The following is a 230,686-nucleotide window of genomic DNA, read 5'->3' as shown; positions in this document are numbered from 1 at the left end:
CTTCATGAAGTCGTTATAAGAAGTGCCGGGCACCGTCGCAATCTTCAGCGGACGCTGATTCGCATATCCTTGCTCCGCCCCGTTCAGCGCCTCATTGGTATTCTCCATCGTGATATGCGAAGCGCTGTAAATATTGTAGCTCTCTGCGCCCGGCACCTCATTCCATACGAGAGTCAGTCTGCCGTCAGGGCTGATGTCGGCATCCAGAGTCGGTGTGGGCAGATCCGATTTCACCGTAAACGGAATGATAATCGGCTGCTTCAGCGGAGTAGGCGATTTGGCATCCAGGTCATAGTTGAGCCGGATGTAGTACACGGGGGCGTTCCCCCAGGAGCTGCCTCCGGCTTCGCGCAAGGAATCGGAAGGGAGTACGCCGAAGCCGAGCGGCTTGATGGAGTATACGCTTTTGCCACCTACAAGCTGTGAGTCTTCAAGGGTCCCTACCTTGCTCTCCGGCAGTGCCTTGATATCGGTATGTACGGACAGCGTCTTGCCAATTGCCTCTGAGCCAAGATCCGTATTGAATCTGAAGATAAATTCCATATCCTGCTCAACATTATACATAGGCATGATGCCCGGATTGTTGTCAGTATCGTATTTCTGCTTCAGATTATACACCGTCTGCGAAGCGTCCGGCGGAGGGTTCCCTGAAGGTTTCTTCGTTTCTGCAGCCGGACTGGCCGTCGGTGCGGGTGAAGGCGCTGGACCGGCTTCCTTGCCGCCCCCCATGCAGCCTGTTAGAATCATACACATGATGAGCATAATCATTGCCAATTGTTTCACTTTCACTAACGTCCTCTCCTGTCTGGGTTGTCTTAATGAGGGTTATGGTGCGTAATCCAAAATTACCCATTACAAAGCACAGGAGATATATAACCCATTTGGGAACGATTAAAACAAATTTGGGATATTTTATATTTAAGTTATATAAGCAGAGGCTAACGAGGGGGCGCTGAGTATTCGCGGCAATTCATGTTAAGCATAGAAGGTTTTAACTCACATCTCTATTATTGACTTGAGTCTTGTAAAAAACATGCTGACGAACAAATGAAATTAAAGTCAAACGGTTAGAACTTTTATCGAATAGGCAGACAGAAGAAGGACATCCAGCCATGTTGGAGAAATTGTCGTTTACCAGACCACAATTTCCAGATAAAGGAGATGTCCCATTCATTGTGTATCAGCAAGCCCTGGAAAAGAAGCCTCTTTTCGACATTCTAAAATTGCTTCGACTCTCTGCCTAAAACGCCTGAACGGCCTAACACACTACAGCTCTGTCTTTTTCAAAACATTCAAGTCGATTTCGCAACACTTAAGTATATTACAAAAAAATTAAAAAATGCCTGTAATTCTACTTTCACCCTTCAATAACGCCTTTTTTAAGAATGAGATTGCCATACAGCGCTTCTTCCCCGGTTACTACAATCGCATAAGCGGATTTGGACCGTTCATAGAAGTTGAAGCGTTCCTCGTAACCAATCACCGCTTGAGGATCAACACCCCTAATAATCTCCTTATAAGTATCCCAGATCACAGGAACGGTGGGATCGCCTTGCACCACATCCATCAGAACGGCCTGATGCCCGGCATAATGATCCAGCGGAAACAGCTCCAGAATAGCGGCCAGCAGCCGGGGGATTCCTATGCCATCGCATCTTGTCACCCTTGGATGCAGCGCATGTCCCGGAAAATTTGCATCCGCCAGCACCAGCTCATCCCCATGGCCCATTTCCATCATAATCCGCACGAGCTCAGGAGACAGCAGCTTGGGAATCTTTTTGAGCATCCTATAATCTCCTTTACATTCCGTAAAATGATCTAAGTGCTACCAGTTGCTCGATCCGGTCTGCCGGCAGTTCACGCTCCCCTTGGATCATGCGGGTCAGAAAAGTGAGCTTCGCAGTATACTCCAATCTCTCCATATTCATGTAAGCTGCCATTACATCCTTTCCCCAGGACAAGGCCCCATGGCTTTCCAGCAGCACAGCGGATTTCTTGCCGAGGAAGGGCATAATCGAATCAGGAACCTCCTCAGTGGAAGGCGTACCGTACGGGGCCAGAGGAATCTCGCCCATGGCAATGACCGATTCCGGCATCATCATCTTATCCAGTGCTTCTCCCTTGATGGCAAAGGCGGTGGCAAATGGCGGATGGGCGTGAACCACACCATGGATGCCGGGAAGTTCCCGGTAGATCCGCAGATGCATTTTCACCTCTGTCGAAGGGCGGTAGCCTTCCTGTGCCTCCAGAATTTCGCCCTGAAGATTAACTTTCACCAGAATATCCGGCTCCAGATATCCTTTGCTTACACCTGTAGGGGTGGCCAATACTTCGTGTTCGTTCAACCTTGCTGAAATATTGCCGTCATTGGCGGCAATATAATCTTTATTGAACAGGTTTCTCCCAATGTCGCAAATCTGCAGTCGTAATTTCCGTTCCATTTCATCCATTGTCATTTCTCCTCTTTGTATATTCATTCTTGAACAGGCCGGTACACGGCAAGACCTCCGGAAGCGGCGGCCACTTCCCCCGCCCGGCTGTAATCCAGCAAGCCAAGTGCAGTAAGCTGCACGATAACGTTCCCGATCGCGCTTGCTTCGACCGGACCGGCGATCACTTCTTTCCCGGTCGCATCCGCCGTCAGCTGGCACAGCAGCCGGTTCTGAATACCGCCGCCAACCATATGCACGGTACGGATCGTTGTGCCGGTGAGCTCCTCCAGCTCCGCGATCGCCTTGCGGTACGCCTCGGCGAGGCTCACTAGAATGAGCCGGACGACTGCACCTTTGGAAGCCGGCACCGGCTGTCCGGTGCTGCGGCAATATTCCGCAATACGTCCGGGGATATCTCCCGGGGTGCTGAACAGCGGATCACCCGGATTGATCAGACCTTGCACAGCCTGCTCGCTCTCGGCCAGCTCCACCATTTCCCCGAAGCTAAGGGCCACACCGGCTTCCGCCCAGGCTCTCTGGGTTTCCTGCAGCAGCCAAAGACCCGTAATATTCTTCAGCAGCCGGTTGCCCCTGCCGTAGCAGCTCTCATTGGTGAAGCCATAACGGTAGCAGCGCTCTGTAAGCACGGGCTGCTCCGTTTCCAATCCGACCAGCGACCAGGTACCGCAGCTGATAAATGCTGCATGCTCCTTGTCACGATAGGGAATGGAAGCAACCGCTGAAGCTGTATCATGTGAAGCGCCGGCAATGATCTGCAGGGCACTGCCTCCGAATTCCTTGCGGAGGCCGGGTAGCAAGGAGCCGATAACTGTTCCGGCATCCACCCTCTCGGCAATCAGCGCCGGAGAAATTCCCAGTCTGCTGAACACCTCGGATGAGAGTTCTGCCGTGCCGGCCTTCGTGAGGCCGCTGGTGCTGAGGATCGTCCGCTCGGCGGCGGCTGTTCCTGATAATAAATAATGAAATAAATCCGGCATCATTAAGATTCGGCCAGCATTTGCCTGCAGTTCAGGATTCCGCTGAACATCAGCAAACAGCTGATACACTGTGTTGATGGGGTCCGGCTGGTTGCCGGTCAGGCGGAATTGTTCCTCCGGCGGCAGCAGCTCTTCCAGCTTGAGGCGGTATTCCTGCATCCGCTGATCTCTGTAATGGTGAGGCGGATACAGCAGCATTCCGTCCTGATCCAGCACGCCGTAATCCACTCCCCAGGTGTCCACACTGAGACTAAGCAGCTCCCCGTATTTGCTGCAGGCCAGCCTGATACCCTGCTTAATTTCCTGAAACAGCTCCAGCACATTCCAGTGTAAATCCCCGCCAATTTGCAGCGGAGTATTGGCAAACCGGTGAAGCTCCTCGGTGACAATGCGGCTGCCGTCATAAGTTCCCAGAATCACTCTGCCGGAGCTGGCTCCAAGATCCACGGCCAGCACTCTTTTGAACTCGCTCATCGAAACCACCTGCCTAAGTTCTGTCAATGATACAGCGGACCGAAATTGCGGCATGCCCGGTAATCGGCATCCTCCAGGCTGTCTGTTCCAAACAGCGACCACACACGCGGTCTAAAGATCTGTGATTCGTCGACGTTATGCATGCTGACTGGAATTCGCAGTATAGAAGCAAGTGTTATCAGATCGGCTCCAATATGGCCGTAGCTGATGGCTCCATGATTGGCTCCCCAATTGTTCATCACATCATAGACCGATTTGAACGAGCCGGTTCCGGTAAGGATTGGAGCAAACCAGGTAGTCGGCCAGGTCGGATCGGTGCGTTCATCCAACTGGCGGTGAACCTCTCCGGGGAGCTCGGCGGTATACCCTTCCACCAGCTGCAGAACGGGTCCCAAGCCTTTGACGAGGTTAAGCCGCGCCATCGTGACAGGCATACCGCCTTTGGTCAAGTAGTCGGTAGAGAAACCGCCGCCGCGGAAATATTCCTGCGAGGCAGGGCGGAAGAAGGTCTCCTTAAGTGAAGCAGCCACTTCTTCATCCGTAATGTCCCAGAAGGGCTTGATCGCCGGCTTGCCTTCGAGGGATTGCTGCCCGGTTCCGTCTAGCGCGGCCGAACCGGAGTTGATCAAATGAAGCAGGCCATTCGCAGCAGCGCCTTCCAGCTCGTAGCCGGTCACACGCTTCACGGCTGCCGGACTCCAGTACGTGCGGACATCAGCGAATATTTGCGCCGTATTCGTCAGCAGATAATTAAACAGCATCGTCACGCCGTTCAGACTGTCATTTTCGGTAGCCAGAATATAAGGAGCCCGTTTGCCGTTCCAGTCAAAGGAGGAATTCAGGATCGTCTCCATAAAGTCGCCATTCGGGAAATGGTCGGTCCACTGGCGTTGCCCTTGAAAGCCTGCAGCAATAGCGTTATGTCCCTGCGCTTCTTCTTCAAAGCCAAGCTCCGCAAGCACAGGATTGCCGATCATGAGGTCACGTCCGATCAGGGCCATCTTGACACAGGTCTCCCACTGCTTCTCCTTCTCTTCTTCGCTGACCTGCAGACGGGCAGGGTTGTTGTCAGGCCCTATCTGACAGTTCTCCTTGGTCCATTTCAAGGCCCGCGCGAATTCCTCCGGATCATAGATTTCCTCTTCGAAGCGGCGCACGAACTCGGACATGTCGATATATTCATTACGCATGCCCAGATACTCCTGGAAGAACTGGTCGTTCACGATGGAACCGGCGATTCCCATGGAAACGGAACCCATGGATAAATAGGAATGGCTCTTCATAATGGCAGCGGCCAACGCCGATTTGGCAAACCGGAGCAGCTTGGCCTGAACATCGGCCGGAATCTCCTCGCTTCCGGAGTCCTGCACATCCTCCCCGTAGATCCCGAAGGCCGGAATTCCCTTCTGGGCGTATGCCGACAGAACTGCGGCTAGATAAACGGCACCGGGTCTTTCCGTGCCATTGAACCCCCATACCGCATGGGGAATTGCCGCATCCATATCCATCGTTTCGGAGCCGTAGCACCAGCAAGGAGTTACTGTAATGGATACCCCCACATTTGCTCCGGAGAACTTCGAACGTGCAGCCGAAGCCTCACTGACCCCGCCAATGGTAGAATCCGCAATGACGCATTCCACGGGCGACCCATCAGGATAACGCAAATTCTCCTGCAAAAAATCAGCTACCCGTTGTGCCATTCCCATAGTCTGAAGCTCTAACGATTCGCGCACACCGCGCCTTCTGCCGTCGATCGTTGGACGAATGCCGATTGCCGGATACTTTACTGCCATACTGAACAACCTCCTCAAAGGTAAATGGGTTTATAATATAAATAAATCGCTTTCATCTGCTTCATCATAAAATCTGGGAAATAGAATGTCAACAAAAAACCACACGTTAATGTGACTTTTTGTGGATTTTATTTTGTGAATCGCTAATAAATGTGGAATATCCTTTTATTTCTGAAGTGAATTGTAGTACACTAACCTTATAGATGTTTTAATGCAGGAGGAACTACATGAGAGCTTTTGAACGCCGGGAATATATTATCAACAAGCTGCACCGCTATAAGAAAGTCCATGTTGCTGATCTGGCACAGGATTTTGGAGTCTCCGAAGAAACGATAAGAAGAGATCTCGACAAGCTGGATAAAGAAGGAATTGCCAAGAAGAGCTATGGCGGAGCGGTTCTGAATGTTCACACCAATGAAGACCCCGCCTACTCCCTCCGGCATTCAGTCCATCTTGACGAGAAGCAGATGATCGCCGACAACGTGCTGGGATTGATCAATGATGGCGACAGCCTGATGACAGACACCAGTTCGACCGCTTTTGAAGCCTTAAGGAAAATAACCGATGTTAAACAAAATCTGACGGTGATCACCAATTCACTGGTAGTCCTGTCCGAGTTCCAGCATTCCGGCCACAAGCTGATCTCCACTGGTGGTGTGCTGGGTGCCGAGACGAACTCTTTTGTCGGACCAACTGCCTCCTATACTCTACAGAAGTACAATGTGGACGTCGCCTTGTTCAGCTGCAAAGCTCTATCTATGACAGGCGGGCTGAGTGATTCCAATGAAGCAGAGAGCGAGCTTAAGGTTCTGATGCAGCAGCAGGCGAGCAAGGTGATCCTGCTTGTGGACTATTCGAAATTCGACCGTATTGCCTTCATCAAATTGTTCAGCTTTGACAAGGTGGATTACATTGTGACAGACCGCAAGCCTTCGGAGGAATGGATTGATTTTTTCAAGGAGCATCAGATTTCACTGGTCTATGGCTCCACAGAGTAGCCTGCAATCTCTACCCGGAAAGGGGGTGAACCCGCGAATGGTCTCAATAAATATAACTGCTGCAGCCGGTCCGCAGTGGCTCCCCTTTGTCCTCCTGGCTGTAGGCTTATGCTTGATTGGGCTGTTATGGGCTGTGTTCAAAAAAATGGACTGATGTTTTGTATGCGCTTTCTATTAATAATTTACCTTCCGTATTCTACCCGCTTAAAGCTTCTACTCAACTTTCAGGTCTATCCATCATAATCCAGATTCCCTTCTTTATACAAAAAATCGGGTGCAATCCCTCTTTGACGGAGGAATCACACCCGATTTTTTCCAAGTGGAAACGGATACCGTCCTCAAAAGGACGGTATCCGTCAATGCTACAGATCGCTTTCGCTCTGAGCCCGCCGGGCAAAGTCCACGAACTGAAATTTATCCAGCCGGTGCCGCGATTCGGTATACTGGAACAGCTTGGTGTCCACCAGATGCACATAGTTGCGGACTACGACAATATGCTGATAATCGTGCAAATCAAGCAAAAGCTTGTCCTCCGGCGTGGCTTCTTCCACAGAGATCTCCTTTTTGGCGTAGCTGATCGTGAGATGAAGTTCTCCTTCCAAATACGCATAGATCGAATTCCCTGCGGTTTCAGCAGTGAGAGACGGTACATAGGAGGTTAGAAAATAATCCTTATCCAGGATGATCTTCTCCCCATCAATCTCCCGGGCACGAACTACCTTCCAAAGCGGGCCCGGCTCCTTCATCTGAAGACGCCGTTCCTCCTCGGATGTACTGGGCACACAGCCGTTCTCATATACAATGGTACGTACGGAACGCCCCAGGTTCTTGGACACTTCCTTGAAGCTGACCAATCCGGAAACGGGGAAGTTCATCCGCTGGGTATCGAGTACAAAGGAACCTTTACCCTTAATCTTATGGATATAGCCATTCTGAGAGAGCATAAGCAAAGCCTTACGTACCGTCTCCCTTGAAGTTCCGTAAGCTTCAGCAAGCTCGCTTTCCGAGGGCAGCTTCTTGCCGGCAGGGAGCTGCCCGGACTGAATCCGGGCCGAATAATCATTATAAATATGAAGATATATATTCTTATTCATCCTTAATCACCATGCCCATAGTACCACGATTGTTAACCTTTAAGATAGATCTTTAGAACAGGAACCGCCTGCCCCATAACAGGATTTGAACTAGGGATCAGCTCCTCCACCCGTTCGATGATATCCTGCCCGTCAGGCACGATAACCGGTGAAGTCAGCGGGTATCCTGCTGCGGTAATAACATCCCGGTCGAATTCAAGCAGCAGCTGACCCGCCTTGACTTGATCTCCAGTGGCGGCATGAGCCGTAAATCCGCTGCCTTTCATCGAAACGGTATTGATGCCGATATGAATCAGAATCTGCACTCCCGTAGCATGCTCCAGAATCATCGCGTGCTTGCTCTTGATGACATGGGCGACCGTAGCGTCAAATGGAGCATACACTTTTCCTTCGGACGGATTTACCGCCACTCCTTTACCCATTTGCCGCTCGGCAAAGGCCGGGTCCGGCACTTCTTCCAGCGGTACAATCTGTCCTCTCACCGGCGAGACGATTTCCAGAACATTCGCTGCTGATTCTTTGGTATCAGCCTTCTCTTGAATCATCGGAGGAAGGGGAGCCGGAGTTGTGGCCTGGACGTTATCCGCCTTTGCGTTATTATCCGGTTCTTCTCCTCCACGGCCGCGGATCTTGCCGAACAATACGGTAGCTCCGAAAGGAATGATTAATACAATGGCCATGCCGACAAAGAATATTCCCCATTGATTCGGGAAGATGGACAGGAAGCCGGGAATCCCGCCGACCCCGATGGAGGATGCCAGTACATTATTGAGCGCCAGCAGTATGCCCGCCAGACCCGAACCGATCATCCCGAAGATAAACGGATACTTATAACGGATGTTAACCCCGAAGATCGCCGGTTCTGTAACCCCCAGGAAGGCAGAAATGGAAGAGGTCACGGCCAGACCTTTCGTCTTCTCCTGCTTGGCCACGAACAGCATCCCGAGTGCAGCTGCACCCTGTGCAATGTTGGACAACACCAGCATCGGCCAGAGGAAGGTTCCTCCTCCGGAACCGATCAGCTGAATATCCACAGCAAGGAACGTATGGTGCATGCCGGTAATAACCAACAGTGCGTACAGCCCCCCATAAATGAGTCCTCCCAGCGCCGGGAAGGAGCCAAAGATGTTGACCAGCCCCGTTGTAATAGCGTTGGCAATCATAAATGTAACCGGACCGATAACCGTAAACGCCAGAAATCCTGTAACTAGCAGCGCTACCGGTGCAACGACCAGCAGCTTGATGGAATCATGCACACGCTTGTTAAGCCAGCGCTCCAGCCGGGCAAGCAGATAAGCGGAGACCAGCACCGGGAGCACCTGTCCCTGATAGCCGATCTTGTTAACTTCCCAGCCGAATAAATTCCAGACCGGAACCGTACCTTCCAGCTTGGCATCCGCATATCCGTATGCACTGAGCAGATCAGGATGAACCAGGATAAGACCGAGCACAATCCCCAGCAGCGGACTGCCGCCGAACCGGGTTACTGCCGACCATCCAATAAGTGCGGGCAGGAACGTAAAGGCCGTACTGGCAATCGTATTGATAATCGAAGCGATGTCCTTCCACTGCGGATACACATCCACCAGGGAACGTTCGTCGAAAAAGATGCCGGGACCCGTCAGAATGTTGTTGATCCCAAGCAGCAGACCTGCCATCACAATGGCCGGGAGGATCGGAATAAAGATATCCGCAAGTGTCTTGATTGCCTGCTGCAGCGGATTCTGGTGTTTGCTGGCCGCCGTCTTTACCTCATCTTTCGAAGAACGGGCTCCGCCGGTAATGTCGATCATTTCTTCATATACTTTGTCCACCAGTCCCGGACCGATAATCACTTGAAATTGGCCTTGGGAAGAAAAATGCCCTTTCACCAGATCATTCCGCTCCAGCGCAGAGGTATCAACCTTGCCCTCGTCTTTCAAGGCAAATCTCAGCCTTGTGACACAGTGCGTGGCTGCTTCGATATTGTCTTTTCCGCCGATGGCCTGTACGATCTGCTCCACGTTTTGCCGGTTAATCGCCATGTCCTCACTCCTTAAGTTAGTTAGGTTATATTCGTGCTGTTAACGGATAATCCACATGTAGGATGCATAAGGTGATAGCTCAACCGTCTGGCGCCATGCCGGGGCCTGCGGGGTGTTTCCGATCAGCAGCTCTGCTTCCTTACCCTTGACCGTCTCCCAGAACACTCCGGCAGCAGTAAATACTACATGTTCACCGCTGAAATTGGATACGACGACCAGTATTTCGGTTTCGTTAATCCGGGCATACGCGTAAATCTGAGGATGCGCCTCATCAAGCCGGACATAACGTCCGTTGGTAAGCACTTCTTCCTGCTTGCGCAGACGGATCAGCTTACGGTAATGAGCCAGGATGGAAGTCGGATCTCCAAGCTGTGCTTTGGCGTTGATCTCCTTGTAACTCTCATCCACCTTCAGCCATGGGGTCCCGCTGGTAAATCCGGCATTCGCTGTCTCATCCCACTGCATCGGTGTCCGCGAATTATCGCGGGAGCGTTCCCGGATGATGGCGAGTGCTTCATCCGCTGACAGGCCTCTTTCCTGCAGGATCTTGAACATATTGGTGGATTCGATATCATTGAACTCACTAATGTCCAGCCATTTCGGATTTGCCATTCCGATCTCTTCACCCTGGTACACATACGGTGTACCCTGCAGCCCGTGGAGTGTCGTCGCCAGCATCTTGGCACTCTCCACCCGGTAGATTCCGTCGTCCGCAAAACGGGACAAGGCCCGCGGCTGATCGTGGTTGTTCCAGAAGAGCGCGTTCCAGCCCCCTCCCCGCTGCATACCGGACTGCCATTTCGTGAACAACTGCTTCAATTCCTCGAAATCATAAGGCTTCAGTTCCCACTTCTGCCCGTTCCGGTAGTCCACTTTCAGATGGTGGAAGTTAAAGGTCATGGAGAATTCCTTCTCCTCCGGATTGGAATAGCGGATGCAGTGCTCCAGTGTAGTTGAAGACATCTCTCCTACAGTTACAAGATTGTAGGGACCAAAGACCTTGGCATACAGCTCCTTGATGTATTCATGCACCCGAGGTCCGTCCGTATAGTAACGCCGTCCGTCGCCGGGTGAAATACTTCCGTCATCCTCCGGAAATCCCTGATCCTTAGAGATCAGGTTGATAACATCCATACGGAATCCGCTGACTCCCTTCTCCGCCCAAAAAATCATCAGGCCGGCCACTTCCTGCCGCACTTGCTCGTTCTCCCAGTTCAGATCGGCCTGTGTCTTATCAAACAGTGTCAAAAAATACTGGCCCGTTGTCTCTTCCCACTGCCATGCAGGTCCGCCAAACTTGGACTGCCAGTTGTTCGGAGGGCCGCCGTCCGGTGCTGCATCTTTCCAGATATAATAATTGCGGTAAGCATTGTCCTTCGATTTGCGGGCTTCCTGAAACCAGGGATGCTCAGTAGAGGAATGGTTGACCACAATATCCGTCATCAGATGTATGCCGCGCTTCTTAAGCTCATGCATCAGCTCATCGAAGTCCTCCATCGTTCCGAAAGTCGGGTCAATCTGCCGGTAATCCGCGACATCGTAACCGTTATCATTTTGCGGGGATACATAAACCGGCTGCAGCCAAACGATATCAATGCCCAGGTCCTGCAAATAATCCAGCTTCCGGGTCAAACCTTTTATATCACCCGTTCCGCTCCCGGTCGTATCCTTGAAGCTTTTCGGATAGACCTGATACACCGTTGATTTCCGCCACCATTGTTGTTCAGGTGTATTTGCCATTTATTTGTCCCTCCTAGTTGTATGTAGCATTTTCCACCCATTATAGGTTTAGCTCACTTCTCTTAAACCTGTATATACAAGATGGATTGTACACCTGTATATACAGGTTGTCAAACCTGAAAATGCCTCTATTTCACCATGATGCAACACAGCGTGCATGCCACCATGAAATACAGCTATGTCACTTACTTAAACTAGATAGGCCATTTATTAACAAGTAATTGTCAATAATACCTCCTGCCTGAACAGGAGAGACCTCATCTGGACTTCTTCATAGCAAAAAGCCCCGCAAATAAGTGTCCTCATTTGCGGGGCTAATATAGTTGCAGCCAATTTTGCCGAGCTTATTGAAGAATGGATGAAATAAACTTTTCCATCTCACTGCTAGTCTCATTCAGGCGCTCAATAAGCTCGCTGAACTGGGTGACCAATTCGGCCTGTGCAGAGGAAGAATCCGCAATGGCTTCAATTTCCTGTTCCATCTGCAGAATGGAATGCTGCACGGTGCTGAGTGAATCTTCGATCGTCTTTGTCGCTTCCTTTGTGTTGACGGAAAGCTTGCGCACTTCGGTAGCCACTACACCGAAACCTGCACCCTGCTCCCCTACGCGGGCCGCTTCAATCGCTGCATTCAGCCCAAGCAGATTCGTCTGTTCCGAGATTTCACGGATAAAGCCGGCCACCTTGTTCACCTGCTTTGACTCCTCAACCGTCTTGCGCGAATTCTCCAGAATTTGGGCCGTCGTAGCTGACAGCTCTTCGGACTGTGCGGCAACGTTCTGGACCATATCCATCAATTGGCCACTGATCTGGTTGATACTATCAGTCAGCTGTTCCATTTTGTCTTCGTTCTCAAGCGTATAAGCAATCGCAAATGCCCCGATAATCTCCCCTTCATCTCCGTAAATCGGCACTGCCGAGGAGATTACAGTCGCACCGTATAGCTCGGCAGACAGACGATTCGTCGTAGCACGTCCTGCAAGGGCGTTTCCGAGCGACGGGTCATCCTCTGGAACAGGACTTCCCTTGGTCAGGCCAAAATCGAGTACCTTGCTGGGTGCGTAGTAATGAAAGATCTCCTTATCCGTAATCCCAATCATAATATCCTGTGCATGAATTTGCTTAATCATTGGTGCAGCCAATACAAGTGCGGTCAAATTATCCATGATGCATCTCCTAAATGTGAATGTTTTTAATTATTATCGTCACATACAGTTCATAAATTAAGAAGAAATTATTCTGTTCTGTTTCCTGCGGATCAATCACTTTCCTTGTCCGTTTGTTTGATCAAGAAGTAAGCGATGTAGCCGATCATCCCCAGGAATAACCCGGTGCCAACGATGATGTAGATAATAGTAAAAGTTTTCCCTAAAGTGGTTTGCGGAACAAAGGTAGGATGTCCGATTGTACTAAGTGTGGCTACGCAAAAATAGATCGCGTCAATCACAGAGAGTCCTTCCTCTTTGACATAAAAAATGGTTCCGGAGGTCAGCGTGATGACCACCAATGCGAGCAATGCCTGAAAATTCTTAAGCTTGAGCGCCCGCCATAAGCCGGTCACCAGACGCTTAAGCGTAAGCAAAAATGATAACATGGGCAGCACCTTTCAACTATTTCAGATTGTGAATTTTATAATTCAGTATAATCGGCTAGCTGAAGAAAGTATAGTTCTGCTGCAACCCAGTAAGCAGAACTACGTCTAATAAGTGTAAAATAAAACAATATGGAGGTGATGGATAGTGAAGCGTTTCTTTGCGGTATTATTATGTGCTTTGCTCTTAGTTTCATTTAATGAGGTTGGACATGCGTCAGCAGCTCCTCCACCTGTAAAATCTAAGGTCTATCTAAAAGCTGGAAAGTTTTTTGTTTTATACACTAACCCTGCCCCACCGTTCGTTGATGAAAATAATCGGTTATTGGTACCTTTGCGGACTTTTGAAGATTTATTTGGTGGGGAAATTTCTTACTCTGACTCGACAAAAGTAGCTCGACTTCGCTGGCTAGATCATGAGTTTGTATTTTTGATAGATTCAAAAAATGCTCAGATGGATGGACAAACTGTTGTGATGGATACAAAACCTGTACTAAAAAACGGAGCTATGTTTCTGCCAATACGAATTTTTTTAGATCAAGCAGAATTAGAGAGCCACTGGGATAACAAAGCAAACATTCTGGTTTTGGACGATGATCGAATACTTGTGGGGGATACATTTAAAGATTTTGACGGGAACGATCTGTACAGCAACAATGCAGATGGAGCATTTAGAATCAATGACTTTGCAATAACTTATAGAAGCAATAACACATTTCAGCTCACCATAAATGCAACAAACATAACCGGTGAAAGTATTCCTAAGGGTAAGGCTGACATTCATCCACTTGTTTCTTTTGGGGCTGAGTATGGAGGTTTTGCTAGCGACTCTTATAGTCGTCCAGTTTATCCAGCAATTCGAGAAATTAATGTAAATGGTAATATATCTATATCACAAAACTTTCCTCAAAAAGAAGTTAACTATATTATTACGGTGGCAAGATTATTTACAGAATAGAACACAAACAGCGCGTGCCAGTATCCATTGGCTCGCGCTGTTTGTGTTAGATCTACCTCATCATACATTCAAAACACCTTACTCAAGCTCGCTCCCAATCCCTTTCTCCCTGGCCTTCTTTACATAATATACCGCTGTTGCAATATCGAAGACAGCCATCCCCATCGGGCAGAAAAAGACCGGCTCATCTTCGGCGAATTCAGTCAGGCCGCTTCGGCAGACGACGTCGCTAATCTTAAGGGTGCCGGTACGGGTCAGCCCCTGTTCCAGATGGAGCCGCTCGATGTCTGTATTCTCGCGGCACACTTCATCCCAATCGTCGACAATGACAGCTTTCACCGAAGCTAACGCCTCCGGCTTATAATCACGCAGAGAAACATTCAGCAGAAGACAACCTTTTGCAGGGGGAAGATCGATATACCGGTGATCGGATACGGTACATGTGATGAAGATATTGGACTTCAGATAGACGTCCGCCCAGGTCTCTGCCACTTCAATCCTGTCCCTGTAACAGGACTGAATTCCTGACAGATCAGCTCCCCTTAGATCGAAGATGCGGATACGTTCAATTCGATCACCGTACAGAGCCATTGCCATTTGAAAATGATGCTGCCCAATCGGCCCCCAGCCGATAATGCCGAGCTGAATCTTTTCCAGCGGCCGCGCCTGCATAAAGTGACGGATCATCAGCCCGCTGATGGAAGCTGTCCTGACGATGCTGGGCAGCGGCGAGTTCAGAACGGCTGAAGGCTGGCCCGTATGGGGATCATTCAATATGATGACGCTATGCGCGCGGGGAAGACCGGCCCCGATATTATCCGGGAAGCTGGAAATCCACTTGATCCCTGCTGCATTCACGTCTCCCCCTACATACGCGGGCATTGCAATAATCCGGTTTTGAGGATGGTTATACCTTAGATAAGGCTTAACTGGCTGTGCGTAATCACCGGAATCAAGAATGCGCACCGCAGATTCTGCAGACTCCACAAGGTCAGGCCACTCAAGGCCTATCGCCTGGATATCCTGGTCATTTAAGTACAGCATGCCACTCCCTCCTTTGGCTATTAGGTAGGGACATCTCCGTCTTCAGACGAGAGATCCCGGCCGAACTGGTTCTGAATCCATGAGTCCGAATATACGGTATCGAGGTAACGTTCTCCCTTGTCATGCAGAATGACCGCGCAGTGAGATCCCGGAGTTATTTCTTGCTCCATACGCTTGACGGCGGCAATAATCCCTCCGGAGGATGCACCGGCCAGGATCGATTCATTCTGCGAGAGCGCCCGGCAGCCTTTTATGATCTCCCAGTCCGAAACATACACGATATGGTCGATTAGATCTTTTCTGCAGAAAGGCGGTACAATGCCGGCACCCAGTCCGGGGAAACGCCGGCTGCCCTTATTTCCGCCAAAAATAACGCTGCCCTCCGCGTCGACAGCCACGATCTTGGTCTTTAGCCCATGATCCCTTGCGTATTCCGCCAGCCCCCTGATCGTGCCGCATGTACTGACACTGCAAAACAAATAATCCACCCGGCCAAGTTCGGTCACGATCTCTTTCATGGTCGTATGATAGTGGGCCAGATAATTATTTTCGTTTCCATACTGATTCGGCCAAAAGCTGCCGGGTATCTCTGCCAATAACTGCTGTACGCGTGTGAGCCTCGCAGGCAGAAACTCGCCTGTTTCCGGGTCTGGCTCCGCGACATAGTCGATTTTTGCATCCAAAGCCTTCAGGATCTGAATATTCGTTTCGGTTGTTCGGGGGTCGATAACGCTGATAAACCGCAGCCCCAAATATTTGCAAATCATTGCCAGGCTAATCGCCATATTCCCCGAACTCGATTCAATAATGACAGTTCCAGACCTAATTCTACCTTCCTTCCAAGCTTCCTGGATCATCCGCAAGGCAGGACGGTCTTTCGCACTTCCGCCCGGATTCAGCAGCTCCATTTTGGCGTAGACCTCAAACCCGCTGTTCTGGAACAGGTTGCTCAGCTTGATCAAGGGCGTATTTCCGATGGTCGACAGTATGCCGCCATTCAAGTTCATCTTTGCCCTGTCTTTATCTTTCTGGTAATATATCTTTTTGTTCTTTACCTGCCCGCTCTCCAGCGTCTCGCCATTGGCCACTATAAAGACTTCAATATCGTCAAGCAGATGATTCCGAATCATCATGCCGATTTCCGGAATGCACTCTCTGATTTCCTCCCTGATTGCCGGAGCCGTGGAGTTAACTGCTGATTTACTTTTGATATAAATGGTCAGCGCATTGTTCCTTACCTTCACCCGGATGATTGCATCTTCTATATGACGGTATACAACCTGTTCGATATCGTACAGGCTAATTTTTTCTCCATGCTTCAGTTCCCGGCCCACCCGTTTGACGATTGAGGCAAAACTCTGCTTTTCCACACCGCCTATCATCACAGGTCTGAAATCCCTTACCACATCATAGGTAACAAAACGAATGGCTGGCATCATCTTGCGGACGGTTGAAGTAAGAACCAGAATACTTTCATTTTTACCCAGCGGCCTTAAATCCCCGCCTAACGCCTCTGTCCCGAGCCCTTCCGCAAATATCCCGTCGGCAAGGATGTATCTGCCTAGCTCATGAGAGTAATAAGCGATCGTGCCCATTTCAATGGAGCCATACGTATCGACGATGTCCCTTGGATCAAGACCGAACAGGCGCGACATATTCCGCTGCCATCCCAGTGTGGCGATTTCCCCGACCAGAATAATCTTGCGGATGCCGAAGTCACGCGGATTTCCGGCGGCATATACGATATGGTCAAGGATGGAAGGCATCGTATACAGCAGCTCAGGCTTAAAGGCTTGCAGCCGTTCAATGTGCTGTTCGATGGGAAGATCAAAGGGTATTGAACTCTTTTCGAGTCCCAGCCGCTCAAATATGGACAGGGCCGTGTTCGCTGCATGTCCGGTACCCATGTCCGCCAAAGCCCTTGTGCAGCCGCTTCCCGCAAGCAGCTCACCGAACAGCTTTGTTTTGATATCAATGTAGTTTTTATCGTCTTCCTCTGAGTAGAATATCGCTTTTCGGCGGCCCGTGCTTGTGCCCGAGGTCCGGTATACGGCCAGAGAAGGGTCACTAAATTGGGTATAATAATGGGTATCCAGAATCTCCGACGTCATAAGCGGAAGGTTCTGTAAGCTATAACTCGTCTTCTCCCCGCCGATCAGCCTCTTGTACCAAGGAAAAACCCCGGTGACTTCTAGCACCTTATCCTGCAAATTGCCGAGCAGCATCTTCGCCGCCTCCTATTGGCCGCATGCTGCAGCCTCATTAGATAAACACCTGCAATAATCTTATGTAGAATTCTCGAAGTGTGTTCTATTGCTGTGTAGATGCCCAATCAAAAACTAAACATTTCCGTAATATAGCCTATGGAACTATAGAGACGGAGGGACAAAATGAAGAAGCAAATAAGGCATATATCCAATAAGCTGACGAAGACAAAGGTGATGGCCCGAAGCCAAGAATTAAGGACATACATCCCGGTAACGAGAAAAATGGATCAAAGCACACTGCATGAGATGCTGCAAAAATATAATATGGTCTACATTAAGCCCTGCTGCGGATCCTTGGGTAAAGGTGTGATGCGGATGGAAAGGACCGCCCGGAAGGATCGGATTCAATACAGCTATCAGGCAGGTACGCATGTACGCAGCTTCCCGGATTACGACACGGCTTATCGCGCAATCTTAAAGGAGACCCAGGGGAAGTCCTATTTGGTACAGAAAGGGATCCGGCTTTTGGTTTATGAGGGCCGGCCCTTCGATATCCGGGTGATGGTGCAGCGAAATCTTAAGGGTGGGTGGGATGCTACGGGGGTTGCAGGACGCGTGGCGCATCCCCGCAAGGTTGTTACAAACGGGAGCCAGGGGGGGACGATTTATCCGGTTGAAGTATTGTTGAACGCCTACACTAGCCTGGAGAAGCGTAAAGCATTGATCTCGGCCCTGAAGGAAATGGGTGTGAAGTCCGCCAAGCAGCTAAGCACAACCTTTCCCGCCCTCCAGGAAATCGGCGTGGATATTGCCTTGGACCGGCGCCTCAAGCCCTGGATTCTGGAAGTGAATACTTCCCCCGATCCTTGTCCGTTTACCAAGCTGAAGGACAAAAGCATGATTAAACGGATCGTAAAATACGCTAACGCCTATGGCCGCACATATAATCTGAAGTGTATGAAGTCTAAACAGGGTGTGGTGTAAACTGCGGGGTTGTCTGCGGAACAACGCAGCCGGAAGCGGCGAATTGTGGAGCTGCTCTTCCACAGCTCGCCTGTTCCTGTCAGCGATCTTGCTCTACAGGCAGTGCCTGATCCTCTTCCATGGAGGGCTTCAGGTCATCCTGAATGCTGCCTTGCCACAACGGGACTCCCGACCGGTAGGCTGATCTGCCGTTTAAATGACCTGCTACCGGAGAGGTAATGAATACAAAGACGATAGCAAGCAGCAGCTTATAGCTGACCGTTCCATCGTGAAACAGGAAGTAGACAAACGCTCCGCTCAGCACACAGAGCACCCCAAGTGTTGCGCTTTTGGTAGCGGCGTGAGAACGCAGGTACACATCGGGCAGCCGCACCAAACCGAATGCGCTCAGAGCGCAGAATACAGCGCCAAGCAGCACCAGAATCGAACTGAACAACTCACCGGTCATGCCTGTCACCTCCCTCTTCAAATACAATGCCCCGTTCAATATATCTGGCCAGCGCCGTCGTTCCTATAAAAGTAAGAATGCCTATCACCAGAATAATCTCAAGAAAATCCTGTGTGTCCAGCAGCATAGAGACTACCGCAATCATGGCCAGCACATGGATGCCTATCGTATCCAGTGCAGCAACCCGGTCAGAACGGGTCGGTCCTTTAAGCAGACGGTACAGACAGGCCAGCATAGCCACCGATAGTATAATCAGCGCTGCAGTTAACAAAGTCAGACTCATCAGCGGGTCACCTCCATTATGGCTTGCTCAAAAGTGCCTCTGATCTGCTCGGTAAGCAGCTGTGCATCTTCAATATCAATGGCATGGATGTACAGGATCTTTCCATCTCCCGAAACATCAAGTGTCAGTGTTCCCGGTGTCAGACAAATCAAACAGGATAATAAAGTGACTTCCCACGCGGATGTTAAGGCAGTCTCATAAGCAAAAATACCGGGACGTATAGCCAGCCTTGGACGAACGATATGACCGATCACCACAAAGCTCGATACCAGCAGCTCGCGGATAAATATCAGCAGCAGCTTCAGCATTGCCCATACCCGTTTGAGATAGAAGGGCTGCGTCCAGGATTTCCGCAGGATCAGCAGAATGAACACTCCAAGCACATACCCCACGATAAAGCTTGAGCCCGAACTGTTGTTATTCAGCAGCATCCACATGAAAGCAATCATCAGGTTAAACAGTATTTGCAAAGCCATCTCCTCTACTCCTTCATTACAGCTTCAATATAAAGCCCGGGTGAGACCAAGATATCTCCGGCCTGTGATACATAGGTGTATACCCACTCCGCCCCAATGCCCATTGCAATAACAAGAACAAGCAGTCCGGCAGCAACGGCCGAAGCACTTTTTAAGTTGACCTTTGGTAATTCTTTCTCCGGTTCATTCCCCCAAAATGCCAGTCTGAACACCTTCATCAAGGAATACAGTACAAGAAAGCTTGACGCCAGACCAATCAGAGACAAGGTCAACATGCCGGTATCCAACCCTCCGCGAATGATCATAACCTTGCCGGCAAAGCCGCTGAGCGGAGGAATCCCCACAAGAGCAAGCGCCAGTATAAAAAACATCCAGCCGATCAAGGGGTACTTTCTGATCATCCCCCCCATGTTCTTCAAGTGTTCCGTTCCTGCAGCAGAGATGATTATTCCTCCTAGAATAAACATCAGTGCTTTCGCCAGCATATCATGGAGCAAATAGAATACCGCCCCGTTCAGAGAATCAGGTGTCCCAACTGCAAGACCAAAGGCGACAAAACCAACGCTGATGATGACATTGTAATTAAGAATACGGGGAATATCCTGATAGGCTACAGCTCCCAATCCGCCCAGAATCATTGTAGCCGCCGCCATCCAGGTTATCCAAGGCTGGGTGAAGCCCGGATCGTTTACGAACAGGAGGGTAAATGTACGAATAATTGCATACAAGCCCACTTTAGTCAACAGTGCGCCAAACAAAGCCCTGACCGCCGCCGGAGGTGCACTATACGATCCAGGCAGCCAATAAAACAGAAAGAGTCCGGCCTTTAAAGAAAATACAATCAGAAACAAAATGGCTATTACATTAAGTACGCCGTCTTGCCCCGCTTCGGCAATACGCTGGGACAAATGGGCCATGTTGAGCGTGCCCACTGCTGCATAGAGATAAGCTACCGCCGCCACGAACAGTGTGGAGGATACGATGTTTATCAGCAAATATTTGGACGTCTCCCGGAGCTGGAGCTTCGTCCCGCCAATAGAAATAAGCGCATAGGAAGAAATGAGCATCACCTCGAAGAAGACGAACAGATTGAAGATGTCCCCTGTAAGGAAGGAACCGTATACCCCTACAAGCAAGAAATGAAAAAAGGTATAGTAGTAAAACCGCTCCCGCTCCTCACCTATACTGCGGAAGGAGTAGAGCAATATGGCAAAGCTGACCAACGAAGCCGTCAGCAGCAGCAATGACGCTAACATATCGCCAACGAACACAATGCCGTAAGGCGGGGACCATCCCCCCATCTGCAGGGTTTGTATACCCTTATCGTGTACGCGTGAGACCAGGACAGCAGCAATGCCGATATTCAGTAATCCGCTGGCGGAGCTGATCCAGCGCTGGAGCCGGATTCTTTCTTTCAGGAAGATCAGGATCACAGCTGTACACAGGGGGATCAGAATCGGCAGCACCAACAGATTGCTCATTCTTTCTCCTCCTTGATACTGTCGATTTCATCCGTACCCAGTGTCTGGTAGGAACGGTAGGCCAGAACAAAATAGAACGCAGTCACTCCAAAGCTGATCACAATGGAGGTTAAGATCAGCGCCTGCGGCAGGGGATCGACATAAGTCTTCGCATTGTCTCCCAGCACCGGTGCAGCGCCTTTTTTGAGTCCGGCCATCGTGAGGAGCAGCAGATGGACACCATGTGTCAGCAGGGAAGTTCCCAGCACAATGCGCAGCAGACTTTTGGACAGAATCAGATACACACCAATTGTAAATAAAATCCCTACAGCCACCGCCATTATGAGTTCCATTGTTTATCCCCCCCGATTGATAATATGATGTTCATGGTTACACCCACTACGGCCAAATACACGCCCAGGTCAAACAGAACCGCAGTCGCAAGCTCTGTATCCCCGAGTATAGGCAGTTGAAAATGACCAAAGGCATGACTGAGAAACGGTGCATTAAAAATGAAGGAGCCTGATGCCGTAACAATCGCGATCAGTAATCCGACTCCAGTAATCAAGCGGTAGTTCACCGGAAGAACCTTACGGACTGTATCCATGCCAAAAGCGACAGCCATCAGAACAAGCGCGGCGGAAGTCATCAGCGCTCCAATAAAACCTCCCCCCGGATGGTTGTGGCCCGCAAAGAACAAATACAAGGAGAACGTAAGTATAATGAGAACAATTCCCTTAGACATGGTCTGCAGGATCACATCATTACTCCGCAGCCGCAAGGCTGAGTTTCCAGAATGGACTTTTCCGGATTCAGTCTGACCAGGTTCCATTCTTAAATGAATCAAGCCATAGATGGCCATTGAGGCGATACCGAGCACCATAATTTCAAACAAGGTATCAAAGCCGCGGAAATCCACCAGAATGACGTTGACTACATTTTTACCGCCGGCTGAATTGTAGCTTTCTTTCAGGAAAAACTCGGAAATCGGTTCAAAGGGACTGCTCCCCATCGCTGCCAAAGCAATTAAAGTTGTCGTGATACCAACACCAAGGGCGATAATCAAATTCGGCAGCTTAAACCGCAGGCGTTCCTTCTCCTTCTTCAGCTTCGGAAGATATCTGAAGCAGAGAAGGAAGAGAATGACCGACACCGTCTCTATCATCATTTGCGTAAGCGCGAGATCAGGCGCCCGGAAGATGACGAACAATAGCGTTACCATATAGCCGACACAGCCAGTGAATAAAATGGCACTGACCCGCGATTTGGCAAAAGGCACCGCGAATGCCGCAAGCAGCATAACGGCTATTACCGCTGTCTCATAAAGGGACAATGGCGCATAGTGATCCATGCCGAAGCTGATACCCGGTTCTCCAATTAGAGCAGCGAGCAACGCAATAATAAAGAAGCTGAAAATATACAGCAAATAATGACGGTTGGAGCCGGTCATATAAGCATTGGTCAGGCGTTTTGAGCCCCGCTCCAACAATTGAAGGCTCCCATCATAGAGATGGTTGAGCGTTTTCCGTCCGCTTGGCTTACGGTCCAATACCCGCAACCGGCTGTAGCTTCGGTATAACAGCACACCGGCAGCGATAACACCTATGGTCATAAATATCTCCGGTGTCCAGCCATGCCAGAAATGAATCGAGACCTCGAACGTATCTTCAGGCGCCAATACCCCGTTATGGATCGACGCCATGGCCGGCTCAATCAGCGAATTAGAAACAAGCTTAGGAAAGAAAGCAAAGACTACAGCAAGGGAGACCAGCATCACTGGTGACAGCAGAAGGCCAAGCGGCGCTTCATGCGGCATTTTATCCAGTTTAGCCTTCTGAAGTTTACCCCCAAAGGTCTTAAAGACGAGAATCATACTGTACACAAAGGTAAACACACTGGCAAGCCAGGCGGCTACCGGAAAAATCCCCATCCAGGAGCCAGTATTCAGTATGTCGAACTCACGGATATTCAGCATAGCGGTAAAGAACATTTCTTTACTGAGGAACCCGCTGAACGGCGGCAAGCCCGCCATGGAGAATGCGCCGATCAACGCAACCGAGAAAGTAATGGGCATGAGAGACATCAGCCCGCCCAGCTTGCGGAGATCCCGGGTACCCGTTTCATGGTCAATAATTCCGACAACCATAAACAAGCTGCCTTTAAAAACAGCATGATTCAGGAGATGAAAGAGGGCCGCTGTAGTAGCCATAGTATAGAAAACAGCTTCTTCCTTCCCGGCAAAAAAGGAAGCCGCCGAACCAAGTCCCAGCAGAGACATGATCAGACCGAGCTGGCTGATGGTAGAGTACGCAAGTAAGCCTTTGAGATCGCTTTGGTTAATCGCTTTAAATGCTCCATAGATCAGTGTCACCATTCCTGTGAGCGAAACCAGCCAGAACCACCCAGATTGACCTGCAAATACAGGGGTGAGCCGTGCAACCAAATAGATTCCCGCCTTAACCATCGTAGCCGAATGAAGATAGGCGCTGACCGGTGTCGGTGCTTCCATCGCATCAGGCAGCCAGATATGAAATGGAAATTGCGCGGATTTCGTGAACGCTCCCAGCAGGATCAGCAGCATCGCCGGGATAAACATGGAATAGCCCGGCAAAGATCCGGCTACAGCTACAATTTCCCGGATACTGTAAGTTCCAGTCATGACGTATAACAGATTAAATCCGGCAAACATAGCCAGACCGCCAAACACCGTAATGAGCATCGACTTCATTGCACCGTAGCGCGACCTTTCCCGGCGGTGCCAGAATGCAATCAGCAGGAATGATGAAATACTGGTGAGCTCCCAGAACCCGTATAGAACCATCAGATTATCTGACAGCACAACACCCAGCATCGCCCCCATAAACATCAGCAGGTACATGTAGAATGGGCGAATTCCTTCGCTGTGCTTACTCAAATAATAAATCGAATAGAGCACCACCAGAGCGCCCATTCCGGTAATCAGCAAAACAAACAACAGGCTGAGTCCATCCAGGTAAAGTGTAATATCGACTCCAAGTGAAGGCATCCAGGAGAAGCTTGTCATTAGATTTGATCCTGCTTGAATACTTGGGATTCTTGTCAGGAAGTAGAGAAATAGAGCTGCAGGCAAGGGCAGAACAATCCAGCCCACATGAAAACGCGGCAAATATTTAGTAAGCGGAATAAATGCAGCAAGCACAAATGGAAGTAAAATTACAAGATGCAGCACGGTCCAGCACTCCTCCTCTTTTATTCATGTTCTAGTTTTCTGCTATTGCGGTTGTATCCATTCATTCTGTACAATTCTCAGCTATTGATAATTAACTTATTTTCCCAGTAAAAAAACACAAAAAGAGCCCGCTTTTGGCAGGCTCCTCCGTTTGATTCCGTATACAATTAAAGATAATTATACAGTCAGCGCAAGAAACTGTAAAGCCCCGTTCGAACGAATGAAAAAAAGCTAAAAACAATATTCCATAAATATTTATCCAATCTTTAGGTTTGGTTTAGAATGGATAAAGGTTAGAGAGTTATATTGAGTAGGGGTGATTTTTTATATTTACGATACTGATCGCTGATGACGAACTCGAAATCGTCGAATTGCTGCAGCTTTACCTTGAAAAGGACTACCATATTTTGAAGGCTACCAACGGTATGGACGCTTTACATATCATTGGGGAGCATACCATTGATTTAGCTATTCTCGATATTATGATGCCGGGGATGGATGGATTACAGCTGCTTAAGAGTATTCGCCGGGCGTATCATTTTCCCGTCCTGTTCTTATCGGCCAAAAGCCAGCATCATGACAAAATTCTCGGTCTGGAGCTCGGAGCGGATGATTATATCTCTAAGCCCTTTAATCCGCTGGAGGTCGTTGCCCGTGTCAATGCTTTGCTGAGGAGAGTCCATCATTTTGATGTTTCCCCTGTGGAGAAGGAGCCGGCGGTTGAGAAAATTGTACTTGGAGCACTGACACTAGATCTGAGCGAGTGTGTTCTATATGTCTCAGGGGAACCGGTTGTATTGACCTCCACTGAATATAAAATCCTTAAGCTGATGATGGAGGAACCGGGGCGGGTGTTCACGCGCAAGCGAATTTATGAAGCGGTTTGGGAAGACTTCTATATGTATGAGGACAACAGTATCATGGTACATATCAGCAACATCCGTGAGAAGATTGAGCTGGATTCCAAGAAACCTGAGTATCTGAAAACCATCCGGGGATTGGGGTACAAAATTAATGCGCCTGTGGAGAACTAGAAACCAACGGCCGCTGCAGACGTCGCTAGCCCTTGACTTTTTACGGTTTCTTGTCATTGTTCTTGTCATTTCGCTTGGCGCCTATTTGTTTATACAACTGGATGTGACGCAAAAACTAAAGGATTATCAACTTGCGGATCCGGATTTAAAGGTCACGGCAAGCCAATATTTGAATAATCCCAAATCCGGACCGGAAACCGAGAAATTGCTGCGCAGCCGGGGCTGGCTTGAAATCTTGGACGGAAGCAAGCTCATCAAAGAAGTGATCGGAAATAAACAGGATCAGATGATTAGCTACTCAGAGGAACAATTGTATAAACTGCTTGAGAATGATCGAAGTCAGGATTATTACTATTCATTGTCCCGCTACCCGGGCCCTGGTTCGACAGACTGGCTGCTGCTGAAAATCCCACGGGACCGTATTGACATCTCCATTAACAGCTACCCGTTTATGTCCTATTTTAACCATTCGGTTACCTTCTATATTTTGATTGGAGCGATGGTGCTTCTGGTGCTGGTTGTTGTTTACAGCTATTCTGTAGCCCGGCGAATTCTCAAACCGCTCAAAACAATTAACGAAGGATTAAAGGAAATGATCCAAGGCAATTACAGCACCAGGATCTCTGTTCATGCAGAACAGGAATTCGAGCAAATGGCTGAAACGTTCAACTACATGGCGGATATGATTGAGAAAACTACCAAGGCTACGCGGCTGGCGGAAGAAAGCAAGCAGCGGATGATGATGGACCTCTCTCATGATCTGAAGACCCCGGTCACCAGCATCCAGGGTTATGCGCAAGCCCTGTATGAAGGCCGCGTCGAGGATGTGGAAAGACAGCGAAAATATCTGTCATATATTCACAATAAGTCCTCTCAAGTCACTAAATTAATTCAAAATATGATGGAACTGCTCAAAACAGATTCACCGGATTTCCTGTTGAAAATGGGGCATCACGAGCTTGGCGACTTCCTGCGGGAAATTATCGCCGATTCGTATGGAGAAATCGAACAAAAGCGGTTTACGCTTCAGTTCCAAGTACCCGATCAGGATGTTTATGCGCTCTTTGATCCTGAACTGCTGTCACGAGTGGTCTATAATCTGATCACCAATGCTCTGACTTATAATCCGCCCGGAACGAATCTTCGGATTGAGCTCATTCCCCAGGCCACCCGAATGGTCATTGAAATTGCCGATAACGGTGTGGGGATTCCTCAAGAACTCAGATCCACCCTTTTCGATCCCTTTGTACGGGGAGATGAAGCCAGAACGGCATCTGGAGGAACAGGCTTAGGCTTGGCTATAGCCCTGAAAAATACGGAAAGAATGGGCGGAACTTTGGAACTGGCCAACCCTGGGAAGGAATCAACCGTTTTTAAGATTAGTTTACAAAAATAGTCTAGCTCCAAAAAAATAGCGGCAGTCAAGGACGATAGAATAAGGTCCTCGACTGCCGCTATTTTATTGAAAAATTCAAATTTGCTCCGGTATAATGCCAACCACGGTCACATTCACTTGCGACACTTTTAATCCAGTCAGTATTTCAAGGCTGCTCTTAATTTTTTGCTGCAAAAGCTGCGCAAGCTGGTGAAGAGGAGTGCCGAGCACAAAAATCGGAAATATGTGAACCGCCAGCTCTCCCCCGTTTATCTGGAGGTCAATAGCTTTATAGAAGTCATCTTTGTTTTTGCGTTTTGTTTTGCCTTCCATAAGCGCCTTCACTTCTTCCGCTTCCTGAATCGCCTTGCCGGCAATCTTCAATATGGCCCGATTTGAAATCGTAATATTACCTCTATATCCGTTATTTAAGTTATTCATCCCATCGCCTCCTTCGATTTATACGAACTATAGTCCCTCCCATTTTTCTTTAAAGAACAAATGATACGTATGCTTAGATATAATTTTGATGACCATATACACAGGAATAATGATCAGCATGCCAATGAATCCAAAGAAATTCCCCACTCCCAATACAAGAACTGTTGTGGTAATGGGATGAATATCAAGGCTTTTGCCAAAGACCAGCGGTGAAATGATGTTATCCTGAACCTGCTGTGCCAACAGGATAATAACCAAAGCCCACAATCCCACAGCAGGAGATTCAACCAGACCTACAATCACAATAGGAACAGATGAGATAATGGCCCCAAAATAAGGAATAAAGTTCATGATGACGGCAATCAGTGTCAATACAAGCGCATAAGGTAACCCTATCAAAAGGAATCCGAAATACATCAGGACACCCAGCGCCAGATTTACGACAACTCTGCTAACGATATAGCTGCTGAGCGCGGCATCGATTTCCTTTGTAATTGTACTGATTTTTTCACGAGAACGTTTGGGAACAGCTCTTACGATGATTTTCCCGAATTTGTCGCCCTCCTTAAGCATGTAGAACAACAATATTGGAAAGGTAAACAGTATAATCGCTAAGTTGGAGACCGCTGAAAATAGCCCTGTGACATAACTGGTTAATAAAGTGAACCCCTTGTTTAAATATTCATTTAATTGGGAGAGCAGGCTGAAATCTTCGGGGAAAATTTTCGAGAAAACTCCCGTCTTCTCCAACTCCACAATTTTATCGTTTAATAAATTGAAAAGATGAGGCGCATTTTGCACCAGATTTATTAATTGCGATTTCAAGGGAGGCCAGACACCCCCAAAGAATGCCATTACAATGATAAACAAGAAAAGGTAAATCAGAAGGATCGCCGGTGTTCGCTTCAATTTCCACTTTTCCAGCAGAGGAATTAAAGGCCGCAGGATATAGTAGAAAAAAACGGCTAACAGCATCGGGATGAGAATCACACCCGTCAGCGCCTTAAAGGGTTTAAAAATAAAATCTACTAAAGAACCCACATAAATGATTGCAAGGACCAGCAGTATTGCTTTACCTATAGTAAGGAATTTATTCACATTTTTCATCTGCCATCTCCTGCTCTATCCAGCTTATTTGTATTAATATAACGTTCCAATCTTTATACACTCTAAACTGAACCTAAAGATTAGATAAATATTTATAGTATCTGAAGTATACGACAGCAATCTTAAAGAGCGAATAGATTTGCGCTAAAACTTCAACGAACAGGGGCACTATCGTTCAAAAAAACAGCGGCAGTCCAGGACTTTATTTCGTCCAGGACTGCCGCTGTTTTAATTTTTTATTAGAATTGTATTAGCTCATAAAATCGACAAATCTTTTGGGTCAGCCTTGTTTTGTAAAAGAATCAAGGGATCCGGGTTTATGGATACCGATGCTTATTTTGCCTGTTTGATATTAATTTACGATTTTTTCCGAAAAACTTAACAATGTTTCTGCTGTAAATAGGCAAAGCTTACGCCAGTACCGCTTTTGCATACTCGCGGGCCGAGATTTCCAATTCTTCCTCCGAGATTCCCATCATGCCATACTGAATAAATGGAGGCAACACTAATGTGCCGATCAGGTTGCCAGTTGCTTCGAGCGGCCGCAGGAGCTCCTCCACAGTGTATTTATTGCTCCCCTCAGCATGGTAGTTCTCCTTGGGAGCGCCCGTAGACACGGCAAACATAAGCTCCTTGCCGTGCAGCTTGTTGCCTTCACTGCCTATGGCCCAGCCGTAAGTCAGGACATGATCCTGCCATTTTTTCAGGAGAGGAGGGGAGCTGTACCAATAAAATGGGAATTGCAATACAATGCGGTCATGCTCAAGCATCAACTGGTGCTCACGTTCCACATCAATTTCTTCAGTGGGGTAAGCAGCGTGCAGGTTGTGAACGGTCACATCTGCAAGACCCTGCAATTCTTCAGTCCAGCGTTTGTTGACAACTGATTGCTCGAAATTCGGATGCGTTATAATAACTAATGTTTTCATGGATAATGACCTTCTTTCGAGTGGATGTCACGAAACTAACTTTATTAAAATCAGTTGCTGAAATAAGTATAGTCACACTCAAAAGATATGTCAATTCATTTTAAAAATAATTAATCTGTATAAGTCGAGCTAATTATCATAAAGATCAAACTTGACGTAATTTGTGCATTAATAGAATTTAAATTTAAATTTGTTCATTTAAATTTTTATAACACAGGAATTGAAGATTCTTAAGATAGGCAGCATTAGTAATTAAATGGATATCATCAACATAAAAACAGTTTCACCCTATATAAGATGAACTTGGAAATTTCAGAGTACAGGATCTCTCGCAACTGCGGTGAATGTTTGGACCTTTGCTTATTTTATACTAATCCCCGCATCAAAACCCTCTCGAATCGCATGAAGAGCATTGCTTGTTTTTAGTGCCCCACCAACCACTACGACGTTATCGGAGACCGTTTTTAATTCATTCACCAACGTATTATTCGGCTTATAGCCAAGTGCTAGGACAACAGTATCTGCCTGAAGTATAAATCTCCCCTGACTATTTTCAACTTCAACTCCGTCATCCAATATTTCAACGACTTTAGTCTCTGTATATTGCTTAACTTCGTACTCATTTAATATTTTCGTCAGATTGAAGCGGTTCACACTGTCTAACTCCTTCATCAGTGTTGGGAACATTTCTACAACTGCGACTTCCTTCTCCTGAAGCGCCAAATGCGCAGCTGTTTCCGTTCCCACTTCACCGCCGCCTGCAATCACAATTTTGTCTCCGGTAGGAACATTTCCAAGCAGCACATCTTCGGCAGCAAATACATGCGGTTTGTAAATGCCTTTAATTGGAGGAAGCATTGGAGTTCCACCCGTAGCTACAATAATAGTATCCGGCTGAATCTCTTGTAACAATTCTTTACTGACTTCAGTGTTCAAATGGATATCCACACCCAGCTTATCCAACTCATCAATGATCCAGGCTGTATAGGTCGTAAATTCTCCCTTGCTTGGCGGGTAGGCTGCCGATACAAATTGACCGCCCAAATATCCTTTTTGTTCATATAGGCTAACCTCATGGCCTTTGACCGCCGCTATTCTGGCTGCTTCCAAACCGCCGGGACCACCTCCAACTACCACAACAGTTTTCGGTGCGGAAACCGGAGTATAGTTTAACTCCCATTCCCTTCCTAACGACGGGTTAACCAGGCAAGCCAGGGGGCTGTCTGTATACAGCGCTCCAACACAGCCCTGTAAACACCCAATGCAGTAACGAATAGAGCTAAACTCTCCATTCTTTGCTTTGTTAGGCAAGGCAGGATCTGCCAATGAACCTCTTCCCATGCCAATAAAATCAGCTTTGCCCATCTCCAGGATACCTTCAGCCATGTACGGATCATTAATGCGGTTTACGGTAAACACAGGAATGTCAACAATATTCTTGATCTCGGCGGCAAAATCTATCGTCCAGGCATGCGGAATATACATTGGGGCGACAGTTCCCTTATTGTGACTTCCATAAACGCCATTAGATACATGAAGAGCATCTACTCCCCATGCTTCAAACTGCTTTGCCAGTATTCTTGATTCCGAGATATCTCTGCCTCCCGGAACACCTTCATCTGCAGAAAAACGGATGGTTACAGGATAATCGCTTCCCACTTTTTGCCGAACGTTCTCAACTATTTCTTTTACGAATCTTAATCGGTTATCCAGACAACCGCCATATTTATCCGTTCTCTTATTGACGTAAGTGGACATGAATTCTGCAATCAAATACCCGTGTCCTGCATGGATTTCCACTCCGTCAAACCCTGCTTTTTTTGCTCTCAACGCACAGTCTCCAAATTCCCCAACAATCTGCACAATTTCAGAAATAGTCAACTCGTGCGGAATCTCCCGATTCCAAGGACATGGAATGGCAGAAGGAGCAACAGGCTGAACGCCGCCGTTTACTGTACTATTGCTTTGTCTGCCCGCGTGATAAATTTGACAAAACACTTTACTGTCATATTGATGAATAGTGTCTGTAAGCTTCTTATGACCTTCGATCTGTTCGTCATTCCAAAGTCCTGCAATACATTTGTATCCCATTGCATGAGGATTAACAGCGTAATCCTCTGTAATAATCAGCCCCCATCCCCCTTTGGCTTTCTCTTCATGATAAGCAATGTACCTGTCTGTTGCAGTTCCATCTTGATTGCAGTAATTGGAGACCATTGCGGTGACTGCCAACCGGTTGGGAATTTCGCATTGATTGATTTTTTTAGGTGAGAACAAATGATTAAGCATGGTGAGCCCTCCAGAGTTTATATTACTTACAGATTGAATATAAACCCTATAGGTACTACAGGCTCAAGAACTTTGTTCAAAAATTCACTTACTTATTCAATCGGTAACCAAACTTTAATATATCGATGGTATCCGTCCGATTCATGAACACGGGCCAGAATATGTCCAATCACATTTCCAGCCAGCTGATACCCCTCTTTCCGAATAAATTCTAATGCGTTATCCAACAGTTTGAGTGAGAAGCTCCCCTTTTCACCTACACTGATAACAGTTGTAACACACAACGCATTCTCTATATATTTCACCTTATCACTAAGTGGAATATTAAACGCTTCAACATATTCTTTTTTAATAGAGAACCCCCATGCGTGGTCATTGGTAACATCTCTATTTATAATATCGTTCATTTGCATTTCAACTAAGATTTCAACAAATGGCAGATAATTTAACCATGCTTCCAAAACACCATGGAAATCATCTTTTTCTTCATAGCTGTAATTATATCGATGAAGCAAATAATAAGAATTTTGTTGTTCTGTAAAATGGAATGCTCCTAAATCATTTTTTATATTAAGTAAATCTCTTCCCAATTCTTCATTTTTCTTCATCAGTAAAGTATAGTGCTTCAATTTATGATTATAATCGATTTGCTTTTCTTCGATTCGCTTTGAGTATTGCTCCAAATTATCACAATGCATTATATTGTGAATTTCGGAAAGTGAATAGTCCAGACTTCTGTGACGTTTGCATTCTGTTAGGAAATTAATATCCCAGGGCTCGTATAAGCGATAGTTATTTTTATCGTCTTTAATAGGATGAACTATATTAAGTTTTTCATAATAACGCAGTGTCTCAACGGGGATATTTAAGATTTTAGAAACTTGACCGATTTTATAATCCATGGCGGTGACATCTCCTTTTTTAATAATTATAAATAATTAATGAAAGAGTAGACGTGATATTTTAGCCTTTAGTCACAAATTAATTTTCCACGGGTTCAATAATAACAGTATCATTTGTACAAAGATTGTTCCTTGTAACTTCAATGGACAACCCTCCAACTTGGACGTTGCCAAGATTGAGCTGAAAGCGAAAATTCCATACAAAAAGCAGCGACTCTCCTTTAGAGAATCGCTGCTTTTTTTCTCATTTCATTATTATTATAGCTGCTCATTATCATTTCTCGGCGCAAATCATGAACATCGGTGTTGAACGGTTCAATACTTGCTGCTTCTCATCCAGTACTTTGGCGTTCAGGTTCTCTTCTGTATATACAGCGGAGAACCCCTCTTCCTTGAGGGTCCGTACATCCCACTCCGGACGCCACTCTCTGGTCAGCGGCAATAAAAGGCTCAGACGGTCAGTCTCCTCGATGTCCTTGTGATGCGGAAGCTCACCAAAGCCCCTGTCTATGTAGGCCTGCTGATCCTCGGCATGCTTCAGCTGCATCTCTTCGTCCCACAGATGACGGTTCCAGTTGGCATCGAAAACCAGCAGCCTTCCCTCCGGCTTGAGTACTCTTCTCCATTCCTTGTACGCTGACTGCGGATCGGCAAGGCTCCAGGTGACATTGCGGCATACGATCAGATCGAAGCTCTCCGCTGCAAAGTCCAGCTTGTGTGAGTCCATCTTGCGGAAAGTAACGGTGACACCTTCCCGTCTGGTGTGTGCTCTCGCTTCTTCCAGCATATTGTCTGTGCAGTCGACCGCAGTGACCAGATGCCCGGCACTGGAGAGAATCACAGAGAAGAAGCCGGGGCCGCAGCCAATATCAAGAACATGCAGACTATCCTTCTGCGGTGCATTCGCCAGGATAAGCTTCAGCCACGCTTCCCGCTGGAATCCGTTCAGTTCCCGCTGAATGCCTTCACTATACAGCTCTGCTTCACCTTCCCAATATGTTTCTACTTCCTGCTGGATACTCATGTATCATTCACTCCTTCTTGGCTATAATCATGAACCGGTTTACATTCTGGTAGCCGTATTTCAAATAATTCAGCGGCATCGCACGGGCAGGAATAAAGTTCCGCTGAACATCTATGCTGCGGAATCCGGCCCGTATCAGCGCTTTCTCATCGGCCTCAGGCCGCAGTACATTAACAAACGGCAGCTCGCTTAGCATACTTTTATCCTGATTACTCCGTTGCCGGATTCTCTTCTCTGTAAGCAGAATCAGTGTCCAAGACAAGGCATACCAAAGTCTGCGAAATACAGTCCTGCTCTCGTTATACAAATAATTACCGTCAAAAATAATCAGGGCCCCTCCAGGCTTCAGAATCCGGTACCACTCGGCATAAGCCTTCTGTGGATCGGGCAGCGTCCATACCACATCCCGGCAAACCACTGCATCAAAGCTGTCGTCCAGCTCAGCATGCAAATCCGCAGCATCGCCGACATAAGCAGGAACTTTGTATCCAAAATGTTCAAAATTCTGTGAAGCTCTATCGATCATCCCCTGAGATGCATCAACGGCTGTAGGCAGATGTCCCATCTGCGATAAGAGGATGGAGAAAAAACCGGGCCCGGTTCCCACATCCAGCACCTTTTGATGGGATTTAACTCTCAAGCCTTTTGTAAGCAGCTGCTTCCACAGGTTAATGGTTGTCTTGCTGCGGAATTGGGTCTGTATGACTTTGTCATAACTCTCCGAGCTTGAGGTCCAGTACTTCGAAATTTCTCTCAACATCATTCTCCACCTATATCCAGCTGATTCCAGAAGATTGGCGAGAAGGTGGTATACCCGGCTTTGAACCCTGTTATTCTCTTGTTCACTGCCATGATATCATCGGGGAAGTATATAGCAGCAAACATGGCCTCCTGGTACAGCTTGGTGAAAATAGAGTCATAAGCGCTCTGGCGTTCCTGCAGATCGGTTGTACCTACGGCTGTGTCAATCAGTGATTCCAGTCCAGCATCTGACCAGACCACAGCAGGTGCTTCCTCAGTTTCATGGAATAGAGATAGGAGGAACGCATGCGGATTATATGCATCATCGTAGGTCCGGTACATGATCAGATCATAAGCCTTGGTTGTCCATAAGGCATCGTAATAGGCATTAGGCTCCAGAACCTGAAGATTCACAGCAATCCCAATCTCTTTGAGTTCGGACTGAATCAGCTCACTGATCGATTTCCATTCCGGGAATTCAGCCTGCTGCAGTACAAAGTTCAGCTCAAGCGGCGTACCAGCCTGCTCGACAATTCCATCTCCGTTTGAATCACTATAACCTGCATCCGCGAGAAGCTGTTTCGCTTCCGCCGGATCGAAGCCGTACCAGGTATTATTGGAGTCCGTCACATAAGGAACTGTCAGCGGGAACAAACCTTTGGCTACACTGCCGATACCATCCATCAGATCATTGACGATACTTTTTTTGTTAATAGCCAAATTAATGGCTTTACGCACATTCAGATCTTGCAGAGCGGGTGTATTGTAGTTGAAGATCATGAAATGAGAGTTTGTTCCAGGTGCTTTTTGCAAGCTCAGTGACGAAGCCGCTTCGATCACGGGTACACTTTCCACCGGAATCTTACCCATTTGTCCCCCGGCAATGTCTATATCCCCGCTTTGCAGGGCCAGTACTCTGGACTGCGGGTCAGGAATGACCTTCAGAATGATTGTGGACAGCTTCGGCATTTCTCCCCAATAATAGGGATTTCTGATGAGTACGGCTTCCTGATCGGTTGTGAAGCTCTCGGCCATCCATGCCCCGGTTCCAATCGCTTTGATGAATTTGCCGGTAACATCCCCTGCAGGCTCCACCGCGGAAGGGCTGATCATCCGTACTGGTCTTGCAAAGGAAAGCTCAGTCAGGAAGGGATAATAAGCTTTGGTGAAGGTCATGGTAATCGTATGCTCATCCACAACATCAATAGATTGCATCGCTGTAGCCACATTCAACGAATTGGCCGGATCTTTAATCCAGCGTTCGAAGGAGAATTTAACAGCTTCAGCATTAAACTCCGTACCATCTGAGAATTTGACTCCTTGGCGGAGATGAAAAGTATATACTTTTCCATCTTCGGAAATATCCCAGGACTCCGCAAGAGCCGGCAGGATTTCGCCCTTTTCTCCATACTCCACCAATCCGTCATATATCATCGCATGCACATTCATCGAGCCCTTATAGGCACCGGCGTCCAGCTGATCCATACCGGCATCAGCCGATATAGCAACAGTGATTACCTTGTCCTGAGCGTTGGCTGCTTGTGCGGCTTCATTATTGGCAGTGTTATTCGAACCGGCCGTTGGAGTGCTGCTATTCTTGTTGTTGCTGTTGCTGCAGCCTGATGTCACCATAATTACCGCAAGAAGCATTAAGAATATTATTTGTGTTAATAAGCTGTTTGTCTTTGAATTCGTTCTCATTCCCAGTACTCCCCTTCTCCATTTAACATCATCAGAACGGCTGTAGTGCCAAGCTTTGCTAGACTTTCTTTCTTAACCTGGGGTCCTGCACTGGTACTGATGACAGCAATGTTCGTGTATAAGGGTGGCTCCCTTGCTGCATGATATGCACACCCGATTGCTTCTCCACAATTCCCCCTTGATACATCACAGCCACACTGTCACACAAACGGCTTACAACGGACAAGTCATGTGTAATGAAAACATAGGATAACCCCAGCCCATGCTTCAACTCCTGCAGCAGATCCATCATTTGCTTCCGCAAGGTAACATCCAGACTCGAGAAGGGTTCATCACATACAATCAGCTCCGGACGCAGCGCGATCGCTCTGGCGATCCCAACCCTCTGCTGCTGGCCGCCACTGAGTTCATGCGGATAGCGGCGGATATGCCGCTGTTCCAGACCCACAAGATCGAGTGTATCTGCTACCACTTCCCTGAGGTTTTCGGCCTTGCCCGCTCCGTAGTTTCGCAGCGGCTCGCCGATAATCTGCTCTACCGTAAACAAAGGGTTGAAGGAAGCGAGACTATTCTGAAACACCATCTGCATATTGCTGCGGATCATACGCATCTTGCTGTGGCTCCAATCCGTATAATCCGTGCTTCGGTACAGAACCCTTCCGGAGGACGGTTTCTCCAATCCCAGCAGAATTCTGGCCAAAGTGCTTTTACCACACCCGCTTTCACCTACAAGTCCCAGGCTTTCACCGGCCTCAAGACTGAGTGACAGATTGTTCACGGCTTGAACACTCTTGGCCTTATGTGTGAACCACCCCCTTTCCGCACTATACCTTTTGTTCAGGCTTACCGCTTCCAACAGCTTTATAGCTCCCACCTTCTTTGAATTTATGTGTTATTACAGTTGTTATCTGCATTCTATTAAATACTTAGTATATGGATGCACTGGATTCGAAAAGAGTTCAAACACGTTTCCCGATTCCACGATCTTCCCGGATTTCATCACATATACATAATCTGCGAGCTCAGCTACAACGCCGAGGTCATGTGTGATCAGCAAGATGCCGACATGGTTCTCCCATCTAATTCTGTCCAGCTCTTTGAGAATCTGGGCTTGAATGGTTACATCCAGTGCTGTTGTAGGCTCATCTGCAATAAGCAGGCGTGCACCGGAAACCAGTGCGATGGCGATCATTACCCGCTGACACATGCCACCGCTGATCTGAAAAGGATATTTATTGAAAAGCCGCTCAGGTTCGGCCAAGCCTGCTTGCTGCATCTGCCTCAAGGCAAGCGCCTTAGCTTCTTTTCCCGATACCCGTTTGTGCAGCATAACCGTCTCCATAAGCTGCCTGCCAATAGTCAGCACCGGATTCAGCGCATTCATGGGATCTTGAAAGATAACAGCCATTTCTGTTCCCCGGAGCTTCCTTAACTGGCGGCTGGAGCACTCCAGAAGGTTGTTGCATCCCAGCCGGATTTCTCCGCTCTCAATAATGCCTGGCGGGTCTACTAATCCTAAGATGGACATTGCCGTAACACTTTTGCCGCTGCCGCTCTCACCGACAAGTGCTACAATTTGCTGCGGCTTCACTTCGATGCTGACATCATCCACAGCCGTAACTTTTCGACTCCCTGTATGGAAGCTGGTACGTAAATGACTGACTTTCAGCAGTGCAGGTCCTTCCATCATCTTCTGAATCCCCACTTCCCTATAGTAACGGAATCATGCTCTGACCGGCGCAAGCCCTCCCCCAGCAGATTAAAGCCCAGGACAGCAAGCATTATTGCCAGTCCGGGGAACAGCATTAGCCGCGGCTGCGTCTGAATGTAGGCGCGGCTGTCGTTCAGCATAATCCCCCATTCCGGTGTTGGCGGCTGGGCTCCCAAACCCAGAAAAGACAAACCTGCAATCGAGAGCATAATTGTACCCACCTCCATAGAAGCAAGAACCAGAATGGGACGGGCAGCGTTCAGCAGGATATGCCTGAGTACGATTTGCAGATGGGGAGTGCCTGACGCTTTGGCTGCCAGAATATATCCACTTTCCTTAATTTCAAGCACCATGCTGCGGATCACCCTGGCGTACCCCGTCCACCATACTGCGGCAAATGCGATTAACAGGTTCTTCATACTGGGTCCCAGCATGGCTGCAATGGCAAGGGATAGAATCAGGCTCGGAAAGGCAAGCAGGATATCGATGATCCGCATCATCAAGTGATCGATCCTTCCGCCAACGTAACCGGCAAGAAGACCAACTGGAATGCTGATCGCAAAAACAACGATCAGTACTATGAATGAATAATACAGGGATGTCCGGGTTCCATAGATCAACCGGGATAAGACACAGCGTCCCAGATGATCGGTACCGAGCGGGTATTGCCAGGAAGGCATGCTCAATTTGTGTTCCATGTGAATCTGCAGCGGATCAGAGGGTGACAGCCAGGGGGCGAAGAGTCCTATACAAATGAATAAGAGCACTATGCCCGCTCCCAACCGGGCTCCTGTATTCTTAAATAAGCTAATACGAAACATGACAAGCGGCTCCTTCTACAGCTTCACCGCAGCCTGATTCGAGGATCCAGCAGCAGATGCAGCAGATCCACTGCCAGGTTAATCAGGACAACGACAACAGCCATCAATAATACATAACCCTGAATGACAATATAATCCTTCCCAAAAATAGCCTCGATGGCATATTTACCGATTCCCGGCCAGGAAAATATAGTTTCAACAATAACAGAGCCGCCGAGCAGCCCGGCTATGTTAACACCAAGGAGGGTAAGACTTGGAAGAAGCGCATTGCGGAGTGCATGACCTGTGATAATCCTCCATTCCTGCAGTCCCTTGGCTCTGGCTGCCGTGATGTACGGCTTGCCCAGAACGTTCAGCAGACTGGAACGAATCAAACGGATATAGACTCCTGCCATACCAAAGCCTAGTGTAAATGCAGGCAGAATTACACTGGCAGCCCCCTCCATTCCCGTAACAGGAAACAGTTTAAGCTTCACTGCACCATAATAAATCAGGAGCAGGCTAAGCCAATACCCTGGCATTGAAACACTGAGCAGTGCGACTACTCTGCCCAGCCGATCGGGCAGTCTCCCCGGATACAGTGCTGAGCCCACTCCAAGAGGCAGGGCAATAAGAATTGCAGCCAATAAGGAACAGGCGCTGAGCAGCATTGTGGCCGGAAAACGATCCATTAGCTCCGTGAACACGGGACGGCTGCTGCTGTAAGATATCCCTAAATCGAGATGGAGCACCCGGTACAACCAATGGAAGTACTGCATATGTATAGGACCGTCCAGACCAAGGATATGCCTGGTCGCTTCAATAGCTTCACGTGTAGGCTTAATGCCGTCAACACGCAGCATAATCTCCGCCGGATCACCTGGCGTTAAGTGCATCAGCGCAAAGGTAATGAAAGAGATGCCTAACAGCACGGGGATCATCTGCAGCAAACGCTGCAACAGATAACGTATGATGGCATTCAACTCCAAATTATTAATCGTAATAATTACGATTATATCACAAAAATTTTGAAATAGTAGTCTTTAAATTTTTTATTTCATGTTTATCCATAATAATTACGATTATGACAAGTCTACTAATTTGGTAAATCACCCGACTCCTGCCGAAGAAACGCCTGCTCTCCACGATTCATAAAATCAAAAGGGAACGAAATAAAAAAATAAGACCTATACCACTTTTTTTGTGGTATAGGTCTTTCCAACTTTTCTATTAAATGCTGTCATCATTCCAAATATCTATCAAAGAAATTATGATTATGATTGCTGGGACATTTTTGTGTAACAATAATCAGGTGGTATCTACTGAAACTAATCAAAAAGTGATTTTTAGTATTAATTAATTACTGGAAAGCTAAATTTGTAAATGCTTTATCTTAAATTTATTTAATGGAGAGATAGTTAATATGAACCACAACAAAGAGAATGTTTAAGCTTTGTACTTTTAGCTATTTTGATAATGATGTGGTTGGGTGATGACTTCCCGACTTATCTCCTGGCGACCGAGGCGGCTTGTCCGCCGGTGCGTGAAGACTTTGTTAGATGAAGTATTTTCCTTCTCGGTTAGCTTTCACTTTGAACTTTATTGTCTTTATTCTTGTTTCGAATTGACAAAAAACTGATCAAAAATATTATTTGAATCCCACCCACAATAATCGGAAGAAACAATTCCCACAATCCCCAATCCCAAGGAAAAGAAATAAACCCTCCAGTATTATCACTATAGCGAGCATACAAGATAAATCCTGATCCAGGTATTACAGAAAAAAGCGTCCATAAAAACAATGTTACAAATCCAAGTTTATTCGCTAAAGCACCATTTACTATCAATAATAGTAATAGAAAAAAATATGTAATTCCAATAAAAGTGTTAAATTCTTTCAAGGGACTACTGTCAAAAACGTTACTGAAAACAGTATAAATAGTAACTATTAAAATAGCACCAAAGTATCCTCTCAAAATATCTTTCCTTCCTTCCGTATTTTCGATAGATTTCAAAAAGTGTTTTATACTCATACATGTATTTCATCTAAAGTCTTATTTACGAACTTCGTAAATGCCCCATATCTAGAGTATTCGCGAAATTATTAAGCTTCTCTCTTCGGTCAAACACAAAATTAAATTCGGGAGTTTTGTACCGCTATTAGAAATTCAATTCATATCGTTATTTAATAGAATTGTATACTATCTGTGCAATTTGTGCTCGGGTAACAGAGACCTTGGGATCTAGCTCATTACCATTTCCCGTGATCCATCCCGCTTCCACTAATAACTTCATCGCATCTTTTGCATAGCCGGCTACAGCAGCTGTATCAACAAAGCTTTCAAAGCCCTTAACATTTTTACCGGTTGGCAGCTCATCCAGCTGCTTCAGAATGTTGTTAAGAATAACAGACATATCTTGTCGGCTTATCGTTGCTTCCGGCATAAATTTATTGCCGTCCACACCAGAAACGAACCCTAATTTACGTGCAGTGCCCAGGTACCCGGTATAGTACTTATTCCCTGCATCCAAGAAATTATCGGTTATTGCGGCTTCTGTCTCGATCCCGTAAGCTTTCATGACCATCATCAGGAAGTCTGCCCGTGTCACATTTTTCTCAGGTGCAAATGTACTGTCTGCAACGCCATTCGCAATTCCTCTTGCCGCCAAATAACCAACCGCATCGCTATACCAGTTCTCCGAGTTAACATCATTGAATTTCACTTCGTTATATCCCACAGCATAATTTGAGAAATGGGTTGTCTGAAAGTTAACCTTTCCTGTTGCCGCATCATAACCTCCCCTAACCGGTTTGAGATTTCCTGCTTTGCCGATGTAATATACAACAATGGCATTCTTCTTTTCACTCGTCAATGGAGTATACGGCACGCTAATTTTTAACTTTCCGCCATTGAATTCTGTAATTTCAGCATTACCTGCTTTTACAGAGAAATCAAACACCGGTCTGTTCCCTATTTTGTTCTGAATATTCTCTGGCAAGCCGGATTTAGCAAGCTTTTTGATGCTTATTATGCTATCCGCTGCTGTACTACCAATGACAGATGCTGCTTTTGGATCAAAGGTGATCACAGCAATGCCTGCATCCACTCTTAGATCTGCTTTTGTTGTGTCGACTAACGGTTTGAGAGCCTCCTTCGGAATGACTAAGTTGACAAAATTTTCATTTCCCGCAGCATCAATCTTAATATCGATCACTACTTTTTGTCCAGCGGCTTCAGACTCTTTGACCTTTTGGACAAGAGCGGTGATCACGCTCGAATCAAGCTTGGCAGTGGCTACATTTGTTGCCATATCCTTTGTTGCCTTGATCATAACGGTATAAAACGTAGTATTGCCAGTGATAAGAGTACTAGGCTCTGTTTTTGGAGTGCTAACAGGCTCCGTTTTTGGAGTACTAATTCCCCCGTTACCGCTACCAGAAGGATTATTGCCGGCACCTCCACTAGTTGGGGGAACTGGCGTAACTGGGGAGTCACTGGTTTTAACCAGAACAAAATCGTCATAGGAACCCCAGTCACCAGGCTTCGCATCCAGAGAAACCCCTATTTTCAACGTTCCGTCAATGACCTTAATATTTTCTATAGCTGCTTTGTTCCATACATTCCAACCCTTATTCGCAAAGCTGGAAGTTAATTGGGTCTGATCACCACTAACTGCATACAACTGATTCTTCATTTCTTCGCCAGCGCCCTGCGACCAAGCCGACAAGGTGTAGGTTCCATTCGTCAAGCCGGTAATTGTCTGAGATGCTTCAAAGGTATATGCCGTTTCCTTCCAAAATCCAAGTGACTTTGCACCTGAATAGGCAGAATTCGATGCTAAAGGCGTAGAATCAGGAATGGTCCAACCCTCAGGAGTATCATCTCCATTGACATGCTCAAAGCTGGAATTCACAACAGGGTTCGGGTCCACAGTGAACTGAATGGTATACGTTCTTGTAGCCCCTCCCGTTACAACAATCTTTGCGCTGCCAGGCAAAGCAGTTGCTTGTGTAATCACTGCCACCCCGCCGTCTGCTGTTGTTGCTGCAACTGAAGGTATGGTAGTCGTACCATACGGCAGGACTACATCATATTCCTGAATGATTGGATCAAATCCCGGAACCGTAGCACCATTCACTTTCAAATCTGCCAATTGGGTGTTATCTTTCTTGATCAGTTCGAAATCGTCAATGTTCCCCCACTGCCCGTCAGAAAGTTTATAATGAGTACCTACGGTTAGCGTTCCATCCGTGACTTCAATATTATCCAGAGTAGGCTTGCTCCATTGTTTCCAGCCTGTATTGGTAAAGCTCTGAGCATCACTGCCGGCAAAAATCTCCGAAACTTCTTCACCACCACCGCCGGAGACCCAGGCCGATAATGAATATGTTCCATTTTGCAGCCCTGTGATGGTTTGAGAAGCCGTGAATTCAGCAGGGGTCGCACTATAGTAGTGTAATGCCAATGTACCGGAATGAATGTCAATATCGGTGCTAACCGCGCTTTCATCCCCTGAAATGCTCCACGAACTCAATCCGTCCTCAAAACCAGGGTTCTGTATCAAACTTGTACTGGGTACCACGGTTACTTCGCTAGAGGCAGTAAAACCTCCATCATAGGTAACAACTGATACGGTTGCAGTTCCAGTGGAAATTCCGGAAATAGTCCCACTATAAGGGTCTACTTTGACAACTTCTGGTTTAGAACTTATAAATTTCACTCCTTTATAGGTTGCATTCGTAGGGTCGATGATTGCTGATAATTTATCCGTCCCACCAACTTCAAAATTAGCCGTATGCTTATCAAGAGCCACCGAAACAACCGGATTACGGTTGATTTCGGCAGCACCATCAATGAATGCATCCATAGCGAATGTCGGTGTGCCATCTATGTTCCATGCGGATAAGGGATAGTCAAACATGATTCCTGTAGGTTCCCAGTAAAATATACCGGTTCCCATATGGTTTGGAACGCTATGCAGTTTATTTTGAACGGCTACAAGCATGTTATACACGCTATCGACATCCTTGGAAACGTCCCCCCCGACTTCAACGATCATAACTTCCTTCCCATATTTCTCTTCCAATCTATTCATGTTTTCGCTTAATTCATTAATTGAGGATGTAAAGACTGAATCCGGATAATAGGACAAGCCTATGATATCGTAATCGCTATCTTTGAGACCGGCATCTACGAGACCGGCAAAAAAGGGATCAACACCCGCTTCAGCTCCATTTGCTCTATGGATAATAACCTTGATTCCTGGAAAAACCGCTTTCGCTGCGCTTGATCCGGCTTGAATCAGTTGAACGAGGTTGGACGTATTGCTGTAACTCCCCAACGGATGCATCATTCCATTATTAATTTCATTTCCTATTTGTACCCATTCTGGTGTTACGCCTGCTTCTTTTAGTGCATTCATCACCTCAGAGGTATATTCCGATACATGTACTTTTAATTGTTCTAAATCATCGTTAGCCCATGCTTTAGGAGTGATCTGTTTTCCAGGGTCAGCCCAAGTATCGCTGTAGTGTAAATCAATCATAACCCTAAAACCGAGAGCGCTTACACGAGAGGCCAATGCAACTACTTCTTCTGTACTGTTATGACCATTAGAAGGATCATCTGAAGGATCAACCCATGCCCTAATTCTTATGGAATCAATTCCATGCTCCTTTAAAATCTGTAGAAGATCCTGTTCTTCCCCATGAACATTATAAAATTTATACCCTAAAGCTTCTAATTGTGGCAACCAGCTAATATCTGCTCCTTTGGAGAATGAGTCAGGAGCAGACGAGGCTATTGCCTTTGCGGGTAAACCAAATGATGTCATAGATAGAATCATTGAAAATGTAAGAATGATTGCCAGAACTCTTTTTCTGTTTTTCATAGTACAGCCTCCATATTTAAATTTGTGAATCTTAGATTTTTCTTCTTAATTTAGTTAAGCGCTTTCAAAGATAATAATAATTTTTTTGTGCTAACCAGGTTGCCTGGGGTCAACCGTTCACGTAACTTTCGTTCTCCAACGGAAAGCCGGCTACAGGCTCTCCTTATATAGAGTAAAAAGGGCTGCCCCAAAGCTCATGCTTTGAGAGCAGCCCTGAAGCCGTTACATAAAGTTCCACTCTTATTCAGCTATTTTTTTTGTGCTGCAAGGAAGGCGTCAATTTGCGATTGCATTTCAGTCTGGACCTTGTCGATGCCGGCTGATTTCAGCTGCTTGATCAGGTCTGCCTGGCCTTTTTCAATATCATCAATCAATCCGTACTCCAGCGGTATGGCGTAACGCAGCATTACGTTACCGATATTTGCCACTTCATTCTTCACTTTTGCTGTGTCGAAGACAAAGGTTTCCAGCGGGAAGTGATAAATGCTGGACTGCCAGGTGTTGAACATATCGTCAGCTTCCTTCGGATAAGCTGCATCTTGACGATTCAGCGGGGAATTCCAGCCCCAGTTCGAGAAGCCAGTGTAGTTAGCAGCTGCAGGGCCTGCAGTGAACTTTTTATCGCCCTCAGGATTATAGTGAGTTCCGGAGATACCATACATGGTCAAGTCGTGAATTTCCTTGTCATTTTGCAGCAGATCGATCAGCATCAGAGCACGTTCTGGATTCTCCGAGGTTGCATGAATTGACATGCCGTTCTGTGTTGAGATCGCGGCGATTTTCTTTTTGTCCGGAGTGAGGTCGGCAATTCCCAGTTCCACATCCGGTTTGTCGCGGCGCATTTCGGAAAGGTTAGCGGCTACAGTGCCCAGGTTATGGGCATAAGAAGAAATCTTCCCTGCTTTGATATCCTGCCATACATCATTTTTGTTGCTGACTACGTTTTTGGACCATGCGCCATTGTCGGCCAGATCTTTATAATATTTAAGCAATGATGTGAATTCTGGAGTATCATAAATGTTGAATATTTTACCGGAAGCATCATCCAGCTTGTAAGCCAACGGCAGAAGGTTCGCATCCACCAGGTTGAAGTTGTTGTTCTGCTCCAGCAGTGTTTGGTCTAATTCATGAAACTTCCAGCCATCAGCAGGCTTAGCTCCGAAAGCGGTTATGCCTTTTTCTTCTTTAGCAACCGTTTTCAAGTAATTGGCGTAGCTTTCAGGGCTGTTTATTTCTGGAAGATTGTATTTCTTGCGCAAATCCTCCCGATATAATACAACCTTGTCGGTAACCTCAACATTATTGTTCGGAACCATGTAGAGCTTGCCATCGACTTTCGCTTGCTCCCAGTTCACTTTAGGCATAGCTTCCCAGGTTTGCGGCATATACTTGGACAGCATATCATCAGTTAGCTCCATGAATCCGCCTTTAAGCGCCTGATCGTTATAGAAAGCCCAGTTAGCTGTGTAAACGAGGTCAAAATCCTCATTAGCGGCAAATTTCAGCGGATACTTCTGTGTCCAGTCCGACCAGTCCAGGAATTCTGTTTCTACCGTAGCATTGATTTTCTCTTTTAATTTGGTATTCAGCTCTCCGAATACTTTGTCGTAGTCGCCAGGTTGGCCGCCGACCAGTATCATTTTCAGCTTGACCTCTTTGGAAGTATCAGGAGCGCCGGAATTCGTGGCTGCTCCTTCTGTAGTGGTTGCTCCTGCATTCGTTGCTTCCGCAGCTGTATTGTTGGTATTGTTACCGCCTCCGCATGCACTGAGGATGGTCCCCAGTGTCATCATCGTTGCCAGCGTAACTGTGAGTTTCTTTTTCTTGTTTGTCATGACAAGTGTTTCCCCCTAATGAAATAGTTGGTTAGATTATATATTGATAACCGGGTTACCCCGGGATTATCCTTTGACAGCACCAATAGTGAGACCTTGTACAAAATATTTTTGAATAAATGGGTAAGCAAGCAGGATCGGTCCTGTGGCCACAATCGTCATCGCCATCTTCAAGCCTTCGGTTGGCAAATCAGTATTTACAACCGCACCCGAGGCCATCATCGCCTTACGCATGCCATCCATATTGCCCAGCATTTTGTAGAGATAGTACTGAAGTGGCATCAATTCGGACTTCGAAATATAGAGCAGCGCGTTGTACCAATCGTTCCAGTAAGCCAAGGCTATGAACAGGCCGATGGTAGCCAGTGCAGGCTTGGACAAAGGCACAATCAGCTTCATAAAGATCCGGAAGTCGCCTGCTCCGTCAATTTTGGCGGATTCTGTAATTGCATCAGGGATGCTGCTCATGAACGACTTCATGACGATAATGTAGAACACGTTCATCAGCATCGGCAGAATCAATACCATTAGCGTGTCTTTGAGATGCAGGAAGTTGATGATCAACAGATACGAAGGCACCAGCCCGCCACTGAATAAGGTAGTAAAGAAGAAGTAGAACGAGAAGCGGCTGCGCCATTCAAAGTCTCTTCGGGACAGCACATATGCTGTCATGGAAGTCAGAAACAATCCAAACAAGGTACCGATTAGCGTAACGGTGATCGTCACAGCGTAAGCTCTGAGCATATCAGCCGGATACTTGAACAGTACGCTGTAGGCTTCGGTGGAAAAGGTAGACGGGATAAGCTGGAAACCTTTCTCGATAATGGAGCTTTCTTCACTTAGCGAGGCCGATATCACCAGCAAGAAAGGAACGATGCAGAATATAGCGAGTACTGTAAGCGTCAAGTATCCGATGATTGACAGTACCAGCCGGTCTGTGTTGGCACGTTTGTGTACCTTTGGTGTTTGGATCTTTGCAGTAGTTGAACTCATTGGGCTACCTCCTTTTCCTAGAATAAAGCACGATCTTTATCGTATTTGCGTACTGCGTAATTGGCGAGCATGATAGTCGCAAAGCCCAGCATCGATTGATAGAACCCGGCCGCAGCAGACATTCCGATTTCATTGGAAGTCGTCAGGGAACGGAACACGAAGGTGTCGATAACATCGGTCGATGAGAATAGCAGGCCGTTGTTTCCGACCATGTTGTAGAACATCCCGAAATCACCGCGGAAGATGTTGCCGATAGCCAGCAGCACCAGAATGATCACCGTAGGGATCAGGTTCGGAATTGTAATCTTCATGATGCGCTGGAATATATTCGCACCATCAATTTCAGCTGCTTCATACATTTCGGTATCAATACTGGTGATTGCCGCCAGATACATGATTGTTCCGTATCCCAGCGCTTTCCAGGCTGACACAACTACAAGAATAACCGGCCAGTAGGCTGCAGTGTTGTAAATATCAACCGGCTGCATGCCTAACCCCTTAAGCAATACATTAACGGTACCAACATCGAAGTTAAACAGGTTGTAGGCAATGGCTCCAACTACTACCCAGGAAATGAAGTAAGGCAGGAACAGTATTGTTTGCGTAATCTTCCGAAACCATTTGCCTGCAACCTCGAACAGCAGGATGCCCGCAAAAATCTGCAGCACATTGTTTACAACAATAAAAGCAATATTGTATAGCGCTGTGTTTCGTGTTACGCGCCAGGCGTCACCGGAACCGAAGAAAAATTTAAAGTTGTCCAGTCCGTTCCATGGACTGTTTAAGATCCCATCGCTATAATTGTATTGCTTAAACGCCAGCACAATCCCCGCCATAGGCACGTATGCAAACAACAGGAAAAACAACACCGCCGGAGTCAGCATAAGAAGCAAGGTTCTATGCTTCTTTACTTTGTGCCAGAATCCATATTGTTTCAGTTTCATCTCGAATCCCCTTTCCATCTCTCAATTTCTCTATGTATTTAGTATAAAGAGGCATTCATCTCTTGTGGATTGAGCATGTCAACAAATACTAATACTTTTCCAACGATAGTTAAAATATATATTCTCCTAAAAATACAAAAACGTCGCCTCCGGGCCGATGATCGACCAGGGCAACGTTCTATTGGCTATACTTTATGCTTTTTGCGATACTCTCCCGGCGTCATACCTGTAATCTGCTTAAACTGCCGGTTGAAATAAATAAGGTTCTTGTAGCCCATGCGCTCGGCAATCTCATATATCATAAGTGTAGGATCACTCAGCAGCTCGAATACCCGGCTGGTCTTGCGTTCTTTCACGTATTCATTGAAAGGCAGTCCGTAATCTTCCTTGAACAGGTAGCCTAAATAATTCGGTGTGAAGCTGAAATGGGCGGCTACCTCTTTTAAGGTAATCTTTTTCTCCAGATTCTCCTCCACATAGTTGATAATCTCATCAATCAGCCTGCGTTTCTGCCGCTGCCGCTTCACATACAGCAGCTCTGACAGTTCGAAGAACCTCCGTCTCATCCATGATAGAATGTCGTGAATCGTCTCGAACTGGAACAGAATATCCGGCTGGTGAGATTCCCACTGCAGCAGCTCATATAGATTCTCGTTCTGCTGCTGCAAATCCGCATGAAGTTTGGAGGTGATGCGGATAATCAGCTCATAGACATCCTTCTTGCTGGCACTCGTGAACAGCTCCAGCAAATGGTCGTCGATCGCCACCAGGTCATACTGAATGATAGCCTCGAGCAGTTGTTCTACAGTTTGTTCAATGCGGACGCCCGGTGTCTCTCGCGGCGAAGGCTCCATGCTATCACGGATCAGGCGATTTTTGCCGAGTAGCCATTTCGCGCTGAGTGCAGCCTGCGCCTGCTGATAAGATTCATGCAGCCCCGCCTCTTCCTGGGCATATTGACCGACGCCGACAGTCACTGTGCAGAGAGAAGACTCTGCCACCTTGCGGATAAGCTCCTCCAGCAGATTCAGGAAGCTGTCCTGCGGGAGATTGCACAGAATTACAAACCGGTGATGCGAAGCGGCAATCAGTGTACCCATCTTGGCATTCTCAACAATGGATTTAATCAATCCGGCCATTTGCCGCGTCTTCACGCGTGCATCCTCCTCGGACAAATCACGCATCTTCCATTCCAGATCATCAATCTCTACAACTGCCGCCGCTGCCCCCTTCAGCAACAACGGAATCAAGGCGCTGCGCAGATGCGGCTCAGCGGGTTCAGGGGAGGTTTCATCGAACCAGCGTAAGATAAGCTCCTTGTTTACAAGCGACAGTGCTTCGCTTAAGGAACGGTTCTGCTCCCGCTCCTGTTCTATGGCTGTACACAAGGACCCCAGCATTTCGTACAGATCCTTGTCCTTAACAGGCTTCAGCAAATAGCCGGAGGCATTGATCTGAATGGCCTCCTTGGCATAGCTGAAATCCTCATGGCCGCTGATGAAGACAATTTTGATCTTGGGATGGATCAACTTAGCCCTGCGTGCAAAATCCGTTCCGCTCATAATGGGCATACGTATATCGGACAGGATGATATCTACCTTTAGTTGCTCCATGATCTTAAGCGCATTGAATCCGCTATTCGCTATCCCCACTACTGCAATATCGAGCGAGCTTGCCAGCACTCTGCGCCGCAACCACTCCAAATCGACAGCTTCATCATCTACCAGTAATACATTGATACTCATCGAAATTATTTCCTCCTGTGCTTGTACAAGATGCAACCTCGTAATTCATCAGCGGAACTGCTCATCAATCTCCTCGCTGTCCTGAAGCCCGGCGGGAAGCAGAAGCTGAACCGTTGTGCCTGCCCCGTAAATGCTTGCAATGGTCACGCCGTACATGTCCCCGTATCTAAGCTTAATCCGCTCATGCACATTTTTAACTCCATAACCACCGGAATGGTTTGGCCCTTGCATCATTTTCCTGATATCATCTGGCCGCATGCCGATGCCATTGTCAATAACCTTAAGCTCAATACAGCCGCCGACTTTCCGGCCTGTCAGACGAATAGCGATCGACTCACCAAACCAGGCATGCTTGAAGATATTCTCCACAAAAGGCTGCAGCACCAGCTTAATTACCTGCATATGCATAATCTCCTCGTCCACATCGACATACAGAGTGAATGCATCCGCATATTTAACCCGCTGGATTTCCAGGTATGTCTCCACCTGCTCCAGCTCCTTCTCCAGTTCAATGTACACATTGCCCTGGTTCAGCGTCAGCCGGTAGAAACGTGACAGTCCCTCGACCATCTCCGTGACCTTGGCGATTTCGCCCAGATTAGCCAGGCTGCTTATGGTCGAAAGCGTATTATATAGGAAATGCGGATTAATCTGTGCCTGCAGGGCTTCCAGCTCGGCCTGCTTCTTCTGGATCCCCTGCACATAGACGCTGTTAATGAGCCCCTGAATATTGGCGGCCATGTCATTGAATGAATCCGCAATCTGCACAAATTCATCATTACCAGAGAAGCGAATCCGTTTCTGGAAATTCCCCTCCTGGAAGGAACGCACCAAGCCTACGATCCGGCTCATCTTGCGCCCCGAAATACGAGCCACCACATATCCGATCAAGGTCATGACGAGGAAGCTGAGCGTACAGACTGCAATAATCACCTTACGCAGCCGGCCAGCATCCTGGGTTAGATACTTTTGCGGAACCATGGCTTCAATTACGAAATCACTGCCCTTGATCTGCGCATGCAAACTTAGAAAGTTCTCACGTCCATCGTCATAAATGGCTGTTCCTCGCTGGAACAGAATGGACCCGGTAGTCTCTTCCACCAGCCGCAGAGTAATCCCCTCTTCCACGGGGAACGTATCGAAGCCGCCGAACAGATCCTCCAGGGAAACGGTAATACGCACAAACCCGATCACCGTTTTGTTATCACTGAAGCTGACCAGTCTGCGGACATGAGAGAGATTGTCCAGCTTCTGGTCTGTATCAATCTGCAGCCATAAATTATCCCGCATCGAATCCTTAAGAGACCGGTACCACTCACTGCCGGTGATATCCTGGATGGGCAGAATATAATAGTCGCTATCATAGATCGGCTCATCCAGGTTATCCCCTGATATAATATTGAGATCACTGTTCGGTGTATAGAGCATGAAGCGGATCTTGTTTCCGAACAGCTGCAGGGGGGCGGTAATCTGGGGAATAATATCATCGATCATCGTCAGATAAATCTCAAACGGTGTCCCCTTCAGCTCAAGCGCACGCTGCAACTGCTGGCTTCCGAACATGTTGTCCGACATCCGTTGTATCTCATCCATTTGATAGCGGATATTATTTCTGGCCTGCTCCAAACCCGTCCTGATGTTGGACTCTGCCATTTCTGTCCTTGAATCGGTCAGCATCGAATAGGAGATGTAACCGATGAACACATCGGTCAAGAGAACTAGCAGCAAGTAAGGGATCATCATTTTGTAAGTGAAAGGCATATATTTCTTCATCTTCAGCTTAGGCATCATTCGCGAGACATCCTCTGTATGGAATTCGTTATGTCTATATTATCGTTCCACTGGCTGGAAATAAAGGTTCCCCGGGTGCTGCCTCTAGTACAACTTCAGCCGCTGCCAGTCCCATTGATACGGCTTTCACCTTAATGGAGCCTGCTGCTGGTGAAGTCTGAATCAAGGCCAAGCACCAGCCGTTAAAAGCCCGCCGGATCGCAGACTTGTCCGGTTCATGGCTGCTTGGATTCCCGTTGCCTACACCAAGCAGAGACCCGGCGCCCGTCACTTCAAAGCGGATCTCATTATCGGCCGCCGGAACGATATGCCCCTGTTCATCCAGGATGGCAACCCGAACCGGAATCGTATCCAAACCATCCGCTTGACCCTCCAGCCGATCAGGGTACAAGCAAATCTGGTATGGCTGGCCTGCTGTAACAACAGCCTTCTCGGCAATCACATGACCGCCGCGTTTTCCGACTGCTTTTAACTCGCCGGGCTCATATACGACCTCCCACGATAAATACCCGGTCTTGTCCACCTGCTGTTCACCCAGGCTTTTGCCGTTCAGGCTCAGCTCCACCGTATCGGTATTCGAGAACACGCGCACCTCGATCCGCTTCCCCTCCGACCCGGGCCAATTCCAATGCGGAAGCAAATGAACGATCGGCTCATCCTTCCAGACCGCCTGCATATAGTAATAGCTGTCTTTAGGGAACCCGCAGGTGTCCATCAGCCCGAAATGCGAGTTCACGCACGGCCACAGATATGGAGTAGGCTCTCCCCGGTAATCGAACCCGGTCCACATGAAGACGCCAGTCAAAAAGCGGTTATTCACAAGATCACTCCACGCCTGCTGCGGGGTGCATCCCCATGAAGGAATATTCGTGCCATATTCGGAGCAGTAGCCCCTTACCGGGTCATCTTCATAGATTCCCCGGGTTGCGGTATAACTGGCACATTCACTGCCGATCATGAGACGCTCCGGATACTGCTCGTGGTCGCGGATATCAATGTTGAGGTGTTCCCGGTGCCCGTAATTGTAGCCTGTAATCTCTACCGCATCATTGTAGCCATTCTCATTCCAGCCGTGGTTCATCGCAGCAGAGGTCGGCCTTGTCGGATCTATCCGGCGGGTAGTATCTGCGAGCGTCTTGAGTATCCGGGCGCCCGTTACGGTGCCTTCCAAAACCTCCTCATTCTCCAGACTCCAGATGATCACACAAGGGTGATTCCGGTCCCGGTAGAGCATCCGCTTCAGTTGACTCAGGCCGCCAGGGCTGCTGTCAAGCTTGCGGTTCTCATCCATGACCAGCATACCGACCCGGTCGCACATATCCAGCAGCTCGGGAGTCGGCGGATGATGTGCACTGCGATAGGCATTAGAGCCCATTTCTTTAAGCAGTCTGAGCTTATATTCGATCAGGCTGTCCGGCAGCGCCACGCCGACCCCGGCGAAATCCTGATGATTGCATGTCCCTTTAATCAGCAGCGGTTCTTCGTTCAGAAAGAACCCTTCATCCGCATCGAAGCGGATGCTGCGGATGCCGAACACCGTCTCATACCGGTCAAGCTCTTTTCCTTCATATATGACAGTCGATTCTGCCTTGTACAGATATGGTGATTCAGGACACCAGAGCATAGGCTGCTCCACTTCGAAAATCTGCTCCAGTTCCGTCTCGGTGTACCAGTCCGCATAGGCGTCCTCCATCTTAACACAGACCTGCAATCCGGCACCATCATATATCACCGTGCGCAGGGATACTGGAAGGCCCTCTGTGTAATCATTGCGGATGCGGGTGCGGATATTGACCATAGCCTGTTCTTTGGTAACTTCCGGTGTCGTTACATAGGTGCCGTATTCGGCCACATGCAGGCGGTCTGTATTCTCCAGCCAGACATGTCGGTAAATGCCGCAGCCCTCATACCACCAGCCTTCGCATTCTGTTGCATCGACTTTGACGAGAATGACATTTCTGCCTTCCTCGCCGTAACGGAGAACATCCGACAAATCATAACTGAAACCTATATAACCGCCATGATGCGAGCCGATCAGATGACCGTTGACCCATACCGTGCTGGTGCCGGATACTCCGTCAAAGCGTACTGTCCACTTGCTCCCGGCAGCGTCTGCCGGAAGCTCGAAGGTTTTGCGGTAATAGCCTATCCCGCCCGGCAAATAACCATGGCTGCCGTCCCGCGAGCCCAGCGACTCATCCTGAACATATTGCTGCTCTACACACCAGTCATGCGGCAGATTCACAGAACTCCATTCAAGCTGCTGTTCACCCATCCCTTTATCGTTAAAAGCGATATCCAGCCACTCCCCCTCCTTCAGAGAGCTCGCATCGGTAATACCGCCTGTCATCCCACCCTTGACTGCGTAGGGAATCCGGATCTCCCCTTTGTGAAAGCTCCAACTCCCATCAAACATGCTTTTGCTTCTCACCGTTTTAAGTTTCATTCTGTAACTGCCTCCTCGTTGAACTAATATTCATATTGTAGAGTAGATTAGCATTTCGCAGTTAGTACAATGCTAATAATGAATAGCACAAAATGAATAATACCGGGAGCTGCCGTAGCCAACACAAAAACACCCCAAGATCATCTCCCATTCATACCCTACAACAAGGGTACATTCTCTTGAAGGTGTTTTAATTTGTCTCACATTATAGGGTCAGTCCCTACTTCTCCAATAATAAAAGAGAATTATGTTTTTCTTCATTATTCATCTGGAGCTTTACACGGTCTTTCACATCCTCAGGAATTACCCGGTTTCCATTCTCTACATTATAATAGACGCCTTCTACTACCCAATTGATTTAGGATGGTCTGTTTTGATCAGGCCATATAAAACAATATCACTCATCGCCTTGATGCCGGACTCGAAGCTGACCTGATGGCCCGCAATAAACTCATAGTCCAGCAGCTTTCTCAGAGTCTCATTCAGCATGAGCTTGAGAATTACGGTGTCCACCTTTTGCAGCTCATCACGGTTTATCCCTTCCTCCACCAGTGCAATTACACCATCCCAAATCGTATTCAAGTGATGATTCACCTTCTCGTAGAGCCGGGGATAATACCGCTGAAGGTCATCCATGTGCCTGATGATCGTGCCAATCGAATAGGCGTCGGGAATATTCTGAAAATAAAGTCTGATTTTATCCTGAATCGGGAGCCCTGTATTTTCCAGGATGTCTGTATCCGATTGGATAATCTGCGAAAAGACAAAATCAATCGTTTTCTCTATCATTTCATCCTTACTCGAAAAGTAGGCATACACTGTACGTTTGCTCGTGCCCAGTTCTCTCGCCAGATCCTCCGTGGTAAACCGCGTGCCTTTGGCTCCAAAGCATTTTAAAATTTTCAAATAGACCCTGTTGTCCATGTTCCTGACAGTCCACCCTTCATTCAGCTTAGCGTCTATACCTTAACACTCATGTAAGGACATGCGGAAGGGTTTTTACCATACGGTACAAATAATACGGTTTTTTCTCTATGGAATCCGTAATCCGGTATCCCAGCCGCTCATACAGCTTGATGGCCCGTACGTTCTCTTGCTTGACGGTCAGGGAGCATTTACCGTAGTTACTAAATCCGGCTTTTTCCTCTGCATAATGAATTAATTTCGATCCCACCCCGTACCCCCGGCTTTCCGGCAATGCAGCCAAAGCTCCGATATGGTATTCATCCGCTCTTCCCTCATTCAAGCTTACCATAGCCCACAGCTCCTGCAAATGCAGCAGCGAATGCTTGATGAGATTCCATTTCCGCAGTTTGATTAGCTCCCGGACAGTGGGCCAAACCAACTTGTCCATTACAGATACCGGGTAGCAGGAGATGATCCCTATCGTTCTGTTGTCCAGTCTTGCTTCAAAAGCATATTGATGGCTGAAACGGTTCTTTCCGAGTCCCCATAATTTTTGCAGGGTGTTCTCAATTAATGCTTTATCTGCCGTTCCGATCAGCGGATAGGCCATATAATCCAGTGCCATCCCCATCAGTCTGCCTCCGTAAGCCGATTTGGGGTTGCCATGTGTTATTGAAATATTGTCCATATTAAAACTCCTCCCGAATCACATTGGTACTCATTTAGTTTTCATAGTACCAAGATACCCAAAGCCATGCCTTTTGTCAAACAGAGCCTATTAAAACTTTGCTGAATTGATCTGGGGCTGTAGCAAATCAGCTCTTAGTTCACCTAAGAAGATTAAAATGTTGTAATACGCCCTCTGTTGCTTGTAATGCATAATTAGCTGAAATAATAAAACAAGCACTCGCCCCACAAAGACGCGTACGGGATATGTTGTTTCATTTTCCGGCAAGGTATTGACCCAATAATATGAGGGAAATTCCGGCTCCCTATATTATTGACTTTACGCTTTGGTGAATAAAGTGCATCCGCTTTTACCCATATTTTTTTGCTTAACCAGTCCACTGACTATCCCTCCCTGTCATATAAATGACATTTCCAAATCGAACTTTCTTTCTGTGCTTATAGCCTCAGTTATTTCCGAAGGAGGAATATGGTTAAACTAGAACAGTAAGATGTTGAAAAACTAAAAAAAGCCTGAACCAACAAGGGTTCAGGCGATGACAATTTAAATTCATATATGGTGACAAACTAATTTCCAAGTGATGACGAAACTAATTACAGCGCACCACAAATTACAACACAAACACATTCTACCTACTTCTTACCCACACCGGCTATACCCGCAGTTGCTGCAGGTCTTACAGCCTTCGATGTTAACCAGCGAGGCGCTGCCGCAGGATGGGCAGAGGTCGCGTGAGACCGCCCCATGGCTGTGTGCGGCATGGCCGCCGTGGCCGTCGTCCGCTACTGCCGCAGATGGTACGCTCGATTTCAACTCGGCGTTCAGCACTTCGTTGAAATCCTCCAGCTCCAGCGTTGCCGCAATCGGAGCGGGCACATGGTCGTCATGTGCGTTATTCAGCACATGTGTTTCCAGTGCCTTCGCTACCGCGTCGGCGATGGACTCGACGCGGTTCGCGCCGAAGCCGATGGCACCGGAGCCGCCGATGCCCTTGAGATGCTTGATCAGCAGCTCAACCTTCTCGCCGTGGTCGCCGTAACGGAGGAACAGCGAGCAGACACGGCCCAACGCTTCCGCCATGGCGAAGACGTCGGAGCCTGCTTTGCCGACATTCAGGAAGATTTCTGCCGGAATGCCATCCAGGTCGTTGATAGTGATATACGCCATGCCGAATGGCGTGTTGATCTTATAGGTTGCGCCGCGCAGCACCTGCGGGCGTTTCTTGTATTGCTTGTCGACAACATTGGCATTGGCCTGTGGCGCAGGGCTTGCTGCCACAACCGCGCTGGCCGGTGCAACTTCTACTGCCTCCGGTGCAGCCGTTTCCGCTGCCGGAGCCTCTTTCTTGTCTTCCTTCTTCGTGGTTTCCAGCACTTGCACATCGCGGCTGCCGTCGCGGTAGATAGTTACACCTTTGCAGCCCAGATCGAAGGCCATTCCGTACAGCTCGGCAGTTTCTTCAACGGTGAAGTCTGACGGGCAGTTGGCGGTCTTGGAGATCGAGCTGTCCACCCAGCGCTGAATGGCAGCCTGAGCACGGATGTGATCTTTAGCCGACAAATCCATCGAGGTTACGAAATAATCAGGCAGCTCTTCACCCGGATGGGCTTCCAGCCATTCCTGTGCAATCGGCACGAACTGCTCGTCGTAGCCGAGACGGCTTTGACGGAAATATTTGAAGGCAAAATAAGGCTCAATACCGGTCGAAGTTCCTACCATTGTACCGGTGCTGCCTGTAGGCGCCTGGGTAATCACGGTAACGTTGCGCATGCCGTGCTTGCGGATGGATTCACCCACCTCCGGATAAACTTCGGTGATGTTTTTCATAAATCCGCTCTGCAGATATTTGTCGGTATCGAACGCCTGGAACGAACCCTTTTCGCCGGCAATTTCCGCTGAAGCCAGGTACGCTTCGCGGGCCATAAAGCCGTACAGCTTGTCCAGAAACTCCAGCGATTCAGGACTACCGTAGCGGATGTTCAGTTTGATCATCAGCTCAGCCAGACCCATAGTTCCAAGGCCTACGCGGCGTTCCAATTTCTGGTTGGCTTCATTTTCCGGGAAATGATATGGCGTCTTGTCAATGACATTGTCCAGGAAACGAACAGAATAACGGGTAGTCGTCGCCAGATCGGCCCAGTCCACATCATGATTCTCCGCATCGTAGAACTTCGAAAGGTTGACGGCGGACAGGTTGCAGACACCCCAGCCCGGAAGTCCTTGCTCACCACACGGATTGGTGCAGATAATCGGATTAAAGTACCAGCTGTTGGACATTTGGTTGTAGTATTCCATGAATACGACGCCCGGCTCTGCCGATTTCCAGGCTGATTCAATAATCGTATGCCAGACATCGCGTGCCTTAACAGTACGGTAAGGAATGACCCGGCGGCCGTCCGCTTTCCATTTATCGAGGTCACCGTCCCAAATCGTATCATAATCAGGGTCAGTCGTATCCGGGAATACAAGCTCCCAGTCGAGATCTTCTTTAACAGCTTTCATAAAAGCGTTGCTGACACATACTGAAAGGTTGGCATTGGTCACTTGACCCATAGTCTGCTTCACAGTAATGAAATCAACCACATCCGGGTGCCAGTCATTGATCATCAGCATCAGCGCGCCACGGCGGCTGCCGCCCTGCTCAATCAGTCCGGTCGTATAGCTGAACAGCCCGCCCCAGGAGACAGAGCCGCTGGATGATCCGTTCACGCCTCTAACGATAGCACGGCGGGGACGCAGCGAAGACAGGTTAATCCCCACGCCGCCGCCGCGGGCCATAATCTCGGTCATTTCCGACAGTGTCTGCATAATTCCGCCGCGGCTGTCTTTAGGCGAAGGTACTACATAACAGTTGAACAGCGTCAGTTCTTCACTGGCACCGGCGCCTGCGGCGATCCGTCCGCCCGGTACAAGCTTCCAGTCATCGAGAATGGAGCGGAACTTGCCTGTCCATTCTTCCTGAAGCTCAGGCGTTTTCTCTACCGAAGCCATGGCGGCTGCGAGCCGGTCCCACATTTCCTCCGGAGTTTTCTCTATATTAAGCGTAAGCTTTTCTACATCCGATTTCACCAGTTCACCACTGCGTGTCTTCACGGTAACAATCCGTCCGCTGCGCTCCACAATTTCGCCAACTTCCTTGGTAGGGAATTTGGGATCGTCTTTGGTCAGGACGAGAACAACATCGCCTACTTTGGCATTATTGCTGTCCGCATCCTTCCACGCATACCGGTCCAAAAATATTTTCTCGCTTAGGCCCTCAAGGCGCTGCTTGCGTTTCACTGTACTCAATAGAAAAACCTCCCGGATGTATGATATGTAAATCTTCCGTTCCATGATGTGGGCTTACGTTTTGTGACCCACAACAAAAACTTCCAGCTGCCCTGCTTGTGCAAAGGAAGTTCCTCTTGTCAATAACAAATAACCGTCAAATGCTCTGATAAATCAATATTTCAAGCATTTGTAACAATATATTGTGTGCGTCAGCTTTTAAACTATACCACATATTGTATCGGAGGTCTTTTTCGATATAAGAAGCCCCGTGGCGAAAAATCGGCATCCATGACGCCTTTTCTCACTCTTGCTCGTTTTTTTATAAAATCAGAAACTAAAAGTTTCATCTGAGGGTGAGTGAATCTTTAATATGCACAACTCTTTCGCAATCCATATCAGGTTATGAATTCTCTCTTTTACGCGCATACTACTTCTACGCTAGTTCGATATGATACAGCGCCGGAGGAGGCTGCAACATGACGCAATTATCCCGCAATTCCCTGACGCAAGAGCTCAATACGCCCGTCCCGCTGCTGCCTGTTCCCCTATCCTTTGAGCGAAACTGGCTGCATGATCTGGAGTCGAGACTGGAGAAAGGCGGGCCTTGGGGGGACCTGAGGTTATCCCGGCTTGCCGTGCAGGGCGAAGAATCGGGCCTTGTCACCAGCTTCGACGAGCTGCAATGCCTGAAGCATTTGTCAGGTCTGTCTCCGCTTCCCCACCAGCTTGATACCGCTCATAAGGTACTCTTTGAAATGTCGGGCCGGGCGATTCTCGCCGACGAAGTCGGACTCGGCAAAACGATCGAAGCCGGTCTCGTGCTTAAGGAATATTTGGTACGCGGACTGGTAAGCAAAGTGCTGATTCTGGTTCCCGCCTCACTCGTCCTGCAGTGGGTACGTGAGCTGAACGCCAAATTCGGTATTACTGCCGTAGCACAGAAGAAGTCCTATTCCTGGGGAAATGACATTGTGGTCGCCTCCATGGACACCGCCAAACGTGATCCGCATAAAGAACTGCTGCTCGGCAGCGAATACGACATGCTGATTATCGACGAGGCCCATAAGCTGAAGAACAAGAAGTCCACCAACTACCAGTTTGTTCAGCAGCTGCGCAAAAAGTACTGCCTGCTGCTCACCGCTACTCCTGTACAGAATGACCTCGGCGAGCTGTTCAACCTGATCACCCTGCTGAAGCCGGGGCAGCTTGGCAATCAGGGGGATTTTGCCGCTAATTTCGTCGTGGACAAACGTCAGCCGAAGAATGAAGTCCAGCTGAGGGGCGAGCTGTCCAAAGTCATGATCCGTAACCGCCGCGGCGAGGGCCCGGTCAACTTCACCAAGCGCAAGGTCCGTAATATTCCGCTCACGCTCTCACCGGAAGAGAAGGTATTATATGACGGCGTTACCGCCTTTGTCAAAGACCAATATCAGGAAGCTGGCGGCAATCTCAGCAGCATGCTCTCTCTGGTTACGCTTCAACGGGAGGTATGCAGCAGCCGTGATGCTGTATTCATCACCCTGGTGAACCTGATCAAAAAGCTGCCTGCCGATTCTCCGAAGCGGGAGCGGATGATGGAGCTGCTGCAGAGCATCCGCACCGTCAAGACGAATACCAAAGCAGAGAAAACGATGGAGCTAATCCGTGAAATGAATGAAAAGGTTATCGTCTTCACTGAATACCGCGCCACACAGGAATATCTGCTGCAGTACTTCCGTGAACACGGGCTGCAGTGTGTGTCATACTCCGGCGGGATGAACCGCGGCAAGAAGGACTGGATGATGGATCTTTTCCGTGGACGGGCCCAGGTCATGATTGCTACGGAAGCTGGCGGCGAGGGCATCAATTTGCAGTTCTGCCACCATATGATCAATTTCGATCTGCCGTGGAACCCGATGCGGGTCGAGCAGCGGATCGGCCGGGTCCACCGCCTGGGCCAGGAGAACGATGTGGTCATCTACAACCTCTCCACAGAAGGTACCATCGAAGAGCATATCCTGCATCTGCTGCATGAGAAAATCAATATGTTCGAGATGGTTATCGGCGGTTTGGATGTGATCCTGGAACGTTTCGAGAAAAAGGAATCGCTGGAGAAAAGTCTTTATAAAATCATGCTTGAAGCCCGCAGCGACGAGGAGCTGCGCAGCGGACTCGACCACATCGGCGAATCCATCAGCGAGCTGACCCAAGGCATACAGAATGAAAGCGAGGCCACCTGATGACCCTTTCTCCGCAGCAAGTCCGCAAGCATGTCATGGATTATCTGGAAGCAACGGAGTGCTCGATCCTTGAGGTATCTCCGCTGCATGTGACAGTGAAGCTCTCACCGCGCGCCGACCGGATGCTCACCGACCGGCCTTATTATTGGGGGTTCGTGGAACGCACCGGCGTCGATCCGGAGACGTTGTCGTTCACCTTCGTCTTCGACCCGGAGAAGTACGACAGCTTGGCCGCGCAGGCCGCTCCTCCGCCCCGGGCGCAGCGGGGCGCGGCAAGCCGCCCTGCGGCCGGGCTTCTGCCGGGCGCAGGAGGCAACCTTGGCGCGGCAGAGATGGAAGCCGGCGCGGACAGCCCGGCGGCCGGTTTCGGGCAGCCGCCATCCGCAGGGGCGGCTCCCGCTGAAGCAGATCCGCAGGACGGCATTCTCGCCCGCTACTTCGGCGTTGTGCCGGTATTGCCGCGGATCGGACCGGGCATGATCCGCCGCGAGGATATAGTATACGGCAGCAAGCGGCTGAAGCAGATCTGGGCAGCAGCGCGTGATGAGGGCAAATGTCTGCAGCTGTTCGAGGACCCGGGAAGCAGGCAGCGGATGACACTGTTCTCTGCGGCTTATGAACCGTGGCTAGGCGTCTGTTACAAAGTAGAGATGACTTGCGATCTGAAACGGGAAGAGCTGCATTTTATCGGAATTTCCTTAACCAGCGGGGTCATTGCCGCCGACTTTGGCACGAAGCTGAATTCACGGGAATTAACTCCCCGCTTGCCGGAGAACATTCACATCCAGCCCTCGGAGCTTACCATTGCCGCCGGGGCCGACCGGCTGGAGGCTTATTTGACTTCACAGCTTGCGAAACTGGACTACAGCTGGGCGGAGGAAGCCCGGGAAAGGCTGCGGCTTGAGCTGAGCATCGTAGACATTTATTATGAGGAGCTGCTCAAAGAGCAGGACGAAGAGAAACGGCTGGCGATCCAGGAGCAATACAACCGCCGCCGGAAGGAGACCTCCTGGCAATACGAGCCGCAGGTTGCAGTTTCTGCCGTAACCTACGGCCTGTTCCATCTGCGCAGCACATAGAATGCGACCCTGCTCGCTAAAAGCAGGCAAAAAAACAGCGGAATTCCCGCAACCCGGCGCGACAGCATGCAACACCCTTTTTAGAGCTTGTCCGCTACAATTAATTTATACCCGTTCCATGAATATGATTTGATTTGGACCAAGAAAGGTGAACGACGACATGACTATAAAATCAAGGCGGAAGGCCGTGCCTGGTCGTCGCGGCCGCTTCCTCCTCATTCTGTGCCTCTGCACAATCGGGCTGTCGGCAAGCTCTGCCTTTCCGGCTGCCTATGCCGCTAAGGACACCCGCGTCACTGTCACACAAGCAGTCTCCCATGATGCGCTGGCCTCACTTGCGATCAAGACGCAACCATCAACGGAATCGCTGCAGGACTTCACCAAGCTGACCATCCGCAAGCTGTCCGCCGATGCTCCCTTCACAAGCTGGAAAGAAGCCCGTACCGACTATTATCCGCTGGGACCGGGCACACATAGCTGGCTTGTTAATATCATGGACGGCGGGCAGCGCATCGGATACCTGATTGTCTCGGCTACAGAGCAAGGCGGTTATATGCTTAGCGAATACGGCACCGGAACCTCCGGGCTGCCTTACAGCTTGACCGATCTGCGCCAGTTTCTGGTGCAGGAGGAACTCATCACTTCAAATTATTCAGGAAAGCTTGAACTGACGGCTCTTTACGCCTCTTTGCTCCCGGTGTGGAAATTAACGCTCGACCATACGGATATATATATCAATGCTTCGGTACCGCAAGTTCTGCCGTGGAGTTCAGACAAAGCAGAAGAGGTCCTGAAGGTCCAGTTAGATGGAGTCAATACAATCTCCGGGCTGGACTCGGACTGGTCTCCCCTGCAGACCTACCGGAGTGAAGGTCTGGATGATCCATACGCTAATTTGCAGTGGCTGACCAGCCCCAAGCTGAAGCTGGACAGCGCAGAAAACTTCACTGTTCTGCTGAATCAAAGGGGCAGTCTCGTCTTTCAGTCTGCTGGCAGGAACGATACGACCGGAGCACCTTTTATGATTACGGGGTATCAGCGCTGGCTGCCTGCCGGTTCCTGCGGGAAGACAAGCGGCAGCAGTCCGGCCATCGTCTATGCCGCTGCGGGTCCGAAAGGCAAACGTTACCTTCCTCTCTCAGCGCTTCAACAAAGCGGTACCCTGCACCAGCTGCCTCTAGCCGGCAAAACAGTGATCGGTGCGCTTACAACTTCAAAACGTTAAGCTTACCCTTTGTCAGTACAACGTCTTTCCTGCTAGTATGCAACAAAACAACCTTCCACAGTGCCGTATACAGGGCATCTTGGAAGGTTGTTTTTAGTTCAAGCTGTACTTGCGATTTGCCGGTACTCTTGCACCCGGATCATTTCTTGTCGTTCCGGCTCCATTTGCTCCGCCAGATCGACCAGCCGAGCGGCAGCATGCCAAACCATTTCTCTGCCCACGGCTCTTTCTCGGCCTTTCGCCGCGCCCGGCTGGCACGCGGATCTTCGATATAAACGACTACCTTTTCCGTAATATACTTCACCAGTTCATCACCGCTGGAAGCCATTTCGCCACCTCCTGAAACTGAATGCTGAATTTGGGCACTCACCTTTGACTTCTGTCTGTCTGGATATCCATGTTCCTAGTGTGCTCTAGAACAGCTATATCTAAACGGTGATACTGCTTTTCGTATAGGTTTGCCTGTTCCAGCACAATCTAACAAAGTATCCAGTCCGGTCAAAAGATCATTACCGCACAAGGAGGTCATCCACTTGAATTACTTGAACTACCTGAACCAAACCAGAAACCAAACCACCCGGGGAAGCGGTACACTGCGCCGGCTGTTCGTTATCGTGTCATCCGCCCTGCTGCTTATGCTTCCCCTGGAAAATGCAGGAATTGTGCAGGCGTCTCCGGTACCTTCAGGAGCCGGGGCGAAAGAAGAGCGCCAGCATATACTCGGTCACGATCAGCGGATCATTCTGATTGATGCCGGGCATGGGGGAATTGACGGGGGGACATCATATGGCACCATTCTTGAAAAGGATATCACGCTCGCCATCTCCCGCCGGCTGTTCCTGCTGCTGCGCAGTGACGGCTTTGATGCAATCCTTAACCGGACCGGTGACTATGCCCCCAGCGATGAGAACCGCTGGCTGCGCAGCTCCTCCCGCCATTTGCGGGACCTTGCCCAGCGCAAGGAGCTGGCCGAGACGCTTCCGGCAAATGTCGTGGTCAGCGTTCATATTAACTGGGCCGCTTCCCCCTCCAAACACGGGCCGCTCGTGCTATACCGCCAGGAAGGCCGCAGCTTCCTGCTGGCCAGATCGATACAGGACCAGCTCAACCATCTCTATGATATGAAAGCCAGCCCGAGACAGGGCAAGCCGTTTTATCTGCTCAATAAAATAACCGCCACAACAGTGATCGTTGAGGCGGGATTTGTGAGCAGCCCGACCGACCGCGAGAAGCTTTGCAGTCCGAAGGGCCAAGAGGAAATTGCTGAAGCGATTGCTAACGGTATTGCCGGGTATCTTATGGAAGTGTAAGCTTCGAGTTCCATTGCCATTCGTCCCGGACCAGTTCGGAAATGCCTACAAACTCGACACTGTCCTTTATTTCACCAATGCCGCTGCGGATGCCCGCAGCGGTCTCTTTGCCCTGGATGCCAACATGGCCGATCGTTATACAATAGTTCTGGTTCAGAGCCCTTTCCTGCACCAGCCGCATTTGCTTCACGACATGGCTTGCCGTATGAACATCGTCCAGAAAGATATGATTCTCCACGGGCGGCAATCCGATCTCCCGGGCCATTCTGCCGGCTACCGAACGGTAATTCGTATGGCTGTCCACAAAAAATATTCCGCGTTCCTTGCAGACCGCCAGCACAATCCCCATCACCCGCTCATCACCGGTCACCTTGGAGCCCATGTGATTGTTGATTCCAACGGCAAAAGGAACATTGTCCAGTGCAGCCTCGACCTGCTTTCGTACCTCGGCATCGCTCATCCGGGTCAGAACCGCACCCGGACCCAGCCACTCGGGTTTGCCTTGCTTCGGTTCCATCGGCAAATGCACCAGCACATCGAAGCCCTGCTCATGTGCGCGCCGTGCATCCTTCTCTGTAGTCGGTAGAAACGGCATTACGGCAACAGTGATCTTAACCGGCAATTTGAACATTTCCTCCGTACCACGCATGTCATTGCCGAAATCATCGACAATGATGGCTACCCTGCTGCGGGTATGTTGTTTATTCTCCTGGGGTCCTTCAGCCTTAGCGCTGCCGATAACGGCGGGTTCGGCAAGGACGGATGAAGACACTACAGACCGGCTGCCCCTGGCGTGATGTGAAACTGAACCAGCTGATATTCCGTGCGCAGTGTCGGCGGCCGGAACCAGCGCCGTCATCAATGCCACAACAGCAATGAATGGATTCAGAATGGTGCGTTTGCCCGTATGATTGCTCTTTTTCAAGAGGATCTCCTCCTTCGTGCTATGGTGCCATTGTTCTCATTGTTTGGAACCTGAAGGAGAAATATGTACGGGACAGGTACGCAATAATTAACAATCGTTATCCGGCCTGCTGCCCACGGCGGTCAGCGGCAATGATCGCATCAAATACATCCTGCGGGGATACCTCAAACGGCATATTTGCCATCGGGCTGTCTGCCTCGCAGCTGGCTTGGGCCACAGCCATAAGTTTCCCCGGCTCCACCCCAGAAAGGCCCATTTCCTTAAGAGTTACAGGCAGGCCGACCTCCCGGCAGAAAGCAACAACGGCAGCGATCTCCTCCTCCGCTGCATGCTCCAGCATCAGCTGCGCCAGCGTGGCGAACGCCACCTTTTCCCCGTGAAGCATCTGCCGGCATTCCTCAAGCACAGTCAGTCCGTTATGAATGGCATGGGCAGCGGCAAGTCCGCCGCTCTCAAAGCCGATGCCGCTAAGGTAAATATTCGCTTCCACGATATGGCCGACAGCCGCCGAGGCTATTCCTTTGCGGGCATCCTCCAATGCTATAGCTCCTTCAGCGAGAAGCGTATCCAGACAAGCACGCGCCAGCGCAAATGCGGCGATCGAGCTCTGTCCCCCTGCATGGGTCACAGCGCCGGAATTACGGCAAGCCCTCGCTTCAAAAAAAGTGGACAACGCATCGCCCATTCCTGCCGCCAGCAATCTCGGAGGGGCTTTAGCAATAATATCTACGTCGGCGATTACGGCATTGGGACTTTGCAGCAGAGGGAGATAGCGGTCAAATTCGCCCTCCTCCGAATAAAGTACCGACAATGCGCTGCAGGGCGCATCCGTAGAAGCCACTGTCGGAACAATGACCACCGGCAATCCGGTATAACGGCTTACGGCTTTGGCCGTGTCCAGTGTTTTGCCGCCGCCGATGCCCAGAATTACACCTGTCGCGTTCAAGTCCAGGTCTGCAACAATTTGCTCCACCAGCTTTAGACAACATTCTCCCTTGAACTCACGCTGAACAAGCGGCATAGACTCAGCGTCAAAGCTGCTGACGATATCATTTCCGTAGGTAGAGAGGATGTAAGGATCTACAATGGCATAAGCCCCTGTGGCTCCCATTTGTCTGCAATAAGCGCCCAGCTTCGAGATTTCACCGCCGCCTTGAATATATTTTGACGGGGAATAGATGACTTGATTCATATAAAGTTCCTCCTTTTTCCAATCCTTATCAGTTTAAGGAAGAACCCGGCGCCCGGCAAGGACAAAGCAGACATCCTCTGCACTTTTCTAATCCCCTAATCTATTCAACTTCAAGCCCACCTCTCCTTGACTTGGAGTCGGCTCCAAGTTATACAATGAGCGCATCATCAACCGTCAGGCCTAAGGCCACTATTACTGCACTTTGAGGAGAGATTACTATGACAACACAAACACAGCGCGGAACTGCGCTGATTACAGGAGCCAACAACGGAATTGGCCTGGAGCTGACCCGCAAACTGCTGAGTGAAGGCTGGGAGGTAATCGCACTTATCCGCTCAGGATTTCCCGAAGATGATGCCCCTATCCTTGAAGCACTAAGCAGCAAGCGGCTGCGGATTTATAAGGCGGACCTTTCAGATTTTCATAGTCTGGGAAAAGCGCTCGGGGAGGTTGTGGCGGCTGAACCCCGGATTGATCTGCTGTTCAACAACGCCGGCGGCAGCTTTGCGGAATTGAGTTATTCTAAGCAGGGGCGGGAGCTGCACTTTGAGCTGCAAACGGTGGTCCCGTACATTATAATGATGGAACTAAAAGGACTGCTCCTGAAAGGAACTCATAAAACGGTGATCAATACTGCCTCCAATGCGGTTCTGACACTGAAGGAATTTAATCCGGATACCCTGGAACGTCCATCATCCTTCAAAAAGCTGTTCGGCCCCTACGCTACTTCCAAAATGGCTCTTTCCCTCTGGACCAAAGAAATCTCCACGCAGCTAGCTGCTGAAGGAATAATGATCCGCAGCGCAGACCCGGGGGGCAATAATACGATCCGCAGCGGCAAAAAATCGGGTTTACCTTTTTATCTGAAGCCGATTATCAAGCTGTTCTTCCCCCATCCCAGTTATGGGGCCGGTCTGCTGTACAAAGCGGCTTTCGGCAAGCACAGCCATGTGCCCGGAGTATTTCTCGTCAAAGACGAGGTGAGCAGCCTGAAGTTCGCCTCCGAGAGCCGCAAGGTTCTGGAAAAAGTACAGGCCATTTATGAACATGAGTATGTTCCTGCCTACAGCAACTCTTGATAATGAACTGTTAGGCTAAGATGTGTTAAAAAAAATAAAGGGCTCCGCATATTATGAATAATATGTGGAGCCCTTTATGTTTAACTATCGATTCCCGTCAGCGGAAATGGTGGCAATCTAATTGTTGTGCAACCAGTCCTTATAGGTATCTGCGCGTAATTGCAGTTCATTATACAGCATACTGGCGTGGTAGCCGTCGCAAACGGCATGGTGGAATTGTCCCGATAATGGCAACAGTATTTTTTTGTCATGCTGAAAATATTTCCCCATTGTAAAGATGGGCAGCAAAAAGGTGCCCTCGTTATACACGTTCAGGCTAAAGCCCGTGAAGCTGACCCACGGAATGCTAGAAATGGGGAAGGTGTTAGGTGGTTCGTTCGCTTTAGCGGCAAATTGTTTAACACTTCCGTACATCTTCATATCAGCAAGATAACGGCTGTAGAAATCACCAAATTCTTCACCGTACAAAGTCCAGATGCTTGAAAAAGTCTTATCATCATCATGGAAGATTGTAAAGCTAGGGGACAAGCTGTCCCAATGACCTAACCGGCCTTCAGAATCAAAACAGGTGCGAAACTCACTATGGCGGTTTACCACCGTAGTTATCATGTGGATTAGTGCCGGGTACAGCTTAATCCCCTTATTCTTAAGTTCTGAAAGCAGACGGGTTATGTCAATATTTGAAGTCATGCTATAGGTGCATCTGACATTATTTAAATAATGTTCAAAATAGGGCTTTCTACTCCAGTTATCCATGACAATGTGATTAAAATTCATATATTCTGACCTCCTAAAATTATTGCATTTTTCATTTTAGGAGGTCAGTTCGATTGATTTCACCATATCCTCATCACAATCCCTTGAGAAATTATATTATGCCGATGAGTATACCATCATCATAACCAAAACATCAAGAATATCCCAATCCTTTAAATGCTTGCAGCAGCAGCAAATTTTCAATCGCAATACTCGCTTTCCACCAGTTTTCGGCGACTGCAAATTCATTCTCATAAGCAGCCCAGCTCCAAGTTAAATTCCAAACCCCCTCCGGATTTCGGATGCCCAGTATGTAGTCCAGCTCTTGTTGAACCAGCGCTGCGTGATCCGCGGCACCCAAACTATCCGGAGTTTTGATAAATGCAGAAGGTCTGCAGCTGTATCCGTTCCAATCCACGGCTCCGCGTGCCAGCAGCACTGCGATTTGGGCTCTGGCAGCTACTATTAGCTGCGGATAAGCGAAATGCTCCTCGACCTTAGCGGCAGAGATACACTCCAGCATCGTGAGCACACATTTCAGCGGATGCATCTCTATATCGGGATGCTCCAGAAACCTGCCTGCCAAATCTTTGGCAGTTTGCATGCCTTGTTCATAGAGCCGGCTGTCTCTGTCGGCAAATTTGAGGATAGCCCCGGCCAGAATTGCTGTCGGATTATACATACTGCGGGCGGTGCTGTTCGAATCCGTATGCCACCATGGGGCATGAGGGTAATCATTATTGGAGTCCACTACATTCCTCCAGATACCTTCATCCATCTCGGCTCCACTGTCCAGATACCTCAACATCCCTTGAACGATCGGATGGGTCGGGTCATCAAAATGAACCTCCAGCAGCTTCTCTACCGCTGTCGCTGTCTGAATCGGTGTGGAGTTCGGATTCCATGAGTCGGCTTCAAGCGCATGTCCAAAACCGCCGTCTTCATTCTGATAAGCAGATAAGGCCTCCAACACTGCGGACAAAGGCCCTTCTTCAAAATGGAACCTCCATCTGGCGAGATCCAAAGGGCGGGCATTGCGGTAAAACCAGCTGCGAATTCTGTGGTAATCCATAAGCGGTAAACTCATTATGATTCTCCTTCCCGTAATTAGATCAGCCTGTAAGTCTTTGGAGCTAAAGTATATACTTGTATTAAACAAAACCCGCTATGTAGATAGCTATGACATCACTCATTATTTTTTAGAATAATCGTTCTCATATCAACAAAAAAATTCATCTTCTGTTGGCCCACTACCTAAATCATTCTTTACACAGCTAACCTAGTATATAGGGAACGATCGGTAAATAATTAATCTTTCGTTTATGTTTGGAAAATTTGCGGTTATGTTAATATTAAAAATATGTACATGCATAACATAAAAGAAAAAGCGGGTAGAGGAGTGAACTATGAACAAGACTAAAGATGCCGCAGGTGTGTTCTCTTTGATGAAGCAGCTGTTTCAAAAAATCAAACTCGACGATGTGCAGGGTATTAGTGCGCAGTTGACTTATTATCTGATCCTCTCCCTGTTTCCTTTCCTGATCTTTATTATGACGCTGATCGGTTACGCCCATATTTCTATCGAGGACAGGATTGCGGAGCTGCAGCAGATCATGCCTGCCGAAGCCGTCTCCATAATTGAAGAGATTCTGCAGGATGTATCCGAGGGACGGAGTGAGGCCCTGCTGTCCTTCGGGATGCTGGCCACGCTGTGGGCTGCCTCCAAGGGCATCAACGCTATCATCAAAGGGCTTAACCGCGCCTACGATATTGATGAGAGCAGGGTGTTCTGGAAAATACGGGGGATTGCTTTCCTGGCCACCATGATCATCGGTGTTGTTGTTCTGCTCAGCATTCTGCTGCTCGTACTGGGGAGCTGGCTGAAGACACAGATCTTTCTGCTCGCTGATCTGCCTTACGGGCTGCAGAAGGTATGGGATCTGCTGCAGTATATCATACCGCTGTTCGTGCTGTTCGTCGTGTTCACTCTGCTCTACTGGATTGCACCCAGCCGGAGGCTTACACTAAAAGAGGTCATGCCCGGCGCGATGTTCTCCACCATCGGCTGGATCATAACCTCCATTCTCTTCTCCATTTACGTCAACCAGTTCAGCGATTTCACCAAAACCTACGGAAGTCTGGGAGGCGTCATGATCCTGCTGATCTGGCTGTACATCAGTTCAATCATTATACTGGTCGGCGGCGAGATCAACGCGCTCCTGTTCAATCGCAGGCCCATCCGCAAATAGATTTCGGTGAGGCTAAGGTATTTTAGACTACACCATTCTTCGCTTCATCGTGCGGTTTGACGGCGTCTGCCCCGGCTATCTCCGGCAGGTATGCTCCTTCTTCTTGCAGACGTCTGCGCAAGGTAGGGATATCCACGGCATGCACGTCATTGTCAGGAAGCCTCGCTGCCAGTGCTGCAGCAATCCCGGCGGCTTCGCCCATGGCCAGACAGACCGGCATCACTCTGACACTGCCTTGGACCTCGCGCACACAGGAGATGGAACGCCCGGCGACCAGGACGTTTCTCAACGTCCGCGGGGTCAAACAACGGTAAGGAATGCCATGCGATTCGCCCGGACCGTAACGTTTAATGACTTCCTGCTTGCCTCCAGCCTGCTTCTCTTCCTTTTCCGTCCCATGGATATCAATGAAATAACTGTTGCGGCAGATTTCATCCGCGAAGCTGCGGCGGTTCACATAATCACCCACAGTCAGTACGTAATCCCCGGTAATTCTTCTAGTCTCCCGCACTCCCATTAATGAACCTGTACTGGCTACATAAGAGCTGCCGAAGGAAGCCGGCATAAACTCGGCAAGCGCATCCCTGTAAACTGCGGCAAGCTTCCTTCCCTGCATCAGTGCAGCCGATACCGAAAAGGCATCCGTGTTGTCCACTTCCCATAAATGGCCGGCATTGAAGCCTACCGTACGGGGAGCAATCATATTGTTGCAGATATGCGAATCCGGGATCATCGGATATTTGCCGGACCGCAGAATGTCATAGATCGGACTGGTTTTGTTATTGCCATGCAGCAGCGGTCCGTTCAGATAAGCATATTCATCCACATTCCCGAGGTTGAAGCAGTGCGTGGCCGGCATGAGGTCACCGGTTTCGGTATCGCCCTTGAGGTATTCCGCCCCTGCCCAAGCCGCAACATCGGCATCTCCTGTACAGTCGATATATACCTTGGCCTGCATAGCCTGCAGGCCGTTTTTGCTGGCCGTAATCAGTGCTTCCACTCTGCCGTCTTCACCGGTTTCCACAGAGCCAAGCAGGGTCTGGAACAATACAGTTACACCGGCTTCTTGAACCAGCTCATCGTAGATGACCTTCAGCTTCTCCGGTTCAATCGGCACCCAGTCCATGGCATCCTTATCAACATGCGGCATCTGAGCTTTCAGGGCTTCAAATACTTTCATCGCCAGCCCTCTATAGATGATAGTCTCCATGTCGGAGAATGGACACCATGCCGGCACCAGTCCCGAGGTTCCCATTCCGCCAAGGCTTCCCGTCGCTTCAATCAGCAGTGTTCTTGCCCCTTCACGCGCGGCGGCAGCGGCGGCCGTGCAGCCCGCAGGGCCGCCGCCCACAACGATCACATCCCAGTTGTCCTGGATCGGAACTTCATTGCTCCGCATCCTGTAGGTTTTCATTCTGTTTTCCTCCAAACACTCAGGCTTTTATTTAGCGGATGCCGCATACCAGTCATTAACTTCTTTGACACTCGCTTCTCCGCCAGCGGCATTGTACTTTTCAACAAAGGTTGTTACCGCATCAGGGGACTCCTCACCTACGATTACCTTGACGGCAAAATCATTGATCATCTGACCCAGTGAAGCATTGCTCTTGGAATATTCCGGCAGGGATGGAGCAAGCGCAAGCGGATCGGAGATTCTGGCCTCTGCTGGCAGTTCATTGTTAAGGAAGGAGAAGCCGGCAAACAGACGTGCATCCTTCTGGACACGGGCCTGCCAATAGATTGGATACAGCTTTTCGTCGATACCGGTCAGATAGTTGCTGGCATTGCCCCGTTCATCCGTGAACAGCGGCAGAATCGGGCTGTACACGCCATCTTTAAACGTATGATGTTTGCCTTCCTCTCCGATGGCGATCAGCTTGAACGTTTCTTTCTCCAGCTTGGCATTGATCCATTTAATCGCATCTTCCGGATGTTTGGCAGATTTCGGAATAAAGGTAATGCGGTCGAACCCGCCGCTCATCCCGAGGCCCATTTGCCCGTCTTTCCCTTTTAAGGCAGGAAGGTAGGCAAACTTGGCGTCCGGGAAATTCGCAGCCAGCGCATCGGCAATGCCCGGAATGTCATACCAGGGAAGCTGAATCACACCCACCTTGCCGCTGGTGAACTTCTCCTTCAGGGTAGCATCCTTGTTTACTGCAAATTCCTTGTCCAGAAGACCCTGCTTATACAAATCGGACATATAAGTTAAATATTCCTTGAATCCCGGGTGCAGCGGTGTCGGCACCAGCTTGCCGTCGACCTGGTTCCAGCTTGTGCCAATTCCGAATGCACCGGTAATATTGGCTGTCGTTGCGAGAGCACCGTCAATTGACATCGGTGCGCCGTTGCTGCCGTTGCCGCCGGGATCTTTTTCCTTGAACGCCTTGAGCACTGCCGTAAATTCATCCAGCGTCGTCGGCATCTTAAGCCCCAGCTTGTCGAGCCAATCCTGGCGGATCATCAGATCGGCCCCGGCAAATTGCGAAGAACTGTTCGGAATAGCGTAGATTTTGCCGTCTACCTTCATGGCATCAAAGGACGCCTCCGAGATAGAAGCTTTAATATTGGGACCAAACTCATCAATTAGCGGTCCCAGATCCACCAGGGCACCCATTTTGGCATAATCGGTATACACCGCTTTTTCTCCGGAAATGGTAATGACGTCATAAGGCTCACCGGAGGAAATCAGCAGGTTAAGCTTATCCATCGCTTTGTCCGCCGGAAGCATTTCGTATTTCACCTTGTAGCCGGTCTGTTCTTCAATCACTTTGGCAAGCGGATACGTGTTGTAATCATCCTTTGACCACAGATTGAGCGATTTCAGCTCAGGTTTGGAATCGCTTTCAGTTACTGCAGCGGTTGTAGCCGCCGGAGCCTTTGCCCCCTCCTCTGTTCCCTTGCTCTCTTTGTTTCCATTGTTGCCCGATGAACCGCAGGCCGTTGCTGCAAGCAGCAGCCCGGTGCACATCATGAGAGACAATCCTTTTCTATATTTCATCCTTATAACCCTCCTCCAATGATATGGGGTGATGCTGTATATGAAACGCTCTGTCAAAGAGCGGCTTCATAGCGCAAGCTGCGGGGACAAGACTCAGCCTTTTACAGAGCCGATCAGCACCCCTTTGATAAAATACTTCTGCAGAAACGGATACACAAACAGGATCGGGACAGTGGAAGCTACCACAGTCGCTGCGCGTATGCCTTCCGGTGACATATTCATGAGATCGTCCACGCTTTTGTTCACGGCATTGGCCGCACTGGCATCCATTACGACATCCTGCAGATACAGCTGCAAAGTCTTAAGCGCGGTATCGTTGATATAGATCATCGGGCCGAAATAATCATTCCAGAAGCCCACGGCATAGAACAGGGCAATGGTGGCGATAACCGGCATGCTGAGCGGCAGGATGATCCGGAACAGGATAGTGTACGTCTTGGCACCGTCAATCCGTGCCGATTCCTCCAGCGCTTCGGGAAGACTCTCGTAATAACTCTTGATAACCAGCATATTAAAGACACTGATCATCCCGGGCAGAATCAGCACCCATAGATTGTTGATCAAATGCAGCTGGCGCATCAGCAGATAATTGGGAATCAGCCCTCCGTTGAACAGCATAGTGAAGATGAACAGCACCATAATGAAGGAAATACCCGGCAGATTACGTTTGGATAACGGGTACGCGGTAAGTGCGGTCATCAGGATCGAAATAGCCGTTCCTACTACAGTGACACCAATGGATACACAGAAGGCGCGTATGAACATCGAGGAGGAAATAACCTCCTTCAAAGTGTCAAGTTGGAAACCCACAGGCAGGATGCCCACCTTGCCGGAAGTGATTGCCCATTCTTCACTGACCGATTTGGATAACACGTTCAGCAGCGGCAGAAGCATAATAATCCCCAGGGCGATCAGGAAGACATACACGGAGATATCGAGCACCAGATCTCCTTTGGTTCGTTTGGTCATTGTTATCTTCTCTCCCTTCCCGGATTACCAGATTCCGCGCTTAAGCAGCTTGCGGCTGATATAGTTGCCTGAGACAATCAGGATGAAGCCGACGACGGAGTTAAACAGCCCGACTGCTGTACTGAAGCTGTAGTCCATCTTGCCAAGACCGATCCGGTACACGAAGGTTCCGATGACATCGGCTGTTTCATAAACCACCGGATTGTACATTGTGAGAATTTGCTCTGTACCCGCGTCGAGTACTGAACCGAGACGGAGTATGAACATCAGCACCACCGTCGGCAGAATTCCCGGAATGGAAATATGCAGCATCCGGCGGATTCTGCCCGCCCCGTCAATGGCAGCCGCTTCATACTGCTCCTGATCGATACCGGCAATGGCGGCAATGAAGACGATGGCATTCCAGCCCGTTTCCTTCCAGCCTGCGGTAAACACCACGAGACTGCGGAAATACTCATTGCTGACAAAAAAACTGATCGGCTCTCCGCCAAACGACTGGATGATGTTGTTGACCAGCCCGCCCGATGTAGAGAGGATGGTCACGAATAAGCCTGAGATAATGACCCAAGACAGAAAATGCGGAAGATAAATGATCGTCTGAATCGTCCGTTTGAAGAACATCAGCCGAACCTCGTTCAGCACCAGCGCGATGAAGATGGGAACCGGAAAGAGCAGCACAATTTTATAAACGCTGATTAACAGCGTATTCATGAACACCCTTCCGAATTCTTCCGACTGGATCAGCTTATGGAATTGCTCAAGCCCTACCCACTCGCTGCCCTTGATGCCCTCAAAAATGTTGAAATCCTGAAAAGCAATCAGCACCCCGTAAAGCGGTGTATATTTGAAGAGCAGGAGAAACAATAATCCGGGGATCAGCAGTACATAATAATCCCTGTTTCTCCATGCATATCTCCACCTGCTTGCGGACCTGATTCTGGTTGGCTTAACCTTGCTCTTCGGGTTCAAATCCGTGACACCTGCGCCCAAGATGGCTCACCCCCAACTGTTTATGGGTTAATTATAAAGATCTACCCGGGTCCTGTTGTAGGAGGTAAAGCGATTATTTCTGGTCTCAGGCGACTGTAAAAAAAGCTGCTGGAACTATTCTGATGAAACCGCTTTAAATCTCACAGTAACAAGGGTTCCCTTTCCGATCTCCGTCTCAATGGACAAGCCATACCGGTTGCCTGAGAAATAGCGGATTCTTTCATTGACATTATAGAGCCCAAACGAGCCCTCCAAACCGCCCGGCTGACTCCCGGCAGATGGATCGATCAGCAGACGGTTGGCCTGATCCTGGCTCATTCCGGTCCCGTCATCAGAGACTGTGAGCACGATATCCCCCTGCTCATGAGCTGCTGTGATCATGATTCCCCCTTGTTTTTGCTTTGTCTTGCGGATGCCGTGAAGCAAAGCGTTCTCCACCAGAGGCTGCAGCGTCAGCTTCGGCATCATATATTGTTCAAGCCCCGGTTCCGCATGAATAGTGAACGTAAACGTGGATGGAAAGCGGTTTTGCTGAATCTCCAGAAATACCTTGGCCAGATTCAGCTCATCCACAATGCTGACGTTGTCGCGCCCTTGGTTCAGGCTGAGCCGGAAATAACGGGCCAGCGCTTCAATCATCTGGCTCGTGTCCTCAGCGTCATGGGCAATGGCCGACCAGTTGATCATATCCAGGGCATTGTACAGGAAATGGGGATTGATCTGCGCCTGAAGTGTGCGAAGCTGAGCCTCCCGCTCCTGCATCTTGGCCTGATACGATTCTTCCATCAGGTTATTGACCTTGTGAATAAGATGGTCCACACTGCGCTCCAGCAGCCGGAAATCACCATCAGGCATAGAACGGCGGTCTTCCAGCCAGCCGATCCCTTCCTTACGGATCATTTTGAGAATCATCTGTACTCTGCGCTGCATGCCTTGAATCATGAACATGAAGAGAACAAAGACCAATACCAGGAACAAAACCGTAATTCCCGCGAGTGTAGCAATACTGGTGAACTGATTCATCGCTGTAGCCCTGTGTGAAATCTCAGGCTCCGATACCTGTGCGACCAGCTTCCAGCCAGTCGTTCCGATGGTGGTGTACACTACGTTTACTTCTTCACGGCCTAACGAGCGCTTTAGTATGCCTTCCTCCGAGTGTTCGATGGTATCAAGCAGCTCTTTAGGCAGGACATCCGCGTCCTTTTGCAAATTCCCTGCTTTATTATCCGGCTTATTCAGACCGGCACTATCTGAACTGTAGATCAATCTGCCGCTGGCATCCGATAGAAAAGGAGCGTACTTGTCCGAGAACTGCAGCTCCGACATAATCTCCCCGATCAGACCTTCGGACACATCCATCACGAGAATACCTACAATCTCTTCATATTCCTGGGGATTGCGCAGCATCCGGGCAACGGAAAAAATATTCTTTTTACCAATGTCGTTATACTTCTCCTGATAAACACCGGTCCATACCATCCCCCCACCGGCCTCTATCACCGATTCATACCATGGATATTGCTTTGCGTCCTCGAAGGAATACAGATTAATCCGGTCTCCGGCATACAGGCGGGAAGGATCAACAAAAAACCGCAGGCGGAAAATATCCTCATTCTCCTGTGCGGTTTCGGCCAGATTGCGGAGCTCCTTAATTTGTTTTAGCTGCTCCGTGATACTGGCTTTCTGGAGCAGATTATCGTAGAGGATTTGGTTCATAAACACCGAATTGCTGCTGTCGCGGATGTGTTCCAGCTTGTAGGTTAAATTCAGCCCTGCCTGCTTAAGTGTAAGCTGCATCGAACGGGTAACTTCCTGTTCCAGAATTTCATTGGACCGCTGATAGAAGGAGGCCAGTAAAATGGACACCGGCAGCAAGATTAGCAGGGCATAGACAAGCAGCCACTTTCTTGCGGCCAGAATCCCCTGTCCAAGTCCAGTCAGATAGCTCCATCCCAATTTCATAAAGGTGACACCTCATTTCTCCGGCCTTTTTGTCGTATCGCCCTTGGGAGGCTCAAGTTCTAATTTTGCTGTTCTCTGTAGGCGCTGGGTGTGCTCCCGGTCATTTTTTTGAACAGCTTGCTGAAATGGCTGGGATCGGTATAACCTACGGCATAGCAGACCTCGTAAAATTTGTTCTGCGGATCTCTCAGCAGCATTTTAGCCTTTTCAATCCGCACTTTGGTCAAATATTCAAACACGGTTTCGCCCGTTTCCTGCTTATACAGCAGCCTTACATAGGTAGGACTGAGATATACGCCTGCTGCAATATCGGCGATCGTCAAATTGTCCGCATAGCGCTCTCCGATTAGGCGGCGGACCCGTTCAATGACATCACTGGACTTTCCGCTGCGTTTGGCCTCCACAAAATCACTGACATGCCGCAAATACGACTCCGTATACCGCAGCAAATCCTGAATCGTTTCCTGGCGCATAACCAGCTTCCAGGCTTCCATTTCCCGTTTCTCCCACTCTGCCGTCATGCCGTTCAGCTCCAGCAGCACCTGGCTGGACTGCAGAATCAGGTGGAGACTGACATTCTGCGCGTAACGGGAGCCCTGCCCCCGGTTCAGCTCCAGCAGGCCAAAGATTCCACTCAGTTCCCCCTGCAGCCGGCTTTGATCGCCTGACTTAAGGGCAGTGATTACGCGTTCGCTCCATTCCGGCTCAAAGCGGTAACGCAGATTCTCTCCAGACTCAATGTTGTCCATCGTCAGAATGCGATTTTTACCCAGATACCATTTCTGGTCGGCGGCAGCTCTTGCCTGCTTATAGGAGGCCGGCACCTCAGAAAGGCTGCCTACTCCATCGCCCACCCCGATAGTTACACTCAGCTTCAGCCATTTCCGCAGATTGTCGCGGATCGATTCCGCCAGCAGCAGCAATTCGTTCTCGGGAGAGCGGTCAGCTGAAAGCTCCGCATTTCCTCCAGCTTCTCCTGGCCGGGGCACTGCATCTAGAATATCTGCCGCCCTGCCCGAAAGCTCTGGTTTGATCTCCCTGTCCGCCTCCTGCCCTCCAAAAGACCGGGTGAGCAAAATACCGACATACTCTCCCGGCTCCTTCTCAAACGTCACACCGCGCATTTGCTTATCCGTTAACTCTTGAATGATATTCAGCACCGTATAGGACAAAAGCTGTTTATCCCGCTCACTGCGTGAATCCATTACCTGCGGAACATCATCAATTACGATGACCATAATGATATAGCTGTCCGCAGAGAGCAGCGGCAGTCCCAGAAATTGCAGTTTACCCTGCACCTGGGCCATGTTGATGTTATCGCTGACCACCGACAGCAGAAATTTCTCGCGCAGCAGCGGCATGCTCTGGGTTAGCTTAACCTGCATTTCCTTTACCCGGTCCCGCTCCCGCCTCTCCGCATCCAGTGCAGCAGTCACTTTTCCCATCACGGCGTACAATTCTTTCCTGCTGACTGGTTTGAAAATATAATCAGCCGCATGCATCTGCAGCGCCGATTTCAAATACTCTGCATCGTTATGCCCGCTGATGAACACAATTTTGGCATCCGGCAGCAGTGCACGGACCTCCGCAGCCATCGTAATTCCGTCCATAGAAGGCATTTGCACATCCGTCAGCACAATATCCGGTCTAAGCTCACGTATGAGCGTAAGCCCTGTATCTCCGTCATCCGCGGTTCCGATCAATTGAATCCCTTGTGCTGCCCAGTCTACATAAGTGCGCAGCCCGTTCACCACCGAGGGCTCATCATCCACAATGACTAATGTTTTCATATTCTCAGTTCCTCTCCTATATGAGATTATTTGTTTCACAGAATTAAATACCTTATTTCATTGTAAAAAATTTCAACCCATTAAGATATTCTTCTGCAAAAATAATACAAAGTAGGATTAATGGATTGTAGTCCCCCTCATTTCTTATTTCCCGGGAAAGTTTCTTTGCATAATAAGTCACGTCGTGATATAGTCACGTTATGACATAGTCGCGATGAGACATATATTTTGTGAAAAAGGTGATCCTGGTGTCCTCCATTGAAAAAGCACTTAAAAAGTACGTGCCGATGACCGAGACAGCATTCTACATTCTGTTGTCCCTGACCAAACCGCGCCACGGATACGGAATCATCAAGCATGTTGAAGAATTGTCAGGCGGACGGCTCAGACTGGGGTCAGGTACGGTCTATGGAACATTGACCAAAATGAACAAAGACGGCTTGATCACCGTATTTGCCGATGAAGAGAGAAAAACGGTATATGAGGTATCGGAGCTTGGAAAAAAAGTAATGACCGTAGAAATTGGCAGATTGAAAGAACTGCACAGCAATGCGATTAACTGCGAGGAGGAATTCTTATGAAGACTGTATTTCGGCCTTTCTGGAGCTATGACTTGCTCAAAACAGAAACCTGGCTGACCGGGATGGCCAGCCAGGGATGGCTGCTTGAAGGATGGAATATTAAACTTCGGCAGTTTATTTTCCGGCAGGGTAAGCCGGGTAACATTACCTATCAAATCGGGTATGCTCCATCAGCTCAAACCTCCTTGTCCACCTATCTGGCCGCTGAGGGCTGGACAAGGAACATGCATCAAGGGAAGTGGACCATTTATGCCAATGAACGGCAACCCGGCCAAATTAACGCCTACCCCTCCCGCCAGGAAGCGATCAAGCGAAACCGGAAGATTTCTTATTTTTTCATGGCGATTATCGTTTATTTGTTATTAATTGCACTAATTCCGCTAATCACGATAGGTTTTTCCCTTTCCCAGGATACGCCCCTCCGGGTAGTGAAAAGCCCCATGTGGCTGGTTACCTATACCGCTGCAGCCTTCGCCATCGCCCTGCTGGTACTCGCGTTCTATTCCGTTAATAAGATCAGAGCAGCCAATAAAACATTACGCGGGGACAATCAAGACAGCCACGCACTTGACGTACAGCCCAACCCTGCCGGGCCCAAGATCATCCGGATCAAACTAGCCTGGATGTACGCTCCGGACCGGCTGGAGCAGTGGCTTGAGAACAAAGAACGGCTTGGATATAATCTGTGTAAAGTCGGTCCAGGCGGAACGCTGTTCTATTTCTGCAAAGGCAGTCCACGGCGGATGAACTATCATGCCGACTATCAAGTGATTTCCGATGAAGGTTATTTGGAGCTGAACAGGGAGGCCGGCTGGAAGAACGTCTACAGTTCCCTCTCCTCCTTGCAGAAATGGACGATCTGGAGCCGGGAATATTCGGAAGGCGCTGAGCGCCCTGAAATATACAGTGATCAATTCCACCGCTTGAAGCACGCCCGAAAAATCGCCATCAGCTACACTTCGCTATTCCTCCCGATGCTTCTGCTCTATAGCGTGAATTTGGGGGCATTCATTGATGGCATGCTAAATGACGGAATCACCGCTTTCCGGGCATGGAACACTTCGTTAATGTTCATCTGCATGCTCCTCTTCGGGTCGTTCGCGGGCAGAACCTGGCTGTATTACCGGCGTCTCAAAAACAGTAAACCGTAAAGGACAAAATGCCAATATGAAAACAATCACCCTAGCAGCTATCACTAAAAGCCCGTTAAGACGCTCGCTCTACCATTTCACAAGAGCGCGCAATCTGCCGGGTATTGCCGGACTGGACAGACTGGCCGCATCCGTGCTTTTGGACCCTGAGCATGCATGCGGTATGCACCGGACGACACTGCAGCAGTCCCGTTATCAAGGCCGCTCAGTCTGGTTAAATGCCCATCTGCGGATCACTCCCGAGGCCATGGCCCCGGATACAACGCCGGAGCAATTCCGCGCCTGCCTTGACCGGCATGTCTTCCTGTGGCCGACGGAGCGTGATTGTCTTGCCATGGCTGCTATGTACTCCCGCAGAGAACCCGGCGAACATTTTGCCATCCTGAAATTCTCGGCCTATGAACTGCTGAGTGATCATTTTGAGCATATCAGGCTGTCCAAATATGACTCCGGAAGCTCCCCCCGTTATCCGCACCGGATGTCTTACCGCAAGAGCTGCGGGATGCTGCTGCCCATTGAACGTTTCATGGAAGCTGCCGGACATTCGATCCCAACCAAACCTTCCGAGATCAAAGAAGTGCTGGTTGAACAGCAATTGACTTCGGTAAGCCGCTATCTGCAGACGGTATATTGCTCCGACCCCGGGCAAGTCCCCGGGGTCTGGAAGCCGCTTTTTATGCCGGGATACCTGTAAAATAAAAACCAATAAACAACAATCCGGGCATTAAGGTTGCCGGGAAGCCTTTGAATCCCTTTTTATCTTTAACAGCAAGAATCACGGCAATGTTCAGCAGCTGTCCTGCCAGAATGGGCAATACAGCAAATAACAGGCCGGACTCACTGTCCGATTTCAATGCAACCATTGTCAGCATCGAATAAAAGACCAAATCCCCCACACCGATGACCGGAATCAGCCCCCGTTTCCCGGGAACCGGAAGACAGATGGACAGCCGCACGGCTGTATTATTTTGTCCCATTAGTTTGGCATTAAGTGTGAACCGCCCTCTCTTGGTGAAACTAAACACATCCATTACCACCACTCCGAGGGCAGCACCAATAATCGCACTCTCCGAGACGAATATGTAGGCTGACAGCATATACGCAAGAAACAGTGCGCAGACGATGTTCAAACCATTGTGCAGATAAATAACAGTCCGGCTGATACTCTTCTTCCAGATCCAAATATTTGCCGCAAACGCAGCTGTGAATCCGGCAATGGCAATCGCATGTGGCAACTCACGGACAATTCCCGCCAATGTCGTTATCAGCGCCGTAAGAAAAAATATATAGGTTAATTCCCAATGCATCCTGTTCTTCGCAGCATCATCCATTGTGATCTTCCTCCAGTGTTGAGTAACCCCTTGTATTTCCGCTTCTCCCAGATCGGCTACATCTGTTTGCTGTATTTAATCATGTAGAAGAGTTGCGTAAAATAGCCAAATAAATAAAGGCCAATGGTAGTCAACACCACCCATAGAGAAATTCCTGCAAAGATAAACAGAAACGGCAGTGCAATCATGACCACAAACATAATATCGAAGGCTTTGGCCTTGGCTTTCATCCGGATAGCTGTATTGCGTTCGTCGCGGAAATCAATCACAGCCTGCTTTTTGAGCTTGGGGTGCTTCTGGTAATACCCTTGAACGATAAGATTAGCGGCACTCATACTGAACAGCCCCGAGCCTATCCCCACACATATTCCGGCAAGCTTTTCTGTACTTTCATCAATCACCAGAAGTCCGGCTACAGTCAAAATACCTCCAAGCAGCAGCAGAATAGTAAACAGCCAAACTGTCTTGTTCATTTTCATTCCGATTCCTCCTCATAGATAAAAATATCTTCAATGGCCAGCTTGAAATAGCGGGCAATTTTAAAGGCTAGAATAATGGACGGATTGTATCTCCCATTTTCGAGCGAACCAATGGTCTGCCGCGAAACTTCTAATGCCTCGGCAAGCTCCTCCTGCTTGATCCCCCGCTCCTTGCGAAGCTGCTCCAATCTGTTTTCCATGCTTTCACCTCACTGATTACGGAAAGTTAACTTTCCATAATAATAGCATTCACCTTTTTCAATGTAAAGCACACTTTCCATTTCCTCATAACTCTAATAAATACAAAAAAGGCCCTTGATGGCATCACTACCAAATCAAGAGCCTGCTAATACGGGCAGAACTATTTAAAAAAATTCTCTATTTCCTTAATAATAGTTTCAAGATTTCTGTTGTTTTGAAAATGGCTTGCATTTTCCAGGACAATAATTTTTTGCAGATGATTAAAAATCTCTTTCGACCTTGGAACAACCTGTTCAGCAGGGAAAAATATATCTTGATCAGCGACAATTAGTAAGGAAGGTGCGGTGTACGCCATCAATTCTTCCTTGGTTGCATACTTGGGAAATACCGTTTCCAACCGGACATAATCATATATGTATTGTATCTGCAACAACAAATCTTCATGGATTTCATCGTCGAACATTGCTGCACAAGCCTTATATAAATTTCTATCGGTAGAAATCACTTTATATACAGCGAGCGGAATAAGTATCTTCCTCATCATGCCCATCATTTTACCTCCCGCAATACCTGAAGGTACAAGAAATACTGCTTTTTCAATACGCTCAGGTGCGTAGGCAGCCAAACGTATAAGTATTCCGCCTCCGTACGAGGGTCCAATAAATTTCGCCTTCGCTAGACCCAGACCATCCATAAAATCACAAACCCACTCAGCATATTCATTTGTTTTGGGATTGAGCCGGATTTCATCACTTTTGCCCGGATGTCCGATGGTATCTGGCGCAAAAATACGATAGATCTTAGAGAGAGGTTCAAACCACTTGAGCGTTATTGGATTTACTACATTTCCTCCATGAAAGCAGATTAAGGGTGGTGCCGTTTCATCACCCCCGACTAAAATATGGGTTTTGCCAAATCGCGTATCCACGTATCTGCTCTCAAATTTCGTATCCAGCCGGGATTGCAGCTTGTCATAGATGTGAAGTATTTTTTCTTTACCCAAGGGACTTTTATAGATTGACTTCATCGCTCCACCCTCCCTTCAAAAATCCTCTCCGCAAGACTTTCGATAAAGAAATGCACCACTTCTTCATGATGCTCTCCGCTAATCTCATTTTTATGAAGTACTGTGAAAAATATCGCCCTCATAGCAGATGATACAAAGCCTATATCACATTCAACCTCAAGGTACTTTAAGAGCATTGAGATTTCGTCCTCGTCATCCGATAGATGTTCTTTAACGGTTTCTTCCGGCAGCTTTTGGATCAGAAGCTCGTAATCACCGTTTTGAAGATTTAGAATCCACGGGTTTTTCTGGACCTCTATAAACATTTGCTTAAGACCCTGGATAAAACTCTGCTTTGGGGGCTCATTAGAGGTTTTTAATGCTTCAAGCATTGCATTCTTTATACGTTTATCAACGTTTTTAAGAACATCGAAAAAAAGCAGTTCTTTTGATGGATAAAATAAATAAAAGGCACCTTTTGATATACCCGCCATTCTGACGAGCTCGTCCACGCTGGTTTTTTTAATTCCATACTTTCCCCAGCATATCTCAGCCTTGCTTAGGAGCCTTTCCTGTATGATCTCCTTTTCTTTATCGCTAAATTTCTTCGCCATGCCGCCTCCTTAATACTCTATGACCGTTTTTGACTTTATAGTCATATAATAACGTTTTCACTCCTTGAAATCAATAGGCATCCCTGTTTTCTTGCCCCGGGTTCTTATACTCCATAAGAGCTGAACAAAGACGTTCACATGCCAGGAGAAAAGGCAACTAACGCTGGCGGCACGTTCAATTCGCCTAAATATACTAAGCCAGACAAAAGAGAAAACCCTTCCTAGGAAGGGTTTTCTTTGTAAAGCACGATGCGGTCAAGAGGACTCGAACCTCCACGATATTGCTACCACTGGCACCTGAAGCCAGCGCGTCTGCCAATTCCGCCATGACCGCATATTATGATGACTCGCTTTCGCGGTCACAAGATATATCATATCATACTGAGAAATCAGAGTCAATCTTTTTTAATTTTTCATTGGTTTCATTAATTTTTGGTTAAATATTGCTTTTATTGATGAATAAGAGGTATAATAAGAACAAAGGTTCGCATAATATAAATGAGGTGATTTATAATGGCGACTACCAAGAGAAGTACACTAATCACACCAGCTATTCCTGAAGATATAACCAAAGACGAATTGTCCCTTGTCAGAAGCTATCTGCTGCTAACGTTTATTCATAAAGTATTTGAACGGGATTGCCGGGTGATCGGCAAGAGTGGTCTGTTTAAGACGCCTCAGCTTTACATGGAACTGGTGTCCAGCGCAACCAAGAAGACCTCGCTAATGCTGCAAGAGGTAACCCGTGAGCTGGCTTCACATCATTTGAAGATCACCACCATCCGCCAGGATCAGCGCGGCGTTGAAGCACAATATTCCTGCCGCGGTTATGTGGGAGAGATCAACATCCCGTGGCCTGGATTCCGCAATGAAATGATGCTGCGCATGCGCGCTTATCTCGGATTAAATCCCGAGCTCACTGTTCTCCCTAAGGAAGACAGCGTCGAACAGATGGCTATGTCCATCTAATAGCATAATGAAGTATATAAATAATGACAGCCCTTATCCATAACCGGACAAGGGCTGTCATGCTGTGAGTTGCTTATATATTGTCCGGATCTTGTCTAGGCTCCGAGAAAGGCTGATACACGTAATTACGGTCAAGCTTCACTACCCGCTTATTGGGACGGCGCACCATTACCTGTGACTCGTCCCAGGCCAGTACAATACCCTTGACGTCATTGCTCTCCAACGCATCACGTACGACACGTATTTTCTCTCCGGATATCCGGTACGCATCCAACTGTTCATCACTGATCATGTGGTAATACTCCCCTCTCTCCGTTAGTTAGCTTGTCCATTGTCTCCCGCAATTCACTCATGAAAAAGGCCCGAATGATAAATCATCTGGGCCTCAGTTCCTTACTAGAAAGCAATTCTGTATGTCTTATGAAGATACTATATCAGCGCTTCATTCTTCTCAAACCAGAAATCAAGAACTTTAGCGGACATCACACGTTCTTCCAGATATTCAACCTGATGATCACTGAAGTTCTGTTTCCAGTTGAAATCCAGTTCTTTACACAAACCTGTGATTGTCAAAAGTTCCGACCAGGCTACATAACGTTTGTACCAGAAAAATTGAGGATGTTCAATCATATAGGGATACAGATCGTCGAACTCCGTGTGTTTACAATCCAGCGCACGCTCGAAATGATCCTTGGCCTCGGATAATTTATCTATAAAGAATTGCTCTGTCACCGGTTCTTTCCCCATTGTGACGCCTCCTCTCCTATGTCTAATGTTTATTATAAAGGAAAAGTCATAGGGTGAAAAGCAGATGTTTTAAAAATAGGCTATACACCTATTAATTGCCACTGCTTAGTCGCCAAAGACTATTGTTCCTTCACTTAGAGACATAATTCTGACCAGCGACTCCAGACGGATGCCCTGTTCCCGGATGGTGCGGGCTCCTGCCTGAAAGCTTTTTTCCACTACTACGCCCAGTCCCACCAGTTCGGCCCCCGAGCGCTGGATGATCTTGATCAGTCCGCGTGCTGCATCACCATTGGCGATAATATCATCAATAAAAAGAATCTTATCATCCGGGGAGATATACTGGCGGGACAACATAATATCAGTAACGATTCCCTTGGTGAACGATGGTACTCTTTCGCACAAAGCATCAGGATCGGCGAGCAATGTTTTTTTGCGGCGGGCAAATACAAGCGGCACCTTCATTTCATAAGCGGTGGCAAATGCCACGGCAATACCCGAGGACTCCACGGTAACTACCCGCGTAACTCCTGCGTCCGCAAATCTCCCGGCAAACTCCCGTCCCATTTCCATCGTCAGCATGGGATCCACCTGATGGTTGAGCAGACCGTCTAGTTTCAGCACCTGATCCGAAACGACGACCCCTTCCTGCAAAATCCGCTGTTTCAATACTTCCATAACTTTGAACCTCCATTACCCTTTATAATTTCAGACATTCCACTCTAATACACCCATTTGCCATTAGGCGGAAGTCATGTCCTTCTGTTCCTCATCATAACCTGTACTATACGGACTGCACAAGGCAATCCTGCGGGCGGTGCCCATTTTTTATATTCATAGCATTGAAGGAGGCGAGCCATGAAATCCCATGTCCGCACATTGCAAATCGCTTTCACTTATATTGGCACCATTGTAGGCGCCGGCTTTGCCACCGGCCAGGAAATCCTCCGGTTTTTCACCCGGTACGGCCACTGGGCGGTATTAACCATTCTGCTCGCGACGGTGCTCTTTATTTGGCTGGGCACCAAGATGATGGTGATTGCCCGGCGCATCGAAGCCGATTCTTATGAAGACTTTAACCGCCATCTCTTCGGCGAGCGGGTTGGCAGCAGCATCAGCCTCTTTACCTTGATCGTTCTCGTCGCAGTCAACAGCATCATGCTGGCAGGGGCAGGGGCAATATTTCAGGAGAATTTGGGATTGCCGTTCCAGGCAGGTCTGTTGATTACAATATTCGGCTCATACTTTTTACTGAAACGCGGAATTTCCGGTATCCTGCAAATCAACAGTGTTGTCGTGCCCTTAATGCTTACTTTGTCGCTAATCATCATTTCCAATACGCTCGGTGTGCCGGGAGCAGGGCGCTTTCTGTTCCTTGAAACCGATCGCAGCATCTTCGGGGCGTGGATGTCGCCGCTGCTCTATACCGCCTTCAACCTCGGGATGGCCCAAGCCGTGCTTGTTCCGCTGGCCCGCCATACCGATGAAGAAAAATCCTTGGTGCGGGGCGGCATCCTCGGCGGGGCAGGGATCGGGTTCATGCTGCTGGCCGCTCATTTTGCCATGAGCTCGCAAATGCCTGGCATCCTGCAGTTTGAAATCCCTATGGGCAGCATTGCCTTCCGGCTAGGCCCCCTTGTGCAGAGCATTTATCTGCTGCTGATCTTTCTGGAAATCTTCAGCACTTTTGTGGCCAATATCTATGGAGTCGGAGTACAGCTTAAACAGCATTTGCCAATCGCCCCGTCCCTCGTCACTCCCCTGCTGATGCTGATCTGTTATTTATTCAGCCAATTTGGCTTCAGCTCACTATTGGGAGTTTTCTACCCTATATTCGGTGCCTTGGCGCTAGTCTGGGTTATTATGCTGCTGCGCGCGCCTATGTCTCCTCCGCCCCGGATAGCTGACCCTTCCGGCCCGGAAGGCAAAGCCATCACCATTGTAGCTGTCAAACCGGTGATTCGGATCACACGGAAATAACAGCTGGAAGGATGAAGCAACTATTCCCTCCGGATGAATCCACTTCAGCGAGAAATAGAAGGATAATTTATAGCGTGAAGCATATAATTTCTTTTAATTTAAAGAGCCGTACGGCCGCTTGGTTCGCAGCCGTACAGCTTCTATACAGAGATCACAGCGGCTGCCGGTATCAAACGTGCAGCCGCTTCGGCTACATGCCGGTGGCAGGTCATCATGACAATCTGCCGGGAAACCGACAATTCACCGATCAGTGCCAGTGACGCATGCAGGCGGCGTTCATCAAAGTTGACGAACAGGTCATCGAAGAGCAGCGGCAGGCTGGCCTGGCGGGTCATCGTCTCTGCCAGGGCCAGACGGATAGCCAGATACAGCTGTTCCGCCGTTCCCCGGCTGAGCAGTCCGCTGTCCAGAAGCCCGGCATCCTTATGCTCCGCCTTCAACTCCTTGTGCCCAAGCGTCATCACGATTCTCAGGTATTCCCCTTCCGTCAGCTTGTTGAAATACGCCGAAGCCAGCTGCAGTACCTGCGGCTGCTTCTCCTGCTCGTAGATGCGGCGTGTCCTTCCCATCAGTTCGGCCGCCAAGGCTGATACAGCATACTGTCCGGCCAGAAGCTTCAGTGCCGCCCGCTGCTCCTCCAACTGCTGGAGGACTGTGTCTTCCAGGCAGCGCTCCTTCAAATACTCGCGCTCCTGCAGCAGTTTGCCCCGGTGCTGAAGCAGCGCATTGCGTTCTTCCTCAATATTTGCCGCAGTATCCTCCGCTGCTGACCGTTCCCGCTCCAGCGCAGCAGCATCATGATGCTCCAGCAGCTTCTGCAGTTCAACCGCTTCCCCGTTCTCCCATCCGCCGAACATGGCCAGCTCCCACTGGCGGATCGATCTGGTCAGCTCCAGACGCCGCTGCACGGCTGACGAACGGCGCAGAAATTCCTCGCCGTCCGTAGCACCGCCCTCCTGCAGCAATCTGCCGCTGCGCTCATTCAATACCTCAAGTGCTTGACGGCCCCCGGCAAGATCCGCCTGTACTTCATGCAGCCGCTCTTGGGCAGCTTCCCGGCGGAGCAGTTCCGTCTTGAGCTGGTCCCAATCCCGCTTTCTGATCTCCAGCCAGCTCAGCAAAGTGAGCGCGGCAGTTCCAGCGACAGGTTCTATTAATGGCAGAACCCGTGTATTACCTGTACTTGCTGTATCGTTCAGGAATAAAACCTCAGTATTTACGAATGGCAGCAAACCCGAGGGATCTGCTGTGCTTGCTGCAGCGTTGTCGGCGGCAGCTGATGACAGTTCGCCCCCCGGCGCTGCCTCATGCCATAAATTCAGGCATTCTTGCTCATAAGCAGCACACTCTTCTTGCAGCTCCTTAAGCCGTGCCGCCAGCTTACTCTCCTGGCGCAGCAGCTCGTTCCCCTGCTCCACTCTGGCGAATATATCCGGCAGCCCTTCGGGCGACAAGCCTTCCGGCAATCTATGCTGGCGCAGCCATGTTTCATAGCTCTCATCCAGCTGGGTAAATTCAGCCTCTGCACGGTCCATCTCTTCGGCCAGCGCCCGCTCCTGCCCGGAGAGTGTCTCTACCTCTGTCAGGCAGGTTTCCCGCTCCCCGGCCAGCCGTTCCACCCGCTGCCGCCAGGCATTCCAGGCTTCCATGAGCCTGCGAAGCTCCTTCATGCCAGCCTCCAGCCCGCTTGCTTCAGGGCTGGGCGCTGCCGCCGGCCTGCGGCCCGGCCGGCTTAAAGCACTCTCCGGCTCCGCACCGGAGAGCAGCAGCCCGCGCAGCCGCAGCATCTCCGCTGCGGCCACGCTCCCGTCCCCGCCATGCTCCGGCGGGGACGTTCCCGGTCTGCGCGCGGCGCGCAGACCGGCCCAAAGGGCGAGGTCCGCGGCGGCCAGCAGGCCGAGCGCGGTCCAGGCGCTGACCGGCGGCGCACCGGTCAGGTACAGCGCAGCCGGCAGCAGCAGCGTCAGTGCTGCGCCTGCCGCAAGCAAGCGCCGGTACAGCGCAGCCCGGCGCTCTCCCGCGCCGGAGCCGCCACCGGCGCTGGGGCCGCCACCGGCGCTGGGGCCGCGCAGCGGCCCTGCCCCGCCGAGCTGCGCTTCGCGCCAGCGCTCGGCGGCCTGCTGCAGCTCGTCCCACAGCTGCAGCACTTCACGCGGGCTGCGCGGGGCGAGGCCCGCGAAGTCCGCGGCGCCGCTTGCGTGCTCGCGCGCAAGCGAACGTTCCGCCGCCTGCAGCGCAGCGCCCGCGGCGGCGAGACGGGAGCGGAGGCTCTGCCGCTCCGCCTCACGCGCTTCCATTCGCCGGTCATACCCGGCGAAGGATGCCGCGAAGCGCCGTGCGGCTTCACGATCCGCCGCCGCACCGGAGAAGTCCGCCAGCTCGGCTAGGCTCCAGCCTGCGCCAATCCCGCGCAGGATGCGCTCCAGATGCTCATGCAGCGCAGCAAGCTCGCCCGTGAGACGCTGCCGTTCCGCCCTCCGGTCCTCATAACTGGAACGCCGGCGGTCCAGACGCTCAAGTGCCGGTCCTTGAGCAATCAGCAACAGATCCGGCGGATGTTGGGCAAGCTCAGCGATAAGCTCCTGCTCCAGACGCTCCATGCGGAATACCGCTGCTTCGCTGCTGCGGGTCTCCCCTTCAAGGGACTGCCAGCGAACTGCACCGTTCTCCGGAAAGACCTCAATCACCGGCAGCTCTGCCAGCTCCAGCCCCGCTTCCCGCCACTTCAGCCACAGCTCGCGGATGTCCTGCACCTTCCGCAGTTTGACCAGCATCTCCCCGGTGGAAGTCCGCAACTTTTCCAGCCTCGCCAGCTCCAGCTGCGCATTATCCAAAGCTGCAGTATTCTCATTATACCGGGGAAGATAAGAACGGCTCTCAGCCATTTCACGTTCCAGCTTGTCGATGCTTTGCAGGATTTTGGCCGCATCCTGCACTTTGCCGCGCGGCTTATACAGCTTCTCGGCTTCCTGAATCAATCGCCGCTCGGCCCGCATAATTTCGCCGCCGCCGCCCATCCCGGCATGGAATAAATAGCTGCTCATCTCCTCGGACTGCAGTGCCCCAAGCTCCTGAAGCTCGTCCAGCGATACGGCAAACAGCTGCCGGAACATGCTTCTGGAAATGCCGCCGAGCAGACGGCGCTCCATTTCCGCTTGCCCCACTTCCTCGGACCGTCCATCCGGATAGCTGACAGTAATATTCAGCTTTTCGCTGCGTCCCGCCGTCTCTCCACCTGCGGCGTAACGGCGGATTCTCCATAGGCCTCCCTGCTCGTCATTCGCCGTCAGCATGCCGCCATGCAGACCACCCTGTGTCGGCTCATACCTTTCCGCCAGATTCACCCTGGTCGGGATCCCAAAAAGCATCGCCCGGATGAACTGCATCGTAGTACTTTTACCAGCCTCATTACGTCCAAACAGAACGGTTACGCCCTCCTGCAGCTCCAGTTCCCGGTTATGCAGACGCCCGAAGCCTCCGATCTGCACATGCTGTATCTTCATCCTGTACTCCCCCGCTCCTGCCGGTCGGTAGAATGCCCGGTCCCTTCGCTGGCTGTATCCGTTGCACCTGGCAGTCTGATGTCTGCTTTCTCCCCCTCAGCGGTCTCTTCCACCCCGCTAAGCAGTGTAATCCCCAGCTCTGACGCGCTTTTCAGCCAGCCCCGTTTCTCCTCTTCATCTGCCGAGGACAGCAGTCTGCGGAGCTCCTGGTTCTCCATGAGCGGCTTCAATGCACTTCCGATCAGTTCATCCAGTCCTTCCGTCGTCTCCCCGCTGCGCCCCGACAGCCTCAGCATTTCACCCAGGAAGCTATCTTCCCGCAGCAGGCGTTCCCGGTCTATCGCCAGACCCGTTTCCACCGAGAAACCCTCGGTCCACACGAGACCGGCATATTCTTTCCGCTCCGCACGTTTCGCTTCACGCCGCTGCAGCTCAGAGAGCAAATCATCCGCTGCACCCTTTTCTGCCAATACCCTGTGCACGCCTCCCCTGCCCGTAAGCCGAAAGCGCACAACCGACATCATTTGCGGAAGCCCATTCCTGATTTCCTCAACTGCCTGCTCGACAGCTTCAACCCATTTCACCTCATCCTCTAAGCCTTCAATGGAAATCTCCCGCACCTGCCAGCGGACGGAATCCAGTTCATGAAACTGGAGAGATGCAGATCCTGCTTCATCCACATCCACTACATAACAACCTTTGGGTCCGGTCTCTTTAATGCTGCGGCCCTGGATATTGCCCGGATACACTATAGACGGACGCTCATGCAGAATACTGCGTTTATGTATATGTCCCAGCGCCCAATAGTCGAATCCCCGGCTGATCAAATCCTTGCGGGTGCAGGGGGAATAGGTTTCGTGCTGAAGATCCCCATCCACGTTGCCATGTAGCAGCGCAATATGAAACAGGCTGCTTCCCGTCCTGCGGCTAAATTTCAAGGCAGTATTCTCCGTTACCTTTGCTGTTGGATAGGAAATTCCACTGACTACAGCAGCCTCCTTCCCGTCGCTCCGGCGGCGGGCGATGGCCTGTCCCGGCTCTCCGGAACTAAATACAGTAACATGCTCTGGCGGTTCTGTTGCCAGACGCGGCCCGTCGAGCGGATCATGGTTGCCATGAATCAGAAAGACCTGGATGCCATGCCTTCCCAATTCCTGCAACGCTTCCTGAAACCGCAGCTGGCCCTGCAGCGAAGCATCGGAGATATCATACACATCCCCGCTGATGACCACAAAATCAACTTCTTCATGAACGGCTACGTTAACAAGCCGCCCGAGGGCGGCGAAGGTGGACTCCCGTAAATAGGAGCGTATAGCCTGCGGAAGCTGCGCCAATCCGGCAAAACGGCTGTCTAGGTGCAGATCCGCGGCATGCAGGAAACGAAAAGGAATCATCTGCTCACCCTCTCGTTCCCGGCTGATATTGCAGATAGGTTTTTTTGAGCTCATTGGCCACCCGGGTCAGCGAATACAGGCTTTTTGCTTTATCCCAAGCCGAACGGGACAGCTCATAGCGGTAACCCGGATCGCTGATTACTTTTTCCAGCGCATCCGCCAATGCCACCTCATCGTCAGGATTGACCAGAAGTCCGTTCACCCCGTCCTCAATTTGTTCCGGAATCCCTCCCACATTCGTGCCGACAAGAGCCAGACAGCTGAGCGCCGCCTCCGCAAACACCGAGCCAAAGGCCTCCGCGCGTGAAGGGAGTACAAAAATATCAAAAAAAGGCATGAATTCTTCCGGATGCAAAGTGTATCCGTAAAAAATCGTCTCATTATAAATGCCCAGATTCTGGGCTAATGACTCCAGCTCACCGCGGCTGGGACCATCCCCAATGATGTGCAGCACATACTCATGGCCCCGTTTGTTCAGCTCGGCACAAGCTTTAAACAACGTATCTATCCCTTTGGCCGGTACAAGCCGGGTTACGGTCACCAATTGCGGGATGCTGTTGTCATGCGGAACAGGCTTGAATCTTTTCTCATCGAAGCCGTTTGGAATGACGCCAACGCTCGAGGGCTGGTCAATATATGGCGCTAAATAATCGGCAAAAGAGCGTGAAACCGTCATCAGGCGGTCACTGACATGCTCCAGCTCACGGTATACCGAGACAAGAAATTGATGCTCCGGACCGCCTTCTTCAATGATTCCATTCAGAATCAGCTCACGTTCATAGCTGGAATGCAGGGTTTGGATCAGCGGGATTTCCGGATAGATCTTTTTCATCGCCAGACCGGCAATCGGATGATGGGCATGGATCAGATCATACTTTTTGCTCATCCGCAGCTTCGTCCACCATATATAATCGCGGTAGGTCTGAATATATTTTTGTACAACCGGACTTTCGCCATACTTAGTCCAATCAAAGGTCTCAAATACAATCTCTTCGCGCCCCTTGCCGCGAATCCGTTTGGGCAACCAGAAGAGATCCATATCCCAGCGGCTGGAACGGAAACGTTCCTGGAGATAAGGAATCATTGAAGAAACACCACCGGGCTGTTCCGGCGGGAAGAATAGCGCTTGCAGCAAGTTCATCTGGTACATCCCCTTTACAATTGCCCTGATTACAGTGAGACCCGGCAATTATGATATAGTAATAAATATGTACAATTACTGGTACGCTAAGGTCCCCTACCTTGATTTTATCGGTATCCACCTGAAACAGCAACCAAGAAGAACGCTTGAGCCTGAATTGATTTTGACAAGAGGAGAATGAATGATGACGGAAGAACAGCTGCCCGCCGCTTATACCACTGCCATGAGAGAAATGCTGGGGCAGGAGGCGGACGCTTTTCTGCAAAGCTATACTTTGCTGCGGACCCAGGGTCTGCGATTCAACACTTTAAAAAGCCAGCTTGGAACCGGCATCCGCGCTGCCGAACATGCGGTTTCCTTATTCGGCCTTACACCGGTACCTTGGTGCCCCTCAGGGTATTACTACGAACATCCGGCCCGGCCCGGACGGCATCCCTACCACACCGCCGGACTATATTATATTCAGGAGCCCTCGGCAATGTCCGCGGCCGAGCTGTTGGGGCCGCTTCCCGGTGAGACGGTGCTCGATCTTGCCGCCGCTCCCGGCGGAAAGACGACACATATCGCCTCTCTAATGCAGGGACAAGGTCTGCTTGTGTCCAATGAGATCCACCCCGAGCGGGCCAAAATTCTGGCCGAAAACGTCGAACGCCACGGCATCTCCCACGCACTGGTGACCAGTGCAGCTCCGGGGGAGCTGTCACGGCGTTTCCCGCAGGTCTTCGACCGGATTATGCTGGATGCCCCCTGTTCTGGTGAAGGTATGTTCCGCAAAGATCCCGCTGCTGTAAGCGAATGGTCTCCGGGCCATGTCGAGATGTGTGCGGCAAGACAATGGGATATTTTGCAGGATGCCTATATCATGCTGAAACCGGGCGGCAGTCTGGCGTATTCGACCTGTACCTTCAACCGCAGCGAGAATGAAGATACCATCGCCCGGTTTATAGAGCACTATCCCGATATGGAGCTGATTGCCGGGAAACGCCTCTGGCCGCATCTGGAGAAAGGCGAAGGACATTTCGTCGCCCTGCTGCGCAAGGCACCTGCAGAAGAAACTGCGAATAGCCGCAGTAAACGGGGCAGCGGACGGGGCAAAAACAGCCCGCGAACAACCTCCTCCGTACGCGATGCTTACCAGCAGTTTCTGGGCTGGGCAGCGGAGCATCTGCCAGGATTCACCGGCCAGGGTGTACCTCTGCTCTTTGGAGAATCCTTGTACCTGCTCCCGGAGACATTTAACGATAGCCTGCATACCGGTCTGCTCGAAGGCCTCAAAATCCCGCGGGCCGGGCTGCATGTGGCCCATCTGAAGAAAAACCGGATCGAACCGGCCCATGCTCTGGCAATGTCTCTTCAGCCCAGTCAAGCTGCACGTAGCTGGGACCTTCCGGCCGATAGTCATGAAATTCAGGCCTGGCTGCGCGGGGAGAGCCTGCCGGTTCCGGCTGAGCTGCATGGCTGGACACTGGTCACCGTTGATGGACTTCCCGTTGGCTGGGGCAAAGCCAGCTCCGGTCAACTGAAGAACCACCTGCCCAAAGGGCTGCGGATCTTAAAAGCCCATATTGACGAGCAATAGGCAACTAACCAGTTCCTGATGCCTCCCCCGGCATATGATGACATTATCCCAAGGACGCCGCAGCATAACTGCGCGGCATGGGAACTAGACATGAGTTAAGGGAGGAATCAGACATGGGTGCACATCCAGGCTTCACATCGACCGGTGCGATTTTGGTGCTCTTTATTTTACTTGTCATCATTTCCCGTTCGTTGTTTGTCTAATTCCGATCGAGCAGCAACACACAGTGGTACCAAGCGGCCCGCCGTCCCTTTAAGGGGCGGTGCAGCCGCTTTTTTGCATTTCTAGTTCACGGCTGTTTATATCTAGCAATGTTTTATCTGTCATCGCAGATTGGATAAAGCAGATCAATTAAGCAGAAAAAAAGCATAAACCAGCGCCTCAGGGCACTAGTCTATGCTTCCACACTTAGTTTCACACTTCACTCTTCACACTTTTACTTCATACTTTCTCAAGCATTACGATAGGCAGTACTTCACCAGCGCGTCACGGACCCCGCTGTCGTTGTTGGTTCCAGTAACCGCGTTTGCCGCTGCTTTGACCTCGAGTGGTGAATTGTCCATCGCAACACCCAGTCCAGCGTAGGTAAGCATCGAAATATCATTATAATAATTCCCGATTGATAAGACTTCCTCCTGAGGGATCCCAAGCTGCACAGCCAGATTCATCAGTGCGTTCCCCTTGGAGGCCTCGGGATGCATGAAGTCTACAAAAAATTCGCCGCTGCGCAAAATGTTGTACTGCTGCGTCCAAGTGCCCCATTCACGCTGTGCTTCATCCAGAATGTCCGACTGGGTGAAAACCGTAAATTTCACAATCGGTTCACGGAAATCATCCCAGGCCGGCAGTGAAGCAGGCATAATCCGGAAGTGCTCGTACATAAAATTAGCCTCTTGGGTCAGATTCTCCACATTATCGACGTACATATCAAAAGCGGTATTAACATCGAAATGGATATCACGCTGCCGGCAATAATCAATGTAAGGGTCGAGTCCACGGGCATCCAGCCCGAATTGATGCAGCACTTTGCGGTCATTGACACGGACCGTTGCCGCTCCGTTGTGGCCCAGCACATACCCCGACAGGCCCATTTCTTCCATAAATGGAATCGAGTTCTGCGGGCTGCGGCCTGTACATAATACTATCTGGCCGCCTAGCCGCGTAACCTCAGCAATTGCCTCTTTGTTCTCATCACTTAAGTGGTGATCATCATTCAACAGTGTTCCGTCTACATCCAGCGCAATCAGTTTGTATCTCATACCCCACCATCCTTGTCTGTCTTTTATATCTATATATGCAAGCTTACAAAACCCCCGTCAACTAAAACACGTACTTTAATTAAGCCGGTATTAAATCAGCAGCGGGGCTATTTCTCATGTTTCCCGGCCGTCTGCACCGAGCAGACTCAGCTCTTCTGCCGTCAACTCCCGGCAAGCGCCCAATGGCAGGCTTTCGTCCAGCTTCAACTCCCCCATAGACACCCGCTTCAGAAACGTCACTTTTTTGCCTACCGCAATAAACATCCGCTTCACCTGATGGAATTTCCCTTCGGTAATGGTTAGGGAGATTTGCGAGGTGACTTTGCTGCCGCGCTCCCTGCCGAGGATACTCAGCTGTGCCGGGAGAGTCACATAACCATCTTCCAGCTCCACACCGGCGGCAAATGCAGCCACATCCGTTGCGTCTACTTCGCCCTCCACGATAGCCTCATACGTCTTCGGCACATGTTTTCGCGGGGACAGCAGCTCATGGGCGAGCTTGCCGTCATTGGTAAGCAGCAGCAGTCCAACCGTATCCTTGTCCAGTCTCCCGACCGGAAACGGCTCAAACTGCGCATACGCCGGCTTCAATAAATCAAGAACAGTCCGGTCCCGTTTGTCTTCTGTAGCAGACAAGACGCCCGGGGGCTTGTTCATCATCAGATAGATATGCTCGCGGTACAGAATCGGCTCCCCATTGAGCTCTACCCTGTCAAGATAGGGGTCAACATGAAACCCGCTGTCCTTTACCACAATCCCATTAACAGTAATCAACCCCTGCTTCGCCTGCTTGCGGATGTCACTGCGGGAACCTGCGCCCATATGGGACAGCACTTTATCGATCCGTTGTTTCTTAGCGTTATTTCCCGATGCCCCCATGCCTATGTCCACCTCCAGCCAGCCGGATATTCATTCTTCAGCATTCCGTCCTGCCACTTCGCCCAGCCTGCGCTGTACCCGTCGATACAGACCAGCACATACCCTTTGAGTACACTGCCTGACTTCACAGACAGTCGTTCAGCCGGAATGGACAACGTTTCGCCTTTAAGATAGGAGACCGCTTCACCGCTGCTGCCGGACAGGGAAAGACTGCGGCAACTCTCCTCCGGGTGCAGGGCGGTAGCGAGCGGATGCCCGGGAATAAACCGGCCGCTGCGCACATGGCCCACATACCAGCCTGGACGGATCGTCTTCAGTCCATCCAAGGCTTCTTTCGGCAATGGCGAGATGTACAAATGTTCGCCGAACCATACAGGATATCCCGCAGGCTGCCAGCCGAGCTGCTCCTTGAAGAAATCGGCATAAGCGGCAAGCAGTGCCTCTTCTCCTACGCTTTGCTGTTCTCTGCCGGAGCCGTTGCCGGATTTGCCGAATGCACGGCCGCCTTTGCCGCCGCGTCCTCTTTCTGTTTTGCCTCCAGCTGCTTTAGCTGAAGGTGATGCTTTGCCTGACTTGTTCCGCGCAGCGATCCCAAGCGCAATGTCCCGGTCTCCGCCTTCCTCTTCCGGAACGAGGCTTCCATCATGGCGCAGCACGGCCATGAAATGTCCCTCGCCCTTGACCTTATGCGGCCACAGCCGGGCCGTCTCCGGCAATTCGCCGAACCCCGGGGCGAAAGAGCCTGTGCCGCCTGCCGGAACCAGTGAGAACCGGGGATGTGCGGCCAGAAAATCGGCTATCGTCCCCTCATTCTCTTCTACCGCAAACGTGCAGGTCGAATAGACCAATGTCCCGCCGGGCTTCAGCGCCGCAGCGGCAGAGACAAGAATGTCCCGCTGCATCGCCGCATATTTCTCCGGCGTTCCCGGCTCCCACTGCTTCACCATGTCTTCATCCTTGCGGAACATGCCTTCACCGGAGCATGGCGCGTCGATTAGAATCCGGTCAAAGAACCCGGGGAATGCCGCTGCGATCCGTTCCGGGCTTTCATTCAGTACAATGCCATTGCGGACACCGTAAAGCTCCAAATTTTTGGCCAAAGCCTTGGTCCGCTCCGGATGAAGATCATTGCTGACCAGAAGACCTTCGCCTTGCAGCTTAGCGGCGATCTGCGTAGATTTGCCGCCCGGTGCGGCACATAAATCCAGCACCCGGTCACCTGGCTGCACATCAAGCAGCTCCACAGGAGCCATTGCACTCGGCTCCTGAATATAATACAGGCCGGTATGGTAATACGGATGTTTGCCAGGTCTGGCGCCTTCCCCGGTATAGAATCCGGTCGGACACCAGGGAATCGGCTCCAGCTCAAAAGGTGCTAGCGCCAGCAGGTCCTTCACCGATATTTTCAAGGTATTGGCGCGGATGCCGCCATAAGGAGTTTCCTTGTAGGTCTCCGCAAATTGTTCATACTCCGTTCCCAACAGTTCTTTCATCCGCTGCGTGAACGAGCCGGGCAATTGTGCCGCCATGTTGCTTTCCTCCTGCTTTTTGTTTCTGAATGTAGGAATGAAGAATTCAAGGAACACCCCGGTGGAGTGCTCCTTGTTGTCTTGCTGTATTTATTGCTTCATTTGCGGTGCGGTGAGTGAGCCGGCCGCTGGGGCCCCCTGCGCTGCGGCAAGTTGGGTATAATCCGGGCAGCTGCAATCTTTACAGCCTCTTCCAGGCCGGGATCTGCAATTTCAAGGGTCAGATCATAATAGGGAAACGGCTGTTCATCATAACCTTCCAGCTTGCGGACATACTGACCAGTCTCCTGTACAAGCTTCGCAAGATGAATTCCCAGTGTTTCATCCGGATACTTCTGCAGCACAATATGTGCCCCGCCCAGCATAATCCTCCCGCCGCGCACATTCCCGTTGCGGAAATGATACAACCCGACCGCTACCTGAAGAAGTGCTTTGTACAGCGGATCACGGTCTTTGGCCAGCCACAGCTCTTCAAGCACCTCATGACATTCGAAATAATCTCTGTCTCTATTGAAATAGACCAGGTACGCCAGATAGAGCGGTTCATAGACCATCCGGCAGACTGTCCTTCTTCGCATTAGAGAGCAGCTCACGCACATGGTCCAGCAATTCCTTCATCGCATCCATATCCTGGGCCTGCCAGATCACATTGAAACGTTCCTGGCTTTCAATCGCCTCGTTCACCAGATGATAGAAATACAATTGATGAATCGCCTTGAGCAATTGAGTCGTCATATTGGAATTTTCTTCGAAGGTTTTTTGAGCCTCCAGAATTTCTTCACGGATGCTGGACATTTCACTGTCCAGTATGGAAGCGGCCTCTGCCGCCGTCTTAAGCCGCACCCGCATTTCATCGGGCAGGCTTTCACGGTATTTATAGTTCAGCGAATGCTCGATGGTTGCCCAGAAATTCATCGCCAGTGTGCGGATTTGAATCTCGGCGAGTACAATCTTTTGCCCCAGAGCCGTCTGAACAGGATATTTAATAATCATATGGAAGCTGCGGTAGCCGCTTTCCTTGTAATTGGTGATGTAGTCCTTCTCGTAAAGCACTTCAAGATCCTTGCGGGCACGGATATACTCTGCCACTCTGCGGATATCCTCAACGAATTGGCACATGATGCGTATGCCGGCGATATCCTCAATACCTGTCTCCAGATCTTCCATCTTCACATTCAGCCGCTTGGCCTTCTCCAGAATGCTGGACAGCCGCTTCACGCGTCCGGTTACGAACTCGATCGGCGTATATTCCTCTCTCTTCTTGAGCTCCGAGCGCATCGTCTTGAATTTAACCTTGAGTTCCTCCACAGTCTGTTCATATGGAAGCAAAAAAGTTCCCCAGTCCCTGCCGTCCATCGCCTTCGTCCTCCTGTCCATTCATCCTTCAGTGATGATCAGCGCCCACCGCTTCTAGGATATTACGGAATCCGTCCCGCCGCAGAAGCTGCCTAAGTCCGGCATGCAAACTACGGTTAACCTCCGGTCCTTCATAGATGAGAGCTGTATAAATTTCAACCAGGCTGGCACCTGCCCGGATTTTGTCATAAGCATCCTGGCTGGTAAAAATACCGCCTGAACCAATAATCGGCAGCTTGCCGCCGGTCTGGTGATAAATGCTGCGGATAATCTCCGTGGAACGGTCGCGCAGCGGTTTGCCGCTGAGGCCCCCTGTCTCTCCGGCTTTGTCACTCTTCAGCCCCTCGCGGTTGAGCGTGGTGTTCGTAGCGATCACGCCGTCCACACCGGCTTCAGAAAGTGTATGTACCATATATTCAAGCTCGGTGTCGCTGACATCAGGAGCAATCTTGACCAGCAGACTTTTGGCCATACCGCTTTTCTCACGCTGGAGTTCCATTTCCTCTTTCACTTGGGCCAGCAGGTTCGATAATTCACTGCCATGCTGGAGACTCCGCAAATCCGGTGTATTCGGAGAGCTGATATTAACCACAAAAAAATCACCGTACGGATAAAGCGTACGGATACACTGCCGGTAGTCCTCATGTGCTGATTCATTTGGGGTCACTTTATTGCGCCCGATATTGACCGCCACAGGAATTCTGCGCTTCTTCAGCACCTTCAGCCGCTGGGCCATAGCCTCTGCGCCTTCATTATTGAAGCCCATCCGGTTAATCAGCGCTTCGTCCGGAAGAAGACGGAATAACCGCGGGCTGTCATTGCCCGGCTGGCTCTTGGGCGTAACCGTACCCACTTCCATAAATCCGAAGCCAATTGATGAGAAGCCGCCCACCGCTTCAGCGTTCTTATCCAGTCCTGCCGCAAGACCCACCGGAGTAGGGAAATGCAGACCGAACAGGTCTACCGCAAGATCGGCTGTCTCTGGAACGCCGTACATCAAGCGCATGGCCGCGCTGCCGCCCGGAACCAAGGCCGCTTTGTTCAAACCGCCTATGACGAGATGATGTGCCTTCTCCGGGTCCATTTTAAAGAAAATTGGTTTACCTAAATTTCGATACAGCACCGTTCTCGCTCCTTCAAGGGATAATACGTGATGTCCCGCGACTCCCCGTTTCTATAGGTTTCTTCTTAATTTTATCCGTTTCGGGAAGAAAAGAAAAGTTTTTTGCCCAGGTGATGCCTGCGAGCGAAATGCAGAGTATAGTATTTTTCTTGCAAACGCATTACAATGTAAGGGTAATCACCGATCAAGAGAGAAAGAAGGATGACCAGTATGTCAACTAAACGCAAACCTCCTACACTCCAGCAGAAGAAGGAAGAAGTCAACCGCAAAGCAATCCTGTGGATTAGTGTAAGTCTGGCCTTGCTGATTCTTCTTATTATTGTTCTATTTCTTGTAGCAGGTAATTAATTCAGCCAGTGGTAGACTTTGTGGGGGTTGGTCTGATTTTGAGGTGCTCCAGAGGGATAGGCTTCCTCCGGAAGCAGCAGCTCCTCAGGCAGAACCCCTTTAGTAATCTGAACCTTCGTTCCCATCGGTACCATGGCGAATAATTCCTCCACATCTTTGCGGTTCATCCGGATACATCCCAGCGATTCATCTTTGCCTATGCTGTCAGGCTCATTTGTGCCGTGTATGGCATAGTTGCTGTCCGAGAGCTGCATCCCGCGGCTGCCGAATTCCCCGTTGTCATGGCCATTCGGATTGACCACCTTGTCTGTGATCGTAAAAGTCCCTTCAGGGGTTTTGTCGCCGCCGAGTCCAATCTCATAGTTCCGCAGAATTATCGAGCCGCTGGTCACTGCCAGGCGGTGTTTTTGTTTATCTACAATAATAGTCAGCGGTCCTGTAAAAAAGGGCATTTCCGACGCCGCATCACCGCTTGCTTCAGGAGACTTGCTGCCCTGGACAGCTGCAGGAATCCCCGTTGCCGTGGCAGTATCCGGCTTGGCAGTAGCCGCCGGGACCTGCGGGACTGCCGGGGAAGCTGCCGCACGCAGCGAGGCAAACTTCGCTTTCATCAGCGGAGTCGTCCCCCCCAGCCAATTTCCCGGAAACGGCGCCTCCAGCTCCCCAAGGGATTTCGGCAGCACGCCCTTGCTGCTCTTATAGGCTCGCATGGCGCTCCACAGCACAGCCAGCTCCTCCTGGTCCTCCTGCCATCCTGCCGCCTGTTTCTTCAGCTCTGCTGAATCCGGGGGCTGGCAGGCACAGACCGCCGAATTGTAGGATTGGTATACAATCCGACCTTCCTTACTCTTCTCCAGCGTTGCCTCGAGCGGCAGCTTCTTCTTCCATATAAGCCATTTGCCGGAGCGTTCCATTCGCAGGATCGCCGTTGAGCCGGTCGGCTGGCTGCTCTGCAGCAAGCCCGCCAGCGCCTTGCCAGGTCCGGCAGCGTCCCCCGGCTGTGCCGTAAAGGCCAGCTTTACCGGATCCGGGGCCGGCTGTTCTCCAGTCTCAGGCACGGCTGTTGCCGTAAGTTCCTCCGGTAAATCTGCCGGAGCTCCGCCGGCAATCTCTGGAGCCGAGTTGTCCGTCTCACCGGGGCCGTGAAGGGTACCCGGCGCAGCTGCATCCGGCAGAAACACCAGCAGCAGCAGCACTAGTGTAAGCAGAATACGGCGCATTCTCTGCTTGTTCTGGTGACGCTGCCGGGCAGCCTGGAGCAGGCCGTCTTCATATTCACGCAGCATTTCGGCCGGCACCTTGCTGTGCTCGAAAGCTTCGTATACTTCACCGGCCTGATTGAAGCAGTAATTCGCTTTGCCTTGCTGGCCGTTCTTATAGTATTCCTTACCAAGCAAGTACCATGCCATCTTGTTTTCAGGATGCAACTGAACATACGCCTTAAGATGCTGCGAGTTTTTCATCGGGGCCTCCGCGGGTTTGTGATTCTTTCCTTATATATATCGGTCAGTCCATCAAAAAAAGACATCCCCCAACCGAATTTACGCCGGCGAAGAGATGTCTTTATGTAAATATAAGGTTCGCGCTGAGCGATCCTTATATCCTGTAGTCAACGAAAAACCTCTTGGATTAACCTTCTTTATTAAAAGGAGCATCCGCAATTTTGATGGAGTCCGTTGGGCATCCATCTGCAGAATCCTGCAAATCGTCGAACAAATCATCCGGAATTACAGTACACCCGCGATTGCTGTCATTCTCGTAGATCACTTCTGCCAGACCTTCATCATCATAATCAAAAATATCAGGGGCCGTCGCGCCACAAGCACCACAAGCGATGCAAGTATCTTTTTCGACCCAAGTGTATTTAGCCATTTTTCCTCTGCCTCCCGTTAAACAATACAGCCTGCTGTAGCAGCCTGTTATTTTTCTCATATTAATATAAATAGAATACAATTTCAATGAGTTTTCAATTCGTTTCCATTTTCGACGCATATTCCATTGCTTGAATGTCCGTGCCGGGCAAGGCTTTTCTCATGTTTTATCAGGATCAACACTTTCGAGATTGTCCTTCTGCAGTGAGGTGCCGCGCTCCTTGTGATTGCGGAGGCGGGCCGAGTGGCTGTCACTTAGCATTCCGGCCGTCAGCACCGCATTCTCGCCGAATTTGTTGCGCAGCATATCCATCGTTTTGTTCAGGGACTCCTTCTTCGGCTGACGTTCATAATCGAACAAATCCAGCTGGATAGCGGAGTCCTCCTTGGGGCTCAGTCCCTGCAAGGTAACACCTAGCAGGCGCACCGGCTTGTCCCCCTTCCAGTGCTTGGCAAACTGCTCGCACACCGTCTTATAGATGTCTTCAGCACTTTCTGAAGGAGTCTCTAGCTGGCGCGACCGGGTAATGGTCTTCATGTCGGGTGTGCGGATCGTAAGCTGCACACCTGCTGCCACCAAGCCCTGCTTCCTCAGCCGCCGGGCAACCTGGTCGCTAAGATTCAGCAGAATTGGCCGGGCCTCTGCCAGACCGACTACATCTCTCGGCAAGGTTGTCGTATGCCCGATCGACTTGCTCTGTTCGCGCTCGGGATTCACAATGCCGTGGTCAATACCGTTGCCCGCCCGTTTCAGCCACGAGCCCATGACCCCGAAATAATCCACCAGCATCTTCTCATCAGCCGCAGCCAGCTGGCCGATGCTGTAGATGCCAAGCTTCCGGAGCTTTTCGGCTGTTTTTCCGCCGATGCCGAACATTTCATTACATGGCTTGTTCCACAAAATATCCGGCACATCACGCAGCCGGAGGACGGAGATTCCGTTGGGCTTTTTCAAATCCGAAGCAATTTTGGCCAGCAGCTTATTGGGGGCAACCCCAATGGAGCAAGGCAGCCCAAGCTCCTCCATGATCCGGCGCTGGATGGCCCCGGCAATCTCCAGTGGAGTCCCGAACTGTCTGGAGCCGGTAATGTCGAGATAACATTCGTCTATTGAGACTGCTTCAAGCAGCGGAGTATAGCTGTAGGCAATCTGCATGAATGCATTCGAATACTTGCGGTATAGATGAAAGTTCGGTTGAATAACAATTAACGATGGACAAATCCGGAGTGCCTTCTGCACCTGCATGCCTGTTGAGATTCCCAGCCTGCGTGCAGCATAGGAGCAGGTAACAATAATCCCTCTTCGCAGCTCCACGCTTCCGGCAACTGCCGTCGGTTTGCCTTTGTATTGCTCCGGATCCTCCGCCTCATGCACTGAGCAGTAGAAAGCATTCATATCCACATGCAGAATAACCCTGCCGCTCGTTGGGTAATACTGATCCACGTTCTGCACAATATCTACCTTCTTATCTTCAGGGTTTCCATTGTCGGATTTAGCATACCTCTTCAACTGCCGGAAGGTCAACAAAAGCAGAAACGCTGTAAAGTTCTTTGTTACATTCCCGCGTAAAAATGCTATAATATAAAAATTCATTTCCCTTAAGCGGATGCTTCCGAAGTAAATTTTGTACGGAGTAAATCCAGGAAGCCATTCTCACAAAACTTTTAGGAGGACTCCCATGTCTAAGTCCATCTCCATCTTCGATACGACACTACGCGACGGCACCCAAGGCGAAGGCATCAGCCTGTCGGCGGATGATAAGCTGAAGATTGCCAGAAAACTCGATGATCTGGGTGTGCACTACATTGAAGGTGGCATCCCGGGAAGCAACAATAAGGATATCGAATTTTTCAAAAGGGTCAAGGAATTTCATTTAAATGCCAAAATCACCGCATTCGGCAGTACCCGGCGCAAGAACTCTGTAGCCGAGAACGACGACAATCTCCAAAGAATGATTGATGCCGGCGTACCGGCGGCTACTTTGGTCGGGAAATCGTGGGATTTCCATGTGCATACTGCCCTGCAAACTACATTAGAAGAGAATCTGGCGATGATCGGCGACTCCATCGCTTATCTGAAACGCAAAGGCCTCGAAGTGATTTTCGATGCTGAGCATTTCTTCGACGGCTATAAGAACAATCCGGAGTATGCAGCTGCCGTCCTGGCTAAAGCACGGGAAGCCGGTGCGGACTGGCTGGTCATGTGCGATACAAACGGCGGCACACTCCCGAATGAGATTCAAGACATTGTATCAGGTATGGCCGGGAACCTTCCGGGCGCTTCATTGGGTATCCATACCCATAATGATTGTGAGCTTGCGGTCGCCAATACGCTCAGTGCCATTGGCGCAGGTGCCCGGCAGGTGCAAGGCACAATCAACGGTTATGGTGAGCGCTGCGGCAATGCCAACCTGTGCTCGATCATTCCCACTCTGCAGCTTAAGATGGGCTATCACTGTATTCCGGGGGATTCCCTCCCCCAGCTGACCAACACCGCACGCTTCGTGAGCGAGGTCGCCAATGTGAATATGCCGGTTAATCAGCCTTATGTTGGAACGGCCGCATTCGCCCACAAAGGCGGCATTCACGTCTCTGCGATTATGCGCGACTCGCGTACCTATGAGCATATTGCTCCTGAACTGGTGGGCAACAAACAGCGCGTGCTGGTCTCTGAGCTGGCCGGCCAGAGCAATGTCCTGTCCAAAGCCCAGGATATGGGCCTCAGTCTTGACCCAAGCAGCGAACAGGCCCGCAAGGTGATTGACAAGATCAAGAACCTGGAGCATCAGGGATACCAGTTCGAAGGCGCCGACGCCTCACTAGAGCTGCTGCTGCGTGAAGCCACCGGCGAGATGAACGAGCTGTTCACTTTTGAATCCTTCAAAATGCTTGTGGAGAAGACAGCCGGCAGTCCGGTCGTTTCCGAGGCCTTCGTCAAGCTGAAGGCCGGCGGAGAGAACCTGTATACCGCTGCAGAAGGCAACGGTCCGGTCAACGCGCTGGACAACGCCCTGCGCAAGGCGCTGCTGCCCTACTTCCCGCAATTGGATGAGATGCATCTCTCCGACTATAAGGTTCGTGTGCTGGATGAACAGGATCAGACCGCTGCGAAGGTACGGGTTCTGATCGAATCCAGAAATTATACTAATACCTGGAGTACGGTTGGAGTATCCAGCAATGTCATTGAGGCCAGCTGGGAAGCATTGGTCGACAGTATGCGCTATGCCCTTTTGGGACAAATCTCACGCGAAAACGACAAGAAGTCCAGCAGTGAGCCTAGAGGCTTAGTCAACCATTAAAGATTCGGCCACAAATGCCTCAGACAAAGCCCCCCTGCAGCCGGGAAAACACCCGTTCCGCAGGGGGGCTTTAATAGTTGCCGTTTCTTTAAGAGCCGGTTAGTGTGATGATTTTCTTCTCCAGCTCTTCGGGAGTCAAGACACCGAGAATGATCTCGGAGATCACCCCATTTTTGTCAATCAATACATTGGTAGGAAACACCGCACCGTTATATTTATCGAACACCTTGCCCTTTAGATCAAACATGACCGGAAAGGACAGCATATATTTTTTGATGAAACGTTCGGCGTTGGGCTTATAATCCTGGCTGGTCACATTGATTCCATAAATATCAAGAACATTCTTATATTTAACAGCCATTGCATTCAGCTCTGGAGCCTCCAGCTGACACGGTTCACACCAGGAAGCCCAGAAATTAAGCATCAGTGCCTTCTCCCGAGGTCCACCTACGTCATAAACAGTGCTGTCGTTTCCCTGCAAAGTGAAGGATGGAGCCAGTAAGCCAGCACCTGCACCGCTTTCCAGGTTGGTCGATTGCTGCACTACTGGTACTGACTCGGGCTCAGCCCTGAATTCATGCGCAATGACGAGAACGGCCAATATCACAATCAGGGCCACAACAGTTACATTTCGTTTATTCACAGCTCTCATGGGAAGACCGTTCCTTTGCAAATGGGATGGTTTGCTCCTATTGTACCCCCAATATGTGCAGTTTCAAACCATCCTTTACTTCCAAGTAAAATCAGCTTCTTCCGTACAAAAAAAAGAGGATTCCGTCGGAGACGAAATCCTATGAAGAGAGAGGGGTGAATATATGACAGCATACCAGGGAAAAACCCAGCCCATCAGACTGGATAGCTCCGTACAGCTCATGCTGGGGAAGCATTTGCTGACCTGTTATCCGCATGAAGCTTGCGGCGTACTGCTGGGTGCTGCCGCAGCGGGCGGCATGCACATCAAGGACTATGTCCCCATGAGCAACGTAGCGCCTGACCCGCTGCATGCCTTCGTTCCTGATCCCCGCGAATGGGTAAAGGCACTCTACAACGAACCCGCCCCTGTCGGTTTGTTCCACTCCCATCCCCATTCTGCCCCCTGGCCTTCTCCCTCCGACATCGAGGGACTAAGCGCACTGGGTCCCGAATTCAAGGTATACCTGATCGGTTCTCCCTGTACGGACAAGAATGAGGAAATAACGTTGAGGGGCTTTCATATCGACCGGCTGTCTGATTCAAGTGGAACAGCGGTTTACCGGCTGCTGCATGCTCCGCTCTATGCTCTGCTTAAATAAGCATACAGATCTCCCAAGGTATCGACCTGCCGCTTCTGGGAGATCTCGTTCAGATAAGACACCCATAGCCGCGCCGTCATTTTGGCATCCTCCAGCGCATGATGCCGCCCTTGGATCGGAATTTCGTGTACGGCAAGAAGTTCATCCAGCGTATAATTGCTGCGGTGCGGCTCAAGCCAGCGGGCCAGCATCATCGTATCCAGCACTCTGTGGGTAAGCTGCACTTTGGAGGTTTTCCATAATGCAGCATTCAGAAAAGACTTGTCATGTGCACTTCCGTGCGCCACCAGCACCCGCTGGCCCACAAAGGACATGAAATTATGCAGCCCGTCCATTAACGACGGTGCAGCGGATGTCATCTCTTTGGAAATCCCCGTAAGCTTGGTAATATTATCCGGTATCGCCGTCTGGCAGTTTACCAGTGTATAAAAACACTCATCTTCTTTTATTTCTTCGCCTACTACACGAATCGCACCAAATGACATAATCTCATCCCCATGCTGGTGGGAGAAGCCTGTCGTTTCCAGGTCAAAAATAACGGTCTCAAGTTCAGCGAGAGGGGTATGCAGCACTTCAGGACGCCGTTTCTCGCGCATCAGGGAACGGATAAAGGCCATTTGCTGTGCCGTTTGCTGTGCCGATTCCCCGCCTCTCATCGAAGCGATGGCGGATGGCATTCCGCCTTGTCTCAGGTTGTTCCAGAATCCGCCGCCTTTGTTCGGCTCCTTCATGACTGTCTCCTTTCCGCTGACCGGAGCTGACGCTGCAGTGCCCTGTGCAGGCGCCTGACGAGCAGCAGACTTTCCCGCAGCTCGGACATGAGCTGCTTATTCTTCAGATCACTTTCAGCAATATAATCACTGCTGGACAACAATCCGTCGTTTACACTGTAGGGAGTGTTCGCACGCATCCGCAGCGCGGTCAAAAATGACCGGCGGATATCTTCAAGGTGCTGGTACTTGTCAAGCGCCCCCAATACTTCCAGCCTCTTCAGCGTGGAGCTGTCCCAGACTCCTTCAAATAAAGACAAATGTCTAACAATATTGACGAGCGGAATATAAACACCATATTTAACATCAAATCCCCCGGCGTAATCGCCGAACCGTTCCGTCAGTACCTGTCCAAGAAGATTTAGTGTCGCCTTGTGGCGGACCGTATTGCGCAATACCGCCGTGGACAGCTTCTCGTTGCCGATAAATCCCGCATGAAAAGCTTCCCGCCACTCCGCGGATAACTCCGCGTTCCCGGCTACATGGCGCATATCGGAGGAAATAATCAGATAACGGATCGGCTCCCATTCCAACTGGTCCATCCAGCTCTGCAGCTGTTCTCTCCATTCCGTCAGTGTCTTGCACCAGAGCGGCTCGGAGCACATCACCTTGCCGCTGCATTTCTCATAACCCACTTGTTCAAATAAATCCGACAACATCGCTCCAAAGGCCCGGAAATAACTCTTCTTGAGCCCATCCGGTTCCCCTTCCACAATCAGGCCGTTATCCTGATCACTCCAGAGCGTAGCTTCCTGCCTGCCTGCGCTGCCAAACACAATAAAGGAATAGGCGCAGGGAGGCGGGCCGTAGCCCGCCTCTTTCATCTGCGCCTCACATATGATTACTGCCGCTTTCGCAATACTGTCATGCATTGCATTGACACGGGTCATCCATTCCTCGATTGGAACAACGTTTAACTGTGCCAGAAGTACGGTTTGACAGGCCGTGCGCCTTGCCTTAAGCTCCTGCGGCGAACCGGCCGTTGCGATGGACAAGTAATTTTTATCTTCATTCCACTCTGCTGACTCCATCGAAGCCACTCGGTCCGCCCCCCATCTATGAAGTAGTTAATTTTTAAGGGTCTTGGATTCCGATTCTGCAATCAGTTTCATTTGTTCAGGATAACCGTAAGTACCATGTTCACTGATATCAAGGCCCATCAATTCTTCCTCTTCGGTAACACGCAGGCCGATAGCCAACTTAATTACGTAGAGAATGATGAAGGACAGAACTGCTACGAAGACAAAGGTACCTGCCACACCCAGCACCTGTACGCCGAGCTGGTGGAATCCGCCGCCGTAGAACAATCCGGCTTTACCAACAAGCGCGCCTTCCGCAATCAGATCAGGTGTTGCGAACAATCCGGTGGACACCGCTCCCCACATCCCAGCGATACCATGTACAGAGAAGGCATAGATTGGATCATCAAGGCCGGCACGTTCCAGCCATTGTGAAGTCATGAAAGTGAATGCTCCCGCTACAAACCCGATAAGAATTGCCGCCCAAGGCACTACGAATGCGCAAGCGCCTGTGATTGCAACCAGTGCAGCCAGAACACCGTTCAGCATTGCCGGGATATCCGACTTGCCGAAGTAGAGCCAAGAAGCGATCAGTGCAGCCAGACCGCCAGCCGCAGCTGCCAGGTTAGTTGTCAATGCTACGTGGCCGAAGAATCCGCCCATTGGAGACAATGCGCTACCAGGGTTAAATCCGAACCAGCCGAACCAGAGGATGATAACACCGAGTACTGTGAATACTTGGTTATGTCCCGGAATAATAACCGGCTTGCCTTCTTTGTTGAACTTGCCAAGACGGGGTTTCAGCAAGATTGTCGCGACTACAGCCGCCGTTGCACCTGTAAGATGGACAACCGTTGAACCCGCATAGTCCTGCATACCCAGTTCAGCCAACCAGCCACCGCCCCATACCCAGTGAGCTACGACAGGGTAGATAACTACAGAGAACAGAATTCCGAAGATAATGTATACACTAAGCTTAGCACGTTCCGCCATACCACCGGATACGATGGCCAGAGAAACTGCGGCAAAAGCCATTTGGAAGAGGAATTTAACGTTTAAGGTTACATCTGAGAATGCCAGGGAATCGAATGATGCTGCTTGTGTTTCACCACCATAGAAGAAGCCTGTAGTTCCGAAGAACCCGTTGCCGTTACCGAAGCCCAGGCCAAAACCCAGTGCCCAGAAACACAAGCTGGCAATTGCGAGTGTCAATACGGTCTTACCAGCTACGTGGCCCGCGTTCTTCATCCGGACTGAACCGGCTTCAAGCATTGCAAACCCCGCTTGCATAAAGAATACAAGAATAAATGCCAGGAAAGTAAACGCCGTATCCAATCCGATTTGGAGATCCGGTGCTGCCGGACCTTCAGCGGCAAATGCGCTGACCGGGTAGACCATCAGTGTAATCATGGCCAGAAACATCATTATCATCTTTTTTTTCATTCTTTACCCCACTCCCCAATGTTATATTTTCTAACAAAGCGTGAAACTCTTAATGTCATTATAATCAGAAGTCAGGTAAATTGACAAGACTATTTTTATGAATGTTGCGATTTATTTCTTGAGGCACATGATTTCTTCAGTGTTTGCCTGTAGCTACGCATTTCCGCTGTTAAATCACAGGTTTCCAGCCGATCAGCAAACCTTATTCATGCAAACGCATACAGCAAAAGCGGACTTCTCCATGTATGAATATGTGTTTTTATTAATGTAAATGATCCAAGATGCTGTATTGTATGTTAAGTATTCTGAACATATATCAAGTGAATGGCGCTTATTTTGCCGAATCCCTTTCTTTCATGAGCAAAAGAAGCGGCGCGCTTTTCCGTCAATTCAATAAACATGACACAATATGTGACATAATTACAGAAGCCACTCCAGCCTTGTGAATATACCGCAGTTCGTAAGGTCCAATCGGTGTACACTCTTAATAGAAGGAAGACCTGTTTTTCCGAAGGTATCTTTGGCTTTAACCCTGCATATACTTAAAGTAAGTGTCACGTTTGACTGTACGGTTTATCATTTGATATCATTATAAGTATAAATATAGTAAGAAGAGCGCCGGATCAAACCGGCCGGATTCTGTTAGCGAGGTGAGAAGAACATGGGGATATGACCCTGTACCGGATTGGCGAACTGGCCAAAGCTGCAAGCATCAGTGAACGCACAATCGATTATTATACGAAGCTGGGACTCATTGTACCAGAAACCAGAAGCATGAAGAATTATCGGCTGTACAGTCATGAAACTTTAATCGCTCTGGAACGTATCAATCAGTTAAAGCATGAGAAATATACATTGGAAGAAATTAAAACCATGATGAGCAAGTGGAATTCAGCCGCACCAGAAACCGATGTTTCGGATAAACTCGTGGAGCTGGAGCTGCAGATGCAGCGGCTTGAGCGCGAAGTGAAGGCACTGGAACCGATGATCAGCGGACTGAAACCGGTCCAAGCCAAACGAGCGCTGGCTGCACTGCTTCCGCAGGGCGTTGCGTGCATGGAGGCGATCCGGCTGCTGCTTTTGCAGGGGCCGCCAATGTAAATAGTATTTTTACACCATAGTGGAGGAATGTTATATGATGCCTTTGATGTATTTGTTAGTTATTATCGCTTTTCTATTCTCGTTATGGGCTCAGTTCAGAGTTAAAGGCAACTTCAATAAATGGTCCAAGGTTGCCAACATGAACGGTTTGACAGGTTATGAAGCCGCACGGCGCATGCTTGATGCCAATGGCCTTTATGATGTACCGATCGAACCTGTGCGCGGCACCCTTTCCGACCATTATGATCCCGTCCACCGGGTGGTGCGCCTGTCGGAGCCTGTATATTATGAAAGCTCCATCGCCGCTGTCTCTGTCGCATGTCACGAGATCGGCCATGCCATTCAGCATAAAGAACATTATCCTATGCTCACCCTGCGCCACCGGATGTTCCCGGTTGTCAATTTCGCTTCCGGCGTAGCCCCCTTCATGCTGTTGGCAGGATTTATTTTCAGCTCATTGAATCTCATTGGTCTGGGTATTATCTTCTTCTCGGCTGCAGTAGCCTTTCAGCTTGTTACATTGCCGGTTGAATTCAACGCCAGCAGCCGGGCCCGTCAGGTCATGGTTGAGCAAGGCTACATCCGCAACGAGGAAGAGCGTGGCGTAGCCAAGGTCCTGAATGCAGCTGCCTTAACTTATGTTGCTGCCGCTCTGGTCTCCCTGCTTGAACTGCTGCGTCTGATCATGATGTTCTTGGGAAATCGTGATTAAGCTCATCTAGTTAACCCGCTGTCAATATACAGAGCAAATACCCCGGAAGGCTACGAGCCGACCGGGGTATTGTTATTTCTGTCTTTGAAATACGTCAGCAGGAAAGTGCGGAAGGAGCGGGCTACCAGCGGCAGCTTGCCCTCACTGCGGTGAATGATTCCCACCGTTCTGGTCACAACGGGATCTATCACCCTCACTTGAGCCGGCTGCATAGGATTAGTCTGATACAATGCCGTTTCCGGCAGCAGGCTCACTCCCATGCCAGCGGCAACCAAACCTCGTATGGTATCAGTCTCTCCGCCCTCAAAAGCAATCTGCGGCTTGAACCCTGCCTGCAGGCAGGCTTGCCATACGATCGGCCTCAGTGAATATCCCTGGCTGAACAAGACGAACTTTTCTTCCCGCAGCTGTTCAAGCCGGATTACCTTCTCTCCGGCAAGCGGATGATTCTGCGGAAGGATCGCGAACAGCTCCTCTGTCATTACAATATCTCCGGCGACATGACCGTCATTTTCGGGGAAGGGAGAAATAAAAGCCAGATCCACTTCACCGGACAGCACGTCTTTAATCAAAGACGGAAAAGACCCCTGCTTGAAACGAAACTTAACCTGAGGATAATGCCGGCGAAACTCCGCCACAATGGAAGGTATAAGATGCGTACCCAGGCTATGCGGAAATCCGATGCGGATCTCTCCAAGCTCCGGGTCCAGAAATTCATGCACCTCAGCTACCGAGCGCTCCAATTCCTTCAGCACCGACTCTACCCGTTTGCAAAAAAGCTGCCCCACCGGGGTGAGCTGCAGATTGCGCCCCTTTTGCATGAATAAGTCCACTCCAAGCTCCTGCTCCAGCTGATGAATCTGGCGGCTAACCGCAGATTGCGCCACATGCAGCTCTTCTGCCGCTCTGGTAACATGCTCTTTTTGCGCTACCTTCAAAAAATATTGCAGCTGTCTAAGTTCCACGAATCCAACACCTCCTACCTTCGGCTTTTTTTGAATACCCGTATAATAAGTCCATAAAGAAAGAACCCGGCCACGAGGCCGCCAATATGGGCTGTATAGTCCACATGAGGTGTGGCGAAGGACATAATAATTCCCATCACCAAAAGCCCGTACAACGTCTTACGTGAGCTCTCATCCATCATCGCTCTCTGCAGCAGCGCAATATAGAGGAATGCGCCGTATACGGCGTAGATCGCTCCTGAAGCCCCTACTGACACCGTACCGTAATCCACCACTGAACGGCTGCTGACCGCGACTCCCAGAAGATTGGCAAGGAAACCTCCCGCCAGATAGAGCAGCGCGTAACGCCACCAGCCCATCAGCCGTTCCAAAGGCGGAGCAAACACCAATAACGCAAAACAGTTAAAGAACAGATGGGCAAAGCCATTGTGCAGAAACATCGCCGTCGCATAACGCCACAATTCCTCTTTCAGCGGGCTGACATTAACGGTTCCCCCGTAATCAATCAGTGTCTGGATATTTGTGGAGCCGCCGTTTAACGTCAGAACAATAAACATAATCACATTCGCCAATATAAGCAAACAGGTTACCGGATAATACCGGAGATAGCTTCTCCACTTTTCATATCGTATGAATATCATAACACCCACCCTTTATGTAAGTTGTCGGTTGGACATCCAGCTTCTAAAAAGATTATAATTTATTGTGGCAGTAAGAATCCAATATTGCAATTCAAGGAGGAACCAAGGATATGACGCAAGAAAGAACAGGCGTGGCCGCATTTAAAGGCAACCCCATCACACTGATGGGTCCGCAGCTCAAAGCCGGAGATTCCGCACCACAGTTCACAGTGAGCAAGAATCTGCTGGAAGATACTTCCCTCAGTGATTACGCCGGCAAAATCAAGCTGATCAGCGTGGTGCCTTCTCTGGATACCGGTGTATGCGATGCGCAGACCCGCCGCTTCAACAGCGAGGCCGCAGAGCTCGGCGATGATGTCGTTATTCTCACCATCAGTATGGATCTTCCGTTCGCCCAAGCCCGCTGGTGCGGCGCTGCCGGCATTGACCGGGTCATCACACTGTCTGATCACAAGGAAGCAGCCTTTGGACAAGCCTACGGCGTCCTGATTAAAGAATTCCGTCTGGATATGCGTTCCATCTTCGTAATCGACAAAAACGATACTTTGGCTTATGTGGAGTACCTCGGCGAAATGTCTGAGCATCCCAATTACGAGGCTGCTATTGCAGCTGTAAAGGAACTGCTGTAGCCTGCAGCCGAATTGTATTTCATTCGTAGTACATGAAAATCTATAAGTTCTGATTCTTTAAAAAAAAGCGGCAGAAGGTCATCCTTCTCCCGCTTTTTGCTTATGGGTAGCCCTATTGTTCAATGACAGGCTGCATCTTCACACTTCACGAAACCGTATACAATCTCTGAACAGAAAAGTGCAGCTTGCCTTTATTCTGTCTTGTATTTGCCCAGCTTCCTATCAAGAGACTGGTACAGACGCTGAATTACTCGATAGTTGGCGCCCAGGTCGCCAAGCGAACCTCTGGATGCCGAGTACATATCTACGCCGCAACGCACCGGCGAGGTATTTAGCACCGACACAGTAATATCCAGCGTACGCCCGAATGCTGTTCTCTTCTCAAGCGTAATCTCTCCTACAGATTGCACTTCATGAAGCACTTTGAAGCCAGGAATCTTCTTCAGCGTTGAGGATATTTCTTCCCACGCCTTATCTCTAGAAAGAGTGTAGTAACGCGTCTTTAATGCCGGATCTTTTGCACGGTCGCTTGTTCCGTCATGACTGCGAAATAAACCGACCAAGGTTCTTTTCAACGACAAAATTCTTCCCCCTCTTCAAATCCCAAGTTCATTAGTCTAAGTGTAACACTCTTATCCCAGGAACAAAAGGGCATTGCTCACTTTCACCTTGTTCACTATAAACAAAAAGGTACCCCATCCCCGCGGGTAAGCGGGAAACAGGGCACCTTGTCAAAAACAGTAGAAAACCCGCCTATGCCGTCCGGCTACAGTGTCTTCTGAACCTGCTATAGCAGGTGGGTGACCGCAGAAGTCGTTTTTGAATTCCCCGCGTCGTATAGACAGGGCCTTTCAGCCGCGCTTCGTATAGATCTCCCAAGACATTATCATTGGTTCAAAACAACGAGCAACCGTAAACGTACATCGCAGGATTTGTTACTATTATATTGCGTCTTGACGAAAAAGTAAACCTGTATGCGCTTTAATTTACACTGGAATAAATTTCTCGCCTAATTTCGCGGCTTATGTGTAATTAATGTTAAATCCGTTTTTTATCTTTATCTGAATCGTACTCATCATCGTCGTCATCATCGTCGTCATCATCTTCATCGTAATCTTCTGCCTCAAGCAATTCCGCAGCTTCTCTTTCAGCGGCCTCCTGGGCTTCCAGTTCCTGTTGCTTCTTCTTCTCCACCTGCAGTTGCAGCTTGTTGTATGTAGCGTAAAAGTTAAAGAAGGCGAAAAAGGCAATCAGTGTAGGAATACACAAGGCGTAAAGCACCGGATACTTCAGACCTATATAGACAAGAACCGCTGCACCAATAAGCGTGGAGAATACGCGGATCGGCCGGGCGATTGTCAACAAAACGGAGTTGGTCACCACTTCTTTGAAGGTCATTTGATAATGAACCACAATCGAGAAGAAATTAAACATGGAGACGAACAAAATAATCATCAGCACCAGCATCAAAATACCGACGATTCTGAAATTCGCCATTTGCGTCATGTATACGGTCACATCTACGTACATCACAACAAACAGCACTGTGTAAATTAATCCCCCAAGCATACTCTTGAAATAATTTTCTTTGTACCCCTGGAAAAAAGTGCGGAATGTGCTAACATCGCTATTGCCCATAACCCATTTGCGTACAACCGTAAATAGTGCCGCTGTTGCCGGGAACACCGTAAACGGTGCCAAAATACCCATCGCCCAGTTCAGTGTGATCTGTTCATTGGGGCCGCCTGCACCCGATCCCCACATAATCATCTTCATTACTCCCATGAACAGAAACGGAACCGAACAGATTGCCCACAAAATGTTACTGAAGGCGATACGTGAAATCCATTCCGTGACGCGGTATAGACCGCCCATTGCTCCTTTAAACTCCAATTCCCTTCCTCCTGTCTGTCTCGCGCATACTGCGTATCTTAACTATACCTTATTTGACCCGGACTTTTCCAGCGCCCATTCTTAAGATTCTGGGTTATGGTCTATGCAAGCCCGACGATCCGTCCATATATTAGGAACGTAACCATTACAATCACCTTAATTCAAAGGAGGTTTTACCTATGTCCTCACCAGTTGGCTGCAACGTCTGGACTTCCACAGGCACTATCCTCGTTCTGTTCATCCTGCTCGTTATTATCACCCGTACTTTTGTTATCTAAGGCATGAAACACAAAGCCTAAATATGTTCAATTGTACAAAAAGAAGACGAGAACCGTTAACCGGTACTCGTCTTCTTCCATTATTGCCGGTGCTGCTTAAATGTCGTAATCTTCGCGTTTAGCCGGACGAGTACTTGTGCTGCTTGGACGCGCCGATGGTTTGCGGTCGGCACTGCTGTCGCGGTTGCCTTTGTAACCGCCGCTGCTGCTGTTGCTGCCGTAGCCGCTGCTGTAACCACCACGGGTTGTGCTGCCGCTGCTACTGTCGCGGTTGCCTTTATAGCCGCCGCCATAGCTGCTGCCGCTATCACGGTTGCCTTTATAGCCACCGCCTGTGCCGGAACCAGTGCGGTTGCCGCCATAGCCGCCATTAGGCTTGCGGCCGCTGCGGATGTCATTCTTGCCGCCGCGGCGTTTTGCGCGGATCGGATCTTCCGGTGTCAATTCAACCTGTGTATCCTTGTTGTCGCCGGTAAGCAATTTCATTGCTGCGGAGAGCAGTTGTACAGAATCATATTGCTCCAGCAATTGAATCGCGATGCCTTTGTATTCGTTCAGCTCGCCGCCTTCTTCAACCATTGCCAGCAGACGTTCTGCAGTGATGCGTTGTTTGCCTTCAATTGCCTCAGCCATTGTTGGCAGCGGTTTGCGGGTAATCCGGTGACGGGTTACACGCTCGATCAGATGAAGGTGGTCCATTTCACGCGGAGTCACGAATGACCACGCTGTTCCTTCTTTACCTGCACGGCCTGTACGGCCGATACGGTGTACATAACTTTCCGGATCTTGCGGAAGGTCAAAGTTGATAACATGTGTTACACCGGAAACGTCGAGTCCGCGCGCCGCTACGTCAGTAGCTACCAGCACATCAATGCTGCCGTCACGGAATTTACGCATAACCGCATCACGCTGGTTCTGGGACAAGTCGCCATGCAATCCGTCAGCGGAATATCCGCGTTTCTGGAGGCCTTCGGCAAGCTCGTCAACCCGGCGTTTGGTACGTCCGAAGACGATTGCCAAATCTGGGGATTCCATATCGATCAGACGGCTCAGTGCTTCAAACTTCTGGCGCTCAGGAACTTCGATATAGGCTTGGTCAATCAATGGAGCGCTGATTTGTTTTGGAATTACGGAAACATGTTGCGGGTTCTTCAGGAACTGTTGGGCGAGACGTTGAATGTTAGGAGGCATTGTTGCTGAGAACAACATGGTTTGACGTTCTTCCGGCACGAGCTTGAGGATCGTCTGGATGTCTTCCATGAAGCCCATATCCAGCATTTCATCAGCTTCATCCAATACGATGGTCTGCACATCATCAAGACGGATCGTCTTGCGGTTGATGTGATCCAGAAGGCGTCCAGGTGTTCCGATAATGATCTGTGGTTTCTTCTTCAATCCGCGGATTTGACGGCCGATATCCTGTCCGCCGTAAATAGCCAGTGAACGCAGACCCTTGAAGCGGGTCAGTTTGCCGATTTCTTCAGCAACCTGAATCGCAAGCTCACGGGTTGGCGTCATAATTAGCGCCAGGATTTTTTCTTCTTCCCGAGCAATTTTGGAGATGAGGGGAATACCGAAAGCGGCTGTTTTGCCCGTACCGGTCTGTGCCTGGCCGATCAAGTCTGCTCCAGTCAGCGCGAGCGGGATTGCCTGCTCCTGAATGGGTGTTGCTTCCTCAAATCCTAGCTCTGTGATTGCTTGAAGTACTTTTGGCTCCAAGCCGAATTCTGCGAATGTTTTCAAATTATTCATGCTCCTTCTATACAGTGGACATTCCACATGCTTGTCTGTATTCTTAAGTAGCGGTAAACACATTTATAGGCTGTCCAAACATGCCGTAATCTCTGCATGGTTTACGCGTATTGGGACGAAAAAATGTCCTATGATCAAGCTTGGTTATTTAGCCTGAACAATTGTAGCTTCACATCCGAAGCAATGCAAAAGTACCATTGTAACGTTCTACTCAAGAATATCCTATACATTATATCACAAACCCGATCAGGAATACCAGTGTATTCCTTACTTTCATTACTTACATTACACGTCAGAGGTGAATTTGCTTGTTACGACTAAGACAACTAGGAAATTACCTTGCCATCATCCTGGGTTCGGCGATGATAGCAAGCGGCTTCAACCTGTTCTTAATCCCCCACCGGCTGCTAAGCGGAGGGGTATCCGGTGTGGCAATGTTAGTGGGTTATTTCACACCCCTTAACATCAGTCTGCTATATCTGCTCTTCAATGTGCCGCTGCTTGTGGCAGGGTGGTTTCAGCTCGGGCGCAGATTTATTATTCTCAGCATTGTATCCGTAGGGGCCACAACTTGGCTAATGACGCTGGTACCGCAGACAGCTGTAGCGTCGGATATGCTTCTTGCCTCCGTTTTCGGCGGAGTGCTGGTAGGTGTCGGCAGCGGTATTTCCTTCCGGGTTGGAGGATCTACGGGCGGCTTTGACATTATCGGCTCCATTATTACGCGCTACCGCGACTTCCCGATCGGGAATGTGCTTGTAGGGCTGAATGGTATTGTCATTCTGGCCGCCGCCTATTTTGACGACAATTGGAATTTAGCTCTTGCGTCGATGGTCTCCATTTATGTAACCGGAAAGGTCGTTGACCTGATTCACATCAGTCATGTTAAAGTGACTGTCTATATCGTAACCACAAGGACAGACGAACTGCTTCAGCAGCTTCTGGGCCTGCAACGCGGGGTCACAAAGATCAAAACAGAGGGCGCTTATTCTCATGTTGAACGGGACATGCTAATGACAGTGACTACCCGCTACGAGCTCGCAGAGCTTAAAAGAATCATTAGATCCAGCGATCCCCAGGCTTTTGTGAACATTGTGGAAACCGTTGGAGTCATGGGTTCCTTCCGCAAAAGATCACATTGAAAGAAATGCGCATAAATTAAAACTGTGATATATTATACTCACGCAGGACCCTTACAATTTCATGAAGATTGGGATTTACCCCTCTTTTTTCCGGCACTTCGTTTTACGGGTGTACCCTGAATTCAATTCAGTACCATTCGAAAAAGGAAAGGGTGATTTTTATGGAAATGGAAACGGTAAAACTGTCAGCAATCGTCATGAGGTGGTATCCTGATATGATGCCGTTTCTCAAGCAGAATGAATTGAATTCCGTAATCGTTCTGCGTGACGGTCTGAGTATTCTGGAACCGGCAGATGCCATGGATATCATCCATTACAGCATTTGCGAGCATCAGAATTCTGCGTATCTTCAGTGAGTAAAACGTTTCGAAGCAATCTTCATAGTTGCCGCTTGGGGTTCGGCTATGTGCCGGGTCCGGGCGGCATTTACTTTTTAACAGGACCGTTTAAAATCTGTACATCCCGTTTATAAACAACAAGAGCGGTTATTTTTAACAGCCAAAAATTACAGGGATTGTTACAAGTCTGTTCTTTTTGGCAGCTGCCGTTCCTTTATACTTTAAGGGAATGTACATAAAGGGAGAGAATAGCAAATGAACATCACCTGGGCATTACTGATGATGGCCCTGGGAGGCGTTGGCGTGCCGCATGGCGGACACGACTCTGACGTGACGGCTGCATTACAGTCCGCCACCAATCCCCCCATCATCGCAGAGCACAGCAGCAATCCAAACGGAGCATCGGCATCACCAAACGCCACAGGCGGCACCAATTCCCCTACTCCGGTTACAAGCGCTTCACCCGGAAATGAAGCAGGAGGTACTGACGGCGCGATTCTTGCCGATCCGCAGCCGGATGCCCCCAAGGTTAAAGGTATTTATGTGACAGCCTACAGTGCAGGCGGAGCACGGATGGAAACGCTGCTTAACCTGCTTGATAAAACGGAATTAAATTCCATGGTCATCGATATTAAGGATGATGCGGGATATATTACCTACAAGACAGACAATGCTGAACTTCAGAAGCTGGGTCATCCCCAGCCGTTCATCGGTGATATCAACAAGCTGATGACCCGCCTAAAGGAGCATGACGTATATCCGATTGCCCGGATCGTAGTCTTTAAGGACTCTGTTCTCGCCAAGAAGAAGCCGGAAATGTCATTCGTAAATACAAATGGCACAGTCTGGAGCAATAAAGGCGGAGACAGCTTCGTCAATCCCTATAATGAAGATGTATGGAAATACAATGTAGACATCGCCAAGGAAGCCGCCAAATTGGGCTTCAAGGAAATCCAGTTCGATTACGTCCGTTTCCCGGAAGGCTTCGAGAAACGTGCTGATACTCTTAAATATACCAAGAACGACAGACCACGTGTGGAGATCATTGGCGACTTCGTTAAATACGCCAAAGCAGAGCTAAATCCGCTGGGCGTACGGGTATCAGTTGATATTTTCGGATACGCCGCTTCTGTTCCCGCTGCGGAAGGCATAGGCCAGGATTTCGTGAAAATATCGAAGAATGTGGACGTTATCAGCCCGATGGTATACCCAAGCCATTATTCAACAGGATGGTTCGATGTGAAAGACCCTGACAAAGACCCTTACGCAACCATTAAGGGTTCCATGGTCGATACACATAAGAAGCTCGACCCTCTGGGAAGCTACAAACCGGTTATCCGCCCCTGGATTCAGGACTTCACCGCAAGCTGGCTTGGAAGCGGCCATTATGTGAAATACGGCAAGACGCAGGTGGAAGACCAGATCCGGGCTTTGAAAGACGAGAAAGTGGATGAATTCCTCCTCTGGAATGCTAACAACCGTTACACTTCGGGTGTAGATTACGAGAAATAATGAATACAGCAATTATCCTTGATGAAATCAATCAGCAAATATAAGCCAAGGACCCGGCGCCCTGCCGGGTCTTTTACTGATAATATAAGGATTTATAGGTTACACACTTTTATAAAATTTAGATGACGAGGCACAAACCGATGATACATACTACTTCTCTTAAACAAAAGGCAAGCCAATTCCTGCATATTTTATTTCCTATTCTTGTTACGCAGATTGCGTTGTCAGCTATTACTTTCTTTGATACCAATATGTCCGGCAAATTCGGCACGAATGATCTGGCCGGCGTAGCCATCGGCACCAGCTTATGGATCCCGATTCAAACCGGGCTTAGCGGTATACTCATGGGTATAACACCGATTGTGTCCAATTTAATAGGCAACCGCCGGGATAAAGATGTCGCTTATCAGGTGACCCAGGGCATCTGGCTCTCACTGATTGTTTCTCTGCTCGTCCTCGTGATCGGCGGTTTCGCTCTGTCGCCTGTTCTTGATTTTATGAATCTGGAGCCGCAAGTACGGAATATCGCTTTCCGCTTCCTGTGCGCCATTTCCTTCGGCATCATCCCTCTGTTCGGCTATACGGTAGTCCGCAGCTGTATCGATGCATTAGGGCAGACAAGAGTTTCGATGTTCATCACGCTAATGGCTTTACCTGTCAATGTTGGGCTGAACTATCTGCTTATCTTCGGAAATTTCGGTTTCCCGCGCCTTGGGGGAGTCGGAGCCGGGGTCGCATCGGCTATCACCTACTGGGTGATCTTCGGAATTGCCCTGACCTTCATTTACCGCTCCGAGCCCTTCAAAAGCCTGCAGCTGTTCCGCAAGTTCTACGCCATATCGCTGAGCAGCTTCAAAGAGCTGCTTAAGATCGGCGTGCCTATCGGATTTTCCATCTTTTTTGAAACGGCGGTTTTCTCGGCAGTAACACTGCTCATGAGCCGGTTCGACACAGTAACCATTGCAGCTCATCAGGCGGCGATTAACTTCGCCTCCACCCTGTACATGATTCCGCTCAGCATCTGCATGAGCCTGACGATTCTCGTCGGCTTTGAGAACGGGTCCGGCAGGCAGAAGGATGCCCGCCAATACGGCATTATGGGCATCGCCTCAGCCGCCGTGCTGTCGCTGCTGACTGCTCTCGTCCTCTTGTTCGCCGGCGATTCGGTTGCCGGACTTTATTCCGACGAACCCGAGGTCATCTCCCTGATTCAGCACTTTTTGATTTACGCGATCTTCTTCCAGATCTCCGATGCCATTGCCACGCCGACGCAAGGTGTGCTGCGGGGCTATAAGGATGTAAACCCGGCATTCATCATTTGCTTCGCCGCCTATTGGGTAATCGGCCTGCCTACAGGCTATGTCCTGGCGACTTATACCGATATGGGCGCCTACGGCTACTGGGTTGGACTGATTACCGGTCTGGCGATTGGAGCCATTCTGCTGCTGACGCGGCTAGTCAAAGTCCAGCGGCGGTTTGCTTTGGCCACCGGGGTTGGAGAACAATAATGGCTATGAGCAGCACAGCTTCTTCGGCACCATGCCGAAGAAGTGTGATGTTCTCGCAGTTAATTAAAAAGGAACAGCGCGCTCATCCGCAGCTGTTCCTTTTTGAATTAACGACTTTTCACAAGCATCTCGACTGCTTCCTTAATCACTTTATCCGGTGAATTGCCCTGCTCCAGTTCCTCCTGAATGCATTGCTCCAGATTAGCGCCGATAACAGCACCCACAGTGCGGTCTACAGCTGTTCTTATTGCCGTCAGCTGGGTCACAATCTCCCGGCAATCCTGCCCTTCCTCCAGCATGCCCAGCACACCACGCACCTGGCCCTCAATACGCTTCAATCTGTTTTTGATGCCTTTATCATATTCCATACATCCCACATCCTTTAGATAAACAAGTTCACACCCGAATCCTCAGCGGCTCCCAGATAACTGGCTACCCCGCCAAAATCAACGCCAGCCATTAATTCTTCCTGTTTGATGCCCATGATGTCCATACTCATCGTGCAGGCAATGATCTTTACACCGGCATTCAGCGCACCCTGCATCAGCTGTTCCAGAGAGTCCACATTTTTCCGTTTCATTGCATGCCGTATCAGCCTTGCACCCAGCCCGCCCATGTTCATTCTGGACAACGGCAGCTTTGTGGTACCTTGAGGCATCATCATTCCGAACATTTTGTCCAACCCTTTTTTCTTAACCGGAGAAGCATTTCTCTGACGCAGAACATTCAATCCCCAGAAGGTAAAGAACATGGTCACCTGCTTGCCCATCGCTGCCGCACCGGAGGCAATAATGAAGGAAGCAATCGTCTTGTCCAGATCACCGCTGAACACGATCATCGTCGTACCCTCCTTGGCTTCAGAAGGCACTGCTGGCAAGGCTTCTCCCGTCACCCTGTTTAACCCTTTACGTACAAGAGCCTTCACTTTCCCTTCCGACACATCCACCGACTCCAGTGTATTCTGCGTCTTGAGGCACCACTGCTTAATATCTGCGGCAAAACCGAAATCCGTAGCAGCAATCTCCAGCTGCTGTCCTACCTGCATGGACTTTACAGTCTCATATACTTTGAGTATAGGGCCCGGACACTGTAGTCCGCAAGCATCCAGCAACAGCAGCTGCTCCCCGCTGCCGCTTTGTGCCCTGTCATCTAAAGAATCCGGAGAAGTTGGTAAATGGGCTGCCATATCTGCGCTGCTCTCCTCTGGCGGCAGGATATCCTTCATTGCCATTACAGCATACGTTTTGTATCCACCATCAACATTCTTCACGCTGTACCCATGCTGACTCAGCATTCTTGCAGCAATATAGCCTCTAAGCCCTACCTGGCAGGATACCGCGATCTCCTGATCACCAGGAATCTCGGCAAGCCGGTTTCTCAGTTCGGACAGTGGAATGTTCACTGAGCCGGGAATGGAACCTGCCAGCCGTTCCACCTCGTCCCTGACGTCGATAATCAGTCCGCCCTTGGCGGAGAAAGCATCCACCTCATGCCACTGCAGATTGCTGACTAATCCATCCACAACATTGGAAGCGGCATACCCGGCCATATTGACGGGGTCCTTAGCTGAAGAATATGGCGGTGCATAAGCCAGCTCTATATCTGCGAGCTCGTTCACTTTCAGCTTTCCGCGAATAGCAGTGGCAATGACATCAATCCGCTTGTCAGCACCGTCTGCCCCCACAGCCTGTGCTCCGTATATATCACCATTGTCGGGATTGAACAGCAGCTTCATGGCAATCGGGGATGCCCCGGGGTAATAACCCGCATGTGAATTGGGATGGATATGAATGGCCTCATAAGGGACACCGAGAGCTGTGAGCGTCTTCTCATTGTTCCCGGTAACTGCTGAGGTCAGGTTAAAGGTCTTAATGATTGCCGTTCCCAAAGCTCCATCATAGGAGATGGCGTGACCGTTGATATGATCTGCCGCTAGACGGCCTTGCCGGTTCGCTCCCCATGCCAGAGAAACCATGGTGGCAAATCCATGATTGCGGTCCTTGACCTCAATGGCGTCACCGATGGCATAAATATCGGGATCGCTGGTCTGCAGGGTAGAACTGACCTTAACCGCGCCGCGGATTCCCAGCTCTAGACCGCTGTGGCGGGCAAGCTCATTCTCTGGAGTGACTCCAATTGCCATAATGATCATCTCGGTCCTGATCACGTCTCCAGAAGAAAGGCGCAGCATTCCGCCCTGTTGCTCAAAAGCCTCCACCCCCTCATTCAGCCTTATTTCCACGCCGTGCATCCGGAGATGCTCTTCCACAGGTTTGGCCATTTCCGGGTCCAGCGGATTGAGAAGCTGTTCACCCCGGTCAATAATCGTCACCTCAAGTCCACGTTCACGTAGGTTCTCCGCCATTTCCAGCCCAATAAAACCTCCGCCGATAACCGTGGCATGCTTAGGACGCATACTGTCTACAAAAGATTTAATCCGGTCCGTATCCGGGATATTTCTTAAGGTGAATACATTCTTGGCCTCGGAGAGACCCGGAATATCAGGCACAATGGGTCTGGCTCCCGGGGACAGAATCAGGAGGTCATATGGAATCTCCCCCGTCTCACCCGTGCGGACATCACGGTAATGAACAAGTTTATGCTGGCGTACAATTTCCGTTACTTCAGTAAGCACACGAACATCTATGTTAAATCGTTCCTTGATACCCTTGGGCGTCTGAAGAAACAGCTTATCACGGGAATCAATTGTTTCACCAATATAATAAGGCAGTCCGCAGTTGGCAAACGATACATGCTCCCCGCGTTCGAACAGGATGATCTCATCCTGTTCATTCAGTCTCCGCAGCCTTGCAGCAGCTGTCGCTCCACCGGCAACGCCACCAATAATAATGATTGTTTTACCCATATTCTTATCCTCCTTATGATTATACCCCATAGGGTATATAATATACGGGTGGGGGTATATTGTCAAACACAAAAAACCGCCTATCACTAGGCGGCTTGTGAAGCAGCATTTGCTGCTCTCTTGTATTCTATTGGGAAAGACGGGAAGCCAGCTCGTACAATTCCGTATCGAAATCTTTCTTCGTATTCACCACAGTATCGATATCGGTAAGCGTCAGCTCGCCTTTAATAATGCCGCAGCCTTTATCCGATTCACCTTCGAGCAGTTTGCGAACAGCAAAGTCACCCAAACGGCTTGCCAGATTGCGGTCGCCTGGAGTCGGAGTACCTCCGCGCTGAATATGACCCAGAACCGTTACGCGGGCATCCAGTGAAGCATGGCGGTCTTTCAACGCTTGTGCAACGTCTTCACCCTTGCCTACGCCTTCAGCGACAATAACGATACTGTGGCGTTTGCCTCTGGCAAAGTTGTCACGCATCCGGTCAGCCACCTCGTTGAGGTCATAAGGCATTTCCGGTACGAGAATGGTTTCGGCTCCGGAAGCCAGGCCTGCATGAAGAGCAATATCTCCGCAGTGGCGTCCCATAACTTCTACAATGGAGGAACGCTCATGCGAGGACATCGTGTCACGAAGCTTGTTAATGGCATCTACAACTACCCCTACTGCTGTATCAAAGCCAATCGTGTAGTCCGTGAAAGAAATGTCATTATCAATCGTACCCGGCAAAGCCATTGTCTTAATTCCCAGCTTGCTGAGCTTGTTAGCCCCTTTGTAAGAGCCGTCACCACCGATAACTACAAGGCCGTCGATGCCCATTTCGTTCAGGATGTCCGCACCTTTCTGCTGACCTTCAGGCTTCACGAATTCCAGACATCGCGCAGACTGCAGAATGGTACCTCCACGTTGAATAATATCGCCTACACTGCGCAGATCCATCGGGAAAATGTCCCGGTTCAGCAGACCCTGATAGCCGCGCTGGATACCATACACTTCAACCCCGTAAAAAATTGCGCTGCGCACTACCGCGCGAACAGCAGCGTTCATGCCCTGTGAGTCTCCTCCACTGGTCAATACTGCGATTTTTTTAACATTAGTCATCCTGTTTGTTCCTCCTTAAAATTGTGCGGTGCCCATCCCTTATAGAGGGAATGCGCTCCACGACATCTAATACATGTGTTTGCGGATCCAGCGGCTGTTCACAAAAAAGAACAGTCTGGTCAGCGGGCTCTTTCTCATCAGACGCTTCGATACCGTGCGAACCTCCCGCTGTTCGCTGACTTTCGGATCGGATAAATAAAGTGCCAGAAGCCCCTCGATCACCATGCGGTGCATGGAGGTCTCGGGAAGATTACGGACATCCTTACGGGCCCACTCCACGATGGAAGCGATCCGGTTCAGCATAGTATCTGAATTGTCATAATAATTGCAGAAATTAAGATCACCGCCGGCCCGGTCTTCATCCTGATCGATCAGGTAATCCAACATAATGTGCAATCCGCAAAGATGCGGAAAATACGCAGCACGAATCGAAACCGATGCCGATTTAGTCAGCTTGGGGTCGCAAGAGGCCAGAAAAAGCATAAATACACCCAGCGTGGAACCTGTTGCTGCTGCAAACTCATTCCATTGAAGATGCGGAGCACGCTTTCCCTCTTTCGCCCACCACTCCTTCAGGGCATCTTCCCTGAGTTCGGGGCTTATGTGCTTATAAACCTGCAAATCCGTATACAGTACAGCCAGATCATGGATCTCCGCGACCGCCGAAGCATACCCGGGCAAAAGCGCGGTCATCTCCTGACATTTGCGGACCAGCCTGTACAAATATCCGCCGTCATTCTGCTCGCTGCGCAGCGCATAATAATTAACAGGCTCTGCACCGGGGGTAATTGCGTCCAGCATGGATTGATGCAGCAGCCTGAAATCGGCAGGATCCAGCGAAGTACTGCGATCACATAAGTTGTCCAGATAATCACTGATCGTTTGATATGCGACAATTAACGGAATCAATATATGTCTCATTGATAAATTACCGGCGGCATAAATCCCGCCGCCTTCACAATGAAACTGCTTCGTCTCAATACTGGCAAGCGCTTGCTTGCGGAGCTCGGGATCGGGAATCCCTTCCGCATCCTGGCGCCAGAAGCCCAGACATTCCCGCACTTCCGGCAGCACGTACTTGTAGACCCTGTTCATAAGCCCAATAGGGCCCCGCGGGCTAAGGTAACGGCCTTGCTCAAATTCACTCAATGACAGTGCCTCCACATTGTTGTCTCCTTATCCAAATCATCATTATTATAATATCATCAACGTATTTGTACAAACAACAAAATCACTTTCGCAAAAGGTTGAAAGATTCAGAAATACCTCAATTTTAACAAACATGCCGACTTTTCTTTATGCTATACTATCCGTATTTGATATTCGGAGGAGTGCAACTTCATGTATTCAGGACGGACCGGCGGCCGGTACAGCGATCAGAACTGGCTGCGATCCTTTATGTTCACACTCTACGGTACAAGTGTGCTGGTAGTTTCGTATTTCCCGCTATTCTATACCCATCTGGGCTTCAGCAGCCCTCAGGTCGGACTGATATATTCTGTCGGACCGCTGATCTCCATTCTTTCCAATCTGTTCTGGAGCATGGTCAGCGACCGGCTGGGCACGATCAAAAAGATCATGGCTATCCTCCTGGCAGGTCAACTGGTAACTGCAATAATGCTGGCGAGAGCCACCGGCTTTACAAGTGTTATGCTTATTATTTCCCTTTTCTATTTCTTCTATTACCCGGTTTTTCCGCTAGCAGACACTATGGCCATCAAAATAGCGCAGCGCCACGGGCGCAACTTCATCGCCATACGCGTGTTCGGCTCTCTCGGGTATTCCTTCTTCGCGCTCGCCATCGGCTACGTTCTGCGGGCCTTAGGTCCTTCCTACAGCATTACCGTCTGTCTAGTTATCATTGCTGCCGCACTCCTTATCACCTTCGGGCTGAAGGATGCCAAGCGGAATGATGAAGCAACCGGGAGCAGTGCCAGCTCTGGAGAGCCCCCTGTCAAGAGCGGCGGACTTAAAGAAATTTTACTGCAAAAGGAAGTGCTGTGGTTCTTCGGCTGTGTATTCGTACTCGCCCTCGGCCACAGAATGAATGAAGCTTTTCTGACGCTCAGCCTGAAAGGCATGAATGCCGGTGATGAAGTCATCGGCTGGGCACTGCTCGCTTCGGCACTAAGCGAAATCCCTGTCTTCTTTTTGCTCAGCAAATATGGAGAAAGATTCAAAGAGCTGCCGCTGCTCGCGATTGGCAGCCTTATGTATGCCTTGCGCTTTCTGCTTATGTCGCTGGCCGATGTTCCCGGGGCCATTATCGCTATTCAGGCGATGCACAGCATTTCGTTCGGAATTTTTTATGTGACGGCCGTCCGGTACATTACACGGATCATTCCCGACCATCTGCGTGCAACAGGACTCGCTCTCTTCACGGTGGTGTGGTCCAGCGCCTCCGGCCTGCTAAGCGGCACATTCGGAGGCCTGATTTTTCAGGACGCCGGACGCGAAGTTTTTTACCTGGTGGCCACGGGCTTTTCACTGCTCGCCTTCATGGGGTTTCTCGGCAAGCATCTCGTTGATGTTGGAGGAGGCCCCGGACGTTATTTTAACCGTAAAATAAAACCTGCCGCCAGCAAGCCGCCGGATTCGCCCTTCCCGCCGGCTCAATAAAACAAGAGACCTTACTGCCCAGACTATAGCAGGTAAGGTCTCTTCTCTATAATAAAAAACCCATATAAAAAAACACAGTTCCCGAAAGAACTGTGTGTCTTGTAAGTTGATGGTTACCACTCTTGCAAGTGCTTTGCCATAAATCAAATATATATTGCGGCTGACAGCTGAACTGTCCGGCCGTTTCTTATAATTTAACTACGTTAGCTGCTTGAGGACCACGGTTACCGTCAGTGATATCGAATTCAACTGCTTGACCTTCGTCCAAAGTCTTGAAACCGTCGCCTTGAATTGCTGAGAAGTGAACGAATACATCTTCGCCGCCTTCTACTTGAAGGAAACCATAACCTTTTTCTGCATTAAACCATTTTACTGTACCTTTCAAATGAACAACCTCCTAAAAATACCGCCATATATGGCGTATGCTTACATTATAACCCAACTATTCCTGCAAAGCAATCCATCAATTTCCTATATTAGTGATTTCATTTGCTTTTCCCTTCCCCGGTGCGTTATCATTGAGCCAAAAGCCAAAAATCGCCAGGGTGGTAATGATAATGATCAAAAAACATGAAATATACAAAACAGACAAGTGGAACATGATGACTGTCGAGGTTCAGGGACGCTACATTATTCTCCGTGAAATTTCTGATCAATGGGGAGAAGAAACGCATACCTTTATGAGCCGTCCGGCCATGATGCAATGGGTTAACAACCGGTTCAACAAAGAATCCTATAAAGATAATGAAGAAGAATACAAGAATATCATCGCTGCCTTCAAGCAGGTATAACCGGACATGGATAACGAGAATCTCGTAATATATGTAATCGTTGTTCTATGCCTTGGAGCTGTGCTGATTATGGGCAAGGACAAGATGCCGCCGCGTATGAAGCGCGGCATGGCCCTGACTGCCGTAATCCTGATTGCCTTAGCTTTTGTCTTCATTATTTATAGCTTGTTGGCATAACTTCTGTAAATTGTGCTTAAGCGTTAATAATCAGAATTTGGCAGGGCATACTAAGCTGACTTTAAGATCTAGGAGGCTGCAGTATGTCCTTTCGCGCCAAATCTCTGCCGCTTCTGCTTGCGCTCTGCCTGCTGCCGGGCAACTATTCCGCTTCAGCTGCGCCGCAGAAGATTATGCCTACTACATCCCATCATTCAAGGAGGATTTCTATGGAACAATTATTGAAGAGAAGTGAAGTGCCCGCCGAGAACCGCTGGAAGCTTGAAGATATGTTTGCTTCACAGAAGGAATGGGATGCAGAATACGCTGAAGTTAAAGAGCTGATCAAGAAAACGGCTGATTTCCAGGGAAAGCTTGATTCTTCCGACAAGCTGAAGGCCTGCTTCGAGCTCGATGATCAGCTGTCGCTGCTGACTGAACGCCTCTATGTATATGCGCATATGCGTCAGGATGAAGATACGGCTGCCCCAACCTATCAGGCACTTACCCAAAAAGCGAAAAAGCTTAGTGTCGAAGCCGGAGAAGCGCTCTCTTTTGTAACACCGGAGATTCTGTCCCTGCCGGATGAGACTTTGGACCGGTTCATTGCTGATCCTTCCTTATCGGCTTACACATTCACTTTGACGGAAATGAAGCGTGAAAAAGCGCATGTCCTGTCCAAAGCAGAAGAAGCCCTGCTCGCCCAGGTCGGCAATATCTCCCAGGCACCGCAGACGATCTTCAGCATGCTGAACAATGCGGACCTGAAGTTCCCCAAGGTCAAGAATGAAGAAGGCAAGGAAGTAGAGCTGACACACGGCAGCTATATCCAGTTCCTGGAGAGCCCTGACCGCGAAGTGCGGCGGAATGCTTTTAAGGCAGTCTATGAAACTTATGGCAAGCAAAAAAACACCATTGCCTCCACCCTTAGCGCAAATGTGAATAAGAACGTATTCTACTCACGTGTGCGCAAGTATCCGTCCGTTCTGGAAATGTCGCTGTACGGTGACAACATTCCAAAAGAGGTATATACCAACCTGATCGATACTATTCACGAAAGCCTGCCGCTGATGCACCGTTACATGAAGCTGCGCCAGAAGCTGCTCGGGGTTGACGAGTTACATATGTATGACCTGTTCGCTCCGCTTGTGGACGAATATAAGCTGGACATTACCTTTGAAGAAGCTAAGAAAATCACCAAAGAAGGCATGAAGCCTCTCGGCGAAGATTACCTGAGTGTGCTGCAGGAAGGCTATGACAATGGCTGGATCGATGTTTACGAGAATGAGAACAAACGCACCGGCGCCTACAGCTGGGGTTCCTACGGCACCCATCCTTATGTGCTGCTGAACCATAACGACAACCTGAACAGCATGTTCACGCTGGCGCATGAAATGGGCCACGCCCTTCACTCCTACTATTCGGACAATGCGCTGAAATACCGGGATGCACAGTATACCATTTTCCTTGCAGAAGTGGCTTCCACAACTAACGAAGCACTGCTGATGGATTATCTGCTGAACAAGTCGACCGATCCGAAGGAAAAAATGTACCTGCTTACCTATTATGCCGACCAGTTCCGGACTACAGTATTCCGGCAAACAATGTTCGCCGAGTTCGAGAAAATCATTCACCAGCGCGCGGAAGACGGCGAATCGCTTACTCCGCAGGATCTTTCGGCTGTGTACTATGACCTTAACGTCAAATACTACGGCAAAGACATGGTTGTGGACAAAGATATCGAAATGGAATGGGCACGGATTCCGCATTTCTACAACAGCTTCTATGTCTATAAATATGCTACCGGCTTCTCGGCTGCAACCAGCTTTGCGAAGCAGATTCTTGAAGAAGGCAAACCGGCAGTGGACCGCTACCTTGGCTTCCTGAAGAGCGGCGGCAGTGATTATTCGATCAACATTTTGTCCAAAGCCGGAGTAGATATGTCTTCTCCTGAACCGATCCGCGAAGCTATGAGCGTGTTCGAAAGTGTGATTGAGCAAATGGAACAGTTGACCAAATAAGGCAGAAAGCTTAGTATTACATTAATCCCTTGCCCTTTGCGGGCGAGGGATTTATATTGTCATACCGTCTAGGAGGAAATCATATGAAATTGCAATGGTCGCTTATTCTCGGTCTTTTCTTCGCTCTGCTTACTGCTGTGTTCGCAGTCATGAACGTCGATACGGTACCGGTTAATTTCGGTTTTGATGTTGTCAGCATCCCGCTCATTCTCGTCATTCTGGGCTGTGCGCTGATCGGTGGAGTCGTCGTCGGTTCTTACGGCATTTTCCGCCAGTATAAGCTGCAGAAGCAGATTAAAGGACTGACAGCAGAGCTGAACAAGCTGCGTGACGCAGGCAGTTCACTGGACTCTCTGGGTACACAGCATGACCCCCTTTCCACAGAACACACTACTCAACACTAGGTCTCTATTCCTTAATCATGAACAGGAGGGCTTAACCATGCTTACCATTCAGCCTAATGAAGATTATATTCTCTCTATTCTCAAAAAACTGCTGGATACTCCAAGCCCCAGCGGATTCACGGCCCAGGTCATGAATCTTGTGGCTGAAGAAGCAGCAGCCTTGAACGTGCCTTTAAGCTGGAACGAAAAAGGCGGCGTTATTCTGACCGTCCCCGGCCTTGATCCTTCGCGCACCATCGGTATCAGCGCCCATGTGGACACCTTAGGAGCTATGGTACGGTCCATTAAACCGAACGGCACACTTCGCCTCACTTCTGTCGGCGGATTTACCATGAGCAGTATTGAGAATGAATACTGCGTCATACATACCCGAACCGGGTTGACCTACACCGGCACCATTCTGACCAGCCATCCTTCGGTCCATGTCTATCCGGATGCGCGCGATTTCAAACGCGTTGAGGAGAATATGGAGATTCGCATCGACGAACTCGTCTCCACCAAGGATGACGTACTGAAGCTCGGCATTGGCGTCGGAGACTTTATCTCCTTTGATGCCCGCGCAGTGATTACGCCAAGCGGTTATATCAAATCCCGCCATCTGGACGACAAAGCCAGTGTGGCCGCTCTGCTGGGCCTGCTGGAAAGCATGAAACGCGAAGGCTGGAAGCCGCTGCACAATCTCTCCCTGCTGATCTCCAATTATGAAGAGGTCGGACACGGAACCGCCTGGATCCCCGGAGAAATTAACGAGTTCATCGCTGTCGATATGGGAGCGATGGGTGATGACCTGAGCTGCAAGGAGACCGATGTGTCTATCTGTGCAAAGGACTCCTCCGGCCCTTACGACTATGCCATGACCGGCCGCCTGATCGATCTGGCGAACAGTCTGGCCATTCCGTTCGCGGTAGATATCTATCCGCAGTACGGTTCCGATGCCTCCGCTGCGTTAAGAGGCGGCAACAATATCCGCGCCGCGCTGATCGGCCCGGGCGTGCATGCGTCACACTCCATGGAGCGCACGCACAAGCAGGCCGTGCTCAATACCGCTAAGCTGCTTGCCGCTTATGTCGGTACAAACTGAAACCGGCAGCAAGCTGCAGCGGATTTTACGGCGCAAACACTGGCTGATTGCCGTTGCGGTGCTGCTCATGCTTATCTTGATTACGGTGATAGCCATTATAATGGCTAAACCGGATACACAGCCTGCCGAGGTCTTTGACGGCCTCCCTCATGCCTACTCCTATCTGGAGGCCGAATCTTCGGGTAAGCTTCAGCTGCACATGATGTCGCTGACAGCGGAAGATATTGTCCTGCGTCCCGCCGGTGCCCCCTTACGGCAAATCGCCGCATATGGCATTAACGGCGGTTTCTTCTATGGGACCGATCTCCTGTCGATAGCCATCATGAATGATAATCCGTCGAGCGGAGCCCGGGGAGCTTACGGCTCCGGCTGGTTCAATGCCAAATACGCCCGCGGAACGATGGTTTGGGATGGCGCAAGCGGCAAGCTGTCGGTGCAGGTTGTTTCCTCCGGCGATGAACTGGAGGTCAGTGACCGCTCCAACTATTGGGCACAGGGCGGGATCAGCATGAATCTGCAGCATGAAGAGCTGTGGACGTTGTCTGCTGCCGCAGAACATCTTCCTAATGCTGATGAGCAGCGGATGCGCTCCGGCCTGGTCTACGATAGCGCGGGCAAGCTGTGGCTGATCGTCACTCCAACGCTCAGTACGGCGGAAGAGTTCCGCACAGCCGTACTGGAGCATGTCCCCGGAGAAGGAAGGGAAGGAATCTTCCTGGACGGTGACGGCTCCTCGCAGATGAACGCCGACGAGGCTGTATTAACCGGCGATTCGCGTCCGGTGGTGCAGATGATTGCCGTAGCCGGGGGCAAATAGACCGTTTAGCGAGTTAAAATATGAAGGCAGGCTCAGTCAGCGGAATCGGACTGAGCCTGTTTTTTTTTGCAAATCAATCTTAATCCAGTTTACCGGCAGGGTTGATACCTTGGATCACCGACCTTATTACTCCGGTCCAGAATCGTAAGCCGCTCCCCGGATCTGGCGATCAGGTAACGGATGATTTCAGTTCCTTCATCTGTATCTACGTCAAAGGACAGACTGGCCGTAACCTTAAGTCTAGTTGATGTACGACTCGTAACCCGAAGTCTCCGGGGATAGTATGGCAGGGGGCCTGTATCTCCTGCAATCACGTACAATCTTCCATTTCTTGTCACGGTCATCAGATTACAGAACATTCTATTGCTCAAAACAATACCCCAATATCTTCTGAAATAAGCTATCACCTTGGCTCTTGTACTGAATCTCAGCGGCAGCCGGTAATATTCCCTTCCGTCCACAATGATTACTCTGTTTGTATCAGCCGAGTAAAACACTTCAACCCAGACCGACTCCGCATTCTCTATAAACCTTTTCAATTCTTCGACAGACTGAGTTATTCTTGGCATAACATCCCTCCTCCCTATTACTGTATTACGCTAACAGCAATTGGAGCGGGTGATAGACTACATAGGTTAAGAGAATTTATCCTCTGTAAATGAAACAATAAACTTTCATAGCCGCATATCAAAAAGCAAGCCGACCTCCGTTAGCAACGGAAGTCGGCTTGCTGTGTATGTTCATCTTATTCTCTTACCTGATCCCTAATCTTAAGCTTTGCCGGCGATTCGCTCTGCCAGCTCGTTCAGATACGTCCAGCGCTCCATCAGGCGTTCCAGCTCTGCTTCGCCTTGCCGCTGCTGGTCTACAAGCTCCTGCAGCCGGCCAGAGTCGGCAAAAGCGGCTTCCATCTGCGCAGTGATATCTACCAGATGCTGCTCCGCCAGCTCAATTTGCTCGTCGATCCCCTCATATTCCCGCTGTTCCTTGAAGGTGAATTTCAGCTTCTCCCGGGCTGGAGGGGAGGTCTGTGCATTCTGGCTCTGCTCCGGGGCAGAGCTGCGTTTGCCCCCGCCCGCTGCTTCGTCTTTGCCATTATCACTGCGTACAGTAACGTTCTTCGCCAGCCACTCCTCATATTCACTGTAGTCACCGACATGCAGCCGGATCTGCCCGTTCTCAAAAGCGATCAGCTTATCCACCGTACGGTCCAGAAAATAACGGTCATGCGATACAGTGAACACTACGCCGGGAAATTCGTCCAGATAATCCTCCAGAACGGCGAGCGTCCCGATATCCAGGTCATTGGTCGGCTCGTCCAGCAGCAGCACGTTAGGCGCCCCCATCAGTACACGAAGCAGGTAGAGTCGTCTCTTCTCGCCGCCGGACAGCTTGGAGATGGGTGTCCACTGCATTGCCGGAGGGAACAGGAAACGCTCCAGCATCTGTCCGGCCGTTATGACGCTGCCGTCAGCGGTGCGGATGATCTCCGCCCCTTCCTTTACATATTCGATCGCCCGCATGGTGTCGTCCATATCTTGATGCTCTTGTGTAAAGTAACCCAGTTTGACCGTTGCACCCAGCTGAACCTCGCCGCTGTCCGGCTGAAGTTTGCCGGCAATCAGGTTAAGCAGTGTCGACTTGCCGCTGCCGTTCGGACCAACAATCCCTACACGGTCCTGCGGTACGGCGATATAGGTCAGATCTTTAATCAGTGTCCTGCCGTCCAGCGCTTTGGTAAGATCCTTCATTTCAATGATTTTGCGGCCCAGCCTGGTCGAAGCCACGGAAATATCCATTGCTCCAGCCGAAGCGCCGCCCTGGCTTTCCTTCAACTTCTCAAAGCGGTCGATTCGCGCTTTCTGCTTCGTGGACCGCGCTTTGGCTCCGCGGCGAATCCAGGCCAGCTCTGTGCGCAGCAGATTCTTGCGCTTCTGCTCAGCCGACGCTTCCCGCTCCTCACGGTCCGCTTTCAGCTCCAGGAACCGCGAGTAGTTCGCTTCATAACGGTACAAACGCCCTCCGTCCAGCTCCAGCATGACACTGGCTACCCGTTCCAGGAAGTAACGGTCATGCGTAACCATCAGCAGCGCTCCGCGCCGCTTCTGCAGATACTGCTCCAGCCATGCCACGGAGTCGGTATCAATATGGTTGGTCGGCTCATCCAGAATCAGCAGCTCGGAAGGGGTAATCAGGGCGGCCGCGAGTGCTACACGCTTGCGTTGTCCCCCCGAGAGCGTCTCCATCAAGGCGTCAAAACGGGTGATGCCGAGCTTCGTCAGCACGGTTTTGGCTTCACTCTCCAGATGCCAGGTTCCGGCGGCATCGATGGATTGCCCGATCCGTACCAGTCTGCCCTCCAGTCCGGCGTCGCCGGGATTCTTCTCCAGCAGGGCCATAATCTCCATATATTCACGCATGGTAGCAAGCTCAGGATCATCTCCTGCAAATACCTGCTGCAGCACGGTATTGCCTGGTTCATAGGGCGGATTCTGCGCCAAATACTGCACCCGCACACCGTTGCCGATTGCGATTTGTCCCTCGTCGGCGGTATCCAGCCCGGCGATGATTTTTAAAAAGGTCGATTTGCCTGTTCCGTTCACACCGATGACACCAATCTTGTCCCGGTCATCCATACCAAACGATGCATCACGGAACAAAATTTTCTCTCCATAACTTTTGGAAAGATGTTCCACGGTCATAATATTCATACGCTGTCCTCGCTTGCCTTATATTTTCATTACCGGATTTATGCTGCGTTTAGTTGAGCCTATTGGCCGTTTAGTAGCCATTCTCCGCATTCAAACTGCCGATTGCCCCGTGAATAAACAGCGCCGCAGCAAATTTTGCCCGCTTATACGCGTCCTCTTCCGTAAAGGAAGGTTGAAACAGAATATCCATCTTCAGCCGGTCCAGCATCCCGATATAGGATTGAGCCATCAGCTCCGGTTCGGAGGCCCCGCCTTCCAGGAGAACCTTCACCACGGCCTGCATATATTCCTCCATAAAAAGCGCCATATAGGCCACCAGCTCCGGGTTGTTGTTGGGAGCCCGGAAGAACAGCTTGGTATGCTGCTTGCGCTCGTAATAATACATCAGATGATGTTCGGCGATCACCGCCAGCTTCTCTGTTGGAGCTGTACAGTCCTCCAGCTTGTGCTCAAGCTGCTGCATGAAACCCTCGCAGTCGCGGCGGGTGACAGCCATAAACAGCTCTTCCTTGCTTTTAAAATACAAATAAACTGTACCCTTAGCGATTCCCGCATGTTCCGCCACTTTGGACATTTTCGTCTCGTAGAAACCTCCTGAACCGAAAAGCTCATAAGCGGCATCCAGAATGGCAGTATGCTTGTGATTTGCTGCAGCACTGCTCATCCGGTTCACCTCCTGACTACATGGCGCATTGCTGTATTGTTGACTTTCTAACTGGCTATAAAGCCGATCAGCAGCGCGGCAGCGCCGCCGATGACCGAACTGAGGGCATTGACCGCATCGTTGTCCATCCAGCGCCAGCCCCGGGCATACACCGTGGGCTGACCGCAATGCTGCGAGGCTTCCACTTCGCGGCCGCATTTGGTGCAGCGGTTCATCCGCTGCACCGTAGCGCCCAGGATCGAGTCGGCGAAAGCGCCGGCGAGACCGCCCACAAGTCCGGCGAGCGCAAGCCGCAGGAAGGAATGGTCCGGCATGCCGGAGGCCGCCCGGAGCGCCCAGGAGGCAACTCCAATGAAGGCTCCGCCTGCGGCGGCGGCCAGAGTGCCCGGCAGCGATACGCCGCCGGAGGTTCCTGCCTGGAGTATTTTGCCCGTGAGCACCGACCGCGGAGGTTTCTTGGAGAGCGTGCCAATTTCCGTGGCCCATGTATCCGAGGTCACGGTTGCCATTACGCCGATAAAGAGAAATCCCCAAATCTCCAGGGGATAAATGGCATTCAGCAGGACGAGCAGCATGCCCATTCCGCCGTTGGCAAACACTTGCCCGGCATCCCGGCGTCCTGTCTTGTCATACGTCAGCTCCAGTTCGGCCTTATTCTCATGATGAAGTTTGGATAACATACTGGAAGAGATGAAAAACAGCAGCAGGATACCGAACCAGAAGGAATTTCCGGCACCAAAATAAATGGTCCCCATAACAACCGCCGCCAGCATGCCGGACAAGCTCAGCGACTGTTTGGCATAAGCCGCTCCGGCGACCAGCAAAGCGCCGCAGGCACCGATCACCCATAACATAGATTCAACTCCGCTTCTGCAAGAATAAGCATCTTCCGCAGACGAATCTCCGGAAGACGAAAACTGATTAAGGTTAACCGATCAGACAGGTGCCCATAAGCTTCTCGCCCCAGTACAGCTCAAAGGAATCGCCTGAAACAACCGGACCTACCCCGGCAGGGGTACCCGTGAATATCACATCATCTTTGCCAAGCCCGTAGCGGGCGGCAATGAATTCAACAATCTTTTGCAGCGAAAAAATCATGTTCTTCACATTCCCGCGCTGCACTTCCACCCCATTCTTCAGCACGGTGAAATCTGTTGCTTCCAGCTCCTCCTGCTCGGGAAAAGCAATATAAGGGGTGAGCGGAGCAGCGTTCTTGAAGCCTTTGGCAGCCGTCCATGGCAAACCTTTCTTCTGCAGATCATTATGCACGTCACGCAGGGTGAAATCCAGGCCGAGCGCCATGACATCCACCAGTTCCTCCACGCTCATGCCCGGTACATAATCACGCGCGATGCGCAGTACCAGTTCACCTTCATAGTGAATAAGTCCGGCATCCTGCGGGAGATGAATAATGGCCTTATCGAGAGATACCGCCGCATGGGAGGGTTTCAGGAAGATCAGCGGCTCCACCGGAACCTGGTTTCCCAGCTCCTCGGCATGTAATTTATAATTGCGTCCAACACAGTATATGTTATTAACATCTGCACACATTATAATCAGCTCCTTCTCCCGTCCATTGGTTATGTCCTTATGCTTTCAGAAAAGTTTCGCCCCAGATATCCGGACGGTTCGTACAGATCATAATATCGGAATGCATTTCAGCCAGACGGCGCATCTCCTTCGCCTTATTCACCGTCCAGGCCATCGTTTTGACGCCGCGTTCGGCAAGCAGCTTCGCCAGCCCCGGATTCAGCCTTGCAAAGCTGATGGACAGAAAGGAGCAGTCCAGCTCCTTTAGCTTACGGGCCGGATCACCGGTTCTGGAATCATAAATCAGACCGGTGTGAAACCGCGGATCCAGCTCCTTGATCCGCTGCAATGCCCCGGCATCAAATGAGGTCAGCACAACATCATCCCGCATCCCTTTGGAAGAGACAAGGTCAATGACTGCCTTCTCCAGGCCCGGATACATATCACCGCTGGTCTTCAGTTCAATATTCAGGCGCAGACGGCCGGAAGCAAGCTCAAGTACCTCTTCCAGCGAAGGGACCCGTTCTCCCCGGAAGGCACGCCCTTTCCAGCTTCCCGCATCCAGGCGCCGGAGATGCTCATAATCCATGTTCTTAATCTTGCCGTGTCCGTTCGTCGTCCGGTCCAGCGTAAAATCATGGATGACGACCGGCACCCCGTCCCTGGTGAGCTGAACATCAATTTCCATCCAGCGTACATAAGGCAGAGCAAGCGCCATGCGAACGGCTGCGAGCGTATTCTCCGGTGCTTTCCCGGAGAATCCACGGTGGGCTACACACATGTTTTTCATCATAAGTACCTCCAGCAGAAGTATGGTCTGTCTCCGGATTCCCCCGTGAATTCTGCAGGGTACCGGTGTGAGCTGCTTACGACTATCTTGTTGGTTTAGCCCTATTTGCCGGCTTGTACGACGGTTCCGTCGTTTCTGATGGTTACGAGTCCTGAAGATAAGGATTGAACCTTATTCAGCAAAAGTTGTCCATCCACATCATTCATAGGCACAGGCTGGCCTAATTCGGCGTCCATCGGGCTCAGGTTCAGCGAACACTCGCCTTTGACAGTGCATTGTGCCTGAAAAACAGCGGTCTCCCACGTAGCAGGAACCTTGGACCGTGTGAAAATAAAATTGCCTGTGCTGTAAGCGATCCATTTGCCCTTGTACGGCTCTATCCCCTGCAGCACATGCGGGTGGCCGCCCATCACCAGGTCCGCTCCGGCATCAATAAAGCTGTGTCCCAGCTCCTGCTGGGTCGCATCATATTGTTCAACCCGTTCCTTCCCCCAGTGGACAACTACAACGACCAGGTCAGCCTTCTTCTTGGCTGCGGCGATGGCCTTCAGCCCTTCTCTGCTGTCATAGACAGAAGCAACACCGGGCTTCTTCGCTCCGGCGATCCAGTCCGTATGAGGAATAACACGTGTGAAGCCAAGCAAGGCTATCCGGATTCCCTGGCGCTCAAAATATTGGGTCGTATAAGCTTCCTTGCTGTCAGCTCCTGCCCCTACATAAGGAATCCCCCGCTTGCTGAGGTTGCTCAAAGTATCCAGCAGACCTTGCTCCCCTTGATCCAGCGTATGGTTATTGGCAAGATTTACCGCATCCACACCGGCTGACTTCAGCGCATCCAAGGCCTCTGGCGCTCCCTTGAATACAAACTGCTTGTTCTCGGCGCTCACACCACCCGTAGTAATCGGTGTTTCCAGATTCACTACGGTGAGATCATCCTTCTTAAACACTCCATTCAGGGCAGAATAGGAATAATCATACCCTTTCTTCTGGAGCAGTTCCCCGACCTTGCCGGCAAAAATCACGTCCCCGGCAAAATTCAGCGTGACTGTGTCCCCGGCATTCTCCGGCAATCCGGAAACCGCATCGCCGGTATTCTTACCACCATCTCCACCATCTCCGCCATCTCCTTCGTCTCCGGAACCTATTGCAGTCTCTGGAGCTCTGCTAGCCTCGGGGGACGGCGTTGCCTCTGCTATATTCTCCTGTGCCGGTGAAGCCTCTGGAGAGGGTTCTGGAGAGGGTTCTAGAGTTGGTTCAGCACTAGCTGTGACCTCAGGAGTTACGGTCGCCGTAGCTTCAGGCTCAGGTGTCACGGCGTCCGGTAAGGGCGAAACTACCGCCTCTGACGGCGGTGGCGGGGCAGCATTCTCTTTGTCGTGATCTCCAATAAAATAATAGGTTAGCATAGCGGTCATCAACAAAAGCAAACTTACGTTGGTCCACGCCCAAACCCTTCTGCGCCGGCGTTTAGTGCTGCGCTTATTGTTCTGTCGTGTGCGTGATCTCGGCGGATACATGGGTACAAACAATCCCCTTTGCCTTTAAATTGTTTCTATTATAGCATAACTCATGCTGCTCCCTCCAAAATAGCCGGGCGGGAATTCCATAAAAAAACGGTGAAGCGCCACCACCTCCGCTTCACCGTTTGGTTCTAACCTCTGGATGCACCTACAGGTGCAGGCTGCTTGTTCAAGCTTCCGGCTGCGGCTTCAGCCGTCTCCTTGGCCTGTTTGATGCAATCAGGCATCCCGATGCCATCATAACCGGCGCCAAAAGCGTAGACGCCCGGGAGCTTCTGCGACAGCTCACTGCGCAGCCCTGCGATACGGCCGGGATGACCGACCGGATACTGCGGCATGGAATGCTTCAGCCGGGTAATCTCCGTGAAGAGCGGCTGTGCGCCAACTCCCATAATTTCCCGCAGATCCTTGCGCACCAGCTCCGCAAGCGCCTCATCCGGCAGCTCAACATTCTGTTCATCGCCTGAACGGCCGACATAACAGCGCAGCAGCACCTTGTCCTCAGGGCTTGTATGCAGCCATTTGGTAGAAGTCCAGGTGCAGGCGGTAATATTGCGCCCTTCCTTGCGGGGAACAAGGAACCCCGACCCGTCATATTCCGTAACGATATCCTTCTTGGCAAAGGCCATTACCACATTGGCTACCGATACATAGTTGACGTTATCCAGTGCGGACACATCCACATGGGGACGGAGCAGCTCAGCGGCAGCAAAATTCTGCGCGGTGACGTATATATCGTCAGCCAGAAGCGTTTCGCCGTTATCCAGCTCTACCGCGTACCGCGGACCGGATTCGGCTGCGGAAGAGCGGCCGCTATCAGTGCGGACGGTAATACGGGCGGCACCCGTTCCGGTGCGCTGCTCCACATCATGCAGTTCATGAATCAGGGCATGAACCATACTTTGCAGTCCTTTGCGAAAGGTCAGGAAGGCGCTTTTTTTGGTGCCCGTATGCGTCTCGACAGGTTTGCGGCCCGTAGTCATTCCGCGGATGAGACTGCCGTATTGGCGTTCCACCTCACCAAACTGGGGGAAGGTCGCCTGTAGGCTGATCTTGCGCATATCTCCGGCATATATACCGGCTAGCAGAGGTTCGGTCATATTCTCCAGCACCTCAGTGCCAAGACGGCGCTCAATCAGCTGGCCGAGCGATTCATCTTCGCTGCTCCGGCGCGGCGGAAGAACGAAGTCCAGCATCGCCCGCATTTTGCCGCTGAACGACACAAGACCGCTCTTCAGGAACGGCTTCAGCTCTGTAGGAATGCCGAGAACAAGCCCCGCCGGCATCGGGTGGAGTTTGCCGCGCTGCAGTATGTACGTCTTTTTGGCATTCGGATTGGTGGTCACCAGCTCATGATCAAGCTTCAGCTCCTTGGCCAGATCGCTCATAGCCGTTTTGCGGGCCAGAAAAGAATCCGGCCCTTTCTCAACGACGAAGCCGTCACGTTGCAATGTTTCGATCTTGCCTCCCAGCACCTTCTCCTTCTCGATCAGCACAATATCCGGCTGTATTCCGGCTTCCCGGTAGTATTTGCGAACGTAAAAAGCGGCGCTGAGGCCGCTGAGGCCTCCGCCGATAATGACTACCTTACGGGGTGAACCCGTCATGACGGGTTCACCTTCAGTTGACTGGCTTTGGTGCGCACCACATCGCTGAGGACCGACATATAGGCCGGGTCACTGTTCAGTGAATCGGTGCGCATCAGCCGCAGATCCAGTTCCGAAGCCAGTGCCTGCGCCTCAATGTCGAGGTCATACAGCACTTCCAAATGGTCGGAAACAAAACCGATCGGGGCCGACAGCACGTATTTCACCTGAGCTTCGCCAAGCTCACGCAGCGTATCCAGAATGTCCGGGCCCAGCCAAGGCTCAGCCGTTCGGCCCGCGCTCTGCCAGGTAAACTGCCAGGAGGTTACACCGGCCTGCTCAGCGATGGCTTTTGACGTTTCAAGCAGCTGATCCCGGTATGGATCGCCCATGGCCAGAATCCGTTCAGGCAAGCTATGGGCGCTGAACAATACACGAACCTCATCCCGGGCGGCGCCGGTCTCTTCAAAGAGGTCAAGCTTGGCAGACACTCTGCGGGTGAGCACATCAATCAGCTCGGGATGCAGATGATAGCTCTCCACAAATTCCATGTTGACTCCGCTGGCTTCAGCTTTTTCCCTGGCACGTTTAATGTAGGTTCCTACACTCATTACCGAATAATGGGGGGCAAGTACAATCCCGACCGCCTGGGTGATGCCATCCCGCGCCATAGCTTCAACACCGTCTTCGATAAACGGATGCGCATGCTTAAGCCCCTGATAACACACATATTGAACATCCTCACCGCTGTGGCCGCTGTTGAGCACCTCCTGCAAAGCCTCCACCTGCCGGTCCGTGTTCTCTCTAAGCGGGAAGACCCCGCCGACAATGGCCTCGTAGCGGTCCTTCAGTTCTTTCAGCTGCTCGGCTGAAGGTGCATTGCCGCGCCGGATGTGGGTGTAATAAGCCTCAACGCCCTCCAAACTTTCAGGCGTGCCGTATGACATTACGAGAACTCCGATTTTTGCTGTCACAGATTCCATCCCCTTTTACGAATAATGTCCATACTCTGCAATCTGCTGTTCATCCTAAGCACTTGGCTGTGCAGCTTCCTTCAGCGCCTGCTCCGAGTACTCGTGCACATACTCAGTTAACTCCCTTAGCGTGTCCAGAGAAGCCTCGGGAAATAAGCCGTGACCCAGGTTGAAAATATACCCCGGCTCCCGGATGCCTTCATCAATCAGTTCCTTGGCCCGCTCCTTCAGTACCTCCATCGGTGCTGTAAGCAGATAAGGGTCCAGATTACCCTGGATGGCAAATCTGCCGCCTGTTCTTCGTCTGCCTTCACTCAGGCTCACACGCCAGTCGACTCCGATGACATCGGCCTTAAGATTCGTTAGGCTTGGCAGCAGTTCGCCGGAGCTTACGCCGGGAAAATAGATCTTAGGTACATCGAGATCCGAAAGTTCGGCAAAAATACGCGTAATGGTTGGCAGGACATATTGTTCAAAATCACGGGGAGCCAGAGCCCCTACCCAGCTGTCGAACAGCTGGAACGCTTTACCGCCGCTGCGGACATGGGCACGCAGATAGGCGATTACCATATCTCCCAGCTTCTCCATCAGCTTCTCCCAGACCCGGGGCTGGCTGAACATCATCTCTTTCGTCCGGTGATAGCTCTTGGAAGGCCTGCCTTCGATCAGATAGCTGGCAATGGTAAACGGCGCGCCTGCAAAGGTAATCAGCGGCACCTCCAGCTCCTTGTCCAATATGGCAATGGTCTTGAGGATGTGGCTGAGATCCCCTTCTACATCAATCGGCTTCAATCTGTCCACATCGGCTGCGGAAGCAATCGGATTCTCGATTACCGGTCCGATATTCTTGACGATGTCGAATTTCACGCCAAGCGATGCCACCGGATTCATAATGTCGGAATAGAGGATCGCCGCATCCACACCCAGCTTGCGTACAGGCATCAGAGTTACTTCCGCTGCAAGCTCAGGCTGGCTGCAGATTTCCAGCAGCGAGTATTTCTCCTTGATTTTACGGTATTCTGGATCATAACGTCCGGCCTGGCGCATGTACCATACGGGAACATGGTCCGTCTCTTGCTTCTTACAGGCACGGATAAAAGTGTCGTTGTAGGTCATGATAAGATCTCCATTAGATTTGATAGGTTATTTGTAAACACATATAACTTATTATGCCCTTTTTAAAAGTAGGTAACAACCATTCCACCCTTCATGGAATGACAATCCCATGACATTACTATGACAAGTGTTGCACCGTCCAGCCAAAAAACTATGATATACTGATAGAATGTCAATTTTTCGTGAATATTTTCTCTTTGAATCCTCTGAAAGGAAGTGAAAGCACTTTGAAGAATTGGGAGACATGGAAAGTCAACCTCATGGTGCTTTGGTTTGGCCAATTCCTGGTAAATGCCGGGATGACCATGATTACCCCGTTCCTGTCCCTTTATCTTGCCAAAGATCTGGGAGTGCAGGGTGATCATGCAATCGGCATGTGGGCCGGTCTTATTTTTGCCGCGAACTTTCTGACCTCATTTCTGTTCCAGCCGTTGTGGGGCAAGCTGGCCGACAAATACGGCCGCAAAATCATGCTCCTGCGCTCCAGCTTCGGCATGGCGATCGTCATTGTGCTGATGGGATTTGCGCAGTCTCCAATGCAGCTGCTGCTGCTCCGTTTGCTGAACGGAACCATCTCCGGCTTCAACCCGGCCTCCATCGCGCTCGTCTCGGGAACGACACCTAAACCCCGGATGGGCTTCGCCATGGGGCTGATGCAGTCCGGGTCGGTTGCCGGTACTATTCTGGGACCGCTGATCGGCGGGGCGCTGGCTGACTGGATCGGGTTCCGCCCGATTTTCTATGTCGTCGGGGCGCTGCTGTTCGTCGCCTCGCTGCTGGCCTTGTTCCTGGTCAAAGAGAAGTTTGACCGGGTCGAGGCTGCACAGGTCCCGCAGGTTTCCGTAATGGAAGGCTTCAAGGAGCTGGCCAAGGTTCCACAGCTTCCGGCCTTGTTCGGCGTTACCTTTCTGCTGCAGTTTGCAATGATCAGCCCGATGTCGCTGCTGCCTCTCTATGTGGAGAAGCTGCACGGCTCCGCTGTGAACATCGCCTTCTGGGCAGGAATGGTCAGCGCGGTTACCGGCATCTCCAATATGCTGGCCTCCCCGGTACTGGGCAAGCTGAGCGACAAAATCGGCGCCCACCGGATCTTAACCTTCGCGCTGATCGGAGCTTCGCTGTTCCTGATCCCGCAGGCTTTTGTAACCAGCGTCTGGCAGCTGATTATTGTCCGTTTCCTGATGGGCGTCTTCATGGGGGGGCTGCTCCCGAGCGTCAATGCACTTATCCGTTCCTATACGCCTGACGGCAAGGAGAGCCGGGCTTTCGGCTTCAACAGCAGCACCTTGGCCCTTGGCAATATGCTGGGAGCGGTGATCGGCGGATTTCTGTCGGGCTATATCGGCATTGAGGGCCTGTTCATCATCTCCGGCTGCTTCCTGCTGATCAATACCGTCTGGGTACGGCTCAAGCTGTATAAGAATACGGAGCCGCGGCTATTCCGCTAGCATAGGGAGTAATCCGGCAGTACCCTAAGCGCAAATCCGGTGTTTACTTTACTACTGCCAAAGCCAGTCCGTCATAGGCGGGGAGCAGTGTACTATTCAGGCGTGGATCAGACGCTATCATTTCGTTGAAACGGCGCATCGCCTGCACCGCGGGTCCGTTCTTGTCCGTGTTCAAGGTGCGGCCGCGCAGGAAGATATTATCCCCGGCGATGACTGCACCCGGCGAGGCCAGTCTGATCGCATATTCGAGATAATTCGGGTAATTCTCCTTGTCCGCATCAATGAAAAAGAAATCAAAAGTCCGGCCCTCCGCTTCGAGCAGCTTCAGGCTGTCCAGCGCAGGGCCGATTTTATATTCCACCGTATCGCCGAATCCGGCCTGCTGCAGGTGGCGCCCGGCCAGTCCGGCATATTCGGCCTTCAGCTCAAGCGACGTCAGGCTTCCGCCGTCCGCTAGTCCGCGGCACAGGCAGATGCCGCTGTACCCGCCAAGCGCGCCGATCTCCAGAATGTTCCTGGAACGGGACAGGCTCACCAGCATGGTGAGCAGCCGTCCATAACCCGGAGCGATGGACACCTCAGGCATGTGGTTCCCGGCGATTGCTTTCTTCACTTCAAGCAGCAGCTCATCCTCTGTATAAAGCTGTTCGCTGTATTCTTCTTGGTTAGGCATATGTATTCTCCTTTAGTTCATGTTGTGAAGTCCCGCGCATTCCCCTATACTTAGAAGGATCAGCTGCGCCGTCCTTGACGAGGCGCATATTTAGGATGCCGGCAATACGCTGTATCGCCTTCCGGTAACTTACCTTATTGTACTGGCATTGCGTTACCATCTACAAGTTAAACGGAGTTGAGAGCATTTGGGCAAATTACAATTGATCGCCACCGCCCCTATGGGGCTGGAGGCTGTAGTAGCACGCGAATTAAACGAACTGGGTTATGAGACCACCGTCGAGAACGGACGGGTATTGTTCAGCGGAGATTATATCGACATCTGCCGCTGCAATTTATGGCTGCGTACCTCAGACCGTGTACTCGTTAAAATGGGCCAGTTTCCGGCCAAAACCTTCGATGAGCTGTTCGAAGGCGTCAAAGCGATCAACTGGGAGGACTGGATTCCCGAGAATGGGGAATTCCCTGTGGAAGGCCGCTCGCATAAATCCCAGCTTACCAGCGTACCCGCCTGCCAGGGGATTGTCAAGAAAGCCATTGTCGAGAAGCTGAAGCTTTCGTACCGTACGGAATGGTTCCCGGAAAATGGACCGCGTTATGTGGTTGAGATGATTCTGCTGAATGATATCGCCCTGATCACGCTGGACACGACCGGCCCGGCGCTGCACAAACGCGGCTACCGCCGTCAGGCTACAGAAGCGCCGCTGAAGGAAACAATGGCGGCCGCCCTGATCCAGCTCAGCCGCTGGAACGGCCACCGTCCGCTATACGATCCTTGCTGCGGCTCAGGCACGCTGCTGATTGAAGCGGCGATGATCGCCTGGAACATCGCGCCGGGACTGCGGCGTTCGTTCCCTTCCGAGCATTGGCCGGAAATCCCGAAACGTCTGTGGGAGGAAGCCCGCGAGGAAGCCTTCGACGCCGTGCGTGATGATTATCCGCTGCAATTGACCGGCAGCGACATTGATCCTGCGGCGATTGAAATTGCCGAAGCCGCCGCCAAAAGCGCCGGTCTCGCCGGTGAAATCACCTTCAAGAACATCGCTGCCGCGAAGGCACGGCCGGAAGGCGAATACGGCTGCATCATTACCAATCCGCCTTACGGCGAACGGCTCAGCAACGACAAGGAGGTCGAACGCCTGACCCGCCAGTTCGGTGAAATGATGCTGTATCTCCCGACATGGTCCTTCTTCGCCATCAGCCCGTCGAAGGAATTCGAGCAATTGTACGGCCGCAAGGCGGACAAGCGCCGCAAGCTGTATAACGGGCGGATCGAATGCCAGTATTATCAATACCTTGGGCCGCTTCCACCGCGCAACCCTCAGACTTGATTATCATTCGGTGCAGTCTCGAAGACTGTACAAGAAAACCGGGCAGCGATCCTCCAGTAACGGATGGATTGCTGCCCGGTTTTTTTAGATATTTCCAACGAGGCTGCTCCCATAAGCCAGATCATGGCTTTTGGAAGCCTCGTTTTTTGTGTGAAAGATGCTGGACTCCCTAGAACAACAATTGATCCGGATCGGTGCCGATCCGCTCCCCGGCGTCCAGTCCGCTGATTGCAGCCAATTCCTCCTGCGACAGCTCGAAATCAAAGATTTCGCTGTTCTCTTTAATTCTGGACGGAGTGACCGACTTCGGAATAATCACGATACGGCTCTGAAGCCCCCAGCGCAGAATAACCTGTGATACGGTCTTGCCATGCTTGTCCGCGATGTTCTTCAGCAGCTCATTCTCCTGCAGTCTGCCTTTCATCAGCGGAGCCCACGCTTCGATCTGAATGTGATGCTGCGCGCAGAAATCATGCAGCTCCTTCTGGATAAACCGCGGGTGCAGCTCCACCTGATTGATGACCGGCACGGTGTCACTGTCCTTCAGCAATTCCTGCAGATGATGGATCTGGAAATTGCTGACTCCGATCGCCCGGACGCGGCCTTCCTGATTAAGGCGCTCCAGTGCACGCCAAGTCTCTTTATATTTATCCTTGCCCGGCCAATGGATCAAATAAAGGTCGATCACATCCAGTCCCAGCTTCTTGCTGCTGGTCTCAAAAGCCCGCAGGGTCGTATCATAGCCCTGATCACTGTTCCATACCTTTGTGGTCACGAACAGGCTGTCCCGGTCTACGCCGCTGGCGGCTATCGACCGGCCCACTTCCTCTTCATTGCCGTATACCGCTGCGGTGTCTATGCTCCGGTAACCCAGCTCAAGAGCGGTCGTGACGGCCTTTGCGACCTCCTCGCCCTCTGCTTTGTAAGTGCCGAGACCAAACCAGGGCATGACAACCCCATTATTCAGAATCGTTCCGTCGGTAAGATGCTTCATACAGTATCATTCCCTCCTATGTATAGATCAGTTTAGACAACAGGTTCATTATACCATGTGCCTCCCCGGTACCCAAACCAGGCAGAACCTGAGCGGATCGGGCAGAATTGGAAAGGTCCCGCAATGACTGAAGAGGACAGAGGACACCTCTGCAAATTTGCGAAAGTAAAAAGCCCCCGCTTGGTCAGCAGAGGCGAATCTTGTTGTGGATGGCGATGGGTCGGCAAAACAACCGTTCGATTGCCACCCCTCGTGATATATGACGGAGTTATTCCTTAACTGCCGGCTGCTTGACAAAGGCTGCGGCTTTCGCCAGTACCTCATCTTCAGTCGGAGCACTGATGTAACGGCCGTTGATATAGATAAAGGCCCGCTTGCCGCAAGGTCCGCAGTAGGACTTGCAGCCAATCTTGATCTCCGCATCGGGAGCCATCTTGCGCAGCTTGGGAAGAATGCTTTTCATTCTCGTGTAATTGCATTGATCGCAAATTTGTATTTCGTTAGCCATAAAGCAACCCTTCTTTATGTCCGTAAGGTACGGGCGAACGTTTAGTGATCGCCATGATTTCCTTTAGACGGATTAGTGATGACAAAACCTTCTTCAGGGAAATACAGGTAATCAATCTTCACGCCATCCAGCAGCGGCTGGTTCGGATCGAGAATCACATCGATCTCCTTGTCCGTGGATACTACCACATCATTCTCTTTAGGCGTGTCCAAATCCAGACCGTAGTGGGCATGGTCGCCGTGAGCGTGGGTAATGGCTACGCGCAGCTTGAGCTCACTGTTGCCTTCAAGCTCCATTGTTTTCTTTATCACTTTAGCCGCATTGCGGGTAATTTTGACGTTCATCCTCATCCATCTCCCAGGCATCTTAAATTTAAATACTCAATAATTTATTTTAAGGAAAGTAACCTGTAAAAGCAACCATATCGGCGAAATAGATCAGAATGGAGCGAATAAAGATTCTCTAAAAATTCATCTTCCGCTCTTCAGGGCAGGGTATTTGCGGTCCATCCGCGATACAAACCAGCCCATCAGCAGCATCGTCACACCAATGTCGTCAATCGGCAGAAACGGCATGAAATCGGGAAGCACCCAGTAGAGCAGCACCGGTATGGTGAACAGCAGCTTGTCCCCTATCGTTACATTGGGAGAAATGACATACTGCCAGGAATTACGGAAGATATGGGACCATTGTTTAAGCGAAAGCAGTTTTCTGAATTTCATGACGGTCCTCCTAATTATGATATAGGTAATATGTTGAATTCCAGACACCGGGATAGTGTTGGACAGCACTTAATCAGCAGTTATATCCATAAAAAAGGATTCAGCCGCAAAGCACGTATAGGAATGACTGCGGCCGTACCCTTTGCTGTTATATTACGCAAATTTACAGAGTTTGTTTCATTTTTATTTCAAATTTGAGAGTATAGCACCCAAAATAAGCCCGGTTTCCAGCGCCATGTCTTCAAAATCAGCCAGCGGCAGCGGATTTTTGCCGATGCCCAGCTCCACCGTGAAGCCCGGCTTCCGGAAGCGCTGAATGAACCAGTCCTTATAACCGGCATCGCTGCCGCTCAGTTCAACGGCCCGGTAACCGCTCGCCGCTGCCAGCCTCGCCGCCCATCCCTTGCTCTCCGGCGGCTCATATCCCCGGTAGTTCCAGTAGATCTCTCCGCCCTGGCTGTGCAGAGATACGGCTGCATCACCGGGATACTGCTCCGCCAGCGCCGCCAGCGCGGCGGCTTCCGGCTCACTGAGCGGCGCCGGTCCGCTGTAGTCCCGCGGGGCAGGACCCGGCACTCCCCGGCGCGCCTGTTCCTCTTCCCAGTGGGCCGGGAACTGATCGCCCAGGTCCACCCCGCGGATGTTAGCCTTCCAATGCCGGAAGCTCCGCCGCCCGCAATTCCATTGCAGCAGCTCCTCATAGTGGGGCTGGCCGGGCAGTACCCCCTCCTGCACCAGCTCCACCCCATCCGGATTAGCCATAGGTACTGCCCACAATGTCCAATGCTTAAGCCATTCTTCGGGGCGGTGGCCGTGCCAATCCCTGCCTTCCTCATACGCAGCGGCATATTGTTCGATGAACGACATCAAGCACGGCGAGGTCAGCCACTCGTTGGCATGCAGTGCAGCGTTGACATGGAGGTGACGGGGCCCGCTGCCTATACGCAGCAGGTGGAGCGGTTTGCCTAGCACACTTGCGCCGATGCTGTCGCTTGTAACAAACGGGTATTTGGCCACCAGCTTGCCGATATCCTGCTCGACATCATCCGGACCATATTCGCTGCGTACAGACACTACAGACCGTGAAGCCGCCGGAGGAATAACCAGCACCTTGCCCGGTATGCAGCAGCGGCCTGAGGTCACTCCGGGATTCAGCATTTCAAGTTCATCTATACTCACATTAAATAAAGCGGCAATCAACCCGGCGTCATCCCCCTCCTGTACAGAATAACGTCTGCGTGGAGCGGAAGGCAGAAACAGGATTTGGCCCGGATATAAATAAGGCTGCCTGCCGGCCCATGGGTTTCCTTGAATTACATGCTCCGGTGTAAGTCCATGCCTGGCGGCAATTCGGCTAACGGTATCTCCCCTGCGGGCAATATATTGCTGCATATGTCTCATCCTCTCGGCCCTCTAGTTGCCATCATCCCCTGCCGCCCGGGCGGACAATACCCGCGGAGACAACGGGACACAGCCCTCAACCCTATTGTATGCAGCCCCTACTGCCCTGCATGAAAAAAATGAGCACAGTTCACCCCTTCCGCACAAATAAATGTAAACGCATACAATAAATCCTAAAGTATCGCAAATATTCACTTGTGCAGGACAAAATCACCCTAGCAGGTGAATAAGGCCTTGGAGATTACGAAAAAAAAGACCCGGAGTGATACCTCCCGGTCTATCATGAACGCCCTTGATTCTGAAATTTCCGGATCCGAGGGATTGTCCCTATTGTTTCCTCACAGCATAACCCATAACCTATAACGAAGATACCTGCCACACAACGGGAGTGCGCTTGATCTGTTCTCCAAGCCAGTCGCGGGCGATCCGCTGGAACATCTCGGCATCTCCGCTGCAGAAAAATTGATGAATCGGACTTTCATCCCCGCGGGCAAGCTTGCCTTTGTCATATAGGATCGTGCTGATCTCCCGAGCGGTTTCATCTGCGGAGCTGATCAGCTTAACACCGGGTCCCATGACCTTGCCAATCGGTTCTACCAGGAACGGATAGTGGGTACAGCCCAGAATCAGTGTATCAATCGGTTCATATTTGATCCCGTTGAGAGATTCCGCCACCGCCGCTTCGCTCTCCGCCGTGCGGAACAACCCCTGCTCGACATAAGGGACAAGCGCCGGGCAGGCCTGACTGACTATCTTGACAAACGGTGACAACTCCTGAAGCGCTGCGGTATAGGCTCCGCTCTTAATGGTGCCGATGGTGCCAATTACGCCGACCTGGCCTATTTTGGTTGCGCTGATCGCCGCACGGGCACCCGGATGGATGACTCCGATGACAGGAATGGACACCTTGGCAGAGATATAGTCAAGAGCTGCCGCAGTTGCAGTATTGCAGGCAATAACAATCATTTTAGGATTAAATTGAATTAGATAGTCCACGATTTGCTCGGTGAACAGTTTCACTTCCTCGGTTGAACGGGGTCCGTAAGGGGCGCGGGCAGTATCTCCAAAATAGATGATTTTCTCCCGCGGGAGCTGTCTCATTACTTCTTTGACAACCGTAAGTCCCCCCACACCCGAGTCCAATATTGCTATAGCTTGCTGCACGAACACACCGCTTCCTTTTACTTGTTTTGTGTAGCTTATGTAAGGCTTAAACAAAGTGTACCTGGCCTTCAGCCCCAATTGCAGATAATACTCCTTTTGCCGTTACAGTTCAAGAGAAGCATTGATCGGCTCCGGTGTCCAGCCCAATATTCCACTGTTGTTCCAGCCGCCAAGAGCCACCTTCCGCCGTGTTGCGAAAAGCGGCTCTTGGCCGGAAGCGCGTATATTATTAGGATTCCCTGAGAATGGCCTTTCCCGTGAAATCAGGCGATCTCACCGTTGCCTTTGTCATCCTTTACTTCATCCTCCAGAACGTCTTCAATCTCCGCAGCGGATTCATCACTGCCAGCAGCAGCCTCTTCAAAGGCGGCTTCCGCAGCGTCCGATACGGCTTCTGCTTCTTCAACTGCTTTTCCGCTGAGAGTGATATACTTTTCTTCCTCATCGGTATGGATGTACTGCTTGCTCCATTCCTTAACTTCGGTTACAACAGTTTCTACCGCCTCTTTGGCTTTGCCGTACAGCTCCGCGCCTTTGTCTCCGGCCTGCCCGGCGACATCCTGCACTTTATCAATGGCTCCGGTGGTACCTTCCGCAATATCTTTACGCAGCTCTTTGCCTGGTTTAGGAGCGAACAGCAGCGCTGTCACTGAACCTACTACACTACCGGCCAAAATACCCCATAGCAAACTTTTGGATTCCTTTTTCATCCTCAATCTCTCCTTTGGATTCAAGTGCCTCTGCCCGGCCACCCGGGCAATCGCCTAGTTCTGGTATATCATAAGCATGGATGTTTTGTCCTGTGACTGATTAGGAGGTCATTTCAGAAGTTTTGTCTTTTTCTCTCGGCGTAATATCATACCGGCAGCACTGGCCGCCCTCCGCCATACATTCACTGCGCGTAACTTTGGCGCCAAGGAGTTCCTCGAACAACTGATGCTCACATTGGCAAGCCTTCCGGTATTGGGTCGCTACCTGGCGGATCGGACAATTATATTCGCGCATAATATAGGAGCCGTCCTCTTCCTTATTCCATTCAGCCATATAACCTCCGGCATTCTGGATGGAAGACAGTTCGGCAACCCGCTCTTCCAGATTGCAGTTCTCCATCATCGGAGCGTACTGGGCCAGCATCCGCCGCCGCCGGCCTTCGAACAGCACATTGACGGCCTCCAGGCCGCTGCCGTGATCCAGCTCCCGCAGCAATTCAAGCGCCAGGTTATGATAGCTTTTGGGAAAATGGTCTTCAGCCCGCTCAGTCAGTGAATAGACATGCAGAGGACGGCCCATGGCCTGGCGGACGACCTTGGTCTTGGCCAGCGATTCCTGCTCCAGCTGCAGTACATGACGCCGTACGCCCATTTCGGTAATTCCCAGTTCCTCCGCCAGCGCACCGATCGTCAGCGGGCCTTTCTTCTTCAGGAGTGTCATAATTAAACGTCGTGTAGATCCGCTTTCCTGCCCCTTTTTCATCCGCAAGGACCTCCTCTCTTTCACGGCTCTCGCCGTGTATAATAGTTGTGCAGCACTGGCTTAGTTCAGGCATTTCCCAGTTATTGTCCAGTACCCAGCTCCTGGTCCAGATACCTGCGCACTTCCTCCGCGAACTGCTCCAGCACCTGCGGAAGTACATGGGTTAACGGATGCAGCGTGCTGCGCTCCCAGGTATAATAATCCTGCACCAGCGGTTTGCGCAGTGATACGAGCTGGATAAGCACCTGGTAGATTCCGCTGTCACCGAGGACTTTTTCTTCATGGATAATGGAGATAATATCTTCATAGCTGCCGGCATCACGCATGATGAACCCGTCGATCAGGTAGCTGCCGACATCCGTCACAACCTCTATCGCCAAATGCAGGCATCGTTCCTGCACGAGTCCTGTGATGATGCTGCCATCCCATGCAGATGCCGCATGTTGAAGACCGGCACTGATATCGGGGATTTGGCCAAGTATCATTTCGATTTGCTTTCGGTTGACATAATACACAGCTGACCCTCCAACTCTGGTGGTTTAAGTAGAACGAAAGTAATGGCTGCTACTTTCCGCGTTTGCCGCGGCGCTTCAGCCAGAACAGCATAATAAAGCAGGCTGCCAAAAATACGATCAGATACGTTAAGGCTTCCATCGGATACTCAAGCTCACGCATTTACGTCACCGCTTTCGGTATTTAATGGGTTTTCCTGCCAGAGGCATCCTGCTTTAGATTTCGTAATCTACTGCAATCGAAAGCTCCTTGACCTCATTGATATGGGCAATAACTTCCTTATGGGCCGGGTGAACCTGGTAAGCCTGCAAATCTTCCATGGAGGCTACCACGGTTACAAGTGCAATATCAAAGGAACGCTCGGAATGAATCAGATCGGCACCAACCTCGATGGAGAGCAGCTGCGGAATTTTGCCTTCCATGTTCCGTAGGACCTGAACTGTGGCTTCGACTTTCTCCGGGGACCGGTCTTTCAATTTAAAAAACACAATATGCTTAATCATCTATTTCGCTCCCAACGATTAAATTTGTAAAATGATTATTAAAAATATATCATAACACCATCACTTCTGAAAGAAACTTAAGCATGTATGTAAGCAATTACAGCATTAACCATTGCAGCACTTCAGAAAGTATTGTAGTATAACCTTAAAAATTCGGAGGAAGTATGCCTAAGAATCAACCAGAATCTCACAAAATCCAGGCCTGGTCTCTGATCAACCGTAAATATCTTGGACAAGGTGTACGGGTCAAAAGATTTCGCCGGCCTAAACGCAGTCAAATCCGCAACCGTGTGCTGCTTGCCATCCTGATGGCCAAGGACATTAAGCTGTCCAAGCTTGCGGAAGAGCTCTCCGTCTCCTCGCGCAGTGTAAGCGCCTGGGTGTACGAGGGCCGCATCCCCTCCAGAACCAATCTGGACAAGGTCTGCCGCCTGCTTGGCTATCCGTCCCACATCCTGTTCAACGAGGCACTTGTACGGCAAAGTCCGATAGTCTGCCAGCCGACACCTTCACGGTTTATGAAAAGAACACTTGCGGGCTCACCCCGCAGCAATGTCATTCTTACGGGTCTGTGCATGGTTTACGATTTCTCCGTCACCGATGTCAGCATCTGGATCGGTGTCCATCCCGGCACCTTCCGCAAATGGCTGCATCAGAGCCATCTCCCAACCCTCGCACTGCAGGAGAAAGCAGAGAATTTCTTCCGTATCCCGCGGCATATCCTGTTCGCTGATTGTGAGCTGCATTAACCCGATTAATCCGCAGGTTCATCCAGCAAACGGCTTGTCCTAAGTACATCTTCTTAACAAACAAATACACAAGGTCCTTCTTCATTGCGAGAAGGGCCATTTGACGTTTCCTCCGGCTCGGGACTGCTTTGAGCAGCTATGCTTTTTATTTTATGAAAAAGGCCATACTACAAGGTGAACTCACTTGAGCTAGTAACAAACAGGAGGAACGCGGATGGAATGGAATGGTATACTGACTGCCGGTTTTACCGAAACATGGGAAGTGGCAGGCGGAGTGTTGGGTCTTCGGACCTTATTTGCGAACACAGCTTTTATTGGCCGGCCTGGATCAGATTGGATTCTGGTGGACACAGGACTTGGAAACTTCGCAGGGAGCATCATGCACACGGCCAGGGAGCAGTTTGGCAAACCGCCGCAGGCGATTGTGCTGACGCACGGCCATTTTGATCATGTCGGCAACCTGAAGGAGCTGCTGGAAGAATGGAAAGGAACTCCGGTGTATGCCCACCCCCTGGAGCTGCCTTATCTCACCGGAAAAGAGGATTATCCTCCGGCTGATCCATCCGTTGGCGGCGGCCTGATGGCCGTAGCAGCCCCGCTTTATCCGCACCGTGGCATTGATCTCGGCGCAGCAGTGCATCCGCTGCCGGAAGACGGAAGTGTTCCCGGGGCCAAAGGATGGACATGGGTGCATACGCCGGGGCACAGCCCGGGGCATATCTCTCTTTTCCGTCCCGAAGACAGGATGCTTGTAGCAGGAGACGCTTTAATTACAGTGAAGCAGGAGTCGGCATTTGCGGTAATTACGCAGCACAAGGAACTGCACGGTCCTCCGGCTTATTTCACGTTAGACTGGGTGGAGGCGGAGAAGTCTGTGCGCAAGCTCGCACTTCTTGATCCGCAAGTCTTGCTTGCCGGGCATGGCCTGCCCATGGCTGTTCCAGAGCTGTCGCCTGCATTGGCTCATTTATGCAAGACATTCAAGGAGTTGTCTGTCCCGACTCAAGGGAAATTCGTTTAGGTCTGAACCGCGTGGCCGGCAAGCTGAAATCCGGTTGCGCGGACTACAAAAAAAGCGTCTTACTGCCAGGGTTCTATCCTCTTTTGCATGCGAGAATAGTTCTAAGTATGTATTCATGGCTTCCGCCCTGCGGACTGTGCAGCGAATCCGTAAATGTGCCGGTCTCAACAATCTCCGTTCCGGCAAAATGCTCCCGCAAATCGGCATCGCTGAAAAAGTGGGCATATTTCCCTTCCTTATACTCGTAGGTCCCCGGCTCCAGCCTTCTTCCGCAGCCATAGTTCGGATCTTCATCAGAGAAGCTGGTGAAGTAGAGCAGGCCACCGGGCCGCAGCTGCGCAAGAGCCGCATCAATCAGGCGGCACCGCTCACCGGAAAGAAACAAGTGAAGCACATCGTAACAGTAGACAGCGTCCACCTGGTGCTCCAGCTGAGGCTCCAGTGCCGATCCTTCGATAAACCGTGTGCTGCTGTCCCATTCCACAGCAAGCTTCAGCGCAGCACTGCTCAGCTCTATGCCGTAAGTGTCAAACTGAGACGAGAACACCTTCGTATTGCGGCCATAGCCCGCACCCGGAACCAAGACGGACTTGATCCCCTGCTCAAGGAACCACGCTTTAGCCCGCAGCGCCGATCCGCTGGGCTGTTCTCCCCAAATCATACCTTCTCGGGCAAATCTGTCGCTCCAGTATTGTGACACATGCTTCGCCTCCTCTATTCCCGGATTTTGACCCTGTACCAATATTGATAAATCTCCTTGTAGCCCAGCTTGTCATATAGGGCCGAAGCGCCCTTATTCGCCTGTACCACCTGCAAAAAGGAGGCTGCGGCACCCTGGGCCTTGGCCCAGTGGAGCAGTCCAAGAATCAATTGCTCCGCCATCCCTTGTCTGCGGTGAGCCGGAGCTGTGACGATATCATACAGCCCTATGTATCCATGCTGGATTACCCCAAGCCCGCAGGCAGCCGGAAGACCACTCTTGAGCAAGAGAGCGTAACCTTGCTTTAAACAGGAAGCGGTCAGCATTCGGCGCAGCGTCTCCCGGTTCCCGGAGGACAACCCGGTTAAATCAGCGAAGACCTCCAGCCACTCCTCTGTCAGCTCGCTGCGGATCTGCAGCGTATAGACGTTGCGTAATTCAGGCAGGTCCTGCAGGTCAAGAACACGGACGGATGACGGCTCGATGAGGCTATATCCCTGCGACTCCAGTTCCTTATCCAGACCGGCAGGCCGGGCATACGGAGTGATTTTGAATACGGGATTCAGTCCGGCGTCCTCATAATATTGTTCTGCAAGCCGGATCTTCCGCAACATTCCAAGTCCGGCATCCTGTTCCTCCGGGCCGTAGAGCGGGTTGACCGAATTCGCCCGTTTCGTGTAGCCCGCTGCCGAACGCAGCACCCAGCCCTCCAGCATTACGCTCTGCTCCGCAGGCCAGGTATTCAGCGTAATCTCTTCTATTGACTTGTACAAACTTCTTCCTCCCTTCTCAGCTGCGTTTGCTGCGCATCGCATTCAGCAGCTTTACGCCTGCATCCTCATGTGACGTAAAGTGATCATATTCAGGTGATTCCTTGGCATACAGGGAGATTTTGCCCTCGGCATTAAAGTGCACGCCCCAGCCGTACCGTTGGCAGCATCGAGGCCCGCAGGCAGGGGTGGCTTTTGGAGAACAACTGTCCCCATATTTCGTCCTTTCTGCTGATCCGCTCTTCCTCCGGTAAAGAAGCTCATACTGAATCCCCCCTTCTGGAATCAATCCTGCTTTTCTTCTATAATAATCCACTCCACAAACCCAGGCAAAGATAATGAACACAGCAAAACGGCCAATCCCCTGTAAAGTCGAGAATTAGCCGCTTCTTCAAAGCTGAAACACAACACCTGATTTTACCAGCTGGACTTGGTTATGCCGGGGATTTGACCCTTCAGCGCCAGATCCCGGAAGACGATCCGTGAAATCTTAAATTTGCTTAAATACCCTCTGGGTCTGCCGGAAACAGTGCATCTGTTCTTTTGCCGGGTAGCGGAGGAATCGCGTGGCAGCTTCTGCAGGGCCATATAGTCTCCTTTGGCCTTCAGCTCTCTCCGTCTATCTGCGTATTTAGCCACCAATTCCTGCCGTTTTAATTCTTTGACTACTTTTGATTTCTTGGCCATATTGTTTATCCGCCTTCCGTTGTTTGAATGAGTTGCCAATGATGAATCCTGCTCTATTCGTTAAGTGCCTTCTTCAGCGCTTCCAGGTTCTGGCGCATGATGCCGATATAATCAAGGTTATTGCTGCGGTCCTCATCCGTCAGTCCTTCGATCGGATTCAAGACAGCGGCCTTGGCACCAATTTCCTGGGCAATAGTGTCAGCAACACTGGAGGAAACCAACGTCTCAAAAAAGATCGTTTTTACGTCATGGGCCTTGGCGAATTCAACAATTCCGGCCATTTGGGCAGCGGATGGCTCCTGTTCCGGAGAGAGGCCGGCAATCGGCACCTGTGTCAGGCCGTACGCCTCAGCCAAATAGCCAAAGGCGGCATGCTGGGTAATAAAATCTTTTCGTTTTGTATCCTTGAGTCCATCCTGAAACTCTTGGTGCAGCGCCTCCAGTTTGGCAATATAGGCATCGGCGTTGGCTTTGAAGGCAGCAGAGTTCGCTGGGGAAGCAGCAGACAACGCGGCTTCGATAGTACGCACTTCCTTGATTGCAAGTTCAGGAGCTAGCCAGACATGGGGGTCCAGACCGCCGTGATCATGAGCATGGCCTTCCTCCCCATGTTCACCTTCTTCGTGATCATGAGCTTCTTCAGCATGTCCGGCTTCCTCATGTTCGTGATCATGGGCTTCCTCGCCATGTCCGGCTTCCTCATGTTCATGACTGTGAGCATCCGCTTCTTCCTCTGAGCCTTCCTTAATTTCAAGCCCTTTGCTGGCTTCCACGGTGACCATTTTGCTGCCCGAAGCACTGTCCAGCACTTGCTCGACCCAGCCCTCCATGCCGGCTCCGTTATAGACGAGCACATCGGCATCCGTAATCTTGGCCATATCCTGTGCTGTCGGCTCCCAGTCATGCGGCTCCATGCCGGCCGGAACCAAGACTTCAACATCGGCAAGCTCGCCTGCAACATTCTTGGTGAATTCATACATCGGATAGAAGCTGACCTTAATGTCCAGCTTGTCTGCTGCCGGAACGGCAGTTGTCTCGGCTGCTGGCGCATTAGAAGCAGTAGCAGCAGTAGCGGCAGGATCTGTGTTATTGTTTTTACCGCAACCGGCGGCAATCAGCAGGGTTGATAGGGACAAGACGGCAAGATAGCGGATATTGAATTTAGACTTCATAAATGTTAACTCCTGTTCTTATATGGGTTTATGGAATTTGCTTAAGGATTTATGTGTGTTACGGCGGTTCCGCCGCCTGCTCAGCTTCTGCACAGCGATGGCGGTCAGCAGAAACAACAGCAGAATGAGGGCAATCGTGCCTCCGGGAGGCGTATTGATATAATAGGATGTTGCCAGGCCGCTAAAAACACCGGTGAGGCCCACGCCGATGGAAATCAGAACCGCCGCGGTGAAGCCGGAAGCGATACGCAGCGCAAGCGAGGCTGGCAGCACAATAAGTGCGGACACCAGCAGTACCCCTACCACCGGCATCGCCGCCGCAACGGTCATCCCGGTGAGCACAGCGAACGAAAAGGATAACAGGCCCGTATGCACGCCGCCGATGCTCGCCGTCTCTTCATCAAAGGTCAGGCTGTAGAGCGGCCGCCGCAGCAGGACGAAGTACAGCAGGCCTGCTGCTGTGACGATAGCAATCAGTCTAAGCTGGGTATCACTCACAGCTACGATAGAGCCGAACAGATACGAGCTGAAGCTCTTGCTCAGATTCTGCTGCAGGCTCATCAGCACAACTGCCAGCGCTAGCCCTGAGGTCATAATAATGGCAACCGGGAGCTCGCTGTATGTACGGTAAGAACGGCGCAGCTGCTCGATGACGATACCGCCGATGACAGCCACCGCGAAGCCGCTGAGTGCGGGATTCAGCTGCAGCACTGAGCCCAGCGCCACACCCGCGAGCGACACATGGGAGAGGGTATCGGCCATCAGCACCTGACGGCGGAGCATCAGATATACGCCGAGCAGCGGCCCGATGATCCCGATCAGGCCCCCGGCCCAAAATGCACGCTGCATGAATTCGTAACCAAGCATTGCCAGCCCTCCTGTTCCTTCCGTTCCAGGCTGATCACTGTATCTAGATAAGCGCTTGTCTCCTCCAGGCCGTGCGTGACCATAATGACGGTGCGCCCGTGCTGGCTGACATAATGTCGCATCAGCTTGTAGAACCCGGTACGGCTGGCGATGTCCATGCCTGTGGCCGGTTCGTCCAGCACCAGTACCTGAGGCTGTCCCGCGAGCGCACGGGCGATGCAGACCCGCTGCTTCTGCCCGCCGGACAACTCCCCGATCCGGCGGTCACGGTAGTCCCACATCTCCACCTGTCTCAGGCTGCGCTCGACAATTTCCTTCTCACTTTTCGTAAACCTGCCGAACAAGCCAAGCCGGGCGTAGCAGCCGGAACGGACCAGTTCAATAACCTTGCTGGGAAATCCGGCATTGAAGGAAGCCACCTGCTGCGGAACATAGCCGACAGCAAGCTTGCCCCCTCCTGTGATCTCCCGGTTCAGTGTGACTGTTCCGCTCCACGGACGCAGCAGCCCCAGCAGCAGCTTCAGCAGCGTGGTTTTTGCCGCACCGTTCGGGCCGGTAATCCCGATGAACTGCCCGGCTTCAATATCAAGCGACAGGGAGTCAATCACAGGCTCATTCCCGTAACCAAACACCACATCCCGCATGGATGATAAAATCATGGCACATATCCTTTCTTTCCTAATCCGCTTGGATTAATCGTAAACATTACGTATTGACTCCAAACATATTATCGTAATGATTACGATTTGTAAACCCATTACGGCAAATTAATCGTAATTCATGGAATCCAAACAAGTGGAAACGGCTTCGCCGTCTTCAAAAGGACGGTATCCGTTTCAGCGAGAAATAGAAAGATAATTTATAGCGTGAAGCATATAAATTCTTATCTTTTTAATAAAAAAGGACCCATTCCCCACTCTCATGTGGAAACAGGTCCTTCTAAATGCAAACTGGCTGGAGGCACCCTCTATGAGATCTGCTCTCTACTTGTGCTCGATTACCGCCTCTACTCCTGAGCGGCTGCCAGCAGCTCCTCAGCAGGCCAAGGAAGCGGATTATTGAACTGGCTCCAGTCCTGCTGCAATTCTTCTCCGGTCAGCAGACAGCGGTCCAGTCTGGCTTCAATCGCCGCACGGTCCATGGCCACTCCGATGAACACAATCTCATTCATCCGGTCGCCCCACTGCTCGTCCCATCTGGCCTTCACGTCAGGCTCGGTCGCCAGCACTTCAAGCTGCTGCTCCTTCGGCAGAGTCGCCAGCCAGTAACCGGCCGGACCAAATTGGATAGAAGGCCCGGCCTGGCTTAAGCTCGCGGCGAGATCGCCCTTCGCGGCCAGCCAGACCAGCCCTTTAGCCCGCACAACTTCTTCCGGCCAATTGCTGAAGAAAAAGCTTAATCTCTGCGGGTGGAAAGGTGTTCTGCGCCGGTAGACGAAGGAGCCAATGCCATATTCTTCGGTCTCCGGTGTATGCTGCTCCTTATTCAGTTCCGCAATCCAGCCGGAGGACATACTTGTCTTCTCAAAATCAAACAAGTGCGTATTGAGAATCTCCTTGGGGTCAACGACACCGTTAACCGTACGGATGATCTTGGCGCCCGGCTGAAGTCTGCGCAGCACAGCCTCAAGCTTGTTCAGCTCCTGCTCTTCAACGAGGTCGCATTTATTGAGCAGCAATACGTCGCAGGTCTCAATCTGATCAATAAGCAGATCTACAATATCGCGGAAATCCCCTTCGCCTGCCGTCATATTACGGTCGATCAGACTGTCTCCGGAAGCGAAATCATGCCAGAACCGGTTGGCATCCACAACGGTGACCATCGTGTCCAGTCTTGCGAGCTCCGTCAGGTCAATATCCAGATCAGGATTGGCATACGTAAAGGTCTGCGCGACCGGAACCGGCTCGCTGATCCCGGAGGATTCGATCAGGATATAATCAAACCGGCCTTCCGCGGCCAGATTACTCACTTCACGCAGCAGGTCGTCGCGGAGTGTACAGCAGATGCACCCATTGGACATTTCCACCAGCTTTTCCTCGGTCCGGGAGAGAGTGTTGCCGGATTTTACCAGACTAGCATCGACGTTGACCTCACTCATGTCATTGACAATGACAGCGACCTTCAGGCCGTCTCTGTTGTGCAGAATATGATTGAGCAATGTAGTTTTACCGGAGCCCAGATATCCGCTGAGCACGGTAACAGGAATTTTATTCATAGATTTACTCCTTAGACTTTTAGATGGGATAGGGATGACAAATGAAAAGTTATGTGCAGCGCAAGGCGGCTTCAGAACCCAGACTGCATAACTTAGCGTGTCTCCCGGTGCAGCGTAACCCGTTTCAGACGCGGACAATATTTCTTCATTTCGATCCGTCCCGGCTGGGTTTTCTTATTCTTGGTAGTGGTATAGTTGCGGTCGCCGGTTTCTGTGCAGGCCAAAGTCACAATTACTCTCACAGCGTTCATCTCCTTTTATTTAATCGTAATGTTTACGATTTACACATTCTACATGTTTGAGTCCCCTGCTGTCAACATGGGCATGCAGAAAATTTCTACTCTCTCAAATATGTGGTCTTTCCTTAGATCAAATTACGTATATATGGAAATATGAAAATATGATTCTTGCAATTGCAAGATTCAAACGGGAGTGTGGACGATGAAGATACCGGTGATTATATTAAGCGGATTTCTGGGGAGCGGAAAGACGACCCTCCTGCTCACTCTGCTGAAAGAGAGCAAGGCACGGGGACTGAATCCCGGTGTAGTGATGAATGAGCTGGGCAAACGCGATGTTGACGGCTACATTCTGCAGGAGCATACGGGGACAAGTGTGGAAAAGCTGCTGGACGGCTGTGTCTGCTGCAGCCGCAAGGACGAACTGCCGGGAAGCCTGAATGCACTGCTCGCCCGGCGGCCGGATATGATCTTTATCGAGCTTACCGGCGTCGCCGATCCCGAAGAGATCGCAAAGTCGCTGCTGGAGCCTTCGTTCAGCGAGCGGCTGGCGCTGCACTATACGGTCACCCTTCTCGATGCCGAAAACATGCTCGAGTACAACAGCCGGTTTTCTGCCGACAAGCAGCTTGTCCGGACACTGCGCAAGCAAATCAGCGGTGCCGATCTGATTATCGTCAATAAAAGTGATCTTGTAGAGCCGGAAACCTTATGGAAAATTGAAAAGGCCGTCCGCAAGTATAATGCGGAATCCGAGATTGTGTTTACCCACTACAGCGAAATCAACGTGGCTCCGCTGCTGGCCGGCATCACTGCCCGGACATCCCGTACTGCAGCTGCCCAGCGCAGCTCCCGCAGCATCAACGGGTCCGTGCTTAAGCGGATGAACGCCGGTCAGCCCCATGGTGCAACCGCTGTGCATGAACCAAGGCTTGAAGCCGAACCCTCATATTCGCAGGTGGCTGCTGTGACACTGACATTCCCGCAAGCGGAAGATAGCGGAATCTACAGGGAACAGCTGGAGGGCTTCTTCCGCGAATGGGGCGGCAGCCTCCTGCGGGCCAAAGGACATGTACGGCTGAGGGGTCAGGCTGAAGTCCAGCTGGTGCAATTTGCCGGAAACCGGGCAAGCTGGGAGCCGTCGCGTTATCCCGGACTGCCTTATGTCGTCTTCATAGGGTTGCATTTGGATGAACAGCAGCTGACGGAGCGCTGGTCTGCACTGTTCGGTTAATACCGCATGCCGGGAAGGAGCCTAAGATGCCTTGACAACCTTTTCTCCGTTTAAAATGCTGCCGCTGCTCATTCCCGCCGTTTTCCTGATTATTGCGGGCATCGTGTGGCTGCCGGAGCACCCGGAGCTGCTGGACAATGCCTATGTGGATACGTTCAAAACAGCTTTTATCGGCATTCTGCTGGAAGCCCTGCCGTTTGTGCTGCTGGGTGCGCTGCTGTCTTCCCTGCTCCGCGTATTCGTTCCGGACGAGATCATCTCACGCTGGATTCCGCGGAGACCGGTTCCGGCGATCCTGTTCGGCTGCCTGCTCGGCATCCTGTTTCCCGTATGCGAATGCGGCATGATCCCGCTGGTCCGACGCCTGATGCATAAGGGAATGCCGCTGTATGTTGCCGTTGTATTCATTCTCTCCGGACCCGTGGTCAATCCCGTCGTTTATGGGGCGACACTGACGGCCTTCCGCTCCCATCCCGGACTCGCTTATGCCCGTATGGGTCTTGCGTTTGCCGTTGCCGCGCTGATCGGCCTTATCATTTACATCACGGTGAAAAAGTCGCCGCTGCGGCTTTCTATTCAGCGTGAAACCGGGGAACGCCATGAACAAGGCACACGCGGAGGCAAACTGGTTGCCGTCTTCGTGCACACATCGGACGAGTTTTTTGAAATGGGCAAATATTTGATTATCGGCTGCCTGCTGACCTCCGGCATTCAGAGCTTTATGAATCAGGGCAGTCTGGCCGCTATTGGGGAGAAGCCGCTGGGTTCCTATCTGTTCATGATGGGGCTGGCCTTTGTCCTCTCCTTATGTTCAACCTCCGATGCCTTTGTCGCTTCCACCTTTCTGCACACCTTCCCGGCGGGATCACTGCTGGCATTCATGGTGCTTGGACCGATGCTGGATTTCAAAAATTCGCTGATGCTGCTCTCGCTGTTCAAGACGAAGTTCGCGCTTTACTTATTTTTTCTTATCTTCTCCGCCGTCTTTATCGGATCGGTGCTGGTTTCATTAGGGTTATGATGCTATTTCTTACAAAACTTTCAGGAGGGCCAAGATGAACGATTCCGGCAGCATCCGGTTCCACTATCTGCTCAGGGCGGTTATTCTGCTTCTCTTTGCTCTCTACATTGGGCATCTGGTCCAGCAGGACGCGCTGCATTATTATGTCGCCCCGAAGCTGGCGCGCTGGATTAAGCTCTGTCCCATCCCCCTTGCGCTCATGGCACTCAGCCTGGGGATTCAGGCCTTGTTCGGCAAAAGCAGTGTCCTGTGCGACTGTGAGCACCGTTTGCCCCGCACCGGGCTCAGAAGCAGCGCGCTTTACGGATTGTTCCTGCTTCCGCTGCTGCTCGGCTTCCTGCTTCCCGACCGTGCTCTGGGCAGCGCGGCCGCAGCCAAAAAAGGCATCGCCTTATCCTATACCACGGTGGAACCGCGGGAAAAAGAGTCATTCGCCGCAGCCAATCCTTATCAGGCGGAATTCGCGGAGCTTGCGGCCAACCTTCACGCACAGGATGTCATTACGGTCTATCCGGAAATTTTCTCCGAAACGTTCGGAGCAATCGACCTGTATAAAGGCCAATTTGCAGGTAAAGAGATCACCGTCTCAGGTTTCCTGTACCGCGAACCGGCGGTAGCCGGCAAAAGTTCGTATGCGGTAAGCCGTTTTCTCGTCCAATGCTGTACTGCCGATGCCACACCTTTCGGAATCCTGCTTGATCCGCAAACACAAATAAGCCTGCCCGCCGATACCTGGATTGAGGTTCGGGGCAAGCTTCAGGTTGTGAAATACGGCGGCAAGGAAATCATGCAGATTGCTCCAGACAGCATTACAGCGATTCCCCAGCCCTCCACTCCTTACGTGTACACCAATGCCGACTCGGTGGCCGCATGGGAGCAGATTCAAAGTTTACCGGCAGCTAAATAACTGCGTCCAGCTCATCATCATCATCAATGGATCTATCGGGGTTAACGACCTCAACCATCAGCCGGGCCGGAATACAAATAATCTGCTGCCTCGGTCTGGAAATAAAGCCCATCTCCAGGGCAATCGGCAGCGGAGCATCAGAATACGTCATCTGAATTCCGTAATCATACACTTTGAATATATTGTGGCCGAATTTGGTCTTCATCTCAATAATCTGCTCTTCTTTGGTCAAAGAAACAGTCTTATACTCTTTGCCGTTCACTGTAATAACGGCTTTCAAATCACCTTGTGCATAATGCTCATTCCGGTTATTCATCCATTTGACTCCGTAGATGGAGCCGGCTACAAGTAAAACCAATACAATAATGACAAAATCGCCGCGTTTCATCTTTTGCAATCGCGTTACCCTCTCGCTGGCTATATTTATACGTAAAAATTACGAATAATCTAAATATAGTCAGCGCAGCAGACTTTGTCAATGCTTGCCCAGCTGTTTCAGCAGACTGCGCATCCATACGGTGATCGCCGTATAAACCAGCAACACGACAATCAGCGTAAGGATCCGTTCCTTGGCAGAGCCGTCAGCGAACAGTACGGGACCCAGGCCGAAGAACGTGGTCAGCAGGTAAAGGATCGCGAACAGCACATACAACAACACTCTCACTTGCGGCCCTCCCTCCTTTCTGTTCAACCTTCATTCTTTCAGAATAACCTCAATTGAGGCCAATCATTCCTGACGCCCGTATGGCTGCTTCAGCCTATCTGCGGGAATAAGCCGACCATTCCCTCAGCACCCTGTCCAGTTCCTCCGGCCGGATCGGCTTGGAGATGAAATCCTGCATGCCTGCCCTCAGGCACATCTCCTTGTCTTCTTTGCGGGCAAAAGCTGTAGCGGCGATAATGACCGGGGACAATCCGAGCTCCTCGCGGATTTTGGCTGTCGCTTCAATCCCATCCATGAGCGGCATCTGAATGTCCATAAATACCAGATCATACTGCCCGGTGAGCACGGCCTCGACCGCCATTTCCCCGTTGGACGCCACATCGGAATCATATCCCCGCTTCTTAAGATACGCCTGCAGCAATCTCAGGTTCACAGGATGATCTTCGGCAACTAGAATCGAGAGCGGACCGTACACCCCGCTGGAGGAGCCTTTGTACTTGCTACGGTTCTCCCGCCGTTCCGTAGCCGGGAACGCAGCAGCACCGCCCGCAGTGGTCATTTCTCTTGGAAGAGTGGCATGGAGGGTGAAATAGAACTCCGAGCCTTCACCTTCACGGCTCTCCACGCCTATCGCTCCACCCAGCAGCTCCACAAGCTTTTTGCTGATGGCCAGTCCCAGACCTGTTCCGCCATATTTGCGGTTGATCGATGGATGCAGTTGGGAGAAGGATTGGAACAGCAGGCCTTGGCTGTCCAGCGGAATACCGATCCCAGTATCCGTCACGGTAAATTTAAGAACACACTCGCCGGAATCTCTGGATGACACCAGCTTCACTTGAATCCCGATTTCCCCTTCTTCGGTGAATTTCACCGCGTTGCCGACCAGATTTACAAGTATCTGGCGCAGTCTGGCCTCATCCGTTAACACCAGCGGTGGCAGCGCGTCATCCAGCTCGCAGTTTAGCGAGAGCCCCTTCTCTTTGATACGGGGATAAAAGATATCTGTGACGTTCGATACAACCTGGCGGAGATCCACAGCTTGCAGCTCAATCGTCATCATGCCCGCTTCAATTTTACTGAAATCGAGCACCTCATTGAGAATATGCAGCAGCGTCCCACCGCTTTTGGTAATAATCTGCGTATAATACTGCTGTTCTTCGTCAAGCTCGGTACCTTCAAGCAAATCAGCCATACCGATAATCCCGTTCATTGGCGTGCGCAGCTCATGGCTCATAATGGCCAGAAATTCCGATTTGGCCCGGTCTGCCTGCTCGGCAGACTCCTTAGCCCGTACAATCGCCTTCTCTTCAGTAATGTCGCGGAACACAACCACAACACCCTTCCGTACACCGTTATCGAACAGAGGGGTCATCCGGTATTTGACGAGAAAGCTTGAACCGTCCTGTCTCCAGAATACGCCCTCTTTCTCATCATAGGTGAGATGATCTTCCAGCCATTCCCGCAGGGGCTTCCGCCCTCCAGGATACGGCTCTCCGTCGAGCCAGGTCTGCTCGATCGTAGGCAACTTGATCTCTCCCGCCAGCTCTCCGGCTTCGTAGCCAAGCTTTGCGGACGCCGCCGGATTGATAAATACCGTCGCACCCTCAAGATTCATGCCAAAAATACCTTCGGAAACGGAATTCAGAATCAGCGCATGCTCATAGCTGAGCTTCTCAATCTGCTCCAGATGCCGTTTGCGCTCCGTAATATCGCTCGTAATGGCAAATACGCCCACGACCCGGCTGTCTACCATTATCGGCACATAAATCATGCTGACCTCGACAACATGCCCATCCCGGTGAAGCAGTCTGCTCTCGAAGGTTTGAGCTACACCGCTTGCAGCAACAAGAAAGCGTTCTGCCACAAAATCCAGCTCTTCCGGATCAAAGATATCGCAGTAGTTTGACAACAGCAGGCTTTCACAGGAATAACCCGTCAAATGCTGCAGGCTGGCATTCAGCGATTGGATCCGTCCCTGCAAATCCATCGCGCTGATAGCCGAAGGGTTATATTCAAACAAAGACTTATAGCGGTTTTCGCTCTCCAGCATCTTGAGCTCATATTGCTTCCGCTCCGAGATGTCGCGGGTGATGCCGACAATCTCCGTATCCCCTCCAGCACCGGTATCAATGTGGCGCAGGGTCGTTTCTGTCCAGATATAAGAGCCGTCTTTACACAGAAACCGGAAGACGACAGGCTCAAGCCTTTCCCCTTTGATGCTGCTGCGCAGATAGGCCTGGACACGGGCTGCATCCTCGGGATGAATATATTCCATTCCCTCGGTGCCTACCATCTCTTCAGGAGTATATCCGAACATCTGCAGACAGACCGGAGAGGCATACAGATAGGTTGCTTTCCCATCGGTTGCATTGCGGGAAATGAAATCCTGGGAATTCTCCGAAATGAGCCGGTAGTTCTGTTCGCTTTCCCGAAGCTGCTGCTCCATTTCCCGATGAGCTGTAATGTCCTGAACCACTCCGCTAATCTGCCTTATGTTACCTGATGCATCCTGAGCCACTTCCCAATGGGCATCGATAAATTTCTTCGTGCCGTCGGCCGCCGTAATTCCGAAGACTGCTCCGCCTTTCGTCCCGTGTTTCACCGAATCAAGCAGCGCCTCCGTAACCTTGGGCAGATCTTCAGGCTCCACACATTCCTTGATGAGCAGCGGATCATAGACGGTATGATTGCTGCAATCATCAGTATGGCCAAAGATACAGCGCATTTCCTTGGAAGCAATCAACTGCTGGCTGGAGGCCTCCCATTCCCATGAGCCCATCCGGGCCAGAAACTGGGCATTCGCCAGCATGTCCTCGTATTTCTTCCGGACCGTTATATCCCGGGCAACCGTCAAGACCTGTTGAACCCCACCCTTATCGTCGCGCATGACCTGGAAAGAACTTTCAATCCAAAGATAGTGCCCGTCTTTATGGCGCACCCTGCGGGTAAACACATCGTTGTCCGAATAGAGCAGTCCCTGCTCGGTCATCTCCAATGCGTCTTCCTCATGATAGTAATCCGGCCTTTTTTTACCGATCATTTCATGGGTGGAGTATCCGAGCACTCGTTCAATGGAGGGCGAAACATAATGGATCGTACCCTCAGGATCAGCGAGAGATATCAAATCGGGCGTATTCTGCGAAATCAGATTATAGAGATAATGCTCCTCCAGTATCTTCTTCTCTGCCAGCTTGCGGTCCGTAATATCCTTCATTTCCGCAATCATATATAAAGGGGTACCACCAGCTTCATCAAAAGTCAGAAACAAATGCAGTGCCACCCAGAAGACTTCACCATTTTTGCGTGTAAATTGATTTTCGCTGTCTACAGCCGCACCCGGGCTCTGCAGCAATAGGTTTATAATCTGCTCATGATCTGCTGTGTCTTTCTCTTCCGTACAGGAAATATCCAAATACCGAAGGTTCATAAACTCCGCTTCCGTATACCCGAACATACTGCACAGTGCAGGGTTGGCCAGCTGTATCGTCCCATCCTTCATGGACACGACTGCAAATCCTGTAGAAGACCGCAAATACAGATATTTAAAAAGATTGTCGGACAATGATAGAGCCTCCTCTGTGAAAGTGGCGGACAGAAATTAAATGTAAATGTAAGTATATCTTTTTTTCGGTCAATAAGCTTCTAATATGAAGTCTATCATAGAGACAATGGAAACGAATGAGGCAATTTGCTGGAGATTAGACATGCGAAAAAGGGCCTTTTTGCCCAAGAGGAATGAACATGGAGGCGGGAAACCTGTTCGATGCAGTTTGCAGATCCGTACGTAATGTCAGCAGTTTTGCCCGGCAAAAAACCGCCTCTCAGTCACTACGATGACTTTAAGGCGGTCAGTTATATGTTATGCCGTTTGTTTAGTTTTTCGGCTCCGGTGCAGGTCCCGACGTCCTTGCGGGTGCAGCGTGCTGGACTTTCTGCTTCGCTTTATCAATCTCAGGTTGTGAGGGAGTCTCGCCGGTTAAGCGAAGATGCTGAAGAGTTAAGTTCGTTCTATTTCAAACAGATTGCCGCGCTAGCCACTCTGCCCGCCTGGGCTGCCTTCAGTCCAGTCTCCGGGCCGGAAGCAGGAAGGCACAGAACACGGCAAGTGCGCATGACAGTCCGGCGAGCAGCCATTTGTCAGGGTCCCATCCGCCCTTCACGAGCCCAAACAGATAAAAATGTCCGGTCAGACGGCCTTTTGTCATAAAGTCGAGCAGATACCAGGCAAAGCCGACAATGTATCCGCCCGATATGTTGCGGAGCAGTAGAGTGGCCGTCATACCTGCCGATCCGATCGCTACTGCGGTGATGGCAACTCCGCCGATCATCGGCCAAAGGTCAAAGTCCGCTCCGCGCAGATGAAAGCTGGTGAAAAAAACAGCAATGATCAAGAAAACAAACAATGTAGTGGACAGCCAGCGAAACAGGAAGATAGGGTGATGCCGCACCTTCTTGGCGTAGAGCACCTCACCGATTCCGCCTTCCTCCAGCATCGCCAGATGGGGGTACACGATCAGGCCCAAGAAGCTGATCAATTGTTCTCCCAGCTTGGCGACATCTCCCCATTCCATGAGCTGAGGATCCATGAATAAATGCACGCTGCACAGCAGGGCGATGGACATCAGCCACGAATAATGGGCGGTCAGCTTCAGGTTATACCAACCAAGCACGCGGAGTGTTTGACCTGTCATGAGGCATCCCCCGCGGCCGTTTTAGCTTTTCTTGCAGAGGTTTTGTTCCCCCGTACCCTTCCGGAATCCGCCTGGCTGCGGTTTCTTTCCCAGAGCAGCGCGGTTCCGGCTGCAAGCAGCACCGCAAGCAGAATGTAAAAGCTGCGGTTAATTGCGATCTCATCCACCCAACCTTTATATAAATCAGCGTCCCTTGGCGTGTTAAAGCGGATGATCAACTTGTACAGCCCATAGGAGCCCATAAGCGGCAGCACAGAAATAAACCACCAGACGATCTGCAGGGCGATCGGCACAATCCCCCGGCGGAACAGCATAGAGCCGAACATTCCGAAGGCAATCGAAGCCCAGACTGTAGGCAGCAGCCACCAAGCGGTGTATCCAAGGAAGAGGAAAATCGCCTCCGGCGTCTGCCCCTTCAGTTCCAGGGCATTTACGGTCTGCCAACCGCCGGCAACTGCAAGCACAAGATAAATCAGGGAGAGCATGATCCCAAGCGCGATAAACTTTGAACCGACGTAGGTCCATGACGAAACCCGGCGGCTGTATATCAGCTCGCTCATTCGGCTGGAGCGGTCACGGAGCAGCAGAAAGGCCGAAAGGAATACCGGAAAGATACCAGCCGGGAGTGCGAGGTAATCGCAGAAATACCTTGCGGCTCCGGGCAGCAGCTCTCCGGCCTCTACAACTTCGTTGTAGCGTACAAGCGCTTGTTCCTGCGCTTTCACCGCTTCCTCGTAGTTATCGATACCAAAGCCGAATTCATCCATCCCTCTTTTGTACATACTGCTCCCGCCAAGTTGCTTGTTCAAACCATCAGAAACCTTGTAAACGTCTTCCATCGTGTACTTATCCGAAGCTTTAAGAATGATGTCCAGCTTGGATGCAGCCTCGGTGAGGGCAGCTTTTTCTTGCTTATCCAGCTTGCTCTCGAGCGGAAAGCCGATTCTCAGCTTGGTTGTTGAACCGGCGTCCAGGTCCCAGCCCATCTCTTTCCTCATTTGCGTAGCAAGTTCGGAGGTGTTCCCGGGCTGCTTCCAGCCGTAATAAGGATGTTCCGGGCTGCCCATATTTTGCGGCTCTGTCATAACGGGAGGCCGAAGCTCGCTCCAGGTCTGTTCTGCGGCATATTCGGTGAAATAGAAGAAGCAGGCCACTAGTATAAATACATAAAAGACGAGACTGCGCAGAATCATGCGAATCTCTTTACCAATGAGCCCTATCATACGAACGACTCCTCCTTGCGCATCAGGCAAAGATAGGCATCCTCAATAGACGGTATGGCCTGCTGCGCTCCCGGATACGGCTGCTGATCGGCGAGAACACGGATGCGCATTCCTGTGCCTTCCGGCACAGCAGACAACACGGGAAAGCGGTCACGGTCCCGCTCCCACTCCGCCCGGTCAAGCTCCACCGTCCAGACGCGTCCGGCGGCAGCCCCCGTCAGGTCACCGATTCTGCCGTGATAGCGCAGACTTCCCTTATGCAGCACGGTCATTTGCTCACAGGTGGATTCCACATCCTCCACAACGTGGGTGGACAGCAGGACGATTCTCCCTTCAGAGAATCGGCTGAGGAGCCGGCGAAAGCGGATCCGCTCTTCCGGATCAAGCCCTGCCGTCGGCTCATCGACGATCAGCAGCTTCGGTTCATGCACCATAGCCTGGGCCACGCCGAGCCGGCGCTTCATTCCGCCGGACAGTGCTTTCACCTTGGTCCGGCGCTGCTCCGTCAGGTTGACCTGCTCCAGCAAATCGTCGATTCTCCGCTTCCGCTCCGAATGCCCCTTCACCCCGGACAAAAGTGCGAGATAATCCATCGCTTCAAGCACCGACATCCCTGGATAAAATGCAAATTCCTGCGGCAGATAACCGACCAGCTGGCGGATCTGCGCTTTGTCCGTCAACGGTACTCCACCGATCATTGCTTTGCCGGACGTGGGTGTAAGTAAAGTTGCAAGCAGCCGCATCAACGTTGTTTTACCTGCCCCGTTAGGACCAAGCAGGCCGTGTATCCCTTCGCCTACTTTGAAGCTGACACCGTTTAAAGCCTGCTTACTCCCGTATGTTTTGGTCAGTTGTTCAATTACAAGTTCCATTCTGGTCCTCTCCCTCACATGCTTTTGACTCCCCATTGCTAATCGCTTTCCTGGTCCCAGGTAAACTCCGTGTTCTCCACCATCAGTCCTATTCCGATCAGGAGGAGTGACAGCAAGACGAGCAACACTTGATCAATGACTTCTAACTTGATCATTGCAAAAACAGCAACCGCTGTAAGCACAATACCCGTCAGCTTAGTATTTCTTTGCCTGTCGAGCTGCCGGCTGTTTCTCTGCACCTTCTCAGCCTCACGTTTGTCATACTCCAGCAGACGGGCTTTCCGGTACACTTCCTCTAGAAACGCTTGTTCCTCTTCGGCTGGCTTCACAATCCCACTCCTCCTTTTCGTAAATCTGCCTCAGCTTCTTGCGGGCCCGGTGCAGCAGCACCTTGAAGCTCACCGTTGTACGGCCCATAATAGCTGCCGCTTCTGTATAAGACATCTCACCTACATCAACGAGATACACGGCCATCCGGTAATCCGGCTTGAGCGTAAGTAACCGCCGTTGCCACTCCCGGTCCTCCTCGTGCACAATCGCCATCCGTTCGGGATCATCCAAACCGGGAGGCGGCATGCGGTTTCCTTCAGGCAGGTTATCTCCTGTGTAATCCCCTGAAAAGGAGGAATCGGGACGCCTGCGCATCCCTGTTTCAACCGGCAGGCTCCCCTGCCGCTGCCGCTTCCGCAAGGAATCTATGCTTTTGTTGCGGAGGATCGTGAACAGATAGGTTTTAAAAGACGCGCGGGCATCGAATCTCTCCGGATACACCAACAGATAGGCAAAAGAGTCCTGTGCCAAATCCTCGGCGGTATGATAATCCCCGGTCAGATGATAGGCAAACCCTACCGCAGGCTGCCGGTATTGCCGGACCAGCCATTCAAAGGCATCCCGTTCTCCCTGCCGAAACCGGAGCAGCACGGCTGCTTCATCATTCGGGTGACCCGCAGCCTCATCCTCCATAATGGAGCGCTGTCTGTTTCCTCTCTGGATATCGTTCGTCCGAATCCCCTCCTCTCCCGCAGCCTTCTACTACTTATTCGTCCAAGCCTCCGAAATAGTTACAGTGCTTCCGAAAAAAACAAAACGGGTCCGCAAACTGCTGCATCAGCAATCTGCGAATCCGTACTTTTTTGACAACCTCCGCTTGGGAATTCAGTGCTGCCTCTTGAGTCTTTCCTATCAAATTACCTGATGGTTTTTGAAGGCGCGATAAGTAAAGGGCAGGAGCAGGGCTATAACGATGACCGCAAAGCCTGTAGCAAACTTATAGCTGGGAATCTGCTGTGCAAACACCGAATATACCTCGTATTCGGTTACTCTCGTAATGCTGTCAACCATTTTGCCAGGGAGCAGGTTCATCATATGATTATACAAGCGGCTGCTCTTGCTAGCCGGAAAAAACAGCGGGCCGATCAGCAAAATGACAATCACAATGATAACGGGAAATGGGGTGCTCATCCGGCTGGACAGCCAGAGCGTCACCGCCCCCACGATCAGACAGGCCAGGCTGCCAATAAGAATTGCCCACAAATAGGTCTGAAACACCGTGAAAGGAACCGGGGCAAAAAGCTTGATCATCTGCACGCTGGCGCTTCCCCCATCAAATCCAAAAATCCCAAGCATCAAGAGAGTGTAGGTGCCTAATCCCACAGCAAGCAAGCCAAGGGAGACAATCAAGCCGGCTTTCAATTTGGCGGCAATCACCTTATTACGGCCATAACGGGAGGACAAGATTATCGCATCCGCCCCGCTCTGGTATTCACTGGCAAAGACAGGAGCAAGCCAGATTGCAATCACAAACGCGCTGATCAATAAAACAAACTGCAGGTTCTCGAACACATTCTCCCAGCCGGTTACATAGTCCATTTGGAAGGGGACCGGAATCGACTTATTCATCCGCATAAAAAAAGCAGTCTCTTTGGCAGAAGCATTGCCGGGAGTATAATCCCTGTCTATGTACTCTTTCACCTTATCGAGACGTTCCTGATAGAAGATCTTTGCTGTATTTGGTGTCATGCTGTCGATAATATAATGATCGTATTCACGGGAATGGGAAAAAGCAAACCGGATCAACGTATCGATCTGATAACTCTGCTCTTTGTAGGTTACATAAGCCTCGTTTGTGAGTTCCCCCTTCTCGTTAAGGTTTTTCGGATCATGCATGACTTTTTGATGATGCTTGACTGCAGCCGCTATTTTCTCCATCGTCAGCGGTCCGGCAAGCTGGCGGTTGTATTCCTTTCGGAGCGGGATGGCTTCCAGTCCTTTTAGATCATTGCCGTCCTTGTCCGTTATGTACGCACCCGAAACGAGCGCCCATACGCCTAATAAGGCCACGACGATTACAAGTGTTATGCCTATAAAAAATGATTTCCGTCTCATGATCTTTCTGAGCTCAAACCGGGTCAGAATATCCATAAACTGCACCTCCTATTTGACTTCGCCAGCCGCTGCAGCCGATTCATCTTGAAAATGGTATAGAAACAAGTCTTCAAGCGTCGGTGGAACCGAAACTGCATGAGCTGCGGGTTGGACCTTAGAGACAATACGCAGCTCAACCCGGTCCCGCTCATGCCGCAGATTGCTCACACAGTACCGTTCATTCCACGCCTCCGCTTCCCTCGCCGGAACATGGCATAACCAGACATTGCCCTCCATCGTAGCTGTCAGCTGTTCTACCGTCCCGCTCATTAGCAGCGCACCCTGTTTCATCACCAAAATCTGATCGGCGATATATTCCACATCGGACACAATATGTGTCGACAGGAGGATGATCTTATCGCGGGCCAGATCGGCAATAAGGTTGCGGAAGCGTACCCGCTCCTTGGGATCCAGTCCCGCCGTTGGCTCATCCAGCACCAGCAGGCGGGGATCATTCAGCAGTGCCTGGGCGATGCCGAGCCTTTGCTTCATCCCCCCGGAAAAGGTGCGGATTTTCTTGCGGGCCGCCTCCTCCAGAGCTACCATGTGCAGCAGTTCACGGGCTTTTCCCTTCGAAGCCTTCAGGGTCAGCCCTTTCAACGATCCGACGTACCACAGAAACTCTTCCGCGCTGAAATCGGGATAATACCCGAAGTCCTGAGGCATATAGCCCAGCAGATCGCGGTATTGTTCCCCCATGCGGCCAATCTCCTGACCGTTCATCTGGATCATCCCCGAGGTCGGACTGAGAATGCCGCAGATCATCCGCATCAGCGTTGTTTTACCTGCTCCATTAGCTCCGAGCAAACCATACACACCGCTGGTCAGCCGGGCCGAAATGCCGTTCACCGCCTGTTTCGCGGCAAAGCGCTTGCTTAGCTCATTTATAGTCAGTTCCAACACGTTATGATCCCTCCTTATTCAATGCTCCCTATAGCCAAGCGGCCTGCGCCGCGGTAATTTCACATCAGGCTGGAAGCGGTCTCCAGACTCCGGCAAGTCTTGCGCAGACCGCGTACCTGCAGGGCTATTCCTGCGGTTGTCACCAGCAGCATCGTCTGCCATACTCCCAATGCCGCTGGTTCAAACACCCAAAGGTTGGGGGTAAAGGCAAGGATCATCTGTACCAAAGCCACCATGCCGGCGAAGGTCAGGCAGTAATATCCGCAGCTTGGGGTGCGAACCCGATTGAGCAGCCACAGGCAGCCGAGGCAAGTTAAATTAAATGGCACCAGCAGATAGATTAGCAGGGTTGCAACATCACTATGTATCCAAACACTTAATATCGCAGCCAGCAGGGTAAGACCCAGCAAATCCGCCATCCCCAGCAGACTCATGCGGACCATCGTCAGCTTCTCCAGGAGATGGCGGGTGCTGAGTTCTATATCCAGCATATGACAGCTAAGCGAACGGGTCAGAGTACGGATTCCAGCCATTACCAGCAGAGGCGCAGATATAGAGACCATCATGACGATTTGCACACTCTCTCCCATTTCCTGAAGGGCGTTTCGCAGTAACAGCACCATTCCCAGGACAATCAATAATTGCACGGCCCACACCTTCCAGCTGATGAAGCGAAGCTGGACCAGATAGAACTCTCCGAACGACGTTCTCCGCCCGGCTTGTCGCTGGCGCAGCACCTCCACCGCCCCTCTGGCAGTATCTTCAAGATGCTGCCGTTCAATGGGGGGCGTGGGGTAGTTCTTTAGGGCGTTGACGATGGCCTGCTCTGATCTCTTGTTCAACGGGTTCACTCCTTTCCAAGTGGCTTCTTAGTACAGCCAGCCCGCGCTTCACCCGGTACTGCACCATACATATGTTCACTCCTGTTACGCGGGCAATGTCACGGTAGGTCAGATCCAGGCAAAAGCGCATAAACACCAGTTCCCGCTGCGCCTCAGGCAGCAGCTCAAACAGCTCATGCACCAGCTGCTCTCTTTCCACCTGTTCTTCTATAGAGCTGCTTTGCTGTGCAGCCCTCCAGTCTGCAGCATCCCCCTCGTCCTCCAGGGATAGCAGCTGCCCCTTCCTTAAATGATCGTTGCATAGATGGCGGGCGATAGTGTATAAGTACGCACGGCATTTTCCGGCGTCAGTATAGCGCTCAATATGGCGGCAGAAGCGGTAAAAGGTCTCTTGAGTTAAATCCTTCGCCTCTTCCGCGTTCCGTACCCGCCAGCAGCAATACTTCTGGATGCCAGCGTAGTGCCGCTCAATCAGCCGTGTCAGATATTCGGTTTCCCCTTCCTGAATCCGCCGAATCCATTCCCTTTCATCCACCTCGTCCCCTCCTCTCTAATAGGTATAACTGTTTTTCTGCCGGAAAAAATGAACAGATATTGTGTCATTCTTGTGACGTTATTCAATATTCACAAACCTGATCATATAAGAACCGGGGGAACGGACAGGCAAAAAAAGAAGCAGCGGCTAGAAAGCTCACTGCATCTCAAGATTGCTCAAGGACTGAGGTTAGTATATATTTCTGGTCTCTATATGCGCCAAATTGGTAATTTACTTCATGAACATCAGGTGAGGTGATGTAACCGATCATTTGTATATCTGCAAATTCACCGCAATAAACCGAGTGTACCATCTAAAATCCCCCACTACAGTTCGATGTCTCACAATACGCAAAAAGGATGATCTGCTCACCTTTGAACAACTGGGCAGCAGCTACCGGATGAAATCGCGCTTTGCCAAATTCCACAACCTGCCCGACCTGATGAAATGGTAGGGAAGAGTTAAATCCAGTTAGGGTATGATCGGCAGCAATAAATAAGAATCAAATTCATCCCCTGTATATAGAGTAACGTCTGCTTCCCAAACCCTGTCATCCGCCGTCTGAGTCAGCAGTGCGCAGCCGCTCTGATTCTGGCTGCCAATTTCCAGGAGCAACCGATTTCCTTTAGCTACAACAATCGCGCTATCCCATATCTCTATATCCAAGGGGTAGACTTCCCCGGGAATCAGCTTCTGAATCTCATCGAAGCTGTAGTAGGGCTTATATTCCGCCGATATTTGATCATCCGTTTTACGTAAGGAAGCGCGTAGCCAGCCTTGGCTAATGGGGAATTGGTCCGTTAGTGCTCCTGAATTAACTACCTCATTGCCAAGAGGGTCAATGTTGCGCAAAGATACAAAAATGTCCATATCATCTGTAGTTGACGATGCCCACAAGCGGAGCTTGATAGGCCCCAGAATCTCTGTTTCGTTCTCGAACGGAGCAGTTTCAAACAGAATACGCTTGGAGTTGTTTTCCTCTCTCGAGAATGCTTTCACCATAAAGGGCTCGGCCCAGTGCCTGGACTCGCGCTCCTTATCGCCATCATAGCAAAGCTGGCTCTTGGCTTGCGGAAGTTCCACTGTAAGCAGCTTTGAGCTTGCATCAAGGTAGAATCGAGTCCATTGGGTACGCTTAAGCGGATACTCATTCTCGTAGCGCCATGTGTAGCTATTACCTCCACGGGGAATGGCAAGCTTCACCTTCGGCTCCCTCGTTATGTCGGTATCGATTCCTTTGAGCCAATAATCGAGGAATTTTTTCTGCAGCTCACGACCCTGAGCGGTATAAAATTCACCAACATGGCTGCCGATATGCACTTCAAGCCACTTGTGCTCCGATGCTGCATTCTGAAATCCCAGAAAGTTCCCCCGGGTATGCATTCCGGCGCTAAACCAGTTGCTTGCGGATAATAAAGGCACCTCTACTTTGCTTAGATCAGAGAACCGATTCGTCCATGATTGATCACGTAACGGATTGTTTTTGACCATCTCTGGGAAATCAATGCGATTGTCCTGCAGTTGTTCCTCGGAGAGGCTTCCACCGGGATTGTATTGATGTGTCAAAACTCCGTTTTCCCACCAGAATGAAAGAAAGCCGTTTGCCTGAATTCCACCCGGATAACAGAAATCCGCATAATAATCTACTGTACCTTCCCAAGGTATGATGCACGCTAAATGAGGAGGTTGTTCGGATGCCACAGCCCATTGGCTCATTGCCAAGTAGGAGATGCCCAGCAGTCCTATCCGTCCATTGCTCCAGGCTTGCGTTCCAGCCCATTCGATTGCATCATAATAATCCTTCTTTAAAGCACTTGATAATATATCAAGCTTCCCTGGAGAATTACCGATACCACGTTCATCTACTCGCAATACAGCATACCCTTGTGGCACCCAATATTCAGGATTTGGTGTTTCCCAGCTAAGTAACGGTCCTTTATCCTGCGAATGAGTATATTCTATTGCAACCGTCGGGTTAGCAGGAGCAAATTGTGAGAAATGCGTATCCTTTCCATACGGACACATTGTCATGATTACTGGAAAATCCCCGTCCGCATTAGGCTGATAAAGATTTGCGGCGAGATAATTCCCATCTCTCATCGGAATCTTTACTTCCTTCCAGGTTAGCTCATAAAAGTGATTACTTCTTTCGTTAGTATCGATAGGTAGAGGATTCATAGCTTGCCTCCATTTGATAGTTTTTCTTGAAACCAGTCAATCAATAAGCTGTGTTGTATATGCCGAATACATTTCTTCTTTTCCTTAGGTGCAGCATTTCCATACCAATGGATACCCCCCCTTCTTCCAGCAATTGGATTCACTCCTTCTATCATTTTTATAAAAGAAATATTAGTACACATGTACTAAAGCAAGTGTATTCCTGCGAGTACACTAATTCAACTCTGATCTTTTTCGAGAAAATCATTCTTAGCGGAGGATTCTCGGCAATCATCTCTGGATTCCTTCCATATCCTTAATCAAGCTACTTATTTCGGCTTAAAGGGCCAATTTATGATATAATGCTTTTGATTTCAAGTGCATATCACAAACGCTATAAAGGAGATAGGCATGGATAATAATTTAAGAGATAAGATCCTTGAGACTTCAATTGAATTATTTAATAAAAATGGATATGCATATGTAACATTGAGGGATATTTCCGATGCGCTAAATATTAGTCCTGGTAATTTGACATACCATTTCAAAAAAAAACAAGACCTCATGATCGGTGTTATGGCGAGGCAGCATGAAGAATATCAAAACTTAAATTTCTCAGCAGAGGTTTCTATCCAAGGGCTGAATCAGCAGTTTTTAATCCTTAGTGCATTCCGCGAAAAATATTTCTTTTATTTCTCCAGTTTTACAGAATTGCCTAAGCTGTATCCTGAGATAGCTAATATGCAAATTAAGGTTGTTAATGATTTCTATACACTTTTTACCGATACATTTACCCTATTTGTTAATAATGGAATTATGAAAGAAGAATTATATGCCGGACAATATGAAGATTTGTCTATTTCTTTATTATCGATCAATATGTATGGGACACAGGAAATAATTCTTCTCCAAAAATTTCTTCCAAAGCAGAAAAGTATCTTTTCCATCCTGTGGAGCCTTATATTGCCTCATTTAACAAAAGAAGGGATGGATATGTATAGTCGGATGACACAGGGCGATAAAACTCCTGCTGCAAGCAAGATAAACCGAACGGAGGCTTGAAAGAGTCAATATGTGACCCCCAAGGTACGTAAGATCTGACTAAGACGGCGGAACAGTATCCCTCCCAATAGATGGTGACGTAAGCCTACAGTCCTGCCGCTGTCACCTTCTACATGATGGCAGCAGCTATACCGTTACTGGCATCGTCGTCCCCGAAGGCAACAGTCAGGCTTCCCTCACTAATTTGAGAACTTGCTCCTCAAATTGTTTCATTTCCATTCATCCCGCTTGCCAGCCATTTTTATTATTCGAACGACACAACCATACTCAGTAAAACGCAAAATAAAAAACCCTTCCGAAGAAGGGTTTGGTTTGTAAACTATGATGCGGTCAAGAGGACTCGAACCTCCACGATATTGCTATCACTGGCACCTGAAGCCAGCGCGTCTGCCAATTCCGCCATGACCGCATATTATGAATACAGCGATTTAATCACCGTAATTAAGAATATACTCCCTTTTGATGTAAAGTGCAAGTTTTATTTCCGAAGCAGTACATTAATCACTCGTCTGGACAGGACAATTCCTATTTTCACACTGAAACATTAATCACTGACTAACTTACGTATTCAAGATAAATTACATATAACACTTCATAAAGGAAGGTTTGATAATATGGATTCTTTGGATCACAAAATCATCAATGCACTTATGGCAAATGGAAGAATGACCTGGGCCGAGCTTGCCGGACTGCTTGGCCTCTCTTCTCCTGCGGCTGCTGACCGGGTTCGGAGACTGGAGGAGCAAGGAATGATCAAAGGCTATACGGCATTGATTGACGCCGAATCTGCCGGTTTTGGGTTGGCGGCGCTCATTGCGGTTTCGCTGGAGCGGCCAACGCACCGGCAGGCTTTTCTGGAATTGGTGCTGAAGCTGCCGGAAATTCAGGAATGCCATCATACGGCCGGAGATGACGACTACATTCTGAAGATCCGCTGCCGGGGAACCCGCGATCTTGACCGGATCATCAGCGAGGAGCTGAAGAGCCTGCCGGGTATTGTGCGGACCCGCACAACGATCATCCTCGGAACGGTTAAAGAAACACCGAATGTCCCGCTGTCGCCTGAAGACACTGCACCATGATCAGCTGGCCCGCCCTCTTCAGCGGCTTCGGTTTCGGGTTTATTATTGCCGCTCCTGTCGGTCCCATGTCTCTGCTGTGCATTAACCGGACACTGAAGCATGGCTTCTGGGCAGGCCTGGCGACCGGTGCGGGAATTGCGTTTGCCGATGTACTGTATGCTCTGGCTACCGTCACCAGCTTCCGAATTGTGAATGAGTTTACTTCTGCCTATGATCTGCCGCTCCGGCTCATCGGCAGCCTCTTCCTCGGGGTTCTTGGAGTAAAAACTCTGTGGCCTGGCAAATCCGGTGCCAAACCGGAAGCCGTCCGCAGCGGAATAGCCTACAGCATGTTCTCCTCCTTTCTTCTGACTTTGGCTAATCCGGCCACCATTCTAAGCTTCATGGCGCTCGCAGCTTCTCTTGGAAATACTGTCGGGTCTTCCCTGTTCCTCCCGGCTGGAATTGCGCTCGGCTCCTGCTGCTGGTGGCTGCTGTTATCTGCTATTATCTGCTGGATCAGCGGCAAACTGCCTGATGCCTTCATTCGATCTTTGAGTCTGATCTCATCGGTCTGCCTGATCCTGTTCAGCTTATACGGCATCAGCTTGGCTTTATTGGGGGCAGGGGGGTGAATCCGGCTTGAAACTGGTGATAGGCATAACCAATAATCTCTATTTGATTTATATATTTCACTTATAAGATAACGCATGATACAACAGAAGTATTCCTGTTTGACCTGAAAGGAGACTTCTGATGAATCAGCAATGGAATACCGGTACCTATGATACGGATATGGCCTTTGTTTCCCGCTTCGGAGAATCTTTGATTCATCTGCTGCAGCCGCAGCCGGGTGAACGAATTATAGATTGGGGCTGCGGCACTGGAGATTTGGCCGCTGCCATCGCTGATCATGGGGCAGCTGTTACAGGGATTGATGCATCCCCTGAGATGATAAGCGCTGCCCGCAGCAAACATCCGCAGCTGGAATTTGTGCTGGCGGATGGCCAATCCTATTGCGCAGATGTTCCCGCCGACGCCGTCTTCAGCAATGCTGCTCTGCATTGGCTGCAGGATGCGCAAGGGGCCGCTGCAAGCATTGCCGCCAGCCTGCGGACCGGAGGGCGGTTCATTGCCGAATTCGGCGGGCAAGGCAACATCGCCTCGGTCGTAGACGGGCTGCCGCGTGCTTTTGCCGCCATCGGGTGCAGCGGCAAGCTGAAGCTGCCCTGGTATTTCCCCAGTATCGGGGAATACGCGTCACTCCTGGAACAGAACGGGATGAACGTTGAACTTGCCTTATGCTTCGGGCGGCCAACACCGCTTGCTGGCGGAGAGCAGGGTTTCAGCCGCTGGCTGAACACCTTTGCGGATGGAATTCTGAGCGTGCTCAGCGGCCCGCAGCGTGAAGATGTGCTGGCTTTCATGGAAAAGGAGCTGAAGCCCGTCCTGTTCCAAGAAGACGGCTGGATCATGGATTACCGCAGAATCCGGATTGCCGCCAAGAAACAGTAAGAAACAAAAAGCGTACCGGAGGTTATTTTCCGGTACGCTCTTTGTTTCTTCATACCCGCATACCGTTGCTTCTTTGCTGTTGCTCCTCATTCTCGTCTTGGGATTGGGGGACATTATATCCCTTTCCACGATTATTAGCTACAATGAAGAGCAACTAAGCTTTCTGATAAGTTACGTGAGAGAGGAGGATTTCCGATGAGTCAAACAATACTGATAGTAGACGATGAAAGAGAGGTCGTCGATTTATTGAAATTGTATATAGAGAACGAAGGATACCATGTGCTTGAGGCTTTTGACGGGAAGGAAGCTCTGGAAATCGTACAAAATCATACCATTCATTTAATTGTGCTGGATATCATGATGCCTGAATGTGACGGATTTCAGGTCGTGAAGGAATTGCGCCAGTCCTTGTCGGTACCGGTTATTCTGCTGTCTGCGCGTGTGCAGGATCATGATAAAATTCTGGGACTCAAAATTGGTGCTGACGATTATATCACAAAGCCCTTCAATCCATTGGAGGTTGTGGCGCGAATAGAAGCCCAGTTAAGAAGATATCAATATGTCCAAACGGAGACTACTGCAGCTTCCGAGCTGGTAGAGATTGGCGGACTGGTCCTTGATAAGGCCGGTTGCCAATTGTACAAGAATGGACAACTGACAACGCTGACTTCCATTGAGTATAAATTGCTGCTTCATTTCATGGAGAATCCGGGGCGGGTATTTACGAAGCGGCAGCTCCTTGACAATGTCTGGCAGCAGTGGTTTGGCGACGACAACACCCTGTTGGTGTATATAAGCAAGCTGCGCGATAAAATCGAAGATGAGCCAAGGAAACCGGTCTATTTAACAACGATCCGGGGGCTTGGCTACAGATTTGAAAAGAGATGCTGAGGATGTGCCGGAGAAACACAGGCGTCCGGACGATGCTGCGTATTCACTACTTCCTTTTGGTCATCGTCATCAGTGTCATTGGAATCCTTAGTATATTATATGCATCCAAAGGAGCTGACCAGAGCTACGCAGAGACAGAGATGGATGTGGTGACGGCACAGAATTTAGTGGATGCAAATAATGATGCCGAGAGATTGAACTCCTTGCTTGATGATATCAGGAAAGTCAACGGGTGGATCGAAGTTCTGGATTCCCGGAAACTGATTACGCAATATATCGGGACGCCCCTGGACAAGTCCACACCGGAGTTGATGCTGCTGGACAAAGACCCGGAGTATGCCCCTTATATCAGCTCGGTTGCTTCTTTTTTGCGAAAAGGAGTTTTGTATACCTATGTGGTGAAGATCCCTGTTGATCAGTTGGAAGTGAGCATCTGGAGCAAACAGAGCGGCACCCTACGGGATAAGCACATTCAACGTTATAACGCCCAAGCTGTACTGGGATTTATCCTCCTCTCCACCATTGTTATTTTTGTATACAGTAGATGGACAGCAAGAAAAATAAGTTATCCGCTGGCAAAAATTTCCGGAGGGATTGACCGCTTAAAAGCGGGTGATTATACAGTTCGCCTTGATTTTAAGCTGGAAAGCGAATTTCTGCAAATCCGTGATACCTTGAATGGTATGGCCGAGAAGCTCGAATGGGCCGGAGAACAAAAAAAGCGGATGGAACTGGACAGGCAGAGGATGCTGGCTGATATTGCCCATGACCTGAAAACGCCCATATCCACCTTATTCGGTTATGCAAAAGCGCTGCATGAAGGAATGGTGAAAGATCCAGACAATCAAAAAAGCTATCTGCTGTCCATCTATAATAAAGCCAAGCGGGTGAATGCCCTGCTGGATACATTGTTTGAGATGACACAGCTTGACCATCCTGAATTTATTTTGGACAAAAAAGAACAGGACATCGGTGAATGTATACGTGAAACCATACTGGACCATTTCCCGGAAATCGAGGAAAAGGGGATTGAACTGGAGGTGGGAATACCTGAAGCAGTGGTGCTCTATCCTTTCGACCGAAAGCAAATGGGACGTGTATTCAGCAACCTGATCGCAAATGCCGTGCGGTACAATCCGGCAGGCACCCGCTTGCGGATCACTTTGGAGGTTCAGCCTGAAGGCCTTTACCTGGAGTTCGCAGACAACGGGAACGGGATTCCCGCGCACACGCAATCCATTATTTTCGAACCCTTTGTCAGAGGGGACAAGGCCCGGTCCAATGACGGAGGTACAGGCCTGGGGCTGGCAATCGCCCAAAAAATTGTCCATCTGCATCAAGGTTCAATACAGCTCCTTGGTACAACAGAAGAAACTACGATCTTCCACATCTTTCTTCCCCAAATTTAAGGTTACATTAAGTTTCGTTTTAGAATCGCGAAAGTCTGGTCTGTTATGTTTAGGCTGTGAATCATACAACCATTAGCCTACCAGCCCTTATCACTGTTCAAAAGGAGGGATGATGGCATCACCTATTTAGAATAAGAGGAGTTGATGTTATTGTTCAAGCGAATTCTTTCAACTGTAACCGTTCTATCATGTTTGGCCTTTACATTGCAGGCTGAAGCGGCAGAAGCACCTCAGCCTCTATTTTCCGGGGAAGTCTCGTCCTCTGCCGTACAAGCCATGCACCCCTTCCCGGAACATGAGCAATACCAGGCGGGTACCATCAAGCCCAACTATGTTTCCCAGAACCAGTTGGATGACGAGGTGCGCAAAAAATATAATGAATGGAAAACGAGATATTTAAAAAAACATCCAAAAAAATCGGATCAATACTACGTTTTCTACAACCTGGAAAAGGAAGCTGCCCCGGATAATGCCGTATCCTGCTCGGAGGGTCACGGTTATGGCATGTTAATCTCCGCCTTGATGGCCGGTTACGACCCGCAGGCAAAAGATTATTTTGACGGTCTCTATCGGTTCTATAAGGCGCATCCAAGCGTAAATAATCCGGCCTTAATGGCCTGGCAGCAGATTAAGACCGGTGCGGGAGATATTATTGACACACCGCCTAGCAACAGCGATGATGGAAGCCGTTCAGCTACAGATGGAGACATGGATATCGCCTATGCTTTGCTGCTCGCGGACAAGCAGTGGGGAAGCAGCGGCCCAATTGATTACTTGAGCGAGGGCAAGGCAGCCATAGCTGCGATCATGAAAGAAGATGTGAATCAGCAGAAATGGAGCTTGAAATTCGGCGATTGGGTAGAAAATAACGATCCCGATTACGGCCTTGCCACCCGTCCCTCCGACTTTATGTTGAGCCATCTTCGGGCATTCGGGAATGCTGCTGGTGATCCCAACTGGGCTAAAGTCGCTGATAACACTTACGGAATTATCCAAACGATCTCCACTAAATACAGCCCTACCACCGGCTTACTCCCGGACTTTGTGGTGTGGAGCAACGGGGGTTACGCCCCTTCGCCTCCAAATCTTCTGGAAACAGACAGGGACGGGTACTTTAGCTGGAATGCCGCACGGGTTCCCTGGAGAGTTCCTGTCGATTATTTACTTTCAGGTGATACGCGGGCATTGAACCAGACAAAGCTAACGAATGCATGGATATCCAAAAAAACAAATGGCAATCCAAGCAAGATTGTAGCGGGATACAAATTGAACGGTGATCCGCTTGACGACAACGATCCCGCAATTGCTTATTCCGCACCGTTTGCAGTTAGCGCCATGTTGGACTCCAGCAATCAAAATTGGCTGAATACACTATGGAAAAGTATTGTCAATGCGCCGACATCGTCCAATTCCTACTATGGCAACAGCATTAGATTGCTCTGCATGATTACGATTTCCGGAAATTGGTGGGACCCCACTGACGCAAGTAATTAAGCCACAAAAGGCAATTTGTCACAGCACAACAGAACCCGCCGTTATTTGGCGGGTTCTGTTGCGTCTCCTACATACCGGTTGCTTCCGGCTCCCAGCCCCGCCACGAGCAGCAGAACACTTGCCGCTACGAGCAGTGCCAACGGGCCGTTCCAGCTGTGCGTAGCGTCATGAAGCAGCCCGAACAATGCCGGTCCCATGGCTGCCAGCAGGTAGCCGATCGACTGGGCCATTCCCGACAGCTCGCTTGCCTCCTGTGTGCTGCGGGTGCGCAAGCTGAAGAACATCATTGCCAGTCCAAAGGCAAAACCTCCGGCAATGCCGATACAGATCGCCCATACCGGCATCCATGCGCTGCTGCCGAACCAAACGCCGGAGATTCCGGCCATGAACAAAACAGCCGTAATAACAACCAGCCCCCGCTGGTTCTTCAATTTGCCTGCCCATAAAGGAACAAAAAAAGTAAACGGCAGCTGGGCCAGCTGCAGCAGTGAAAGGATCCAGCCCGCATGGCTGGAGGACATGCCCCGCTCACCGAGAATGACCGAGAACCAGGCAATCAGAACGTAATAAAGCAGAGATTGCAGGCCCATGAATAAGGTAACCTGCCAGGCGAGCGGTGAACGCCACATTTTCCCGGCTGAGCCGGGCGTGCTTGTTCCGCTCCCTTGGCCCAGGCTCTTCATCTGCGGAATCCAGAATAGAGTAGCCAGTGCAGCGACAATGAACCATAGGGCAAGCGTGCCCCGCCAACCGAACCCTGCCTGGTCCGCTATCGGAACACTAATGCCGGAAGCCACCGCTGCGCATAAATTCATCGAAACCGTATAAATTCCGGTCAGAAGACCGATACGCCCGGGAAACTTGCCCTTGATCAGTCCCGGCAGCAGCACATTGCACACCGCAATCGACAGCCCGATGATTGCGGTGCCTGCAAACAATGTGAGGGTTCCCGAGGCGGAACGGATCAGGATTCCCATCGACAATGCCAGCAGCGCCAGCATCAGCACGTTGGCAAGGCCAAGACGGCGGGCGAGCTGCGGAGCAAATGGGGACAGCAGCGCAAAAGCGAGCAGCGGCAGTGTAGTTATTGCTCCGGCAAGTGTATTGGATAATCCCAGATCATCGCGGATCATCTCCAGCAACGGTCCGACAGAGGTGAACGGGGCCCGCAGCGCCGCTGCGACAAAAATGATGCCGACCACGAGCAGAATACGTTTAGATCCTGCATTTCCTTGGGATAAGGTGGATAATGAAGTCTGAATCTTGCGGTCTTCTTGCCTTGCTTTCATGAGGCTCCTCCTGATTGCAGCGAAAAAATCCGTCAAGCACCGGGCTTATACGGAAATGAAGCTGTTCTATGTATCACGCTTTGTTACATTATACCCCCTTATGTATGCCGGTGCACAGCTTCTTGGATTCTCAGGATAGCTTAACTATACGGCCTTCCATCTGAAAAAGCCGCCGGTCCAAAAGGACCGGCGGCTTTGGAGAAGATTAAATCAGCTGATTATACCCAGAGAGACTTAGTGATGATTACAAGCAGGATGAACAACACCAGAATCGCTCCAGTGGAAGTGAAAGCACCGCCGTATCCTCCAACATTTTCGCTCATGTTAACTCCTCCTTTATACTTGAATACTTTTAAAATATGTGGAAATATCCAGTCTGGTCTGGGTGAAACGGCAAGAACTTACTCACTTCCCCTGCAATTTAAATTATTCTTGCGGTTGACAAATCGGACAACCCTCTTTAGTATCCTAAGAATAAAGGTAGTTGAGAATCACTCTCAACTAGAATACATAACATTACAGAAAAGAGTGAACAAGAGATGCTGCGTCGTTTTTTTTCCTATTATCGTCCTTATAAGAAGCTGTTTGTTCTCGACTTCACCTGTGCGGTGGGTGCGGGGCTTTTGGAGCTGGCCTTTCCGGTGGCCGTGAATAAATTTATTGATGATCTGCTCCCCGGACAAGACTGGTCGTTAATTCTGATCGCCAGCGTTGCCTTGCTTGCCATCTACGCTCTTAATACCGCAATGAATTATGTTGTCACCTATTGGGGGCACATGCTGGGAATAAATATTGAAACAGATATGCGCAAAAAAATGTTCGATCATATCCAGAAGCTCTCCTTCCGCTTCTTCGATAACAATAAAACCGGTCATTTGCTCGGTAGGATTACCAATGATTTGAACGATATCGGCGAGGTGGCCCATCACGGTCCGGAGGATGTATTCATTGCCGTGATGACGCTGATCGGAGCCTTTATCCTGATGGCCGATATCAATCTGAAGCTGGCCGTGATCACGTTCATTATCGTGCCGATTATGGCTTGGGTCATCATCCATTTTGGACGCAGCATGACCTCTACCTACCACCGGCTATTCGGCAACGTAGGCAATTTCAATGCCCGGATCGAGGACAATGTCGGGGGAATCCGCGTGGTGCAGTCCTTTGCCAATGAAGAATATGAAAAAGAACTGTTCGCTGTTGACAACCAAATGTTCCGCCAGACCAAATTGATGGCCTACAAGCTGATGGCTAAAAGCTCATCGGTCAGTTATATGATGACACGCCTGATTACAATTGTGGTCATGGTCTGCGGCGCCTGGTTCTTTATTCAGGGAGAGCTGGAGATCGGGGAGTTTGTTGCTTTCATCCTGTTGTCCAATGTCTTTTTCCGGCCGATTGAGAAAATCAATGCCGTTATCGAGAGCTATCCGAAAGGTATTGCCGGGTTCAAGCGTTATCTTGAGGTGATTGATACAGAGCCGGATATCGCCGATAAGCCGGGTGCGGTGGAAGTCGGATCGCTGCGCGGAGATATTATCTTCGGAAACGTCAGCTTCGGCTATGACGACAATCGTTCGGTATTGCAGGAGATCAGCCTGAAGGTCAACGCCGGGGATACGATTGCTTTTGTCGGCCCTTCCGGCGCGGGCAAAACCACAATCTGCAGCCTGCTGCCCCGCTTCTACGACGTCACCGGCGGCAGCATCTCCATCGACGGAATAGACATCCGTGACATGAAGCTGAATTCGCTGCGCAAGCAAATCGGGATTGTGCAGCAGGACGTCTTCCTGTTCTCCGGCACAATCCGTGAGAATATCGCCTACGGCAAGCTGGATGCGGAGCTTCCGGAAATCTGGGAAGCTGCCAAACGCGCCCACCTGGAAGAGCTGATTAGCAGCCTGCCGGATGGCATGGATACAGTGATCGGAGAACGCGGCGTGAAACTGTCCGGGGGACAAAAACAACGCCTGGCTATCGCCAGAATGTTCCTCAAGAACCCTCCGATCCTGATTCTAGATGAAGCCACCTCGGCGCTGGATACGGAAACGGAAGCCGCTATTCAGCAGTCGCTGGCTGACCTGTCGGTGGGCCGTACCACCCTTGTGATTGCCCACCGTCTCACAACGATCAAAAATGCCGACCGGATTATCGTTGTAAACGAAGACGGCATCTCCGAGGAAGGCCGCCACGAAGAGCTGGTCAACGCCGGAGGCACCTACAGCCGCCTGTACCAGGCGCAGTATAATGCGTAAAACGCAGAGAATGAAATAAATGGTCAAGGAAACAATAGCGAAACGTAAGGTCGAGAATTGTCCTATGCAGGAATGATAGGACATAGGATATCATGCAGAAATAAGAACAACCTTCCGATCTACAGCCCTATAGGCTGATTGCGGAAGGTTGTTCTGCGTTACATGCCTCTTTCCCTACCCCTTCACTGCACTGCCGGCCACTCCTTGAATAATGTACCTCTGCCCCAGCAGAAAAACGATAATCATCGGAATAATGCCTGCTGTCGCTGCCGCCATCATACCGTTGTAGTCTACGTTGTTCTCAAGAATGAAATTTTGCAGGCCAAGCGGAACGGTATATAAATCCTTATCTAGCAGGAAAACCAGCGCATTCTCGTAATCATTCCAGTGCCAGGAAAAGTCGATGACTGCAAGAGTAGCCAGGGCGGGCTTGGCCAGCGGCAGCACCAGCCGGAAAAAGATCCGGAAATGCCCTGCCCCGTCGATAAATGCCGCTTCGGAAATTTCCGCAGGTACGGACAGGAAGAACTGGCGCAGCATAAACACTCCAAAGATCGTGAACATGCCGGGCAGAATCAGCGCCCAATGTGTATTATAGATGCCCGCCCAATCAAACATCAGAAACTTCGGCACGAACAGCACCTGCGGCGGAACCATCATCATCGACAGGTAGACCAGGAACAGCGGCTCCCGCCCCTTGAACTGAATCCGGGCAAACCCGTAAGCGGCAAAAGCAGAGAAGAACACTGCGCCGGCCGTGCTGATCAGCGATATTTTCAGCGAGTTCAGGTAGTAGGTAATAAAGCTGTCATTCCCGCTCCACACCTTGATATGATGCTCCCAATTCAGGCTGGAAGGAATCCACTGAACCGGATATTTGAACACATCTGCAGGCGACTTGAACGAAGTGCTGATCATCCAGATAAAAGGCACAATCATCAGCAGGGCGAAACCGGACATCACAAGGGTTGTGATGATTTTGCGGATATTAAGGGAAGAATCAGCCTTGATCTCCTGCAGGTAAGGAGTTGCCGGTCTAATCGTTGTTTTTTGCATAGGAAATCCTCCTGAAAATTTGGTGGCGAAGCCATCACCCGGACGCTGAACCGTCCACTCAGTAATGGACCCAGCGTTTTTGGCCGACCCACTGGAACACGGTGAAGATCATGATAATCGCGAAGAGCGCCCAGCTTATGGCGGCGGCATAACCCATCTCGTAATAGCGGAAGGCGTTCTGATAAATGAACAGCGACAGTACCGTTGTGCTGTTTCCCGGTCCTCCCTGGGTGATCGCCTGGATGATGCCGAAGTTCTTGATCGTCATGATCAGTCCGGTGATCAGCAGCAGAAAGGTTGTAGGACTCACCAGCGGCCAGACTATACGGCGGATGCTCTGCCAAGGACGGGCTCCGTCAATTTTGGCGGCTTCCATCAGCTCTTCGGGAATTTCCTGCAGGGCAGCCAGAAAAATAATCATGTTGTAGCCCAGCATGAACCAGATCCAGATGATGTCAATCGCATACATCGAGGTTTCCGTCGTGGACAGCCACCCTGGCGGATGGTTAATGCCAATACCGCGCAGGAATCCGTTAATCGGACCCGAGGTCGGCTGGAACAGCAGCATCCAGACAAATGCAATGGCTACGCCGCTGGTAATGTAAGGCATGAAATATAGCGCCCGCAGCGTTTTTTGAAAATAAACAGATTTGTTCAGAATAACCGCCACTATAAAAGCCAGCAGAATCGACACCGGAACGGCCAGCAGAAAGATAAGTGTATTCTTCAGCGCCACATAAAAAAGCTCGTCTCCCAGCATCCTCGAAATGTTGTCCAGACCGACAAAATGAATCTCCGGGTCCATAAATTTGTAATCGGTGAACATCAGATAAAACGAATAGGCGGCCGGTATAATAAAAAACAACAGGACCCCGAGCATATTCGGTCCGATAAACAGATAGCCGAGCCTGCTCTGCCGCTTCATCCATGATTTGTTCATTGTTCCCCCACTCCTTAGCTGTATGATCTCGACCTAAGCATAACAAGCCTGCCGGCGGCTTTTAAGGAACATAACCACCGAATGGATATCACAGAATTACTTAATTTGCAGCTTGTTTGCTTAGGGGCATGTGGATGGAAATGTTCTATTCGTGGACAAGTGGAAACGGCTTCGCCGTCCTCAAAAGGACGGTATCCGTTTCAGCGAGAAATAGAAGGATAATTTATAGCGTGAAGCATAAAATTCTTATATTTTAAAAAAACCGCTCCCCATAAGGGAACGGTTCTATGCAGCACAACCGGCTGCGGCTTACTGATTCTGCTTCAGCCATTCATTGTGGCGTTTGACCATACTCTGTACCGTTTGTTCCGCAGTCTGGCTGCCAAGGAAATATTTCTCGTATTCCTGGGCGCGCATATCCACGATTTCCTGGGCGATGCTGCGGACAAAGGTTGGCGTCTTATCGCCGTAGAGCACGAACTCAAGTGAAGCTTTATCATAGGTGTCCGCATGATCGCCGAGCAGATGGGTGATCGCGGTCTGCTGGTCCACCGCATTGGAGGAAGGCAGGCGGCCTCCGGCCGCCATCGGAATCATACCGCCGTCGGCATACCATTTCAGGAATTCCCAGGCCGCTTGCTTATTTTTGGATTTGGCGTTGATGGAGATGAAGTCGCCCAGTCCGCCGCTTTTGACGAAATCCGCCTCGTTGTCCGCCAGCCTTGGAACGGGAGCAAAGGCGATGGTGAACTCACGCGGAAAATCCGTCATATTGTTGGAGCTGCGGATCAGCCATTCCCCAATGTTGATCATCGCTGATTCTCCGCCGAGGAACATGTTCTCCACAGGCATCTTGGAGGTCAGCTGCTCGCCAAGCGGCGGGGTGGTGGCATCCTCCTGCATCATTCCGTTCAGTGTTTCAAGCCATTTGGTGATCAGCGGATCATCAAGGTTAGAGCTGCCATCCGCCTTGACATAACCGTTCTTCACGAGAGCGGAATCCAGCGGATCAACCAGCGAGGCAGTATGCTGCACCAGCCCGTACTTGAAACCCTCTGCCTTCAGCTTGGCGGCATATTCTCTTGCTTCATCCCAGGTCCATGCCGTTGGTAAGGCCAGCCCGGCTTTATCGAGCGCATCCTTATTCAAGGCAAAGAACAAAGCATTCTTTTTGGTTGGCATCCCGTAGTATTTATCGTCTATTTTCCAGGTAGCAGCATCCGTACCCATTTTCTCGTCGATGTTATAGTCGCTGAATTCGCCGAGGTCGAGGGCAGTGCCGCCCTTGATGCGTTTATCCAGATTGGTCAGAGTATAATTGACGAACAGATCGACGTTCTGCCCCGTCGAGAGTGCGGTATCAAGCTTCAGGTTGCCGTCATCATCATTGACAAAACGCACGTATTCGACCTGAGTCTCAGGATGCTCCGCATTCCAGGTATCCACAACCTCCTGTGGTCCGTTCTCCGGCGGAACGGCACCCCACATGGTTAACTTCACCGTTTTGCTGCCTTCGTTTCCCTGCGCTTCTCCACCGGTGTTATTTTTAGTTCCTCCGCATCCGCCCAGTATCCCAAGCATCAGCACGCATGCCGCCAGCAGGGTCAACCCTTTTTTAGTTTTCATCGTTTCTGTCTGCCTCCCCGTTTTTGTTATGGATTGTGCTTCCCTTACATCCTAGCAGGGACGCCGGAGGCATTTTAGATACAAATCCACCATCCTGGCGGAACAAATATACGGAATTTGCAGCAGGGACCGGGCAAAAATGGTCACACATATTTCTTCTATTCCTCACGGTGGCGGTATTGGCTCGGGGTGCATCCGGTCCAGCGCTTAAAGATTTTGATGAAATAGTTATCGCTCGGAAAACCCACCCGATGCCCCACCTCATGCACTGGCAGATCGGTCTCCCGCAAAAACACTGCCGCTTTCTCCATCCGCACACCGTGCAGATAGTGGATCAGCGTATGCCCGGTTTTCTTTTTGAATAAGGCGCTGATATAATTCTCTCCCATCATCACATAGCGGGACATGGACTTGACTGTAATATCGCGGTCATAATGCTCTCCGATATATTCAATGATCTTGCTAATCTCCGGATGCGAAACAACAGGCCCGTTCAGGGAGCCGAAGCCGGACAGCGGCGGATTTTTTACCTCATCTTCAGGAAAAGCCCCACCCGGTCCGGGGTTAGCGGTGTCAGGTGCTTCCGCAGAAGCTGCAACAACCGCTGGAATCCCGTCTGCCTCCAAAAGAGCAACATTCCGGTGACTGCCGGCACTCAGCTCGGCGCTAACCTTACGCAGCGTATCCCGCAATGAACCAACGCTCATTGACAGCTTGAGAATATAGTTGGAGGCCCCGTATTCCATCGCTTGGCGGACATATTCAAACTCCCCCATGCAGGTCAGCATAATAAATTTCGTATTCAGCCCCGCTTGACGGGTCTGCTTCAACAGCTCAATGCCGTTCAGACCAGGCATCACGATATCCGCGAGCACCAGATCAGGTTTATCCCGCGTGATCAGTTCCAGCGCTTCGGTCCCGTTGCCGGATTCGCCGATAACCATGAAGCCGAGCTCCTCCCAGGAAATAATCTCCCGCACCGACTCTCTTACGAATACCTCATCCTCCACCAGCAGTACGCTCCACATGAGACCTGCCTCCTTTTACTCGATCTTCTTGTCCTGTACATAAGGTGTCGACAGCAGGAAGGGAATACTGAACCGGATCAGGGTTCCCGGTGACAGCTGGAGGATCTCCAGCTCACTTTGGCCCTTGAAGAGCAGCCGCAGCCGTTCCTTCAGGTTGGACAGTCCGATCCCCTTACGGGTCCGAGTCACCTGCAGGCGCCTGGATTCCTCCATGCCGATGCCGTTATCCCCGACCTCCAGCGTAAGCTGCGCTTTGTCATTTCTGTAAATACGGATACTGATCTGCCCCCGTTCAGTCAGAGGGCCAACGCCATGGCGGATCGCATTCTCCACTAGCGGCTGCAGGCTCAGCTTCGGCACCAGCGCATACTCCAGCTCATCGTCAAAGTCGCAGGTTACCTCAAAGCTGCCCTGGTACCGGATCCGCTGAATATGCAGGTAAGCCTGAACCAGCTCGATCTCGTCCTTGAGGTAGACCAGCTCAACTTCAGCATTCAGGCTGACCTCCAGCAGCTTGCCAAGCGACACGCACATTTCGGAGATCTCCTCATTCCCGCTGCGGATGGCGCTCCATTTCATCGTGTTCAAGGTGTTCAGCAAAAAATGCGGGTTCATCTGGGCCAGCAGCATATGGAAATGTACCGCTTCCTTCTGCCGCTCCTCTGCCTTCAACTGGGCAATCAGCTTATTCGTGTCATCCAGCATTGTATTGAAGGTCCGGGTCAGCTCCAGCACTTCGCCATGGCTCCGGCCTTCGGGGATGCGGATTTTCAGGTTTTTGCGGACGACATCCTTCATCTTGTTCTGCAGATGCGACAAAGGGCGGGTAAAGGTAGCAGAGATCATAAAGGCCATTAGTACAAATGCAGCTGTGAAGGCAAAAAACGTCAGGAAATAACGCTGCTTCAGCCCGGAAATTTCGTTAAACAACACGGCCAGCGGAATCCGGTTGACCATATACCAGTCCAGCGACTCGATGTAGACATAATTGATCAGCGTGCCGGACTTGTCATCGGTCAGATACGCCTGTGCAGGATGGAGGGCAATTTCCCGGGTGATCTCCGGGGCCAGCACCGCTTTTTTGGAGGAGCGGGCCACAGTCTCTCCCTTGCCGGTAATCAGAAAATAATCCTGACTGCTCAGAGATTCCTTGAGGACGGACTGGAACCAGAAGGAATAATCAATACTGATCCGGGCCAGCCCGTAGCGTTTGCCTCCGCTGTCCTTCATATAGGCATAAAGCGAGAGCAGATAAGGGCTGGTAGACACCTCCCTCAGCATATTGTTCTCGTCCCGTGAATCCCACTGGTAGAACAGGCCTTGGGCTTCTGCGGAATCCAATGTTTGCGCTGCTGCTTCACCCGGGAGGGCAGCCTCTCTCTGGACCGTGCCCTGATCTGCAGGGACAACGCTCCCCAGATGGCGGCTGAAGAGCTCACGGTACGGTTCGTAGGCCAGCGCCTGTTTCGGCAAATAAGAAGTGTATACGCTCTCATGAAAGTCCAGCAGGGTGAAATATACGGAAGGATTGTATAGGAAAAAGCTGTTGTTGAGCATTTTGAATTTTTCTTCGATCAGCGCTTTATTCTCTAGAGGCGAGCGGTTGCCTGGCTTTGTCAGAACACTGCGGACCGCCGAATCCTGCTCCAGAAAGATCAGCGTCTTGAAGGCTACGCTCATCTGATCCTCCAGCGTTCCATACATCTGCACCAGCTGCTCGTGGCTCTGCTGGCTGATTTTCTCCTCGACGAGGGATTCAATCTGCCGGTAGTTGTATACATTCAGCACACTGAACGGCAGAAGAATAAGGATGAGAAAAGCGCCGAACAGCCTGTATCTCAGCTTCTGGGGTATAAACATCTTCCAGTCCGGCTTCTTCATTTCCGCAGCTCTCTCCCTTCATTTGTGGGCTTATTATAACATCTGCAGGGGTCACCCGGCTGAAGCTGGAGGAAATTGCATTGTTTTGTCGCATCGCTCCTATAGACCGGGGTTATGATGCACAGATTTGTTCTATGCTTCTACAGCCTATGCCGTTTACGGTATTCCGCCGGACTCATTCCGGTGCTGTTCGTGAACACCCGGCTTAAATAGAATCCGTTCTCATAGCCGCATCTTTCGGCAATCCGGGCCAGATTCAGCTCACTGTCTTTCAGCAGAAGGCGTGCTTTGGCCAAACGGAGCGATTTCAAATAGGAGGAAGGCGTTTCCTGAAAAGCTGCGCGGAACCGCCGCGTAAACTGCACGGGACTTAATCCCAGCTCCCGGGCGAGCTCCAGCAGGCTGAGTGGTTCTGCGGCTCTATCGGCAATAATGGATGCAGCTTCATCCATCATTGCGTCTTCGGAGTATTTACGCCCTCCTGCTTCCGCCCGGCTCTCCATATGAACCGGCAGCCACAGGTCTTTGATAAGATGCTGTTTCCATTCCCTTGCGGCTGGACTATTGTCTTCACTGAGCTGGCGCAAATAGGCATAGGTCGAGCTTAGGCGCTTCGTATCGCTAAGCTGCAGGAGCCCCGGCTGCGGCAGGCTTTCATCATTCTCCGGGGTGAACTGGATGTAATGGAAGGTGAGCGGTGTAATCGTCTCACGAATGAAGGGAATTCCGGGAGGGCAGACGACCAAATCTGCAAACCCCGCTTCACCGCCATGTGCTCCAATTTCGAAGCGGAACAGCCCCTCCTCTACCGCAAAGGCGACCCAGGAATCATAGCAGTCGCTTGGCAGGGCAAAACTCGTCTTCTGCTTCCAGTAGATATGGTCCAGAAGTTTCATGGCTCCATCCCTTTCACGAAATAAAGTATATGCTTAATGATATAATCGTGCATTTCAAAAGTAAAGAAGCAGCTTCATTATGAAATTATAGATATGCATTAAAAATATAATCCTAAGAGGTGCTCATTCATGAAGCAGGAGCTAGTGCAAAATGACATTACGGTGATCGGCGGCGGGCTGGCTGGAGTATGTGCGGCAATTGCTGCCGCGAGACTTGGGCAAAAGGTGGCTCTGATCCAGAACCGCCCTGTGCTTGGAGGCAATTCCAGCAGCGAGGTGCGGGTCTGGGTCTGCGGAGCAACGGCACACGGCACGAACCGCTACGCCCGGGAAACGGGAATTATGGGTGAATTGTTCGTGGAGAACCAGTACCGCAATCCGGAAGGTAACCCCTATCTATGGGATCTGGTCGTACTGGAGGCTGTCAAGGCTGAGTCCAATATCACACTCTACCTGAATACGGATGTCCATGAGGTTCTGGCTGAAGGAGACGAGCAGGAGCGGACGATTACTGCGGTCACCGGCTGGATGATGGGTTCGGAGCGGAGAATCACTTTTAAGAGCAGCATGTATCTCGATTGCACGGGTGATGGCCTGATCGGATTTCTGGCCGGAGCCAAATTTGCCCTTGGACGGGAAGCCCGGAGCGAATACGGCGAAGAGTGGGCGCCGGAGATCGCCGATGACATTACGCTGGGCAGCACCATCCTCTTCTATACCAAAGATACCGGCGTACCGGTGAATTTTGTGCCGCCTTCCTTTGCCAAGGACATCTCACAGACGACGATTCCGATCCGACGCGTCATTAAGAGCGGTGATTCCGGCTGCCACTACTGGTGGATTGAATGGGGCGGCGAGCATGACGCCGTTCATGACAATGAAATGATCCGCGACGAGCTGTGGTCGGTCATTTACGGCATCTGGGATTATATCAAAAATTCCGGCAAGTTCGGCGCTGAGAATATGACGCTGGAATGGGTCGGCTCGCTGCCCGGCAAACGTGAATACCGGCGGTTTACCGGAGACTACGTGCTGAACCAGAATGACATTATCGCCCAGCGCGAATTCGCGGACGGCGTAGCCTTTGGCGGCTGGTCGATCGACTTGCATCCGCCGCAGGGGATGTATGCCGACGCCAGCGGCTCAAAGCACTTGCATGCCGACGGGGTATACCATATCCCCTTCCGCTCCCTCTATTCCGCCAATGTGCGGAATATGCTGATGGCCGGGCGCGATATCAGCGCCTCCCATGTCGCCTTCGGCACGACACGGGTGATGGCCACCTGCGCCGTGATCGGTGAAGCGGCCGGAACCGGAGCCGCACTCAGCAGCCGCAAGGGAATCACCCCGCGTGAACTGCAGGAGCGGCATCTGGAAGAGCTGCGGCAGACGCTGCTGCGCGGCGATGCCTCGATCATCGGGCTGCGCAGCAGCGATGAAGATGATGTCGCCCGCAAAGCACGGGTCACCGCCTCCAGCACGCTGGGCGTGATTGAGCTGGCCCAACCGGGCGAAGCTTATCCGCTGCAGCATGATGCCGCTGTGCTGATTCCTGCGGATCCGGGAATCAGCGGCCTTCAGCTGCTGGTGGATGCCAAGCAGGCCACTTCGGTTACTGCCGAGCTGTGGGACACCGGGCGCAGGGAAAATTACGTGCCGCATACCCTGCAGGCAAGTGCAACTGCCCATGCCGAAGCCGGTGAGCAGCAATGGCTTACCTTCGATCTGCAGTGGCAGCCGCAGGTGCCGCAAAATGCTTTTATCATCATCAAGGCGAACGATGCGGTAAGCCTGCATCATTCGCAGCAGCCGCACAGCGGCGTGCTCGTCTTCTTCAAGGATGAAGAGCCGCATGTATCCAAGGATCTGGAGGACCACTCCACGGATCAGCCCGTGGTGCTGTGGAAGATGCAGGGCAAAGCCCGCCAGCCGTTCTGCTGCCGGATCGGGTCGACGACTGCCGCCTTCGCAGCGGACAAAGCCGTAAACGGCTATCACCGCCCGTTCGGCGGGCCGCAGCAATGGATGTCGCAGCCGATGGCAGACAGACAGCCGGAATGGCTGCAGCTGCAGTGGGATTCGGTGCAGTCCATTGCCGAAATCCACCTGACCTTCAACGATGATGTCAACGAAGATCTGGTGAACCTGCATCATCACCGCACGGCTTTTGCCATCATTCCCGAGCTGGTTCGTAACTACCGGGTAGAGACGCGTGTTGCCGGCGGGAAGTGGACTGAGGTTGCAGCAGGAAGCGATAACCGCAAGCGCAAGGTGATCCACCGTCTGCCGAATCCGGTGCAGGCTGACCAACTCAGAGTACTGATTGATTCGACGAACGGCAGCCGTTATGCGGAGCTTATCGAGATCCGGGCGTACGGGGCCGTTCACCAGTAAGGGTCCGGCATTCCGCAAAGACAAAAAGCAGTATCAGACCTTCGTCCGATACTGCTTTTTGCAATCTATCTTTGCGTTTTATTTCTTCGCGATATGCACCTTCAGCAGCTTGCCTTTTACCGTAGTGTCTTTCATCGCTTGCAGCACCAATGCGCCTTTGCCGTTCAGGATGTCCACGTAGCTGACGTTATCCTGGATCGTGATGATCCCGATGTCGTCTGCGGTGATGCCTTCAAGCTTCGCTATGGTGCCGACGAAATCGACGGCTCTGAGCTTCTTTTTCTTGCCGCCGTTAAAATACAGCTTCATGATGTTCTCGTTCATGACCTCGGTTTTGCCCGCTTTGCGGACCTGCTGCTTGCCCAGCTTCAGATCGAAGGCCGGTTTGGCGTAGGCCACAGCATCGTCCGAAGGAGCTTTCATTACCGGCAGGCTGAAACCGATATAGCCCTCAATGTCCGCTACCCATTTGTGCTCATTCGGTGTAACGAGCGTGATCGCTTTGCCGCTTTTACCCGCGCGTGCGGTCCGGCCGGTGCGGTGGACGTAGCTTTCTTTTTCCAGCGGAATATCGTAATTGATCACATGGGTGATGTTCTCAATATCAATACCTCTGGCGGCCACATCGGTGGCAATCAGATAACGGAACTGGCCCCGCTTAAAAGCATTCATGACCTCAAACCGCTCGTCCTGCATCATCCCGCCGTGAATCTTATCCACTGGATACTCCAGATCAGCCATCCCGCGGAACAAGGCATTCACCTGATCCTGGGTGCGGCAAAAAATAATGCAGCTGTCCGGATTCTCCACGGTAAGCAGATCACACAGCAGCTGGAATTTGGCGGCTTGTCTCACTTCAATCAGCGCATGCTCAATCGACGCTGTCGTGATGCCGCTGGCTTCAATCTCAATATCCGCCGGACTCTGCATATATTTGCGGCATAAATTCTTCACCGCCTCCGGCAGCGTGGCGGAGAACAGCATCGTCACCCGTTCCCGGGGCAGCTGCTGGATGATCTTCTCGATCTGCTCGATGAAGCCCATGCTGAGCATTTCGTCGGCCTCGTCGATGACGAGATATTTGATCCGCTGCAGCGGTAGCGTACCGCGTTCAATATGGTCGAACACACGGCCCGGCGTACCTACGACAACATGCGTCTTTTGCGTAAGTTCAATTTTCTGCGGGGCAAACGGCTGTTTGCCGAACAAGGCGACCGCCTTAATCCGCTTGAAGCGCCCGATGTTGGTGATATCCTCCTTCACCTGAGCAGCCAGCTCACGGGTTGGGGTCAGCACCAAAGCCTGCGGCTTGTTCTCCGCCCAATCCACCAGCTCGCAGAGCGGGATACCGAACGACGCTGTTTTGCCGCTGCCCGTCTGCGATTTCACGATCAAATCCTGCCCCTGCAAGGCTACAGGAATCACTTTACGCTGTACTTCAGTCGGCTCCAGATACTTCAGCACATCCAGCGCCCGGATAATCTCTTCATTTAAACCATACTCTCTAAACTGCAGTTCACTCATGTTCACTTCAACCTCTTCTATGCCGATTGTTCCGGTTCAAGCGGGGGTTCCCGCGTTCCTTCCATCTTGTGCATAGTCTCATTATAACAGTTAATGGCTGCCTTGATTCCATTCCTTATAAAATTGCTCCAGAAAGCCCAGCATGAAATCATGCCGTTCTTCGGCCAGCTTGCGGCCATAGGGGGTATTCATCAGGTCTTTCAGTTTAAGCAGCTTCTCATAAAAATGATTGACCGCCGTCCCCTTGGAATAATCGCGGTATTCCTTCTGCAGCGATTCATCGCGCGGCGCGATCTCCGGATCATACACCGGACGTCCCTTCGCACCGGAGAACACCATCGTTCTGGCAATGCCTATGGCGCCAAGCGCATCCAGCCGGTCCGCATCCTGCACAATCCGCCCTTCCAAGGTCGACATCGGTTCACCTCCACCGCCGCTGAAGGACATCGTCTCAATGATGAGCATGATATGTTTGATTTGAGCTTCATCCGCCAGGTGCTGCTTAAGCCAGTTATGTACTTTATCCAGTCCCGCTTCCTTGGAAGGGTTCAGCTTCTCGTCGGCAACATCATGCAGTGTCGCAGCGACTGTACAAATAAAAACATCCCCCTGCTCCATTTCCGCAATCAGTGCCGCCGTATTCCGCACACGTTCTGTGTGAAACCAGTCATGGCCGGTGGAATCTCCGGCCAGCTGTTCTTTGGCAAAAATCTCAGCCTCAGCAACAATAGGTGAATGATTCACAGTAAATCCCCCTTTTCGTTCAATTGATTATTCTAAACCATCTGCAGTATCACACTTGCAAGGATTTTCACTATCCGCTATAATGTGCTGTAATCCAGTCTGAAAGGGAGTTGATTCCAGTGAACAGCACAAACAGCATTACCATCATACAGAATCAGCTTCATCATCACAAGCAGCGTTAGCACTCCTGAACATCTATCAGGGAGGGCTAACGCATTTCGCGTTTGACCTCCCTGCGGCATCCATAAGCGCGCAGGACCATGAGGTCCGGCGCGTTTTTTTATGCTGATTTATATTTCGAGGTTAAAGGAGCTGCTTAACATGCAAAACATTAAAGGAACCTACGATTATTTCGGCCGGGAGCAAGCGGTCAGACAAAAGGTGCAGGCTGTGCTGCGCGGGCTGTTTGAAAGCTATGACTTTGAATCCATGGATACAACACTGCTGAATGAGCTTGAATTGCTGACCTCCAAATATGCCGGTGGAGACGAAATCCTCCGCGAAATGTACCAGCTTACCGACCAGGGCGGCCGCAGACTGGGGCTGCGCTACGACCTGACGATTCCCTTTGCCAAGGTGATTGCCCTCAATCCGGGGATGGAGTTCCCCTTCAAGCGGTATGAGATCGGCAAGGTGTTCCGCGACGGTCCGGTCAAAAAAGGCCGGCTGCGCGAATTCCTGCAATGCGATGCCGATGTGGTCGGGATTGCCGGTCCGCAGGCTGAAGCGGAGCTGCTGCAGCTGGCCGCCGAGGTATTCCGCAGACTGGACATTGCGGTGGTGGTCAAATGGAACAACCGCCGGTTCCTCGGCGAGATTCTGGAATCGGCAGGTGTCCCGGCGCAGGAGTATCTCTCCGTGATGCTGACCCTCGACAAGCTCGCCAAAATCGGCATCGGCGGCGTGCTGGCGGAGTTGTCCGATAAAGGACTAGCTCCGGAGGCCTTACTGGCGATTACCGATTTGCTGGAATCCGGCAACCCGGGTTTTGAGGAGCTGACGCGTAAATATGGACTCGCCGGCTGCCCCGGTGCGCTAGAAGTTCTTGCTCTGAAACAGCTGATTGAAGAAATTGGCCTGGACGGCTTCTGTGTCTTCGATCCGTTCCTGTCACGCGGCCTATCCTTCTATACCGGGACCGTCTATGAAATCTTCGACGCCTCCGGCGTTTATACGTCCAGCCTTGGGGGCGGGGGAAGATATGATTCCATCATTGGAAAGATGGTCGGACGGGAGGATATCCAATACCCTACGGTCGGCATTTCATTTGGCATGGAGTCGATCATGGCCCTGCTTGGAGAGCGTCCGGTGCAGCAGGAGCCGACTGGAGTATGGATTGTTCCCATTGGCGGGAATATGCCTCAGGTCTTGCTCGCCGCTGTAAGGCTGCGGGCCGCAGGCATCCGCGTAACCGTAGATTCCGGTACCCGGAAGCTGAAGAAAACGATGGCCGCAGCCTCAGCAAAAGGCATCCGCTATTGTCTGCTGCTCGGCGAAAGCGAAGCCGCACTCGGCAAGCTCCGTCTCAAGGACATGTCTGCGCACAAGGAGGAACTGCTTACCGTGGAGGAAGCAATCTCGCTCATCTCCAGCTAATTCTCCTGGACCCGCAAAATTCCGGCTAATCATTTCACTTCCTCGGGCTCAATCACCTCGAACAAAAAGGGAGCACTCTTTAAATATTCCCTGAGATACGCCTGGGAATAAGGCTGCTGCTCCCGCAGTCCGGGGACTTCCGCCGGGTTCGAGGCATGATGGCTGTAATTCCCGATCATAATCATAATAAAAAAACATTCCAGTCTACGCACATATCCGCTTTCCAGCTTCTTCCGGCTTGCATAGCCTTCAATAAACCGTTTGCGCTGCCCAGGGGAAAGCTCCAATAATGCGGCAGCCAGATCGTAGAGATAATACCCGTAACCGCATCTTCCAAAATCTATCGGATAGGGCTGCTCCCCGGCAAACACCACGTTTCCGCTATGCAGATCTCCATGAATCAGTCCATATTGATCTTCGTTTACCTCCATGCCCTCCAGTTCGGAGAGGATTTTTGCAGCAGCTAACTGATAAGTCTTCCATCCCGTTTCAGATGCAAACCCGCTGTAATAACGTCCCAGCTTATCCATCTCACGTTTAAAGCTCTGCTCCCCCCATACAGGGCGGATAAACCCAGCCGGAGGAACGAATCCGGCAGCCGCGATGTGCAAGGCTCCCGTCATAGCTCCCATATCGAATATTCTCTGATCCGTCATATGCCCGCCAGCATGCTCCCCTTCGACCCAGCGGGTAACTGTAACCCACAAGGAAGAGGCATCCTCTTCGGAATCTGCCTTGAGGATATAAGTGCCTGCTGTATTGGCCACTCCTTCCGGCATCGTCAGTCCCTCCACCCGGTTCAGCGCCTGAAGCAGCAGCAGCTCCGACTGAATCTCTGCATTGCTCATCCATCGCCCGTGCATCCGCAGCAAATAGCTTCCGGTGCTTGCCGTCTCGATCTTATAAGTGATGTTATCAGACAGGCCGATATATGAAATTGAGGTCCAATCCAGCCCATACTGCGGCAGTGCCCACATCACGATGCTCCTTGCCTGCTTCAACAGAAGCCTTCTATCCTCATCCGTATCACAGCGAAAAGCCTCCAACATTCTGCTTCCTCCTTAACGAATATGTCCGTTTATTATAATGGCAGCGCCGCTTTTCAAATAGATAGACAACTCTTCTAAAGAGATTATTGCACACAAAAAACCGCATCGGACTGTTCATCCCATACGGCATTTTGTAAATCTATTTTTTGCAGTAGATAATTTTTTTGATGCTGTCATATGACAGACAAAATTGCTCAGAAAGTTCACGGGCGGTAGCTCCGCCGGCATGCTGCTCCCTGATTTCATTGTTTCTCGCTGTCAGATACATTCGGCTGCCCGAATTCTCGCCCCATTTCTTCCGCACGCCTTCAGGCTTCGGAATATAGAGCATTCCACCGTGAGTATATTTCTGAATTTCCTTCAGCAATACTTCCGGCAGAATCACATCTGCGTTAACATATTTCATTTTATAGCCCGCTCCTTAAAATTAGTAAACGTTTTAAGGGAGCAAAGTCTATAGGAGAAACCATTATCTTCTACAAGATAACTTATGCGGTAATCTGCTTACAGCTCTATACAAACAACCGCGGTTGTTAATCTATAGACTTTGCATAGAGCTGTGTGCCGAAACTTGTCATGGTCCTGTCTCCCTTCCGCTCAAATCCGGCAATGCTTACATTTAATTTACCATAAAATGACTTGAAGATGAAGACGCAGGCCTTCACCTCCTTTTTGAAGAAAGCCTTATTATACCTTCATCTGTCTCTTCAAGTACCACTCCCGGTAGTCCTTGGGATTTCTGCCGCTGTACTTCTTGAAGGCGCTTATAAATTCGTCTGTCACGGAATAACCTGCCAGCATTGCGATCTCAGAGCATTTCAGTGCATTTTCCTGCAGCTGCTGCTCAGCCTGGGCCATTCTCAATTTAGTGACATAGTCATTCAAAGGAATGCCAACATGCATTTTGAATAACCGGCTGAGCTCGGCCTCAGATACATGAAATAACGCTGCGAGAGATGGAGCTTTCAGGTCGCAGGCAAAATGTTCTTTCACGTATTTCCTGATAGCCTCGGCCAGCTCTCTTCCACCGGGTGCCTGCGTCCTGCTCACTTCCGCCATGACTAGCTGTCCCAGTTCCTGCAGCAATTCCTTTGCATGTTCACTCGATGTGCAGGCGGCAAGGGTCATTTGGCTGTTCCATAAATATTTTTGGAGCGCAGTGCCGCCGTATTCAAATTTCCCCGCAGCTCCACCTAGAATCAGCAGCGTACGCTGCGCCAAAAAGCGGCAAACCTCCAGTTGAGAAGCCGCATCGTCCTCCAGAGTGAACAACGAATCCAGCTCCAGGCGGAAAGCAGCACTTGCTGGCTGTTCTAGACTCAACGTCAGCCTCTGTTCCGTCGCCTGACTGAATGCAGTCAACCGGTCACTGGCACGGCTCTGGAAAACCAGCCCTGTGCCGCTGCCGGGAATAGCACTCCGGCTCCCGTTTAAAGCCAGTAAACATGAGGCATAGCCATTCTTTAGCCGCTTCAGTCCTTTGTACTCTGCACCGATTCCTGCGGCAAGCCCCAGCCTCAATCTGCTCTCGACATTCTGCTCAAGCTCTCTGGCGAAGTGCTCAGCTCTGTCATTCTTATGTGACGCATTGTCTTTCATGACAATCAAGAAATACATTACCGGGCTAATGCTTCCGGCATCGCAGAACGGATATACGCCCTTCCACCCTGCAGCCGTCCTGCGGCATATCTGCTGGAAATCCTTATAAAGCTGATTCCGGCGCTTCCGTGGCTCTCCGATTTCTCCTGCCGGAATCTGCAGCTCTACGGCTGCAAATTGCAGCTTCACTCCCTCATCGGCCAGCGGATGGAGCTGAAGCTGCCGCAGCCGTTGTTTAATCTTCTCCGGACTGAACCACTCTTCCCGGACCATCTGCAGCAGAAAGCTCTCCTGCATAAGCCGGAGCTGATCCAGCCTGCGTGTTTCTCTATCATTAACGGTTAACAGGGGAAACGCTAATCTTACGCCATCCCCATTCAACTCTGCTTGATTATGGCTGTATCCCTTCTCTTCGTCTCCGAGCGTTATCTTAATCATTACATCCCCCCATATCAGCGGCTGCTCTGCTGTACCCTATCCATAGTATGGTCCAAAAAAGGATGAACCTATCAATAGATGTAATGATGATGAACAAAAAAAAAGAACCCCGCCAGTGTGCGGCGGGGTCTAAGTTATAGCTTTATATTTTAAATTTCTCCACCAGTCCCTGAAGCGCTTTGGCACTTTGCGTGTTTTCATCGGCCATCGTCGCCTCATGGAATGTCTTCTCTACAATATCCGCCGTCTTCTCGGCGATATCCTGCACGCCGATTGCACCCTCGTTGACAGTAGCTGCCACCTCATTAACCGCAATCGCGATGCTTGATACCGTCTGGTCCAAGTGATCTGCTGACTCCTCGAACTGGTTCATGAGCGTGTTGATGATGGAGGCGTCACTGTTGTACTGCTCGCTGACCTCTGTCAGGCGCTCATAATCACCCAGCACATTATGGTCAATAAATGTAAGCATGGCTTCAGAATTCTCTTTCATCTGCTCTACAGAAGAGTATACATTCTTGACGACATCCTGAATTCCCGCTGCCGTTTCGGAGGATTTCTCAGCCAGCTTGCGGATTTCTCCCGCAACTACCGCAAATCCCCGCCCTGCTTCACCCGCGCGGGCAGCTTCAATCGCCGCATTTAAGGCGAGCAGATTGGTCTGGCTGGTAATCGACAGAATGGTATCTGCCAGGAGATTGATTTCATTGATCGCGCCGGACTGCTCAATCGCCTTCTCCATTTCGATACGCACCGATTCGTAAATCCGCTTGGCATTGTCCGTAGACTGCACGGCGTCATGCTGCAGCTCCAGTGCCCGCTCGATAATTTGGCTGGTCACTTCCGTCCCTTCCTTGACCTTTCCGGAGATCATTCGGACATTGTTCTCGATTTCATGAATCGCTGCTGTCATCTCTTCTGTTGAAGCTGCCGTCTCTTCCATACCTGCCGACAGCTGCTCCGTCGTGGCTGAATTGTCATGCGCATTCTCTCTGACATCAATGGACAGCTTCTCCAGCGTTTCCGCATTGTCCAGCACCTTCGTGGAGATGGTGATCAGGCTTTCAGCCATTTCCCGGAGCACAGCGCGGGTATGGAACATGGCTTTGGCAATGATTCCAGTTTCATCTTTGTTCTTCAACAGATACTCATACTGCGCATCGTATTTGAGTTCCAGCTTAGCGGTCTGGTTAATCATCTCTGTCAGCTTTATGATCGGGGAAGAAATTCTGCCGGCGACAAGCAGTCCAATGATCAGAGTCAGCAGCAGACTCCCCAGACCCAGCAGGATAATATAATGCGTCATATTGTCTACAGGCTGCATGACCTCCCCGACATCACCAGTCAGCACCAGTGTCCAGTTCGTTTCGGGAATGACGGTATAAGCAGCTTTTTTCTCCGCGTCACCTATGCTGTACTGCACTTTGCCGTCTTCAACCTTCTCTCCGGCTTTCACACGTTCCACAACAGCCTTGATCTGATCATTCTCGACAGGCAATCCAATCTTCGTCTCATCGGGATGATACAGCATATTTCCGGTCTCATCTACCAGATAGGCGTACGAGGAAGGCGCATTTGCCACATTGGCACCGGACAAGTATTTGATAATACTGTTCGCATTGACAGCTGAGGCGACAAAGCCGATCATTTGGCCGCCGCTGGTCACCGGTTGCACAAACGCTACAACGTAAGCCCCGGTGGCTTTTGATTTCAAAGTTTCACTGATGACGGGGGCGCCGGTCTCAATCACGCGCTTTGCATAACTTCTTTCGCTGAAATCCGTACCCACCAGCGCCGTGTCGCTATCTGCTACCGCAATCCCTTTCATATCGGATACAAATATATGCTCAAGATTGCCGGCATCCTTCACGATCCCTTGCAGCTTGGTGTTCACTTCGGCCTGCAGCGCATCTCCATCTGCTATGCCGCCGGTTTTGTTTTGTTGCAGCAGTTCAATAATTTCGGTCTGTCCGGCCACCAGAGCCATACTGCGTTTCTCTTTATCAATCATAGCCGCTATGGTCTCCGCTTTATTGGTGTTGACTTGCTTCATTGCAGATTCGGTAAGGCCCAGAATGGTGTTAGTGGATTTGTTATACGTGAAAGCCCCCATGATTACAGTAGAAAGCAGGGTAACGGCAATCATCATAACTGACAGCTTCATACGAATTTTCATTAATTTCTACGTCCTTTCATACTGGTCTTATAGTCCTGGTTATCTTCCTATTTCTATGTAATTTGTTACACTTATTATCGGTCTCCCTAAGAAAACAGTGAAGATTAGATGTAGAATTTCAGAAAATAATAGCGTATTTCGTCGAAAAAATAGTTTTTTAGTATCATTTTTATTGCTACTCAAAAAAAAGCAGGCCGGAAAGTTATTCCGCCTGCTTATCGTTATAATGCTTCTATGAGGAGATCGTCGTTTCCGTTGGAGATGTTGAGGTTGACTGTGCTACAGCATTTTCGGATTGCATGCGTCTCATCCTGCTGCGGATTACAAATCCTGAGCATGCGGCCAGAATCTGCTGGAAGAGCATCCCGGAAATGACCGGGAGCGCCACAGCGGGAGGGAAATATTTCACCGCCAGCACAGCCCCCGCGCTCAGGTTGCGCATCCCGGAGTTAAACTGCACGGCCACCGAATTTTCGTAATCCCAGTGAAGTCGGCGTGACACCAAGGCTCCAATCACATACCCAAGCACAACCGTTCCAAAGGTGACGAACAGGATCAGCGCGAGTTTGCCGTCCGGATGCTTTAAATACCGGGCAATACTTGCGCCGTTAATCGATACGACGATAAAAAGCCCCACTTTGACAAATGGAGCCAGCGGCGGACCGTACACTTTGCCGGCCGTTCCCTTTGTCCATTGATTCAGCAGCATCCCCGCCAGAGAAGGCAATACGACCATCCACAGCAGTCCCTTCATCATTTCCCCGAGCTGGATTTCCACGCTTGCCCCCATTAGCAGATGCAGTGTACCCGGTACGATCAGCGGTGACAGCAAGGTATCAATGAGAATCAGCGCCAGTGTAAGTGCCACATTGCCGCCGTGCATGGATACCCAGACCACGCTGACGACTCCAGTCGGAATAGCGAACAACAGTACATAACCCGTAACCGTATAGGGATCGCCCGGAAAAAAAGCCTTCGCCGCAACCCAGCCGATCAGCGGCATGACCACATGCAGAATGACCATCAGAATAATCAGCTTCTGCGGTTTGAGCAGTACGGCCAGCAAATCGCGAAAATTAGACTTGAGACTGCCAATCAGTGTCATGAAGGCAAATATCCACGGCACCAGCCAGGTAAAAGGCAGCAGCCTGCTCTCGTTCAGAACGCCAAACGCGATAGCAGCCGGTGTCAGCAGCGGCATTATTTTTTCCAGCAGCGTATTGGAACGCAGCAATCCATTCCTTATTTCATTGAGCATGTTCTTCTACCTTCATGTATGCAGCGGCATACAAGCCTTCTCCATAGATTTCACATTGCAGACTCTATTGAAATCTTAACAGATTCTCATGATTTCTCTGTCTGTTAATCATGGCAATTTGCAGAAAACTACGCCATGCTGTTCGCAATCCCCACGACAATCCAGGATAGAATCAGGATTACATTGCCCCATAACAGCAGTTTCTTGGGAGCTGCAAACCCTTTCCACTCCCCGTCTCTGAGACCCCAGGCATTACTGATAATTAAGGACAAGCCGTTAAAGGCGAGCCAGCCGACCACGGAGCCAAGCGGTCCCAGCAAAGCTGTCGCTTTGGCATAAAAGCCAAGTGCCAGAAACCAGACTAATGCGGTAGCCAAAGCTTTGACATAGGCGCTGCCTGCCCCCTTAGCGACATAATCCCTGTAAGTGCCGTTTTTGATCAGCAGGATGAGCGCATAGGCGAAGTTGGCAACAAAACCACCGGACAACGTAATTACCCAGGAAATAAGGCTGGCGCTGATCTTGGCCGTTCCGTCAGCAACGGCAATATCCACAGCCTGATTCGCATAGGAGAAGCCGATATTCATCGCTGCCGAACCCAGACCGGCAACCGAAGCTATAATCAATCCTCTGGTAAGGCTGCTGCCGGAGCTTGTCCCTTGACCGGAAGCGGTAATCAGCTTTTCCTTGAGCAGACCCGCCTTAGTAATGACTGCAACCCCGCCCAGCATAATCGCCGCACCGATCAGAAGCACGGTGAAGGAACCCGCAGCAGGTATATTTCCAAAGATAAACAGCGGAATTAATGAGCCCAGGGAAGCCGATATGCCCATGTTTACCCCGTAAGTGAGCGAAACCCCGATGGAGTCAATCGCTTTGCCGAACATTATGGAGCTGATCCCCCACAGAAAACCGCAAAAAGAAGCGGTCCACAGCACATCAGGGGAGGTCTGCCGGATGTAGCTGAAGAAGTTAGGCACCTCGATCCATGTCCAGACCACCGGAATGATCAGAATCCCTACCAGAGAGAAGATCGTCCAGAAGGCCTCCCAGGAGAACGGCTGATATTTCTTCATGCCGAGTCCAAAGCTGCCCTGGAAAAAACAAGCCAACAGCAGTAGTAAAAATCCGTAAATCACGTTGTAATCCTCCCGAACTTTGTCTATGTAGTTAAGCTGCAGAATATCTCTGCATTAATAGTGCACATGATGATGATTATACATGAAAGTTTTCATTGTGGGATGAAATTCACAAGAAATATCTCACGCCGCTCTATCAAACCAGCAACAAAAATAGACCGCAGCTGGAATGCCGCGGTCCTGTCTGCTGCAGAGCTGCCGAACCGGCTCTTCCAAGCTGAATCCGGTTCGTCGCAGCTCTCTATAAGCCTTGCGGAAACAAAGCGTCCAGCGCCGGGCAAGGCTGCTTCTCCAGAAACTGCGAGAGCGGCTCAGGCATGTTACTGTACAGCTCGTTCAACGAGGTTCCCTGATAAATGTTGCCAATGATTACCGGGTGGCAAAGCTCGGAGATCAGAATATCGCCGTTGCCATGCAGGTGCAGCTGTTTCTTGCCTTCTATGCAATGCGGGAAATATACCCCAGGCTGCTCCTGGAAACCAAGTGCTTCCATAAAGCGGTCCATACAGGTGAAGTAGAGCGTTGTATCTTCTTTTTTGCGTTCAATCAGCTCATTCACGGCATTCTTCAGCTGTTCGCGGGCAGCAATGGCTTTCCAGCCGGTATGGCCCATGATGATGCTGTTCTGAATTTCGTGCGTTCTAACACCCATAGAGTAGACATGATCGCTGATTTCTTTCATATTGTCTTGTGTTTCATTGAACAGCAGCGTTTCCAGCACGACGTCCACACTTGTCTTGGCGAACATCGTGATGTTCTCTCTGATTTTGTCATAGACGCTTGGATGAATGTTGTAATAACGGGAGAAGGCATCTGCTGTCGTAAAGTTGAACGAGATATGTATCGTAGTCAGCCCGGCAGACACCAGTTGCTCGATGCGCTCCGCATTCAGCAGACTGCCGTTGGAGTTCAATTGGGTCTGGATGCCCCGGGAAGCGCAATAGGATACAATTTCAACGCAGTCCTGAAACTTCAAGGTCACTTCACCGCCGGAGAGGCGGACACGCTTCAGCCCGGGAAGCTCCTCCAGAATCCTGATAACCTCCTTGCCATTGATACTCTGTCCGTCGTTTCTATTATATGCACAGCAGTAATCACAGCGGAAATTGCAGTTCGAGGTCACGCCAACCTCCAAACCTTCCAGTTCATACGTCAGCGGTTTGTTCAGCTCCAGTGATTTATATTTCATGCTCATGTTTGATAAGCCTCCTGAAAATAAGATATCCTGCTCAAGGGTCAACCTTAGAGATTATAAAGGTTTGCAGCTCAAGTTAATGTGATATTTGTTGTATAAAGAACACAATCTGCATTGCTGCCTTCCCTGGAATTCGCAAGAAGAGGCTGCCCGGTGGGCAGCCTCTAGTTCCAAACCGACTATACATTCATCTTCAACCTTCAGATCCAATCTATGATTTCCGGCAACTCTACCGTTCTATAACTCTACCGATTTGCTCATCTCATTCCAAACAGGCTGTCCGATCAGTCCAAGCCGCCAGATGGCGATACCTTTGAGGCCATACCGTTTGGCCAGTCCAATTTTGGCGTTGACGGACGTTGCATTCTCACTGTATACCGAGATACCGAGCACCAGCTTGCTTTTATCCACCTGCTGCAGGGCCAGACGAATGCCTTCATCCACTTTATTCATCGGCTCCGGACCTGACTCATCCTCATACGCATAAGCCATAATCACCAAATCATCGGCCAGCGATGCCAGCGTCTTATAATCATACCCTTTGTAGGAGCCGTTCAGCGGGGGAAGAATAACGGTCAGCTTAAGACCTGCCGCCCGCGCCATTACGGATAATTTTTTGACAAAAACATTATATTGGCTCTGTACCAGCTTCTTGTCGCCAGTCATCCCCAGCCCTTCCAGATCAAGCCCGATTCCCTTAAAGCCTTTTTGTGAAGCCAAATCAACAATGCTGGTAATCGTCTTCTGCTGAAGCTCAAGATCTTCCATATTCTTGGTCAGCTCCAGCTCTTTGTCCCCGGAATAAACCATCAGGTAAGGCGTGGTTCCTCCGGCAGCGGCATTCTGGACGATGGACTCTGGTGTCACATCGCCGTCAGCCTTCGGCCACCAGAAATCCGTACTGGCCGTAGTGAATTGTCCGCTGCGGTCGATCCGGCTCCAACCAAAGGCGACCGCGCTAAAATCAGGAATACGTGAAACCTCGCTATAGGCTCCCTGCGCATAAAATCCAAGCGTATACATATCCTTCTTCGGCGAAGTGATCGATACAGTCTTGCTCGCCTGATTCCAGGATACCGCTGCGCCAAATTGCTGGCCAAAGAAGCTGAGCGGGATCATCGTGGTGCCCCGGATATTTTGCGGAGCTACAGCCAGCTTCACGGTTGCGCCGTTCACCGCTGCATTTTTGCTGCCGAGTGTAAGGATAACCTTAGTGGTCCCGGCGGCACCGCTTGTGGTTGCTGTGATTTTACTTGCGGCCTGGTCCCATACCACCGGAATTCCCAAAGCTTCCGCGATCGCCCGGAATGGCACCAGCGTGGTTCCGCTCATCACCGCAGGTTCAACCGGAAAAGGCAGCGGATATCCGTCCAGCATAATGCTGACACCCGCCGGGGCAGCCTGTGTCGGCTGAGCAGGCAAAGCGGCAAAGCTGCTTACAGAGATTGCTGCACATAATAGCAGCTTCGTTAAGCGTTTCATGTATAAAATCTCCATTCTATGATAGGATGTCAAGTCTCTCAAACCTAGTTCAGTTCCGTCTACCATTTTACCAAAATAGTTATTTTTAGCAAATTAATAGATTGTAACTATCACATAAACGCGCTCAAAAAGACGCCGACGGCCCGTTCCGCATCCACATCAACGGCGACCTCTATGAATTCACCCGCTTTGGGCTGTGCCCGCAAATCGGCAACGACCATTCCGGCGGTATGCTCACCCCGGGTCTCCACGCGGACCTTCATCTGGCGGCAGGTCAGCAGGTCCGGCTGCAGCGCGGCCATCAGCGCCAGCGGATCATGCAGCGGTGCTCCACCTATCAGATAATTCGCTTCGCGGTAGAAATTAAAATAATACTTCAAGGATTCGTCCATGAAGTCAATCAGGGCTTTGTTCTCTTCCTTGCCGAACTGCCTCAGAAGCTCCAGATGCTCTGTGGTGATGAGCGTCTTCAGCGTAACATCCAGCCCGACCAGCAGCACGGGAAGCCCGGAGGTGAATACACGGTCGGCCGCTTCCGGATCTCCCCACAGGTTTGCTTCCGCAACCGCTGTAACATTGCCGGGCTTAAAGACGGTACCGCCCATGGCGACTACTTTCTTGAGTTTCCCGGTTAGAGCCGGGTCCAGATCAAGCGCCAGCGACAGGTTGGTCAACCGTCCCAGCGTTACGAGTATAATCTCGCCGGGATTCTCATCCGCCAGGCGGACTATAAATTCGGCTGCTGTTTCCAGCACCGGCAGCTGAGACGATGGAGGCAGCTGAACACCGCCAATCCCGTTCTCACCGTGCACATGGGTCGAGAAGCCGCCCAGCTCGCGGACGAGCGCTTGGGACGCGCCAAGGGCTACGGGAATCTCATAACCGGGATTGGCCAAGGCCAGCAGCCTCAAAGTATTATCTGCCGCCTGAGCGACATCAATATTGCCGAATACAGTGGTGATTCCTTCCACAACCACATCTGGAGTCCGCAGGGCATATAATATGGCCAATGCGTCGTCAATGCCGGTATCACAATCAATAATTATGCGGGTTTTACTCATCTCTATTTTTTCCACTCCCATTATGTATCCATATCATAGATTTCATCTTAACACGGGTATCCCAAGTGCTCAATGCCAGGACAGGTCAATGGGAACTGTAAAATGAAAGAGTATCAGCAGGCGCAAAAAAGCCCGACGTATCCCCTGAACATGGCAGTGTTCAAAAGAGATACGTCGGGCTTATGAGTAACAGCTTAAATCCCCTTATTTTACATAAGGTGCTGCAGCCTGACTGAAACGCTCCAGTGCTTCGGCCAGAATGGAACGCGGGCAAGCCAGATTAATCCGCAGATGGCCTTGTCCCTCCGTACCAAAGACTGACCCTTCGTTAAATGCCACTTTGGCTTCACGGTACATCAGCTTCTTCAGACCCTCAGCGTCCAGTCCAAGTGCGCGGCAATCGATCCACAGCAGATAAGTGGCCTCTGGCGTCATTGGCTTCACCTGCGGCAGGTGCTCCGCGAGGTAGCCGATGGCATATTCCGCATTGCCGCTGACATGCTGTATGAGTTCATCCAGCCATTCCCCGCCTTCATTATATGCCGCTTCCACAGCCTCTGGTGTAAAATAAGGAGACATGTGCAGGCTGAGCGCCTTAAGCTTGTACTCAAATTTCCGCTTCAATTCCGGATTGGAGGTTACGATGTAAGAGGTCTGCAGGCCCGGCAAATTGAACGTTTTGGTAGCTGCCAGCGTGGTCAGTGTAATATTCGACAGCTCCTCCGACAAGGAAGCGAACGGAATATGCTTGTGGCCCGGCAAAGCCATATCACAATGGATTTCATCCGAGATCACCGTTACCCCATACTGCAGGCACAACTCTCCAAGGCGCAGCAGTTCTTCCCGCTCCCACACCCGGCCTCCCGGATTATGCGGGCTGCACAGCAGCAGCAGCTTAGCGCCGCCGGCCATCAGCTCTTCCAGTTGGACATAATCCATAACATAACGGCCGTCTTCGAGTTTCAGCGGATTAATGGCCACCTTGCGCTCATTCATCCGGATCACATCATAAAAAGGATAGTAGACGGGCGACTGCAGAATCACCTGATCTCCCGGCTTGCTGAACAGCTCCACCGACAGGCTGAGCGAGGTAACGATTCCGGGGGAATCCGTGATCCAGTCCTTTTGAATCGCCCAGTCATGGCGTCTGCGGTACCAGCCGGCAATCGCTTCTTTATAGGAATCACTCGTCACGCTATAGCCGTATATTCCCTCCTGAACGCGCCGCAGAATCGCTTCTTTCACGGCAGGCGGGCTCTCAAAGTCCATATCCGCTACCCAGAGCGGAAGAATCTCCTTGTCTCCGAACAGCTTCTCGGACTGATCCCATTTGTAGGAGCGGGTATTGCGGCGGTTAACTACTTTGTCAAAATCATACTTCAAGTGAGGTTCCTCCATCCATTATGGCTTTTCAGATTATTGTATCACAGGGGACATCTTCAGGCACCTCTCGCATTAATTCCTATCCAACAAGTGGAAACGGCTTCGCCGTCCTCAAAAGGACGGTATCCGTTTCAGCGAGAAATAGAAGGATAATTTATAGCGTGAAGCATATAAAATCTTATATTTCAAAAAAGGCCAACCGGATTCCTCCGATTGACCTTCAACTTCTACTGCTCCACCGGAACCCGCTGGATCGACTTCCCTACCTGCTTCAGAATCTCCGCCATCGAAGCCGCATCATTCACATCATAATCGTCAATGTTCAGGCGCAGCACCGGGCAGGCGCTGAACTCACCAATCCACTGCGAATAACGTCCGTGCATATGCTCCCAGTAGGAGACATCGGTCTGGATTTCCATCTCGCGGCCACGTTCATTGATGCGGGTCAGGATCGACGGCAGGCTGCCTTCAATATAGATCAGCACGTCAGGATGCGGGAAATAGGGCGTCATCACCATAGCCTCGTACAGGCTGGTGTATGTTTCGTAGTCCGTTTTGGACATCGTGCCCTGATCGGCATGCATTTTGGCGAAAATACCGGTGTCCTCATAAATAGAACGGTCCTGCACAAATCCGCCGCCCAGCTCGAACATTTTCTTCTGCTCCTTGAAGCGTTCGGCCAGAAAGTAAATTTGCAGATGAAAGCTCCATCGTTCAAAATCATGGTAGAACTTCTCCAGATACGGATTGTGGTCTACCTGTTCCAGCGAAGTCTGAAAATTGAGACGCTTCGCCAAAGCTCCGGTCAGTGTGGACTTCCCGACACCTACCGTACCGGCTACTGTGATAATTGCGTTATCAGGGATGTTGTATGGGTTCATTTCATAAGCTCCTTTAGGTGGTCGGCGATTGCGGCAAAGTCTTCTTGATTCCCCACAAAATCTACCTGGGTTCCGTCGATGGTCACAATGACGGTTGACGGTTCGCTGACGGCCAGAGAAGCCATCGCATCGTCGTAATCCTCTATTAATTGCTGCAGATAAGCAGGAGCAATCTCCTCTTCGAACGGGCGGCCGCGCTTGGCGATTCTGGTAAGCAGCGTATCAAGATCCGCTCTGATATAAAGAATGATATCCGGTTTCGGCAGATCATCAGTCAGCACATGATAGATTTCGCGGTATTTGTCACGTTTGGTGCCTTTCAGCGTCCGCTCGCCAAAGATCAGGTTCTTATAAATATGATAATCCGAAATAACCGGCTTGTTCTTAGCGATGTACTCGTTCACGGTATCTTCAAGCTGCTTATACCGGTTGCAGAGAAAAAACATTTCAAGCTGGAAGCTCCAGTCGTCCATGTTTTGATAGAACTTGTCCAGGAACGGATTCTCATCCACAATTTCTTTGATGACCGGAAGCTGCAATTCACCGGCCAGCATCGTGGCAAGTGTTGTTTTACCGGCTCCGATCGGGCCTTCCACTGCTATAAAGGGTGCATGTTTCATTAACGCTGATTTCCTCCTCAAGTACGGACAATGCCGGGTACAGCTTGCTGTGATTATTCCATTAAAAAACAGACTAAGCTATTGTATCACAGGAGAGCTTTCTGTGAACGGATGAATTCGTGATTTTTTTTGCAGGCGCTGCTCCAGCAAAGGCCGTATCCGCTTCAGACTTAGCGGATACGGCCTTTTGATTGATATTGCCTTACTCTTCCCGAACAATCGTGAGGTATTAGATTGGTTAGGAAACTTTTTTACCAGTCCTTGCGTCTAACCTTACAGGTTGTTTTATTTCCTATATAAGTCAATTACGCAAATTGTCGAGGAGGATTTCCGTGAAAAAATGGACGATGACTTTATGCTTGTTGCTGAGCTTAACCGCTTCAACGGCTTCAATACATGCATCCGCTGCCGGGACCGCCGAAACTGCTGCCACAACCGCCGCAGCAAAAGTGCAGGCAACTGCCGGCATTAAGTCTTATGGACCAGAATACCTGATTAAAAATGACGGAAGCCTTTGGATATGGGGTGGCACTAAATCGGTGCCTACTCTGCTTCCGGGGCTGAAGGATGTACAAGCCGCCTATGGGTTTGGCCTACAGGCCGGAGGACTGGCTGTCACAAGGGATAATGCCGTGTGGCGGTGGCAGACCAATCCTAAGACTCTGGCGGTGGAAGTCACTCCTGTGCAGGAACTGACCAAGGTAACAGCGCTTTCTACGCTTTGGAGCCGTTACATAGCTATAGATGGAAATGGCGCGGTATTCAGCTCTCCCCGAGTATCAGACGAAGACAAATCTCCCCTCTATACAGTTGTTCCCGGCATAGATAATGTCGCTGCGGTGAATGGTTATAATGAATGGGATGGAAACAAAGGCTGGGAACGTATCAACTTCCTGAAAAAAGATGGCACTGTATGGACCTCCCGCGATGAGCTGTCCACCTTTGAGCCTGTCCAGAATTTGACCGGTATCCTCCAGCTGACGCAGCAATATGCGCTTAAAAAAGACGGTACACTTTGGACCTGGCCTATACAGTCCTATGACTCCGCTAATTCCGGAAAGCCCTTTCCGTCTGTCCTATCCGCTTCTCGGGTGAGCGGATTGACAGATATCCGCTCGATCCATGGCAACTCGCGGACCATGCTGGCCGTCGATGCTCAATCACGCCTATGGTTCTGGGGTTCCACCGTAACGGGCTGGTCCGACGGAACCACTTATCATGAGCAGAAAGTCCCCGTGTGCCTTACAGGCATCAAGAACGTGACTGGTGCCTACTTCATGGAACGCTCAATCGTCGCCCTGACTGCAGATGGCAAAGCTTACACGGCCTCCCTTGAAGGCGACTCCATGTCAGCGGATGCGAAATTCACTCTCCTTGCCTCTGATATCACATCTATACAGGAAGGTGAGCGTCATCTTATTTTGCAAAAAAAGGACGGGGCCCTCTTGGGCTGGGGCGTCAACAAAGACGGACAGCTGGGGTATGGTGAGTATGAGTTCAGCTATAAAACTCCCGTTCCCGTACAGAAGCCGATTGCAGTATCCTTGAACGGCGAAAGGGTTACTCTAACGAACGGTGTAATTACCCGGGGCGGGCAGAACTTTATTCCACTCCGTTCATTGTTTGACAAGATGGGGGCCAATGTCTCTTACAAAGAAGATACGAAGAGTGTCCCTTCAGGCAAAGCAGGAGGCACAACAACCACTGTGGATAAAAAAGTGACGATTACCCGCGCCGCTGGCGATAAACCCGCCATCTCGATCACGATCAATTCTGTTACAGGGGCTACGACCGTGAATAACAAAACGGTAACTCTTGAGACCCCGCCGTTTGTCGTATACGGGACGATCTACCTGCCGCTGCGCTTCATCAGCGAACAGCTTGGTGCATCTGTCAACTGGATGCCGCAGGAAGAGGAGATTGCAATCACTTACAAATAGATCTCCACAGTCCCCGGCTTATCCAATAGCCGATCTAAAGCAGAAAGCGGGCCTCCGCTCCACGTTTCGTGGAAGCGGGGTCCGCTTTTTCCTGGGGTTTATCAATTCAGGATTTCCTCTACTTGTAATGTTAAGATCGCCAGTCAGTCTTAGCAACAATAACGGGCAAAGCTCCCGGTATTATTGTATAAACAATCCTCTTCAAAACCTTTGCGGGAATTTCTGCCGCTAATTTGAGCCGTTTCACTCAATCGGGCCATTTGGTTAAATAAGGCGGGAGAAATTCCCGTTAGTTACTCAGATTCCGGCAGTATTATCTATTTAGCGGGCGCAATTCCCGTTACGAATTTCTGAGTTGTCCGGCGGGACGGCAACAAATTACTTACCGCTCAAGACCGGCAGTAGCATCCATTAACATCCATTAACATCCGTCATCATCCATCAACATACGTCACGCTGCTCACATTGCGCTGCCCGCCTTAGGTTAACCGCTCTCCAAACCGTGCAGATCTGGTCACCAGGGAATGGTTCAGCCTGCGTCTCAGGCCCGTTAACCACTCCGGTTCATGCTCCCATTGTTCAGCAGTGGACCTTAAAACTCTGGCATACCCGTACAAATCGGCGAACCGTCTGCACGCCGCCATAGAGGGGCCGTCTTCGGGAAGACTAAACTGGCTGCGGTACCCTTCCATAAAGCGCTCTTTCTTCAGTCCAAACTCTTCAGGATCAATCTCCTCTACCAGGCTGTCCAGCGACTGCTCGATATCCACAGCATACCAATGATACATGCAGTCATCAAAATCTATCGCGCTGATGGTGTCACTAGCTTCATCATAAAACACATTGTCCAGTTCAAAGTCATAATGGATCAGCCCGTAATTGGCTGGTGTAACCGGGAGCTTGCTGAAATACTCGGCAAGCTCCCGAGCTTCCGCCAACGCCGCCGTTTCCTGCGGAAACGCCTTTAACACATCCACGGTCCAATCCAGCACATCGCGGTACGACCCTCTCTTGATTTGTACAGGGCTATACGTGCTGGACAGCTGATGCAGCTTGCCCAAGGCCTCGCCATACCTGAACATGACATGATCGCTTAAGCCGGCATCCTGCAGTTGAACTCCGGGTACACGCTTGAAGACAGAAGCATAATACTCTCCCCAGGGAGTCTTCGCCTCTACCAGCTCCTTTCCTTCCAGGGAGGGAACGGCCTCCAGCACGCCATATCCGCAGTCCTTCAGGTAGGAGATGAACTCCAGCTCAGCCAGCAAGTTTTCTATAAGTTTCTCCGACTGCGGGGCAAACCGCAGGAATTGCCCGTTCCCGGCACTTCTGAACGGATATATCGCATTGGAGGAGATTCGATAGTACTGGAACAAATGCAGCGACTCCGGATCATATGTCCAGTTCCCCAGCAGCATCTCCGCCAATCTTTCATTCGAGAATAAATATTTTAACTTCAGCATGCGTTGCAGCAGCTCCTTTTCAGTTCACAATTGGATTAAGTAATCAATTCCTTTTCACCGTCAATGTAATAGTAGATGGATTAGCCCGGCGTTTCATGCCGATCACTCCTTTCACGTTCAAGCTAGCTGGCTTCATTCCTCGATGTTACGCGAGTACTATGCTTAAGAGCAATGGATAAAACAGCTTTAACCATTCAGTACTTCCGCTTCCCCGTTAACCGCAACCAAAAAAAGGCGCCCCATCACCCATGAACACAGGTGGCGGAACGCCTCGTTATTATTATTAAGACAATCTGTTGCTGAAATCGCTATATTCAAACTCTCTGATCACCTTAAGGCCCTCTTCTTCGTTATACGAAGCAATGGCCGGCAGGTTCACACCGTTGAACATATGATTCTTCACCATGGAATAATGCGCCATGTCGAGGAAGACAAGCTTGTCGCCGTATTTCAGCGGCTCCGGGAATGAATAGTCCCCGATCACATCACCTGCCAGGCAGGTCATGCCGCCGAGTCTGTACGTATAGGCATGTTCTCCAGGCTCTCCGGCGCCGATAATGTTCGGACGGTACGGCATCGCCAGCACATCCGGCATATGGCATTCGGCCGAAGTATCCAAAATGGCTATATCCATTCCGTTATGCATCGTGTCCAGAACGGTAGCCACCAGGTATCCGGTATTGAGGGCAACCGCCTCACCGGGCTCCAGATAGATCTCGACATTATAGGTTTCCTTCATATGCAGGATGCAGCTGATCAGCTTCTCCAGATCATAATCGGGGCGGGTAATATGATGGCCGCCGCCGAAATTCAGCCATTTCATGCCATGCAGGTACTGTCCGAATTTCTCTTCCACGACCTTAAGCGTACGCTCCAGCGTATCCGAGTTTTGCTCGCACATCGTATGGAAATGCAGGCCATCAATACCCTCAAGCTCATCGGGCCGGAAGTTCGGCAAAGTTACGCCCATCCGGGAAAAATTGTAGCACGGATCATAGAGCGGCACTTCAATCTCGGAATATTCCGGATTGACACGGATGCCGCAGCTGATTCTCTTCGGAGCATTCTGCACCCGGTCCTTGAACCGGCTCCACTGATCAAACGAGTTGAACACAATGTGATCGGTATAACCGAGCAGCTCATCGAACTCGCGGTCCATATAAGCAGGCGCGTAGACATGCACCTCTTTGCCCATTTCTTCGAAGCCCAGCCGGGCTTCGAACAAGGAGCTGGAGGTCACGCCATGCAGGTACTGTCCGACAAGCGGGTACAGGGCATGCATGGAGAAGCCTTTTTGCGCAAGCAGAATTTTCGCACCACTACGTTCTTGCACGTAGTTCAGTGTCTCGAGGTTCTTCTTCAGCAGCCGTTCATCCACAAGGTAAGCGGGTGAAGGCAGCGAGCTGATATCGATATCTATATCCTTCATTACGTTACGCCCTAATCCAGCAGCGTTGGCGAGAAATCTTCTTGCCAAGGCAGCCCGTGTTTGTTCAGTGCATCCATGAATGGATCCGGATCGAATTCTTCTACGTTGTAGACGCCCGGTTTCTTCCAGATGCCTTTTATAATCAGCATAGCCCCGATCATTGCTGGAACGCCGGTGGTGTAGGAAATGGCTTGGGAGCCAACCTCTCTGTAGCATTCCTCATGATCGCAGACATTGTACACATAGTAAGTTTTTGGCTGGCCGTCTTTAGTGCCTTGAATGATGCAGCCAATGTTAGTTTTGCCTTTGGTTCTTGGTCCCAGGGATGCCGGGTCAGGCAGAATCGCCTTCAGGAACTGCAAAGGAATAATTTCTTTACCTTCATAAAGGATCGGCTCAATGGAAGTCATGCCCACATTCTCAAGCACCTTCAGGTGAGTGAGATAGTTCTGTGAGAAGGTCATCCAGAAACGGATTTTCTTCACACCCTTGATGTTGGCAGCCAGGGATTCCAGTTCTTCATGATACAGCAGGTAAATATCCTTGGGACCGATCTCCGGGAGATCGTAGACTTTTTTCTCGGACAGCGGTGCAGTTTCAATCCACTCGCCATTCTCAAAATAACGTCCGTTAGCCGTAATTTCGCGGATATTGATTTCAGGATTGAAGTTGGTGGCAAACGGATAACCGTGGTCGCCTGCGTTGGCATCAACAATATCAATCGTATGGATTTCGTCAAAATAATGCTTCTGCGCATAAGCCGTGAACACACCGGTTACACCAGGGTCAAAGCCGCTGCCGAGCAGCGCGGTAATTCCGGCTTTCTCGAATCTTTCTTTGTACGCCCACTGCCAGGAATACTCGAATTTAGCAGTATCCTGTGGTTCATAGTTGGCGGTATCCACATAATGCACTCCCGTTGCCAGACAAGCATCCATAATGGTCAGGTCCTGATATGGGAGAGCGACATTAATAACGACATCCGGCTGGAAGCTCTTGATCAGTTCAATGACCTCGTCCGTGTTATCTGCATCGAGCTGAGCAGTAGAAATCTTCGTCTGGCCTCCGGCCAATTTATCTTTCAGAGCATCACATTTCGCAAGGGTTCTGCTCGCGATACAGATCTCTTCAAATACATCCGGGTTCTGACAGCATTTATGCACAACAACACTTGCTACGCCGCCAGCGCCAATAATTAACGCTTTTCCCAAAATTAACAACCTCCCAAAAAAAGTTTTGTCAGCGTTGCTTCAGAAGAATAGCTTTATACAAAACTTGCTTCGGAAGCATGGGCTATTCCATATGAAAAATCAACAAGGCTGATTATACAGAATACTTTTGAATAAATCAATAAAAAACGACAAAAACTGATGCCTTTTCTGTAAAATCTACGGGTTTCCTTATTAATACTCTGTAATTCATAGTAATACATGAGAATGCTCTGTTTTTCTCGGCTTCTTCTGTTCATTGCGCCAAAGAAGCAGAAGCTATATTGAACGGATACCCGTATACAAGGCCAACCGGACTATTGTATCACAGCAGGGGTCTGCTTCATACGATTTATTTTAAAATCAATGAATTTCCTCACCTCCCTTGCAGCTCCGCAAAAATCTGCCGGGTCTCGGATGCCTCCTTATGGTTATAAACCACATAGAGGTCAGGCAATCTGATTACAATGTACGGAGGGGATTGTTTATAGAGGTATAGCTTGCTTTTTCCGAAATCATCCAGCTTAAAGTTTCCTATAGCCACTTTGTCCGTTCCAATACCGTTAGTCCTTCTGCCGCCTTCCGGCAATTGATCCACCAGCTTCAGTTCAAGAACATCCTCTAGTGCAAAGCTGTAGTTGTACATCGGAAATTGAATCTTAACAGTTCCGCTGTCGCCGATCTTCATTACAGGTGTAGAGAACTCTGCCTGAACACTGATCCATCCGGTCCCGATGATTACTACCGCCACAAACACAAAAAGGCCGTAATATATATATTTACCCGTTTGTGTCCCTATATTAATCGTAGTGCCAATTCCAATCCGCTTCGGTACCATAATGGAACGGTCATTAGGGTTATTATAGGTTGTCCCGTTCATCCAATACTCATCATCATCCGTGTATAAAATCTCCTGTTCCCCCGCAAGCGCCACCGCCTCAAGTTTCTTTAAGCTATTATGTACACATACAACGCCCAGTATCGGTACAATCGAAAAACTGAACATGCCTAGGCTCCATATAAGTCCTGCAGTGCCTTCGTTCAGGGTTTCGGCATAGGCAGTGATTGCTGCGGTACAGCTGACAACCCAAGCAATTCCAAGCCACAGGCGGGACCAGCGGCGGCGGGCGGTCTGGTTAAGCAGGATGTTGATCTCGCTGTTCACGGTATATACCCTTGGTTTCATTCTGTAAAAGGAAGCGGTTATGATGAAGAGGAGCAGGGTCATTCCCAGCGCAGTACCTCCCGCAGCATGTACAATGTACGAGGCATCCCCAGAAACGTTGAATCCAAAAGGAAGGAGTGCAATAAACGCCGGAACAAGGTACCAGAACAGAGAGAGTTTCGCCTCTTTGCTGTGCAGAGCATTAGATAGTCTGGTGTCCATACGCATGATCCGCTTCTCCCCGACGAACCATTCATTTTTCCGTTTCAGTTCAGCAAATGACCGGTGCGTCCGGACAAAAGGGATTCGGAGCAGGGT

General features: G+C 50.5%; 209 protein-coding genes, 2 tRNA genes and 1 other RNA gene (2 of these 212 cut by a window edge). 54 read left to right on the top strand and 158 right to left on the bottom strand.

The genetic code is table 11. The annotated features are described in order from the left end of the window. The 5 genes from MHI45_RS31740 to MHI45_RS31720 all read right to left on the bottom strand — a co-directional run. Positions 1–789, bottom strand: the beginning of a protein-coding gene (locus MHI45_RS31740; RefSeq protein WP_076114392.1) for a transglutaminase domain-containing protein. 1,593 nt of this gene lie to the left of the window's left edge; 789 of the gene's 2,382 nt are visible here — the first part of the coding sequence; its start codon is at positions 787–789; its stop codon lies beyond the left edge, outside the window. 568 nt (positions 790–1,357) lie between these two features. Next, positions 1,358–1,786, bottom strand: a complete 429-nt coding sequence (gene fucU, locus MHI45_RS31735; protein WP_076114391.1) for an L-fucose mutarotase — start codon at positions 1,784–1,786, stop codon at positions 1,358–1,360. A 13-nt stretch (positions 1,787–1,799) separates the two neighbouring features. Continuing rightward, positions 1,800–2,450, bottom strand: a complete 651-nt coding sequence (locus MHI45_RS31730; protein ID WP_038589957.1) for a class II aldolase/adducin family protein — start codon at positions 2,448–2,450, stop codon at positions 1,800–1,802. Positions 2,451–2,473: 23 nt separating this feature from the next. Further along, entirely contained in the window at positions 2,474–3,904 is a 1,431-nt protein-coding gene (locus tag MHI45_RS31725) for a rhamnulokinase (RefSeq protein ID WP_076114390.1), read from the bottom strand. A 23-nt stretch (positions 3,905–3,927) separates the two neighbouring features. Next, a complete protein-coding gene (locus tag MHI45_RS31720; RefSeq protein WP_076114389.1) occupies positions 3,928–5,697 on the bottom strand; it encodes an L-fucose isomerase in 1,770 nt (589 codons plus the stop codon). A gap of 227 nt (positions 5,698–5,924) precedes the next feature. On the opposite strand from MHI45_RS31720, the gene MHI45_RS31715 reads away from it, so the two are divergent. After that, on the top strand, positions 5,925–6,695 hold the full coding sequence (locus MHI45_RS31715) for a DeoR/GlpR family DNA-binding transcription regulator (RefSeq protein WP_076114388.1): 771 nt from the start codon (positions 5,925–5,927) through the stop codon (positions 6,693–6,695). 362 nt (positions 6,696–7,057) lie between these two features. Here the strand turns inward: MHI45_RS31715 and treR are convergent, their stop codons facing one another. The 5 genes from treR to MHI45_RS31690 form a co-directional block, all read right to left on the bottom strand. Further along, the gene (gene treR / locus MHI45_RS31710; RefSeq protein ID WP_076114387.1) at positions 7,058–7,789 is read right to left on the bottom strand and encodes a trehalose operon repressor; all 732 of its coding nucleotides are present in this window, start codon (positions 7,787–7,789) and stop codon (positions 7,058–7,060) included. A 32-nt stretch (positions 7,790–7,821) separates the two neighbouring features. Next, positions 7,822–9,813: a PTS system trehalose-specific EIIBC component gene (treP, locus tag MHI45_RS31705; protein ID WP_076114386.1), complete on the bottom strand. Its 1,992-nt coding sequence runs from the start codon at positions 9,811–9,813 to the stop codon at positions 7,822–7,824. Positions 9,814–9,852: 39 nt separating this feature from the next. Then, positions 9,853–11,553, bottom strand: a complete 1,701-nt coding sequence (treC, locus tag MHI45_RS31700; RefSeq protein ID WP_076114385.1) for an alpha,alpha-phosphotrehalase — start codon at positions 11,551–11,553, stop codon at positions 9,853–9,855. Between the two features lie 344 nt (positions 11,554–11,897). After that, entirely contained in the window at positions 11,898–12,719 is an 822-nt protein-coding gene (locus tag MHI45_RS31695; RefSeq protein ID WP_038589941.1) for a methyl-accepting chemotaxis protein, read from the bottom strand. Between the two features lie 92 nt (positions 12,720–12,811). Beyond that, the gene (locus tag MHI45_RS31690) at positions 12,812–13,147 is read right to left on the bottom strand and encodes a potassium channel family protein (RefSeq protein ID WP_076114384.1); all 336 of its coding nucleotides are present in this window, start codon (positions 13,145–13,147) and stop codon (positions 12,812–12,814) included. Positions 13,148–13,292: 145 nt separating this feature from the next. Between MHI45_RS31690 and MHI45_RS31685 the strand changes: the two genes are divergently transcribed. Continuing rightward, positions 13,293–14,102: a copper amine oxidase N-terminal domain-containing protein gene (locus tag MHI45_RS31685; RefSeq protein ID WP_076114383.1), complete on the top strand. Its 810-nt coding sequence runs from the start codon at positions 13,293–13,295 to the stop codon at positions 14,100–14,102. A 78-nt stretch (positions 14,103–14,180) separates the two neighbouring features. Here the strand turns inward: MHI45_RS31685 and MHI45_RS31680 are convergent, their stop codons facing one another. Both MHI45_RS31680 and sbnA read right to left on the bottom strand, forming a co-directional pair. Further along, positions 14,181–15,146 carry a 2,3-diaminopropionate biosynthesis protein SbnB gene (locus tag MHI45_RS31680; protein ID WP_076114382.1) on the bottom strand — a complete coding sequence of 322 codons (966 nt, stop codon included), beginning with the start codon at positions 15,144–15,146 and terminating at the stop codon, positions 14,181–14,183. 20 nt (positions 15,147–15,166) lie between these two features. Continuing rightward, complete coding sequence (gene sbnA, locus MHI45_RS31675) at positions 15,167–17,371, bottom strand: 2,3-diaminopropionate biosynthesis protein SbnA (protein ID WP_306080852.1); 2,205 nt, start codon at positions 17,369–17,371, stop codon at positions 15,167–15,169. A 165-nt stretch (positions 17,372–17,536) separates the two neighbouring features. Here sbnA and MHI45_RS31670 point away from each other — a divergent pair, with 165 nt between their 5' ends. Next, positions 17,537–18,337, top strand: a complete 801-nt coding sequence (locus tag MHI45_RS31670) for a YheC/YheD family protein (RefSeq protein ID WP_340899067.1) — start codon at positions 17,537–17,539, stop codon at positions 18,335–18,337. Between the two features lie 79 nt (positions 18,338–18,416). Here MHI45_RS31670 and mnhG read toward each other — a convergent pair whose 3' ends face one another. Genes mnhG through MHI45_RS31640 form a run of 6 tightly spaced genes read right to left on the bottom strand, consistent with a single transcriptional unit; the run spans position 18,417 to position 24,212 of the window. Then, positions 18,417–18,785 (bottom strand): monovalent cation/H(+) antiporter subunit G, encoded by a 369-nt coding sequence (gene mnhG / locus MHI45_RS31665; RefSeq protein WP_076112376.1) that lies wholly within the window; start codon positions 18,783–18,785, stop codon positions 18,417–18,419. Continuing rightward, positions 18,775–19,068, bottom strand: coding sequence for a Na(+)/H(+) antiporter subunit F1 (locus MHI45_RS31660; protein WP_340899068.1), 294 nt, complete (start codon positions 19,066–19,068; stop codon positions 18,775–18,777). Before MHI45_RS31660 ends, mnhG begins: the two co-directional genes overlap by 11 nt. Next, on the bottom strand, positions 19,068–19,544 hold the full coding sequence (locus MHI45_RS31655) for a Na+/H+ antiporter subunit E (protein WP_076112374.1): 477 nt from the start codon (positions 19,542–19,544) through the stop codon (positions 19,068–19,070). Before MHI45_RS31655 ends, MHI45_RS31660 begins: the two co-directional genes overlap by 1 nt. Positions 19,545–19,549: 5 nt before the next feature. Next, the gene (locus MHI45_RS31650) at positions 19,550–21,025 is read right to left on the bottom strand and encodes a Na+/H+ antiporter subunit D (protein ID WP_076112373.1); all 1,476 of its coding nucleotides are present in this window, start codon (positions 21,023–21,025) and stop codon (positions 19,550–19,552) included. After that, positions 21,022–21,357 carry a Na(+)/H(+) antiporter subunit C gene (locus MHI45_RS31645; RefSeq protein ID WP_076112372.1) on the bottom strand — a complete coding sequence of 112 codons (336 nt, stop codon included), beginning with the start codon at positions 21,355–21,357 and terminating at the stop codon, positions 21,022–21,024. The genes MHI45_RS31650 and MHI45_RS31645 overlap by 4 nt, the downstream gene beginning before the upstream one ends. Next, positions 21,345–24,212: a Na+/H+ antiporter subunit A gene (locus tag MHI45_RS31640; protein ID WP_083675760.1), complete on the bottom strand. Its 2,868-nt coding sequence runs from the start codon at positions 24,210–24,212 to the stop codon at positions 21,345–21,347. The genes MHI45_RS31645 and MHI45_RS31640 overlap by 13 nt, the downstream gene beginning before the upstream one ends. Before the next feature lie 326 nt (positions 24,213–24,538). On the opposite strand from MHI45_RS31640, the gene MHI45_RS31635 reads away from it, so the two are divergent. Then, a complete protein-coding gene (locus tag MHI45_RS31635; RefSeq protein WP_038589919.1) occupies positions 24,539–25,246 on the top strand; it encodes a response regulator transcription factor in 708 nt (235 codons plus the stop codon). Continuing rightward, entirely contained in the window at positions 25,227–26,642 is a 1,416-nt protein-coding gene (locus MHI45_RS31630; protein WP_076112370.1) for a sensor histidine kinase, read from the top strand. Before MHI45_RS31635 ends, MHI45_RS31630 begins: the two co-directional genes overlap by 20 nt. Positions 26,643–26,717: 75 nt before the next feature. On the opposite strand, the gene MHI45_RS31625 is transcribed toward MHI45_RS31630, so the two are convergent. The 23 genes from MHI45_RS31625 to MHI45_RS31515 all read right to left on the bottom strand — a co-directional run bounded on the left by MHI45_RS31625 (position 26,718) and on the right by MHI45_RS31515 (position 58,839). Continuing rightward, on the bottom strand, positions 26,718–27,062 hold the full coding sequence (locus MHI45_RS31625; protein WP_076112369.1) for an Asp23/Gls24 family envelope stress response protein: 345 nt from the start codon (positions 27,060–27,062) through the stop codon (positions 26,718–26,720). 27 nt (positions 27,063–27,089) lie between these two features. Further along, the gene (locus MHI45_RS31620) at positions 27,090–28,169 is read right to left on the bottom strand and encodes an AI-2E family transporter (protein ID WP_076112368.1); all 1,080 of its coding nucleotides are present in this window, start codon (positions 28,167–28,169) and stop codon (positions 27,090–27,092) included. A 410-nt stretch (positions 28,170–28,579) separates the two neighbouring features. Then, positions 28,580–29,098, bottom strand: coding sequence for an NAD(P)H-dependent oxidoreductase (locus tag MHI45_RS31615; protein ID WP_038589859.1), 519 nt, complete (start codon positions 29,096–29,098; stop codon positions 28,580–28,582). Positions 29,099–29,458: 360 nt separating this feature from the next. Next, positions 29,459–31,387 carry an oxidoreductase gene (locus tag MHI45_RS31610; protein ID WP_076112367.1) on the bottom strand — a complete coding sequence of 643 codons (1,929 nt, stop codon included), beginning with the start codon at positions 31,385–31,387 and terminating at the stop codon, positions 29,459–29,461. 92 nt (positions 31,388–31,479) lie between these two features. Beyond that, entirely contained in the window at positions 31,480–32,289 is an 810-nt protein-coding gene (locus MHI45_RS31605; RefSeq protein ID WP_052092003.1) for a helix-turn-helix domain-containing protein, read from the bottom strand. A gap of 274 nt (positions 32,290–32,563) precedes the next feature. After that, positions 32,564–33,313, bottom strand: a complete 750-nt coding sequence (locus MHI45_RS31600; RefSeq protein ID WP_076112366.1) for a class I SAM-dependent methyltransferase — start codon at positions 33,311–33,313, stop codon at positions 32,564–32,566. 7 nt (positions 33,314–33,320) lie between these two features. Beyond that, complete coding sequence (locus MHI45_RS31595) at positions 33,321–34,073, bottom strand: class I SAM-dependent methyltransferase (RefSeq protein ID WP_076112365.1); 753 nt, start codon at positions 34,071–34,073, stop codon at positions 33,321–33,323. Further along, positions 34,073–35,755 carry a nickel ABC transporter substrate-binding protein gene (locus tag MHI45_RS31590; RefSeq protein WP_076112364.1) on the bottom strand — a complete coding sequence of 561 codons (1,683 nt, stop codon included), beginning with the start codon at positions 35,753–35,755 and terminating at the stop codon, positions 34,073–34,075. Before MHI45_RS31590 ends, MHI45_RS31595 begins: the two co-directional genes overlap by 1 nt. Positions 35,756–35,813: 58 nt before the next feature. Further along, positions 35,814–36,611 carry an ATP-binding cassette domain-containing protein gene (locus MHI45_RS31585; protein WP_306080835.1) on the bottom strand — a complete coding sequence of 266 codons (798 nt, stop codon included), beginning with the start codon at positions 36,609–36,611 and terminating at the stop codon, positions 35,814–35,816. A 48-nt stretch (positions 36,612–36,659) separates the two neighbouring features. Further along, positions 36,660–37,445, bottom strand: coding sequence for an ABC transporter ATP-binding protein (locus MHI45_RS31580; RefSeq protein ID WP_076112363.1), 786 nt, complete (start codon positions 37,443–37,445; stop codon positions 36,660–36,662). After that, the gene (gene nikC / locus MHI45_RS31575) at positions 37,442–38,287 is read right to left on the bottom strand and encodes a nickel transporter permease (RefSeq protein ID WP_076112362.1); all 846 of its coding nucleotides are present in this window, start codon (positions 38,285–38,287) and stop codon (positions 37,442–37,444) included. The genes MHI45_RS31580 and nikC overlap by 4 nt, the downstream gene beginning before the upstream one ends. Before the next feature lie 23 nt (positions 38,288–38,310). Beyond that, positions 38,311–39,249, bottom strand: a complete 939-nt coding sequence (nikB, locus tag MHI45_RS31570) for a nickel ABC transporter permease (protein ID WP_256718179.1) — start codon at positions 39,247–39,249, stop codon at positions 38,311–38,313. Between the two features lie 597 nt (positions 39,250–39,846). Then, positions 39,847–40,299, bottom strand: coding sequence for a hypothetical protein (locus MHI45_RS31565; protein ID WP_076112361.1), 453 nt, complete (start codon positions 40,297–40,299; stop codon positions 39,847–39,849). Positions 40,300–40,447: 148 nt separating this feature from the next. Next, on the bottom strand, positions 40,448–44,158 hold the full coding sequence (locus tag MHI45_RS31560) for a glycosyl hydrolase 53 family protein (protein WP_076112360.1): 3,711 nt from the start codon (positions 44,156–44,158) through the stop codon (positions 40,448–40,450). Between the two features lie 248 nt (positions 44,159–44,406). After that, a complete protein-coding gene (locus tag MHI45_RS31555; RefSeq protein WP_076112359.1) occupies positions 44,407–45,993 on the bottom strand; it encodes an extracellular solute-binding protein in 1,587 nt (528 codons plus the stop codon). Between the two features lie 66 nt (positions 45,994–46,059). Further along, entirely contained in the window at positions 46,060–46,986 is a 927-nt protein-coding gene (locus tag MHI45_RS31550; protein WP_083675759.1) for a carbohydrate ABC transporter permease, read from the bottom strand. Positions 46,987–47,003: 17 nt separating this feature from the next. Further along, positions 47,004–47,930: an ABC transporter permease gene (locus tag MHI45_RS31545; protein WP_076112358.1), complete on the bottom strand. Its 927-nt coding sequence runs from the start codon at positions 47,928–47,930 to the stop codon at positions 47,004–47,006. A gap of 185 nt (positions 47,931–48,115) precedes the next feature. Beyond that, positions 48,116–49,675: a response regulator gene (locus MHI45_RS31540; RefSeq protein ID WP_076112357.1), complete on the bottom strand. Its 1,560-nt coding sequence runs from the start codon at positions 49,673–49,675 to the stop codon at positions 48,116–48,118. Between the two features lie 48 nt (positions 49,676–49,723). Next, the gene (locus tag MHI45_RS31535) at positions 49,724–51,466 is read right to left on the bottom strand and encodes a sensor histidine kinase (RefSeq protein WP_083675758.1); all 1,743 of its coding nucleotides are present in this window, start codon (positions 51,464–51,466) and stop codon (positions 49,724–49,726) included. A gap of 34 nt (positions 51,467–51,500) precedes the next feature. Then, positions 51,501–53,912: a beta-galactosidase GalA gene (gene galA / locus MHI45_RS31530; RefSeq protein ID WP_083675757.1), complete on the bottom strand. Its 2,412-nt coding sequence runs from the start codon at positions 53,910–53,912 to the stop codon at positions 51,501–51,503. A 345-nt stretch (positions 53,913–54,257) separates the two neighbouring features. Beyond that, positions 54,258–54,836 (bottom strand): TetR/AcrR family transcriptional regulator, encoded by a 579-nt coding sequence (locus tag MHI45_RS31525; RefSeq protein ID WP_076112356.1) that lies wholly within the window; start codon positions 54,834–54,836, stop codon positions 54,258–54,260. Between the two features lie 49 nt (positions 54,837–54,885). Next, positions 54,886–55,506 (bottom strand): GNAT family N-acetyltransferase, encoded by a 621-nt coding sequence (locus MHI45_RS31520; protein WP_076112355.1) that lies wholly within the window; start codon positions 55,504–55,506, stop codon positions 54,886–54,888. A 639-nt stretch (positions 55,507–56,145) separates the two neighbouring features. Then, positions 56,146–58,839, bottom strand: a complete 2,694-nt coding sequence (locus MHI45_RS31515) for an adenosylcobalamin-dependent ribonucleoside-diphosphate reductase (protein WP_439823177.1) — start codon at positions 58,837–58,839, stop codon at positions 56,146–56,148. A gap of 413 nt (positions 58,840–59,252) precedes the next feature. Between MHI45_RS31515 and MHI45_RS31510 the strand changes: the two genes are divergently transcribed. The 3 genes from MHI45_RS31510 to MHI45_RS31500 all read left to right on the top strand — a co-directional run bounded on the left by MHI45_RS31510 (position 59,253) and on the right by MHI45_RS31500 (position 63,299). Continuing rightward, complete coding sequence (locus tag MHI45_RS31510; RefSeq protein WP_076112353.1) at positions 59,253–60,995, top strand: DEAD/DEAH box helicase; 1,743 nt, start codon at positions 59,253–59,255, stop codon at positions 60,993–60,995. Further along, complete coding sequence (locus MHI45_RS31505; protein WP_076112352.1) at positions 60,995–62,074, top strand: YqhG family protein; 1,080 nt, start codon at positions 60,995–60,997, stop codon at positions 62,072–62,074. The genes MHI45_RS31510 and MHI45_RS31505 overlap by 1 nt, the downstream gene beginning before the upstream one ends. Positions 62,075–62,234: 160 nt before the next feature. Beyond that, positions 62,235–63,299, top strand: a complete 1,065-nt coding sequence (locus MHI45_RS31500; protein WP_076112351.1) for a hypothetical protein — start codon at positions 62,235–62,237, stop codon at positions 63,297–63,299. A gap of 139 nt (positions 63,300–63,438) precedes the next feature. Here MHI45_RS31500 and MHI45_RS31495 read toward each other — a convergent pair whose 3' ends face one another. Continuing rightward, positions 63,439–63,627 carry a YqzE family protein gene (locus tag MHI45_RS31495; protein WP_038589726.1) on the bottom strand — a complete coding sequence of 63 codons (189 nt, stop codon included), beginning with the start codon at positions 63,625–63,627 and terminating at the stop codon, positions 63,439–63,441. A gap of 205 nt (positions 63,628–63,832) precedes the next feature. On the opposite strand from MHI45_RS31495, the gene MHI45_RS31490 reads away from it, so the two are divergent. Next, positions 63,833–64,609 (top strand): N-acetylmuramoyl-L-alanine amidase family protein, encoded by a 777-nt coding sequence (locus MHI45_RS31490; protein ID WP_256718178.1) that lies wholly within the window; start codon positions 63,833–63,835, stop codon positions 64,607–64,609. On the opposite strand, the gene MHI45_RS31485 is transcribed toward MHI45_RS31490, so the two are convergent. Continuing rightward, entirely contained in the window at positions 64,596–65,534 is a 939-nt protein-coding gene (locus MHI45_RS31485; RefSeq protein ID WP_256718177.1) for a divergent polysaccharide deacetylase family protein, read from the bottom strand. The genes MHI45_RS31490 and MHI45_RS31485 overlap by 14 nt on opposite strands. A gap of 97 nt (positions 65,535–65,631) precedes the next feature. Continuing rightward, positions 65,632–66,726 carry a glycerol dehydrogenase gene (locus MHI45_RS31480; protein ID WP_076112350.1) on the bottom strand — a complete coding sequence of 365 codons (1,095 nt, stop codon included), beginning with the start codon at positions 66,724–66,726 and terminating at the stop codon, positions 65,632–65,634. A gap of 218 nt (positions 66,727–66,944) precedes the next feature. On the opposite strand from MHI45_RS31480, the gene MHI45_RS31475 reads away from it, so the two are divergent. Further along, positions 66,945–67,805 carry an SDR family NAD(P)-dependent oxidoreductase gene (locus MHI45_RS31475; RefSeq protein ID WP_076112349.1) on the top strand — a complete coding sequence of 287 codons (861 nt, stop codon included), beginning with the start codon at positions 66,945–66,947 and terminating at the stop codon, positions 67,803–67,805. Positions 67,806–67,922: 117 nt separating this feature from the next. Here MHI45_RS31475 and catA read toward each other — a convergent pair whose 3' ends face one another. Together catA and MHI45_RS31465 are read right to left on the bottom strand one after the other, a co-directional pair. Continuing rightward, positions 67,923–68,582, bottom strand: a complete 660-nt coding sequence (catA, locus tag MHI45_RS31470; protein ID WP_076112348.1) for a type A chloramphenicol O-acetyltransferase — start codon at positions 68,580–68,582, stop codon at positions 67,923–67,925. A 133-nt stretch (positions 68,583–68,715) separates the two neighbouring features. Next, complete coding sequence (locus MHI45_RS31465; RefSeq protein ID WP_076112347.1) at positions 68,716–69,648, bottom strand: hypothetical protein; 933 nt, start codon at positions 69,646–69,648, stop codon at positions 68,716–68,718. A 319-nt stretch (positions 69,649–69,967) separates the two neighbouring features. On the opposite strand from MHI45_RS31465, the gene MHI45_RS31460 reads away from it, so the two are divergent. Beyond that, a complete protein-coding gene (locus tag MHI45_RS31460) occupies positions 69,968–70,810 on the top strand; it encodes a YihY/virulence factor BrkB family protein (protein ID WP_076112346.1) in 843 nt (280 codons plus the stop codon). Positions 70,811–70,832: 22 nt separating this feature from the next. On the opposite strand, the gene MHI45_RS31455 is transcribed toward MHI45_RS31460, so the two are convergent. The 6 genes from MHI45_RS31455 to MHI45_RS31430 all read right to left on the bottom strand — a co-directional run bounded on the left by MHI45_RS31455 (position 70,833) and on the right by MHI45_RS31430 (position 79,519). After that, positions 70,833–72,224, bottom strand: coding sequence for an FAD-dependent oxidoreductase (locus tag MHI45_RS31455; protein WP_076112345.1), 1,392 nt, complete (start codon positions 72,222–72,224; stop codon positions 70,833–70,835). A 27-nt stretch (positions 72,225–72,251) separates the two neighbouring features. Then, entirely contained in the window at positions 72,252–73,808 is a 1,557-nt protein-coding gene (locus MHI45_RS31450) for an extracellular solute-binding protein (RefSeq protein WP_038589719.1), read from the bottom strand. 93 nt (positions 73,809–73,901) lie between these two features. After that, on the bottom strand, positions 73,902–74,777 hold the full coding sequence (locus MHI45_RS31445) for a carbohydrate ABC transporter permease (RefSeq protein ID WP_038589718.1): 876 nt from the start codon (positions 74,775–74,777) through the stop codon (positions 73,902–73,904). Between the two features lie 24 nt (positions 74,778–74,801). Then, on the bottom strand, positions 74,802–75,713 hold the full coding sequence (locus tag MHI45_RS31440) for an ABC transporter permease (RefSeq protein WP_076112383.1): 912 nt from the start codon (positions 75,711–75,713) through the stop codon (positions 74,802–74,804). Positions 75,714–75,881: 168 nt separating this feature from the next. Beyond that, the gene (locus MHI45_RS31435) at positions 75,882–77,729 is read right to left on the bottom strand and encodes a sensor histidine kinase (protein WP_076112344.1); all 1,848 of its coding nucleotides are present in this window, start codon (positions 77,727–77,729) and stop codon (positions 75,882–75,884) included. Positions 77,730–77,788: 59 nt separating this feature from the next. Beyond that, the gene (locus MHI45_RS31430; protein WP_076112343.1) at positions 77,789–79,519 is read right to left on the bottom strand and encodes a response regulator; all 1,731 of its coding nucleotides are present in this window, start codon (positions 79,517–79,519) and stop codon (positions 77,789–77,791) included. A gap of 287 nt (positions 79,520–79,806) precedes the next feature. Here MHI45_RS31430 and MHI45_RS31425 point away from each other — a divergent pair, with 287 nt between their 5' ends. The 3 genes from MHI45_RS31425 to MHI45_RS31415 are packed head-to-tail and all read left to right on the top strand — an operon-like array spanning position 79,807 to position 81,945. Continuing rightward, a complete protein-coding gene (locus tag MHI45_RS31425; protein WP_076112382.1) occupies positions 79,807–80,100 on the top strand; it encodes a PadR family transcriptional regulator in 294 nt (97 codons plus the stop codon). Further along, on the top strand, positions 80,097–81,251 hold the full coding sequence (locus tag MHI45_RS31420; protein ID WP_076112342.1) for a DUF2812 domain-containing protein: 1,155 nt from the start codon (positions 80,097–80,099) through the stop codon (positions 81,249–81,251). Before MHI45_RS31425 ends, MHI45_RS31420 begins: the two co-directional genes overlap by 4 nt. 16 nt (positions 81,252–81,267) lie before the next feature. Further along, positions 81,268–81,945, top strand: coding sequence for a DUF7002 family protein (locus tag MHI45_RS31415; protein WP_076112341.1), 678 nt, complete (start codon positions 81,268–81,270; stop codon positions 81,943–81,945). Here the strand turns inward: MHI45_RS31415 and MHI45_RS31410 are convergent. The 6 genes from MHI45_RS31410 to MHI45_RS31385 form a co-directional block, all read right to left on the bottom strand. After that, positions 81,926–82,582: a hypothetical protein gene (locus MHI45_RS31410; protein WP_076112340.1), complete on the bottom strand. Its 657-nt coding sequence runs from the start codon at positions 82,580–82,582 to the stop codon at positions 81,926–81,928. The two genes, MHI45_RS31415 and MHI45_RS31410, sit on opposite strands and share 20 nt — an antisense overlap. Before the next feature lie 56 nt (positions 82,583–82,638). Next, entirely contained in the window at positions 82,639–83,061 is a 423-nt protein-coding gene (locus MHI45_RS31405) for a hypothetical protein (RefSeq protein ID WP_076112339.1), read from the bottom strand. Continuing rightward, complete coding sequence (locus MHI45_RS31400; RefSeq protein ID WP_038589712.1) at positions 83,058–83,261, bottom strand: helix-turn-helix transcriptional regulator; 204 nt, start codon at positions 83,259–83,261, stop codon at positions 83,058–83,060. Before MHI45_RS31400 ends, MHI45_RS31405 begins: the two co-directional genes overlap by 4 nt. Positions 83,262–83,422: 161 nt before the next feature. Further along, on the bottom strand, positions 83,423–84,289 hold the full coding sequence (locus tag MHI45_RS31395; protein WP_076112338.1) for an alpha/beta fold hydrolase: 867 nt from the start codon (positions 84,287–84,289) through the stop codon (positions 83,423–83,425). Continuing rightward, entirely contained in the window at positions 84,286–84,882 is a 597-nt protein-coding gene (locus MHI45_RS31390; RefSeq protein WP_076112337.1) for a TetR/AcrR family transcriptional regulator, read from the bottom strand. The genes MHI45_RS31395 and MHI45_RS31390 overlap by 4 nt, the downstream gene beginning before the upstream one ends. A 250-nt stretch (positions 84,883–85,132) precedes the next feature. Beyond that, positions 85,133–85,216: transfer RNA gene (locus MHI45_RS31385), tRNA-Leu, on the bottom strand. Positions 85,217–85,395: 179 nt separating this feature from the next. Between MHI45_RS31385 and MHI45_RS31380 the strand changes: the two genes are divergently transcribed. Further along, positions 85,396–85,851: a hypothetical protein gene (locus MHI45_RS31380; protein WP_076112336.1), complete on the top strand. Its 456-nt coding sequence runs from the start codon at positions 85,396–85,398 to the stop codon at positions 85,849–85,851. Between the two features lie 73 nt (positions 85,852–85,924). Here the strand turns inward: MHI45_RS31380 and MHI45_RS31375 are convergent, their stop codons facing one another. The 3 genes from MHI45_RS31375 to MHI45_RS31365 form a co-directional block, all read right to left on the bottom strand. Further along, positions 85,925–86,143 carry a hypothetical protein gene (locus MHI45_RS31375; RefSeq protein WP_076112335.1) on the bottom strand — a complete coding sequence of 73 codons (219 nt, stop codon included), beginning with the start codon at positions 86,141–86,143 and terminating at the stop codon, positions 85,925–85,927. Between the two features lie 137 nt (positions 86,144–86,280). Continuing rightward, positions 86,281–86,598 carry a hypothetical protein gene (locus tag MHI45_RS31370; RefSeq protein WP_038589706.1) on the bottom strand — a complete coding sequence of 106 codons (318 nt, stop codon included), beginning with the start codon at positions 86,596–86,598 and terminating at the stop codon, positions 86,281–86,283. A gap of 105 nt (positions 86,599–86,703) precedes the next feature. After that, the gene (locus MHI45_RS31365; RefSeq protein ID WP_038589705.1) at positions 86,704–87,276 is read right to left on the bottom strand and encodes a xanthine phosphoribosyltransferase; all 573 of its coding nucleotides are present in this window, start codon (positions 87,274–87,276) and stop codon (positions 86,704–86,706) included. Positions 87,277–87,456: 180 nt separating this feature from the next. Between MHI45_RS31365 and MHI45_RS31360 the strand changes: the two genes are divergently transcribed. After that, the gene (locus tag MHI45_RS31360) at positions 87,457–88,578 is read left to right on the top strand and encodes a YkvI family membrane protein (RefSeq protein WP_076112334.1); all 1,122 of its coding nucleotides are present in this window, start codon (positions 87,457–87,459) and stop codon (positions 88,576–88,578) included. Positions 88,579–88,718: 140 nt separating this feature from the next. Here the strand turns inward: MHI45_RS31360 and MHI45_RS31355 are convergent, their stop codons facing one another. Genes MHI45_RS31355 through MHI45_RS31345 form a run of 3 tightly spaced genes read right to left on the bottom strand, consistent with a single transcriptional unit; the run spans position 88,719 to position 94,616 of the window. Beyond that, a complete protein-coding gene (locus MHI45_RS31355) occupies positions 88,719–92,081 on the bottom strand; it encodes an AAA family ATPase (RefSeq protein ID WP_076112333.1) in 3,363 nt (1,120 codons plus the stop codon). After that, positions 92,078–93,475, bottom strand: coding sequence for a metallophosphoesterase family protein (locus MHI45_RS31350; RefSeq protein ID WP_083675756.1), 1,398 nt, complete (start codon positions 93,473–93,475; stop codon positions 92,078–92,080). Before MHI45_RS31350 ends, MHI45_RS31355 begins: the two co-directional genes overlap by 4 nt. A gap of 4 nt (positions 93,476–93,479) precedes the next feature. Continuing rightward, positions 93,480–94,616: a glycosyltransferase family 4 protein gene (locus tag MHI45_RS31345; protein ID WP_076112332.1), complete on the bottom strand. Its 1,137-nt coding sequence runs from the start codon at positions 94,614–94,616 to the stop codon at positions 93,480–93,482. A 184-nt stretch (positions 94,617–94,800) separates the two neighbouring features. Here MHI45_RS31345 and MHI45_RS31340 point away from each other — a divergent pair, with 184 nt between their 5' ends. Both MHI45_RS31340 and MHI45_RS31335 read left to right on the top strand, forming a co-directional pair. Next, positions 94,801–96,195: an RsmF rRNA methyltransferase first C-terminal domain-containing protein gene (locus MHI45_RS31340; RefSeq protein WP_076112331.1), complete on the top strand. Its 1,395-nt coding sequence runs from the start codon at positions 94,801–94,803 to the stop codon at positions 96,193–96,195. Between the two features lie 113 nt (positions 96,196–96,308). Continuing rightward, the gene (locus MHI45_RS31335; protein ID WP_218642532.1) at positions 96,309–96,398 is read left to right on the top strand and encodes a YjcZ family sporulation protein; all 90 of its coding nucleotides are present in this window, start codon (positions 96,309–96,311) and stop codon (positions 96,396–96,398) included. Between the two features lie 255 nt (positions 96,399–96,653). Here MHI45_RS31335 and MHI45_RS31330 read toward each other — a convergent pair whose 3' ends face one another. The 6 genes from MHI45_RS31330 to MHI45_RS31305 form a co-directional block, all read right to left on the bottom strand. Beyond that, positions 96,654–97,454, bottom strand: coding sequence for a Cof-type HAD-IIB family hydrolase (locus tag MHI45_RS31330; RefSeq protein ID WP_076112330.1), 801 nt, complete (start codon positions 97,452–97,454; stop codon positions 96,654–96,656). A 114-nt stretch (positions 97,455–97,568) separates the two neighbouring features. After that, the gene (locus MHI45_RS31325) at positions 97,569–98,333 is read right to left on the bottom strand and encodes a pseudouridine synthase (RefSeq protein ID WP_076112329.1); all 765 of its coding nucleotides are present in this window, start codon (positions 98,331–98,333) and stop codon (positions 97,569–97,571) included. A gap of 2 nt (positions 98,334–98,335) precedes the next feature. Next, the gene (locus MHI45_RS31320) at positions 98,336–99,862 is read right to left on the bottom strand and encodes an RsmB/NOP family class I SAM-dependent RNA methyltransferase (RefSeq protein WP_076112381.1); all 1,527 of its coding nucleotides are present in this window, start codon (positions 99,860–99,862) and stop codon (positions 98,336–98,338) included. Between the two features lie 98 nt (positions 99,863–99,960). Continuing rightward, on the bottom strand, positions 99,961–100,416 hold the full coding sequence (locus tag MHI45_RS31315; protein ID WP_340899864.1) for a DUF309 domain-containing protein: 456 nt from the start codon (positions 100,414–100,416) through the stop codon (positions 99,961–99,963). Then, complete coding sequence (locus MHI45_RS31310; RefSeq protein WP_038589698.1) at positions 100,406–101,218, bottom strand: GTP pyrophosphokinase; 813 nt, start codon at positions 101,216–101,218, stop codon at positions 100,406–100,408. Before MHI45_RS31310 ends, MHI45_RS31315 begins: the two co-directional genes overlap by 11 nt. A 28-nt stretch (positions 101,219–101,246) precedes the next feature. After that, a complete protein-coding gene (locus tag MHI45_RS31305; protein WP_340899142.1) occupies positions 101,247–102,341 on the bottom strand; it encodes a quinone-dependent dihydroorotate dehydrogenase in 1,095 nt (364 codons plus the stop codon). 210 nt (positions 102,342–102,551) lie between these two features. Here MHI45_RS31305 and MHI45_RS31300 point away from each other — a divergent pair, with 210 nt between their 5' ends. Then, positions 102,552–102,689 carry a hypothetical protein gene (locus tag MHI45_RS31300; RefSeq protein ID WP_179091796.1) on the top strand — a complete coding sequence of 46 codons (138 nt, stop codon included), beginning with the start codon at positions 102,552–102,554 and terminating at the stop codon, positions 102,687–102,689. Here the strand turns inward: MHI45_RS31300 and MHI45_RS31295 are convergent. The 3 genes from MHI45_RS31295 to MHI45_RS31285 form a co-directional block, all read right to left on the bottom strand. Then, positions 102,686–104,152, bottom strand: coding sequence for a L,D-transpeptidase (locus MHI45_RS31295; RefSeq protein ID WP_341118577.1), 1,467 nt, complete (start codon positions 104,150–104,152; stop codon positions 102,686–102,688). The two genes, MHI45_RS31300 and MHI45_RS31295, sit on opposite strands and share 4 nt — an antisense overlap. 166 nt (positions 104,153–104,318) lie before the next feature. After that, positions 104,319–104,561, bottom strand: a complete 243-nt coding sequence (locus MHI45_RS31290; protein ID WP_076112325.1) for a ferredoxin — start codon at positions 104,559–104,561, stop codon at positions 104,319–104,321. A gap of 159 nt (positions 104,562–104,720) precedes the next feature. Next, positions 104,721–106,013, bottom strand: a complete 1,293-nt coding sequence (locus MHI45_RS31285; RefSeq protein WP_038599352.1) for a DNA polymerase IV — start codon at positions 106,011–106,013, stop codon at positions 104,721–104,723. Between the two features lie 226 nt (positions 106,014–106,239). On the opposite strand from MHI45_RS31285, the gene cimA reads away from it, so the two are divergent. Beyond that, a complete protein-coding gene (gene cimA, locus MHI45_RS31280) occupies positions 106,240–107,859 on the top strand; it encodes a citramalate synthase (RefSeq protein WP_076112324.1) in 1,620 nt (539 codons plus the stop codon). Positions 107,860–107,947: 88 nt separating this feature from the next. On the opposite strand, the gene MHI45_RS31275 is transcribed toward cimA, so the two are convergent. After that, a complete protein-coding gene (locus tag MHI45_RS31275) occupies positions 107,948–108,511 on the bottom strand; it encodes a TlpA family protein disulfide reductase (RefSeq protein ID WP_076112323.1) in 564 nt (187 codons plus the stop codon). A 163-nt stretch (positions 108,512–108,674) separates the two neighbouring features. Between MHI45_RS31275 and MHI45_RS31270 the strand changes: the two genes are divergently transcribed. Next, on the top strand, positions 108,675–109,151 hold the full coding sequence (locus MHI45_RS31270) for a M67 family metallopeptidase (protein ID WP_076112322.1): 477 nt from the start codon (positions 108,675–108,677) through the stop codon (positions 109,149–109,151). On the opposite strand, the gene MHI45_RS31265 is transcribed toward MHI45_RS31270, so the two are convergent. The 3 genes from MHI45_RS31265 to MHI45_RS31255 are packed head-to-tail and all read right to left on the bottom strand — an operon-like array spanning position 109,133 to position 112,383. Next, positions 109,133–109,882, bottom strand: a complete 750-nt coding sequence (locus MHI45_RS31265) for an exonuclease domain-containing protein (RefSeq protein WP_038589680.1) — start codon at positions 109,880–109,882, stop codon at positions 109,133–109,135. The genes MHI45_RS31270 and MHI45_RS31265 overlap by 19 nt on opposite strands. Further along, complete coding sequence (locus MHI45_RS31260) at positions 109,879–110,952, bottom strand: DUF294 nucleotidyltransferase-like domain-containing protein (protein ID WP_076112379.1); 1,074 nt, start codon at positions 110,950–110,952, stop codon at positions 109,879–109,881. The genes MHI45_RS31265 and MHI45_RS31260 overlap by 4 nt, the downstream gene beginning before the upstream one ends. 36 nt (positions 110,953–110,988) lie before the next feature. Beyond that, positions 110,989–112,383: an ammonium transporter gene (locus MHI45_RS31255; protein ID WP_076112321.1), complete on the bottom strand. Its 1,395-nt coding sequence runs from the start codon at positions 112,381–112,383 to the stop codon at positions 110,989–110,991. Between the two features lie 669 nt (positions 112,384–113,052). Between MHI45_RS31255 and MHI45_RS31250 the strand changes: the two genes are divergently transcribed. Both MHI45_RS31250 and MHI45_RS31245 read left to right on the top strand, forming a co-directional pair. Further along, positions 113,053–113,484, top strand: coding sequence for a MerR family transcriptional regulator (locus tag MHI45_RS31250; RefSeq protein ID WP_076112320.1), 432 nt, complete (start codon positions 113,053–113,055; stop codon positions 113,482–113,484). 34 nt (positions 113,485–113,518) lie between these two features. Further along, the gene (locus tag MHI45_RS31245; RefSeq protein WP_379142704.1) at positions 113,519–114,196 is read left to right on the top strand and encodes a zinc metallopeptidase; all 678 of its coding nucleotides are present in this window, start codon (positions 113,519–113,521) and stop codon (positions 114,194–114,196) included. Between the two features lie 50 nt (positions 114,197–114,246). Here the strand turns inward: MHI45_RS31245 and MHI45_RS31240 are convergent, their stop codons facing one another. Both MHI45_RS31240 and MHI45_RS31235 read right to left on the bottom strand, forming a co-directional pair. Next, the gene (locus MHI45_RS31240; protein WP_038589672.1) at positions 114,247–115,161 is read right to left on the bottom strand and encodes a LysR family transcriptional regulator; all 915 of its coding nucleotides are present in this window, start codon (positions 115,159–115,161) and stop codon (positions 114,247–114,249) included. A 14-nt stretch (positions 115,162–115,175) separates the two neighbouring features. Further along, positions 115,176–115,802 carry a rhomboid family intramembrane serine protease gene (locus tag MHI45_RS31235; protein ID WP_341118576.1) on the bottom strand — a complete coding sequence of 209 codons (627 nt, stop codon included), beginning with the start codon at positions 115,800–115,802 and terminating at the stop codon, positions 115,176–115,178. 110 nt (positions 115,803–115,912) lie between these two features. Between MHI45_RS31235 and tpx the strand changes: the two genes are divergently transcribed. Further along, positions 115,913–116,431 (top strand): thiol peroxidase, encoded by a 519-nt coding sequence (gene tpx / locus MHI45_RS31230; RefSeq protein ID WP_341118575.1) that lies wholly within the window; start codon positions 115,913–115,915, stop codon positions 116,429–116,431. 191 nt (positions 116,432–116,622) lie between these two features. Here the strand turns inward: tpx and MHI45_RS31225 are convergent, their stop codons facing one another. The 3 genes from MHI45_RS31225 to MHI45_RS31215 form a co-directional block, all read right to left on the bottom strand. Then, positions 116,623–117,012, bottom strand: a complete 390-nt coding sequence (locus MHI45_RS31225; RefSeq protein WP_340899150.1) for a DUF1499 domain-containing protein — start codon at positions 117,010–117,012, stop codon at positions 116,623–116,625. Between the two features lie 161 nt (positions 117,013–117,173). Beyond that, positions 117,174–117,366: non-coding RNA, 6S RNA (ssrS, locus tag MHI45_RS31220), on the bottom strand. A 103-nt stretch (positions 117,367–117,469) separates the two neighbouring features. Next, positions 117,470–118,324: a YesL family protein gene (locus MHI45_RS31215; RefSeq protein ID WP_340899151.1), complete on the bottom strand. Its 855-nt coding sequence runs from the start codon at positions 118,322–118,324 to the stop codon at positions 117,470–117,472. A 179-nt stretch (positions 118,325–118,503) separates the two neighbouring features. On the opposite strand from MHI45_RS31215, the gene MHI45_RS31210 reads away from it, so the two are divergent. Next, positions 118,504–118,602 (top strand): dihydroorotate dehydrogenase, encoded by a 99-nt coding sequence (locus tag MHI45_RS31210; RefSeq protein WP_144024380.1) that lies wholly within the window; start codon positions 118,504–118,506, stop codon positions 118,600–118,602. Positions 118,603–118,698: 96 nt separating this feature from the next. Here the strand turns inward: MHI45_RS31210 and MHI45_RS31205 are convergent, their stop codons facing one another. Next, on the bottom strand, positions 118,699–120,345 hold the full coding sequence (locus MHI45_RS31205; RefSeq protein ID WP_340899152.1) for a DEAD/DEAH box helicase: 1,647 nt from the start codon (positions 120,343–120,345) through the stop codon (positions 118,699–118,701). A gap of 317 nt (positions 120,346–120,662) precedes the next feature. On the opposite strand from MHI45_RS31205, the gene MHI45_RS31200 reads away from it, so the two are divergent. From MHI45_RS31200 to MHI45_RS31185, 4 genes are all read left to right on the top strand, one after another. Beyond that, positions 120,663–121,496 (top strand): YitT family protein, encoded by an 834-nt coding sequence (locus MHI45_RS31200; protein ID WP_340899153.1) that lies wholly within the window; start codon positions 120,663–120,665, stop codon positions 121,494–121,496. Positions 121,497–121,657: 161 nt separating this feature from the next. Further along, positions 121,658–121,852, top strand: coding sequence for a hypothetical protein (locus MHI45_RS31195; protein ID WP_038589654.1), 195 nt, complete (start codon positions 121,658–121,660; stop codon positions 121,850–121,852). 237 nt (positions 121,853–122,089) lie between these two features. Continuing rightward, positions 122,090–123,346, top strand: a complete 1,257-nt coding sequence (locus MHI45_RS31190; RefSeq protein WP_341118574.1) for a putative glycoside hydrolase — start codon at positions 122,090–122,092, stop codon at positions 123,344–123,346. 140 nt (positions 123,347–123,486) lie between these two features. Next, positions 123,487–124,854, top strand: a complete 1,368-nt coding sequence (locus tag MHI45_RS31185) for an MATE family efflux transporter (protein WP_341118573.1) — start codon at positions 123,487–123,489, stop codon at positions 124,852–124,854. 107 nt (positions 124,855–124,961) lie between these two features. On the opposite strand, the gene MHI45_RS31180 is transcribed toward MHI45_RS31185, so the two are convergent. The 4 genes from MHI45_RS31180 to MHI45_RS31165 all read right to left on the bottom strand — a co-directional run bounded on the left by MHI45_RS31180 (position 124,962) and on the right by MHI45_RS31165 (position 129,968). After that, positions 124,962–125,222, bottom strand: a complete 261-nt coding sequence (locus tag MHI45_RS31180; protein WP_038589645.1) for a metal-sensitive transcriptional regulator — start codon at positions 125,220–125,222, stop codon at positions 124,962–124,964. A 14-nt stretch (positions 125,223–125,236) separates the two neighbouring features. Next, positions 125,237–127,720: a CoA-disulfide reductase gene (locus MHI45_RS31175; protein ID WP_341118572.1), complete on the bottom strand. Its 2,484-nt coding sequence runs from the start codon at positions 127,718–127,720 to the stop codon at positions 125,237–125,239. A 127-nt stretch (positions 127,721–127,847) separates the two neighbouring features. Then, positions 127,848–128,819 carry a 6-phosphofructokinase gene (pfkA, locus tag MHI45_RS31170; RefSeq protein ID WP_038589639.1) on the bottom strand — a complete coding sequence of 324 codons (972 nt, stop codon included), beginning with the start codon at positions 128,817–128,819 and terminating at the stop codon, positions 127,848–127,850. Between the two features lie 66 nt (positions 128,820–128,885). Beyond that, on the bottom strand, positions 128,886–129,968 hold the full coding sequence (locus tag MHI45_RS31165; protein ID WP_038599341.1) for a tetraprenyl-beta-curcumene synthase family protein: 1,083 nt from the start codon (positions 129,966–129,968) through the stop codon (positions 128,886–128,888). A 192-nt stretch (positions 129,969–130,160) separates the two neighbouring features. On the opposite strand from MHI45_RS31165, the gene MHI45_RS31160 reads away from it, so the two are divergent. After that, a complete protein-coding gene (locus MHI45_RS31160; protein ID WP_341118571.1) occupies positions 130,161–131,438 on the top strand; it encodes an MFS transporter in 1,278 nt (425 codons plus the stop codon). 187 nt (positions 131,439–131,625) lie between these two features. Here MHI45_RS31160 and MHI45_RS31155 read toward each other — a convergent pair whose 3' ends face one another. Continuing rightward, positions 131,626–131,823 carry a cold shock domain-containing protein gene (locus tag MHI45_RS31155; protein ID WP_019911834.1) on the bottom strand — a complete coding sequence of 66 codons (198 nt, stop codon included), beginning with the start codon at positions 131,821–131,823 and terminating at the stop codon, positions 131,626–131,628. A gap of 172 nt (positions 131,824–131,995) precedes the next feature. Here MHI45_RS31155 and MHI45_RS31150 point away from each other — a divergent pair, with 172 nt between their 5' ends. The 6 genes from MHI45_RS31150 to MHI45_RS31125 all read left to right on the top strand — a co-directional run bounded on the left by MHI45_RS31150 (position 131,996) and on the right by MHI45_RS31125 (position 136,708). Next, positions 131,996–132,229: a hypothetical protein gene (locus tag MHI45_RS31150; RefSeq protein ID WP_036702226.1), complete on the top strand. Its 234-nt coding sequence runs from the start codon at positions 131,996–131,998 to the stop codon at positions 132,227–132,229. A gap of 6 nt (positions 132,230–132,235) precedes the next feature. Further along, on the top strand, positions 132,236–132,406 hold the full coding sequence (locus MHI45_RS31145) for a hypothetical protein (protein ID WP_341118570.1): 171 nt from the start codon (positions 132,236–132,238) through the stop codon (positions 132,404–132,406). Positions 132,407–132,615: 209 nt separating this feature from the next. Beyond that, positions 132,616–134,406, top strand: a complete 1,791-nt coding sequence (pepF, locus tag MHI45_RS31140; protein ID WP_341119137.1) for an oligoendopeptidase F — start codon at positions 132,616–132,618, stop codon at positions 134,404–134,406. A gap of 83 nt (positions 134,407–134,489) precedes the next feature. After that, positions 134,490–134,810 carry a LapA family protein gene (locus MHI45_RS31135; RefSeq protein WP_341118569.1) on the top strand — a complete coding sequence of 107 codons (321 nt, stop codon included), beginning with the start codon at positions 134,490–134,492 and terminating at the stop codon, positions 134,808–134,810. Positions 134,811–134,847: 37 nt separating this feature from the next. Continuing rightward, positions 134,848–135,891 (top strand): M42 family metallopeptidase, encoded by a 1,044-nt coding sequence (locus MHI45_RS31130; protein WP_341091855.1) that lies wholly within the window; start codon positions 134,848–134,850, stop codon positions 135,889–135,891. Next, entirely contained in the window at positions 135,875–136,708 is an 834-nt protein-coding gene (locus MHI45_RS31125; protein WP_341118568.1) for a hypothetical protein, read from the top strand. Before MHI45_RS31130 ends, MHI45_RS31125 begins: the two co-directional genes overlap by 17 nt. 89 nt (positions 136,709–136,797) lie before the next feature. Here MHI45_RS31125 and MHI45_RS31120 read toward each other — a convergent pair whose 3' ends face one another. The 10 genes from MHI45_RS31120 to hemE form a co-directional block, all read right to left on the bottom strand. Further along, on the bottom strand, positions 136,798–137,277 hold the full coding sequence (locus tag MHI45_RS31120; RefSeq protein ID WP_341118566.1) for a DL-endopeptidase inhibitor IseA family protein: 480 nt from the start codon (positions 137,275–137,277) through the stop codon (positions 136,798–136,800). Positions 137,278–137,478: 201 nt separating this feature from the next. After that, on the bottom strand, positions 137,479–139,419 hold the full coding sequence (locus tag MHI45_RS31115; RefSeq protein WP_341118564.1) for an ABC-F family ATP-binding cassette domain-containing protein: 1,941 nt from the start codon (positions 139,417–139,419) through the stop codon (positions 137,479–137,481). Between the two features lie 70 nt (positions 139,420–139,489). Then, positions 139,490–140,083, bottom strand: a complete 594-nt coding sequence (locus tag MHI45_RS31110; RefSeq protein ID WP_341118563.1) for a TetR/AcrR family transcriptional regulator — start codon at positions 140,081–140,083, stop codon at positions 139,490–139,492. Between the two features lie 47 nt (positions 140,084–140,130). Beyond that, positions 140,131–140,937, bottom strand: coding sequence for a DUF92 domain-containing protein (locus MHI45_RS31105; RefSeq protein WP_341118561.1), 807 nt, complete (start codon positions 140,935–140,937; stop codon positions 140,131–140,133). A gap of 73 nt (positions 140,938–141,010) precedes the next feature. Beyond that, a complete protein-coding gene (locus MHI45_RS31100; RefSeq protein ID WP_341118560.1) occupies positions 141,011–141,634 on the bottom strand; it encodes a fumarylacetoacetate hydrolase family protein in 624 nt (207 codons plus the stop codon). A gap of 37 nt (positions 141,635–141,671) precedes the next feature. Continuing rightward, complete coding sequence (locus MHI45_RS31095; RefSeq protein WP_341119136.1) at positions 141,672–142,403, bottom strand: glycerophosphodiester phosphodiesterase; 732 nt, start codon at positions 142,401–142,403, stop codon at positions 141,672–141,674. A gap of 101 nt (positions 142,404–142,504) precedes the next feature. After that, positions 142,505–143,920 (bottom strand): CapA family protein, encoded by a 1,416-nt coding sequence (locus MHI45_RS31090; protein WP_341118559.1) that lies wholly within the window; start codon positions 143,918–143,920, stop codon positions 142,505–142,507. Positions 143,921–144,054: 134 nt separating this feature from the next. Further along, the gene (gene hemG / locus MHI45_RS31085) at positions 144,055–145,530 is read right to left on the bottom strand and encodes a protoporphyrinogen oxidase (RefSeq protein ID WP_341118557.1); all 1,476 of its coding nucleotides are present in this window, start codon (positions 145,528–145,530) and stop codon (positions 144,055–144,057) included. Continuing rightward, positions 145,527–146,483, bottom strand: coding sequence for a ferrochelatase (gene hemH / locus MHI45_RS31080; protein ID WP_341118556.1), 957 nt, complete (start codon positions 146,481–146,483; stop codon positions 145,527–145,529). The genes hemG and hemH overlap by 4 nt, the downstream gene beginning before the upstream one ends. Positions 146,484–146,537: 54 nt before the next feature. Beyond that, positions 146,538–147,599: a uroporphyrinogen decarboxylase gene (gene hemE, locus MHI45_RS31075; protein WP_341118555.1), complete on the bottom strand. Its 1,062-nt coding sequence runs from the start codon at positions 147,597–147,599 to the stop codon at positions 146,538–146,540. Between the two features lie 227 nt (positions 147,600–147,826). Between hemE and MHI45_RS31070 the strand changes: the two genes are divergently transcribed. Next, the gene (locus tag MHI45_RS31070; RefSeq protein ID WP_038589591.1) at positions 147,827–149,047 is read left to right on the top strand and encodes an MFS transporter; all 1,221 of its coding nucleotides are present in this window, start codon (positions 147,827–147,829) and stop codon (positions 149,045–149,047) included. Positions 149,048–149,090: 43 nt separating this feature from the next. Here the strand turns inward: MHI45_RS31070 and MHI45_RS31065 are convergent, their stop codons facing one another. Then, positions 149,091–149,720, bottom strand: a complete 630-nt coding sequence (locus tag MHI45_RS31065) for an O-methyltransferase (protein WP_341118553.1) — start codon at positions 149,718–149,720, stop codon at positions 149,091–149,093. A 187-nt stretch (positions 149,721–149,907) separates the two neighbouring features. On the opposite strand from MHI45_RS31065, the gene MHI45_RS31060 reads away from it, so the two are divergent. Then, a complete protein-coding gene (locus MHI45_RS31060; RefSeq protein WP_341118551.1) occupies positions 149,908–151,050 on the top strand; it encodes a THUMP domain-containing class I SAM-dependent RNA methyltransferase in 1,143 nt (380 codons plus the stop codon). 169 nt (positions 151,051–151,219) lie between these two features. On the opposite strand, the gene MHI45_RS31055 is transcribed toward MHI45_RS31060, so the two are convergent. From MHI45_RS31055 to MHI45_RS31010, 10 genes are all read right to left on the bottom strand, one after another. Next, entirely contained in the window at positions 151,220–152,044 is an 825-nt protein-coding gene (locus MHI45_RS31055) for an aldo/keto reductase (protein ID WP_341118549.1), read from the bottom strand. A gap of 268 nt (positions 152,045–152,312) precedes the next feature. Next, entirely contained in the window at positions 152,313–152,552 is a 240-nt protein-coding gene (locus tag MHI45_RS31050) for a DUF1450 domain-containing protein (protein WP_038589579.1), read from the bottom strand. A gap of 41 nt (positions 152,553–152,593) precedes the next feature. Next, on the bottom strand, positions 152,594–152,896 hold the full coding sequence (locus MHI45_RS31045; protein ID WP_038589576.1) for a HesB/IscA family protein: 303 nt from the start codon (positions 152,894–152,896) through the stop codon (positions 152,594–152,596). Between the two features lie 126 nt (positions 152,897–153,022). Further along, positions 153,023–153,274: a hypothetical protein gene (locus tag MHI45_RS31040; RefSeq protein WP_038589573.1), complete on the bottom strand. Its 252-nt coding sequence runs from the start codon at positions 153,272–153,274 to the stop codon at positions 153,023–153,025. A gap of 183 nt (positions 153,275–153,457) precedes the next feature. Continuing rightward, positions 153,458–154,666 carry a M14 family zinc carboxypeptidase gene (locus MHI45_RS31035; RefSeq protein WP_341118547.1) on the bottom strand — a complete coding sequence of 403 codons (1,209 nt, stop codon included), beginning with the start codon at positions 154,664–154,666 and terminating at the stop codon, positions 153,458–153,460. Positions 154,667–155,032: 366 nt separating this feature from the next. Further along, the gene (gene racE / locus MHI45_RS31030; protein WP_341118546.1) at positions 155,033–155,839 is read right to left on the bottom strand and encodes a glutamate racemase; all 807 of its coding nucleotides are present in this window, start codon (positions 155,837–155,839) and stop codon (positions 155,033–155,035) included. A gap of 263 nt (positions 155,840–156,102) precedes the next feature. Further along, complete coding sequence (locus tag MHI45_RS31025) at positions 156,103–156,549, bottom strand: YtxH domain-containing protein (protein WP_341118545.1); 447 nt, start codon at positions 156,547–156,549, stop codon at positions 156,103–156,105. A gap of 100 nt (positions 156,550–156,649) precedes the next feature. Further along, complete coding sequence (locus MHI45_RS31020) at positions 156,650–157,312, bottom strand: helix-turn-helix transcriptional regulator (protein WP_038589567.1); 663 nt, start codon at positions 157,310–157,312, stop codon at positions 156,650–156,652. A gap of 80 nt (positions 157,313–157,392) precedes the next feature. Next, positions 157,393–157,827: a DUF86 domain-containing protein gene (locus MHI45_RS31015; RefSeq protein ID WP_341118544.1), complete on the bottom strand. Its 435-nt coding sequence runs from the start codon at positions 157,825–157,827 to the stop codon at positions 157,393–157,395. A 213-nt stretch (positions 157,828–158,040) separates the two neighbouring features. Beyond that, positions 158,041–158,328: a Dabb family protein gene (locus MHI45_RS31010; RefSeq protein ID WP_341118542.1), complete on the bottom strand. Its 288-nt coding sequence runs from the start codon at positions 158,326–158,328 to the stop codon at positions 158,041–158,043. 164 nt (positions 158,329–158,492) lie between these two features. On the opposite strand from MHI45_RS31010, the gene MHI45_RS31005 reads away from it, so the two are divergent. Together MHI45_RS31005 and MHI45_RS31000 are read left to right on the top strand one after the other, a co-directional pair. Next, positions 158,493–159,077, top strand: a complete 585-nt coding sequence (locus MHI45_RS31005) for a helix-turn-helix domain-containing protein (RefSeq protein WP_341118541.1) — start codon at positions 158,493–158,495, stop codon at positions 159,075–159,077. Positions 159,078–159,291: 214 nt separating this feature from the next. Further along, on the top strand, positions 159,292–160,098 hold the full coding sequence (locus MHI45_RS31000; protein WP_341118540.1) for an MBL fold metallo-hydrolase: 807 nt from the start codon (positions 159,292–159,294) through the stop codon (positions 160,096–160,098). 73 nt (positions 160,099–160,171) lie between these two features. On the opposite strand, the gene MHI45_RS30995 is transcribed toward MHI45_RS31000, so the two are convergent. The 9 genes from MHI45_RS30995 to rpmG all read right to left on the bottom strand — a co-directional run bounded on the left by MHI45_RS30995 (position 160,172) and on the right by rpmG (position 166,751). Further along, positions 160,172–160,798, bottom strand: coding sequence for a class I SAM-dependent methyltransferase (locus MHI45_RS30995; protein WP_083675752.1), 627 nt, complete (start codon positions 160,796–160,798; stop codon positions 160,172–160,174). Between the two features lie 14 nt (positions 160,799–160,812). Then, positions 160,813–161,571: a GNAT family N-acetyltransferase gene (locus MHI45_RS30990; RefSeq protein ID WP_179091791.1), complete on the bottom strand. Its 759-nt coding sequence runs from the start codon at positions 161,569–161,571 to the stop codon at positions 160,813–160,815. A gap of 16 nt (positions 161,572–161,587) precedes the next feature. Beyond that, positions 161,588–161,857, bottom strand: a complete 270-nt coding sequence (locus tag MHI45_RS30985; RefSeq protein ID WP_341159869.1) for a DUF6157 family protein — start codon at positions 161,855–161,857, stop codon at positions 161,588–161,590. A gap of 128 nt (positions 161,858–161,985) precedes the next feature. Then, complete coding sequence (rpsN, locus tag MHI45_RS30980; RefSeq protein WP_076112279.1) at positions 161,986–162,255, bottom strand: 30S ribosomal protein S14; 270 nt, start codon at positions 162,253–162,255, stop codon at positions 161,986–161,988. 53 nt (positions 162,256–162,308) lie between these two features. Further along, the gene (locus MHI45_RS30975) at positions 162,309–163,427 is read right to left on the bottom strand and encodes a metal ABC transporter substrate-binding protein (RefSeq protein ID WP_076112278.1); all 1,119 of its coding nucleotides are present in this window, start codon (positions 163,425–163,427) and stop codon (positions 162,309–162,311) included. A gap of 18 nt (positions 163,428–163,445) precedes the next feature. Beyond that, positions 163,446–164,300, bottom strand: a complete 855-nt coding sequence (locus MHI45_RS30970; RefSeq protein ID WP_076112277.1) for a metal ABC transporter permease — start codon at positions 164,298–164,300, stop codon at positions 163,446–163,448. Further along, complete coding sequence (locus tag MHI45_RS30965) at positions 164,246–164,953, bottom strand: metal ABC transporter ATP-binding protein (protein WP_076112276.1); 708 nt, start codon at positions 164,951–164,953, stop codon at positions 164,246–164,248. Before MHI45_RS30965 ends, MHI45_RS30970 begins: the two co-directional genes overlap by 55 nt. Positions 164,954–165,300: 347 nt before the next feature. Beyond that, complete coding sequence (locus tag MHI45_RS30960) at positions 165,301–166,509, bottom strand: GTP-binding protein (RefSeq protein ID WP_076112275.1); 1,209 nt, start codon at positions 166,507–166,509, stop codon at positions 165,301–165,303. A gap of 92 nt (positions 166,510–166,601) precedes the next feature. Then, positions 166,602–166,751, bottom strand: coding sequence for a 50S ribosomal protein L33 (gene rpmG, locus MHI45_RS30955; protein WP_038589539.1), 150 nt, complete (start codon positions 166,749–166,751; stop codon positions 166,602–166,604). Positions 166,752–166,950: 199 nt separating this feature from the next. Between rpmG and MHI45_RS30950 the strand changes: the two genes are divergently transcribed. The 3 genes from MHI45_RS30950 to MHI45_RS30940 are packed head-to-tail and all read left to right on the top strand — an operon-like array spanning position 166,951 to position 169,910. Then, on the top strand, positions 166,951–167,982 hold the full coding sequence (locus MHI45_RS30950; protein ID WP_076112274.1) for a CobW family GTP-binding protein: 1,032 nt from the start codon (positions 166,951–166,953) through the stop codon (positions 167,980–167,982). Between the two features lie 55 nt (positions 167,983–168,037). Beyond that, positions 168,038–169,003, top strand: a complete 966-nt coding sequence (locus MHI45_RS30945) for a permease (protein WP_076112307.1) — start codon at positions 168,038–168,040, stop codon at positions 169,001–169,003. A 34-nt stretch (positions 169,004–169,037) separates the two neighbouring features. Further along, positions 169,038–169,910, top strand: coding sequence for a TIGR03943 family putative permease subunit (locus tag MHI45_RS30940; RefSeq protein ID WP_076112273.1), 873 nt, complete (start codon positions 169,038–169,040; stop codon positions 169,908–169,910). Here MHI45_RS30940 and MHI45_RS30935 read toward each other — a convergent pair. The 13 genes from MHI45_RS30935 to MHI45_RS30875 all read right to left on the bottom strand — a co-directional run bounded on the left by MHI45_RS30935 (position 169,903) and on the right by MHI45_RS30875 (position 184,242). Next, positions 169,903–170,298, bottom strand: a complete 396-nt coding sequence (locus tag MHI45_RS30935) for a NusG domain II-containing protein (RefSeq protein ID WP_076112306.1) — start codon at positions 170,296–170,298, stop codon at positions 169,903–169,905. The two genes, MHI45_RS30940 and MHI45_RS30935, sit on opposite strands and share 8 nt — an antisense overlap. Positions 170,299–170,385: 87 nt before the next feature. Next, positions 170,386–170,574, bottom strand: coding sequence for a DUF6954 family protein (locus MHI45_RS30930; protein ID WP_076112272.1), 189 nt, complete (start codon positions 170,572–170,574; stop codon positions 170,386–170,388). A 94-nt stretch (positions 170,575–170,668) separates the two neighbouring features. Then, positions 170,669–174,136: a PAS domain-containing hybrid sensor histidine kinase/response regulator gene (locus MHI45_RS30925; protein ID WP_076112271.1), complete on the bottom strand. Its 3,468-nt coding sequence runs from the start codon at positions 174,134–174,136 to the stop codon at positions 170,669–170,671. A gap of 496 nt (positions 174,137–174,632) precedes the next feature. Continuing rightward, entirely contained in the window at positions 174,633–175,265 is a 633-nt protein-coding gene (locus MHI45_RS30920; protein ID WP_076112270.1) for a hypothetical protein, read from the bottom strand. Next, complete coding sequence (locus MHI45_RS30915; protein ID WP_076112269.1) at positions 175,262–176,488, bottom strand: ABC transporter permease; 1,227 nt, start codon at positions 176,486–176,488, stop codon at positions 175,262–175,264. The genes MHI45_RS30920 and MHI45_RS30915 overlap by 4 nt, the downstream gene beginning before the upstream one ends. Then, positions 176,485–177,360, bottom strand: a complete 876-nt coding sequence (locus tag MHI45_RS30910; RefSeq protein WP_076112268.1) for an ABC transporter ATP-binding protein — start codon at positions 177,358–177,360, stop codon at positions 176,485–176,487. The genes MHI45_RS30915 and MHI45_RS30910 overlap by 4 nt, the downstream gene beginning before the upstream one ends. A gap of 38 nt (positions 177,361–177,398) precedes the next feature. Next, positions 177,399–177,689 (bottom strand): hypothetical protein, encoded by a 291-nt coding sequence (locus MHI45_RS30905; protein WP_144024377.1) that lies wholly within the window; start codon positions 177,687–177,689, stop codon positions 177,399–177,401. Then, the gene (locus tag MHI45_RS30900; RefSeq protein WP_076112266.1) at positions 177,619–178,323 is read right to left on the bottom strand and encodes an RNA polymerase sigma factor; all 705 of its coding nucleotides are present in this window, start codon (positions 178,321–178,323) and stop codon (positions 177,619–177,621) included. Before MHI45_RS30900 ends, MHI45_RS30905 begins: the two co-directional genes overlap by 71 nt. Before the next feature lie 219 nt (positions 178,324–178,542). Continuing rightward, positions 178,543–179,781, bottom strand: coding sequence for a hypothetical protein (locus tag MHI45_RS30895; protein ID WP_341118537.1), 1,239 nt, complete (start codon positions 179,779–179,781; stop codon positions 178,543–178,545). 12 nt (positions 179,782–179,793) lie between these two features. Then, positions 179,794–180,687, bottom strand: a complete 894-nt coding sequence (locus MHI45_RS30890) for an ABC transporter ATP-binding protein (RefSeq protein WP_341118536.1) — start codon at positions 180,685–180,687, stop codon at positions 179,794–179,796. 59 nt (positions 180,688–180,746) lie between these two features. Further along, positions 180,747–181,529, bottom strand: a complete 783-nt coding sequence (locus MHI45_RS30885; RefSeq protein ID WP_341118535.1) for a hypothetical protein — start codon at positions 181,527–181,529, stop codon at positions 180,747–180,749. Beyond that, on the bottom strand, positions 181,465–182,064 hold the full coding sequence (locus MHI45_RS30880; RefSeq protein ID WP_341118534.1) for an RNA polymerase sigma factor: 600 nt from the start codon (positions 182,062–182,064) through the stop codon (positions 181,465–181,467). Before MHI45_RS30880 ends, MHI45_RS30885 begins: the two co-directional genes overlap by 65 nt. 471 nt (positions 182,065–182,535) lie before the next feature. After that, positions 182,536–184,242, bottom strand: coding sequence for a CocE/NonD family hydrolase (locus MHI45_RS30875; RefSeq protein ID WP_341118533.1), 1,707 nt, complete (start codon positions 184,240–184,242; stop codon positions 182,536–182,538). A gap of 390 nt (positions 184,243–184,632) precedes the next feature. On the opposite strand from MHI45_RS30875, the gene MHI45_RS30870 reads away from it, so the two are divergent. Continuing rightward, the gene (locus tag MHI45_RS30870) at positions 184,633–185,283 is read left to right on the top strand and encodes a TetR/AcrR family transcriptional regulator (RefSeq protein ID WP_341118532.1); all 651 of its coding nucleotides are present in this window, start codon (positions 184,633–184,635) and stop codon (positions 185,281–185,283) included. 325 nt (positions 185,284–185,608) lie between these two features. Here the strand turns inward: MHI45_RS30870 and MHI45_RS30865 are convergent. Then, a tRNA-Leu gene (locus MHI45_RS30865) sits at positions 185,609–185,692 on the bottom strand. A 205-nt stretch (positions 185,693–185,897) separates the two neighbouring features. Between MHI45_RS30865 and MHI45_RS30860 the strand changes: the two genes are divergently transcribed. From MHI45_RS30860 to MHI45_RS30835, 6 genes are all read left to right on the top strand, one after another. Beyond that, positions 185,898–186,365 carry an Lrp/AsnC family transcriptional regulator gene (locus tag MHI45_RS30860; RefSeq protein WP_038589500.1) on the top strand — a complete coding sequence of 156 codons (468 nt, stop codon included), beginning with the start codon at positions 185,898–185,900 and terminating at the stop codon, positions 186,363–186,365. Next, entirely contained in the window at positions 186,362–186,979 is a 618-nt protein-coding gene (locus MHI45_RS30855; RefSeq protein WP_076112261.1) for a LysE family translocator, read from the top strand. Before MHI45_RS30860 ends, MHI45_RS30855 begins: the two co-directional genes overlap by 4 nt. A gap of 121 nt (positions 186,980–187,100) precedes the next feature. Next, complete coding sequence (locus MHI45_RS30850) at positions 187,101–187,859, top strand: class I SAM-dependent methyltransferase (protein ID WP_076112260.1); 759 nt, start codon at positions 187,101–187,103, stop codon at positions 187,857–187,859. Between the two features lie 195 nt (positions 187,860–188,054). Beyond that, positions 188,055–188,750, top strand: coding sequence for a response regulator transcription factor (locus MHI45_RS30845; RefSeq protein ID WP_076112259.1), 696 nt, complete (start codon positions 188,055–188,057; stop codon positions 188,748–188,750). Positions 188,751–188,752: 2 nt separating this feature from the next. Then, positions 188,753–190,159: a sensor histidine kinase gene (locus tag MHI45_RS30840; protein ID WP_076112257.1), complete on the top strand. Its 1,407-nt coding sequence runs from the start codon at positions 188,753–188,755 to the stop codon at positions 190,157–190,159. A gap of 150 nt (positions 190,160–190,309) precedes the next feature. After that, entirely contained in the window at positions 190,310–191,653 is a 1,344-nt protein-coding gene (locus MHI45_RS30835; protein WP_256718174.1) for a glycosyl hydrolase family 8, read from the top strand. 41 nt (positions 191,654–191,694) lie between these two features. Here the strand turns inward: MHI45_RS30835 and MHI45_RS30830 are convergent, their stop codons facing one another. Together MHI45_RS30830 and MHI45_RS30825 are read right to left on the bottom strand one after the other, a co-directional pair. After that, positions 191,695–192,942 carry a CynX/NimT family MFS transporter gene (locus MHI45_RS30830; RefSeq protein ID WP_076112255.1) on the bottom strand — a complete coding sequence of 416 codons (1,248 nt, stop codon included), beginning with the start codon at positions 192,940–192,942 and terminating at the stop codon, positions 191,695–191,697. A 218-nt stretch (positions 192,943–193,160) separates the two neighbouring features. Further along, positions 193,161–193,265, bottom strand: a complete 105-nt coding sequence (locus tag MHI45_RS30825; RefSeq protein WP_218642530.1) for a YjcZ family sporulation protein — start codon at positions 193,263–193,265, stop codon at positions 193,161–193,163. 216 nt (positions 193,266–193,481) lie between these two features. Between MHI45_RS30825 and MHI45_RS30820 the strand changes: the two genes are divergently transcribed. Beyond that, positions 193,482–195,197: an ABC transporter ATP-binding protein gene (locus MHI45_RS30820; protein ID WP_038589488.1), complete on the top strand. Its 1,716-nt coding sequence runs from the start codon at positions 193,482–193,484 to the stop codon at positions 195,195–195,197. A 174-nt stretch (positions 195,198–195,371) separates the two neighbouring features. On the opposite strand, the gene MHI45_RS30815 is transcribed toward MHI45_RS30820, so the two are convergent. From MHI45_RS30815 to MHI45_RS30790, 6 genes are all read right to left on the bottom strand, one after another. After that, the gene (locus MHI45_RS30815; RefSeq protein ID WP_052092519.1) at positions 195,372–196,157 is read right to left on the bottom strand and encodes a carbohydrate ABC transporter permease; all 786 of its coding nucleotides are present in this window, start codon (positions 196,155–196,157) and stop codon (positions 195,372–195,374) included. A 154-nt stretch (positions 196,158–196,311) separates the two neighbouring features. Then, positions 196,312–197,193 (bottom strand): carbohydrate ABC transporter permease, encoded by an 882-nt coding sequence (locus MHI45_RS30810; RefSeq protein ID WP_076112253.1) that lies wholly within the window; start codon positions 197,191–197,193, stop codon positions 196,312–196,314. Positions 197,194–197,502: 309 nt separating this feature from the next. Continuing rightward, complete coding sequence (locus MHI45_RS30805; protein ID WP_076112251.1) at positions 197,503–198,819, bottom strand: ABC transporter substrate-binding protein; 1,317 nt, start codon at positions 198,817–198,819, stop codon at positions 197,503–197,505. Between the two features lie 158 nt (positions 198,820–198,977). Continuing rightward, positions 198,978–199,847, bottom strand: a complete 870-nt coding sequence (locus MHI45_RS30800; RefSeq protein WP_076112249.1) for a response regulator transcription factor — start codon at positions 199,845–199,847, stop codon at positions 198,978–198,980. Between the two features lie 15 nt (positions 199,848–199,862). Further along, positions 199,863–201,728 carry a sensor histidine kinase gene (locus MHI45_RS30795; protein WP_076112248.1) on the bottom strand — a complete coding sequence of 622 codons (1,866 nt, stop codon included), beginning with the start codon at positions 201,726–201,728 and terminating at the stop codon, positions 199,863–199,865. Positions 201,729–201,868: 140 nt separating this feature from the next. Further along, a complete protein-coding gene (locus tag MHI45_RS30790) occupies positions 201,869–202,624 on the bottom strand; it encodes a helix-turn-helix domain-containing protein (protein WP_076112246.1) in 756 nt (251 codons plus the stop codon). 129 nt (positions 202,625–202,753) lie between these two features. Here MHI45_RS30790 and MHI45_RS30785 point away from each other — a divergent pair, with 129 nt between their 5' ends. Further along, entirely contained in the window at positions 202,754–205,018 is a 2,265-nt protein-coding gene (locus MHI45_RS30785; protein ID WP_076112244.1) for an FAD-dependent oxidoreductase, read from the top strand. Positions 205,019–205,096: 78 nt separating this feature from the next. Here the strand turns inward: MHI45_RS30785 and MHI45_RS30780 are convergent, their stop codons facing one another. Both MHI45_RS30780 and MHI45_RS30775 read right to left on the bottom strand, forming a co-directional pair. Further along, a complete protein-coding gene (locus MHI45_RS30780) occupies positions 205,097–206,542 on the bottom strand; it encodes a DEAD/DEAH box helicase (protein WP_076112242.1) in 1,446 nt (481 codons plus the stop codon). A gap of 90 nt (positions 206,543–206,632) precedes the next feature. Then, positions 206,633–207,286 (bottom strand): HD domain-containing protein, encoded by a 654-nt coding sequence (locus tag MHI45_RS30775; protein ID WP_076112241.1) that lies wholly within the window; start codon positions 207,284–207,286, stop codon positions 206,633–206,635. A 321-nt stretch (positions 207,287–207,607) separates the two neighbouring features. On the opposite strand from MHI45_RS30775, the gene MHI45_RS30770 reads away from it, so the two are divergent. After that, the gene (locus tag MHI45_RS30770) at positions 207,608–208,882 is read left to right on the top strand and encodes a histidine--tRNA ligase (RefSeq protein ID WP_076112240.1); all 1,275 of its coding nucleotides are present in this window, start codon (positions 207,608–207,610) and stop codon (positions 208,880–208,882) included. Positions 208,883–208,911: 29 nt separating this feature from the next. Here the strand turns inward: MHI45_RS30770 and MHI45_RS30765 are convergent, their stop codons facing one another. From MHI45_RS30765 to MHI45_RS30710, 12 genes are all read right to left on the bottom strand, one after another. After that, entirely contained in the window at positions 208,912–209,931 is a 1,020-nt protein-coding gene (locus MHI45_RS30765) for a phosphotransferase enzyme family protein (RefSeq protein ID WP_076112238.1), read from the bottom strand. A 139-nt stretch (positions 209,932–210,070) separates the two neighbouring features. Then, entirely contained in the window at positions 210,071–210,337 is a 267-nt protein-coding gene (locus tag MHI45_RS30760) for a CD3324 family protein (protein ID WP_076112237.1), read from the bottom strand. A gap of 281 nt (positions 210,338–210,618) precedes the next feature. Beyond that, the gene (locus MHI45_RS30755) at positions 210,619–211,968 is read right to left on the bottom strand and encodes a helix-turn-helix transcriptional regulator (protein WP_076112235.1); all 1,350 of its coding nucleotides are present in this window, start codon (positions 211,966–211,968) and stop codon (positions 210,619–210,621) included. Between the two features lie 142 nt (positions 211,969–212,110). Further along, the gene (locus tag MHI45_RS30750; RefSeq protein WP_076112234.1) at positions 212,111–214,144 is read right to left on the bottom strand and encodes a methyl-accepting chemotaxis protein; all 2,034 of its coding nucleotides are present in this window, start codon (positions 214,142–214,144) and stop codon (positions 212,111–212,113) included. 232 nt (positions 214,145–214,376) lie between these two features. Next, entirely contained in the window at positions 214,377–215,402 is a 1,026-nt protein-coding gene (locus MHI45_RS30745; RefSeq protein ID WP_076112232.1) for a bile acid:sodium symporter family protein, read from the bottom strand. 128 nt (positions 215,403–215,530) lie between these two features. Then, entirely contained in the window at positions 215,531–216,541 is a 1,011-nt protein-coding gene (locus MHI45_RS30740; protein ID WP_076112230.1) for an L-rhamnose/proton symporter RhaT, read from the bottom strand. 241 nt (positions 216,542–216,782) lie between these two features. Then, on the bottom strand, positions 216,783–217,736 hold the full coding sequence (locus MHI45_RS30735; RefSeq protein ID WP_076112229.1) for a radical SAM protein: 954 nt from the start codon (positions 217,734–217,736) through the stop codon (positions 216,783–216,785). 237 nt (positions 217,737–217,973) lie between these two features. After that, the gene (locus MHI45_RS30730; RefSeq protein WP_076112227.1) at positions 217,974–219,218 is read right to left on the bottom strand and encodes a stalk domain-containing protein; all 1,245 of its coding nucleotides are present in this window, start codon (positions 219,216–219,218) and stop codon (positions 217,974–217,976) included. A gap of 110 nt (positions 219,219–219,328) precedes the next feature. Next, positions 219,329–220,279, bottom strand: coding sequence for a nucleoside hydrolase (locus MHI45_RS30725; protein ID WP_076112226.1), 951 nt, complete (start codon positions 220,277–220,279; stop codon positions 219,329–219,331). Between the two features lie 204 nt (positions 220,280–220,483). Then, positions 220,484–221,662, bottom strand: coding sequence for a MalY/PatB family protein (locus MHI45_RS30720; RefSeq protein WP_076112224.1), 1,179 nt, complete (start codon positions 221,660–221,662; stop codon positions 220,484–220,486). 227 nt (positions 221,663–221,889) lie between these two features. Next, positions 221,890–222,543: a deoxynucleoside kinase gene (locus MHI45_RS30715; RefSeq protein ID WP_076112223.1), complete on the bottom strand. Its 654-nt coding sequence runs from the start codon at positions 222,541–222,543 to the stop codon at positions 221,890–221,892. After that, a complete protein-coding gene (locus MHI45_RS30710; RefSeq protein WP_076112221.1) occupies positions 222,540–223,163 on the bottom strand; it encodes a deoxynucleoside kinase in 624 nt (207 codons plus the stop codon). Before MHI45_RS30710 ends, MHI45_RS30715 begins: the two co-directional genes overlap by 4 nt. A 332-nt stretch (positions 223,164–223,495) precedes the next feature. Between MHI45_RS30710 and MHI45_RS30705 the strand changes: the two genes are divergently transcribed. Beyond that, positions 223,496–225,103: a stalk domain-containing protein gene (locus MHI45_RS30705; RefSeq protein ID WP_083675747.1), complete on the top strand. Its 1,608-nt coding sequence runs from the start codon at positions 223,496–223,498 to the stop codon at positions 225,101–225,103. Positions 225,104–225,582: 479 nt separating this feature from the next. Here MHI45_RS30705 and MHI45_RS30700 read toward each other — a convergent pair whose 3' ends face one another. The 4 genes from MHI45_RS30700 to MHI45_RS30685 all read right to left on the bottom strand — a co-directional run. After that, the gene (locus MHI45_RS30700) at positions 225,583–226,566 is read right to left on the bottom strand and encodes a phosphotransferase enzyme family protein (protein WP_076112220.1); all 984 of its coding nucleotides are present in this window, start codon (positions 226,564–226,566) and stop codon (positions 225,583–225,585) included. Positions 226,567–226,849: 283 nt separating this feature from the next. After that, positions 226,850–227,986, bottom strand: a complete 1,137-nt coding sequence (gene nspC, locus MHI45_RS30695; RefSeq protein ID WP_179091793.1) for a carboxynorspermidine decarboxylase — start codon at positions 227,984–227,986, stop codon at positions 226,850–226,852. 20 nt (positions 227,987–228,006) lie between these two features. Continuing rightward, positions 228,007–229,206 carry a saccharopine dehydrogenase family protein gene (locus MHI45_RS30690; RefSeq protein WP_076112218.1) on the bottom strand — a complete coding sequence of 400 codons (1,200 nt, stop codon included), beginning with the start codon at positions 229,204–229,206 and terminating at the stop codon, positions 228,007–228,009. A gap of 373 nt (positions 229,207–229,579) precedes the next feature. Further along, on the bottom strand, positions 229,580–230,686 hold the 3' portion of the coding sequence (locus MHI45_RS30685) for a DUF5808 domain-containing protein (protein ID WP_076112217.1). It continues 282 nt past the right edge of the window; the window shows 1,107 of its 1,389 coding nt (coding positions 283–1,389); its start codon lies off the right edge, out of view — the gene reads right to left on this strand; it ends in the stop codon at positions 229,580–229,582.

It is taken from the genome of Paenibacillus sp. FSL H3-0321 (genome assembly GCF_038002865.1).
In the GTDB taxonomy this organism is placed as follows: domain Bacteria; phylum Bacillota; class Bacilli; order Paenibacillales; family Paenibacillaceae; genus Paenibacillus_AQ.
Note: the sequence above shows the minus strand (reverse complement) of the source record. Positions and strands in the feature narration are given on the sequence as shown.

Excerpts from the sequence above, each read along its gene's own strand:
- MHI45_RS30750 (WP_076112234.1), bottom strand. The coding sequence starts at position 214,144 with ATGAAAATTCGTATGAAGCTGTCAGTTATGATGATTGCCGTTACCCTG.
- MHI45_RS31335 (WP_218642532.1), top strand. The coding sequence starts at position 96,309 with ATGGGTGCACATCCAGGCTTCACATCGACCGGTGCGATTTTGGTGCTC.
- MHI45_RS31460 (WP_076112346.1), top strand. The coding sequence starts at position 69,968 with ATGAACAAGACTAAAGATGCCGCAGGTGTGTTCTCTTTGATGAAGCAG.
- MHI45_RS31480 (WP_076112350.1), bottom strand. The coding sequence starts at position 66,726 with ATGAATCAAGTCATCTATTCCCCGTCAAAATATATTCAAGGCGGCGGT.
- MHI45_RS31045 (WP_038589576.1), bottom strand. The coding sequence starts at position 152,896 with ATGAACGTCAAAATTACCCGCAATGCGGCTAAAGTGATAAAGAAAACA.
- MHI45_RS31545 (WP_076112358.1), bottom strand. The coding sequence starts at position 47,930 with ATGAAACTGAAACAATATGGATTCTGGCACAAAGTAAAGAAGCATAGA.
- MHI45_RS31055 (WP_341118549.1), bottom strand. The coding sequence starts at position 152,044 with ATGAAGCATCTTACCGACGGAACGATTCTGAATAATGGGGTTGTCATG.
- MHI45_RS30785 (WP_076112244.1), top strand. The coding sequence starts at position 202,754 with ATGAAGCAGGAGCTAGTGCAAAATGACATTACGGTGATCGGCGGCGGG.
- MHI45_RS30950 (WP_076112274.1), top strand. The coding sequence starts at position 166,951 with ATGAAGATACCGGTGATTATATTAAGCGGATTTCTGGGGAGCGGAAAG.
- rpsN (WP_076112279.1), bottom strand. The coding sequence starts at position 162,255 with ATGGCCAAGAAATCAAAAGTAGTCAAAGAATTAAAACGGCAGGAATTG.
- MHI45_RS31410 (WP_076112340.1), bottom strand. The coding sequence starts at position 82,582 with ATGGATGATGCTGCGAAGAACAGGATGCATTGGGAATTAACCTATATA.
- MHI45_RS31100 (WP_341118560.1), bottom strand. The coding sequence starts at position 141,634 with ATGTGTGCAGATGTTAATAACATATACTGTGTTGGACGCAATTATAAA.
- MHI45_RS31320 (WP_076112381.1), bottom strand. The coding sequence starts at position 99,862 with ATGGCGGCACAATTGCCCGGCTCGTTCACGCAGCGGATGAAAGAACTG.
- MHI45_RS31610 (WP_076112367.1), bottom strand. The coding sequence starts at position 31,387 with ATGCTTAATCATTTGTTCTCACCTAAAAAAATCAATCAATGCGAAATT.
- MHI45_RS31065 (WP_341118553.1), bottom strand. The coding sequence starts at position 149,720 with ATGCCTAACCAAGAAGAATACAGCGAACAGCTTTATACAGAGGATGAG.
- MHI45_RS31590 (WP_076112364.1), bottom strand. The coding sequence starts at position 35,755 with ATGAGAACGAATTCAAAGACAAACAGCTTATTAACACAAATAATATTC.
- MHI45_RS30710 (WP_076112221.1), bottom strand. The coding sequence starts at position 223,163 with ATGAAACATGCACCCTTTATAGCAGTGGAAGGCCCGATCGGAGCCGGT.
- galA (WP_083675757.1), bottom strand. The coding sequence starts at position 53,912 with ATGAAACTTAAAACGGTGAGAAGCAAAAGCATGTTTGATGGGAGTTGG.
- MHI45_RS30895 (WP_341118537.1), bottom strand. The coding sequence starts at position 179,781 with ATGGATATTCTGACCCGGTTTGAGCTCAGAAAGATCATGAGACGGAAA.
- MHI45_RS31660 (WP_340899068.1), bottom strand. The coding sequence starts at position 19,068 with ATGAGTCTGACTTTGTTAACTGCAGCGCTGATTATACTATCGGTGGCT.
- MHI45_RS31540 (WP_076112357.1), bottom strand. The coding sequence starts at position 49,675 with ATGAGTATCAATGTATTACTGGTAGATGATGAAGCTGTCGATTTGGAG.
- MHI45_RS31430 (WP_076112343.1), bottom strand. The coding sequence starts at position 79,519 with ATGAAAACATTAGTCATTGTGGATGATGAGCCCTCGGTGGTGAACGGG.
- MHI45_RS31145 (WP_341118570.1), top strand. The coding sequence starts at position 132,236 with ATGGATAACGAGAATCTCGTAATATATGTAATCGTTGTTCTATGCCTT.
- MHI45_RS31595 (WP_076112365.1), bottom strand. The coding sequence starts at position 34,073 with ATGTTGAGAGAAATTTCGAAGTACTGGACCTCAAGCTCGGAGAGTTAT.
- MHI45_RS30840 (WP_076112257.1), top strand. The coding sequence starts at position 188,753 with ATGTGCCGGAGAAACACAGGCGTCCGGACGATGCTGCGTATTCACTAC.
- MHI45_RS30850 (WP_076112260.1), top strand. The coding sequence starts at position 187,101 with ATGAATCAGCAATGGAATACCGGTACCTATGATACGGATATGGCCTTT.
- MHI45_RS30770 (WP_076112240.1), top strand. The coding sequence starts at position 207,608 with ATGCAAAACATTAAAGGAACCTACGATTATTTCGGCCGGGAGCAAGCG.
- MHI45_RS30935 (WP_076112306.1), bottom strand. The coding sequence starts at position 170,298 with ATGAAACGCGGCGATTTTGTCATTATTGTATTGGTTTTACTTGTAGCC.
- MHI45_RS31150 (WP_036702226.1), top strand. The coding sequence starts at position 131,996 with ATGATCAAAAAACATGAAATATACAAAACAGACAAGTGGAACATGATG.
- MHI45_RS31295 (WP_341118577.1), bottom strand. The coding sequence starts at position 104,152 with ATGAAAAACTCGCAGCATCTTAAGGCGTATGTTCAGTTGCATCCTGAA.
- MHI45_RS31370 (WP_038589706.1), bottom strand. The coding sequence starts at position 86,598 with ATGGGGAAAGAACCGGTGACAGAGCAATTCTTTATAGATAAATTATCC.
- MHI45_RS31350 (WP_083675756.1), bottom strand. The coding sequence starts at position 93,475 with ATGATTCCTTTTCGTTTCCTGCATGCCGCGGATCTGCACCTAGACAGC.
- hemE (WP_341118555.1), bottom strand. The coding sequence starts at position 147,599 with ATGACCTACAACGACACTTTTATCCGTGCCTGTAAGAAGCAAGAGACG.
- MHI45_RS31475 (WP_076112349.1), top strand. The coding sequence starts at position 66,945 with ATGACAACACAAACACAGCGCGGAACTGCGCTGATTACAGGAGCCAAC.
- pfkA (WP_038589639.1), bottom strand. The coding sequence starts at position 128,819 with ATGACTAATGTTAAAAAAATCGCAGTATTGACCAGTGGAGGAGACTCA.
- cimA (WP_076112324.1), top strand. The coding sequence starts at position 106,240 with ATGTCTAAGTCCATCTCCATCTTCGATACGACACTACGCGACGGCACC.
- fucU (WP_076114391.1), bottom strand. The coding sequence starts at position 1,786 with ATGCTCAAAAAGATTCCCAAGCTGCTGTCTCCTGAGCTCGTGCGGATT.
- MHI45_RS31535 (WP_083675758.1), bottom strand. The coding sequence starts at position 51,466 with ATGATGCCTAAGCTGAAGATGAAGAAATATATGCCTTTCACTTACAAA.
- MHI45_RS31625 (WP_076112369.1), bottom strand. The coding sequence starts at position 27,062 with ATGAATAACTTAAATAACGGATATAGAGGTAATATTACGATTTCAAAT.
- MHI45_RS31690 (WP_076114384.1), bottom strand. The coding sequence starts at position 13,147 with ATGTTATCATTTTTGCTTACGCTTAAGCGTCTGGTGACCGGCTTATGG.
- MHI45_RS31090 (WP_341118559.1), bottom strand. The coding sequence starts at position 143,920 with ATGTATCCGCCGAGATCACGCACACGACAGAACAATAAGCGCAGCACT.
- MHI45_RS31605 (WP_052092003.1), bottom strand. The coding sequence starts at position 32,289 with ATGGATTATAAAATCGGTCAAGTTTCTAAAATCTTAAATATCCCCGTT.
- MHI45_RS31300 (WP_179091796.1), top strand. The coding sequence starts at position 102,552 with ATGTCAACTAAACGCAAACCTCCTACACTCCAGCAGAAGAAGGAAGAA.
- MHI45_RS31420 (WP_076112342.1), top strand. The coding sequence starts at position 80,097 with ATGAAGACTGTATTTCGGCCTTTCTGGAGCTATGACTTGCTCAAAACA.
- MHI45_RS31720 (WP_076114389.1), bottom strand. The coding sequence starts at position 5,697 with ATGGCAGTAAAGTATCCGGCAATCGGCATTCGTCCAACGATCGACGGC.
- MHI45_RS31510 (WP_076112353.1), top strand. The coding sequence starts at position 59,253 with ATGACGCAATTATCCCGCAATTCCCTGACGCAAGAGCTCAATACGCCC.
- MHI45_RS30715 (WP_076112223.1), bottom strand. The coding sequence starts at position 222,543 with ATGAACCCATACAACATCCCTGATAACGCAATTATCACAGTAGCCGGT.
- treR (WP_076114387.1), bottom strand. The coding sequence starts at position 7,789 with ATGAATAAGAATATATATCTTCATATTTATAATGATTATTCGGCCCGG.
- MHI45_RS31210 (WP_144024380.1), top strand. The coding sequence starts at position 118,504 with ATGTCCTCACCAGTTGGCTGCAACGTCTGGACTTCCACAGGCACTATC.
- MHI45_RS31290 (WP_076112325.1), bottom strand. The coding sequence starts at position 104,561 with ATGGCTAAATACACTTGGGTCGAAAAAGATACTTGCATCGCTTGTGGT.
- MHI45_RS31010 (WP_341118542.1), bottom strand. The coding sequence starts at position 158,328 with ATGATTAAGCATATTGTGTTTTTTAAATTGAAAGACCGGTCCCCGGAG.
- MHI45_RS30855 (WP_076112261.1), top strand. The coding sequence starts at position 186,362 with ATGATCAGCTGGCCCGCCCTCTTCAGCGGCTTCGGTTTCGGGTTTATT.
- MHI45_RS31180 (WP_038589645.1), bottom strand. The coding sequence starts at position 125,222 with ATGGAATATGATAAAGGCATCAAAAACAGATTGAAGCGTATTGAGGGC.
- MHI45_RS31390 (WP_076112337.1), bottom strand. The coding sequence starts at position 84,882 with ATGGCGAAGAAATTTAGCGATAAAGAAAAGGAGATCATACAGGAAAGG.
- MHI45_RS31125 (WP_341118568.1), top strand. The coding sequence starts at position 135,875 with ATGTCGGTACAAACTGAAACCGGCAGCAAGCTGCAGCGGATTTTACGG.
- MHI45_RS31020 (WP_038589567.1), bottom strand. The coding sequence starts at position 157,312 with ATGAAAAAGGGGCAGGAAAGCGGATCTACACGACGTTTAATTATGACA.
- MHI45_RS31120 (WP_341118566.1), bottom strand. The coding sequence starts at position 137,277 with ATGCCAAGAATAACTCAGTCTGTCGAAGAATTGAAAAGGTTTATAGAG.
- MHI45_RS30870 (WP_341118532.1), top strand. The coding sequence starts at position 184,633 with ATGGATAATAATTTAAGAGATAAGATCCTTGAGACTTCAATTGAATTA.
- MHI45_RS31615 (WP_038589859.1), bottom strand. The coding sequence starts at position 29,098 with ATGAAAACATTAGTTATTATAACGCATCCGAATTTCGAGCAATCAGTT.
- mnhG (WP_076112376.1), bottom strand. The coding sequence starts at position 18,785 with ATGACCGGTGAGTTGTTCAGTTCGATTCTGGTGCTGCTTGGCGCTGTA.
- MHI45_RS31275 (WP_076112323.1), bottom strand. The coding sequence starts at position 108,511 with ATGAGAGCTGTGAATAAACGAAATGTAACTGTTGTGGCCCTGATTGTG.
- MHI45_RS31655 (WP_076112374.1), bottom strand. The coding sequence starts at position 19,544 with ATGGCTTTGCAAATACTGTTTAACCTGATGATTGCTTTCATGTGGATG.
- MHI45_RS30800 (WP_076112249.1), bottom strand. The coding sequence starts at position 199,847 with ATGTGGAGCGTACTGCTGGTGGAGGATGAGGTATTCGTAAGAGAGTCG.
- MHI45_RS31465 (WP_076112347.1), bottom strand. The coding sequence starts at position 69,648 with ATGAGTTTACCGCTTATGGATTACCACAGAATTCGCAGCTGGTTTTAC.
- MHI45_RS31695 (WP_038589941.1), bottom strand. The coding sequence starts at position 12,719 with ATGGATAATTTGACCGCACTTGTATTGGCTGCACCAATGATTAAGCAA.
- MHI45_RS31565 (WP_076112361.1), bottom strand. The coding sequence starts at position 40,299 with ATGAGTATAAAACACTTTTTGAAATCTATCGAAAATACGGAAGGAAGG.
- MHI45_RS31265 (WP_038589680.1), bottom strand. The coding sequence starts at position 109,882 with ATGAAGGAGCCGAACAAAGGCGGCGGATTCTGGAACAACCTGAGACAA.
- MHI45_RS31445 (WP_038589718.1), bottom strand. The coding sequence starts at position 74,777 with ATGACCAAACGAACCAAAGGAGATCTGGTGCTCGATATCTCCGTGTAT.
- MHI45_RS30760 (WP_076112237.1), bottom strand. The coding sequence starts at position 210,337 with ATGAAATATGTTAACGCAGATGTGATTCTGCCGGAAGTATTGCTGAAG.
- MHI45_RS31270 (WP_076112322.1), top strand. The coding sequence starts at position 108,675 with ATGACAGCATACCAGGGAAAAACCCAGCCCATCAGACTGGATAGCTCC.
- MHI45_RS31525 (WP_076112356.1), bottom strand. The coding sequence starts at position 54,836 with ATGGACAACAGGGTCTATTTGAAAATTTTAAAATGCTTTGGAGCCAAA.
- MHI45_RS31505 (WP_076112352.1), top strand. The coding sequence starts at position 60,995 with ATGACCCTTTCTCCGCAGCAAGTCCGCAAGCATGTCATGGATTATCTG.
- MHI45_RS31730 (WP_038589957.1), bottom strand. The coding sequence starts at position 2,450 with ATGGATGAAATGGAACGGAAATTACGACTGCAGATTTGCGACATTGGG.
- MHI45_RS30875 (WP_341118533.1), bottom strand. The coding sequence starts at position 184,242 with ATGAATCCTCTACCTATCGATACTAACGAAAGAAGTAATCACTTTTAT.
- MHI45_RS30730 (WP_076112227.1), bottom strand. The coding sequence starts at position 219,218 with ATGAAACGCTTAACGAAGCTGCTATTATGTGCAGCAATCTCTGTAAGC.
- MHI45_RS30725 (WP_076112226.1), bottom strand. The coding sequence starts at position 220,279 with ATGAGTAAAACCCGCATAATTATTGATTGTGATACCGGCATTGACGAC.
- MHI45_RS31580 (WP_076112363.1), bottom strand. The coding sequence starts at position 37,445 with ATGATGGAAGGACCTGCACTGCTGAAAGTCAGTCATTTACGTACCAGC.
- MHI45_RS31450 (WP_038589719.1), bottom strand. The coding sequence starts at position 73,808 with ATGAAATATAGAAAAGGATTGTCTCTCATGATGTGCACCGGGCTGCTG.
- MHI45_RS31195 (WP_038589654.1), top strand. The coding sequence starts at position 121,658 with ATGGAAATGGAAACGGTAAAACTGTCAGCAATCGTCATGAGGTGGTAT.
- MHI45_RS31400 (WP_038589712.1), bottom strand. The coding sequence starts at position 83,261 with ATGGAAAACAGATTGGAGCAGCTTCGCAAGGAGCGGGGGATCAAGCAG.
- MHI45_RS30860 (WP_038589500.1), top strand. The coding sequence starts at position 185,898 with ATGGATTCTTTGGATCACAAAATCATCAATGCACTTATGGCAAATGGA.
- MHI45_RS30845 (WP_076112259.1), top strand. The coding sequence starts at position 188,055 with ATGAGTCAAACAATACTGATAGTAGACGATGAAAGAGAGGTCGTCGAT.
- MHI45_RS31715 (WP_076114388.1), top strand. The coding sequence starts at position 5,925 with ATGAGAGCTTTTGAACGCCGGGAATATATTATCAACAAGCTGCACCGC.
- MHI45_RS31725 (WP_076114390.1), bottom strand. The coding sequence starts at position 3,904 with ATGAGCGAGTTCAAAAGAGTGCTGGCCGTGGATCTTGGAGCCAGCTCC.
- MHI45_RS31500 (WP_076112351.1), top strand. The coding sequence starts at position 62,235 with ATGACTATAAAATCAAGGCGGAAGGCCGTGCCTGGTCGTCGCGGCCGC.
- MHI45_RS31115 (WP_341118564.1), bottom strand. The coding sequence starts at position 139,419 with ATGAATATTATGACCGTGGAACATCTTTCCAAAAGTTATGGAGAGAAA.
- MHI45_RS31455 (WP_076112345.1), bottom strand. The coding sequence starts at position 72,224 with ATGAAAACCTACAGGATGCGGAGCAATGAAGTTCCGATCCAGGACAAC.
- MHI45_RS31260 (WP_076112379.1), bottom strand. The coding sequence starts at position 110,952 with ATGGAGTCAGCAGAGTGGAATGAAGATAAAAATTACTTGTCCATCGCA.
- MHI45_RS31435 (WP_076112344.1), bottom strand. The coding sequence starts at position 77,729 with ATGAAATTGGGATGGAGCTATCTGACTGGACTTGGACAGGGGATTCTG.
- MHI45_RS30960 (WP_076112275.1), bottom strand. The coding sequence starts at position 166,509 with ATGAATAAAATTCCTGTTACCGTGCTCAGCGGATATCTGGGCTCCGGT.
- MHI45_RS30910 (WP_076112268.1), bottom strand. The coding sequence starts at position 177,360 with ATGGAACTTGTAATTGAACAACTGACCAAAACATACGGGAGTAAGCAG.
- MHI45_RS31250 (WP_076112320.1), top strand. The coding sequence starts at position 113,053 with ATGACCCTGTACCGGATTGGCGAACTGGCCAAAGCTGCAAGCATCAGT.
- MHI45_RS30915 (WP_076112269.1), bottom strand. The coding sequence starts at position 176,488 with ATGATAGGGCTCATTGGTAAAGAGATTCGCATGATTCTGCGCAGTCTC.
- MHI45_RS31375 (WP_076112335.1), bottom strand. The coding sequence starts at position 86,143 with ATGATCAGTGATGAACAGTTGGATGCGTACCGGATATCCGGAGAGAAA.
- MHI45_RS31330 (WP_076112330.1), bottom strand. The coding sequence starts at position 97,454 with ATGAGATACAAACTGATTGCGCTGGATGTAGACGGAACACTGTTGAAT.
- MHI45_RS30805 (WP_076112251.1), bottom strand. The coding sequence starts at position 198,819 with ATGAAAACTAAAAAAGGGTTGACCCTGCTGGCGGCATGCGTGCTGATG.
- MHI45_RS30790 (WP_076112246.1), bottom strand. The coding sequence starts at position 202,624 with ATGAAACTTCTGGACCATATCTACTGGAAGCAGAAGACGAGTTTTGCC.
- MHI45_RS31255 (WP_076112321.1), bottom strand. The coding sequence starts at position 112,383 with ATGAAAAAAAAGATGATAATGATGTTTCTGGCCATGATTACACTGATG.
- MHI45_RS31315 (WP_340899864.1), bottom strand. The coding sequence starts at position 100,416 with ATGGTCTATGAACCGCTCTATCTGGCGTACCTGGTCTATTTCAATAGA.
- MHI45_RS31160 (WP_341118571.1), top strand. The coding sequence starts at position 130,161 with ATGTATTCAGGACGGACCGGCGGCCGGTACAGCGATCAGAACTGGCTG.
- MHI45_RS30765 (WP_076112238.1), bottom strand. The coding sequence starts at position 209,931 with ATGTTGGAGGCTTTTCGCTGTGATACGGATGAGGATAGAAGGCTTCTG.
- MHI45_RS31395 (WP_076112338.1), bottom strand. The coding sequence starts at position 84,289 with ATGAAGTCAATCTATAAAAGTCCCTTGGGTAAAGAAAAAATACTTCAC.
- MHI45_RS31650 (WP_076112373.1), bottom strand. The coding sequence starts at position 21,025 with ATGAGCAATCTGTTGGTGCTGCCGATTCTGATCCCCCTGTGTACAGCT.
- MHI45_RS31355 (WP_076112333.1), bottom strand. The coding sequence starts at position 92,081 with ATGAAGATACAGCATGTGCAGATCGGAGGCTTCGGGCGTCTGCATAAC.
- MHI45_RS31345 (WP_076112332.1), bottom strand. The coding sequence starts at position 94,616 with ATGAACTTGCTGCAAGCGCTATTCTTCCCGCCGGAACAGCCCGGTGGT.
- nikC (WP_076112362.1), bottom strand. The coding sequence starts at position 38,287 with ATGTTTCGTATTAGCTTATTTAAGAATACAGGAGCCCGGTTGGGAGCG.
- MHI45_RS31405 (WP_076112339.1), bottom strand. The coding sequence starts at position 83,061 with ATGAAAATGAACAAGACAGTTTGGCTGTTTACTATTCTGCTGCTGCTT.
- MHI45_RS31325 (WP_076112329.1), bottom strand. The coding sequence starts at position 98,333 with ATGGGGGCATCGGGAAATAACGCTAAGAAACAACGGATCGATAAAGTG.
- MHI45_RS30755 (WP_076112235.1), bottom strand. The coding sequence starts at position 211,968 with ATGATTAAGATAACGCTCGGAGACGAAGAGAAGGGATACAGCCATAAT.
- MHI45_RS30780 (WP_076112242.1), bottom strand. The coding sequence starts at position 206,542 with ATGAGTGAACTGCAGTTTAGAGAGTATGGTTTAAATGAAGAGATTATC.
- MHI45_RS30735 (WP_076112229.1), bottom strand. The coding sequence starts at position 217,736 with ATGAGCATGAAATATAAATCACTGGAGCTGAACAAACCGCTGACGTAT.
- MHI45_RS31560 (WP_076112360.1), bottom strand. The coding sequence starts at position 44,158 with ATGAAAAACAGAAAAAGAGTTCTGGCAATCATTCTTACATTTTCAATG.
- tpx (WP_341118575.1), top strand. The coding sequence starts at position 115,913 with ATGACGCAAGAAAGAACAGGCGTGGCCGCATTTAAAGGCAACCCCATC.
- MHI45_RS31110 (WP_341118563.1), bottom strand. The coding sequence starts at position 140,083 with ATGAGCAGTGCTGCAGCAAATCACAAGCATACTGCCATTCTGGATGCC.
- MHI45_RS31190 (WP_341118574.1), top strand. The coding sequence starts at position 122,090 with ATGAACATCACCTGGGCATTACTGATGATGGCCCTGGGAGGCGTTGGC.
- MHI45_RS30815 (WP_052092519.1), bottom strand. The coding sequence starts at position 196,157 with ATGTCCGGTTTCGCCCTGCTGATGATTGTGCCTTTTATCTGGATGATC.
- MHI45_RS31235 (WP_341118576.1), bottom strand. The coding sequence starts at position 115,802 with ATGATATTCATACGATATGAAAAGTGGAGAAGCTATCTCCGGTATTAT.
- MHI45_RS31425 (WP_076112382.1), top strand. The coding sequence starts at position 79,807 with ATGACCGAGACAGCATTCTACATTCTGTTGTCCCTGACCAAACCGCGC.
- MHI45_RS30825 (WP_218642530.1), bottom strand. The coding sequence starts at position 193,265 with ATGAGCGAAAATGTTGGAGGATACGGCGGTGCTTTCACTTCCACTGGA.
- catA (WP_076112348.1), bottom strand. The coding sequence starts at position 68,582 with ATGAATTTTAATCACATTGTCATGGATAACTGGAGTAGAAAGCCCTAT.
- MHI45_RS30900 (WP_076112266.1), bottom strand. The coding sequence starts at position 178,323 with ATGGAGGATGAGGCTGCGGGTCACCCGAATGATGAAGCAGCCGTGCTG.
- MHI45_RS31630 (WP_076112370.1), top strand. The coding sequence starts at position 25,227 with ATGCGCCTGTGGAGAACTAGAAACCAACGGCCGCTGCAGACGTCGCTA.
- MHI45_RS31680 (WP_076114382.1), bottom strand. The coding sequence starts at position 15,146 with ATGCTGTACTTAAATGACCAGGATATCCAGGCGATAGGCCTTGAGTGG.
- MHI45_RS30975 (WP_076112278.1), bottom strand. The coding sequence starts at position 163,427 with ATGAAGTCTAAATTCAATATCCGCTATCTTGCCGTCTTGTCCCTATCA.
- MHI45_RS30945 (WP_076112307.1), top strand. The coding sequence starts at position 168,038 with ATGCTGCCGCTGCTCATTCCCGCCGTTTTCCTGATTATTGCGGGCATC.
- MHI45_RS31095 (WP_341119136.1), bottom strand. The coding sequence starts at position 142,403 with ATGAAAAACATGTGTGTAGCCCACCGTGGATTCTCCGGGAAAGCACCG.
- MHI45_RS31670 (WP_340899067.1), top strand. The coding sequence starts at position 17,537 with ATGAAGAAGCAAATAAGGCATATATCCAATAAGCTGACGAAGACAAAG.
- MHI45_RS30820 (WP_038589488.1), top strand. The coding sequence starts at position 193,482 with ATGCTGCGTCGTTTTTTTTCCTATTATCGTCCTTATAAGAAGCTGTTT.
- MHI45_RS31035 (WP_341118547.1), bottom strand. The coding sequence starts at position 154,666 with ATGCAGCAATATATTGCCCGCAGGGGAGATACCGTTAGCCGAATTGCC.
- MHI45_RS30940 (WP_076112273.1), top strand. The coding sequence starts at position 169,038 with ATGAACGATTCCGGCAGCATCCGGTTCCACTATCTGCTCAGGGCGGTT.
- MHI45_RS31130 (WP_341091855.1), top strand. The coding sequence starts at position 134,848 with ATGCTTACCATTCAGCCTAATGAAGATTATATTCTCTCTATTCTCAAA.
- MHI45_RS31555 (WP_076112359.1), bottom strand. The coding sequence starts at position 45,993 with ATGACAAACAAGAAAAAGAAACTCACAGTTACGCTGGCAACGATGATG.
- MHI45_RS31105 (WP_341118561.1), bottom strand. The coding sequence starts at position 140,937 with ATGTTATGGGTGATCGGTGCCTGCGGCGCTTTGCTGGTCGCCGGAGCG.
- MHI45_RS31175 (WP_341118572.1), bottom strand. The coding sequence starts at position 127,720 with ATGGGTAAAACAATCATTATTATTGGTGGCGTTGCCGGTGGAGCGACA.
- MHI45_RS31620 (WP_076112368.1), bottom strand. The coding sequence starts at position 28,169 with ATGAAAAATGTGAATAAATTCCTTACTATAGGTAAAGCAATACTGCTG.
- MHI45_RS30795 (WP_076112248.1), bottom strand. The coding sequence starts at position 201,728 with ATGAAGAAGCCGGACTGGAAGATGTTTATACCCCAGAAGCTGAGATAC.
- MHI45_RS31365 (WP_038589705.1), bottom strand. The coding sequence starts at position 87,276 with ATGGAAGTATTGAAACAGCGGATTTTGCAGGAAGGGGTCGTCGTTTCG.
- MHI45_RS31135 (WP_341118569.1), top strand. The coding sequence starts at position 134,490 with ATGAAATTGCAATGGTCGCTTATTCTCGGTCTTTTCTTCGCTCTGCTT.
- MHI45_RS31310 (WP_038589698.1), bottom strand. The coding sequence starts at position 101,218 with ATGGACGGCAGGGACTGGGGAACTTTTTTGCTTCCATATGAACAGACT.
- MHI45_RS31185 (WP_341118573.1), top strand. The coding sequence starts at position 123,487 with ATGATACATACTACTTCTCTTAAACAAAAGGCAAGCCAATTCCTGCAT.
- MHI45_RS31005 (WP_341118541.1), top strand. The coding sequence starts at position 158,493 with ATGCCTAAGAATCAACCAGAATCTCACAAAATCCAGGCCTGGTCTCTG.
- hemG (WP_341118557.1), bottom strand. The coding sequence starts at position 145,530 with ATGACGGGTTCACCCCGTAAGGTAGTCATTATCGGCGGAGGCCTCAGC.
- MHI45_RS31600 (WP_076112366.1), bottom strand. The coding sequence starts at position 33,313 with ATGAGTATCCAGCAGGAAGTAGAAACATATTGGGAAGGTGAAGCAGAG.
- MHI45_RS31050 (WP_038589579.1), bottom strand. The coding sequence starts at position 152,552 with ATGGCTAACGAAATACAAATTTGCGATCAATGCAATTACACGAGAATG.
- MHI45_RS31495 (WP_038589726.1), bottom strand. The coding sequence starts at position 63,627 with ATGGCTTCCAGCGGTGATGAACTGGTGAAGTATATTACGGAAAAGGTA.
- MHI45_RS30920 (WP_076112270.1), bottom strand. The coding sequence starts at position 175,265 with ATGACAGGTCAAACACTCCGCGTGCTTGGTTGGTATAACCTGAAGCTG.
- treP (WP_076114386.1), bottom strand. The coding sequence starts at position 9,813 with ATGGCGATTAACCGGCAAAACGTGGAGCAGATCGTACAGGCCATCGGC.
- MHI45_RS30965 (WP_076112276.1), bottom strand. The coding sequence starts at position 164,953 with ATGATTTTATCATCCATGCGGGATGTGGTGTTTGGTTACGGGAATGAG.
- MHI45_RS30810 (WP_076112253.1), bottom strand. The coding sequence starts at position 197,193 with ATGAACAAATCATGGATGAAGCGGCAGAGCAGGCTCGGCTATCTGTTT.
- MHI45_RS31040 (WP_038589573.1), bottom strand. The coding sequence starts at position 153,274 with ATGAAATTCAGAAAACTGCTTTCGCTTAAACAATGGTCCCATATCTTC.
- MHI45_RS31645 (WP_076112372.1), bottom strand. The coding sequence starts at position 21,357 with ATGGAACTCATAATGGCGGTGGCTGTAGGGATTTTATTTACAATTGGT.
- pepF (WP_341119137.1), top strand. The coding sequence starts at position 132,616 with ATGGAACAATTATTGAAGAGAAGTGAAGTGCCCGCCGAGAACCGCTGG.
- MHI45_RS31360 (WP_076112334.1), top strand. The coding sequence starts at position 87,457 with ATGAAATCCCATGTCCGCACATTGCAAATCGCTTTCACTTATATTGGC.
- MHI45_RS31245 (WP_379142704.1), top strand. The coding sequence starts at position 113,519 with ATGATGCCTTTGATGTATTTGTTAGTTATTATCGCTTTTCTATTCTCG.
- MHI45_RS31550 (WP_083675759.1), bottom strand. The coding sequence starts at position 46,986 with ATGAGTTCAACTACTGCAAAGATCCAAACACCAAAGGTACACAAACGT.
- MHI45_RS31520 (WP_076112355.1), bottom strand. The coding sequence starts at position 55,506 with ATGGACAATATTTCAATAACACATGGCAACCCCAAATCGGCTTACGGA.
- MHI45_RS31415 (WP_076112341.1), top strand. The coding sequence starts at position 81,268 with ATGAAAACAATCACCCTAGCAGCTATCACTAAAAGCCCGTTAAGACGC.
- treC (WP_076114385.1), bottom strand. The coding sequence starts at position 11,553 with ATGGCAAATACACCTGAACAACAATGGTGGCGGAAATCAACGGTGTAT.
- MHI45_RS31025 (WP_341118545.1), bottom strand. The coding sequence starts at position 156,549 with ATGAAAAAGGAATCCAAAAGTTTGCTATGGGGTATTTTGGCCGGTAGT.
- sbnA (WP_306080852.1), bottom strand. The coding sequence starts at position 17,371 with ATGCTGCTCGGCAATTTGCAGGATAAGGTGCTAGAAGTCACCGGGGTT.
- MHI45_RS31000 (WP_341118540.1), top strand. The coding sequence starts at position 159,292 with ATGGAATGGAATGGTATACTGACTGCCGGTTTTACCGAAACATGGGAA.
- MHI45_RS31515 (WP_439823177.1), bottom strand. The coding sequence starts at position 58,839 with ATGGAACGGAAGATTTACATATCATACATCCGGGAGGTTTTTCTATTG.
- MHI45_RS30700 (WP_076112220.1), bottom strand. The coding sequence starts at position 226,566 with ATGCTGAAGTTAAAATATTTATTCTCGAATGAAAGATTGGCGGAGATG.
- MHI45_RS30830 (WP_076112255.1), bottom strand. The coding sequence starts at position 192,942 with ATGAAAGCAAGGCAAGAAGACCGCAAGATTCAGACTTCATTATCCACC.
- MHI45_RS30745 (WP_076112232.1), bottom strand. The coding sequence starts at position 215,402 with ATGCTCAATGAAATAAGGAATGGATTGCTGCGTTCCAATACGCTGCTG.
- MHI45_RS31380 (WP_076112336.1), top strand. The coding sequence starts at position 85,396 with ATGGCGACTACCAAGAGAAGTACACTAATCACACCAGCTATTCCTGAA.
- MHI45_RS31340 (WP_076112331.1), top strand. The coding sequence starts at position 94,801 with ATGACGGAAGAACAGCTGCCCGCCGCTTATACCACTGCCATGAGAGAA.